The sequence below is a fragment of the Bordetella petrii genome (assembly GCF_017356245.1).
Lineage (GTDB): Bacteria > Pseudomonadota > Gammaproteobacteria > Burkholderiales > Burkholderiaceae_B > Bordetella_A > Bordetella_A petrii_D.
In genome coordinates, this window is sequence record NZ_JAFMZZ010000001.1 from 1,224,248 (window position 1) to 1,450,166 (window position 225,919).

The window sequence follows — 225,919 nt, forward strand, 5'->3', positions numbered from 1 at the left end:
CGGCAGCGTGACGGTATAGGCCATGCGGCCGAAGAACGGCGCCCAAACGCCTTCGCCTTCGCCGGGCGCCTGGTCGGGCAGCAGGCCCACCGATTCACCGCGGCGCAGCGCGCGCACGAATTCGCGCACCCCCTGCATGTTGGCGGGCACGGCCTTCACGCCCGAGGTATTGCGCGCCGTGTCGAGCAGGGGCGCCAGCGCATCGATGCGCGGCGGCCGGAACATCACGGTCAGCGGGATATCGCAGGTTACGGCCAGGTAGCGCGCGGCGATCTCGAAACAGCCCAGGTGCGGGGTAAGGAACAGGATGCCGCGGCCTTCGGCCAGGGCCGCGTCGACCACAGGCCGGTCGTCGGACACGGTTCTGGCCAGGCTTTCGGCGTTGCGGAACCACACCTTGGGCATTTCCAGGATCATGGCGCCGGTTTCGGCGGCCGCGCGCCGCGCGAAGGCGGCGTCGGGGTAGCCGGCCTGGGCCGCGTTGGCCCGCAGCCGCTGCCGGTAGCGGCCCGGGCAGGCGTAGACCAGCAGGCCCATCAGGCGTCCGGCCGCGTGCAGCAGCGGCAGGGGAAGCAGGGCAATGGCGCGGAACAGGGCAAGCAGCATGCGATGGATATGGCAATGGCGGGGCCGGCGCGCCAGGCGAGCGCGGCGATATATCTATAGATTCAGGCGGATCTGCATGAAGCGGGCATTTTCGCCTAAAATGGCCCCGTCGCCGAGTTAACCGACAACTTGCGGGGCGACGCCCGGGGCGCGGCATGCGTTTCAGGCAAAATCCGCTAAAGCGTCGCGCCCAGATCGTCACAGGCAGGTTCAGATCCGGGGCGCAGCGCGCCTCGTTAAACCTGTGTGCCGGCCCAGCCGGTTTCGTAAGGACGCATCCGTGGCCAACAACGATTTTCTCTTCACGTCCGAATCCGTCTCGGAAGGGCATCCGGACAAGGTCGCCGACCAGATCTCCGACTCCATCCTCGACGCCATCTTCACGCAAGACCCCAACGCCCGCGTGGCCGCCGAAACGCTGTGCAACACCGGGCTGGTGGTGCTGGCCGGTGAAATCACCACCACGGCCAATGTCGACTACATCCAGGTGGCGCGCGACACCATCCGCCGCATCGGCTACGACAACACGGACTACGGCATCGACTACAAGGGCTGCGCGGTGCTGGTGGCCTACGACAAGCAGTCGCCCGACATCGCCCAGGGCGTCGACCGCAAGTCCGAAGACTACCTGAACCAGGGCGCGGGCGACCAGGGCCTGATGTTCGGTTATGCCTGCGACGAAACCCCCGACCTGATGCCGGCGCCCATCTGGTACGCGCACCGCCTGGTGCAGCGCCAGAGCGAACTGCGCAAAGACGGCCGCCTGCCGTGGCTGCGCCCCGACGCCAAGTCGCAGGTCACGTTCCGCTACGTCGACGGCCGCCCGGCCGAGGTCGACACCGTGGTGCTGTCGACCCAGCACGCGCCCGAGATCTCGCAGTCGGCCATCCACGAGGCCGTCATCGAAGACATCATCAAGCCCAGCTTCCCTGACGGCCTGATCACCCCCAAGACCAAGTTCCTGGTGAACCCCACCGGCCGCTTCGTCATCGGCGGCCCGCAAGGCGACTGCGGCCTGACCGGCCGCAAGATCATCGTCGACACCTACGGCGGCGCCTGCCCGCACGGCGGCGGCGCGTTCTCGGGCAAAGACCCGTCCAAGGTCGACCGTTCGGCGGCCTACGCGGCCCGCTACGTGGCCAAGAACGTGGTGGCCGCCGGCCTGGCGCGCCAGTGCCAGGTGCAGGTCAGCTACGCCATCGGCGTGGCCGAGCCCATCAACATCACGGTCTACACCGAAGGCACCGGCGTCATTCCCGACGACCAGATCGCCAAGCTGGTGCGCGAGCACTTCGACCTGCGCCCCAAGGGCATCGTCAACATGCTTGACCTGCTGCGTCCCATCTACGCCAAGACGGCGGCCTACGGCCATTTCGGCCGCGCCGAGCCCGAGTTTTCGTGGGAAGCCACCGACAAGGTCCAGGCACTGAAGAAAAGCGCCTGACGCCGCGCCGGGCCTCAAGGCCGGAACAAAACCCCGCCCTTCGTGGCGGGGTTTTGTTTTGGCGGCCGTGGTCAGCCCGGACGCTTGCGCGCCGCAGGCTTGGGCTGGATGCGGCTGATCACCTTCAGCGCCACGGCCGCGGTCAATTCCATGTGGCGCACGCAGGCGTTCCAGGCGGCCTGTTCGTCGTGGGCGTCGATCGCGTCGACGATCAATGACATTTCCTGGTGCGACTGCTTGGCCCGCCCTGGGCTAGTAATAGAGGTGGCGCGCAGCCGCGCGATGCGCCCGTGCATCAGCCGTAGGGTTTCGGCCAGGGTGGGGTTGTAGCAGCCCGCCAGCAGGGCCTCGTAGAAGGCTTCGATACTGGCCAGCTGGCCCGGCACGTCGCCGGTGCCGATGCGGGCCTGCAGCTGGTCGAGCGCGGCGCGCAGGGCGCGCCGTTCGGCAGCGGTGGCCATGGCGATGAAGTTCTTCGCCGCCAGGCCTTCCAGTACGCCGCGCACCTGGTAGATGTTGGCGGCTTCATCGGCGGTCAGGGTGGCCACTACCGAGCCGCGGTTGGGCGTGCTGTAGACGAAGCCTTCCATTTCGAGCTGCAGGATGGCTTCCCGCACCAGCGGCCGGCTGGCCTGCGTGAACTCGCAGATTTCCCGCTCGATCAGCCTGCTGCCCGGCAGCAGCCGCCCGGACAGCATGGCATCGCGCAGCATGTCGGCAACCTGCGTGCGCTTGGGGGTTCCGGGGACGCGGGCGGGTTCGGAATCGGCGGGGGCAGTGGGCATCAGACAGCGACCAGATCACAGGACTGCCAACTATACAGGCACGTCGCCGGGCAGGCATGGTCAATCAATTATGTTTGTTTTGTCAGACAAAATAGTATAAATTGCCATCCATTAATCCAGGATGACGCCGGAGGCCCTTGTGACGCAGGTTTTTTCCATCAACGACGCCATGCGCGAGCTCAGCACCGCCGAGATCTCCGATGCACTGGACTTTTTCCACCTGCCGGGCAGCGCACTGGGTATCGGCTGCGTGGCGGGCGTGCCGCGCGTGCTGGGGCCGGCCTACACGGTGCGCTTTGCGCCGGTGGACACGGCCGAAAAGGGCACCGTGGGCGATTTCATCGACGAGGTGCCGGCCGGCGCGGTGGTGGTGCTGGACAACGCCGGCCGCGCCGACTGCACGGTATGGGGCGGCATCCTGAGCCGGCTGGCCAGCCAGCGGGGTGTGGGCGGCACGGTGATCAACGGCGTATGCCGCGACACGGCCGAGGCCGATGCCTGCGGCTATCCCCTGTATAGCCGCGGCCGCTTTATGCGCACCGGCAAAGACCGCGTGCAGGTCGAGGCCGTGCAGGCGCCGGTGAGCCTGGGCGATGTGCGGGTCTGCCCCGGCGACATCCTGGCCGCCGACCAGGACGGCGTGGTGGTGGTGCCCGCCGCCCGCGCCCGCGAAGTATTCGACCGGGCCCTGGCCACGCGCCAGGTCGAAGCGGCCATCCTGGCCGAGGCGCTGGCGGGCGCGCGCCTGAGCGACGCGCGCCGCAAGCATGGCTATCACACCCTGCAGCGCGGCCAGGCGCAATAGGCCCGCCATTCCCATAATCAACACAGGAGACTTCACATGCCTTTCACTTTCCCCACCCGCGCGCAACGCGCGGCCGCCGTCGCGGCCGTGGCGCTGGCTGCCTGCGGCGCCGCCGCCCCGGCCCTGGCCGCCGACAAGCTGGACTGCCCCAATGTGCGTTTCGTGTCGCCCTATCCGCCGGGCGGCACAACCGACATTCTGGCGCGCCTGCTGGCGCCGTCGCTGCAGGAGTCGCTGGGCGTGCCGGTGGTGGTCGACAACAAGGCCGGCGCCAGCAGCAATATCGGCACGGAATTCGTGGCGCGCGCGGACCCGGACGGCTGCACGCTGCTGCTGGGCAACAACACCGGCGTGGTCATCAACCGCAACCTGTACAAGCTGCGCATCGATCCCGTCAAAGACTTGCAGCCCATTGCGCAGGTCGCCGCGGTGCCGCTGGTGCTGTATGTGAACCCGAAGGTGCCGGCCAAGACCGTGGGTGAACTGGTGGACCTGCTCAAGCGCGAGCCGGGCAAGTACAACTTCGCCTCGGGCGGCAGCGGCAGCCCGCAGCACCTGGCCGGCGAGTTGCTGAAATTGCGCGCCGGCGTCGATATGATGCACATCCCGTACAAGGGCCAGGGCCCGGCCATGACCGACGTCATCGCCGGCCAGATCCAGATCGCCTTCGAAACCACGGCGGCCCTGCTGCCGCAGGCGCGCGCCGGGCGGGTCAAGCCGCTGGCCACTACCGGCGCCGAACGCGCCGACGCCTTCCCCGACCTGCCGACCATGGTCGAGTCGGGCTACAAGGGCTTTGTCATCACCAACTGGTACGGCGTGTTCGCGCCCGCCGGCCTGCCGCCGGCACTGACTCAGCGTTTGAACCAGGCCGTCAACCGCGCGCTGGCGTCGCCCGAAGTGGCGTCCAAGCTGGCGGATATGGGCTCGGCCAAAATGGGCGGCGCCGATGCCGGCGCATTCAGCGCGTTCATCAAAGAAGAAGTGCCGCGCTGGGAAGAGATCGTGCAGCGCTCGAACGCCAAGGTCGATTAAGGCGCGCGGCGGGCGGCGGCGCCCGCCGCCGCTACCACACGCAATCGTCGCCGCCCGGCGGCCGCACATGGCCGGCAAAGCGCTGCACCAGGAAATCCACGAACGCCACGGTCTTGGCTGGCAGGTTCAGGCGTTCGGGGTACAGGGCGTGGATGTCGGCCGGCGGCGTGCTCCAGTCGGGCAAGACGTGCCGCAGGCGCCCCGACCTGAGATACGCCGCGGTTTCCCATTCCGATCGCATCACGATGCCGTGGCCGTCCAGCGCCCATTCCAGGGCGCTTTGGCCGTCGTTGGAACTGAGCGGGCCGCGCACCTTGACGGTTTCCACGCGCTGCCCGGACCGCAGGTGCCAGGTGCCGTAGGCCACGTCGTTTTCGCGCACCACGATGCAGCGATGGCGCTGCAGGTCGCCGGGCGCGCGCGGCTCGCCGTGGGCGCGCAGATACTGGGGCGACGCGCATAGCAGCCGCCGGTTCGAGGCGATCTTGCGGGCTGTCAGGCGCGCGTCGGGTATTTCGCCGAAACGCACGGCCACGTCGAACCCTTCGTCCATCAGGTTGACCGGCCTGTCGGTCAGCCGCATCTGTACTTCCACTTCGGGATATTGCCGCGTGAAGTCGGACACCGCCGGCACGATGTGGGCGCGGCCGAACCCGAACGTGGCGTTCAGGCGCAGCAGCCCGCGCGGCTGGGCGCGGGCGCTGGCGACGTTGCGTTCCAGCGCTTCGAGGTCGGCCAGGATGCGGCCGCCTTCCGCCAGATAAAGCTCGCCTTCCTGGGTCACGCTGACGCGCCGCGTGGTGCGGTTCAGCAGCCGCACGCCCAGCCGCCGTTCCAGGTTGGCCAGCCGGGTGCTGACCGCCGGCGGCGTCAGCCCCAATTCGCGCGCGGCGGCCGACAGATTGCCGTGCTTGACCAGCAGCGAGAAGAAAGCCAGGTCGGACATGGCATCCATGGCGGGCCTCGTGCCAATTATTAAATTGAATTGAATAAAGCTTTATCAGTGAATTAATTATAAGAACAAAATGGGCTTATACACTGGCCGCACAACATCAACCAGGGCCGCGAAGCGCCCACCCCTAGAGGAGACCGACCCATGACTATGCCCCGATCCCGACGCACCCTGCTGCTGGCCGCCCTGGCCGCCTGCTGTGGCGCCGCCGCGCCCGCGCTGGCGCAGGATTTTCCGCAGCGGGCCATTACGCTGGTGGCGCCGTTCGCGCCGGGCGGCAGCGTGGACATCACCGCGCGCCTGATCGCCGACGCCTGGGCCAGGCAGCTGGGCCAGAGCGTGGTGATCGAGAACCGCGCGGGGGCGTCGGGCAATATCGGCATGGCCGCCGTGGCGCGGGCCCAGCCGGATGGCTATACGCTGTCCATCAACACCATGTCGCTGGCGATCAACCCGTCGCTGTTCAAGACCATGCCGTTCGATACGCTGAAAGACCTGCGCTCGGTAGGCACGGTGGCCACGTCGCAGCACGTGCTGACGGTGACCAACAGCCTGCCCGTCAACAGCGTGGCCGAACTGCTGGCATACGTGCGCGCCCGCCCGGCCAATGAAGTGAGCTTCGGGTCGGCCGGCATGGGCAGCACCTTCCATATGGCCGCCGAGCTGTTCAAGTCGGTGTCGCACACGCAGATATTGCACGTGCCCTACAAGGGCGGCGGCCCGGCCATGCTGGACACCATCGGCGGCCAGGTGCAGATGAGCTTCCCGGTGCTGTCGGCGGCCAAGCCGCAGGTGGACAGCGGCAAGCTCAAGCCGCTGGGCGTTACCGGCAAGACGCGTTCGCCGCTGTTGCCCAATGTGCCCACCATCGCCGAATCGGGGCTGCCCGATTATGAATTCAACACCTGGTTCGTGATCAGCGCGCCGGCCGGCACGCCGCAGGCCGTGGTGGACACGCTGAACGCCAAGCTGGGCGATGCGCTGCGCTCGCCCGAGGTCACCGACCGCATGAAGCGCGAAGGGTTCGACGCGCTGGCGTCCACGCCGGCCCAGACCGACCAGATGGTGGCGGCCGAGATGACGCGCTGGGCCGGCATCATCAAGGCCGCCGGCATCCAGCCCAACTGAGGCCGCGCCGTTTTCAACTCGAGGAACTTCGATCATGCCCGGCATGACGCTATACGACAAACTGGTGGCCAGCCATGAAGTGGCCCGCATCGACGGCGAGCACGTGCTGCTGTATGTCGACCTGCACATCATGAACGAGTACACCAGCCCGCAGGCCTTCAGCGGCCTGGCCGCACGCGGCCGCCGCGTGCTGCGGCCCGGCCAGCAGATGGCGGTGGTGGACCACGTGATCCCCACTCATGCCGTGCCCGCCGCCGCGCGCGTGATCCAGGAGCCGGCCTCGTCGCTGCAGGCGCGCAACCTGAAGCGCAACTGCGACGAGCAGGGCATTGCGCTGTTCGACACCACCGACCCGCTGCAGGGCATCGAGCACGTGGTGGCGCCCGAACACGGCATGATCCTGCCCGGCATGGTGGTGCTGTGCGGCGACAGCCACACCACCACTTACGGCGCGCTGGGCGCGCTGGGCTTCGGCATCGGCACGTCCGAGGTCGAACACATCCTGGCCACGCAGGCGCTGGTGTACCGCGTGGCGCGCAACATGCGGGTGCGCGTCGACGGCAGCCTGCCGCTGGGCGTGTCGGCCAAAGACCTGGTGATCTACGTGGTGCACCGCCTGGGCACGCAGGGCGCGCGGGGCTATGCGGTGGAATACTGCGGGCAGGCGATCGACGCGCTGTCGGCCGAAGCCCGCATGACCCTGTGCAACATGACCGTCGAGGCCGGCGCGCGCGCCGCCTTGATCGCGCCCGACGACACCACGCGCCGCTATGTCGAGGCGCATGCCCCGCATCTGGCCGGCGCCGACCTGGAACTTGCGCGCGCCCACTGGCGCACGCTGTATTCCGATGCCGATGCGGGTTTCGAGCTCGAGCATGTTTTCGATGCGGCGTCGATCGCGCCGTTCGTGACCTGGGGCACCAGCCCGGACCAGGCCCTGCCGGTCGGCGGCGTCGTGCCCGACCCGGATGCCGAACCCGATGCTCTGGCGCGCATCGCTCTGCGCAAGGCGATTGACTACATCGGCCTGGCGCCGGGCACACCCATTGCCGGCGTGCCGATCGACCGCGTGTTCATCGGTTCGTGCACCAACGGCCGCATCGAAGACCTGCGGGTGGTGGCCGGGCTGGTGCGCGGCCGCAAGGTGGCGCCGGGCGTGCGCGCCATGGTGGTGCCGGGCTCGGGCGCCGTGCGAGCGCAGGCCGAGGCCGAGGGCATCGCCGCCCAGCTGATCGAGGCCGGCTTCGAATGGCGCCAGCCGGGCTGTTCGATGTGCCTGGCCATGAACGACGACGTGCTGCGCCCCGGCGAGCGCTGCGCGTCTACCACCAACCGCAATTTCGAAGGCCGCCAGGGACGCGGCGGCCGCACGCACCTGATGAGCCCCGCCATGGCCGCCGCCGCCGCGCTGGCCGGCCGTATCGTCGATGCGCGCGCACTGGAGCAGGCCGCATGAAACCGTCTTCCGTCATCGCCGGCATAGCCGCGCCGCTGCCCTACAGCAACCTGGACACCGACCAGATCATGCCCAAGCAGTTCCTGCGCATTGTCGACAAGGCCGGGCTGGACCGTGGCCTGCTGTACGACCTGCGGTTCGACGAAGCCGGCCGGCCGCGCGCGGATTTCGTGCTGAACCAGCCGGCGTACGCCGGGGCGTCCGTGCTGGTGGCGGGCCCGAATTTCGGCTGTGGATCCAGCCGCGAGCATGCCGTCTGGGGGCTGCAGCAGTTCGGCATCCGGGCCGTGATCGCGCCGAGCTTCGGCGAGATTTTCTTTTTCAACGCGCTGAACAACGGGCTGCTGCTGGTGGCCCTGCCGGCTCCGCAGGTGGACGCGCTGCTGCAGCGGGTGTCCAATACCGCCAGCCCCCAGGTCCGGATCGACCTGCTGGCCGGCGCCGTGACGGCCGCCGATGGCTGGGCGGCGCCGTTCCAGTTGTCGGCCCGGCATCGCGACATGTTCGCCCACGGCCAGGACATGGTGGGGGCCTCGCTGCGGCAGCTCGACGAGATCGCCCGCTACGAGGCCGCGCACTGGGCCCGCCATCCCTGGATGCGCGATGTGGCGCAGCGCGTGCGCGCGCGGCTGGACGCGGCGGGCTGACCGCGCGGGCCTCATTCAAGGGAGTGCATTTTGACCGATACGCTGTTCGATTTGCCGCTGCAAACTTTCCAGGTCAACGGAACCCGCATCGCCACCCGCGTGCAGGGCTCGGGGCCGCCCTTGCTGCTGCTGCACGGGCATCCGCAGACCCACGCCATCTGGCACCGGGTGTGGCCCGGGCTGACGCGCTACCGCACCTGCGTCGCCGCCGACCTGCGCGGCTACGGCGACAGCGGCAAGCCGGCGGCATCGGCAGATCACGCGGCGCATTCCAAGCGCGAAATGGCGCGCGACATGGCCGCGCTGATGACCGCGCTGGGCTTCGACACTTTCGACGTGCTGGCGCACGACCGCGGCGCGCGGGTGGCGCATCGCCTGGCGCTGGACCATGCGCGGCGCGTCGGGCGCCTGATGCTGCTGGACATCGCCCCCACGCTCGACATGTACGAGGGCACCACGCGCGCGTTCGCCCAGGCGTACTACCACTGGTTCTGGCTGATCCAGCCGGCGCCGCTGCCCGAGACCATGATCGGGCGCGACCCGGCGTTTTATGTGCGTTCGGTGATGGGCGGCCGGCCGGGCGGGCTGGCCCTGTTCGCGCCGCGGGCCCTGGCCGAATACGAACGCTGCGCCGGCCTGCCCGGCTGGCCCACCGGCATCTGCGAAGACTACCGGGCTTCGGCCACCATCGACCTGGAGCATGACCGCGCCGGCCGGCTGGGCGGCGAGCGGCTGCGCCAGCCGCTGCGGGTGTTTTGGGGCGAGCGCGGCGCCGTGGGGCGCAATTTCGACGTGCTGGGCCTGTGGCGCGCGGTGGCCGACGACGTGGCGGGCCGGGCCTTGCCGGGCGCGCACTACTTGGCTGAAGAGGTGCCCGAACTGGTGCTGCAAGAGGCGACCAAACTGTTTGGCTGACGGCGGCCCGCGCTATCCGTTCTGCCAGCAGGGCCATCTAAAAAGGGACGCACTAGCGGTGGTAAGCTGCGCCGCATGAGCAGCAACACCCAAGCAAAGGGCGGCAGCATGCCCGATTCGATTTGCGCCGACGCGGCGCAGCAAGCCTTCACCGCCACCGATTCGCCCTGCGTGGCGGTCTGCTCGACCTTGTTCGACGAAATCTGCCGCGGCTGCGGCCGCACCGCAATGGAAGTGTCCAACTGGGTGTTCATGACCGACGAAGAAAAACAGGTCGTCTGGCAGCGCATCCGGGCCCAGGGGTATCCGCGGCGCAAGGGGTGAGGCGGGCGTTTTCATCCCGCACCACTCTGGCGCGGATGCCGTGGCCTGATCAGAATAATCGTTGATTTGAGGCTCTGGCCGCGAGGTTCGTGCCAGAAGGGGCACGGTTTTTTCTATACCACTAAGTGGTATAATTCATCTACCATCATCCTTCACAATGCGCATCGGCCTGCCAGGGCGAGGGAAACGGGGGTGGTGCGCGCACACTGGTGGCATACCGTCTGAATGACCGAGCGGTTTTTGTGTACGGATTTGCCAAAAGCGAGCGTGCGAGCATTAGCAACAGAGAACTCAAGGCGTTGAAGCAATTAGTTCAGGTGCAATTGAGATTGACCCCGGCACAATTGCAGCTTGCGTTGCAGCAGGGAGTCTTGATCGAGGTATGACGTGGCCAGCCGGTTATTGAAGACGCTACATGAGACGGCCCAGGATTTCGCCGACATCGGTTTGATCGATGCGCAGACCATGCGGGAGTTCGACGCCACCTGCCTACCGCCCATCAAAGAGTACACGGCCGCTGATATCAAGCAGTTGCGGTTGCGCTGCCACGCCAGCCAGGCCGTTTTCGCCGCTTATCTGAATACCAGTCCGTCGACCATACAAAAATGGGAGCGGGGCGACAAACACCCCAATGGGCCTTCGCTGAAGCTGCTGAATCTGGTGGAACGCAAGGGCCTGGCGGTACTGGCCTGATATCTCCAGGCCAGGCGCGGCCTTGTCCCGCTCCTGTCACATTTCTGTCTTGGTCCGGTCACATCGCGCAGGCTAAATCCCGCTATTGCCCACGCTTCCGTCCCGGAGAACCCGCATGCGCATCGTGCTTGTCACCGACGCCTGGCCGCCGCAGGTCAATGGCGTGGTTCGCACCTGGACCACCATGCAGCGCCTGCTGACGCTGTGGGGCCATGAGCTCATCGTGGTCAGCCCGAACGGCGCGCGCACCGTGCCGGCGCCGTCCGAGCCGGAACTGCGGCTGTGCCTGACGCCGGGCCGGCAGTTGCGGCGGGTGCTGGGCGACACGGTGCCCGACGCGCTGCATATCGCCACCGAAGGGCCGCTGGGCCTGGCGGCCCGCCGCATGGCGCTGCGCCGGGGCTGGCGCTTCACCACTTCGTTCCACACCCTGTTTCCCGATTACCTGCAGGCCCGCATGGGCATTCCGGCGTCGCTGCCCTGGCGATACATGCGCTGGTTCCACCGGCCGTCGGCCTGCGTGCTGGTGCCCACCCCCACCGTGCGCAACATCGTGGCGGCGCGGGGCCTGGCGAATCTGCGGGTGTGGTCGCGCGGCGTCGATGCCGCGCATTTCCGCCCGGGCCCGCGCGATGCGTTTCCCGACCTGCCGCGGCCCATCTTCCTGAGCGTGGGCCGCGTGGCGCGCGAGAAGAACCTGGACGCCTTCCTGTCGCTGGACCTGCCCGGCAGCAAGGTGGTGGTGGGCGCCGGGCCCGACGAGGCGCGCCTGCGCAAGGCGTACCCGCAAGCGCACTTCACCGGCATGCAGGCCGACGACAAGCTGCCGGCCTACTATTCGGCCGCCGATGTGTTCGTGTTTCCCAGCCTGACCGATACCTTCGGGCTGGTGATGCTGGAAGCCATGGCCTGCGGCACTCCTGTGGCGGCTTTCCATACCGAGGCCCCGCTGGCCGTAATCGAGGCCGGCTCTACCGGCTTCGTCAACGACGACCTGGGCATGGCCTGCCGCCAGGCGCTGGAACTGGACCGCGCCGGCGTGCGCGAAGGCGCGCTCAAGCGCACCTGGGAAAAGATCGCGCATGACCTGCTGGCCGCCCTGGTGCCGTTGACACCGGCCAGGGCGGCCGACTGGCCTACCGCAGCAGGTTCGGCAACCACAGCGTGATTTCGGGCACGTAGGTGATCAGCAGCATGAAGCCGATCATCGACAGCAGCCAGGGAGCCACGGCCACGGTGAGCTCGGTGATGCCCATGCGCGTGATGCCGCTGGCCACGTAGAGGTTCAGGCCCACCGGCGGGTGGCACATCCCCACTTCCATGTTGATCACGATCAGGATGCCGAAGTGGATGGGATCGATGCCCAGCTTCTGCGCCACCGGGAACAGAATGGGCGCCATGATCAGCACGATGGAAGAGGGCTCCATCACGTTGCCGGCCAACAGCAGCAGCACGTTGACCACCAGCAGGAAGGCGATCGGCCCCAGCCCCTGCGCCAGGATCCAGCTGGCCATCAGCTGCGGAATGTTCTCGGACGTCATCAGGAACGAGAACAGCACCGCGTTGGTGATGATGTACAGCAGCATGGCGCTCATGCTGGCCGAATCCAGCAGCACCTTGGGGATCTTCTTCAGGGGCATGTCGCGGTACACGAATACCGACACGAAGAACGCGTACACGGCGCTCATGGCGGCGGCTTCGGTGGGCGTGAACACCCCCGCATAGATGCCGCCCATCACCACCACGATCAGCAGCAGGCCCCACACGCTTTCCCAGTACGTGCTCCAGACGCGCTGGGCCTCGAAGCGCAGCAGCACGGGGTGCCTGAAACCGCGGCCCAGCCGGTAGGCCGCGTACAGCCACACCAGCGAGATGATCACGCCGAACAGGCCGATGCCGTCGGCGACGTCGGGCGCCGCGTAAGACAGCACGGCATACAGCAGCCCGATCAGCACGGCGGCCGGCACGGTGGTGAACAGCACGCACAGCAGCAGGCCCCACAGCGCATGCGCGGTGGCGGCGGCCGTGCCGTGCTGTTCGAACTCGCGGAAGCGCGGGTAGTTGTTGCGCCGCGCGATGAACCAGGTGACGAAGCCGAGCAGCAGCGCCAGCAGAATGCCGGGCACCACGCCGGCGATGAACAGATCGCCCACCGAGGTGTTGGTGGACACCGAATACAGCACCATCACGATCGACGGCGGGATCAGGATGCCCAGCGAGCCCGAGGTGGTGATGATGCCGGCGCCGAAGCGGTTGGGGAAGCCCTGGCGCACCATGGCCGGCAGGATGATCGAGCCGATGGCCATCACCGTGGCCGGGCTGGAGCCCGAGATCGCCGCGAACAGCGCGCAGGCCAGCACGCCGGCCAGCCCCAGGCCGCCATGCAGGTGGCCGACGATGCTGGTGGCGAAGTTGATCATGCGGCGCGCCACCCCGCCGTGGGTCAGGAAGCCGCCGGCCAGGATGAAGAACGGGATCGCCATGATCTCGAAGTTCTCGATGCCCGTGAACAGCTTCATGGCCACCGACTGCGTGGGCACGTCGGTCATGGTGAACAGGTACGTCAGCACCGTCAGGCCCAGCGCGATCGACACGGGCATGCCGGTGAGCAGCAGCACGATCAGCAGGCAGAAGATGAAGGCCGTCTTGCCGAACGCGAACAGCAGGCCGCCCAGCACCAGTGCCAGGATGATGAAGATGATGCGCGTGGTGCGCGGGCTGCCCTGGGCGGGCACCAACAGGGGCGAAGTGGCGCTCATGCGTGGGCTCCGGGTGCGTTGGCGTCGGGTTCGTCCAGGCCCTCGACCTGGGAATGGTCGTGCTTGGGCAGGTCGCCGTGCTTCAGGAAGTGCACGCACACTTGCAGGAAGCGGAAGCACATCAGGTACGAGCCCAGCGGCACGCACAGGAAGACGATCCAGCGCGGCACTTCCAGGTCGGGCGAAACCTGGGTGGTTTGTGACAGGGCCCACACGAACTGGGCGCCCAGCGTGCCCACCACGCCGGTGAACAGCGCGCCGGCCAGCAGGCCCGCCACGATGTACACCTTGCGCGTTTCGGGCCGCAGGCGGTTGATCATGACGTCCACGCCAACGTGGATGCCGGTGCGCACGCCGTAGGCGGCGCCGAATTTCGCCATCCAGACGAACATGTAGATGCACAGTTCCTGGGCCCAGCTGACGTCCATGGACAGCAGCCAGTCTTGCAGGGCGGGCAGGTTGACGCCGGAGGCGTAGCGGTGCAGCACCGCCAGGAAGACGATCAGCGTGGCAGCTCCCATCAGGAAGCTGATCAGCCATTCTTCCAGGTGATCGAGCAGTTTCATCATGGCTTGGGGGGCGTATGGCGGCGGCCGGGCAGGGCCAGGACGGCGCGCGGCGCGAGAGAAAGATCAGGGCCGCAAGGCGGCAGGGCTGCCGCGGCCGGAACCGGCCGCGGCATGCGGATTACATCGTGTTGCCGGTGGCCTGGTAGATGGCCTGGATCAGGTCTTTGCCGATGCGGCTTTCCTGCTGCTTGTGGACCTTGGACAGGGCCTTTTTCCAGTCGGCCTTTTGTTCGGGCGTCAGGGTGATGAACTCGGTCTTGCCGGCGGCCTTGATTTTTTCAAGGGCGTCGTCGTTTTCTTTCTTGGCGATTTCGTTGCCGTAGGTGGTGGCATCGCGCATGGCGCCTTCGAGCGTGGTGCGGATATCGGAAGGCAGGCCTTCCCAGAACTTCTTGTTCACGATCACCGCATAGCCGATATAGCCATGGTTGGACAGCGTCAGGTACTTCTGCACTTCGTTCATGCGCTGCGTGTAGACGTTGGACGGCGTGTTTTCGGTGCCGTCGACCACGCCGGTCTGCAGGGCCTGGTAGACCTCGGAGAACGCCATCACTTGCGGAATGGCGCCCAGCGCCCGGAACTGGGCATCCAGCACCTTGGACGACTGGATGCGCATCTTCTGGCCGCGGAAATCGGCCGGCTCGCGCAGCGGCTTGTTGTCGGTCATGACCTTGAAGCCGTTGTCCCAGAAGGCCAGGCCGATGATGCCCTTGGAATCGAGCTTGGCCATCAGCTGCTTGCCCACCGGGCCTTCGGTGACCTTGTGCAGTTCGTCGTAGCTGTCGAACATGTAGGGCAGGTCGAAAACTTCGAATTCGCGCACGCCCAGCGGGCCGAACTTGGCCAGCGACGGCGCCAGCATCTGCACCGAGCCCAGCTGCAGGGCTTCAAGCTCTTCTTTGTCTTTGTACAGCTGGCTATTGGGGTAGACCTCGACCTTGACGCGGCCATGGGTGCGTTCTTCAGCCAGCTTCTTGAACTGTTCGGCCGCCTTGCCCTTGGGGGTGTCGGTGGCCACGACGTGGCTGAACTTGATGATGATGGGCTCTTCGGCGGCCAGGGCCGTGCCCGTGATGCCGGCAGTGGACAGGCACAGGCCGGCGATGAAAAATCGCATCCGCATGGGGTCTCCTTGTGTAAAGTCTTGGCTTGTCTAGGCTGAGGCCTTTATTGGATGGCGAGTATGTTGGACCCGTCTGACACTGACAATACGTACTTCCCACATTTTTCGCGCTGGCGCCGCCAGGCGCGCCAGCATTGGCGCGTCGGGCTGCCGCTGGCCGCGATCCTGCTGATCGTGGCCGGCGCGGTGGTGGCGCTGCTGCTGTCGCGCGGGCTGGAGCACGAGCGGCGCGAAGAACAGATGATCTCGGACACGCTCTGGGCCGAACAGGCGCTGAGCTTCGAGGCCCACCGCATGATCGAATCGATCCAGGTGCTGTCGCGCGACCTGGACATCGATACGCCCACCGACGCCTACGTATTCGAGCGCCGCGCCGCCGAGCTGCTGCAGCGCAGCCCCGAGGTGCGCCTGCTGTGCCGGGTCGACGCCGCGCGCAAGCTGCGCCGCTGTTTTCCGCGCGCGCCGGCCGGGGCGGCCGGCCAGGCGGGTCTGTGGCAGGATGTGCTGGACCGCGCCCTGCGGCTGGACCGGCCCGCGGCCATGCTGTGGGCCGGCGCGCCCGAGCTGGGCACGCTGCTGGTGGCGGTGCCCGCGCAGGGCGACGAGCCCGGCAATGCCCTGGTGGCCCTGCTGTCGCTGCCGCAGTTGCTCAGCGACACCCTGCCCTGGTGGTTCGCGCACGACAACGAAGTCACCCTGACCGATCTCGGCGGCGTGGTGCTGGCGGTGCGCGACCCCGGCGTCATGGGGCGCGGCGTGTACACCCACCGCATGGAAACCGAGATCGCCGGGCAGCAGTTTTTTCTGAACGCCAACAGTACGCGCGGCGTGCCGCGCGTGGTGCCCAACATTCTGACCGGCGCGGTGGTGGCGCTGTCGCTGCTGCTGGCCTGGTGCGTGTGGGCGCTGTGGCGCGACCTGATGCGGCGCACCCGCGCCGAAGCGGCCCTGCGCGAACAGCAGGCGCTGCGCCAGGCCATGGAAAATTCCCTGATGTCGGGCCTGCGCGCGCGCGATCTGGACGGGCGCATCATCTATGCCAACCCGGCTTTCTGTGAAATGGTGGGCTACCGGGCCGAAGAGCTGATCGGCCGGCTGCCGCCCATGCCCTACTGGGCGCCCGAAAACGCCGAGCAGTCGCGCCGCCGCCACGAGCAGCTGCTGGCCCGCACTCTGTCGTCCGACGCGTACGAGTCGGTGTACCTTCGGCGCGACGGCTCGCGCCTGACGGTACTGGTCAGCGAAGCGCCGCTGCTCGACGGCAACGGCCGCCAGACGGGCTGGATGGCTTCCATCATGGACATCACCGAACAGAAGCGGGCGCAGGAATTCCAGCGCCTGCAAGACGAGCGCATGAACCACATGGCGCGCCTGATGACCATGGGCGAAATGGCCTCGGCCCTGGCGCACGAACTGAACCAGCCGCTGGCCGCCATCAACAGCTATTGTTCGGCGGCTTCCAACCTGCTGGACTACGCCGACCGCGAGGCGGCCGCCGCCCGCGACGTGGACGGCGATGTGCATGCGCTGGTGTCGAAGGCGCGCATCCAGTCCGAGCGGGCCGGCCAGATCATCGGCCGGGTGCATGATTTCGTGCGCAAGGCCGACCCGGCGCTGGCGCCGGTGGCGCTGGCCGAAGTGGCCGAAGAGCTGCTGCCGCTGGTGCGGCTGCAGACCACCCGCAGCGGCGAGGCGGTGCAGGTGCAGGCGCCGGCGGGCCTGCCGCCCGTGCTGGCCGACCGGGTCTTGCTGGAACAGGTGCTATTGAACCTGACCCGCAACGCCTTCGACGCCATGGCGCACCTGCCGCCCGCCGCCCGGCGCGTGCTGATCACCGTCGAGGCCCTGCCGGACGAAGGCCCCGGCCGCCAGCGCGTGGCGGTGCGCGACTGGGGCCATGGCCTGATCGACGACGCCCGCCAGGCGCTCGAGGCGCCGTTCTTCACCACCAAGCCGCAGGGCATGGGCATGGGGCTGGCGGTGTGCCGTTCCGCGCTGGAGCGCATGCGCGCGCAACTGCGCTACGAAGCGCTGGAGGTGGGCGCGCGGTTCTACTTCGATTTGCCGGCCTGCAGGCAGAAGGGGCAAGCATGAAAAAAATCTACCTGGTCGACGATGACGAAGTCGTGCGCGATGCGCTGGATGCCTTGTTCCGGTCGCGCGGGCTCAGCCTGAACAGCTATGCCGGGGGCGGCGAGTTCCTGCGCGAGTGGGATGCCGCGGGCCTGGCCCGCGAGCCCGCCTGCCTGCTGCTGGATGTGCGCATGGCCGGCATGAGCGGCCTGGAGCTGTTCGAAACCCTGAAAGAGCGCGGCCTGGCCCCGCACCATGCCGTGATCTTCCTGACCGGCCACGGCGACATTCCCATGGCGGTCGAGGCCCTGCGCGGCGGCGCCTACTATTTTCTGGAAAAACCGTATTCCGGCAACCAACTGGTCGACCGCGTGCTCGAAAGCCTGGCGCATGTCGACGCGGCAAGCGCCGCGCCCGGACGCGCCGCCGCCGCGCTCGATGTGCTGACCCCGCGCGAGCGCGACATCGCCAGCCACATCGTGGCCGGCCACACCAACCGCGAAATCGCCGACGCCTTGAACATCAGCGTGCGCACCGTGGAAGTGCACCGTGCCCGGCTGTTCGCCAAGCTCGAAGTCAAGAGCGCGGTCGGGCTGGCCCAGCTCTGGACGCAGCAGGCCGGGCCCGAAGCCACGCCTTAGCCGCCTTGCCCAGGTCTCCCCAGGTGTCAGGCTCCGCCAGGTGCCTGACACCGCGCTGTTGAGATAGCCGCTGCACACGTCGGTGTCTGACACCCTGCGGGAGTCGGACACCTGAAATGCGAAATCCCTGTTTCTAGCCGCCCTTCAGGATGTCATGCCACTTCTTGGTCTGGCTGGCGATGAACTTGCCGAATTCGGCCGGGGGTTCGCCGCCGGCCTGGGCGCCGATGGTTTTCAATACCTGCTGCATTTCGGGCGATTTCAGCGCTTCGACCGTGGTCTGGTACAGCTTGGCCTGCACGTCGGCCGGAGTGCCGGCGGGCGCCATCAGGCCGTACCAGGTTTCGAAGGTGTAGCCCGGCACGCCGGATTCGTCGATGGCCGGGATGCCGGCAAAGTAAGGGCTGGGCTTGGGGCTGCTGACGCCCAGCGCCGTCACGGTCTTGGCCCGCACCTGCGCCATCGCCGAGCCGCTGGTTTCCAGCGCCATCTGGATCTGCCCGCCCATCAGGTCGGACATCATGGGCGCGCCGCCCTTGTAGGGCACGTGCTGGATGTCGATGTGCGCCATGCGCTTGAACAATTCGCCCGCCAGGTGCTCGGTGCTGCCGATGCCGGCCGAGCCGAAATTCAGTTCGCCGGGATGCGCCTTGGCGTACTTCAGCAGGTCTTGTACCGACTTCACCGGCAGCTTCTTGTTCACGATCAGGATGTTGGGGGACGACGCGATGGTGGTGATCGGCGCGAAGTCTTTCTGGAAGTCGTAGGTCAGGTGTTCGTAGGTGGACGGCGCGATCGTGTGGGCGATGGTGGCCAGGAACAGCGTATAGCCGTCGCCCTTGGCGCGGGCCGCGTCGGCCGCCCCGATGGTGCCGCCCGCGCCCGAGCGGTTGTCCACGATGACCGGCTGGCCCAGCCGCTGCGACAGGGCCTGCGCCAGCGGCCGGCCCACCATGTCAGTGGTGCCGCCCGGCGGAAACGGCACCACCAGGGTAATGGGCCGCTCGGGCCATGCCGCCTGGGCCGCGCCGGCGGCGCCCAGCAGGGCCAGCCCGCAGGCGGCGCTGGCCAGGTAATGATGTAACTTGCGCATGATAGGTCTCCTGTTTGCGGGGCGATCACTGTATCGGCGAACGTCTGACGCGCGCCTGACTGTTGCAAGCTGCGCGCCACCCGGTACAATCCCGGTCAGTCCTGAGGAGCGCTGCGACGACCCTGGCCTGCCCCCGATGCGCGGGCCGGCCGGCTGGGTTGCCAGGCTCAGGAATCTCACCAGGCGCCGCCGCGGCGGCGCCCAGCAACGGCGCTCACCTTTGTCGCAGCGGGCGATAAAGGCGGGCCCCTTTCCATCCTGGGTGTTCCGTACGGCCGTCCGCGACGCGCATCGCCGTTGTTTTTTCTACCGGAGCACACACCATGAACGCCGTATCCGACCAAGCCGTTGCCGATTACCACGTTGCCGACATGTCGCTGGCCGCCTGGGGCCGCCGCGAATTGGCCATCGCCGAAACCGAGATGCCGGGCCTGATGGCCATCCGCGAAGAGTTCGCGGCCAGCCAGCCGCTGAAGGGCGCCCGCATTGCCGGCAGCCTGCACATGACCATCCAGACCGGCGTGCTGATCGAGACGCTGGTGGCGCTGGGCGCCGAAGTGCGCTGGGCCTCGTGCAACATCTTCTCGACGCAAGACCACGCCGCCGCCGCCATTGCCGCCACCGGCACGCCGGTGTTCGCCGTCAAGGGCGAGACCCTGGAAGAGTACTGGCAGTACACGCACCGCATTTTCGAATGGCCCGAAGGCCGCCACGCCAACATGATCCTGGACGACGGCGGCGATGCCACGCTGCTGCTGCACCTGGGCGCCCGCGCCGAGCAGGACGCCTCGGTGCTGGCCAAGCCGGGCAGCGAAGAAGAGCGCGTGCTGTTCGCCGCCATCAAGCAGACCCTGGCGCGCGACCCCAAGTGGTATTCGACCCGCCTGGCGCAGATCAAGGGCGTAACCGAAGAAACCACCACCGGCGTGCACCGCCTGTACCAGATGGCGCAAAAGGGCGAACTGGCCTTCGCCGCCATCAACGTCAACGACTCGGTCACGAAGTCCAAGTTCGACAACCTGTACGGCTGCCGCGAATCGCTGGTCGACGGCATCAAGCGCGCCACCGACGTCATGGTGGCCGGCAAGGTCGCCGTGGTGGCCGGCTACGGCGACGTGGGCAAGGGTTGCGCCCAGGCGCTGGCTGCGCTGCGCGCCCAGGTGTGGGTCACCGAAATCGACCCGATCTGCGCGCTGCAGGCCGCCATGGAAGGCTACAAGGTCGTCACCATGGAAGAAGCCGCCGCCCATGCCGACATCTTCGTCACCGCCACCGGCAACTACCACGTCATCACCCGCGAGCACATGCAGGCCATGAAAGACCAGGCCATCGTCTGCAACATCGGGCACTTCGACAACGAAATCGACGTGGCCGCGCTGGACGACTGCCAATGGGAAGAAATCAAGCCGCAGGTCGACCACGTGGTGTTCCCCGACGGCAAGCGCATCATCCTGCTGGCCAAGGGCCGGCTGGTGAACCTGGGCTGCGCCACCGGGCACCCCTCGTTCGTGATGTCGTCGTCGTTCGCCAACCAGACCATTGCGCAGATCGAGCTGTACACCCGCAACGACGCGTACACGCGCGGCCAGGTCTATGTGCTGCCCAAGCGCCTGGACGAGAAAGTGGCGCGCCTGCACCTGAAGAAGCTGGGCGTCAAGCTGACCTCGCTGCGCCAGGACCAGGCCGACTACATCAGCGTGCCGGTCGAAGGCCCGTACAAGCCGGATCACTACCGCTACTGATCCTGTAGCACAATAAGAACGGCCGCGGTATGCGCGGCCGTTCCCGCCAGCGCCCTGGCGCCTTACCGGAGATCGCAATGACCCTGATACTCGTCTGGATCTTGAACGCCGTGGCCCTGCTGGCCGTGGCCTACCTGCTGCCCGGCATTACCGTGGCCAGCTTCGGTTCGGCACTGATTGCCGCGCTGGTGCTGGGCTTGCTGAACATGCTGGTCAAGCCGGTGCTGGTGCTGCTGACGCTGCCCATCACCATTGTCACGCTGGGGCTCTTCCTGATCGTGCTCAATGCGCTGCTGTTCTGGCTGGCCGGCTCGATCCTGCGCGGTTTCCAGGTCAGCGGCTTCTGGTGGGCCGTGGCCGGCGCCATTCTGTACAGCATCATTTCCGGCCTGCTTTCGCGCCTGATCCCCTGACTTTTCCTACCCGATGACTGGATCTTCCACTCCCGCCCTGAGCCTGGAGTTCTTCCCCCCGCGCGACATCGCCGCCCAAGAGCGGCTGGTGCGCGCGGCCAAGCAGATGCTGGCCATCCAGCCGCGCTATGTCAGCGTCACGTTCGGCGCGGGCGGTTCCACCCGCGCCGGCACGGCCGACACGGTGCGCATGCTGCAGAACCTGGGCTGCGACGCCGCCCCGCACTTGTCGTGCATCGGCGCCACGCGCGACAACCTGCGCGACATTCTGTCGGCCTATCGCGAACAGGGCGTGCGGCGCCTGGTGGCGCTGCGCGGCGACCTACCTTCGGGCATGGGCGGCGATGCCGGCGAATTGCGTTACGCGGCCGACCTGGTGGCCTTCATCCGCGCTGAAACGGGCGACGCGTTCCATATCGAAGTGGCCGCCTATCCCGAAATGCATCCGCAGGCCGCCAGCCCGGCCGCCGACCTGAACCACTTCGTGTCCAAGGTCAACGCCGGCGCCGACGCGGCCATCACGCAGTATTTCTTCAACGCCGACGCCTACTTCGACTTCGTCGACCGCGCCCAGGGCAAGGGGGTGTCCATCCCCATCGTGCCGGGCATCATGCCCATCACCAATCATTCGCAGCTGGTGCGGTTCTCTGAAATGTGCGGCGCCGAGATTCCGCGCTGGATCCGCCTGCGGCTGGCCGAATTCGGCGACGACAAGGCATCCATCCGCGCCTTCGGCGTCGACGTGGTGGGCGAACTGTGCCAGACCCTGCTCGACAACGGCGCGCCGGGCCTGCACTTTTACACGCTGAATCACGCCGAAGCGCCGCTGGCGATCTGGCGCGAACTCGATCTGGGGTAACCCGGCGCCTGGCTGCGAACGACGGCGTCTATAGCCCTGGTGTCAGGCTCCGTCAGGTGCCTGACACCGCAGTAAGCCGCAGCCGTCTCAGTCGTACGGTGTCCCGTCAACTGGCCTGCGAGCGTCCCGGGTCTTGCGCCAGCACTTGCAGCGGCGCGGGGTCGGCGGTGTTGCCGCCGGGCGTCAGCCGGTGCGGCTGGTGCAGGCGGCCGGCCGCGGCCAGCGAGCCGGTGGCCTGGGCTTCGGTCCAGGTGGGGTCGGCGATCTCGGCGAACACCTGGCGCAGGCGTTCGCCCCAGGTCTTGCGGATCATGCGGAAGTATTCGTTGTCTTCGTCGATGTGCGCGAAGTGCGTGACGCACAGCGCGCCGCTGTCGTACACCAGCATGTCCAGCGGCAGCCCCACGGAAATGTTCGAGCGCAGGGTCGAGTCCATCGAGATCAGCGCGCACTTGGCGGCTTCGTCCAGCGAGGTGTCGGGGCGCAGCACGCGGTCGAGAATGGGCTTGCCGTACTTGGCCTCGCCGATCTGCACATAAGGCACGTCGGGGCTGGACTCGATGAAGTTGCCGGCCGAATAGATCTGGAACAGCCGGCTGCGTTCGGCGCCGATCTGTCCGCCGAAGATCAGGTTGATGTTGAAGTCGACGCCATGCTCGCTCAGGGCTTCGGCGTCGCGGTCGTGCACGCGCCGCACGGCCTCGCCCACGCGGCGCGCGGCCTCGTACATGTCGGGCGCGGACCACAGCGAGTCGGGGCTGTCGCTGTCCAGCTGGGCCAGCAGGTTCACCACGGCCTGGCTGATGGCCAGGTTGCCCGAGGTCAGCAGCACCATGACGCGGTCGCCCGGCTGTTCGAAGACATTGAGCTTGCGGGCAACGCTGACCTGGTCGACGCCCGCATTGGTGCGCGAGTCGGACAGAAAAACCAGGCCCGCGTCCAGGCAGGCGGCAACACAGTAAGTCATGGTCGTAGGGTGAAAAACGGCTGGCGTATTGTAGGGGCAGTCTGGCCGGCGCGCCGGCTTGCCGCCGGCCCGTACCGGCCCCATTTACTGCTGGGCGGCGGCCTGCACGTGCACCGATACGGCCATCGACTCGTCTCCGCCGCCGTGGCGCACGCCGCGCACCGGCGAGGCGGCGTCATAGTCGCGCGCCACCGCCAGCCGGCAATGGCAGTCCGACGCGAACTGGCGGTTGGTGATGTCGATGCTGATCCAGCCGCTGTCGGCCAGCCAGACGTCGGCCCAGGCATGGCTGGCGGCGTGCTCGGCTTCGGTGTACAGGTAGCCGCTGACGTAGCGGGCGGGCACCCCCAGGCCGCGCACGCAGGCCAGGAACAGGTGGGCGTGGTCCTGGCAGACGCCATGGCCCAGGGCCAGCACCTGGCCGGCGGCGGTGGTCACGTCGGTAGTGCCCGGCTCGTAAGCTACGCGGTCGCAGATGGCGCCGGCCAGCGCCAGCGCGTCGGCCGGGGCGCGCAGGCCGCCGGGCAGGGCGCCGCGCGCGAAATCGAGAATGACCTCGTCGGCCTGGGTCAGCGGCGTCTGCACGCAATAGGCGTGCACGGGCAGGCGGTTGTCTTCGGGGCGCAGGCGGCCGTCGGGCAGCGGGGCGATGTCGACCTGGCCGGTGACGCACAGCTCGATGCTGTCGTGCGGGCGCGTCAGGGTCAGCATGTGGGTGATGTTGCCGTAGGCATCCATCTGCTGTTCCAGCGGGCCGGGCGCGTCGATGCGCCAGCGCAGGGTGCGCTGGTGCTCGTCCTGCCGCGGCGTCAGGCGCAGGGTCTGGATGCTGTAGCTGACCGGCGCCGTGTAGCGGTATTGCGTGACGTGCCTGATGAGATGCTTCATGCGGGTCTCCAGCGGGCTTCAGGCGGCCAGCGGCACCAGGAAATCCTGGCTGATGCGGTTGCCCAGGTCGTTGATGCGGTCCAGGAAGCGTTCCAGGTAGCGGTGCAGGCCGCCGCGCAGAATGTCTTCGACGCGGCCATAGCGCAGTTCGGCGTGCAGCAGGCCGGCGCGCCTTTCGGTTTCGGCCGAGCGCTGGTTCGACACGCGCGCCAGGTCGCCGGTCAGCGCCTGCACCGACGCCACCAGCGAGCGCGGCATGTCGGGGCGCAGGATCAGCAGTTCGGCCACGCGGTCGGGCGTGATCACGTCGCGGTAGACCTTGCGGTAGATTTCCAGGCCCGACACCGAGCTCAGCAGCGCCGACCAGCGGTAGAACTCGCTGGCGCGCGCCGGCGTGTCGCCGTCGGCTTCGTGGAACTTCACATCCAGCAGGCGCGCCGTGTTGTCGGCGCGTTCCAGGTGCATGCCCAGGCGCAGGAAGTGCAGGGCCTCGTCTTCCAGCATGGTGCCGATGGTCACGCCGCGCGCCAGGTGGGCGCGGAACTTCACCCATTCGAAGAACTTGCCCGGGCTGCGCTCGGGCAGCTGGTCCTGCAGGTGCCGCTGCAGTTCCAGCCAGGTGGTGTTGTAGGTTTCCCAGACTTCCGTGGTCAGGCTGCCGCGCACGGCGCGGGCATTTTCGCGGGCGGCGCGCAGGCAGGCGTAGATGGACGACGGGTTGGCCGGTTCGCGCACCATGTAGTGCAGCACGTCCAGCGGCGTGACGGCCGGATAGCGCGCGTCGTAGCCATGCTGCAACTCGGAAATGTGCAGCACGGCGCGCCACAGGCTGTCGCGGGTGGCGGTGTCCTGGGGCATCAGCGACATCTGCAGGTTCACGTCCAGCATGCGCGCGGTGTTCTCGGCCCGCTCGATATAGCGGCACATCCAGAACAGGTTGTCGGCGGTGCGGCTCAGCATGGTCAGTCTCCCAGTACCCAGGTGTCCTTGGTGCCGCCGCCCTGGCTGCTGTTGACCACCAGCGAGCCTTCGACCAGCGCCACGCGGCACAGGCCGCCCGGCACGGTGCGGATTTCCTTGCCGCACAGCACATAGGGGCGCAGGTCGACGTGGCGCGGCGCCACGCCCGATTCGACATAAGTGGGCACGGTCGACAGCGCCAGCGTGGGCTGGGCGATGTAGTTGGCCGGCCGGCTGCGCACGCGCTCTTTGAAGGCTTCGACCTGCGCGCGCGTTGAACACGGCCCCACCAGCATGCCGTAGCCGCCCGCGCCGTGCACTTCTTTCACCACCAGCTCATGCATGTGGGCCAGCACGTGCGACAGCTCGTCGGGGCGCGAGCAGCGCCAGGTGGGCACGTTGGCCAGAATGGGCTCTTCTCGCAGGTAGAAGCGGATCATGTCGGGCACGTACTGGTACGTGGACTTGTCGTCGGCGATGCCGGTGCCGATGGCGTTGGCCAGGGTGACGCGGCCGGCGCGATACACCGACAGCAGCCCCGGCACGCCCAGCGCCGAATCGGCGCGAAAGCTCAGCGGATCGAGGAAGTCGTCGTCGACGCGGCGGTAGATGACGTCCACCCGGCGCGGACCGCGCGTGGTGCGCATGTACACCGTGTTCTGCTCGACGAACAGGTCCTGGCCTTCGACCAGTTCCACGCCCATCTGCTGGGCCAGGAAGGCATGCTCGAAGTAGGCCGAGTTGTACATGCCCGGCGTCAGCACCACCACGGTGGGGTCGTCGGTGCTGCGCGGCGCCACCTCGCGCAAGTTGTCCAGCAGCAGGTCGGGGTAGTGCGCCACCGGCTTGACCTTGACGCGGCCGAACGCCTCGGGCATCAGCCGCATCGACATCTTGCGGTTTTCCAGCATGTACGACACGCCCGAGGGCACGCGCAGATTGTCTTCCAGCACATAGAACTCGCCGGCGCCGGCCCGCACGATGTCCACGCCTGCGATATGGCAATAGATGTCTTCGGCCACGTCCACGTCCTGCATCTCGGGGCGGTACTGCGCGTTCAGGAAGACTTGTTCGGCCGGCACCACGCCGGCCCGCACGATGTCGTGGCCGTGGTAGATGTCGTGGATGAACAGGTTCAGCGCGCGCACCCGCTGCTTCAGCCCGGCGTCCAGGCGTTGCCATTCGTCGGCCGGAATGATGCGCGGGACCAGGTCGAAGGGAATGAGCCGCTCGGTGCCGGCCTCGTCGCCGGCCACCGAGAAGGTGATGCCCACGCGCCGGAAGCTCAGGTCGGCCTCGATCTGCCGCGCCGCCATGGCATCGGCGGGTTGCTGCGCCAGCCACTGCGAGAAGGCCTGGTAGTGGGGCCGCACTTCGCCGCACGCGTCAACCATTTCGTCATACGCCGCCGCGGGCGCAGGCTGTGGATGCTGCATGGCTCCTCCTGTATACGATTCGGGCCTGCCGCGTGATCCGGATGGAGCCTGCGGCCCGAAGCGGGGGCGGGGCTGCATGCGCTATGCCGCATCCAGGCAACCCCGTGCCTGAGACCGTTGTAGCAGAAGGGCTGCGAAGCAGGTAGCAGGGATGCCCCGTAGGAGCCCGGCGCCCCTGGGGCCGCGGCCGGGTTCAGCGCAGCACGTAAGACCCGATAACCCCGCCCGACGGCGCGCCGGGCCCCAGCAGGGGCGGCTGGGGCACCCAGCCATCGGGCGTCAGCACCGCGTCGAGCCGTGCGTCGTGCGCGGCCGGCTGGTAATCGGCGTCGATCAGGCCTTCGTTCCAGGCGATGCCGATGGCGGTGAAGTCATGGCCGGCTTCGCGCAGGGCGGCCAGCGTGCGGTCGTAGTAGCCGCCGCCATAGCCCAGGCGGTCGGCCTGCAGCGTGTAGCCCAGCGTGGGCACCAGAATGACGTCGGGGCGCAGCGCCGGGCGGTCGGCGACAGGCTCTTGCACGTTGTACGGGCCCGTGCTCAGCGCGTCGCCGGGTGCCCAGGCGCGGAATTCGAGCGGCGCGGCGGCTTCGCGTATGGCGGGCAGGGCCACGGCGATGCCGGCCTGCGTCCATTGTTCGAGCAGGGGGCGCAGGTCGGGTTCGTGCTCGAGCGGCCAGAAGGCGGCCACCGAGGCCGGGGCGCGCTGGCCGTGCTTGGCAGCCTGCTCGCGCGCGGCGTTCAGCCAGGTGTACAGGCGGCCGCGCATCAGCAGGCCGCCACGGCTGCGTTGCGCCTCGGGCAGCGCGGCGCGGGCTTGCCGCAATCGCGCACGTAGCGCGACTGCGTTATTCTGTGCGGAATTTTGAATGTTCATGCGGGTTGGCAATGCGTCAGTGGCTTGAATCAGGACGTTATCAGAAATCGGCGCAGGCCGAGCCGCGGGGGCGCCGCTGGCTGCCCGTACTGGCGCTGTTCACGGCGGCATGCAGCTCGGTTGATGCGCAGCAGCCGCGCCAGGCGGCGCTGGCGGCGCCGGCCCAGGATGTGCGCCCGGTGATCTCGGTGCCGCCGGTCAAGCTGGCCGGCCTGCCGCCCACGCCGCAGACCCCCGCGCTGCAGGCGGTGGTGGCCGCGAACGAGGCCAACGACCGCAAGCAGTGGTCGATACTGGGCATGCTGGTCCCGCAGGCGCGCGGCGACCTGCTGGGCAACTACCCGCAGTATTGGCTGTTGCGCTACCAGTTGGCAAATCCGCCCGGCAATGTGCTGCCCAAGGCCGAAACGGCCCGCTTCCTGCAAGAGTACGCCGGCACCTACCTGGCCGAGCGCCTGCGCGGCAGCTGGATCCTGGCCGCCGCGCGCAGCGGCGATTTCGAAACCGTGCGCGAACTCGGCGACCTGCCCTACGCCAATGCGCAAATCCAGTGCGCCATGCTCGAAGCGCGCCACATGACCGGGCAGCGGGCCACGGCCCGCCAGGCGCTGGATATCTTTTCGCCCGGCAAATATTGCTGGAACCTGTACGACCAGCTGGTGGCCGACGGCGTACTGGGCTGGAAAGAGATCCAGCCGCAGCTGCGCGCCGCCATCGAGACCAACCGCACGGGCGATGCGCGCCAATTCGCCAGTTACATCTTCGAGCCCCGCGACCAGAAAACCTTCAACGCGCTGCTGAAAAGCCCCATGAAATGGCTGACGCGGCGCGGCCACAAGCTGGTGGGCCGCAACGAAAAAGAGCTGGCCACCCTGGCGCTGGCGCGGCTGGCCCGCGAAGACCTCGACGTCGCCGACTCGTACCTGCGCCGCCAGTGGGCCGGCAGCCTGCCCAAGTCGGACCTGGCCTGGGTGCGCAGCCAGTATGCGCTGATCGCCGCCCTGAACCTCGACAGCCGGGCCGACGACTGGTACCGCGAGGCCGGCCTGATCGAACTCACCGACTACAACGGCGCCTGGCGGGTGCGTTCGGCGCTGCGCCAGCCCAAGATCGACTGGCGCTGGGTCATTGCCTCTATCGAGCATATGCCCAAGGCACAGCAGGCCGAAGAAGTGTGGGTCTACTGGAAAGCGCGCGGCGAAGCCGCCCGCGGCCGCGACGCGCAGGCGCGCCAGGCCTATGCCGGCATCGCCGGCGAATACAACTTCTACGGGCAGCTGGCGGCCGAAGAACTGGGCCGCCAGATCACCGTGCCGCCGCGCCCGGCGCCGGTCACCGACCAGGAAATGAACGAAGCCCGCGCCAACGCCGGCCTGCAGCGCGCCGTGCACCTGTTCCGGCTGGGCTGGCGCCCCGAGGCCGTGGGCGAATGGAATTTCGCGCTGCGCGGCATGTCCGACCGGCAATTGCTGGCCGCGGCCGAACTGGCGCGCGCCGAAGACATCTACGACCGCGTGGTCAACACATCGGAGCGCACCGAGAACGAAGTGGACTTCTCGCAGCGCTACATTGCGCCGTTCGAAGGCCGCGTCGCGGCCCAGGCCAATGCCATCTCGCTGGATCCGGCCTGGGTGTACGGCCTGATCCGCCAGGAATCGCGCTTCGTGATGGACGCGCGTTCGCACGTGGGCGCCTCGGGGCTGATGCAGCTGATGCCGGCCACCGCCAAGTGGGTGGCGCGCAAGATCGGCATGGCCGATTTTTCGCCGTCCAGCGTCACCGACTTCGACACCAATACCATCCTGGGCACCAACTACCTGAACATCGTGCTGACCGGCCTGGACGGCTCGCAGGTGCTGGCCAGCGCCGGCTACAACGCCGGGCCGGGGCGGCCGCGCAATTGGCGCGCCACCCTGTCGCATCCGGTTGAAGGCGCCATTTTCGCCGAGACCATCCCGTTCACGGAAACCCGCCTGTACGTTAAACACGTGATGTCCAACGCTACTTACTACGCCGCCATGTTCTCGGGGCAGCCGCAATCGCTGAAGGCGCGGCTGGGGCAGATCGAACCCCCGTCGGTGCGCACGGCCGAGCTGCCGTGAACACGCCCGCGGCAACGGCCGGCGCCCCGGATCCCGACTGCGACGGGTTGCAGGTGTATATCGTGGGCGGCGCGGTGCGCGACGCGCTGCTGGGCCTGCCCGCCGGCGACCGCGACTGGGTCGTGGTGGGCGCCACGCCCGAAGACATGGCGCGCCGCGGCTTCATTCCGGTGGGCGGCGATTTTCCGGTGTTCCTGCATCCGCGCACCAAAGAGGAATACGCCCTGGCGCGCACCGAGCGCAAGTCCGGCCGCGGCTACAAGGGCTTTACGTTTTACACCGGCGCCGATGTCACGCTGGAACAAGACCTGCAGCGGCGCGACCTGACCGTCAACGCCATCGCGCGCACGCCGCAGGGGCAACTGCTCGACCCGCTGGACGGCTCGGCCGACATCCGCGCGCGCGTGCTGCGGCATGTGGGCGAGGCCTTCGCCGAAGATCCGGTGCGCATCCTGCGCCTGGGCCGCTTCGCGGCGCGCTTCAGCGACTTCACCGTGGCGCCCGAAACCCTGGCCCTGTGCCGCCGCATGGTCGACGCGGGCGAGGCCGATGCCCTGGTGCCCGAGCGGGTCTGGAAAGAATTGTCGCGCGGGCTGATGGCCGCCACGCCCTCGCGCATGCTCGACGTGCTGCGGCAATCGGGCGCCCTGGCGCGCGTGATGCCGCAGCTGCAAGAGGTCGCCGCCGTCAGTGCCGACCTGGACCGCGCCGCCGCTGCCGGCCTGCCATTGCCGGGCCGTTACGCCCTGTTGTGCCGCCAGAGCCCCGAATGCGAGGCCCTGGGCCGGCGCCTGCGCGTGCCCACCGAATGCGCCGACCAGGCGCGCCTGCTGCCGCGGGTGGTGGACCAGGCGGGGGCGGACGAGCCGCCGGCGCAACTGGCCCTGATCGAATCCTGCGATGCGCTGCGCAAGCCCGATCGCTTCGCCGCGCTGCTGCAGGCCGCCGCCGTGGTCACCGCGGTGGATCAGCCTGCCTGGCAGCGCCGCGTGGACGCGGTGCGCGGCGTGGACGCCGGCGCCATCGCCCGCCAGTGCGCCGGCGACCCGGCCCGCATCAAGCCGGCGCTGCAACAGGCGCGGCTGGACGCATTGGTGGCCTTGCAGCAGGTGTCAGGCTCCGCAGGTGCCTGACACCGCAGTGCGCAACGACTGTCTCAACGGTACGGTGTCTGGCACCTTGCGGAGCCAGACACCTGGTTCGACAGGCCTGGCCCGGCCTATAGCGACGCCAGCCGGTCTCCGCGCGTGAAGCCGCGCAGCGGCATGCGGATATCGCGCCCCACGGCCAATACCTTGAACAATTCCCCCATCTCGGCTTCGCTCAGCAGTTTCTGCACCGGCGCCACGGCCTGGGCATAGCTGCGCGCATCAGCGGGGTCGAGGCGCGCCAGCAGCCCGCCCAGCCCGGCGTTCATCAGGAAGCGCGCCTGCGAGGTATAGCCCAGCACCTGCAGCCCCGCGCCCTGCGCCGCGTCGGCCATGGCGGTGAAATCGACGTGGGCGGTGATGTCCTGCACGCCGGGGGCGGCCAGCGGGTCGGCGTGGGCATGGTGGCGCAGGTGGCACATCAGCGTGCCGCCGGCGCGCTGTGGATGGTAGTACTCGCCGCGAGGGAACCCGTAGTCGAACAGCAGCGCCGCGCCGCGTTCCAGCCAGCCGCCCATGGCCTGCATCCAGGCTTCGGCCCGCAGATTGATCTCGGACACGTAGCCGGGCAGGGGCGGCATGAGCGCGGCCACCGCGCGTGCCAGCGGCGTGCCGGCCGGCCGGTCTTGCCAGGTGAAGCCGCCGGCTGCATCCAGCGCCACGCCGCGTTCGAGCAGGGCGCCGTCGTCGCTCCAGCGGAACAGCGACACCGGCATTGCGTCCAGCACTTCATTGGCCAGCACGCAGCCGGCGAAGTGCCCGGGCAGGGCGTCCAGCCATTGCACGCGGGCGCCGTGCGACGCCAGGCGCGCCTGCTGGCGCGCCCGCAGGTCGGCGGACACTTCGATGATGCGGTATTGGGCGTTGATGCCCTGCGCGTCCAGGGCGGCCAGCACGCTGTCGGCCAGCGCGCCGGTGCCGGCGCCGAATTCCAGCACCGTGTCGGTGCCGGTGGCCGCCAGGATGTCGGCAAGCTGCAGCGCCACGGTGTGGCCGAACAGCGGGGTCAGTTCGGGGGCGGTGATGAAATCGCCCGGCGCGATGGGCAGGCCTTGGGCGCTGGTGGCTTCGGAAGAGGCCAGCTTGATGTTGCCCGCGGCGTAATAGCCCAGGCCGGGGGCATACAGGGCCTGGGCCATCCATTGGTCGAACGGCAGCCAGCCGCCATGGCTGGCGATGGCCTGGCGCAGGTGCGCGGCCACGCGCGCGCTGTGGCGCGCGCTGTCGGGATCAAGAGGGGGAAGCGAGGCGGCGGGGCGTTGCATGGGCGCTATTGTCCCATGGCGCCCCCGCCGCAGGCTTAGCCGCGGCGCGAGCCGCCGGGCTTGCCGTAGTGCTTGGCCGGACCGCCGGCGCGCTGCGCGAACGGCTTGGAGGTCGGGCGGAAGCCGCCGGGGCGGCGCTCGGCGCCGCGGAAATCGCCGTCGGCGCGCGGGGCGCGGGGCTGGAATTCACCGCGTTGCTGGAATTCGCCACGCGGTTTGAATTCGCTGCGCGGCTGGAACTCGCCGCGAGGCTGGAATTCACCGCGCCGGCCGCCGTCGCGCTGCGGGCGCGACTCGTAGCCGGCCGTGGGGCGCGCATCGCGCTCGGCGCGCCAGTCGCCGTGCTGCGGACGGTCGCCAAAGGCGCGGGCCGGACGGAAGTCGCGCTCGCCGGCCGGACGGGCGGGCCGGTCATCGCGGCCGCGCCAGCTGTTTTCGCGCGGCTTGAACTCGCTGCGGAAGCCGCCTTCACGCGGCTGGAATTCGCCGCGCGAACCGCCGTCGCGGGGCTTGGATTCGTGACCGCGCCAGCCGCCTTCGCGCTGGGCGTCGGCCCGGAAGCCGCGGCCCTCGCGGAATTGCGGGCGGTCGCCGCCGAAGCCGCCGGGACGCTTGCCGAACGGCTTGCCGCCACGGCCGGGGCCGCCGGTGAACGGGCGCGGGGTGCGCTTGGGTTCCAGGCCGGCAATGGTTTCCGGCGTGATCGACTGGCCGATGTAATGTTCGATGCGGCGCACCTTGTGGCGCTCGGCATGCGTGGCCAGCGTGTAGGCCTGGCCGTCGCGGCCGGCGCGGCCGGTGCGGCCGATGCGGTGCACGTAGTCTTCGGCCTGCATGGGCAGGTCGAAGTTGACGGCGTGGCTGATGCCCTGCACGTCGATGCCGCGCGCCGCCACGTCGGTGGCCACCAGGATGCGCAGCTGGCCGCGCTGCAGCTGGGTCAGGGTGCGGGTGCGCTGGCGCTGGTTCATGTCGCCATGCAGCGCGGCGGCCGCGAAGCCCTGGTCGGCCAGGCGGTCGGCCAGGTCGTCGGCGCCGCGCTTGGTGGCGGTGAACACGATGGCCTGGTCCAGCTTGGCGTCGCGCAGCACGTGGTCCAGCAGCTGCATTTTGTGGCTGGCGTCGTCGGCGTACAGCAGGCTTTGCGTGATGTTGGTGTGCTTTTCTTTCTGGCCCGCCATTTCGATGCGCTGCGGTTCGCGCATCATGCGCGCGGCCAGCTTGGCCACGGTGCCGTCCAGAGTGGCCGAGAACAGCAGCGTCTGGCGTTCTTGGGGCAGGCGGTCGATGATGGTTTCGATGTCTTCGATGAAGCCCATGTCCAGCATGCGGTCGGCTTCGTCCAGCACCAGGGTGTGCACGGTGTTCAGTTTGACGCGGCCGGCCTTCAGATGGTCGATCAGGCGGCCGGGGGTGGCCACCAGCACGTCGACGCGGCGCGACAGCGCCTTCAGTTGCGCGCCGTAGGGCATGCCGCCCACCACGGTGGCGGTGCGCAGGCCCGGCAGGTTGCGGCCGTACGAGCCCGTGGCTTCGGTGACTTGCAGGGCCAGTTCGCGGGTGGGGGTCAGCACCAGCACCTGCACGCCCACGCCCTTGTTGCCGGGCTGGCCGGCGATGCGGTTGAGCGCCGGCAGCATGAAAGCGGCGGTTTTGCCGCTGCCGGTTTGCGACGACACCATCAGGTCATGGCCGGCCAGCGCTTGCGGAATGGCGGCGGCTTGAACCGGGGTGGGGGCGGAAAAACCGGCTTCTTGCAGGGCCGACAGCAGGGTGGGAGCGAGACCCAGGGTTTCGAAAGACATCACTTGTCCTTGCCGCGCAGGGCGGCACATGTGCCAGGCAAGCCGAAGGATAAGCGGCCGGATCCGGGCGACGGTTGATGGAGCATCGGGCCGACCGGATCAACCGTGCGCATGGCGCGTCATGGCAGACGCGAGGCGAAAGGAAAGGAGGTCAGGAATCGATGGTGCCCGGCATGGGGTCGGGAAGCTGACCCGACAGACTGCGTATGTGACCGCGTGGTGCTACTTGAGGCGCGGATTTAATGCCGGCACGAATTTGTGCAGTGCCGCGATCATAACCTGAATTCGCCCTGGCGTACATCCCCTAAGTTTTCTTCGGCCGTCCAGTCAATAGGGGTTTTGCCTTGTTCGGCCAGCCAGGCGTTGACCCGGGCGAAGTGGCCGCAACCCAGGAAGGGCACCGGGGGGCGGCGCGCCGACAGGGGCGAGGGGTGGTTGGCCGTCAGCACCAGATGGCCACTGTGGTCTGGCAGCAACACCTGCTTGGCCTGCGCGTGCGCGCCCCACAGCAGGAAGGCCTTGGGGGCGGGATCGCGCGCCACCAGGCTGATCAGGGCATCCGTCACGATTTCCCAGCCGCGCCTGGCATGTGAAGCGGGCTGGCCGTCTTCCACGGTGAGCGAGGTGTTCAGCAGCAGCACGCCCTGGCGGGTCCAGCGTGTCAGGTCATTGCCGCGCGGCAGCGGCGTGCCGGGGTATTCCTGGGCGATTTCGTTGAAGATGTTGCGCAGGCTGGGCGGACGCTTGCAATCGTCGGGCACCGAAAAGGCCAGCCCTTGCGCCTGGCCGGGGCCGTGATAGGGGTCCTGGCCCAGGATCACCACGCGCACGTCGGCGGGCGCCAGCCCCTGCAGCGCCCGGAACGGGGCGGCCGGGTACACCACGGCGCCTTCGGCCAGGCGCTGCTCCACGTGGGCGGTGACGCTGTTCAGCGCCCGGGCCACCGCGGGGGCCTGCAGCGCCGCCTGCCAGGCGGGCGGCAATTGGGCGGCTTGCGCGGCCAGGGTAATTTTCTGCAGGCGGTTGTCGTGTGGCATGGGCCGGATTTTTGCACATCGGGTGGCCGGCTTTCGTGCCGGCGCGGCCCCGGCGCGCGAGGTACGGATGCGTGAAACGGCATGAAGCCTCTGTTACATGGGGCGCCGGCAGGCCGCGCGACAGGCGCTGTCGCGCGGGAGTAAAGTAGGTATTGCTGCCCTCGCGGCCAGCGATTTTCAGGAAAGACGAATATGAAGTCCCGATTCTGGTGCGCGGCCGTGGCCGCCGCCACCCTGACCGCCTTCAGCGGCCAGGCTTCGGCCCATGGCCACTACCATGGCAATTATTACTCCGGCTGGTGGGTTGGCGGCGCGGCCCTGCTGGGGGCGGGCGTGGCGCTGGCGCTCAGCAGCGGCCCGCGCTACTACAGCGGCGTGTCGTACGTGTCGCCTCCGGTTTACTACCCGCCCGTGCAATATGCGGCGCCGGTCTACGCCGCGCCGCCCGTCGCCTACGTGGCGCCGGCCGCAACCTATGCCGCGCCGCGCGTGGCGTCGTCCAGCCTGGATGTCATCGCGTATCCCTCCAAAGGGCAAAGCGATGCCCAGCAGGCCCGCGACCGCCAGGAGTGCCGCCGCTGGGCCATCAACCAGAGCGGTTTCGACCCCGACAGCATCAGCGAATACACCACCGCCGTGTCCACCCAGTCGTACACCCGCGCCATGGGCGCCTGCTTCAAGGGCCGCGGCTACGCCATCAACTGACCGAGGCCGCGCTTCGCTGTCGCCCGTCAGACCCAGGTGTCTGGCTCCGCCAGGCGCCTGACACCGCTGTAGGCCGCAGCCGTCTCAGTCGTACGGTGTCCGACACCCTGCGGGAGTCAGACACCTGTGTCGGGCGAATCCGAGCGGCCTGCCGGCCGCCAGATGGACCGCGCGCGGCGCTTCGGAGGTAGGACCGTTCCCTTTCAGCGGATCGGCAGCGCGTACATCAGCCCGCCCTGGGTCCATTGCGCATTCAGGCCGCGCTCGATTTTCAGCGGGCTGCCGGCGCCGACATTGCGCTCGAAGCTTTCACCGTAATTGCCCACCTGCTTGATGATGTTGTAGGCCCATTTTTCGTCCAGCCCCATGTTTGCCCCAGCGCCGGGCGTGACGCCCAGCATGCGGCGCACATTGGGATTGGTGCTTTGCAGCTGCTGGTCGACATTGGCCGAGGTGACGCCGTATTCCTCGGCCTCGATCATGGCCGACAGCGACCAGTGCACGATGTTCAGCCAGGCGTCGTCGCCCTGCCGCACGAAGGGCCCCAGCGGTTCTTTCGAGATGATCTCGGGCAGCACCAGGTAGTCGTCGGGGTTGTGCAGCTTTGATATGCGGATCGAGGCCAGGCCCGAGGCATCGGTGCTGAACACGTCGCAGCGGCCCGAAGCGAAGGCGTTGACCACTTCGTTGAAGGTCTCGATCACCACAGGCTTGTAGCTGACATTGTGCGCGCGCGCCCAGTCGGCCAGGGTGTTTTCGTTGGACGTGCCGGTCTGCAGGCAGATGGTGGCGCCGTTGAGTTCGGTGGCGCTTTTCACGCCCAGTGATTTCGGCACCAGAAAGCCCTGGCCGTCGTAGAAATTGATGCCCGCGTGGATGATGCCCAGCGCCGTGTCGCGCTGCTGCGTGACCGTGGTGTTGCGCGTCAGCAGGTCGATTTCGCCTGATTGCAGCGCGGTGAAGCGCTGCTGGGAATTCAGCGGCACGATCTTGATCTTGGCGGCGTCGCCGAACACGGCGGCGGCCACGGCCCGGCACAGGTCCACGTCCAGCCCGCGCCACACGCCTTGCGCATCCGGCGCCGAGAAGCCGGCAAAGCCCGTGGTGGTGCCGCAGCGCAATTCGCCGCGCTTTTTCACGACGTCCAGGGTGGCGGCCTGCGCGCCGGCCATGGCGGCCAGCAGCAGGGCGGCGCCGATCAAGCGAGTTGCAATCTTCATGGTGTACTTCCGGTAGGTGCGGGCCCGCGACAATGCGGGCCGGTATCGAACCCGACAGGTTAGCCACCTTGCGCGGGCTCGCCAAATAACCCGGTGTTTGTACGATATACGCGACCATGGTTATTGCGAAAACGCAAAAAGAAATGCAATAAGCTGGCAAGGTAGGTCTCAAGGCCGAAACTGTTGCGCGGCGCGGGTAGACTCGTTCGCGGCCGTGCTTTTGTGCGGTGTTTCTTTCTTGCCTGATATGCCATGGTCCAGATCCCCATCTCCCCGTCTTCCCTGCACCGGCCTACCGAACCGCGCCAGCAGCCGCCGTCAGGCTGGGCGCTGTTCGCGCTGGGGTTCCGGCCGTTCTACCTGGGCGGCGCCGTGTTCGCCGCCCTGGCGGTGGCCGTCTGGGCCGGGCAGTTGGCCGGGCTGCTGCCGCCGCCGGCCGGGGCCCTGGGCCTGGCGCTGGTGTGGCACGCACACGAAATGGTGTTCGGCTTCGCGGCCGTGATCGTGGTGGGCTTTCTGTTTACCGCCGGGCGCGCCTGGACCGGCGTGGACACGCCGGCCGGCGGCACCTTGGCGGCCCTGACGGCGTTGTGGCTGGCCGGCCGGCTGGCCATGTGGCTGGCCCCGCCGCCGCTGGCGGCGCTGTGCGACGGCCTGTTCCTGCCGCTGGCGGCGCTGGCGTTCACCCGTGTGCTGATGCGCGCCGGCAACCGCCGCAACTATCCTCTTGCGCTGGCTCTGTGGGTTTATGGCGCCATCAACCTGGCTTATCACGCCTTCGCCTGGCAGGGCGACGCGGCCCTGGCGCTGCGCGCCTGTGTGGCCGGCCTGGCGCTGCCGGTGCTGTTCGTTACCGTGATCGGCGCGCGCGTGCTGCCCATGTTCACCACCAACGCCGTGCCCGGCTTTCGCCTGAAATCGTATCCCCGCCTTGGCAAGCCCATCGTGGCCGCCACCATTGCCGCGCTGCTGGCCTGGGTGCTGGCCGCGCCGGCCTGGCTGGCGGCGCCGCTGTCGACGCTGGCCGGCGTGCTGCTGGCCGTGCGCGTGGCGGGCTGGCGCGGCTACGCGGTGGGCAACCGGCCCATTTTGTGGATCCTGCACCTGGCCTACGCCTGGCTGCCGGCGGGTTTTCTGCTGCTGGCGGCCGGCGCGCTGGGCTGGGTGATGCCCGGCGTGGCCGAACACGCTTTTGCCGTGGGGGTGGTGGGCACCGCCATCATCGCCATGATCACGCGCACGGCGCTGGGCCACACCGGCCGCCGGCTGGTGGCGGGGCGCGCCGAGGTCACGGCCTATTGGCTGATCGTGGCGGCCGCCCTGCTGCGCGTGCTCGGTCCGCTGCTGTGGCCCGCGGGCTATCTGCACTGGGTGTATGGCGCCGCGCTGTGCTGGGTGGCCGGCTTTGCGCTGTACGCGCTGACCTACGCGCCGCGCCTGGCGCGTCCACGGGTCGACGGCAAGCCGGGCTGATCCGCGGCCCGCGGCCATGTGGCTGTGAGAAAATGGCCGCAATCCAGCTCCCGATGTCCATGGCCACCACCAAAAAGCCCGCTGCCTCCGGCGCCGAACCTGCTGCCCCGCAAGCGGCGCCGCCCGCCATGCTGGCGCGCATCGAAGGCCTGCTGCCGGCCATGGGGCCGGCCACGCAGCGCATCGGCGAATTCGTCATCCGGCACCCCGGCCAGGTGGTGCACATGTCGGTCAGCGAAGTGGCCGAGAAAACCGAATCCAGCGAAGGCAGCGTCATCGGCTTCTGCAAGATGGTGGGCGCTACCGGCTTCCAGCAGCTGAAGATCGCGCTGGCGCAGGAAATCGTGCGGCCGGTGCAATACATCCATGAAGACCTGTCGCCCGAAGACAGCGCCGGCACCGTGGTGGGCAAAATCTTCCAGAGCAATATCCAGGCGTTGCAGGAAACCGCCTCGGTGCTCGACACCCAGGCGCTGCAGCGGGCCGTGCAGTTGCTGGCGCAGGCCCGCCGCATCGAGATCTACGGCATCGGCAGTTCGGCCACTATCGCCGAAGACGCCCACTACCGCATGTTGCGCATCGGCCTGAACGCCACCGCCGTCACCGACTCGCACGTGCAGGCCATCAGCGCATCGCTGACCGGCCCCGACGTGGCGGTGCTGACCATCTCGCATTCGGGCAGCACCCACGAAACCGTGCTGGCCACCCGCCTGGCCAAAGAGGCCGGGGCGCGCACCATCTGCATCACCAATTTCGGTAAATCGCCGATCCAGGCGTTTTCCGATGTGCTGCTGCACACCATGGCGCGTGAAACGCGCTTTCGCACCGAAGCCATGACCAGCCGCCTGGCGCAGCTGGCCATCATCGACGCGCTGATCGCCTGCCTGGCGCTGGCCAATTACGATAAATCCGTGGCCACGCTGAAAAGCACGTTCAACGTGCTGTCCCTCAAGCGCTATTGACCCGCGCCTGCGGCAATGCCGCGCGCGCGGCGCAATCGCTGGCCAGCAGCTGTGTCGGCGTGGCGGCCATGGCCTGCGGGCCGCCGCCCACCAGCACGTACCGCAGGCCGGCGCGCACCGCGCCCGCGGCGTCGGTGTCGGGGTTGTCGCCAATGACCAGTGTGTCTGCCGGCGTACTGCACAGCCGGCGCAGCCCCTCGCGGAACATGGCGGGCCCGGGCTTGCCGGCCACATGCCAGGGGCGGCTGCCGGTGCAGGCGATCACGGCCTGCAGCAGCGCGCCGGTTTCGGGCACGACCTGTCCGTCGGGGCCGGGGTGCGTGCGGTCGATATTGCTGACTACCAGCCGGGCGCCGCGCGCCAGCTCACGCGCGATGGCGGCCAGCGCCGCGTAATCGAAGCCCTTGTCCAGCGCCAGCGCCACGACATCGGCGTCGCGTTCCACCAGGCGGCAGCCGCACGCCGCCGCCTGGCGTTTCAGCGCGGGTGACGCGCGCATCAGTATGCGCGCGCCCGCGTGGCCGTCGCACAGGTATTCCACCAGTTGCTCGCCCGCCAGCACCAGGTCGCTCGCGCGCACCGGCAGCCCCATGCCGCGCAGGCGCCGCGCCATCTGGCGCGCGGTGTGCGTGGAGTTGTTCGACACGATGACGAATCGTCCGCGAAAAGCATGCAGCAGGGCGGCGGCGCCGTCGATGGGCTGGTGTTCGCGGATCAGCGTGCCGTCCAGATCCAGGATCAGGCTGGGGCGGCCGGCGTGCCAGGGGGTGTGCTCCTGGCCTTGCGCGGCGGCGGCCGGGCAGGGCGAGGGCGGGGAATCGTAGGCAGTCATGCGGGACGGAATCGGGACAGCGGCGACGCCGGCAGTGTAGCTGAATAAAGCTCAGTTTGTAATAAAGAGGATCTGAGATTAATTCATTCGCCTGTCATGTTGCCTGCCTAATCTTGCTTCCCATCCGATGCATTCCACCCGCACGAGGATCCGAGATGAACCCGCTATCTTCCCGCCCCTGGGCTGCCCTGGCGGCCAGCCTGCTGTTGTGCCTGCTGGCCGCCTGCGGCAGCGGCAGCGACGATGATGACAGTGCCGGCCAGCCCGGCACGCCGGACAACCCCGGCCCATCCGCACAACTGCGTTGCGCACCCTGAACGGCCTGCCGCCCTCGCGAGCCGCGTTCCCCTTTTCCCTTTCTGCGTGAGACCCTCCATGAGCAAGCCTTTTCCTACGGCGCCTGGCGACAGCGTGCCGCGCAATGCGAACCGCCGTGATTTCCTGCGCAAGTCGGCCGGCGCCATGGGCGCGCTGTCGGCGGCCGCCATGCTGCCCGCGTCCATCCGGCGCGCCCTGGCCATTCCGGCGGCGGTTGAAACCGGCACCATCCAGGACGTCAAGCATGTGGTCATCCTGATGCAGGAAAACCGCGCCTTCAACCATTACTTCGGCGCCATGCGCGGCGTGCGCGGCTTCGGCGACCGCTTTCCCATTCCGCTGGCCAGCGGCAAGTCGGCGTGGTTCCAGTCGGACGGCACGAAAGAAGTGCCGCCGTATCACCTGGACCGCGAATCGATGAACGCCATTTTCGTGCCGGGCACGCCGCATTCTTATTCGGACGCCCAGGCCGCCTGGAACCAGGGCAAGTTCGGTTTCTGGCCCAAGTACAAGAACGTGCATTCGATGGGCTACTACCGCCGCAACGACATTCCGTTCCAGTACGCGCTGGCCGAGGCCTTCACGATCTGCGACGGCTATCACTGTTCCATCACCACCGGCACCGACCCCAACCGCATCGTGTTCTGGTCGGGCTCGAACTTCAATCCGGAACTGGGCCGCCTGGGCATCAATTGCACCGATTCCGATTCCGAACCCAACAACCTGCGCTGCTGGATCACCGGCGCGCTGCCCGATCCCGGCTATACCTACCAGGGGTCGTCGTTCAAGTGGCCGACGCTGCCCGACCTGCTGGAGCAAGCCGGCGTCAGCTGGCGCTTTTACCAGGATCCGAACAACAACTGGACGGGCGCCATGCATGGCGGCCTGGCGTTCGAGTCGTTCCGCACGGCCGAGCCCGGCTCGCCGCTGTACGAAAAGGGCATGAGCAACTACAGCCTGGAAGACCTGACCGACGATGTGCGCAACAACACCCTGCCCGAGGTGTCCTGGGTACTGCCCTCGCCGCCCGAGTCCGAGCATCCGGGCGGCGGCGGCAGCACGTCGCAAGGGGCCGACTACATTGCGCGCGTGCTGGACGCGCTGACGGCCAACCCTGAAGTCTGGGCCAAGACGGCATTCTTCATTACCTTCGACGAGAACGACGGCCTGTTCGACCACCTGCCGCCGCCGGCCGTGCCGTCGTACGACGCCGACGGCAATCTGATGGGCAAGTCCACCGTGGCGCTGGACGGCGAGTACTTCTCGGACCCGGCGCGCAAATACCTGAAGGCCGACGACACCATCAGCGGCACCACGCGTCCATGGGGCCTGGGGCCGCGCGTGCCCATGTATGTGATTTCGCCCTGGAGCCGCGGCGGCTGGGTGTGCTCCGAGGCCTTCGACCACACCTCGATGGGCCGCTTCCTGGAACAGCGCTTCGGCATCACGGTCGACAGCATCAGCCCCTGGCATCGCGCCGTGTGCGGCGACCTGACCTCGGCCTTCGATTTCAAGACGCCCAACGACGACGTATTTCCCGCTTTGCCGGACAACAGCGACTTCGCGGCGCAAGAGGCCCAGCAGCGCACCCTGCCGCGCGCCGATCCGCCCCTGACGCCGCGGCCGCTGTACCAGGAGCCCGGCACCCGCTATTCGCGCGCGCTGCCGTACGAACTGCACGTCAGCGCCCGGGTGGGCGACGATGGCCGGGTGACGCTGATCTTCAGCAATACCGGCAAGGCCGGCGCCGTGTTCCATGTGTACGACAAGAAGCACCTGGACCTGATCCCCCGCCGCTATACAGTCGAACCCGGCAAGATGCTGGAAGACGCCTGGGATGCGCCGGCCGACGGCGGCGATTACGACCTGTGGGTGTACAGCACCAATGGCTTCGTGCGTACCTTTGGCGGCAACACCGCCACTGGCGCCCGGCTGGAAACGCAGGTCTGCTACGACGTGCGGCAGGGCGCCGTGTACGCCAAGGTGGCCAACGGCGGCGCCGCGGCCGCCAGCGTCACGCTGCAGGCCAACGCCTATCGCACCGACGGCCCCTGGACGCTGGACGTACCGGCCGGCAAAGTGGCCGAGCAGCACTGGGCCCTGGCCGACAGCGGCAACTGGTACGACTTCACGGTAACCGCCGATGGCGTGGAACGCCGCTTTGCCGGCCGCGTGGAAACCGGCGAGCACACGGTCAGCGATCCGGCCATGGCCACCACCCTCTGAACCCGCATGCCGCGGCGGGGCCCGCGCAGGGCGCCCGCGCGGCGTGCGCGCATGACGACTTTCCAGGACTAGACATGAAACGCATCAAGGCGGCCCCGCGCGGGCCGGGAATGCGCTCGGCCGCGGCGGCCGTGGCGCTGGCGGCCGGCGGCGGGCTGGCGCATGCACAGCCGGTGCAGTGGGACGGCAGCAACTATGCCGTGGGCAACGGCGCCGGCCAGAATGTTTCCACCAAATGGAATCTCGCCGTGGGCGAAGCGGCGGGCACGAATGTGTCGGGCGGCAATGCCAACCAGGCCATCGGGTTCAATGCGGGGCAGAACGTGCAGGGCGGCTGGAACCAGTCGTTCGGCCGCAGCGCCGGGCAGAACGTCACCGGCAACTACAACAATGCGGTGGGCTTCTGGGCCGGCACCGGCGTCACCGGCAGCCAGAACACCGCCATCGGTTCGAATGCGGGCCGCAATGTGGCGGGCAGCAACAACCAGGCGCTGGGCAATGGCGCGGGGCAGAATGTCAGCACCAACTGGAACGTGGCCATCGGCGAAGGCGCCGGCTCGAACGTGGGCGGCAAGAACGCCAACCAGGCCATCGGCTATTACGCCGGAACCAACGTGCAGGGCGGCTGGAACCAGTCGTTCGGCCGCAGCGCCGGGCAGAATGTCACGGGCGACTACAACAACGGCGTCGGCTTCTGGGCCGGCACCGACACGCGCGGCAACCAGAATACGGCCATGGGCTCGAACGCCGGGCGCAACGTCACCGGCGATTCCAACCAGGCCATTGGCCAGGACGCCGGCCGCGACGTGGTGGGCAACAACAACCAGTCGACGGGCCAGAATGCCGGGCAGCAGGTGCGGGGCAGCGGCAACCAGGCCAGCGGCATGAACAGCGGCCAGGCGGTCCGGGGCGACAACAACCTGGCCACAGGCTCGTACGCCGGCAGCGGCGTTGTCGGCAGCAACAACCAGGCCAGCGGCCTGGGCGCCGGGCGCGGCGTCAATGGCTCGAACAACGTCGCGCAGGGCACCGGCGCGGGGCTGGGCGTGCAGGGCAGCGACAACGTGTCGGTCGGGTCGGGCGCCGGCCGCGGCATTACGGCGGACCGCGCGGTGTCGATCGGCAGCGCGGCGGTGGCGGGCGCCAGCGACAGCGTGGCGGTGGGCGCGGGCGCGCAGGCGTCGGCCGCCAACAGCGTGGCGCTGGGAGCCGGCTCGCAGGCTACGCGCGGCGCCCGGACCGGCTACCAGGCCTACGGCATGGCCAGCCCGCAGTCGTCGGCCGGCGAGGTCAATGCAGGGGGCCGCCAGGTCACCGGCGTGGCCGCCGGCAGCGCCGACACCGACGCCGTCAACGTGGGGCAGTTGCGCGCGGTGACCCAGGACACCGAACGGGGCCTGTCGAACCTGCGCAGCGAAGTGCACAGCATGGACCGCGAACTGCGCGCCGGGGTCGCCGCGGCCATGGCCACCGCAGGCCTGCCGCAGGCGTACCTGCCGGGGCGCAACATGGTGTCGCTGGCGGGCGGCGCGTGGAACGGCGAATCGGGCTACGCGCTGGGCATTTCGCGCGTGTCGTCCAGCGGCAGCTGGGTGATGAAGGCGGCGGCCAATGGCTCGTCGCGCGGCGACATGGGCGCAACGGTGGGAGTGGGGTACCAGTGGTAGCGGGAACGCTCAAATAGCCGGAGGGCGGTTCTTCCCGAGGCAGCCCGGCGCCAGGTCTCTGACTCCCGCGTAGCGGGTGTCAGACACCCAGGGGGAGACGTTCAGTGCCACAGCAGCGCGTTCAGCGCTTCGGCCAGCCGGTTGCGGTAGCGGGGCAGCAGCTGCTGGATGCGCGCCTGGCGGGCGTGCCAGTCGGGCGGTTCTGCCCCGGCCGCCACGCGCGGCGGCGCCCAGACGGCATCGGGAAAATGCCGGTCGCCGCGAAAGCGCGGAATGATGTGCCAGTGCAGGTGCGGCACCATATTGCCCAGCGATGCCAGGTTGACCTTGTCGGGCGCCAGGATGTCGCGCTGCACCTGCTCTACGGCGTAGACGGCGCGCATCAGCAAGTCGCGCCCGTGCGTGGACAGGCTGGTCATCTCCGGCAGGTGGCCGTTCCAGACCACGCGCGTAAAGCCCGGATAGTCGGCATCGGCCACTTCGATGACGCGCAGGTGCGCGCCGCGCCACAGCAGGGCGCCGCCGTCTTCGCGGCACAGCGGGCAGTGGGGGTCGCGCGCGCTCACAGGGTTTTCCGGTACTGGATGAAGCCGGGGCGGTCGGCGATGCGATCGTAAAGCTGCATGGCGGTGTGGTTGGTTTCGTGGGTCAGCCAGTACACGCGGGCGGCATTGACGGCGCGCGCCTGGGCGTACACGTGTTCGATCAGGGCGCGGCCATGGCCGCCGCCACGCACGTCGGGCGCCACGAACAGGTCTTGCAGGTAGCAGTAGTCGCCCGCGGTCCAGCACGACCGGTGCAGCACCCAGTGCACCATGCCCACCGCGCGGCCGTTGTCGTAGGCCAGCGCGGCATGCATGGGTTCGGCCGGATCCAGGAAGCGTTCCCAGGTGGTGCGGGTGACGGCGTCGGCGATATCGACGTTATAGAACGCCTGGTAGCCCTTCCACAAAGGCAGCCAGGCCTCGAAATTGGCGGCGGCCACGGGGCGGATGTCGGCGGGAGATTTCGCGGCGGTTTTCATGGGTGTGTGGGCGGAAGGGGGGTCAGAGAGAATTTTCCAGGGCGTCGACGATGTGCCGCAGCACCTGCACACGTGCATAGCGCTTGTCGTTGGACGGCACCACATGCCACGGCGCCTGGGCCGAATCGGTGCGCGCCAGCATGTCGTTGGCGGCGGCGGCGTATTCGCGCCATTTCTTGCGGTTGCGCCAGTCGTCGGCGGTGATCTTGAAATGCTTGAAAGGCGACTGCTGGCGCTCGCGGAAGCGTTCCAGCTGCACGTCGGGCGTGATGGCCAGCCAGAACTTCAGCACGATGGCGCCATGGCCGGCCAGCTGTTGCTCGAAGTCGTTGATCTCGGCATAGGCGCGGCGCCATTCGGCCGGCCGGGCCAGGCCCTCGACCCGCTCGACCAGCACCCGGCCGTACCAGGAACGGTCGAAGATGGCGATGCGGCCCTGCCGGGGCAGGCGGCGCCAGAAGCGCCACAGATAAGGCCGCGCCAGTTCGTGCGGGGCCGGCACGCTGATGGGGTTGATATCGTATTGCCGCGCGTCCAGCGCGTGGGTGACGCGGCGGATGGTGCCGCCCTTGCCGGCGGCATCCTGCCCTTCGAATACCAGCACCAGGCTGCGCTTGCGGAATGCGCCCGAGCGCGCCGCCTCGGCCAGCCGGCCCTGCAGCAGGCCCAGCACGGATTCGTAGTCGTCTTTGTCGATCCGCGCCTGGTAGTCGATGTCGTCGAGCCGGCGGGCCGGGCGCACCGGCTTGGGCGGCGGCCCGGCAAAGCCGGACACCACCCGCGGCGCGGCGCGCCGGCGCAGCGCCGCCAGCACGGCTTCGCTGCTGCGCACCGCGCGCAGGCGGTCGTCGGCGCTGGGGATGATGGTCCAGGGCGCATGGGCGCCATCGGTCAGGCCGATGGCCAGGCGGCCGGCGTCGCACAGCCGGTGGTATTTCTTGTGCACCTTGCGGTCGGCCCGGGTCACCTGCCAGGCGGTTTCGGGGCTGGCCAGCAGGCGCCGGGTGCGATCGGCCTGGGCCTGGGCCGACAGGTGAAACCACAGTTTGATGATCTGCACGCCCTCGGCCGCCAGCACGGCCTCGAAGCGGCGGATGGCCTCGACATGCGCCTCGACGTGCCGCCGGCGAGGCTTCTTGCGGGCCGCTTCGCGCAGCAGCGGCACATACCAGGACCCGAACACAATGCCGGTGCGGCCCTTGGCCGGCAGTTCGTTCCAGTAGCGCCACATCGGCGGCCGCTCGAGCTCATCGGCCTCGGGCGGCCCGAACGCCATGGTCTTGATGTGGCGCGGGTCCATCCATTCGTTCAGCAGGTTGATGGTGGCCCCCTTGCCGGCCCCGTCGATGCCGGCCACCACCACCAGCAGCGCCCGGTCGGCGCGCTCGAGCCGGCTGTACTGCGCCTTCAGCAGGGCCACGCGCAGGCGCGCTTCATGGGCTTCGTAGGCATCCTTGGACAGTGACGGGTCGGATTTCGCTTCGTCGAACATAAGGGGAGACGCGGTGCCGGGGGATGGAAGCCATAGTGCGGGATAGGTTCGGGAGGCGTCAAGTTTATTGGGCGTTCGGTTTTCGCATGCCACTGATCGAATGCCGAATGAAGCCGCGCAGGGCGGCTTCATTCGGCGGCCCTGCAAACTTTTTCTCTTGTTTTCAGGCGAGCCACCAGAATGCAAGAACCCATTTCGTCCCGGCGGCGTGGCAATTCATTGTTGAAGCCAGTTGTTGCGGCGGGGCGCGGTGGGGGTGGGGCGCCTCGGGGCCGAGCGAGGGAAACCGAAGGAGGCCGCAGGCCGACGAGGTTGACGAAGCGGTGTCGGCTGCGAAGGCGGCCGACCGGCCCCGTGAAGCCCCCCCCACCGCGCCCCGCCGCAACAACGCCTTAAAAAAAGAAGACCACTACCCCGGCGAGAAACCCGTTCACTCGCCAGAAACATCCGCCCCATATCCTTTGAGGCCGTCGAGGTCGAGCACCCGCACCGCCCCGTATTCCACCCTAAGCAGCCCCGCTTCTTCCAGCTTGCCCAGCGCCTGGTTGGCCCGCTGCCGCGATACGCGCGCCAGGTAGCCGACTTCTTCCTGGGTGATGGCCAGCCGCATCCCCATGCCGGGGTACAGCAGGGGGTTGAACAGTTCGGCCAGGCAGCGCGCCACGCGGGCGTCCGGGTCCAGCAGGCGGTCGTATTCAGCCTTGCCGATGAACTGCGCCACGCGCTCGTTCAGCTGGTGCAGCAGATAGCGGTTGAACGGAATGCTGGTGTCCAGCAGCCAGTCGAAGGTGGCCGCCGGCAGACGCGCCACGACCGAATCGCGCAGCGCCACCACATCGTACTTGCGCACCTCGCGCTTGAGCAGCGAGCCCTCGCCGATCCAGCCCCCGGCCGGCACGCCCGTCAGCGAGGCGACCTTGCCTTCGGCATTGCCCACCGATACCTTCACCAGGCCGGCCAGCACCCCGATCCATACCTGTGCGAGTTCGCCCTTGCGTTCTATGATCGTGCCAGCCTGCGCCGATTGCACCGCGATGTCCCGCTCGACGCGCGACTGCTGCGCGTCGGTCAAGACGCGGAACCAGGCCGCGGCAAGGTGCAGGGAATCGGCTAGCTGCATCGGGAATACCCTAAATGTTCCTGGAATGTCGCAATCATGACAGTCGGTCGCAACCCAACCTTATACCTTAACGCTGCCGTATATCGAAAATGAACTGGTCAAGGCCGCCCCGGTGCTCATGCCGCCAGCATGAGCGCCACACGGGGCGGCCCCCGAACCGGAGGAGACAACGTGGCGCACGCACAGCCTGCAACCGGCGTTTCGCCGGCCACGCCCGGCACCTTTCCCGGCCTGCTGCTGCAGCATGCCAGCGTACGCGGGACGCGGCCCGCCATACGCGAGAAAGACCTGGGCATCTGGCAAACCCTGACCTGGAGCGAAGTCGCGCACCATGTCCGGCTGGCCGCGCATGGCCTGGCCTCGCTGGGCATTGCTCCGGGCATGCACGTCGCCGTCATCGGCGAAAACCGCCCGCGCCTGTACATCGCCATGATGGCCGCGCAGGCGCTGGGGGCGATTCCCGTGCCCCTGTACCAGGACGCGGTGGCCCAGGAAATGGTCTACGTGCTGCAAGACGCCGGCATTACCGTGGCCGTGGTCGAAGACCAGGAACAGGTCGACAAGATGCTGGACGTGCGCGACCAGTGCCCGGCCCTGGCCCACGTCATCTACGACGATCCGCGCGGCATGCGCCACTACGCCGACCCCATGCTGCGCTCGTACGAGCAGCTCGAGGCCGCCGGCAGCGAGCACGCGCGGGCCCGGCCCGGTTTTTTCGACCAGGCCGTGGCCGCCGTGCAGCCGCACGATGCCGCCGCCATGTTCTATACGTCGGGCACCACCGGCAAGCCCAAGGGCGTGGTGCTGACCCACCATGCCCTGATCGATCGCGCGGTGGCCGTGGCCGCCATGGAACAGCTTACCGACCAGGAAGACGTGCTGGCCTACCTGCCGCCGGCCTGGATCGGCCAGAACATGTTCTCGTACACCCAGCTGCTGGTCAGCGGGTTCACGGTTAACCATCCCGAATCGCCCGATACCGTGTCGATCGACATGCGCGATATCGGGCCCACCTACTATTTCGCGCCGCCGCGCGTGCTCGAAGGCCTGCTCACGCACGTGATGATCCGCATGGAAGACGCCGGCCGCCTCAAGCGGCTCATGTTCCGCTCCTGCATGAACCTGGCGCGCCGGGTGGGCGTGCGCATCCTCGACGGCGAGCCGGTCGGCGCCTGGGACCGCTTCCGCTATGCGCTGGGCAATGTGCTGGTCTACGGCCCGCTGCGCAACGCCCTGGGCATGAGCCGCGTGCGCGTGGCCTATACGGCGGGCGAAGCCATCGGCCCGGACCTGTTCGTGTTCTACCGGTCCATCGGCATCAACCTGAAGCAGCTGTACGGGTCGACCGAAACCTCGGTGTTCGTGTGCGTGCAGCCCGATGGCCAGGTGCGCGACGACACCGTGGGGCCGCCGGTCAGCGGCGTCGAGATCCGCGTGGCCGACAACGGCGAGATCCTGGTCAAGAGCCCCGGCCTGTTCAAAGAGTATTACCGCAACCCGCAGGCCACCATCGAGGCCCGCGATGCCGACGGCTGGTTCCACACCGGCGACGCGGGCTATCTGGATACCGACGGGCAGTTGAAAATCATCGACCGCGCCAAAGACGTGGGCAAGCTGGCCGACGGCAGCCTGTTCGCGCCCAAGTACCTCGAAAACAAGCTGAAGTTCTTTCCGCACATCAAAGAAGCCGTGGCCTTTGGCGACGGCCGCGACCACGTCTGCGCGTTCATCAACATCGACCTCGAAGCCGTGGGCAACTGGGCCGAGCGCCGCGGCCTGCCCTACGCCGGCTACACCGACCTGGCGGGCAAAGACGAGGTCTACCAGCTGTTGGGCGAGTGCATCGAACAGATCAACGCCGACCTGGCGGGCGACCCGAAATTGTCCGCCTCGCAGATCTCGCGCTTCCTGATCCTGCACAAGGAACTGGACCCCGACGACGACGAACTGACCCGCACCCGCAAGGTGCGCCGCGCCTTCATCGCCCAGAAATACGGGGTGCTGATCGATGCGCTGTTCTCGGACCAGGCATCGCAATACATCGAGACCGAGGTGAAGTTCGAAGACGGACGCACCGGCAAGATTTCCGCCGACCTGAAAATCCGCGCGGCCAGGACTTTCCCTTCCATTACAGCCCGGGCCGCGTAGACATGAGCTCTCCAGACCGCGACCAGCGCATCGGCAAGGTCATGCTCGACCTGCAGAACATTTCCCTGTCGTTCGGCGGGGTAAAGGCGCTGACCGACATTTCGTTCAATGTGCGCGAGCACGAGATCCGCGCCATCATCGGCCCCAACGGCGCCGGCAAGAGCTCGATGCTGAACGTCATCAACGGCGTGTACACGCCGCAGCAGGGCGGCATCGAATTCGAAGGCAGGCGCTACACCCGCATGAACCCGCGCCGCGCCGCCGAGATGGGCATCGCGCGCACCTTCCAGAATCTGGCCCTGTTCAAGGGCATGAGCGTGCTCGACAACATCATGACCGGCCGCAACCTGCGCATGAAATGCGGCCTGCTGGCGCAGGCCCTGCGCTGGGGTCCGGCCGAGCGCGAAGAAATCCGCCACCGCGAGTTCGTCGAGAACATCATCGATTTCCTGGAAATCCAGGCGTATCGCAAGACGCCCGTGGGCCGACTGCCCTACGGCCTGCAAAAGCGCGTCGACCTGGGCCGCGCGCTGGCCATGGAGCCGCGCCTGCTGCTGCTCGACGAGCCCATGGCGGGCATGAACATCGAAGAAAAGCAAGACATGAGCCGCTTCATCCTGGACGTGAACGACGAGTTCGGCACCACCATCGTGCTCATCGAGCACGACATGGGCGTGGTGATGGACATCTCCGACCGTGTGGTGGTGCTGGATTACGGCAAGAAAATCGGCGACGGCAAGCCCGACGAGGTACGCGCCAACGAGGCCGTCATCCAGGCTTACCTGGGCGTGGCGCACTAGAACGCAAGGCGGAAAACAAATGGGATTTTTCCTGGAAACCCTGTTCGGCGGCCTGATGAGCGGCATGCTGTACGCCCTGATCGGCCTGGGCTTCGTGCTGATCTTCAAGGCCTCGGGCGTATTCAACTTCGCCCAGGGCGCCATGGTGCTGGTGGCGGCGCTGTCCATGGCGCGCTTTTCCGAATGGATCCCGGCCTGGCTGGGCTTCGAAAACCTGCTGCTGGCCAATGTGCTGGCGTTCATCGTCAGTGCCGTGCTGATGTTCCTGCTGGCCGTGGCGGTCGAGCGCTTCGTGCTGCGCCACCTGGTCAACCAGGAAGTCACCACGCTGCTGATGGCCACGCTGGGCATCAGCTACTTTCTTGACGGCCTGGGCCAGATCGCCTTCGGCAGTTCGGTCTACAGCATCGACGTGGGCATGCCCAAAGATCCGGCCTTCATCCTGGAATCGATGTTCGAGGGCGGCGTGCTGATCAACCTGGAAGACCTGACCGCCGCCGTGGTGGCCGCCCTGCTGGTGGCCGCGCTGGCGCTGTTCTTCCAGTACACCAGCACCGGCCGGGCGCTGCGTGCGGTGGCCGACGACCACCAGGCCGCGCAGTCCATCGGCATTCCGCTCAACCGCATCTGGGTCATCGTCTGGAGCGTGGCGGGGCTGGTGGCGCTGGTGGCCGGCATTATCTGGGGGTCGAAGTTCGGCGTGCAGTTCACCCTGTCCACCGCCGCCCTGCGCGCGCTGCCGGTGGTGATCCTGGGCGGGCTCACCTCGGTGCCGGGCGCCATCCTGGGCGGCCTGATCATCGGCGTGGGCGAAAAGCTGTCCGAAGTCTACCTGGGCTCGCTGGTGGGCGGCGGCATCGAAATCTGGTTCGCCTATGTGCTGGCGCTCGTGTTCCTGCTGTTCCGTCCGCAAGGGCTGTTCGGCGAGAAAATCATCGACCGGGTCTAAGGGAGCCTGACCATGTTCTATCGCGAAAACGGCCAGTTCAAGACCGGCTATCGCGCCGACCAGCAGATCTTCCCGATCCGCCAGGACCGCCTGTTCATCGGCCTGCTGCTGGCGGTGGCTTTCGTGGCGGTGCCCCTGCTGGCCAGTGACTACCTGCTGCGCGCCATCCTCATTCCGTTCCTGATCCTGGCGCTGGCCGCCGTGGGCCTGAACATCCTGGTGGGCTATTGCGGCCAGATCTCGCTGGGCACCGGCGCCTTCATGGCGGTGGGCGCCTATGCGGCATGGAACTTCGGCGTGCGCTTCCCGGGCATGCCGCTGGTGGTGCAGATTCTGCTGGGCGGCTGCTTCGCCACCCTGGTGGGCGTGCTGTTCGGCATTCCCAGCCTGCGCATCCGCGGCCTGTACCTGGCCGTGGCCACGCTGGCGGCGCAGTTCTTCGTCGACTGGGCGTTCCTGCGCATCGCGTTCTTCACCAATTATTCCTCGTCGGGCAGCGTCTCGGTGCCGCCCCTGACGGCATTCGGCCTGCCGGTGCACACCTCGCTGCAGCGCTACCTGTTCGTGCTGGTGTTCGTGGCGGTGTTCTCGCTGCTGGCCAAGAACCTGGTGCGCGGCGCCATCGGCCGGCAATGGATGGCCATCCGCGACATGGACGTGGCCGCCGCCGTGATCGGCATCCGCCCCATGTACGCCAAGCTCACCGCGTTCGCGGTCAGCTCGTTCATCGTGGGCGTGGCCGGCGCGCTGTGGGGCTATATCCACCTGGGCTCGTGGGAACCTCTGGCCTTCGACCTGGCCCGCTCGTTCCAGCTGCTGTTCATGGTGATCATCGGCGGGCTGGGCTCCATCATGGGCGGCTTCTTCGGCGCGGCGTTCATCGTGCTGGTGCCGGTGGCGCTGACCAACGTGCCGCACTGGCTGGGGCTGCCGCTGTCGGTGGACACCGCCGCGCACATCGAGCACATGGTGTTCGGCGCCCTGATCGTGTTCTTCCTGATCGCCGAGCCGCACGGGCTGGCCCGCCTGTGGAGCATCGGCAAAGAAAAGCTGCGCATCTGGCCTTTCCCCCATTGATTCCCGGCCGCCATGCCGGCATGAGCGGCATGGCGGCCATTTCGTCTACCCGGCTCCAGACCGGGCCAATCCCGGTGTCAATCACACCAAGCAGGAGGTAAATGGAGATGAAGCGTCTTAACCTGAAGTGGGCAGCGGCCATCGTGGCCGCCACCGGCGCCCTGGCCTCGGCCGCCGCGCCGGCGCTGGCGGACGAAGAACAATTCGTTCCGCTCTTGGTGTACCGCACCGGCTCGTTCGCGCCGCTGGGCATCCCGTGGGCCGACGGCAAGCTCGACTACCTGAAACTGGTCAACGCGCGCGACGGCGGCGTCAACGGCGTGAAGATCACGTACGAAGAATGCGAAACCGCCTACGCCACCGACCGCGGCGTGGAATGCTACGAACGCCTGAAGTCCAAGGGCGGCGGCGCGTCGGGCTTCGACACCCAATCCACCGGCGTCACCTTCGCGGTGTCCGACAAGGCCATCGTCGACAAGGTCTCGGTCGAGACCATGGGCTACGGCCTGTCGCAATCGGTGGACGGCACCGTGTTCGAATGGAACTTCCCGCTGCTGGGCACCTACTGGACCGCCGCCGACGTGATGATCCAGGACATCGCCAAGAAAGAAGGCGGCATCGACAAGCTCAAGGGCAAGAAGATCGCCCTGGTCTACCATGACTCGCCCTACGGCAAGGAACCGATCCCGCTGCTGCAGAAGCGCGCCGAGCAGGCGGGCTTCGAGCTGCTGCTGTATCCGGTGACCGCGCCCGGCGTCGAGCAGAAATCCACCTGGCTGCAGATCCGCCAGTCGCGGCCCAGCTACGTGCTGCTGTGGAGCGCCGGCATCATGACGCCCACCGCCATCCGCCAGGCCCAGGCCAGCGGCTACCCGCGCGACAAGATGTACGCCATCTGGTGGGCCGGCTCGGAAGGCGACGTCAAAGACCTGGGCACGGTCGCCAAGGGCTACAACACCATCACCATCCACAACAGCGCGGCGCACGGCAAGGTCTATGACGACCTGAAGAAATACGTGTACGACAAGGGCCAGGGCAGCGATGCCTCGGGCAACACCACGCTGGGCACCATCGCGCACACGCGCGGCATGATGATCTCGATGCTGCAGGTGGAAGCCATCCGCACCGCGCAGGAAAAGTTCGGCAAGGGCAAGCACATGACGCCGGAACAGGTGCGCTGGGGCTTCGAGAACCTGAACATCACCCAGGAACGCCTGAACGAGCTGGGCTTCGGCGACATCATGCGGCCGGTCAAGACCTCGTGCAGCAACCACATGGGCGACGACTGGGCGCGCATCGCGCAGTGGGACGGCAAGCAGTTCAAGGTGGTGTCCGACTGGTACCAGGCCGACAAGTCGGTAACCGGCCCGCTGGTGAAGGAAGCCGCGGCCAAGTACGCCAAAGAGAAGAACATCACGCCCCGCAAGTGCGAAGGCTGATGTGAACCGGCCGCCGGCGCCGCGCGCGCCGGCGGCCACCGCGCGCAGGAACTGCCATGACCGCTGCCACCGCTGTCCAACCCGACCCGATGCTGCTCGATGTGAACGGCATCGAGGTCATCTACAACCACGTCATCCTGGTGCTCAAGGGCGTGTCGCTGCAAGTGCCCGAGGGCCGCATCGTGGCGCTGCTGGGCGCCAACGGCGCCGGCAAGACCACCACGCTGCGCGCGGTGTCGAACCTGCTCAAGGGCGAGCGCGGCGACGTTACCAAGGGCTATATCCAGTACCGGGGCCAGCGCATCGAGAAGCTGTCGCCGGCCGAGCTGGTGCGGCGCGGCGTGGTGCAGGTCATGGAGGGCCGCCATTGCTTCGCCCACCTGACCATCGAAGAAAACCTGCTGACCGGCGCCTACACCCGCGACCTGAACCGCGGCGACACGGCGGCGGCGCTCGAACGCGTTTACCAGTATTTTCCGCGCCTGAAGCAGCGGCGCAGCAGCCAGGCCGGCTACACGTCGGGCGGCGAACAGCAAATGACCGCCATCGGCCGGGCGCTGATGGCCAACCCCAACATGATCCTGCTCGACGAACCGTCGATGGGGCTGGCGCCGCAGATCGTCGAGGAAATCTTCGAGATCGTGCGCGACCTGAACCAGCGCGAGCGGGTCAGCTTTCTGCTCGCCGAGCAGAACACCAACATCGCGCTGCGCTATGCCGACTACGGCTACATCCTGGAAAACGGCCGCGTCATGATGGACGGCGCGGCGGCCGACCTGGGGCGCAACGAAGACGTCAAGGAGTTCTACCTGGGCATTTCCAGCGGCGAGCGCAAGAGCTTTCGCGACAATAAATTCTACCGGCGCCGCAAGCGCTGGCTGGCCTGATTTCCACGGCCCGTATCCCGCCCACCCTGCATCCCGAAGAGTGCGATCTCATGCCTGCGTTTTTTGATGCACTGGAAACCCGCGCACCCGAGCAGCGCGAACGCGACCTGATGGCGGCGCTGCCCGGCGCCTTGACACGCGCCATGGCGGGCGCCGAGGCCATCGCCGAGCAGCTGCGCGGCGTCGATCCGCGCGGCGTGGCCTCGCGCCAGGCCCTGGCCGGCCTGCCGGTGCTGCGCAAGCACGAACTGCTGGAACGCCAGCAGCGCAGCCGCGCGGGCGCCGGCCCGGCCGGCGCCGCCAAGGCTTTCGGCGGGTTCTCCACCATCGGCTGGGGCCAGGCCCTGCGCGTGTTCGCCTCGCCCGGCCCCATCTACGAACCCGAGAGCGCGCGCGCCGATTACTGGCGCTTCGCCCGCGCCCTGTATGCGGCCGGCTTCCGGCCCGGCGAGCTGGCCTACAACTGTTTTTCGTACCATTTCACGCCGGCCGGCTCGATGATGGAAACCGCGGCCCACGCGGTGGGCTGCACGGTGTTTCCGGGCGGCACCGGCCAGACCGAGCAACAGGTGCGCGCCATTGCCGACCTGGCGCCCAGCGGCTACACGGGCACGCCCAGCTTCCTGAAAATCATCCTGGAAAAGGCCGACGAACTGGGCGTGCGGCTGCCGTCGCTGCGGCGCGCGCTGGTGTCGGGCGAGGCCTTCCCGCCGTCGCTGCGCGACTGGCTGGCGGCGCGCGGCATCGACGGCTACCAGGCCTACGGCAGCGCCGACCTGGGCATGATCGCCTTTGAAACCGATGCGCGCGAAGGCCTGGTGGTGGGCGAGGACATCATCCTGGAAATCGTGCGGCCCGGCACCGGCACGCCGGTGCCCGACGGCGAGGTCGGCGAAGTGGTGGTTACCACGCTGAACCCGGATTACCCGCTGGTGCGCTTCGGCACCGGCGACCTGTCGGCCATCATGCCGGGCGCGTCGCCCTGCGGCCGCACCAATATCCGCATCAAGGGCTGGATGGGCCGCGCCGACCAGACCACCAAGGTGCGCGGCATGTTCGTGCACCCGTCGCAGGTGGCCGAGGTGCTGGCGCGCCATCCCGAGATCGGTCGGGCGCGCCTGGTGGTCAGCGGCCAGACCGGCACCGACCGCATGGTGCTGCAGGTCGAGGCGCGCGAGCATTCCGATGCGCTGGCAGGCCGTATTGCCGAATCGGTGCGCGACATCACCAAGCTGCGCGTGGACGTACAGTGGGCCGGCACGGGCAGCCTGCCCAACGACGGCAAGGTTATCGACGACGTGCGGTCGTACGAGTAGCCGGCCAGGTGTCAGGCTCCCGGCAGGGTGCCTGACACCGTGCCGTTGAGACAGTCGCTGCATACTTCGGTGTCTGGCACCTGAGGAGCCAGACACCTGGCCGCGCGTCAGCTCAGGCCGCTGCTGGCCAGGCGCACTGCCAGGGCGGCCATCACGGCGGCGATGATTCCGTCCAGCACGCGCCAGGCGCGCGGGTCGGCGAACCAGGGCGCGAACAGGCGCGAACCTATGCCCAGCACGGCCAGCCACAGCAGGCTGGCGGTCAGGGCGCCGGCGGCGAAGGCCAGGCGCGCGTTGTCGAAGCTGTGCGCCAGCGAGCCCACCACCATGATGTCCAGCCAGAAGTGCGGGTTCAGCAGGGTGAAGCCGGCCGCGCCCAGCAGCGCCGCGCGGCGCGAGGGAACGGCATGCTGTGCCGCCCGCAGGCCGCCCTGGGCGCGCAAGGCGCGGCGTGCCGACTGCAGCGCGTACCACCCCAGGAAGGCCACGCCGAACCACAGGATGGCGTGTGTCAGCCACGGGAACCAGCTGGCCACGGCCTGCAGGCCCCACACGCTGGCGAAGATGAATACCGCGTCGATGGCCGCGCACAGGGCCAGGATGCTGAGCAGGTGCGCGCGCATCAGCCCCTGCCGCAGGATGAACGCGCTTTGCGCGCCCACGACGGCGAACAGCCCCAGGCCGGTGGCGGTGCCACTGGCCCAGGCGGTGAACAGGGCGGGAAATGAAGCGAGCGAGAACATCCTGAAGCAGTCCGGAAAAAAACGGCGCCGCGGCAAACCGCCGCGGCCAGGAACGCATTCTGGCTTGTCTGGTTGATGAAATACAGCTAATTTTATTTAACCTGATTAAGTACAGCTAAATATATGAAAATCGACCATGGCAACCTGCGGGCCCTGGCCGCGGTGGTGCGCGAAGGCAGCTTCGAGCGCGCCGCGGCGGCGCTGAACGTGACGCCGTCGGCCGTGTCGCAGCGGGTGAAGACGCTGGAAGCCCGCATGGGCCGGCTGCTGGTGCAGCGCACGGTGCCGGCCGCCGCCACGCCGGACGGGCAGGTGCTGGTGCAGCTGGCCGAACAGACCGCGCTGCTGGAGCACGACGCGCTGGACCGCCTGGGGCTGGAAGGCGACACGCTGCCGCATGCCAGCCTGGCGGTGGCGGTGAACCACGACAGCCTGGAAACCTGGTTCATGGACGCCGCCCGGCTGTTCGCCGCCCGCACGCGGGCCACGCTGGACCTGCAGTCCGAAGACCAGGACCACACCGCCGCGCTGCTGCGCAACGGCTCGGTGCTGGGCGCGGTGACGGCGCTGGCCGATCCGGTGCAGGGCTGCCGCATCCACGCCCTGGGCAGCATGCGCTATGTGGCCAGCTGCACGCCCGAGTTCCACGCCCGGCACTTCGCCCAGGGAGTCAACGCGCGCACGCTGGCCAGCGCGCCGGTGCTGGTGTTCAACCGCAAAGATGCGCTGCAGGCGCGCTTCGCACGCAAGGTCATGGGCGGCGCGCCGTGGCAGCCGCCGGTGTGGTGGCTGCCCTCGTCGCGCGCTTTCGTGCAGGCCACGCTGGACGGCCTGGGCTGGACCATGAACCCCTTGCCGCTGATCAAGCAGGAACTCGATTCCGGGCGCCTGGTGCCGCTGCGCGCGCGGGCCGCGGAAGACGTGCCGCTCTATTGGCAGCACTGGCGAGTAAACTCGCAGGCTATGGAAGCCTTGACCCAGTCGGTCCTGGCGGCCGCCGGCAGCCTGGTCCGGCGGCGTTAACCAGCCGGGCTCGATCGTGGGCCGGCAGCATCGGAGGTGTCCTCATGAAATTCCGTCAATGGGCGCTGGCAGCGGCGCTGGGCCTGTGCGCCGCCACCTCGGCCTGGGCCGGCGACTACAAGGTCGGCCAGGTCGAGGTCGACGACCTCTGGGTGCGCGCCACGGCGCCGGGCCAGGCCAACGGCGCCGGCTACATGGAAATCGACAATGGCGCCAAGACGGCCGACCGGCTGCTGTCGGTCTCCTCCAACGCGGCAGAGCGGGTCGAACTGCACACGGTGCAAACCGAGAACGGCGTGGCGCGCATGCGCCACCTGCCCGACGGCGTTCCCGTGCCGGCCGACGGCGACGTCAAGTTGGCCCCGGGCGGCTACCACGTGATGTTCCTGAAGCTGAAACAGCCTTTCGCCGAAGGCGCCGAAGTGCCGGCCACGCTGAAGTTCGAGAAAGCCGGCGAAGTCGCCGTGAAGTTCAAGGTCAAGCCCATTGGCCACAATGCCGGCATGCAGCACGGCATGAACATGAAGCACTGAGCCATCGCCGGGTGTCAGGCTCCGCAGGCGCCTGACACTGTACGACCGAGGCAGTCGTGGCACACATCGGTGTCAGGCACCCGCGGAGCCTGACACCCGCCCTTGTCTTCAGCCTTGCGCCGTATAGTCCCGCGCCCCGAAGATGGCGCTGCCCACCCGCACCTCGGTGGCGCCTTCTTCGATGGCGATCTCGAAATCGCCGCTCATGCCCATCGACAGCCGGTCCAGCCGCACGCCGGGAATGGCTTCGTCCCGCAGCCGGTCGCGCAGTTCGCGCAGCGCGCGAAAGCAGGCGCGCACGGCTTCGGTGTCGTCGGACTGCACCGCCAGCGTCATCAGCCCCTGCACCCGCAGCGCCGGGCATTGGTCGGCCACGATGCGCAGGAAGCCGGATACAGCCTGGATGTCCAGGCCCTGCTTGCTGGGCTCGGGCGAGGTCTTCACCTGCACCAGCACGTCAATCGAGCGGCCCTCGGCCTGCAGCCGGCGCTGCAGCGCATAGGCCAGGTCCAGGCGGTCGAGCGACTGCACTTCGGCGGCATCGCGCGCGGCGTCCTTGGCCTTGTTGGTCTGCAGGTGGCCGATCATCACCCATTGGATGCCCAGGTCGGCCAGCGGGCCGGCCTTCTGGCGGATTTCCTGGGTCTTGTTCTCGCCGAAGCGGCGCAGGCCCAGCGCGGCCGCTTCGCGCACCGCCTGCGGCCCGAACGTCTTGCTGACCGGCAGCAGCGCCACGCTGCCCGGCGCGCGGCCGGACCGCGCGCAGGCCGCGTCGATGCGCTGCCGCACCCGGGCCACGCGCGCCGCCATGGAGTCGTCGGAACTCATGCTTGTGGGGGATTCCATACAAAAACGCCATCATAATCGCCGCCCGCGGGCCCGGCCGGCCACAACCGCCGGCCGCGCGTTGACCGCCCCTGGGGGCAGGCATAGAATCAACTGGCATTTGCTTATATTTCAAGGTTTTATGCCGTCCCGCGGCCTGGCACCGCGCCGATGCTCTCTTCCCTTCTTGCCGGCTCCGCCTTCCATCATGTCTTCCGCAGCACCCCGCTACGCCTTCGCCGCCCCCTTCCAGACGCCCGCCGCCTCGCCCATTCGCTCCCTCATGTCGTACGCCATGCGGCCGGGCAGCATTTCCATGGCCGGCGGCTACCCCGCCCAGGAGCTGTTCGACATCGACGGCCTCACCACCGCGTCGAACCAGGTGCTGGCCCGGCTGGGCGCCTGCCTGCAGTATTCCAACATCGACGGGCAGGCCAGCCTGCGCGCCGAGCTGGCGCGCCTTACTGCCGAACGCGGGCTGGCCTGCGACCCCGACACCGAGCTCGCCGTCACCGGCGGTTCGCAGCAGGCGCTGGCGCTGGTCAGCCGGGTGATGCTGCAGCCGGGCGACCACGCCTTCATCGAAAGCCCGGCGTTTCCCAATTCGGTGCAGGCGCTGCGCTACACCGGCGCCACGGTGCACCCGGTGGCCTCCGGCCCGGAAGGCATCGATATCGACGCGCTGGACGACATGGCCGCGCGGCTCAAGCCCAAGGTCGTCTGCGTGGTGGCGTCGTTCTCGAACCCGTGCGGCGCCACCATCAGCCGGCAGCGCCGCCTGCGCCTGCTCGAACTGGCCGTGAAGCACCAGTTCCTGATCGTCGAAGACGACCCCTACGGCGAACTGCGCTTCGCGGGCGAGCAAGTGCCGCCCATTGCCGCGCTGGCCGAGGGCGAGGCGCGCCACTGGGCGGTGTACATCTCGACCATGTCCAAGACCATGGCGCCGGCCCTGCGCATCGGCTGGCTGGTGGCCCCGGCCGAGGTGCGCCGCCGCTGCGTGGGCGCCAAGGCGGCCGACGACATGGCGTCGTCGGCCTGGATACAGGAAGTGGTGGCGCAGTACCTGGCCAACGGCCGCTACCAGCAGCACGTGCCGCGCATCCGCGCCGCCTACGGCGCGCGCTGCGACGCGCTGGCGCAGGCGCTGGTCCAGTACCTGGACGGCCGCGTCACGTTCCGCAAGCCCGAAGGCGGCATGTTCTTCTGGGTGCGCCTGAACGGCGAGGCCGATGCCACGCGGCTGCTGCCCTATGCCATCGAACAGGGCGTGGTCTATGTGCCCGGCAAGGCGTTCTACGCCGACCCGCAGCAGGCCGACCTGAACGCCATGCGCATGTCGTTCGCCACCATGAACGAAGGCCTGATCATCCAGGGCATCGAGCGCCTGGCCCGGGCGCTGGACGCCTGCGAGGCCAATGCGCCGGTGTCGGTGTCGCTGGCGGCCTGAACCGGGCCGCCGCGGCCGCGGCGCGGGCTAGCGCTTGCGCCGGTACAACAGCGATATCTTCGCGAAGGCAATCTGCAGTTCGCGCGTGCCGCCCTGGAACACCACCGGGCGGCCGCGCTGCGTGAACACCACCAGCCGCTTCGAGAACATCAGCGGCACGAACTTGGCGAACTGGATTTCCTGCCAGGCGACTTCGCGCCGGGTGATCCAGGTTTGGCGCAGGCCGGTTTCATCGATGGTGGTGATGGATTTCTGCATGTGCCACGACACCAGCACCAGCCCCAGGAAGCACAGCACCACAATGCCCGTCAGCACGCCGCTGACCTGCCCGGGCGGCAGGCGGATGGCCGATGACACGATCTGCACGCCGATGATGGCCAGGATGATCCAGGCCAGGATGCGCACCCAGTCGGGCCAGGCCTGGCCCGATAGCGGCAGCGGGCCGATTTCGCGCAGCAGCGCGTCGCGTTCGTCCGTGGAAGGAGGGTTGAAGATCGAGTTCATGGCGGACGGGTTCCCCGGTGGCGCAGCGCGGGCAGTCGCCGGATGGCCCTGCCTGGCGCGCATTCTACGTGGCTTTGGCGCTCTGGCGGCGCGTTCAGGCGGCGCGCTTGGCCGCCACCGCATTGCCCGCCCGGCTGCCGCCCTTGCGGTTCAGGTGGGCCGACATCCATTGGCCGATGTCGACCACGGCGTCGAAATCGACCCCGGTATCGATGTCCAGGCCGCGCAGCATGTACAGCACGTCTTCGGTGGCCACGTTGCCGGTGGCGCCCTTGGCGTACGGGCAGCCGCCCAGGCCGGCCACCGACGTGTGGAAGATGCTGATGCCGGTTTCGAGCGCGGCCAGGATGTTGGCCAGGGCCTGGCCGTAGGTGTCGTGGAAATGCCCGGACACGCGGCCCGGGTCGACCACCCGGGTCACCGCCGCCATGACGTCGCGCACGCGCTGCGGCGTGCCCACGCCGATGGTGTCGGCCACGTCGATTTCGTCACAGCCCAGCGCCACATAGCGGCGCGCGACGTCCACCACCGCTTCGATGGGCACTTCGCCCTGGTACGGGCAGCCCAGCGCGCAGCTGATGCTGCCGCGCAGCCGCACGCCCGCGGCGCGCGCGGCCTGGGCCACGGGCTCGAAGCGGGCGATCGATTCGGCGATGGAGCAGTTGATGTTCTTCTGCGAAAACGCTTCGCTGGCCGCGCCGAAGATCACGACCTCGTCGGCCTTGGCCGCCAGCGCGCCTTCCAGGCCCTTCATGTTGGGGGTCAGCACCGAATAGATGACGCCGGGCTTGCGCTCGATGCGCGCCATGACATCGGCGGCGTCGGCCATCTGCGGCACCCATTTGGGCGACACGAACGACGTGGCCTCGATGTTGGGAAAACCGGCGGCGGTCAGGCGGTCGACCAGCTCTACCTTGATATCGGTGGAGATCAGTTCTTTTTCGTTCTGCAGGCCGTCGCGGGGCGAAACCTCGACGATCTTGACGCGGGAGGGCAGCGGCATGTCTCTTCCTGTAGTGATGGGCGCCGCGCCGGAGCGCGCGCGGGAATGCGGATATTCATAATAGTAGCCCTGCCGGGCCGCCGGGCCGCTACTTCAGGCGCTGGAACCGCCCGCCATCGAGCCGGGCCACGCGGCCGGCCAGCTCGAGCTCGAGCAATTGCGCGTTCAGCGCGGCGATGTCGAGCCCGGTGCGCGCTTGCAAGGCATCCAGGTGCAGCGGATCGTAGCCCAGCGCCCGCAGCAGCGGCGTGTCGGCTTCGGCCGGCGCGCCGGCGGCCGGTTCGCCGCGGCGCGGGGCCGGCTGGCCGCCGCCCAGTTCGTCGGTGATGTCTTGCGCGGTTTCGACCAGCTTGGCGCCCTGGCGGATCAGGGCATGGCAGCCGCGCGACAGCGGCGAATGGATCGAGCCCGGGATGGCGAAGACCTCGCGGCCGCTTTCGCCGGCCAGCCGCGCCGTGATCAGCGAGCCGCTCTGGCGCGCGGCCTCGACCACCAGCACCCCGCGCGCCAGCCCCGCCACCAGGCGGTTGCGACGCGGAAAGTGATGCGGCAGCGCGCCCATGCCCAGCGGCAGCTCGGATACCAGGGCGCCCTGCCCGGCAATGCGGTGGGCCAGGTCGCGGTGGCGCGCCGGATACACGCGGTCGATGCCGGTGCCCATGACGGCCACGGTGCCCGCGCCTTCGGGGCCGGCCAGCAGCGCCCCTTCGTGCGCGGCCGCGTCGATGCCCTGCGCCAGGCCGCTGACCACGCACCAGCCATGGCCGGCCAGGTGGCGGGCGAACGCGCGGGCGTTGTCGCAGCCGCCCGGCGTGGCGCTGCGCGCGCCCACCACCGCCAGGGCCGGCAGGCTCAGCCGCGCCGGATCGCCGTTGACATACAGCAGGATGGGCGGGTCGGCGATGGTGAGCAGGCTTTGCGGATAGGCCGGGTCGGCCAGGGTCAGCACGTGGCGCCCGGGCTGGTCGACCCACTGCAGGCTGCGGTCGATTTGGGCCTGCATGTCGGCGGGGGGCGGCGCCGCCAGCTGGCGCGCCAGATCTTGCGGCACGTGGCGGGCCAGGGCCGCGGCGCCCAGGGCGTAGATCTGCTCGGGCAGGCCCAGCGCCGACAGCAGCGGATAGGCGCTGGCGGGGCCCAGCCCGGGCTCCAGCGACAGGCGCAGCCAGGCGGACAGTTCGGCGTGGGAATGCGTAAGCGGCATGGTTCGGACAGGGGCCTTGCGAGGGTCCGCTAGTGTCGCACGGCCCGCGCGCCGCACGGGCGGCGGCGCGACCAAAAGCGCCCGCCCGGGCGGCGCGGCAATGGCCGAATTAGCCGAAAACTATTAGAAATCAAGCTTCTAATGAATTATCATTAAGTCACTAGTGACTATTTAGCTTTTTGCTCGCCATGGCTTTGCTTCCCATCCTTCATTATCCCGATCCGCGCCTGCACAAGAAGGCCAAGCCGGTCGCGGTGGTGGACGACCGTATCCGGAAGCTGGTGCGCGACATGGCCGACACCATGTACGAAGCGCCGGGCGTCGGCCTGGCCGCCACGCAGGTCGACGTGCACGAACGCGTGGTCGTCATCGACGTTTCCGAAGAAGGCAACGAACTGCGCGTGCTGATCAACCCCGAGATCACCTGGAAAAGCGACGAGCGCCAGACTTACGAAGAAGGCTGCCTGTCGGTGCCGGGCATCTACGACGAGGTCGAACGATCGGCGCGCATCCGTTTCAAGGCGCTGGACATCGACGGCAAGCCGTACGAAGCCGACGCGGAAGGGCTGCTGGCCGTGTGCGTGCAGCATGAGCTCGACCACCTCGACGGCAAAGTGTTCGTCGAATACCTGTCCAGCCTGAAGCAGAACCGCATCAAGACCAAGCTGAAGAAGGCCGAGCGCGAAGCGCTGCGAGCCTGATCCCCATGCGCCTGGTTTTTGCCGGAACGCCGGAATTCGCCCGCGTCGCGCTCGACGCCCTGCTGGCCGCAGGCCATGACATCCCGCTGGTGCTGACCCAGCCCGACCGGCCCGCCGGCCGCGGCCTGAAGCTGACGCCCAGCCCGGTCAAGCAGGCCGCCCTGGCGGCCGGCATTGCGGTGGCCCAGCCCCGCAGCCTGCGGCTGGACGGGCGCTACCCCGACGATGCCGCGCAGGCCCAGGCACAGCTGCGGCAGGCGGCGCCCGACATCATGGTGGTGGCCGCCTACGGCCTGATCCTGCCGGCCTGGACCCTGGCGCTGCCGCCGCGCGGCTGCCTGAACATCCACGCCAGCCTGCTGCCGCGCTGGCGCGGCGCCGCCCCCATCCAGCGCGCCATCGAGGCCGGCGACACGCAAACCGGCGTCACCATCATGCAGATGGACGAAGGCCTGGACACCGGCGACATGCTGCTGGAACACCGCGTGCCCATCGGCGCCGCGGACACCGCCGCGCAATTGCACGACGCGCTGGCCGCCGCCGGCGGACAGGCCATTGTGCAGGCCCTGGCGGCCTTGCAGGCGGGCGGCCTGCCGGCGCGGCCGCAGCCGGCCGACGGCGTTACCTATGCCGCCAAGCTGGACAAGGCCGAGGCCGCGCTCGACTGCGCGCAGCCCGCCGCGCAGCTGGCCCGGCGCGTGCGCGCGTTCAACCCGGTGCCCGGCGCCACGCTGCGCCTGCCGGGCCTGGACGATCCGGTCAAGGTATGGCGCGCGCAGGCCCTGGAAGCGCCGGCGGCCGCGGCGCCGGGCAGCGTGCTGCGGGCCGGCGCCGACGGCATCGACATCGCCACCGGCGCGGGCGTGCTGCGCCTGCTCGAACTGCAGAAGGCCGGCGGCAAGCGCCAGCCGGTGGACGTGTTCGTGCGCGGCTGGCAGCTTCCGGGCTGATTGCCAGGTGTCTGACTCCCGCAGGGTGTCGGACACCGTACGATTGAGACGGCTGCGGTTTACAGCGGTGTCAGGCACCTGGCGGAGCCTGACACCTGGGCCAAACGTTGTTTTTCGCCTTAAGGTAGCGCCAGGGGTGTCTGGCGCGGCGTGGCGCCGGTGCGGGCCCTGTGCCCCTCAATACAAAGTGTCGCGCACTCGTCCCGGCAGTGCCCGGTCGTATGCCTGGCCGTCGATGGTGCCGGCGCTCAGGTCGGCCAGCATGCGGCCCGTGCTGGGCAGGCTGGCGCGTTCGATTTGCCGGGCCGGGTCCCACAGCGCCGAGCGCACCAGTGCGCGCGAGCACTGGAAAAACACGGTTTCCACGTCAATGACCAGCACCGAACGCGGCGGCTTGTCGTGCATGGCGAAGCGCGCCAGCAGGGCCGGATCGGTGCTGATGCCGGCGCGCCCGTTCACCCGCAGGGTCTCGCCCACGCCGGGCACCAGGAACAGCAGCGCCACGCGCGGGTCGGCCAGGATGTTGCGCAGGCTGTCGATACGGTTGTTGCCGCGCCGGTCTGGAATCAGCAGGGTCTTGTCGTCGGCCACGGTCACGAAGCCGGCCGGGTCGCCGCGCGGCGACGCGTCCAGTCCGTCGGGCCCCACGGTGGCCAGCACGACGAAGGGCGCCGCCTCGATGAAGGCGCGGTAGTGCGGATGCACGTGGTCCGTTTCCTTCATGACCGAGGCCTGGCTGGGCTGGCCATACAGCGCTTGCAGGGCGGCGGGGTCAGTAATGCGATGGGTGTCGTCGAGGGGCATGCTCAGGCTCGGGTCAGGGCGGCCGGCAGGTCGGCCACGGTCAGGATGATTTCGTCGGGCGCGTGGGTGCGCAGTGCGTCGACGTGGTTGTAGCCCCAGGCGACGGCAGCCGCGCGCACGCCGGCCTTGCGCGCGGCGTCGATGTCGCGCATTTCGTCGCCCACCAGCACGCAGCGCTGCGGCGCCACCCGGTGCCGCGCCAGCAGCCGCTTCAGCTTGGCCGCCTTGCCGAACATGTCGGTGCCGCATTCAAAGTCGTCGAACCATTCGGTGGCCCGCGGCCCCAGCACCCGCTGCACATTGGCAGCCGAATTCGAGCTCACCACCGCCAGCCGCAGGCCGGCGGCGCGCAGCTGCGTCAGCGCCTCGGCCATGCCGCCGAACAGCTGCACGCGCGGATCGACCTCGCGCATCAGCTGGCGCACGTGCGCCATGATGGCCGGCATTTTCCACATGGGAATGCCCAGTATCTTCAGGATGTCGTGCGCGCCGTGGTGGCGCAGCCGGGCCCGTTCTGCCGGGCCCGCCTTGCGAAAGCCGTATTTGTCGGCCACGCCGTCCAGGATGGACTCGAACCAGGGCAGGGTGTCGGCCAGGGTGCCGTCGAAGTCGAATGCCGCCAGGTCGTATTTCAAGCGGTGCCGTCCACCGGGTAGGCATCGCGGTCGGCGCGGCGGATCCAGTGCATGACCGGGGCCAGCGCCTCGATGGGGGGCGCGCTGCCCACCAGGCGCTGCGCGTCGGTCCAGGGGTAGGGCAGCCCCGTCAGCCAGGCGAACACCGCCGGCGCCGTGTCGGGCGGCAGGCTCAGCATGGTTTCGATGGTGATCGTCAGCCGGCGCGCCAGGTGGGGCGTGGACTGGAATTCCCATTCGTAGCTGCCGCAGCCCACGCGCACCTGGCCGCTGGCTTTTTCGGTCATGCCCACGAACCAGTCACAGGTGTAGTCGGACAGCACCGCGTCTTCGCCCGGGTGGGCCAGATAGAAGGTGAACACGTTCTCGTAGGTCTGGCCGAACGTGCGCACCATGGCCTCGGTAATGGCATCGCGGCCGCGCGCTTCGGGCGGGAAGGCGATGGCCTGGGTGCGCAGCGTCATCTTCAGCACCGCGTCGGCGGCGAAGGCGCGCGCCATATAAAGCGGGCGGTTTTCGTCCTTGGCGTGCAGGTAATTGCGCATCAAGGACGCCGTACTGGCTGGGGTGACCGTGGCTGTGGGCATGGCGGAAGTACGCGATGGACGGGGTTCAGTATCAGTGTTCGCCGGGATCGATCCATTTGGACACGGTGGGCGGCTGGTAGGCGGCGTAGCGGTCCAGCAGCGCGGCGGGCTGGCTTTCCACGACCAGCATGGCGCGGTGCTCGGCGCGCATGAACGATTCTTGCACGGCATGATCCAGGAACCCGGCCAGCTGATCGTAGTAGCCGGCGATGTTCAGCAGGCCGCACGGCTTTTCGTGCATGCCCAGCTGGGCCCAGGTCCAGGTCTCGAAAATTTCTTCCAGGGTGCCGGCGCCGCCGGGCAGCGCCACGAAGCCATCGGCCCGTTCGGCCATCATGGTCTTGCGTTCGTGCATGGACTGCACCACATGCAGCTCGGTCAGGCCGGAATGGCCCAGCTCTTTGCGCATCAGCGGCTCGGGAATAATGCCGATGACGCGGCCGCCTTCGGCCATCACGGCATCGGCCACGATGCCCATGATGCCCACGCTGGCGCCGCCATACACCAGTCCGATGTCGCGCCGCACCAGTTCACGGGCCAGCTCGCGCGCGCCGTCGGCGTAGGCGGGGATGCGGCCCCCGTTGGAACCACAATAAACGCAAATATTCTTCAGTGTCATGGTTGGCAGATCAGGGCCCGTTACAAAGTTACAGCGGATTCCGGTCCGGAATGCAGTAACTAGTTTACGCAACTTGGAGACACACCCTGGGCAAGCGGGGCAATGATTGGACACAGCCTGGGCACGGCGGGGCCGATACACTGGGTTGGCAGGCGCCCCGGGCGCCGTAGTCGTCTTGCCCTGCGCAACACACAATAAGGAGCCAGCGATATGCAACATGCCACCCCCCACACCCCGTCCCGCAAGGGCGGCTCGTTCGACATGGACGTGGCCGCGATCCGCGCCAAGGCCCGCCAGGACATCGAGTCCGGCGCCGTTACCGACAGCTACCGGGCCGACCGCGCCGCCGTGCTGAAGCTGCTGAACGAAGCCCTGGCCACCGAAGTGGTCTGTGTGCTGCGCTACAAGCGCCACTATTTCATGGCGCGCGGCCTCAACGCCGAGCCGGTAGCGGCCGAGTTCGCTGAACACGCCGCCGAAGAACTGGGCCACGCCGACCGCATCGCCGAGCGCATTGTGCAGCTGGGCGGCGAACCCAACCTGTCGCCGGTGGGCCTGCTGGACCGCAGCCATTCGGAATATGTCGAAGCCAATACGCTGACCGAGATGATCAAGGAAAACCTGATCGCCGAGCGCATCGCCATCGACAGCTACCGGCAGATGGTCGACTACGTGGGCGACAACGACCCCACCACCCGCCGCCTGCTGGAAGAGATACTGGCCGTCGAGGAAGAGCACGCCGACGATCTGTCGGATTTCCTGGCGAAGAATTGAGGCGGCCAGTGCCGCCAGACTGCCAGGTGTCTAACAGGTGTCAGGCTCCCGCAGGGTGCCTGACACCGTACAACTGAGATGGCTATGGTTTAAGCGGTGTCAGGCACCCTGCGGGAGCCTGACACCTGGGCGGCCTTGTGCTGCAGGGCGTGCGCGGGCCCGCCTCAGACCGCTACGCCGTGCAGGTCGTATTCGTCGGCGGCGGTGACGCGCACGCGCGCCAGGTCGCCCGGCCGCAGCGTGGCCGTGCTGTTGACGTAGACGCAGCCGTCGATCTCGGGCGCGTCGGCGCTGGAGCGGCCCACCGCCCCGTCGGCGTTCACTTCGTCGATCAGCACGTCGATTTCGCGGCCCACGCGGGTTTGCAGGCGGGCGGCCGAGATGGCCTGCTGGTGCGCCATGAAGCGGTCCCAGCGGTCCTGCTTGACGTCGTCGGGCACGGCGCCGGCCAGTTCATTGGCGGGCGCGCCGTTCACCGGCGAATACTGGAAACAGCCGACGCGGTCGAGTTGCGCCTCGCTCATCCAGTCGAGCAGGTACTGGAAGTCTTCTTCGGTTTCGCCCGGGAAGCCCACGATGAAAGTCGAGCGCAGGGTCAGGTCGGGGCATGTTTCGCGCCAGCGCTTGATGCGCGCCAGGGTCTTGTCTTCGAAGGCCGGGCGCTTCATGGCCTTCAGGATGCGCGGGCTGGCGTGCTGGAACGGGATGTCCAAGTAGGGCAGGACCTTGCCCTGCGCCATCAGCGGGATCACTTCGTCGACGTGCGGATACGGGTACACATAGTGCAGGCGCGTCCAGACGCCCAGTTCGGACAAGGCCGCACAGAGCTCGGTCATGCGCGTCTTGACCGGCCGGCCGTTCCAGAAGCCGCTGCGGTATTTCAGGTCGACGCCGTAGGCGCTGGTGTCCTGCGAGATCACCAGCAGCTCTTTCACGCCGGCCTTGACCAGGCGTTCGGCCTCGTTCAGCACATCGCCCACCGGCCGGCTGACCAGGTCGCCGCGCATCGACGGAATGATGCAGAAGCTGCAGCGGTGGTTGCAGCCTTCGGAAATTTTCAGGTAGGCATAGTGGCGCGGCGTCAGCTTGATGCCCTGTGGCGGCACCAGGTCGACGTACGGGTTGTGGTCGGCCTTGGGCGGCGCGGCCTGATGCACCGCGCGCACCACTTCTTCGTACTGCTGCGGGCCGGTCACGGCCAGCACGCTGGGGTGCACGTTGCGGATCACCGATTCTTCGACGCCCATGCAGCCGGTGACGATGACCTTGCCGTTCTCGGCGATGGCCTCGCCGATGGCGTCCAGCGATTCGGCCTTGGCGCTGTCGATGAAGCCACAGGTGTTGACGACCACCACGTCGGCGTCGTCGTATTCGGGCGTGACCTGGTAGCCCTCGGTGCGCAGCTGGGTCAGGATGCGTTCGGAGTCGACCAGGGCTTTCGGACAGCCAAGTGAAATAAATCCCACTTTTGGTGATTTAGATTTGTATGTCATTGATATTAATGAATTTTATTTGGGGCCGAGGCTGATGGCCCCCAAGGGTGTGCAAAAGTTGCCCTAGGCGACAAATAAACTGCGAAATTCTACCGGTTCAAGGCGACTGAGATCCGATCAAGCAAATATGCCGTGGATTTCCCTGCGGTGTGCGCCGATCTTTTCCTTTGGGCGGATACACCCACGTTGGCATTGAAGGTGTCCGTAGGTGCATTCGAGTGGCCGCGGGCTTTTGCCCGCATCTAGGGTAGTGGCTGTGAGCCGCTGTTAGTGACTGGCGGCTGCCGACCCGAAGCGGCGGGCCAAGGCCCTGTGACGATGCTCGTGTAATATTTAGAAACTATCTGCTTTTAGCGAAAGCAAATCGGCAAAACAGTCAGCACCGTACTGCATGCTTTAAACCAACTTAGCATTTCCTCCGTTCATGGCCAGGTTCTTTCCAACGCTCGATCACACGGAATTTTGCAGCCAAGGCGAATTCACCCTCTTTCAGGAACTGGCGGCACTCGACGATGGGTTCACCGTCATTCACTCGCTTCCTTGGCTGCGAGGCAGGACCAAGCGGGTGTACTCGCAGGAGTTGCAGAAGTACCTGCAGGTGTCCTTGGAAAAGAAACATCTGTCCGGAGAGGTAGACTTCGTAATTCTGCATGCGGAGTTGGGCATGCTTTGCATCGAGACGAAATCGGGTCTTTACAAGCCTTCGGGTGTTCGATTCATTCACGAACGTACCGGATACGAAATCGATCCCTTGACTCAGGTCAAGGACAACACTTTCGTCCTCACCGAGATTCTGCAGTCGCGTCAATTGAAGTGCCCGGTCGGCTATGCAGTGCACTTTCCGGACTTCGATCTCGAGAGCCCGCAGATCGCCAGCGCGTACGTGCCGCTCGGCCGGCCGCTCCCCGACGGAATCCTGATCCTACAGAAGCATCGTCGGAACATACCTTTGCGCATCGTACAACTGATGGCGCACTGGAAAACTGCACTGAACTACGGTAACCAGACCAACTTCAGTCGCGAAATCGATCAATTCCTCGACGCTGTCTGGCCGCGGGAAGCGCGGGAGGGGCATCTCGGACGCAAGATCGTCGCGGACGGCGAGTTGTGGCTTCGATTAGACGACAAACAAGCGAATCAAGTGGCCTTGTGCCTCGACTGCGATCGGAGGCTGATCGCAGGTTTCTCGGGCAGTGGCAAGACGCTTATTGCGCGTGCCCTTGCCGAGCAGTTCACGTCTCAGGGCCTCAACGTACTCTTCCTTCTGAAGAATCGTCAGATCACGCAGAAGGTGGCCGCCCAATTGAATCATCTCGGCCAAGCGGTCACAGTTCAAACATTCCATTCCTACTGTGAGTCCCTGGGCATACGGAACAGGGACAGCAGCTCTGGCGAGACCAACTATGACGAGCATCATCTGGCCCTTTGTGGGAAGGTAGATCGCCAGTACGCGGTACTGATCATCGATGAAGCTCAGGCGCTCAACGAGGCCGATCACTTGGCGCTGCACGACCATTTCGCCAATGCACGCAAGTTCGTCTTTGCTGATGAGCTCCAGGTGCTTCCCGGCATCGAGAAGGGCAGCTCCTATCGATTCCTAGAGGACACCTACGGAGAGCAATTCTTCTATCTAGCGACAGTCTATAGAAATCCCGGAGGCATTACTCAGGCGATGGTGGAGATGCGACCGCCACGGCATGAGGTGAGCTGCCCTCGCCCGATCGCCAAAGAGGACTTATCCAGAGGCATTAGCTGGGATGTTTCCAAGAGGATCCAGGCTTTGGCGGCGGAGCTCTCGCGGGCCGGTGTCATGAGGCAGGACATGATCGTGCTGAGTCAGTTCTCCTCGACGCTTATGGGGATTGATGTCTCGCAATCCACAATCTCGGCGTATCGGGGCATGGAGAAGCCCGTCGTCATCGTCGTCGCGGGTATCGACATGGATGACACCACATTGGCTTGCGCTCTCGGGCGGGCAACCACGCGCGCTTACATTATCGTGCCTATCGAACTGATCACCTGCCTGAGCCGCGTGAGGTCGGATTTCCTGCGCAAGGGCTTGGAGACGATCAATCTCGCATCGTTGCTCGAACAGGATGAACGGGATCCGGAACCGCGAATCATCACCAACAAGGTGAAGAAATACGCAGGCTTAGTCGGAAGACACAAGATACTCGGTGAAGGATTCTCCTATGCAAGTCGATGGAGGCGATGGGTCTATGAAGGTGGAGCTACATGGAGCAACCGTGGAGTTCAGCTCTGGGGCTGGTGGCTCTCACTAACGACCTGCCTTCCCATCTCCGGGATCGACCCTGAGCGTAACGAGCCGACTGGGTGCTATCTCAGCCCCTGCCCCGAGTGCCTCACCGTGACTCCGCATGTCGCGAATCGCACATGTATGACTTGCCTGGCCTCGCCATTGGACGAAGCTAGAACCTCTGAGATCGTCCTACAGGCGGCCGAATTGGGCACTGTGCGATCGGGGATTGGGGGGCAATCTCTAATTAAAGTGGCGGCATTGGTCGGCGATTTCCAATTTCCTCGTCCTAATGACGTTGTGCACGGGAAGACTGAAATGCCTGTCCTGTTCCTGGCCACGACAATTGTCGAGTTTCGGATGCGCCAAGGGGCGACAGTTGCCACCAAATCCCAGATGGAGCAGTGGCTGCGAGAGATGTTGGTGGCCGGCGATTTAGATGATTCGATCGAGAGCCTTGCGGGCCGAACAATAAGTAGTCTCTGCGCTCAAAAACTATTACTCCGAATTGGCACCGGCCAATACCGACTAACGGACCTTCAATAGCCTCAGCGGGCGCTTTGAGCCCCAACCTATTTGTTCAAAAGACTGGTAAATCCCACTTTCGGTGGTTGAATTTTGTATGTTATTGAAATAAATAGAAATTCTAGTGGAAGTTCAACACGGGGCTGAGCCCGTTCGTAACATTAAACCCAACGCCACACATAGACCGCCTTGTCCGCCTAAAGGCGCGCCAAAAGGAATTCGCCGACGAGCCCCATAGCTTCGATGGCGGCACGAGCATCGGCGTTAGACGCTGTAGGCACCCACGGACGTCCGTGGCCAGTCCCTTGCTTGTTGCGCAGCAGATTAACGCCACAGGCGAGTTCATACATTGCGCGCTCAATCCTCCGCTGAGGCGGTTCTCCGGGCTGCGCTGTGTCGTGGGGCGTCGCTAAGCCTAGAGCAACGAATGCCTGCCCCAGAAGCGTGGGAAAGTTCGCATGCCCCGGATAGGCACCGAATTTCTGCTGCACAACGTGGGCAGCTATCGCTTCCACAAGATCCTTTCCCGTGCCGATCTCCAGAGCAGCGTCCTCGACGCCCCTCTTGGCACGCCGAACATAAGCTCTCAACGCCGCGGTAAGCGCTGAGCCGGATAGAGCGTCTAGTACCTTGGGGCGTAGATCCCCATCGGCTCCTAGGACGAATCCCTCGGAGTCGAAGGCGGAAATGCAGTTATCGATTGCATGTCTTCCGACGTAATTCGGCGAGCCGTCCCGGAAACCACCATGGCCTCTGACAAGCGAAACGAATGAGATGACAAAGGCGCCACCCGCTTCCGAAGCATGTTCAATGGCCCAATTCAGAACTGCCCGGACTCTTTTCGCTTTTCCGACCACTTGGCCATTACTGTTGGGATCTCCTTGAACTAGCCCGTGTCGCCGAATCAGGCTCTCTAGGTCGGAATGGCTTGGATCGCGCCGTTCCGATTGGGCATCGTCGACGACCTGCGATAGCGCTACGATGATGGTGTCCGTCAATGGGGCGGTACGAGTAGTCACCATGAACTCAAGAATTCAGTATCTAGCTGAAGAGTATAGAGGTTGACCTTTCGCAGCCACTAGTCCCTTCTCCGGGGCTTTGATCAACCGTTTCCAAGGCTCTCTTGATATAGGCGCCTACGATCAGCATCTAGGGCGCGTCGCAAGAAATCCTGAGCTTGGAAGTGCATGGCCGCAAATGCTTTGGATTCGGCAGACATACAAAGCAGAAGAGTCGTGCGCAAGGTTTCGACCACTTGAATTTGGATGTCTTTGGTTTCGGCCGTCCCCAACTTAATTTCTTGCAAGGTGGTCTTCAGGGCTAAGCTGCTAATGGTCGTGCTGTGCACAAACTTGGATAGTTCCGCGAACCGCCCCGATAAGGCGTCAAGCGACGGCTTCAGACATCCGCCGAAAGCTTTGAGCCACGCACAATGCTCGCGTAACTCCTTTAACTCCAGGTAATAGCCGTCCCTGTCTCGAATCCAGCCGTATTCAATCGGATGATCTCGGAAGTAGTAGTGGCGCCAGAAGTTCTCAATCGCGCTTCGCAGGTAGAACCTGGAGGCTCGAGCATCCCCTGTCGCGATCGAGTTCACAAGGTGAACGGCGTCCGATGCTAGCTCACGCAAAAATATGCCCAAGTGCTCTTCTAGGTCCGCAGTCTCGCGCGCCAAAGATACGAAACAAACGGCCAGCTTATGTGCAACGCGGAGCAGCTCCTTCTGTCGCGTAGCATTCTCGGCCCTTGACCGGTCGACGGTTTCCCAATATGCCTTGAAATCTTCAGAAATTTGCCTGTCGATTGGTCGATACGCTGAGGGTGGTGCCGCCATTAGAGATCCTTGATGGCGGTAGACCATCGACCGACAAATCCTCCTGAATTCTTCGCCGTTCTGCGCAAACGCTCGCGGAATTCTGTCTTGGTCTCTGGATCTGATCCGTCATAGTAGGAAGCCAATCGCTTTGCAAATCGGACTCGCGATTCTTTGTCGCGCGGCTGGATGTCAGGTGGCGCAAGAGTCGCGATGTCGGACAGTTTCGGGAACAGCGATTCGTCAAGCAAAAGGCGTTGCATTGCCGATCCGTTGGGCGAACTCTGGGTTGCGACAAGACCCGCATGTGAGCCTTCACCCTGCTGGCCGTGAGCGGAGGGGGGAGTCGGCACGTGCACGTGGCCGGTTTGCTGGGGAAGCTCGTCGTGCAAGTCCACCAGCGCACGTATAGCCCTGCCGACGGCGGACTTTCCATCGTTCCGAAGTTTCAGGGCGGATTCCAGCTGATCTTGGCTGAACTCCGAGGCAAGCTCGGACAAGCGTGCGAGGAGATATAGATAATTTTGACGAGGCGTACCGTTTCTCATAATTCCTCCGCCCGTTTAACGAACTCAGATGCCAAACCGGCCAAATGGTCCTTGAGCTTGTACTTGGTTTTCGCAAATTCCTGCAGTGGCGAATTGTCTTCCACTGCCTCAGCTACGCCTGTTGTCAGCGGAATGTGTTCGTCGAAAACTTCACCCAAGTAATTTACTTTTAGTTGGTTCGAAGTCGCAGTCATAGAATCCGTCCCGCGGACCTGCGTGAGTACCAGTCCCAATCGCGGAAGGTTATGACCAGATCTCTCCTCGTACTCAGTCATTGCGCGCTCGAGCAAGGGAAGACCGAGTACAGACAACGGATCAGGTTTCACCGGAACCAGATATGCGTCAGAAGCCAAGAAGGCGCTATAACTAAATAGGGACGCAGTCGGGGGGCAGTCGATCAGAACGTAGTCGTACTTATCCTTGACCTTTTCCAGGAACACGCGGAGGCGGTTTTCCGTGCCTCGAGGCGCAGCGTCTAATCGGATCAGGTCCAGAATTGACGGCACGATGTCTAGTGAGCAGCCGTTCCCTTCTACAGTGACTATCGTGGTCTTGGCAGTTACTTTGGGAGGAGGTGCGGTGTTCGGTACAGCGAGACCCTGCACGCCATGCCCGTCGGGGACGAAGATGTTCAAGACAGTATGACTGGTCTTCACCCAGTCAAGATACGTCTGTGTTTCGATAACCCATTGAGTGGCATTGAACTGAGGGTCGATGTCAACGAGCAGAACATCGTACTCTTTGGCAAGCTCCCAAGCCAAGCCCACAGCCAAGGTAGTCTTGCCCACTCCGCCTTTCATATTGATCAATGACACTACTTTTGCAGACATAGCTTTCTCCTGTCCGGACGAAATGATACAGGAGCGACGTGTTAGCCGGGACGTCTGCCAATGGTCGAAATCAACACTCCATTCTTCGCGCCGAAGGCGCCTTGGCGTAGGAATCACTGAGGGCGTTCGGCCGCATATTCAACAGGTTGTGTCGGGAACTCTGCTTTGGCAGTTAGTTTATATACGCTAGCTTAAGGCCAGCCCAGCGAAACAAACCCCACGCGCGGGGGATGGTCTTTAGAGTTCATTGATTTTGAAAGGCTTTTCATGAGGTTGCCATGCGTGGCCTTATTGGGGCGAAGAAATGCCCAAAGAGACGGAGCTGACCGCAATTTTAGCCTGCCGGCGCCCCGCGGCGCGGCGCGCGGGGCGGTGCGCGCCGGATTTCGCCAGGCCGGCCCCGGCCTTGGCGATTCCCGCTATCACAGGTCCAGCTGCAAGGGCGGACCATCGGCCGCCGGGGCCGCGCAACAGATCAGGGCATGGCCTTCCGGCACCGTGCATTCCGGACGCCTGGGATAAGCCACCGCGCCTTGCACGATACGCGTGCGGCAGGTGCCGCAGCTGCCGTTGCGGCAGCCGAACTCGGGCGACAGCCCGTGCTGTTCGGCCAGCTCCAGCAGCGAGCCGTCGCCCGGGTTCCATTGCGCCTGCCGGGCGGATCGCCGGAAAAATACCGGCGCCGGCTCGGCCGCAGGCTGCGGGGACGGGGCTTGCGGCTGCGCGCCGGGCTGGTCCTGCCGTACCAGCGACGATCTGCCGAATGCCTCCGCGTGAATCCGGCCGTCAGGTATGTTGAGCGCGCGCAGCGCGTCGTACAGCGATTGCATGAAGGGGGCCGGCCCGCACAGGTAGAAGTCGTAGTCGTCCAGCGGCAGGTGCCTGCGCAGCACGTCGATGTCGATGCGGCCGGCTTCGTCGTAATCGCCGCCGGCCTGTGCGCCGGCCGGGTTGCTGAGCAGACGCACGACGCGGATCGCGCCGCCGCCTTGCGCCTGCAGCGACGCGATTTCCTCGGAAAAGGCGCGCTCGTGCAGGGTGCGCGCCGCATGGAACAGCCAGGTGGGCCGCACGCGCTGCTTGCGCCGGCCTTCATAAACAATGTGGCGCAGCATGGCCAGCATGGGCGTCACGCCGATTCCGGCTGCCAGCAGCACCGCCGGGCGCCCGGCGGCGGGTTCCAGGGTGAAGGCGCCGGCCGGGGCGCGGGCCTGGACGATGTCGCCCACTTTCACATGGCCGTGCAGGTGCTGCGAGGCCGCGCCGTCGCGCTTGACGCTGATGCGGTAGCCCGGGTCGGACGGCGCCACCGACAGGGTGTAGGTGCGCACCACGGGCTTTGCGCGGCCGGGTATCGCCAGGCGGATGGGCAGGAACTGGCCGGCGCGGTGCGCGATGCGCCCGGCGCCGTCGGCCGGTTCCAGGTGGAACGACCGCACGGCGCTGCTTTCGTCGACAATGCGCGCCACGCGGAACGGGCGCCAGCGGTCGGCCAGGGTGGCGGCGCGCCGGCGGCCGGCGGCCTCGTCCCAGTTCCCGGTCAGCAGCGAGCTGGGCGAGGCGCCCGCATCGTCGCGCGCCCAGCGCAGCGGCAGGGCCCGCGCGCGGCGCACAATGGCGTCGGGAAAGAAGCGCCAGAGCCGTTCCGCGCCCTGGAACGCGGCGATGTCGGGAGAATCCACAATGACTTCGGCGCGGCCGCTCATCTGCAGCAGCTCGCCGCTGTCGAAATCGGCAAAGGTCACGCCGGCCCTGGGGTTGGCCATGAAGTTGCCCAGCGTGTTGAAGAACAGGTTGCCCGCGAAATCGGGAATGGTCATGCCGCCGTCGCTGTCCAGGCGCACGAATCCCGGCCTGCCGCCGCGGTGCGAGACATCGACCTGGCGGCCCGCGCCGGGAAGGTCGGCATACGAGGCCACGAAGAACGTGTCGGCACTGGCGATCAGCGCCCGGGCGCGCTCATCCAGGGCATCCAGCACCTGTGGCGGGATGTCTGTCTGCACGGCGGGATCGCGCGTGAAGGCGACGCTGCGCTGCTGGATATAGCGCGGGCAATTGCCGAAGCTGTGTTCCACATCGATGTGGGCGATCTGCCCCTTGGCGTGGCGCAGCACGCCGTTCATGCGGTTGCGCCGGCGCGTGGCCAGGTCGATGCCCAGCAGCCCGATGGCGCTGCCGTCTTCCAGGCCGGCATCGGCCGGGTCGGCGGCTTCGCGGGCCATGGCCACAGTCATGCGACGCGGATCGGGGCAGGCCAGGAAGCCGGGGCGGCCTGCGCGCAGCGTGGCCCACACGGCGCCATCCGGCGCCACGGCGCCGATTGCCACGAAGGGCAGCTGCGCGAAAAATTCACGATGCTGGTCGGGCATATAGTCGCGCACGTAGCGGCGGCCGACGTCATCCATCTTGGCCAGCGCCCCCGCCTGCGATTGCAGGGCGAGTTCGCCGGCGTGCCAGGGCAGGGGCTGCATGGCATCAGGCCGCCAGGCCGACCGGGGTGCGCTGGAATTCCACGAACCCGGGCAGGGCCTCTACGCGAGCCAGCCATTGCCGCACGCGGGCGTAGTCCTGCAAGTCGACGAAACCTTCCGGCGCGCGCGCCGTGTAGCTGTACAGCGCCACGTCGGCAATGGTGGGCTGGCGGCCGGCGATCCACGGGCTGGCGGCCAGCGCATCGTCCATGCGCTTGAGCACCACATGGGCGCGGGCGATGGCCGCCTCGGCATCCAGGGGCGCGGCGAACACGGTCACCAGCCGCGCCGCGGCCGGCCCGAACGCGATGTCCCCGGCCGCCACCGAAAGCCAGCGCTGCACGGCCGCGGCCTGCGCGGGGGTTTCGGGCAGCCAGTCGGTCTTGCCGAATTTCTTGCTCAGGTACACCAGGATGGCGTTCGAGTCGGCCACGACGATATCGCCATCCACCAGCACCGGCACCTGGCCGAAGGCATTGAGCTTCAGGAAGTCGGGCTGTTTGTGGGCGCGCCTGGACAGGTCCACCTCGACCAGCTCGACGGGCTGGCCGATCAGCGACAGGAACAGGCGGGCGCGGTGCGAATGGCCCGAGAGCGGGTGATGGTAGAGCTTCATGGCGGCGTCCTATGGTTGCGGGTTTGACACGTAATGCCGTGCTGAAACAATCATAGGCAGGCTGACAGGCAAGAAAAACGGCCGGTTGCACAAGATATTATTCTTGTTTTTGCAACAATTGGCGCAGGCCAGCCGCGGGGCATGCCTGGCGGCGGGCCGTCAGTTGAGTGATTTGTCGGCGCGCAGGCGGTCGATCGCCAGGTCCAGGAAGGCGCGCACTTTCTGCATGGCGTGGCGGCCTTCGCGGTGGATGACGTGGATCGGCAGCGGCGGCGGCTCGTACTCGGCCAGCACCACGCGCAGCCTGCCGTCCCACAGCTCGCCCGCCACCTGGTAAGACAGTACGCGCGCCAGACCCAGCCCGGCGACGGCGGCGGAAATGGCCGAGTCGTTGGTCGAGGTGGCAAGCCGCGGTGCGATGCGCAGCGGCCTGGGCTCGCCCTGTTCCATGAAGCGCCATTCCGCCAGCGTGTTGACGCCGGTGGTCTGGATCAGGGTGTGCCGCTGCAGGTCGTCGGGGGTGCGGGGGGTGCCGTGCCGCTGCAAATAGGCGGGCGCGGCGCACACGACGCGCCGCACCCGGCCCACCAGAATGGCCTGCAGCGAAGAGCTGGGCAGTTCGCCGATCCGGATGCCCACATCCACCCCTTCGTCGATGAAATTGATATTGCGGTCGACCAGCACACAGTGGACGTCGACTTCGGGATAGCGCTGCAGGTACTCCACCACGATCGGCGTGACGTGGCGCGCGCCGAACAGCACGGGCGCGGTGACCACCAGGCTGCCGCGCGGCGCGGCATGCGTGCCGGCGGCCGCCAGGTCGGCCTCTTCGATTTCGCCCAGGATGCGCTTGCAGTTCTCGAAATAGGCGGTGCCCGTGTCGGTGGGCCGCACCACCCGCGTTGTGCGCGTCAGCAGGCGCACGCCCAGATGGGCCTCGAGCTCGGTGACGACGCGACTGACCACCGACAGCGAAACGTCGAGCTTGCGCGCCGCGGCCGTAAAGCCGCCGCTCTCGACCACGGCGACGAAGGTCTTCATGGCGTGCAGCCGATCCACGCGCGCGCTCCGGATGGTTGGGGGTGCCGGCAGTATATCCAGGCCGCCCGGCGGACGGGCCGGGCGGCGCGGCAGGCTAGGGCCCGCCGCGCCGGTACAGCGCCAGGGTGGCGGCCATGCCGATCAGCGCGCCGCCGCACAGGCGGTTCAGCCAGCGCAGGCCGCCGCGGTTCAGCGCCTGCATCATGCGGGCGCCCAGCAGCGCGTAGGCCAGCATGGCGGCCAGGTTCAGCACCGCCAGCACGGCGGCCAGCGCCAGGTATTGCGGCAGCAGGGGCGCGCGCGGCGCGATGAACTGCGGCAGGAAGGCCGACATGAACAGCAGCGCCTTGGGATTGGTGATGGCCACCACGAAGCTGCGCAGGAACAGGGCGCGCACGCCCGGCGCGGCGGCCTCGCCGCGCGGCAGGGGCATGGCCGCGTCGGTGCGCAGCAGGCGCCAGCCCAGGTAGGCCAGGTAGGCGGCGCCGGCCCACTTCAGCGCCTGGAAGGCCACTTCCGAGGCGGCCAGCAGCACGCCCAGCCCCGAGGCCACCACGGCCACCAGGATCATGTCGGCCATGACCGCGCCCGCCATGCCCCAGCCGGCTGCGCGCACGCCATGGCGCGAACCGTTGCTCATGGCCAGCAGCACGGTGGGACCCGGCGTGGCGATGGTAATGCCCGAGGCCAGGGCGAACAGCAGCAGGGTGGCGAGCGTCATGGCAGGCAAGGCGGCAAAAAGAAGGGGGAAGGGGCGGCGCGCAACGCCAGTGTGGGCCGCCGCGGCGGATTCGTCCAGTCAGCGGCTACCATAGCGGGGTTGCATTGTTGTGTACTGCCCATGCCCCCGCCTTCTGTTCCCCCGGGCCCTGCCGCCGCCCCTTCGTCCCGGCCGGCGCTGTCGGCCGTGCTGCTGGCCGCCGCCGGCGCGCTGCGCGCCGTGGGCGACGGCCGTTCGCTGACCGACGCCCTGGCCGGTGTGCCGCCGGCGCTGCGCCCCGCGGCGCAGGCGGTGTCGTTCCATGCCATGCGCCAGCTGGGCTGGGCCGCCGCCATCGGGCGCGGCCTGGTGCTGCGCTCGCCCGGGCCGCTGTTCGACGCGCTGCTGCAGGCGTCGCTGTCGCTGCTGCGCGCGCCGCAGGGCCAGGACGCGCCCGCCGTGCCCGGCATGCCGGTCTATGCGCCGCACACCGTGGTCAACCAGGCGGTGACGGCCGCCGCCGGCCAGCGCGGCCTGGCCGCCTACAAGGGCCTGCTCAACGCCAGCCTGCGCCGTTTCCTGCGCGAGCGCGCCGAACTCGAGGCGGCCGTGGCCGGCCAGCCCGAAGTGCGCTGGAACCATCCCGCCTGGTGGGTCGATCAGCTCAGCGCCGCGTATCCCGACCAATGGCAGGCCATTTTGGCCGCCGCCAACGTGCCGGCGCCCCTGACCCTGCGCGTCAACACCCGGCGCGCCAGCCGCGAGCAGGCGCGCCAGGCTTTCCAGGCGGCCGGCATCGCCGCCGAGCCGGTGGGCGCGGCCGGCCTGGTGCTGGCCGAGGCCCGTCCGGTGGCGCAGCTGCCCGGTTTTACCGAGGGCTGGTGGTCGGTGCAGGACGCCGCCGCGCAGCTGGCGGCGCCGCTGCTGGCGCCGCGCGACGGGCAGCGCGTGCTGGACGCCTGCGCCGCGCCGGGCGGCAAGACCGCCCACCTGCTCGAACTGGCTGACCTGGACCTGCTGGCGCTGGACGCCGATGCCGGGCGCCTGCAGCGCGTGGAACAGAACCTCGACCGCCTGGGGCTGCGCTCGGATCGCGTGGCCCTGGCCGCCGCCGATGCCGCCGACCTGGACGCCTGGTGGGACGGCCGGCCATTCGATGCGGTGCTGGCCGACGTGCCCTGCACGGCGTCGGGCATCGTGCGCCGCCACCCGGACATCCGCTGGCTGCGTCGCGCGCCCGATGTGGCCCGCACGGCCGCGCTGCAGGCCCGCATCGCCGATGCGCTGTGGCGCACCGTGGCGCCGGGCGGGCGGCTGCTGTATGTCACCTGCTCGGTATTCCCGGCCGAAGGGGCGCGGCAGGCCGAGGCTTTCGCGCGGCGCCATCCCGACGCCCAGCGCCTGGATGCGCCCGGCCAGCTGCTGCCTGTTGCCATCGGCGCAACACCGCAGGCCCAGCACGACGGCTTTTTCTATGCGTTGTTTGCCAAGCAGTCATGAATCGCCAAGAATAGCTATTGGTGCCGCCGGGTTACGAATGTCGATGATTTCTCGCCTATGTAGTGCGCTATTGCTGGCATTTCTGCTGCTTCCCCTGGGGGCGGGCGGGCAGGCGCGCGCCGACGAACCGCGCTTCACGCGCATCGAGCCCGTCATCCGCGACGGCAAGCTGGAAATCGACGCCGAAGTCGATTTGCAGCTCAACGACCAGCTGCGCGACGCGGCCGAGCGCGGGCTGCCGCTGTATTTCACGGCCGATCTCGTCATCAGCCGGTCGCGCTGGTGGTGGTTCGACGACACCGTGGTGGACACCACCCTGACCTGGCGCGTGATCTACAACGCCCTGACCCGCCAGTGGCGGGCCGGCGCCGGCGAACTCAGCCTGCCGGTGGCCTCGCTGGACCAGGCCATGGACATCGTGCGCCACATCCGCGGCTGGCAGCTGATCGATGTTTCCGAGCTGGACTACGGCGTGTCTTATAGCGGCCAGCTGCGCCTGCGGCTCGATACCTCGCAGCTGGCGCGGCCGTTCCAGGTCAATGCGCTCAACAGCAGTTCGTGGTCGCTGGCCACGCCCTGGACCGACTTCTCGTTCTCGCTGGCCGAGCCCCAGGACCCGTCATGAGAATCCTGCTGCGCGTTGCGCTGATCATCGGCGCGATCAGCGGACTGGCCTTGCTGGGCCTGCTGGCCTGGTCCACCGGCAACGCCTCGCGCTTCGCCCGCTACTACGACACGCTGCTGGTTCTGAACGGCATATTCGCGCTGGCGCTGTTCGTGTGGGTGGTGGCCCTGACCACCCGGCTGATGCGGCAGATCCGCCGGCGCCAGTTCGGCGCCCGCCTGACGGCCCGTTTCGCGCTGGCGTTCGCCCTGATTGGGGTGGTGCCCGGGGCGCTGATCTACACCGTGTCGGTGCAGTTCATGTCGCGTTCGATCGAATCCTGGTTCAACGTGCGGGTCGACAGCGCCCTCGAATCCGGCCTGAACCTGGGCCGCGCGGCGCTGGATTCGCTGCTGGCCGACATGGACGCCAAGGCGCGCGCCATGGCGGCCGAGCTTAACAACACCGCCGATCGCGACATTCCGCTGGCGCTGACGCGCCTGCGCGAATCCAGCGGTGTGCAGGACGTCATGGTGTTTACCGGCAGCGGCCGCCTGGTGGCGTTTTCCACCGACCAGTATGGCCAGCTGCTGCCCGAGATGCCGCCCGCCACGGTGCTGAACCAGCTGCGCCTGGGCCGCGGCTATTCGGCCGCCGAGGCCGACGATGCCGGCGTGGCGGGCAGCAAAGACCGCCTGCTGCTGCGCGTGGTCATCCCGCTGAACTCGCCGGCCCGCTTCGACAGCCTGACCTCGCTGCAGTCCGAGCCGCGCTGGCTGCAGCTGCTGCAGCCGGTGCCGGAACCGATCGCCGACAACGCCAACCGCGTGCAGCAGGGGTTCCGCGACTACCAGGAACTGGCCCTGTCGCGGCTGGGCCTGCGCAAGCTGTACGGCATCACCCTGACGCTGTCGCTGCTGCTGGCGGTGTTCGCCGCCATTGCGGTGGCCCTGTCGCTGTCCAAGCGCCTGGTGCGGCCCCTGCTGCGGCTGGCGGCGGGCACGCAGGCGGTGGGCGTGGGCGATTACCGGCCGCTGCCCGAACCGCCCGAGCGCGACGAAGTGGGGCAGCTGACGCGTTCGTTCAACGCCATGACGCGCCAGCTCGACGAGGCGCGCCACATGGTGGAAAGCAACCGCCGGCAGCTCGAGCGTTCCAACGTGTACCTGGAAAGCGTGCTGTCGAACCTGTCGTCGGGGGTGCTGGTGTTCGACGAAGGCTTCCGGGTCACCACGGTCAACCAGGGCGCGCAGTCCATTTTGCAGGCCGATCTGCGTTCGGTCATCGGGCGGCCGCTGGAAACCGTGGACGGCATGCTCGAATTCATCCAGATCGTGCGCCAGGCCTTTGCGCAGCATGCGGCGGTGGGCTCGGAACGGCTGCACTGGCAGCAGCAGTTCGAGATCACGCTGGCGCCGGCGGCCGATTCCGGCGAAGCCCCGCAGCCCCTGACGCTGCTGGCGCGCGGCACGCATTTGCGGGTAGATGGCCGCGGCAACGGCTACCTGGTGGTGTTCGACGACATTACCGAAGTCATCTCGGCCAACCGCACCGTGGCCTGGGGCGAGGTGGCGCGCCGGCTGGCGCACGAAATCAAGAATCCGCTCACGCCCATCCAGCTGTCGGCCGAGCGCCTGGCCATGAAGCTGGCCGACCGCCTGCAGCCGGCCGACCGGCAGATGCTCGAGCGTTCCACCAACACCATCGTCAACCAGGTGGGGTCGCTGAAGCAGATGGTGGACGATTTCCGCGAATATGCCCGCACGCCGCCGGCCGTGATGCAGTCGATCGATTTCAACGCCCTGGTGGCCGACGTGCTGTCGCTGTACGGCTGGGAGCCGGGCGAAAAGACCGCCACGCGCCACGGCGCGCCGGCCCTGAACCTGGATGTCGAGCTCGAGCCCGGCCTGCCCAATATCGAAGGCGACCCTACCCAGCTGCGGCAGGTCATCCACAATCTGCTGTCGAACGCCCGCGATGCCATCGCCGAGCAGGGCGACCAGGGGCGCGTGCGCGTGGCCACGCAGCTGATGGGCGAAGGCGCGCAGCCCGCGGTGCGTTTCACCGTGGCCGACAGCGGGCAGGGGTTTTCACCGAAGGTCATGCAGCGGGCTTTCGAGCCGTATGTCACCACCAAGGCCCACGGGACTGGGTTAGGATTGGCAATTGTGCGCAAAATCATCGAAGAACATGGCGGCAAGATCGATCTTGCCAACCGCAAAGAGGGCGGGGCGCGGGTTTCGATACTGCTGACCCGCCTGGCGTCCAGGCTTGTCGCTATGGACGCGACCGCGCAAGAAAAGGATAATGCGGCTACGCAATAGGTGGATGGTTTATGGCCAGAATTCTGGTGGTTGACGACGAAGTCGGCATTCGCGAACTTTTGTCAGAGATCCTTTACGACGAAGGGCACACGGTCGAACTGGCCGAAAACGCGGCAGAGGCGCGTGCGGCGCGCCTGCGCACGCGCCCCGATCTGGTTCTGCTCGACATCTGGATGCCCGACACCGATGGGGTCAGCCTGCTGAAAGAATGGGGTTCGCAGGGCCTGCTCGACATGCCCGTCATCATGATGAGCGGCCACGCCACCATCGACACCGCGGTCGAGGCCACGCGCATCGGCGCCATGGATTTCCTCGAAAAGCCCATCACGCTGCAGCGCCTGCTCAAAACCATCGCCGCCGGCCTGGCGCGCGGTCGCGCGCCGCATCCGGCGCCTGCCGCCGCGCCGCTGGTCCCGGCCGCGCCGGTGGTGCCGCTCGAAGACGAGCTCGACCCGCCCGCCGCGCTGGCCGCCATGCCGGCCACCGAGGCCGCGCCGCTGGCCAACGGCAGGCTGGGCTCCATCGCCCTCGACCAGCCCCTGCGTGAAGCGCGCGACGAATTCGAGCGTATTTATTTCGAATACCACCTGGCGCGCGAAAACCACAGCATGACGCGCGTCTCCGAGCGCACCGGGCTCGAACGCACCCACCTGTACCGCAAGCTGAAGCAGCTGGGCATCGAATCCGCGCGCAAGCGAGGCACATGAAGATCCTCATCATGGGGGCCGGCCGCGTGGGAACCAGCGTGGCCGAAAACCTGGTGTCCGAGCAGAACGACATCACGGTCATCGACACCAACGTCGATCACCTGCGCTACCTGCAGGAACGCTTCGACCTGCGGGTGGTGCATGGCGACGGCACCCAGGTCGAGATACTGGAGTCCGCCGGCGCCGCCGACGCCGACCTGTTCATTGCCTGTTCGGCCTCCGACGCGGCCAACATGGTGGGCTGCAAGATCGCGCGGCAGCTGTTCAACGTGCCGCGCCGCATCGCCCGCATCCGCATGCCCGATTTCGCCGAACATCCCGAACTCATGGGCGAAGAAGGCTTCTGCATCGACGCCCTGATCAGCCCCGAGCGCAGCGTTACCACCTACCTGCACAGCCTGATCGAATTCCCCGAGGCCCTGCAGGTCGTCGAATTCGCCGATGGCCGCATCAGCGTGGTCACGGTGCGGGTGGGGCACGGCAGCCCCATGGCGCATCACCCGGTGGCGCAGCTGCGCGAAGTGTGGCCCGACGTGGCCGCCCGGGTGGTCGACGTGGTGCGCGACGGCCGGCCCCTGCAGGCCAGCCGCGGCACGGTCATCGCCCCCGGCGACGAGGTCGTGCTGGTGGTCGATTCGCGCCACGCGCGCCGCGCGGTGCGGCAGCTGCGCGAAGCCGAGAAATCCGTGCGCCGCGTCATGATCGCCGGCGGCGGCAACATCGGCCTGCGCCTGGCGCGCCAGCTGGCCGAAGAAAACTACAGCGTGCGCATCATCGAGCGCGACGCCAAGCGCTGCGAGTACCTGGTGGCCGAGCTGCCCGGCAGCGTGCTGGTGCTGCACGGCAGCGGCACCGACGAAGAACTGCTCGACCGCGAAAACATCGGCGACATGGACACCTGGCTGGCCCTGACCAGCGACGACGAAGACAACATCATGTCGTCGCTGCTGGCCAAGCGGATGGGCGCGCGCAAGGTCATCGCCCTGATCAACCGGCAGGCCTATGGCGAACTGATGCAGGGCAGCCATATCGACATCGCCGTGTCGCCGTCGCAGGCCACCATGAGCGAACTGCTGCGCCACGTGCGCCGCGGCGACATCGCCGCCGTGCACCGGCTGCGCCAGGGCGTGGCCGAGGCCATCGAGGCCGTGGCGCACGGCGACCGCAGCAATTCCAAGGTGGTGGGCCGCGCGGTGGGCGACATCCGCCTGCCCAAGGGGGCCAGCATCGGCGCCCTGGCCCGCGGCGACGAAATCCTGATGCCCGACGACGACACCGTCATCCAGACCGACGACCACGTCATCGTGTTCGTGCCTTCGCGCCAGATGATGCCGCGCGTCGAGAAGCTGTTCCAGGTGTCGGCGTCTTTTTTCTGAACTTCCGGACGGGTCCATCCATGCGCCAGACGGCCACGCACGCTAAGCGGATCGCATGAGACGCCTGCTGGCAACCTTTTATGTGGCCGGCCTGACCATGGTCGTGTTCGCGCTCACCATGCTGCTGCCGCTGCTGGTGGCGTACGTGGGCGACGATGCCGGCTTCACCGCCTTCCTCGACGGCTTCCTGCTGGCTTTCGGCGGCGGCGCGGCCGTCTGGCTGGCCACGCGGCGCGGGCGCTGCGAGCTGCACGCGCGCGACGGCTTTCTGCTGGTGTCGGTGGTGTGGGTCAGCCTGCCGCTGCTGGCGGCCATCCCGCTGCTCATCTATTTCGGCCGGGCCGACATCCCGCTGTCGTTCACCGACGCCTACTTCGAAGCCATGTCGGGGCTCACCACCACGGGCGGCACCGTACTCACCAACCTCGACCAGCTGCCGGCGTCCATCAACCTGTGGCGCGCCACCCTGGTCTGGATCGGCGGCCTGGGCATCCTGGTGCTGGCCGTGGCCATCCTGCCGCTGCTGGGCGTGGGCGGCCACCAGGTGGTGCGGGCCGAAACCCCCGGCCCCATGAAAGACGAACGACTCACGCCGCGCATCGCCAGCACGGCCAAGGCCCTGTATGCGGTGTATTTCGGGCTGTCGCTGCTGTGCCTGGTGGCCTACCGCGGGGTGGGGCTGAGCTGGTTCGACGCCTGGTGCCACACGGCCACCACCATGGGCCTGGGCGGGTTTTCCACGCGCGACGAAGGCTTCGTCTATTTCGATTCGGTGTCGGTCGAAGTGGTGGCCATGGTCTTCATGACCCTGGCCGGCATCAACTTCGCCACCCATTTCAGCGCGCTGCGCCAGGGCCGCCTGCGCGCCTACCTGGTGTGCCCGCAGACGATTCCGTACCTGGTCATCATGCTGGGGGCGGGGCTGGCCATCTCGGGCTACCTGTACCTGCGCGGCGTCTACGCCGATCCGCTGCAGGCCCTGCGCTACGGCATGTTCAACACTATTTCGGTGGCCACCACCACGGGCTTCGCCAATGTCGACTACGCCGCCTGGCCGCTGGTGGCGCCGCTGACCATGCTGCTGCTGTCGGGCTTCGTGACCTCGGCGGGCTCTACCGGCGGGGGCATCAAAATGGTGCGGGGGGTGCTGCTGGTCAAGCAGGCGCGCAACGAGCTGGTCACCATGCTGCACCCGCACGCGGTCAGCCCCATCCGCATGGGCGGCCGCCTGGTCGACCAGCGCGTCATGTCTTCGGTGCTGGCGTTCATGGTGGTGTACGGCCTGTCGATCGGCGTGCTGACCAGCCTGATGCTGGTGTCGGGGCTGGAGCCCATTACGGCGTTCTCGGCGGTGATCGCCAGCATCAACAACACCGGCCCGGGGCTGGGGCCCGTGGGGCCGATGGGCAATTTCGCGGTGCTGACCGATTTCCAGACCTGGGTGTGCACCTTCGCGATGCTGATCGGCCGGCTGGAATTGCTGACCGTCATGGTGCTGTTCACGCCGATGTTCTGGCGCAAATAGCCCGCGCGGGGCCTGTCATGGCGGTGGTGTAATATTCAGTGTACTAACAATATAAGGCTTTGTTTCCCATGCCGGAACGAGACAACCACCAGACCAGAAAGACGCGCGGGGCGACCCGGGTTTCCGACAATACGGTGTTCGACCCGGCCAAGCAGGTATTGTGGTCGCGCCCTGGCTACCTGGTGCGCCGGCTGAACCAGATCCACTACGCGCTGTTCTACGAAGAGTGCAAAACGCAGAATGTCACGCCCGTGCAATACGGCGTGCTGACCGCCCTGTCGCTGAGCCCCTGGCTGGACCAGACCGCCATCGGCATGGAACTGGGTCTGGACCGCACCACCACGGCCGACGTGATCAAGCGGCTGCAAGAGCGCGGGCTGGTCGAGCGGCGCGTCAACCCCAACGACAAGCGCTCGCGGCAGGCGGTGATCACCCAGGAAGGGCTGCGCATCATGGGGCTGCTGCAGGGCGGCATGGCGCGGGCGCAGCAACGCCTGCTCGAACCGCTGACGCCGCGCAACCAGGAAATCTTCATGAAGCTGCTCTCGACGCTGGTCGAGGCCAACAACCAATACAGCCGCACGGCGCTCAAATCGTTCTAGGCGCCTGACCCCGCCCGGGCGCCGGGCGCGCCCGCGCCGGCGGGCGTGTGCGCAAGACCTTCCCAGCCGTGCAAAAATCCCTTTTAATTGTCAGTATGCTGACTATAAAATCAGTATACTGAAGTAAATGGCGCCTGCCCGGCCCGCCCGCCAAGCGGGGAAAGCGGGAAAATCATTTGTATATCATCAGTATGCTGAGTAATGGCGGCCCTGGCCATTCATGGCCGCCCGACACCAGGGGAGTAGAGGCATGACTACAGTGCGCAAGATCGCCTTCGAGGAACACTACACGGCGGTCGGCTTTGGCGATTATTCACAGGCGTTCGTGCAGCACCTGGACCCGGACACCGCGGCCGGGCTGGGCGCCCGGCTGACCGATTTCGGCCCCGGCCGGCTGGAACTGATGGACCGGGCCGGGATCGACTATGTCATTCTGTCGCAAACCGGTCCCGGCGTGCAGGGCGAGCGCGACGCGGCGGTGGCCCTGAAACGGGCGCGCGAGAACAACGACTTTCTGGCGGCCCAGGTGGCCCAGCGCCCCGACCGCTACGGCGCCTTCGCCACCCTGCCCATGCACGACGCGGCCACTGCCGCCGCCGAACTGCAGCGCAGCGTCGAACAGCTGGGCTTCAAGGGCGCGCTGGTCAACGGCCACACCAACGGCGTCTACTACGACGACCCCGCCTACGACGTCTTCTGGGAACGCCTGCAGGCGCTGGATGTGCCCCTGTACCTGCACCCCTTCTATGCATATACCGAGCCGCACGCCTACAGCGGCCACCCCGAGCTGGCGGGCGCGACCTGGGGCTGGGGCGTCGAGACCGCCACCCATACCCTGCGCCTGCTGTTCGGCGGCGTGTTCGACCGCTACCCCGGCGTGAAGATCATTCTGGGGCACATGGGCGAGGGCCTGCCGTTCCAGCGCTGGCGCTTCGACAGCCGCTTCGCCGCGTACCCCTACGGCGTGAAGCTGCGGCGCAAGCCGTCCGAATACATCGGCTCGAACGTGCTGATCACCACGTCCGGCGTGTGTTCGCACGCCACCCTGGTGGGGGCGATTGCCGAAATGGGCGCCGAGGCCGTGATGTTCTCCATCGACTACCCCTATGAGTCCACCGAGCTGGCGGTGGAGTTCATCGAAACCGCCCCGCTGGACGCGGCCACGCTCGAGCTGGTCTGCCGCGGCAATGCCCAGCGCCTGTTCAAGCTCTGATTCGACGCCTTGGAGGATGACATGCAGAAGACTTACCGCATCGGCCAGATCGTGCCGAGCTCCAACACCACGATGGAAACCGAGATTCCGGCCATGCTGACCGCGCGCCAGCAGATCCGGCCCGAACGCTTCACCTTCCATTCCAGCCGCATGCGCATGAAGAAAGTGGTGAAAGAAGAGCTGGCGGCCATGGATGCCGAGTCCGACCGCTGCGCGGTGGAACTGAGCGACGCGCGCGTGGACGTGCTGGGCTACGCCTGCCTGGTGGCCATCATGGCCATGGGACACGGCTACCACCGCGTATCCGAGCAGCGCCTGCAGGCGCACACCGCGGCCAACGGCGCCGATGCGCCCGTCATCACCAGCGCCGGCGCCCTGGTCGGCGCGCTGCAGGTGATCGGCGCCAGGCGCATTGTGGTGGTGGCGCCGTACATGAAGCCGCTGACCGAGCTGGTGGTGGACTACATCCGCCATGAAGGCTACGACGTGGCCGACTATCGCGCGCTCGAGATCCCCGACAACCTGGACGTGGGGCGGCACGACCCGGCCCGGCTGCCCGGCATCGTGGCGCAGATGGACACGAGCGGCGTCGACGCCATCGTGCTGTCGGCCTGCGTGCAGATGCCGTCGCTGGCCGCCGTGGCCAAGGTCGAGGCGCTGACCGGCAAGCCGGTGGTCACCGCCGCCATCGCCACCACCTACGCCATGCTCAAGGCGCTGGACCTGGAGCCTGTCGTGCCGGGCGCCGGCGCCCTGCTGTCGGGCGCCTACTAAGGAGGACAGACGACATGAGCACCCTGCAATACGGCGCGCACGTGCACGCCAACGGCATCCGCCAGCACTACCTGCGCTACGGCGGCGACGGCGCCGCCCGCGCGGAGCGGGACCCGGTGATCATCGTGCCGGGCATTACCAGCCCGGCCGCGACCTGGGGTTTCGTGGGCGAGCGCTTCGGCCAGGCTTTCGATACCTATGTTCTGGATGTGCGCGGCCGCGGCCTGTCGCAGGCCTCGGACAGCCTGGACTACAGCCTGGACGCGCAGGCGGCCGACGTCATTGCCCTGGCCGGGGCGCTGGGCCTGAAGCGCTACAGCCTGGTCGGGCATTCCATGGGCGCGCGCATCGGGATCCGCGCGGCCCGCCAGGCGCCGGCCGGGCTGGCCCGGCTGGTCATGGTCGATCCGCCCGTGTCGGGGCCGGGCCGGCGCGCCTATCCGTCGCAACTGCCCTGGTATGTCGATTCCATGGCCCAGGCGCGCCACGGCATGGATGCACAGGCCATGCGCGCCTTCTGCCCCACCTGGACCGAAGACCAGCTGCGCCTGCGCGCCCAGTGGCTGCACACCTGCGACGAGCGCGCGGTGATCGCCAGCTTCGAGGGCTTTCATGCCGACGATATCCACGTCGACCTGCCGGACCTGCGCGCGCCGGGGCTGCTGATCACGGCCGAGCGCGGCGACGTGGTGCGCGACGACGATGTGGCCGAGATCCGCCGCCTGGCGCCCGGCGTGGCGCACGTGCGGGTGGCCGGCGCCGGCCACATGATTCCGTGGGACAACGAGGCGGGCTTTTACGCCGCGTTCGGCGATTTCCTGGGCGCCGCCCTTTGACTGGGAGCCAACCATGCCTGTAAGCGATCATGAAATGATCAGTGCCTGGAAACAGGTGCTGACCCTGTCCAGGCTGCAAGCCGGCCAGACGGTCACCATCCTGACCAGCGCCGCCACCCATCCGCAGAACCTGTCCGCGGCCCTGATCGCCGCCCAGTCGATGGGCGCGGTGGTCAACCGGCTGGACCTGCCGCCCGTCAACGGCGACAAGGCGCTCAGCCGCGATTCGCTGGCCTACCTGGGCACCACCCCGCTGACCGGCAACCAGGCCGCCATCGCCGCCCTGAAAGCCAGCGACCTGGTGCTGGACCTGATGACGCTGCTGTTTTCACCCGAGCAGCACGAGATCCTGCAGACCGGAACCAGGATACTGCTGGCGGTCGAGCCGCCCGAGGTGCTGGCGCGCCTGGTGCCCACCGAGGCCGACCGCACGCGCGTCAAGCGCGCCGCCGGGCGCCTGTCGCAGGCGCGCGAGATGACGGTGGTGTCGGATGCCGGCACCGACCTGCGCTGCCCGCTGGGCGAATTTCCGGCCATCAGCGAGTACGGCTTCGTCGACGAGCCCGGCCGCTGGGACCACTGGCCCAGCGGATTCGTGCTGACCTTTCCGAACGAGGGCGGCGCCAGCGGCACCATTGTGCTCGATCGCGGCGACATCCTGCTGCCGCAGAAGTGCTACGTGGCCGAGCCGGTGCGCCTGACGGTGGAAAACGGCTATGCCACCCGCATCGAGGGCGGCGTGGACGCCGAGCTGCTCAGCGAATATGTGGCGTCGTTCAACGACCCCGAGGCCTATGCCATTTCACATATCGGCTGGGGCCTGCAGCCGCGCGCGCACTGGACCACCCTGGGCCTGTACGACCGCGAGGCCACCATCGGCATGGACGCGCGCGCCTACGAGGGCAATTTCCTGTTCTCGCTAGGCCCCAACAACGAGGCGGGCGGCAAGCGCACCACCACCTGCCACATCGACATCCCGCTGCGCCGCTGCACCGTCAGGCTCGACGGCGTGGACGTGGTGGCGCGCGGCAAGGTGCTGGACGGGGGCGAGGCATGAGCGTGGACAGGGAAGTCGGCACGTATCGCCGCCAGGGATTCGGCGCGGCGCTGGAGCTGAAGGCGCCCGTGGGCCTGTTGATCGTCGATTTCGTCAATGGATTCGCCGACCCGGCCGTGTTCGGCGGCGGCAATATCGCGCCGGCCATTGCGTGCACCGTGCCGCTGCTGCGGCATGCCCGCGCGCGAGGATGGGCGGTGGCGCACAGTCGCATCGTGTACGCCGACGACGACGCCGACCACAATATTTTCAGCCTGAAGGTGCCGGGCATGCTGACCTTGAAAGAAGCCAGCCACGCCAGCGCCATCGTGCCCGAACTGGCGCCGCAGGGCGGCGAACTGGTGGTGCGCAAGACCGTGCCCTCGGCCTTTTTCGGCACCGGGTTGTCGGCCTGGCTGGCGCAGCGCGGCGTGCAGACCCTGGCAGTGGCCGGCGCGGTCACCAGCGGCTGCGTGCGCGCCAGCGTGGTCGACGCCATGTCGTACGGCCTGCGGCCGCTGGTCGTATCCGACTGCGTGGGCGACCGCGCCCAGGCGCCGCACGAGGCCAGCCTGTTCGACATGGAACAGAAATACGCCGCGGTCATGCCGCGCGACCAGGCGCTGGCGGCGCTGGACAGCCTGTAGGAGTCCGCTGAGGCAGAAACAGGTGTCTGACTCCCGCAAGGGTGTCAGACACCGTACGACTGAGACGGCTGCGGCCTACAGCGGTGTCAGGCACCTGGCGGAGCCTGACACCTGGGTGTCTCAAACGGGATACACCAGGTCGTTGGCCAGGATGGCGGTGTCGTACACCACCTGCCTTTCCCGCAGCTTCAAGGCGCCTTCCACCCGCGCGTAGCGGTCGTGGAACACGCCGGCCAGGTGCAGGGTGGACGGCCCTTCCACCAGGGTCTGCAGCAGCAGGAAGCTGGCGGTGGCGATGACTTCGCCGTGTTCTGTTTCCTGCGTGACCCGGGTGTTGCCCAGCACGTGCAGCATGTGGCGTGGCGCGAACATCTGGGTGCGCGCGATCGCCACCGCGCGGTCGTGCATCATGTCGCGCCCTTCGGCATACACCAGGCCCACGGGCAGGCCGCGTTCGGCGTTTTCGCGGGCGGTGACCCGGTACAGCGCGTCTTCGGTGAAGAATTCCGGCCAGCGTTCGACCTGGCCGCCGTCCAGCACGGCGCAATAGTCGGCGTTGAATTCCTCGATCTCGAGCTTCAGCGCGATGGCGCGCGCGGGATCGATGCGGCGTTCGGGATAGGCAAGCGGCAGGCTCATCATGCGTGCTCCACCGAAAAGCCCATGACCTGGCGGTAATAGGCGTACATCGAGCGGATGGCGGCTTCGGAGATCAGCGTGTCCGAGGTGCCCAGCTTGCCCGACTCCAGTTTCAGCACATTGGTGCCGGTGCTGGCGCGCCGCACCCCTTCCTGCACGAATTTCATGGCTTCGTTGTCCTCCAGGCCCAAAAAGCCGGCCGGCCCCATCAGGTTGCCCTGGCGCAGCCGGTGGCGCTCCATCTCGGGCGTGTCGTCGGCGTAGCCGAACATGGTCCATTGCATGATCATGCTGTCGGGTCCGTTGGGCACGATCTGCCGCACGCCCAAGGTGTTCATCTCGCGCTGCACGATCAGGTTCGGCCAGACGGTCTGCATGGTGACCGACCAGGGTGAATCGAATTCCTTCACGAATTCCAGGAAGCGGTCGTCGCGCAGCGACAGCCCGTCGTGGAACGAGCGCATTTCTTTCTTGTTCTCGTCGCTGACCTTGGCGTATTTGTCTTCGCTCTTGGCCGAGGCCATGGTGCCGTGCCGCCCGTGCACCGTATCGACCAGCATGGCCGATTTGTTGCCGGCCACCAGCAGGCCGAACACCACCAGGAACGAATGCAGCAGCGTGGCGTGATAGGGGTCCTTCAGGTTCTCGTGGTACATCTTCCAGTTGCAGGGCAGTTCATTGCGGTAATAGCCCAGCACCTTCAGCGGCTTGCCCGGGAACACCGTGTCGAAGTCGGCCAGGATCTCCGGTGTCAGGTATTGCTCGATCGGTTCGGTCTGGTCCGAGTACGAGGCGAAAATCACGCCATGGCGGGTGGTCACGCGCAGCTTGCGCAGGCCGTGCTCTTCGTTGCGGAAGTCCCTGGGCATGCCGCCCGCGCGGTTCACGCCGCGCTTGAACGGAATGCCCTGCAGGTTGCCTTTCAAGTCGTACGACCACTGGTGGTACGGGCACACGAACTCCTTCGCATTGCCCTGGCTGTGGCGGCAGAATTCGGCGCCGCGGTGCGCGCAGCGGTTCTCGAACACATTCACCGAGCCGTCTTCGGCGCGCGACACCACCACCGGCGTCGGCCCCACATAAGAGCGCTTGTAGTCGCCTGGCTCGGGAATTTCGGCTTCCAGCGCCACGTAGTTCCAGGTGTCGCCATGGAAGATGGCGTCGATTTCTTTCTCGTACACGGCCGAACTGGTGTAGACCCAGTCGGGAATGGCGTGCAGGGCATCCGCGGGCCAGATGCAGTCTTCCAGGGCGGCATCCTTGGCCGCCAGGGTGCGGCCGATGACGGTTTGCGATTGATACATGGAACGGGCTCCAGTCCAGACGTAAGAAGAAGGGTCAGGCGCCGGCGGCCGCGGCCTGGCAGGCCTTGACCAGCGGCTTGAGCGGCTCGGCCGCGTCGGCGAAGCGCAGGGGGTCGATCGGCAGCCCGCGCTCGAACAGCACCCGCAGCTGCCGCAGGTCGCCGCCGGCATTGACGGCAATGCCGTGCACCGGCACCCCGTCGCGCTGGCCGATCCAGACGAAGCGCGGGGCCTCGTCGGCGGGGTCGGCGTGGCCGCGGCAGGCGTAGGCCAGCCCGGGCTGCGGCATGCCCAGTATCTGCACATTGCAGCCGTACTGGTCGGTCCAGAACCACGGATAGGCGGGTTCGGGTCGCGGCAGGCCCAGCAGGCCCGCCGCGGCGGCGCGCGCCTGCTCGTTGGCGTTCTGCCACGACTCCAGCCTCAGGCTGGCGCCCAGCGCCGCGCGGTGCTGGGTGGCGCAATCGCCCGCCGCATAGACATGCGGGTCGCTGGTGCGGCAGGCGGCGTCGACCTGGATGCCGCCGGTGCCGGCGTCGATGGCCAGCCCGGCCGCGCGCGCCAGGTCTACGGAAGGCACCAGCCCGATGGCGACCACCAGCACGTCGGCGCGCAGCCCGGTGCCGTCTTCCAGGGTGATCCGGGCCGGCGCGCCGGGCTCGATGCGCTGCACCCGGCAGCCCAGGTGCAGCGCGACGCCGGCCTGCCGCGCGCGCGCGGCCAGCCAGCCGGAAAAGGCCTCGGGCAGGGCGCGTTCGAGCAGGCGCGGCGCGGTTTCCAGCAGGGTGACTTGCGCGCCCAGCGCGCGCGCCGTCGACGCGACCTCCAGCCCCAGAAAGCCGCCGCCCACCACCACGACCGCCGCGCCGGGACGCAGCGCCCGCCGCAGCGCGGCCGCGTCATCCAGGGTGCGGATGTAGTGCACGCCCGCCGTGCCGCGCGGCAGCGCGGGCAGTTCGCGCGCCTGGCCGCCGGTGGCCAGCAGGCAGCGGTCATAGTGCAGGCTGCGTCCATCGGCCAGGCGCAGCGCGCGGGCGGCGGGGTCCAGCGCCCGCACCGGCGTGCCGGTGATCAGCCGCACGTCGCGCGCGCGGTAAAAATCGGCCGGGTGCACAGCGGTGGCCGCGGCGGCGGCCTCGTCCTGCAGCACTGCCTTGGACAGCGGCGGGCGCTCATAGGGCGGGTGGGGTTCCTGGCCGACCAGTGTCAGCGTGCCCGTGTAGCCCAGTTCGCGCAGCGTGGCGGCCGCCACGGCGCCGGCCTGTCCGGCGCCAGCGATCACAATGGACGAGGGGGTTTCCATGCCGGTCTCTTGGTGTGGACGGATCAGCCGTCGAGGTCGACCAGGATGTCGCCGTTGTCGACCCTGACCGGATAGACGCGGATATCGCTGGTGGCGGGGGCGCACATGGCGCGGCCGGTGCGGATGTCGAACCTGGCCTGGTGCAGCGGGCATTCGATGCAGCCGTCTTCCAGAAAGCCATCCGACAGCAGCGCGTAGGCGTGCGTACAGACGTTGTCGGACACGAAGAACTCGCCGTCGCTGCGATACAGGGCAAGCTGCGCCTGCGCAACCGAGACCGGCAGGATCTCGTCGTCGTCTTCCAGTTGGTCGGTGGTGGCGATCTTGGTCCAGGTCATGGCGATTTATATATTCAGTGTGCTGAGTAAATATGCACAGTGTACTGCCTATAAATTGGAAATCGGGCTTAGGGATTTCCCGAAGCGGGGAGGCCGCCGCGGCTGGCCGGGGCCGGCCTTGGCGCGCGTGTGTCCGTTGCGGCGAAAGCCGCGCAAATAAAGGCGCTGCGGCGCATTGAATGGTTAGCCGGAAAGGCCGGCATCGGGCCTGGAAAAGCACGGCGTCGTTGCGGGAAATGCCTCGTTGACACTCAAAAAATCTATCAGTATGCTGAATAAAACGTCAGCATACTGCTTTTTTTAACGTGGCCTTGACCCTGAACAAACCGCGCGCAAGCGCGGCCGGCCAGGCCCCGCGGTAGCGGCGGTTCGTGTTTGTGCAAGCCTTCTTTTTCTTTATAAGCCGGCAGGCATCCAGAAACTCGCCGGTGTCACCACAGACCGTTCTTCGGAACGATTATCGGAAAGACCAGGAGCTATTCATGCAACGACGCCGTTTTCTTGCCCAAGCCGCCGGCGCCGCCGGCGCCGGGCTGGCCTCTGCCAGCCTGCCCGCGCTGGCGCAAAGCAGTCCGGCCGTGCGCTGGCGCATGTCGACCAGCTGGCCCAGAAGCCTGGACACCATCTACGGCTCGGCCGATGAACTCTGCCAGCGCGTGTCGCAGCTTACCGACGGCAAGTTCGAGATCCGCGCGTTTCCGGGCGGCGAGCTGGTGCCGTCGCCGCAGAACATGGATGCGGTCAGCAACGGCACGGTGGAATGCAACCACGTGCTCAGCACCATGTTCGTGGGCAAGAACACCGCGCTGACGTTCGACACCGGCCTGTCGTTCGGCCTGAACGCGCGCCAGCACAATGCCTGGATCCACTACGGCGGCGGCCTGCAGCAGCTGCGCAAGCTGTACAAGAAGTACAACATCGTCAACCACGTCTGTGGCAACGTCGGCGTGCAGATGGGCGGCTGGTACCGCAAAGAGATCAATTCGGTGGCCGACCTGCAGGGGCTCAGCATGCGCATCGGCGGCATCGGCGGCATGGTGCTGTCCAAGCTGGGCGCGGTGCCGCAGCAGATTCCGCCGGGCGACATCTACCCCGCGCTGGAAAAAGGCACCATCGACGCGGCCGAATGGATCGGCCCCTATGACGACGAAAAGCTGGGCTTCAACAAGGTGGCGCCGTTCTATTACTCGCCGGGCTGGTTCGAGGGCAGCGCATCGATCACCACCATGGTCAACGACAAGGCGTGGGACGCCCTGCCGCCCGCGTACCAGGCGGCATTCGAATGCGCCTGCGGCGAGCAGACCATGAAAATGCTGGCCAACTACGACGCCCGCAACCCCCTGGCGCTGCGCAAGCTGATCGCCGGGGGCGCCAAGCTGCGCTTCTTCCCCAAAGAAGTAATGGATGCGGTATACAAGGCTTCGCAAGAGCTGTGGGTGGAACTGTCCGAGAAAAACCCCGATTTCAAGGCGATCTATCCCGACTGGAAGAAATTCCAGGCCGACGAGGCCAGCTGGTTCCGCGTGGCCGAAAACGCACTGGACAACTACACGTTTGCGGCGGTGACGCGATCCCATTCCAAGTAGTCCCGATCCACCACAAAGGATGCTGATGAACACAGAAACCGCCGGCCATGCGGCACCGGCCGGCGCGCGCCAGGGTGTGGGCGCGCGCGTGCCGCGCAAGGAAGATGCGCGCCACTTGCAGGGCAAGGGCAATTTCGTGGCCGACATGGCCATGCCGGGCCTGTGCGAAGTGGCGTTTCTGCGCAGTCCGCTGGCCCATGCCCGCATCGGCGCGGTGCGCGTGCCCGGCGAAGTGGCCGGCAGCGTAGTGCTGCGCGACATGATGTCCGACGCGCGCGACATCGTGGCCGATTCGACGCTGCCCACTTACCAGTCGTCCAGCCAGCCGCCGCTGGCTTCGGGCAAGGTGCGGTTCGTCGGCGAACCCGTGGCCATGGCGTTCGCGCCCACCCGCGCCGAGGCCGAAGACTGCGCCGAACTGGTCGAGGTCGACTACGACGACCTGCCGGTCTATGCCGACGTGGCCAGCGCCCAGGCCGCCGCCACCGAACTGCTGCACGGGCACTGGCGCGACAATGTCTTCGTCACGCTGAATGTGGACAAGGATTTCGAGGCCAACGCCGCCCGCGCCGACCTGGTCGTGCGGCGCAAGATCAACCTGGCCCGGCAATGCATGGTGCCGATGGAAGGCAAGGCCGTGCTGGCGTACTGGGACCACCAGGCCGACCAGCTGGTGGTGGTCAGCGCCACCCAGGTGCCGCACATGATCCGCAGCATCCTGGCCCAGTGCCTGGACCTGGACCAGGGCCGGGTGCGCGTCATCTCGCCCGACGTGGGCGGCGCGTTCGGCTACAAGTGCGTGCTGCAGCAGGAAGAGCTGTGCGTGGCGTGGCTGGCCAAAACCTACAAGCGGCCGTTCCGCTTTATTGAAGACCGCCGCGAGCACCTGACCGCGGGCGCCAATTCGCGCGAGCACTATTACGAAATGGCCGCCTATATAGACAAGCGCGGCAAGCTGCTGGCGCTGGATGCGCAGATCACCATCGACGGCGGCGCCTATTCGGTATGGCCGTTCACCATCGGCCTGGAGCCCGGCCAGGCCATCGGCAACCTGCCGGGGCCGTACGGATTCAAGGGTTACCGCTGCGTGACCCGCTGTGTGGCTACCAACAAGCCCGGCTTCGTTCCGTACCGGGGCGTGGCCCGCACCGGCGTGTGCTTCGCCATCGAGCTCACCATGAACGCCATTGCCCGCGAAGTGGGCCGCGAGCCCTGGGAAGTGCGCCTGGAAAACCTGGTCCAGCCCGAGCAGATGCCCTATGTCAACGTCACCAACAAGCACCTGGACAGCGGCGACTATCCGGCCAGCCTGCGCAAGGCGCTGGAAATGATCGATGCGCCGGCGGTGCGCGCGCGCCAGGCCGCGGGCGAACCCGACGGCCGGCTGATCGGCCTGGGCGTGGCCACCTACACCGAACAGGCGGCCCACGGCACGTCGGTGTTCGCGGCCTGGGGCACGCCGGTGATCCCCGGCTACGACCAGGCCACGGTGCGCGTCACGCCCGATGGCGGCCTGGAGGTGCGCGTGGGCGTGCATTCGCACGGCCAGGGCATGGAAACCACTTTCGCCCAGATCGCGCACGAAATCCTGGGCATCGATGTCGCGCGCATCAAGGTCCTGCACGGCGACACCGGGCAGACGCCGTTTTCCACCGGCACCTACGCCTCGCGCTCGCTGGTGATGTCGGGGGGCGCGGTGTCGCAGGCCTGCAAGCGCCTGCTGCCGCGCATGACGCACATTGCCGCGCACCTGCTGCAGGCGGATCCGGCCGAGGTGGCGCTGCAGGATGGCTGTTACCGCGCCGCCGGCCGGTCGGTGGCCAGCAGCGAGGTGGCCGATGCCTGGTACCTGCGGCCGCATCTGCTGCCGGCCGATGTGGATCCGGCCGGCCTGGAGGTGCACGTGGGCTACAAGCCCAAGGTCGACACCGGCTGTTTCACCTACGCCAGCCAGGCCGCCGTGGTGGCCGTGGACCCGGGCACGGGCGCGGTCGAGATCCTGGACTACGTGGTCGTGGAAGACTGCGGCACCATGATCAACCCCATGGTGGTCGAAGGCCAGACCATCGGCGGCGTGGCGCAGGGCATCGGCACGGCCTTCCTGGAAGAAGTGCCCTACGACGGCAACGGCCAGCCGCTGGCCTCGACGCTGGCCGACTACATGCTGCCCGGCGCCACCGAAGTGCCCAACCTGCGTCTGCATCATTTCGAGACCCCGTCGCCGCACACCGAGTTCGGCGCCAAGGGCATGGGTGAAGGCGGCGCCATTGCCCCGCCGGCCGTGCTGTTCGGCGCGGTCAACGATGCGCTGGGGCGCCTGGGCGCGGCCGAGCTGGCGCAGACGCCGTTGACGCCTGTGCGGGTGCTGGCCGCCATCGCCGCCGCGGAGGCCGCATGAAAGCCGCCCGCTTTGAGTATGTGCGCGCCGAATCCGTGGCGCAGGCCGTCGGCCTGCTGCGCGAGCATGCCGGCAGCGCCAAGCTGATGGCCGGCGGGCAGTCGCTGGGGCCGATGCTGAACCTGCGCCTGGCGCGTCCCGCCGTGGTGGTGGATATTGCCGGGCTGGCCGAGCTGCGCACCGTTACCGAACAGGACGGACGCCTGCGCATCGGGGCGGGCGTGACGCACGCCGAGATCGAAGACGGCGTGCATCCGCTGCTGCGCGGTTCGACATTGCAGCAGGTGGCCGGCGGCATCGCCTACCGCGCCATCCGCAATCGCGGCACGCTGGGCGGCAGCCTGGCGCATGCCGATCCGGCCGCCGACTGGGTGCTGGTCATGGCGGCGCTGGGCGCCGAGCTCGAGATAGCGGGGCCGGCCGGCGTGCGCCGCGTGGCGGCGAGCGAATTCATGCAGGGCGCCTACACCACCGCCGTCGGTGAAGACGAGCTGATCGCCGCGGTGCATGTGCCGCGCCACACCGCGCAGGCGCGCTGGGGCTATTACAAGTTCTGCCGCAAGACGGGCGAGTTCGCCGAGGCCAGCTGCGCGGCCTGGTTCGACCCGGCCGCCAAGGTGGCGCGCGTGGCAGTGGGTGCGCTGGACGGCGCGCCGGCCCTGCTGCCGGCGCTGGCGGCCGAAGCGGCGCAATCCGGCGCGGCGCCGGCCGACCCCCAGCGCATTCTGGACGAGCTGGCCGCCGTCATGCCCGACAAAGACCCGCTGCACCGCCGGCTGCATGCCACCGCGGTGGCGCGCAGCCTGGCGCAGGCCCTGGCCGCATAGGAATACACATGGCTCAAGTTTCATTGCAAATCAACGGCAAGCGGGTGTGCCACGAAGCGCCCGCCCGCATGCACCTGGGCGATTTTCTGCGCGACCAGGCCCGCCTGACCGGCACGCACTTGGGCTGTGAGCACGGCGTCTGCGGCGCCTGCACGGTGCTGCTGGACGGCCAGCCGGTGCGTTCGTGCATCGCCTACGCGGCGGCCTGCGAAGGCCGGCATGTGACCACCATCGAGGGCTATGACGATGATCCGGTCATGGCCCGCCTGCGGCCGGCCTTCACGCGGCACCATGCCCTGCAGTGCGGCTACTGCACTCCCGGCATGCTGGCCACGGCGCGCGACATCGTGCTGCGCCTGCCCGACGCCGACGAGGCCCGCGTGCGCGTCGAGCTGTCGGGCAACCTGTGCCGCTGCACCGGCTACATGGGCATCGTGGCGGCGGTGATGTCGGTGCTGGCCGATTTGCGCGCCCGGCCGGATGCCGCCGTGCAGTCCCTGCGCGAGGCGCTGGCGCAGGGGCGCGGCGCCGCGCCGGCCGCGCCCGCGGCCCGGCCGGCGGCTTTCCAGGCCTTTGCGCCCGTGGCCGCGCCGCCCGTGCCCGCCGGCGCGGCACCGGCCGCTGCCGCGCCGGACGCCGCGGCGCCCGCGCGGCCCGCCGGCAAGGGCAACCGCATCGAAGGCGGATTCCAGGTGCCGTTTCCGCCCGAGCAGGTCTGGGCTTTCATGGTCGACCTGCCCGCCGTGGCGGCCTGCCTGCCGGGCGCGGCCATCCAGGAACACGAGGGCGACCGCGTCAAGGGCAAGATAGCCATCAAGTTCGGGCCGATGGCGGCGGCCTTCAATGGCGCGGCGCGGCTCGAACGCGATGACGCCGCCCGGCGCGCCGTGTTCCGCGGCGCCGGCCAGGACACGCTCAGCCAGTCGCGCGCCACCGGCGACATCGCCTACCGGGTGCGGGGGCTGGACGACGGGCAGACGCGCGTCGACGTCGACCTGGAATACACCCTGCAGGGGCCGTTGGCGCAGTTCTCGCGTTCGGGGCTGGTGCAGGATTTCGTGCGCCGCATGATCGCCGATTTCGGCAAGAACGTCGGCGCGCGCCTGGGCGCCGGCGCGGGCGACGGCCCGCCGGCGCAGGCCGAATTCAACGCGGTGGGCATGTTCTTCAGTGTGTTGTGGATGCGTATCCGGCGCTGGTTCGGCCGCGCCGGCTAAGCGCGGCGCTTGGCCGGCGCCATGCAGATACAGGGGGAAAAACGATGAACTTGCGGATGGCAATGATGGGGCGCCGCCTTGCGGCGGCCGCGGCCGGCCTGGCTGCCGCGCTGGCCTGCCAGGCGGCCGCCGCCCAGGCGCTGGAGCCCTTGAAGGTGCGGCTGGACTGGACGCCCTGGGGCGTGCAGGCCGCATTCCACCTGGCGCAGCACAAGGGCTGGTACAAGCAGGCCGGCCTGGACGTCACCCTGGAAGACGGCAACGGCTCGGTTACCACGGTGCAGATCGTCGGCTCGGGCGACAGCTTCGATCTGGGCCACGCGGCCCTGGCATCGATGATGATCGCCCGCGACAAGGGCCTGCCGGTGAAGGCGGTGGCCGTGTTCGCGCGGCACAGCGACATCGGCCTGCTGGTGCCGGCCGATTCCGGCATCACCGGCCCGGCGCAGCTCAAGGGCAAGAAGGTGGCCTACACCGCCGGATCGCTGGAGGCGCCGTTCATCGACGCATTCCTGGCGCGCGGCAAGCTGGCCAAGAGCGACATCGACCTGGTCAATGTCGACGCCGCCGGCAAGGCCTCCACCTATGCCGTGGGCCGCGCCGATGCCGCGTTCTCGACCATTCCGTTCTTTTTGCCGGTGGTTTCGCAGAACCGGCCGTCGAAGGCGGTGCGTTTTGCCGATTTCGGCCTGGACATGCCCAGCTTCGGCCTGTTCGCCAATGAGCAGAAGCTGGCCGAACGCGGCGAGGCCATCGGGCGCTTTGCCAGTGTCAGCGCGCGCGCCTGGGAATACATCTACGCCGGCCACCAGGACGAGGCCGTGGCCGCCATTCTGGCCGAGCGCCCGCAGGCGCGCCTGGATCCGCGCGTGCTGCGCGGCCAGATCGACGCGCTGCGCGACTACTTCGGCACGCCGGCGGCGGGCCGGCGCCTGGGCGCGCCCGTGCCGGCCGACTGGGTCCAGGCGGTGCGCACCCTGTCTTCGGTGGGACTGGTGCGCGCCGACGCCGATCCTGCCGGATTCTACGTGCCCGACCTGGTCCAGCCACAGCGCTACGACGCCATGGTGCGGCCATGACGCAATGGGCCGTGGCGGCGCGCGAAGTCGGCAAGCAGTACCCGGGCGAGCGCGGCGTGCGCGCGCTGGATACGGTGTCGCTGCAGTTGCCGCCGGGGCGCTTTCTCAGCATCCTGGGGCCCAGCGGCTGCGGCAAAAGCACGTTCCTGCGCTGCGTGGCCGGCCTGGAAACCATTACCCAGGGCGAGCTGCAGGTCGAGGGCCGCACCGTGCAGGGGCCACCCGACGGCGTGGGCATGGTGTTCCAGCGCGACGCGCTGCTGGACTGGCGCAGTATCCGCCGCAACGTGCTGCTGCCCATCGAGTTCGCCCGCAAGCCGGTGTCCGCCTATGCCGGCAAGGTGCGCGAGCTGCTGGCGCTGACCGGGCTGCAGGATTTCGCCGAATGCTATCCGCATGAGCTGTCCGGCGGCATGCGCCAGCGCGCCGCCATCTGCCGCGCGCTGGTCGACGACCCGCGCCTGCTGCTGATGGACGAACCGTTCGGCGCCCTGGACGCCCTGACGCGCGACCAGATGAACGTCGAACTGCAGCGCATCTGGATGAACATCGGCAACACCGTGCTGTTCGTCACCCACGGCATTGCCGAAGCCGTGTTCCTGGGCGATGCGGTGATGGTGTTTTCGCCGCGCCCGGGGCGCGTGGTCGAGACCATCGCCATCGACCTGCCGCGCCCGCGTCCGCTGGCCCTGCGCGAAACCCCCGAGTTCGGCCGCTACGTCAGCCATATCCGCGGCCTGTTCCAGCAGATGGGGCTGATCGATGAAGGAGTGCGCACCGCATGAGCCGCGTATCCCGGCAACTATTGCATGGCGCGGCCGGGCTGGCCTCGCTGCTGTTGTTCCTGGCGCTGTGGGAAGTGCTGGCGCGCGCGCTGCACGTGCGCCCCATCATGCTGCCGCTGCCGTCGCAGATCGGCGCCGAACTGGCGGCCGACTGGCGCTGGTACGCCGGGCATGCCTGGTACACCCTGCTGACCACGCTGGGCGGGTTCGCCGCCGCCGTGGTGGGCGGCGTGCTGACCGCGGTGCTGCTGGTGGGCTCGCGCTGGTTCGAAAGCATCTGCTATCCGCTGATCGTGGCGCTGAACAGCGTGCCCAAGGTGGCGGTGGCGCCGCTGTTCGTGATCTGGCTGGGCACCGGCGCCGAGCCCAAGATCGCCATCGCGTTCCTGATCGCGGTGTTCGCCATCGTGGTCGACACCGTGCATGGTCTGAAATCGGTGCCGCAGGACATCCTGGACCTGGGCCGGGTGCTGAAGGGATCGCGGCGCGATTTCTTCTTCAAGGTGCGGCCGCCCGCGGCGCTGCCGTCCATCGTCACCGGCATGAAGGTGGCCATTTCGCTGGCGCTGGTGGGCGCCATCGTGGGCGAGTTCGTGTCGTCGCAGCGCGGCCTGGGCTACGTCATCATGAGCGCGCAGGGCACGTTCGATACGGTGCGCGTCTTCGGCGCGCTGTTCGTGCTGGCGCTGATGGGCATGGCGCTGTTCGGGCTGCTGGCCTGGGTCGAGCGCAAGGCCACGCCCTGGCGCCGCCACGACGCCGGGCATTGAAAATCACAAGGGGAATCGCATGCATGCATTGCTGGCCGTATCGCGCGGCATAGACGCGCTGAATCTGCGGGTTGGCCGGGCTGTCACGTGGATCACGCTGCTGGTGGTGCTGGTCAGCGCCGGCAACGCGGTGGTCCGCAAGGTGTTCGAGATGAGCTCGAACGCGTGGCTGGAGCTGCAGTGGTACATGTTTGGTGCCATGTTCCTGCTGACGGCGGGCTATACCCTGCTCAAGAACGAACACGTGCGGGTCGACATCCTGTCGTCGCGGCTGTCCAAGCGCAAGCAGATCTACATCGAGNTCAACGTGACCAATCGTACCCACGTTCACGTGCGGCTTGGTACGTTCAAACTTGCCTTTTGCCATGATCTCTATCCTTTGACTTTCAAGGAAACTGGGATGATTTGCCGCGCCCCCGGATCACGGAGACGCGGCGACGGTTATTTACTTGGCCCGAGCGGCGATGACTTCGTCAGCGACGTTCTTGGGGGCCTCGGAGTAATGCTTGAATTCCATCGTGTACGTGGCACGACCTTGCGTCAGCGAGCGCAGGTTGGTGGCGTAACCGAACATCTCGGCCAGGGGAACCTCGGCCTTGATGGTCTTGCCGCCGCCGACCATGTCTTCCATGCCCTGCACCATGCCGCGCCGCGAGGACAGATCGCCCATCACGGTACCAGCGTAGTCTTCGGGCGTTTCGACTTCAACGGCCATCATGGGCTCGAGCAGCACGGGGCTGGCCTTGCGCATGCCGTCCTTGAAGGCCATCGAAGCGGCCATCTTGAACGCGTTTTCGTTCGAGTCGACGTCGTGGTACGAACCGAAGAACAGCGTAGCCTTGACGTCCACGACCGGGTAACCGGCCAGGATGCCGGCAGGCAGGGTTTCCTGGATGCCCTTGTCGACCGCGGGGATGTACTCGCGCGGCACCACGCCGCCCTTGATGGCATCCACGAATTCGTAGCCGCCGCCCGGCTCGAGCGGTTCGAGCTTGAGCACCACGTGGCCGTACTGGCCGCGGCCGCCCGACTGCTTGACGAACTTGCCTTCGACTTCTTCGCAGGTCTTGCGGATGGTTTCGCGGTAGGCCACTTGCGGCTTGCCGACGTTGGCTTCCACGCCGAACTCGCGCTTCATGCGGTCGACCAGGATTTCCAGGTGCAGCTCGCCCATGCCCGAGATGATGGTCTGGCCGGACTCTTCGTCGCTGCGCACGCGGAACGACGGGTCTTCCTGGGCCAGGCGCGACAGGGCCAGGCCCATCTTTTCCTGGTCGGCCTTCGACTTGGGCTCGACGGCCTGCGAAATCACGGGCTCGGGGAACTCCATGCGCTCGAGCAGGATGTGCGAATCCACATCGCACAGCGTTTCGCCGGTGGTGACGTCTTTCAGGCCCACCACGGCGGCGATGTCGCCCGCCAGAACTTCCTTGATTTCTTCGCGGTTGTTGGCGTGCATCTGCAGCAGACGGCCCACGCGCTCTTTCTTGCCCTTGATGGGGTTGTAGACGGTGTCGCCCGACTTCAGGACGCCCGAATACACGCGCACGAACGTGAGCTGGCCCACGAAGGGGTCGCTCATCAGCTTGAACGCCAGCGCCGACATCTTTTCGCTGTCGTCGGCCTTGCGCGAGATCTCGTTGCCTTCGTCATCCTGGCCAGCCACCGGCGGGATGTCGATCGGCGAGGGCAGGTAGTCGATGACCGCGTCCAGCATGCGCTGCACGCCCTTGTTCTTGAAGGCGGTACCGCACAGCATGGGCTGGATCTCGCCGGCGATGGTGCGCTGGCGGATCGCGGTGTTGATCTCGGCTTCGTCGAGCGAACCCGTTTCGAGGTACTTGTTCATCAGTTCCTCGGTGGATTCGGCGGCGGCCTCGACCAGCTTTTCATGCCATTCGTTGGCAGCGCCTTCGAGCTCGGCCGGGATGTCGACGTAGTCGAACTTGGTGCCCTGGCTGGCTTCGTCCCAGATGATGGCTTTCATCTTGACCAGGTCGATGACGCCCTTGAAGGCGTCTTCGGCGCCGATCGGGATCACGATGGGCACGGGGTTGGCGCGCAGGCGCGTCTTCAGTTGGTCGTAGACCTTGAAGAAGTTGGCGCCGGTACGGTCCATCTTGTTGACGAAGGCCAGGCGCGGCACGCCGTACTTGTTGGCCTGGCGCCACACGGTTTCGGACTGCGGCTGAACGCCGCCCACGGCGCAATACACCATGCAGGCGCCGTCGAGCACGCGCATGGAACGTTCGACTTCGATGGTGAAGTCCACGTGTCCCGGGGTGTCGATGATGTTGATGCGGTGTTCGGGATAGTTGCCGGCCATGCCGCGCCAAAACGCCGTCGTGGCGGCCGACGTGATGGTGATGCCGCGCTCTTGCTCTTGCTCCATCCAGTCCATGGTGGCTGCGCCATCATGCACTTCGCCAATCTTGTGGTTGACGCCGGTGTAGAACAGGATGCGTTCGGTCGTGGTGGTTTTCCCTGCATCGATGTGCGCAGAGATACCAATGTTGCGATAGCGCTCGATCGGGGTTTTGCGGGCCATGGTGGGTTGATCCTTAAATTACCAGCGGAAATGGCTGAAGGCCTTGTTGGCCTCGGCCATCTTGTGCGTGTCTTCGCGTTTCTTCATCGCGGCGCCGCGGCCTTCCGAGGCGTCGATCAGTTCGCCAGCCAGGCGCAGATCCATCGATTTTTCGCCGCGCTTCTTGGCGGCTTCGCGCAGCCAGCGCATGGCCAAGGCCAGGCGGCGCACGGGGCGCACTTCAACCGGCACTTGGTAGTTGGCACCGCCCACGCGGCGGCTTTTCACTTCGACGATCGGCTTGATGTTGTTGATCGCCAGGCTGAAAACTTCGATCGGCTCTTTGCCGGTCTTGGTTTGCACTTGCTCGAGCGCGCCATAGACGATGCGCTCGGCGACGGCCTTCTTGCCGTCCAGCATGACGACGTTCATGAACTTGGCGAGCTCGACGCTGCCGAACTTGGGATCGGGCAGGATCTCGCGCTTGGGTACTTCGCGACGACGGGGCATGTTGCTTCCTTGTGTCAGTTCAGTTGAACCGCGCCACCTGGCACGGCCACGGCCGCCCATCGGGACGGCCCCTTACGTACCGCGCACTGCTTCTTGAAGAAGGCCGACGCGGTCGCACTGTAGCCGCGCGGATGCGCGGCCGGGTACTGCAAAACTACGGTTGAAGCGCCTATCAGGCCTTCTTCGGGCGCTTGGCGCCGTACTTCGAGCGAGCCTGCTTGCGGTCTTTCACGCCTTGCAGGTCGAGCGAGCCACGCACGATGTGGTAGCGCACACCCGGAAGGTCTTTCACACGGCCGCCGCGCACCAGCACCACCGAGTGCTCTTGCAGGTTGTGGCCTTCGCCGCCAATGTACGAAATGACTTCGTAGCCATTGGTGAGGCGCACCTTGGCGACCTTGCGCAGGGCGGAGTTCGGCTTCTTGGGGGTGGTGGTGTACACGCGGGTGCACACGCCGCGACGCTGCGGGCAGTTTTCGAGCGCGGGGCTCTTGCTCTTGATGACGCTGACTTCGCGCGGCTTGCGCACGAGCTGGCTAATGGTAGGCATGACCTTTTAAATCCCTTTTACGTACCACTGGTAAGTACTTTATGTACTCGTGTCCCTGGTGGATTGCCCTGGCATGGGCCGGTACACCAGCGAGAGGCAGTTCACGCAAAACCGCCTCAAACGTTCCTTACGTAAAAGAGCGGGTCTTGCAGACAAAAACGCACAAAGACCGGCAGCCTGCGGGCCATACAGGGCTTACAACACCCCGCAACGCCCATTTTGGCTGGCTTCTTTATGCGCAAATAAAGCAGTAAGCCCGTCAGCATACCCCAGAACCCCGGGCATGTCAAAGCCGGATCAGGGCACGGACTCAGGCCGACGCGCCTGCCGCCGGGCGCTACTGGTTGGCGAACAGGTAGCCGCTGCCGTACACCGTGCGGATGGGCAGGATGACGCCGGCCACTTCGGCCTTGCGGCGCAAGCGGCTGACGATGACGTCGATGCTGCGCGCCCCGCCGGTGCGGCCCGCGTTGCTGTCGGCCTCGAGCTGCTGGTTGAGCTCGGCGCGGCCGACCGCGCGTCCGGTTACATCAAGTAACGTCCGTACCACCAGGCGCTCGTTGGCCGACAGCGAAATCGCCACCCCGGACGGCGACATCAGCGTCCAGCTCTGGTCGCGCAATTCCCAGCGGCCGGCCGTGTCGGCAACGCTTTCGGCGTTATCGGCTTCTGCGGGCATGCGTCCCGGCAGGCGGCGCGCCAACGCCAGCAGCACGCAGGCCAGTTCGCGGTTGTCGACCGGATCGGGCAGGCAGATGTCGGCCCCGCTTTGCAGGCAGCGCAGACGGCTTTCGACGCCGAGCGCCGCGCCGATCACGACGATGCCCAATGCCGGCGAGGCGCGCAGGCGCGACAGCAGCGCATAGCCGATCTCGCCGAGTTCTCCGATATCGAGCACCACGGCATCGTATTGGTCGTCGCCGAGCAGCTTGAACAGCTCGAGCGGCGTGCCGCAGCCGTCTGCGGCGATGCCTGCCTGCAACATCGTCGTGACCGAGTGTCCACGGATTGTTGCGTCGGGCACCATGATGAGTACTTTTAATTGCTTCATAGCATTGTCCCGGAAGCTATCGCCTGGTGCGCAACGCCTTGAGCTGCGGGCATTTCACGCGGCGACATATCTGAGACAGTGTGACGTCGTCTTGCACGAAGTCGTAGTCAATCTTTGTCAACTTGACATTGTTTGACGTTCACAATGTTGCGGGATTCAAGAACTCGCAACTGCGAGTTATTATCGCAGTGCAGTATCGCCTCGCAGGCCTCGCGCCAGCCTGAATTCTGGGGCGGCAAGCGCACTATTCAAATAAAGAATTCACTATGCAGATAGCCTCGCTGGAAGACGACCTTGACCAGGCACGGCATATCCAGCAGGTTCTGGATTCTGCCGGCTATACCTGCCACAGCTATCAGCGCAGCCGCGACTTGCTGGCCGCCCTGCGCGGCCAGTCGTTCGACCTCATCATGCTCGACTGGCAGGTGCCCGACATGGACGGCGACGAAGTGCTGCGGCGCCTGCGCACCACGCTGGGCATGCAGGTTCCCATCATTTTTGTCACCAGCCGCAGCCAGGAAGCCGACCTGGTGCAAGGCCTGCAGGCGGGCGCCGACGATTATGTCGCCAAGCCGCTGCGGCCGGCCGAATTGCTGGCGCGCGTCGCGGCACTGCTGCGCCGCAGCCAGGCGGCGCAGCCCGATCATGCGCCGTTCTCGGTGGCCTCGTACCGCATCGACCCCGCCGCCCGCACGATTGCGCTGCACGACACCGCCATTACCCTGGCGCCAAAAGAATTCGAACTTGCCCAATTGTTCTTTCGCAATGTGGGCCGCCTGCTGTCGCGCGATGTACTGGCCGAAAGCGTATGGAACCGCGAAATTCCCGCGACGTCGCGCACGCTGGACACGCACTTGTCCAATATCCGCCAGAAGCTGCAATTGCGCCCCGAGAATGGCGTGCGGCTGGCGTCGTCGTATGCGCTGGGCTACCGGCTTGAAACCGTGAACAACGGCGCTGCCCCGGACAAGGCATAGCTCTGTCCCCACAGGAGACTCTGTACATGATCCCGCGTTTCACGCGCATATTCCTCTGCTTTTGCGCGGCCCTGGCCAGCCCGCTGGCGTCGGCCCAGCCGGCTGGGGCGCTGGGCGACGATTTCATCTATCGCATCCGCCAGGGCGACACGCTGATCCACCTGGCCGGCACGTACACGCGCAACGATGCAAACTGGAGCGTCCTGCAGCGCCTGAACGCCGTGGACGACCCTTATCGCCTGATCATCGGCCGGGAACTGCGCATTCCGCTCGCCATGATCCCCGAAGTGCCGGCACAGACCACGGTGGTGCACGTAAGCGGCGCGGCCAGCATGGATGGCCAGCCGCTGCGCACGGGCATGCCGGTGGCCGAAGGCTCGACCATCACCACATCGTCCAACGGATTTGTCACCCTGCAGCTGGCCGACGGCACCAAAGTCACGCTGCCGCAGGATGGCGCCACGCACCTGGAACGGCTGCGCCAGTTCGAAGGCAACGCGCTGACGGATTCGATCCTGCGGGTGCAGCGCGGCGTCGTGGATTCGAATGTCGCACCCGCCGGCCAGGGCGTGGGCCGCTTCGAGGTGCGCACGCCGGTGGCGGTCACGGGCGTGCGCGGCACCCGGTTCCGTGTGCAGGCCGGCGCGCAAGGCGCGCGCAGCGAAGTCATCGAAGGCAGTGTGCGGCTGCAGCCGCACGCGCGCGACAGCGCGCCGGGCCGCCCGGTTGCCGTGTCCACCGGCTACGGCGCCTCGATCGGCGCCGACGGCGTACTGTCCGGCATCCGGCCGCTGTTGCCCGCGCCGCAGGTCGGCGCGCCGCAGCGCGCCGGCTCGGGCCAATGGACGGCACCCGTGGCGCCGGTGCCGGGCGCCGTGGCCTACCTGGTGCAGGTATCGCGCGATGCCGAAGGCCTGGAACTGATCTCGTCCAGGCGGTTCGACAGCACCGACATCCGCTTTGCGGCGCCGGGCGCCGGCACTTACTATGTGGCGGTGCGCGCCATCGATGCCGCTGGCCTGGAGGGCCGTGATGGCCGCCTGACATTCGAAGGCGCCAATGTCCTGATGACCGTCTCGGGCCTGCCGGTCTCATTGTCCGACGGCGGCGTCGTTACACTGGCCGACTACTGAGTACATTCCCGCCCGCCATGGCTGACAGCCGCCGCACCTTCCCACACTCGCGGCTGCTGCTGACCCTGGCGCTGGCCGCCCTTGCGGCCCTGCTGGGATCGTTCAACGGCCTGGGGCGCATCGACCAGATCATCTACGACCGGGCCATCTCGCTGGCCGGCCGGCCGGCGCCGTCAGACGTGCTGATGGTCACGATCGACGACCAGTCGCTGGCCGTGCTGGGCCGCTGGCCGTGGCCGCGCACCCTGCATGCAGCGCTGCTCGACCGCCTGCAGGGCGCCCGCGCCGTGGGGCTGGACATCATGTTTGCCGAAGCCGACCAGTACCGCCCCGAGGACGACCGCATCCTGGCCGATGCCATCCGCCGGAACGGGCATGTGGTACTGCCGGTGGTACTGGACAATCTCGAGCGGCCCGCGCATGCAGACCTGCCCCTGGCGCCGCTGGCCGAAGCCGCCGCCGGCCTGGGCTACATCAATATAGAGCTGGACGACGATGGCGTGGCGCGGCGCGCCATCTGGACGCGCGAGGTGAACGGCGTGCCATGGAACCATTTCGCGCTGGCCATGCTGCAGGCCGGCGGCCAGGAGGCCCAGGCGCGCGCCTTCCTGCAGCAGGTGCCCCGCCGCGCCTCGCTCATTCCGTACGCCGGCCCGCCCGGACATTTCCGGGTGGTGTCCTATTTGTCCGTGCTGCGCGGCGACCTGGCGCCTTCAGACATCAAGGACAAGTATGTGCTGGTGGGCGCCTGGGCAACGGGCATGGGCGACATATTCCCCGCGCCGGTATCGCATCGCGCCAGCGGCATCTCGGGCGTCGAAATCATGAGCAACCTGCTTCAGTCGGCTCGCGAAGGCCGGGTGTTGCAGATGGCCCAGGCCTGGCAGACCGCGCTGGCCAGCGCGATCCCCGTGCTGCTGCTGTGCCTGGCGCTGCCGCGCCTGTCGCCGCGCCAGGCTGTGCTGTGCAGCGCGGCGCTGCTGGCCGCCATGCTGGCTGCCGCTCTCGCGGCGTTGTACTGGGCCGACATCTGGCTGCCGCCGACCGCCGCGCTGCTGGGCGTGGCGGCCTGTTATCCGCTTTGGAGCTGGCGCAGCCAGGAAGCCGCGCTGCGCTACATGGACGGCGAGATGGCCCGCCTGCGCAAGGAGTATCCGCCCGTCATGGACGAGGCCGGCCCGCAGGCTGGCCGGATCAGCCGCTCGCTGGACCAGCATATCGACGAGCTCGACCACACGCTGAGCCGGGTGCGCAACCTGCGGCGTTTCTTGCTCGACGGCCTGGACGGCATGCCCGACGCGACGCTGGTCATCGACCAGGCCGGCAAGCTGCAGTACCGCAACCGCCCGGCCGTGATGTATTTCCTGAATCTCAGCATCCGGCCGCCGCGCATCGGGCATGCCCTGGCGCCCGCACTGGAACAGGCGTTCGGCGAACCGTCCACCCGCCAGCTGGTACACCAGGCGCTGCGCGTGCCGGGCGATGACGACGCCCCCCAGGGCGCAGCCTCGCGGGTCAGCATCGAGGTTCGCGATCGCGCCGGGCAGGATCTGCTGCTTCGATGCGCGCTTGTGCATACGGCGCAGGGCGCCAACGCCGGGCTGGTGGTGACCTTGAGCGACATCACCACCATCCGCCAGGCCGAGCGGCAGCGCGAAGAAACGCTGCGCTTCATCTCGCACGACATGCGGGCGCCACAGAATTCGATACTGGCGCTGGTGGCGCTGAACCAGGCCGGCGATACCGACAGCCCGCCGAATGAAGCGTTGTCGCGCATTGCGCACCTGGCCAACCGCACACTGCTGCTGGTCGACGACTTCATCCAGCTCACCCGTGCCGAGTCCATGGATATCGCGCACGCCAAGCTGGATCTCGCCGACCTGCTGCGCGAGGCGGCCGACGAATTCTGGGCCGCGGCCCAGGCGCGCCGCATTACGCTGGATGTACATGCCCCGGCGGCCGCGCTGGCCTATGGCGACCAGACCCTGATCATGCGCGCCGTCTGCAACCTACTGGACAACGCCATCAAGTACAGCCCGGACGGCAGCCGGATACAGTTGCGCGTGCAGGCCGCGGCGGAGCTGTGGAATGTCGAGATCGAGGACGCCGGGCCCGGCATCGCGCCGGAAGACCAGGCGCGCCTGTTCCAGCCCTTTTTTCGTACCGGCGAGGCGCACCGCTCCAGCACGGGTGGCGCCGGCCTGGGGCTGGCATTCGTGCGCACGGTGGCGCTGCGCCACGGCGGGCAGATTGCCGTGCACAGCCAGCGTGGCGCGGGCGCCCGGTTTACCTTGAGCCTGCCGATGGCCCTGGACGACGACGCCTACGAAGCGTAAAGCCGGCGCCCGTGGGCACAAGCCGACGATATCAACGGAATATGTGCGTAATCATGGCGGGCTTGCCCGCCTTGACTTCCAGCGTCGTCCGATAGGGCGGCTGTGCAGTATTGCGGATGGTGACGGAATACCTGCCGGGGGCCAGGCGCAGGGTCTTCAGTGGCGGCGTCACGCCGCGCGACACGCCATTGACCACGATTTCACCCCAGGGGCGCACGTTGATGCTGACTCGCACCGGCGGGGGCGGCGGCGCAGCCTCGGCCTCGGCGGACGACTCAGTCGGGGCGCCATCGGTGCTTGGCCCCGCCAGCAGCGCGGTAGCGTCGGCATTTTCGGCGGGATAGCCCGTCTGCCATTCCGCCAGCGGTGCGGGAATCGCCGCGGCTGGCGTGGGGGCTGCGGGAGCGCTTGGTTCCGGCTTGGGCGGGGCTGCAGCCGGAGCCGGTGTTTCGACAGGCACCGGCGCCTGCGCTACGGCAGACTCAGAGTGAGTAATTACTCCGTCCGGGGTCTCCGTCAACCGGCCCCACCAATAGGCGGACACTCCCAGAGTGGCGATGCCCAGCAGAATCGCCTGCACGAACGACCGGAAACTGCTGCGGCGCGGCGCGCTCGGCGCCTCGGCGGCCACCGCGGGGGCGGCCGACTGGGTCGCCTGGGGAGCCGGCCGGGACGCCTGGGGCGGGGGCGGCAGGGCCAGCAGCTGGGCGAACGCCTGCACCGTCTGGGGCCGGTCGGCCGGCATGATTGCCAGCCCCGCGTCGATGGCGGCCAGAAAGCCGGCGTCGTATTTGGACAGGCCCATCGCGGCCAGGGGGCGATAGGTTTCAGCGACCCGCCGTTCGGGGGCCGCCGGTGGACGCTGGCCGGTGATCAGCGAATAGGCGACGGCACTCAGGGCATAGATGTCTGTCCAGGGGCCGCGCGGCCATTCTGCTGCTTCGGTGTACAGCTCGAACGGCGCGTAGCCGGGCGTCAGGGCCGGCGATTCGCCAGGCCGGGGATAGCCGGACAATGCCATCAAGTGGGCCCGGCCAGCCTCGTCCATGCCTACCGAATGGACCGAGATATCGCCGCAGATGCGTTCTTCCTGGTGCAGATCGTCGAGCACCGGAATGAGTTCGGCAATAATGCGCTGAATGCGCGCCTGCGGCACGCCGCCGGCAGTAGTCGCCGCAATGGCGCTGAGCGGACGATGGGCAAGAGGCGCGGCGCCGGCAAAGGGCCCGCGCGGCGAAGAAAAGCCGGCGGAGGAAAACATGGCCAATTTAAGCTGGAAATAAGCGGTAAATCATTACGCCTGTATGACGGCGTTCGATTCTGGCGCAAGCGCGATGCTGAGTTTACTGGAGTTACTTTTAATAACTTAACCTAGCAGTAAGACGCATAATTACTGCGCCGCAGCATGCGCTATTAGCTCGTACAACGGATATTATCCGAGCATCCTTCCCGGGTTCATTTCACAATGGCTACGCCGGGAACAGGATGTGACTCTTATTCCTCCACAGGCACAGGCTCAACCGCTCATGAAGACTCGCGCTTTCTTGCCCTATTTGCTTTGCCTTATGGTGTTCCTTGGCGGTTGCTCCAGTGTGGGCTCCGGCTTCGAAGGCCCACCGTCGCAGGCCGCCCAGGATACGATGGCTCAGGTCCGGCAGCAGTATGCCGCCGGGCAGTACGGCACGGTAATCCGCACCGTCGCCACGTCCGGCGATATCGCCACGGCGCCGAAATCGTTGCGCATCGAGGCCTACAAGCTGCAGGCCTTCAGTTACTGCGTACGCAATTACGCGCAATTGTGCGAAGACACCTTCGTACGTATTTTGCAATTGGATTCAGCGTTCACGCTGGCGCCCAACGAAGCCGGCCATCCGCAATGGGGGCCCGTATTCAAGGCTGCCCAGGCGCGCGCAGGCAGCTGACCCAACGAGCCCGCAACCGGGCGCACGAAAAAACGGCCGCTGATTGCTCAGCGGCCGTTTTGCATGGGGCCCGCCACTGCTGCGGCAGGCCCCGCCGGGGCATGAAGGTATCGCTTATTCGGCGGGACCTTCCTGGCCGGCGTCGGACTGCGGCGCATCGGCATCGACGGTAACCGGCGCATCCTCGAACGGATTGGCCAGTTGCCGCGCGGCTTCGCGCTCGGCGGCTTCCAGGGCTTCCTTGTCCTTGCGGGCAATGTGATAGGCCAGGCCGGTACCCGCCGGAATCAGGCGGCCGACGATGACGTTTTCCTTCAGCCCGCGCAGGTCGTCGCGCTTGCCCATGATGGCGGCTTCGGTCAGGACACGCGTGGTTTCCTGGAACGAAGCAGCCGAGATGAACGAGTCGGTCGACAGCGATGCCTTGGTAATGCCCAGCAGCACGTTGTCATACGTGGCGGGACGCTTGTCTTCGGCGGTGACGCGGTCGTTCTCGTTCAGCAGCTCGGAACGCTCGACCTGCTCGCCCGGGATGAACTCGGTGTCGCCCGCGTCGACGATGTTCACACGGCGCAGCATCTGGCGAACAATCACTTCGATGTGCTTGTCGTTGATCTTCACGCCTTGCAGACGATAGACGTCCTGGACTTCGTCGACGATGTAGGTCGCCAGCTTCTCGATGCCCTGCAGGCGCAGGATATCGTGCGGATCGGCCGGGCCGTCGACGATCATTTCACCCTTGTTCACCACCTGGCCGTCGTGCACCAGCACCTGCTTTTCCTTGGGAATCAGGAACTCGTGGCTGACGCCTTCCAGGTCGGTGATGACCAGGCGCTGCTTGCCCTTGGTGTCCTTGCCGAACGACACGGTGCCCGTCACGTCGGCCAGCATGCCGGCGTCCTTGGGCGAACGCGCTTCGAACAGCTCGGCCACGCGCGGCAGACCGCCGGTGATGTCGCGGGTCTTTTGCGATTCTTGCGGAATACGCGCCAGCACCTCGCCCACCGACACCTGCTGACCATCGCGCACGGTGATCAGCGCGCCGACCGGGAACGAGATGTTCACCGAGTGATCCGTGCCGGCGATCTTGACGTCTTCGCCGTTTTCGTTGACCAGCTTGATCTGCGGACGGGTGATCGTTTTGCCGCTGCGGGTCTTGGGCGTGATCACCACCAGGGTCGACAGGCCGGTGATCTCGTCGAGCTGCTTGGCCACGGTGACGCCTTCTTCGATATTCTCGAAGCGCACCGCGCCGCCGTACTCGGACACGATCGGGCGGGTCAGCGGATCCCAGGTCGCCAGACGGGTGCCGGCCTTGACGGCTTCGCCGTCGCCAACCAGCACGGTGGCGCCGTACGGGATCTTGTGGCGTTCGCGTTCGCGGCCATTGTCGTCGAAGATCGCCAGTTCGCCCGAGCGCGAGATCGCCACGCGTTCGCCCTTGGCGTTGGTGACATACCGCATGGTGCTGGCAAAGCCCACCTTGCCGGTGGACTTGGTCTCGACTGCGCTGGCCAGGGCCGAACGCGACGCCGCGCCACCGATGTGGAAGGTACGCATGGTGAGCTGCGTGCCCGGTTCACCGATGGACTGGGCGGCGATGACACCGACGGCTTCGCCCACGTTGACGTGCGAACCGCGGCCGAGGTCGCGGCCGTAGCAATGCGCGCACAGGCCATGGCGGGTTTCGCAGGTAAGGGGCGTGCGCACCTTCACTTCGTCGACGCCGATGCGGTCGATCAGGTCGACCAGGTCTTCGTCGAGCAGCGTGCCGGCGGCAATGGCCGTTTCCTGCGTATCCGGATCGACCACGTCGATGGCGGCCACGCGGCCCAGGATGCGGTCGCGCAGCGGTTCGATGACTTCACCGCCTTCGACCAGCGCCTTCATGGCGTAGCCCTGGGTGGTGCCGCAATCGTCTTCGGTGATGACCAGGTCTTGCGTCACGTCGACCAGGCGGCGGGTCAGGTAGCCCGAGTTCGCCGTCTTCAGCGCGGTATCGGCCAGGCCTTTACGCGCGCCGTGGGTCGAGATGAAGTACTGCAGAACGTTCAGGCCTTCGCGGAAGTTCGCGGTAATGGGCGTCTCGATGATGGAGCCGTCCGGCTTGGCCATCAGGCCGCGCATGCCGGCCAGCTGGCGGATCTGGGCAGCCGAACCGCGGGCGCCCGAGTCGGCCATCATGTAGATCGAGTTGAACGATTCCTGGCGCACTTCTTCGCCGTGGCGGTTGACCACCGGCTCGGTGGCCAGCTGTTCCATCATCGCCTTGCCGACCTTGTCGCTGGCCTTGCCCCAGATGTCGACCACGTTGTTGTAGCGCTCTTGCGACGTGACCAGGCCCGACGAGTACTGCTTGTCGATTTCCTTCACTTCGCGGCTGGCCTCGGACAGGATGCCTTCCTTGGCCTTGGGGATCAGCATGTCGCCCATGGCGATCGAGATGCCGCCGCGGGTGGCCAGGCGGAAGCCCGACTGCATCAGCTTGTCGGCGAAGATCACCGTGTCGCGCAGGCCGCAGCGGCGGAACGACTGGTTGATCAGGCGCGAGATTTCCTTCTTCTTCAGGGCCTTGTTCAGCACCGTGAAGGGCAGGCCCTTGGGCAGGATTTCCGACAGCAGCGCGCGGCCGACCGTGGTTTCGTGGCGGCGCAGCACCGGCTGGAATTCGCCGTTGTCGTCGCGTTCGTATTCGGTCAGGCGCACGGTGATGCGCGACTGCAGCTCGACTTCGCCGTTGTCGTAGGCGCGCTGCACTTCGGCCACATCGGTGAAGAAAATGCCTTCGCCCTTGCCGTTGATGCGTTCGCGGGTCGTGTAGTACAGGCCCAGCACGATGTCCTGCGAGGGCACGATGGACGGTTCGCCGTTGGCCGGGAACAGCACGTTGTTCGAGGCCAGCATCAGGGTGCGCGCTTCCAGCTGCGCTTCCAGCGACAGCGGCACGTGCACGGCCATCTGGTCGCCGTCGAAGTCGGCGTTGAACGCCGCGCAAACCAGCGGGTGCAGCTGGATGGCCTTGCCTTCGATCAGCACCGGCTCGAACGCCTGGATACCCAGGCGGTGCAGGGTGGGCGCCCGGTTCAGCATGACCGGGTGTTCGCGGATGACTTCTTCCAGAATGTCCCACACCACCGGTTCCTGGCTTTCGACCAGTTTCTTGGCGGCCTTGATGGTGGTGGCCAGGCCCATCATTTCAAGACGATTGAAAATGAAGGGCTTGAACAGTTCCAGCGCCATCAGCTTGGGCAGGCCGCACTGGTGCAGCTTGAGCTGCGGGCCCACCACGATGACCGAACGGCCCGAGTAGTCGACGCGCTTGCCCAGCAGGTTCTGGCGGAAGCGGCCGCTCTTGCCCTTGATCATGTCGGCCAGCGACTTCAGCTGGCGCTTGTTGGCGCCAGTCATGGCCTTGCCGCGGCGGCCGTTGTCGAGCAGCGAGTCGACGGCTTCCTGCAGCATGCGCTTTTCGTTGCGCAGAATGATTTCCGGCGCCTTGAGTTCGAGCAGGCGCTTCAACCGGTTGTTGCGGTTGATGACGCGGCGGTACAGGTCGTTGAGGTCGGACGTGGCGAAGCGGCCGCCATCGAGCGGCACCAGCGGACGCAGGTCCGGGGGCAGCACGGGCAGCACTTCCATGACCATCCATTCGGCCTTGATGCCCGATTTCTGGAAGCCTTCCAGCACCTTCAGGCGCTTGGAGATCTTCTTGATCTTGGCTTCCGAGCTGGTGGCCTTGAGCTCGCCGCGCAGCGTTTCCACTTCGCGGTCGATGTCGATGGTGCGCAGCAGTTCGCGCACGGCCTCGGCGCCCATCAGGGCACGGAAGTCGTCACCGTACTCTTCGGTCTTGGCCAGGAAGTCGTCGTCGGACATGATCTGGCCGCGCTTGAGCGGCGTCATGCCGGGCTCGATGACGCACCAGGCCTCGAAGTACAGCACGCGCTCGATGTCGCGCAGCGTCATGTCCAGCACCATGCCCAGGCGCGACGGCAGGCTCTTCAGGAACCAGATGTGCGCAACCGGGCTGGCCAGCTCGATATGGCCCATGCGCTCGCGGCGCACCTTGGCCACCGTGACTTCGACGCCGCACTTTTCGCAGATCACGCCGCGATGCTTCAGGCGCTTGTACTTGCCGCACAGGCACTCGTAGTCTTTGATCGGGCCGAAGATCTTCGAGCAGAACAGGCCATCGCGTTCAGGCTTGAACGTACGATAGTTGATGGTTTCGGGCTTGCGGACTTCGCCGTAGGACCACGAACGGATTTTCTCGGGCGAGGCGATGCCGATCTTGATGGCATCGAACTGCTCGTCTTGCGAGACTTGTTTGAAGAGGTCGAGTAGCGCTTTCATCAGTTACGCTCCAAATCCATGTCCAGGGCCAACGAGCGGATTTCCTTGACCAGCACGTTGAACGATTCCGGCATGCCGGCATCGATGACGTGGTCGCCCTTGACGATGTTTTCGTATACCTTGGTACGGCCGGTGATGTCGTCGGATTTCACCGTCAGCATTTCCTGCAGGGTGTAGGCGGCGCCGTAGGCTTCCAGCGCCCACACTTCCATTTCCCCGAAACGCTGGCCGCCGAACTGCGCCTTGCCGCCCAGCGGCTGCTGGGTCACCAGCGAGTACGGGCCGGTGGAACGCGCGTGCATCTTGTCGTCGACCAGGTGGTGCAGCTTCAGGTAGTGCATGTAGCCCACCGTGACCGGGCGCTCGAATTTCTCGCCGGTGCGGCCGTCGAACAGCCATGCCTGGGTGCGCGAATCGGTCAGCTGCATGCGCTTGGCAACCTCGTCGGGGTAGGCCAGCTCGAGCATCTTGCCGATTTCTTCCTCGGTGGCGCCGTCGAACACCGGCGTCGCGAACGGCACGCCGTTCTTGAGGTTCTGCGCCAGTTCCATGACTTCGTCGTCGGTCAGGGTGTCGACCTGCGCGCCGGTGCCGGTGGTGTTGTACACCTTGTCCAGGTAGGCGCGCACGTTCTTCACCTGTGCCGTGCGTTCGTCGCGCAGCATGTCGGCGATGCGATGGCCCACGCCCTTGGCGGCCCAGCCCAGATGCACTTCGAGTACCTGCCCGACGTTCATCCGGGAAGGCACGCCCAGCGGGTTCAGCACGATGTCGGCAGGCGTGCCGTCGGCCATGTGGGGCATGTCTTCGACCGGCGTGATACGCGAGACGACGCCCTTGTTGCCGTGACGGCCGGCCATCTTGTCGCCAGGCTGCAGGCGGCGCTTGACGGCCAGGTACACCTTGATCATCTTGAGCACGCCCGGGGGCAGCTCGTCGCCTTGCGTGAGCTTCTTGCGCTTTTCTTCGAACGCCAGGTCGAACTGGTGGCGCTTCTGCTCGAGCGATTCCTTGGCTTGTTCCAGCACCACGGCGTGGGGCTCGTCGGCCAGGCGGATGTCGAACCACTGCCAGCGGTCGAGGTCGGCCAGATACGCCTTGGTGATCGTGGCGCCCTTGGCCAGCTTGCGCGGGCCGCCGTTGACCGTCTTGTTCACCAGCAGCTTCTCGATACGGTCGAACTGGTCGTTCTCGACGATGCGCAGCTGGTCGTTCAGGTCCTGGCGGTAGCGGCGCAGTTCATCGTCGATGATGGACTGGGCGCGCTTGTCGCGCACGATGCCTTCGCGCGTGAACACCTGCACGTCGATGACGGTGCCCACCATGCCCGAAGGCACGCGCAGCGAGGTGTCTTTAACATCGGAGGCCTTCTCGCCGAAGATGGCGCGCAGCAGCTTTTCTTCCGGCGTCAGCTGGGTCTCGCCCTTGGGCGTGACCTTGCCGACCAGCACGTCGTCGGCGGTGACTTCGGCGCCGATGTAGACGATGCCCGAATCATCCAGGCGGTTGAGCTGGGTTTCGGCCAGGTTGCTGATGTCGCGCGTGATTTCCTCGGGTCCGAGCTTGGTGTCGCGCGCCACCACCGTCAGTTCCTCGATGTGGATCGAGGTGTAGCGGTCGTCGGCCACGACTTTTTCCGAGATCAGGATCGAGTCTTCGAAGTTGTAGCCGTTCCAGGGCATGAACGCGATCAGCATGTTCTGCCCCAGCGCCAGCTCGCCCAGGTCGGTGGACGCGCCATCGGCCAGCACATCGCCCTTGGCGACCTTGTCGCCGCGCTTCACGATGGGACGCTGGTTGATGTTGGTGTTCTGGTTGGAACGGGTGTACTTGATCAGGTTGTAGATGTCGACGCCCACTTCGCCGGCGACGTTCTCGTCGTCGTTGACGCGGATAACGACACGCTCGGCGTCGACGTGGTCGACCACGCCGCCGCGCAGCGCCTGCACGGTGGTGCCCGAGTCGACCGCCACGGTGCGTTCGACGCCGGTACCTACCACGGGCTTTTCAGGACGCAGGCAAGGCACGGCCTGGCGCTGCATGTTGGCGCCCATCAGCGCGCGGTTGGCGTCATCGTGCTCAAGGAACGGGATCAGCGATGCCGCCACCGAGACGATCTGCGACGGCGCCACGTCCATGTAGTGCACGTTGGCCGGCGCGGTCAGCATGGTTTCGCCCGCTTCGCGGCAAGCCACCAGGTCGTCGACGAAACGGCCTTCGTCATCGAGCGCGGCGTTGGCCTGCGCGATGACGTAGTTGCTTTCTTCGATGGCCGACAGGTAGTCGATCTGGTCGCTGACCTTGCCGTCGATGATCTTGCGGTAAGGCGTTTCCAGGAAGCCGTACTCGTTCAGGCGGGCATACAGCGCCATGGAGTTGATCAGGCCGATGTTCGGGCCTTCCGGCGTTTCGATCGGGCAGACGCGGCCGTAGTGCGTGGGATGCACGTCGCGCACTTCGAAGCCGGCGCGCTCGCGGGTCAGGCCGCCCGGGCCCAGTGCGGAAACACGGCGCTTGTGCGTGATTTCCGACAGCGGGTTGGTCTGGTCCATGAACTGCGACAGCTGGCTCGAGCCGAAGAACTCCTTGATGGCGGCCGAGATCGGCTTGGAGTTGATCAGGTCGTGCGGCATCAGGTTTTCGGTCTCGGCCTGGCCCAGGCGCTCCTTCACGGCGCGCTCGACCCGCACCAGGCCGGCGCGGAACTGGTTCTCGGCCAGTTCGCCCACGCAGCGCACGCGGCGGTTGCCCAGGTGATCGATGTCGTCGATCTGGCCACGGCCGTTGCGCAGCTCGACCAGCACCTTGATGGTTTCAAGGATGTCTTCGTTGGTGAGCGTCATGGGGCCGGTGATGTCTTCACCACGGCCCAGGCGGCTGTTGACCTTCATGCGGCCCACGCGCGACAGATCGTAGGTTTCTTCGCTGTAGAACAGGCGCTGGAACAGCGCTTCGACGGCGTCTTCGGTGGGCGGTTCGCCGGGGCGCATCATGCGGTAGATGGCCACGCGCGCGGCCATCTGGTCGGCGGTTTCGTCGGTGCGCAGCGTTTGCGAGATGTACGGACCGCGATCCAGGTCGTTGGTGTACAGCGTCTGGATGTCGCGCACGTTGGCCGCGCGCAAGGCGCTCAGCACGCTTTCGGTGATCTCGTCGTTGGCGTGCGCCACCACTTCGCCGGTGTCGGCGTCGACGATGTTCTTGGCCAGCACGCGGCCGTACAGGAACTCTTCGGGCACCGAGATGCGCTGGATGTTGGCGTTGGCCATGTCGCGCAGATGCTTGGCATTGATGCGCTTGTCTTTTTCGACGATGACATTGCCGTCACGGCCGGCGATGTCGAAGCGGGCCATCTCGCCCTTCCAGCGCTCGGGCACGAACTCGATCATGCCGCCTTCGCTCTTGAGTTCGAAGTTGTCGAAGTCGAAGAAGTGCGCCAGGATGGATTCGGGCGTCATGCCGATGGCTTTCAGCAGGATCGTCACGGGCATCTTGCGGCGACGGTCGACACGGAAGAACAGCACGTCTTTCGGGTCGAATTCGAAGTCCAGCCACGAGCCGCGGTAGGGAATCACGCGGGCCGAGAACAGCAGCTTGCCCGAGCTGTGGGTCTTGCCGCGATCGTGTTCGAAGAACACGCCGGGCGAGCGGTGCAGCTGCGACACGATGACGCGTTCGGTGCCGTTGATGACGAACGAACCGGTGCCCGTCATGAGCGGAATTTCGCCCATGTAGACTTCCTGTTCTTTCACTTCCTTGATGGTCGGCTTGCTGACTTCGCGGTCGAGCAGCACCAGGCGCACTTTGGCGCGCAGCGGCGACGCGTAGGTCAGGCCACGTTGTTGGCATTCCTTGACATCGAACACCGGTTCGCCCAGCACATAGCTGACGAACTCCAAGCGCGCCATTCCGTTATGGCTGACAATCGGGAAAATCGACGAGAACGCCGCCTGCAGACCGTCGCTTGCGCGCTCGGACGGAACAGTATCCGCCTGCAGGAAAGTTAGGTAGGATTGAAGCTGAGTCGCCAGCAGGAAAGGAACGTTTTGAACGTCTTCACGCTTGGCGAAGCTTTTGCGGATGCGCTTTTTTTCGGTGTACGAGTAAGGCATGAGCACTCCGACTCGAGGTTGCATGGGCCGTCAACCACGGCCCCAGGTGATACGACTCCAGAAAACCCCTCTGCAAAGGGCACCCCGGCAGTAGGGGTTTCCTGGAAACGCAAAAGCCCGGGGACGGCAAACTGCACTGTCCCCGGGCAGTTGACGCAAGGTCTTACTTGACTTCGACCTTGGCGCCAGCTTCTTCCAGCTTCTTCTTGGCGGCTTCGGCGTCAGCCTTGGCGATGCCTTCCTTGACGGGCTTCGGCGCGCCGTCGACCAGGTCCTTGGCTTCCTTCAGACCCAGGCCGGTCAGTTCGCGCACGGCCTTGATGACGCTCACCTTGTTGGCGCCGGCTTCAGCCAGCACAACGGTGAATTCGGTCTGCTCTTCAGCAGCGGCAGCACCGCCACCCGCAGCGGGGGCAGCCACGGCCACAGCGGCGGCAGCAGCCGACACGCCAAATTTTTCTTCCATTTCCTTGATCAGCTCGGACAGTTCGAGCACGGTCATGCCAGCGATGGCGTCAAGGATTTCAGCTTTGCTAAGTGCCATTTTTCAGAACTCCAGAATTGGATAAATGCCAGGTTGGGTGTCGCTCGGTCGTTCAGCGAATTCCGCGGGCGGTGGCTTACGCCGCCGCCTTCTGGTCGCGCACGGCAGCAAGGCCGCGGGCGAACTTGGTGGGAACTTCGTTGAGCGTACGCACGAATTGCGCGATGGGGGCTTGCATGGTGCCCAGCAGTTTCGACAGCAACTCTTCGCGCGAGGGCATGGTGGCCAGGGCCTTCACGCCTTCTTGGTTCAACAGGTTGTTGGGCAGCGAGCCCGCCTTGATGACCAGCTTGTCGTTGCTTTTCGCGAAACCTGCGAGGACCTTGGCCGCCGAAACCGGATCTTCGCTGATGCCATAGATCAGCGGACCGGTCAGTTGCTCGGACAACGGCTCGAAAGCCGTGCCGGCAACCGCACGACGGGCCAGCGTGTTCTTCAGAACACGCAGGTACACGCCCGATTCACGCGCAGTTTTGCGCAGTACGGTGACAGAGGCGACGTCCAGACCACGATACTCGGCGATAACAATCGATTGGGCCTTGGCAACAGCTGCCGAGACTTCCTCGATTACCACCGCTTTCTCTTGACGATTGAGACTCACGGTTTGAACACTCCATCAAAAGACGCCTGGGGCCTTGCGGCCTTGCGCGTCAACCGAATGCGGCGCCTGGTTGAGTTCTTCGGGTAAAGAAATCTTCCTGGGGACGCCGTCTACGCTGGATCCGGACTGGGATAGCTCCGGGATTAAGCGGGGCGCCGGCGATACGGCTGCCGGTGCCCTGCTCCAGCGGTCTTTGACAGCAGCATCCGGAAATCCGGATGCGGCCCAAAGTTCGTTATTGCCCGCGGCCGATCAGTTGGCCGAGAGCGAAGCCACTTCAATGCGCGCGCCGCCGCCCATGGTGGACGAGACAGCGAGCTTGCGCAGGTAAATACCCTTGGCGGCAGCGGGACGGGCCTTTTGCAGGGCGTCGACCAGCGCGGCCAGGTTGGTTTGCAACTGTTCCACGCCGAACGAGGCGCGGCCGATGGTGGCGTGAATGATGCCGGCCTTGTCGGTGCGGTACTGGACCTGACCGGCCTTGGCGTTTTTCACGGCGGTGGCGACGTCAGGGGTGACGGTGCCGACCTTGGGGTTGGGCATCAGGCCACGGGGACCCAGGACCTGGCCCAGGGCGCCCACGACACGCATCGTGTCGGGCGAGGCGATGACCACGTCGAAATCGATCTGGCCGCCCTTGATGCGGTCAGCCAGGTCGTCCAGGCCGACGATGTCGGCGCCGGCGGCGCGCGCGGCTTCGGCCTTGTCGCCCTGGGCGAACACGGCCACGCGGACGCTCTTGCCGGTACCGGCGGGCAGCACCACGGAGCCGCGAACCAGTTGGTCGGACTTCTTGGGGTCGATGCCCAGCTGCACGGCCACGTCGATGGACTCATCGAACTTGGCGGTGGCGGTTTCCTTGACCAGGGTCAGGGCTTCGGACACGGGATACAGCTTCGTGCGGTCGATTTTCTTGGCGATGGCGGCGGCGCGCTTGCTCAGTTTTGCCATGATCAGATCCCCTCAACCGTGATGCCCATGCTGCGGGCGCTGCCAGCGATCGTGCGAACGGCGGCGTCCAGGTCGGCCGCGGTCAGATCGGGTTCTTTGGTCTTGGCGATTTCTTCAGCCTGGGCGCGCGTCAGCGTGCCGACCTTGTCGGTGTGCGGCTTGGCCGAGCCCTTCTGCACGCCGGCGGCCTTCTTGATGAGGACCGTCGCGGGCGGGGTCTTCATGATGAAGGTGAAGCTCTTGTCGGCGAAGGCGGTGATCACCACCGGAATCGGCAGACCGGGCTCCATGCCCTGGGTCTTGGCGTTGAACGCCTTGCAGAATTCCATGATGTTCAGGCCACGCTGACCCAGCGCCGGGCCAATCGGGGGGGAGGGGTTCGCCTTACCAGCCGGCACTTGCAGCTTGATAAAGCCGACGATCTTCTTCGCCATGCTTTGCTCCTTGCGGGTTCAAACGCTCGCCGCGCTGTGCGGCGGGCTCCCCGGGGTTGAAAATCAGGTCTTCTCGACCTGGCTGAAATCGAGCTCGACGGGCGTGGCGCGGCCAAAAATGGTGACCGACACACGCACCTTGCTCTTTTCGTAATTGACTTCTTCGACGTTGCCGTTGAAGTCTGCAAACGGACCTTCTTTCACGCGCACCATCTCGCCCACTTCGAACAGGATCTTGGGGCGGGGCTTTTCGACCCCCTCTTCCATCTGGGAGAGGATCTTCTCGACTTCTTTTTCGGAAATCGGGGTGGGGCGGTTGCCCGAGCCACCCAGGAAGCCGGTGACGCGGTTGGTGTTCTTGACCAGGTGCCAGGTTTCGTCGGTGAGATCCATCTCGACCAGGACGTAGCCCGGGAAAATGCGGCGCTCGCTGATGGACTTCTGGCCGCCCTTCATTTCGACGACTTCTTCGGAAGGCACCAGGATGCGGCCGAACGACGTCTGCAGGCCCGCGCGCTCGATGCGCTCGTTCAAGGCCTTGTGGACGCTTTTTTCCATGCCCGAGTACACATGGACGACATACCAGCGTTTACTCATTCGGCGTCCTTATTTCCAGCCCAGCAGCAGGCCGTAGAGTATCCATTCGATGCCCTTGTCGAGCACCCACATCAGCAGCCCCATGATTGCGACGAAGGCAAATACTATGCCCGTCATCTGGGTGGTTTCCTTGCGGGTAGGCCAGGAAACCCGCTTGGCTTCGTTGTACGATTCGTTGGCGAAGCTCAGGGTGCGGCGGCCGGGTTCGCTGAACCAGGCAATGATGGCGGCAATGACCAGCCCGCCGATGAACACACCGATGCGGGCGGCCATGGGCTGGGCGCTGAGCATCGAAAAGCCCACGATGCCAGCAATGACAACAAGCACAGCCAACCCGAGCTTGATCCGGTCGGCGGTGCTGGTTACGGTTTCTACGCTGGTATTAGACATTTTGCGACGCGAGCCGGCCTGGATTGCGCGGCTTGCGGTGATCTCCCGGCGAATTTAAGAGCGAGCGGGGTTGACAACGAACTGGGCCTGGTCGGCCATGACCTTGGCCATCAATATTTTGGCCACTAATGTGGCAGGGGCAGTAGGAATCGAACCTACAACCTTCGGTTTTGGAGACCGACGCTCTGCCAATTGAGCTATACCCCTAAAACGCTTGCAAGCGATGCATGGCAACTTGCGGAACCATACATAGTACTACTTTTTTGACAAACATGGGAAGCGGGCCCGAAATGGGCCGGCTTCCCGTGCAAAACGCCGGATTTAGGCGATGATTTTGGCGACGACGCCGGCGCCGACGGTACGGCCGCCTTCACGGATGGCGAAGCGCAGGCCTTCTTCCATGGCGATCGGCGCCAGCAGCTTGACCGTCATCGACACGTTGTCGCCCGGCAGCACCATTTCCTTGTCCTTGGGCAGCTCGATCGANACCAGGGCTCGATCCTGCTGGTGGTGTACACGGCATTTTCGGAAGCCGTCAATGAAGGCCTGTGGCACGACACCCCCGTGCCCGCGCTGCTGGGTCTGGTGCTGGGCTGCGTGGTGCTGCTGGCATTGGCCCTGCTGGGCTGCGTGGCCCTGGGCCGGCTGTTCAAGTTCAACCTCGAAGACCGCATCACCCTGCTGTTCGGCGGGTCCAAGAAAAGCCTGGCCAGCGGCATTCCCATGGCCCAGGTGATCTTCGCCGGCCAGGCCGTGGGCGCCATCGTGCTGCCGCTGATGGTGTTCCACCAGATCCAGCTGATGGTCTGCGCCGTGCTGGCCGCCCGCTATGCCAGGCGGCCGCACTGACCGGCCGCGCGGCGCTCACCCCGCCATCAGCTTGCGCCAGCCTTCGGGCCCCAGCCGGCGCAGCGTGTCGATATTCTTTTCGTAAATCTCGGCGGGGTCGCCGAATGCCTCGACCGCCCGGTCGATGCTCTCTTCGCGCAGCAGGTGCAGGATGGGGTGCGGCGACCGGTTGGTGTAGTTGTCGATGTCGTCGGGCCCGGTGTCGGCGAACTGGAACGCCGGATGGAACGTGGCCACCTGCAGCTCGCCCACCAGCCGCATGCGCTTGAGCAGGCGGTCGGACAGATCGGCGAAATCGTTGAACTCGTAGAAGTCGTCCAGCGCGTCCGGCAGAATCAGCAGCGTGGTGTCGATCTGGTCGGGGTCGGCCTGCGACAGCAACAGCAATTCGTCTTCCAGGTCGGCCAGCACGCCTTCGGCTTCGGTGGCGTCGCTGGCCGCATAGCGGACTTGCTGCTTGACCTGCACCGCCTTGGCGAACGGGCACAGGTTCAGGCCGATGACGGCCCGCTCCACCCACAGGCGGGTGTCGTCGATGATGCGCTGGTAGGCGCCGGCGGTGTGGATCATGTGCGTCGTCAGGCCGGCATGGCCGCCATGGTTTGCGCCACCGCGGCGGTAAGCCGCTTGCCGTAGGGCACGTGCAGGAATTCATTGGGACCGTGGGCGTTCGAGCGCGGACCCAGCACCCCGCAGACCATGAACTGGGCCTTCGGAAAGCCCTGCTGCAGCAGGCTCATCAGGGGTATGGTGCCGCCCTGCCCGATATAGCCGCAGGGCGCGTCGTAGTACTGCCGCGACGCCGCATCCAGCGCCTGGGTCAGCCAGGGCGCCGAGGCGGGCGCATTCCAGCCGGTGGCGGCGCCCTGGTTGGCATGGAAAATGACCTTGGCGTTATAGGGCGAATCGACTTCGAGCAGCTGCTTGATTTCCTGCGAGGCCGCCACCGCGTCGATGAGCGGCGGCAGGCGCAGCGACAGCTTGAACGCCGTGCGCGGGCGCAGCACGTTGCCGGCGCTGGACAGCGGCGGCAGGCCTTCGGCCCCCGTGACCGACAGCGTGGGCCGCCAGGTGCGGTTCAGCAGCGCCTCTTCGGGCTGGGTGGTCATGGGCAGCACGAAGCCGCCGTCGGCCCCGCAGCTCCAGGGAAAGCGGCGCCAGACCTCGTCGCCCAGGATGCGGGCGGTTTCGCGCACCTGCTCGCGGCGCTCGGCGGGAATTTCGCAGTGCAGGCTCTGCGGCAGCAAGCAGCCGCTGGCGCTGTCTTCCAGGCGGTCGAGCAAATGGCGCAGGATGCGGAAGCTGGACGGCACCACGCCGCTGGAATCGCCCGAATGCACGCCTTCGTCGAGCACCTGCACCTCGAGCGTGCCGGCCACCATGCCGCGCAGCGAGGTGGTCATCCAGAGCTGGTCGTAGTTGCCGGCGCCCGAATCCAGGCAGACCACTAGCGCGACATTGCCCAGGCGGTCGCGCAGCGCATCGACATAAGGCAGCAGGTCGTAGCTGCCCGATTCTTCACAGGTCTCGACGATGCCCACGCAGCGCGGGCGCGGAATGCCCTGCGCGTCCAGCGCCATGATGGCGGTCAGCGAGGCATAGATGGCATAGCCGTCGTCGGCGCCGCCGCGCCCGTAAAGCTTGCCGTCTTCGTACTTGGGCGTCCAGGGGCCCAGGTCGGAGCGCCAGCCCGAAAACTCGGGCTGCTTGTCCAGGTGCCCGTACAGCAGCACGGTATCGCCGTTGTCGGCGCGCGTGGCGGGCGCGTCGAAGAAGATGACCGGCGTGCGGCCCGGCAGGCGCACGACCTCGAGCTTCAGGCCCGCCACCTTGCGCGACTCGACCCATTGCGCCGCGTCGCGCACCACGCGTTCGATATAGCCGTTCTTTTCCCAGTCGGCGTCGAACCCCGGGCTCTTGGCCGGCACGGCGATGTAGTCGGTCAGCGCGGGAACGATCTCGTCATCCCACTGGCGGTCGACAAAGGCCTGCAGGGCATCGGGATCGAGGGTGGGCGGCAGTGCGTCGTCGGGAATGCGGGCGTTCATGGCACGGTCCTGTCGAAGGGGGCGAAAGCTTGATTTTATGCCTGTGCCCATGAAAATGGGGCGGCTGGCCGCCGCCCCATCGAGCTTGCCGCCCGTTGCGCAGCCGCCTACCCCACCCACACCCGCGCATTGCGGAACATGCGCATCCAGGGGCTGTAGGCGCCCGTGCTGTCGGCCGCGCCCCACTTCTGCGGCGCCCACGACATCATCACGTTGCGCGTGACGCGCTCGGGGTGCGGCATGATGACGGTGAAGCGGCCGTCGGCGGTGGTTACCGAAGTCTGGCCGCCAGGGCTGCCGTTCGGGTTGAACGGATAGGCTTCGGTGGCCTTGCCGTAGTTGTCGATGTAGCGCGCGGCCACCAGCACTTTGCCGGCATCGCCCTGCTGGGCATAGTTGGCGTAGCCTTCGCCATGCGCCACGGCCACCGGCACGCGCGTGCCCGCCATGCCGGCGAAGAAAATCGAGGGCGAGTCGGCGATCTCGACCAGCGACAGGCGCGCCTCGTATTTTTCGGACTGGTTGCGGGTGAAGCGCGGCCAATGGTCCGCGCCCGGGATCATGGGCGCCAGCGCGGCCATCATCTGGCAGCCGTTGCACACGCCCAGCGCAAAGGTGTCGGAACGGGCGAAATAAGTGGCGAACTGGTCGGACAGCCGGCTGTTGAAGCGTATGGTGCGGGCCCAGCCTTCGCCCGCGCCCAGCACGTCGCCATAGCTGAAGCCGCCCACCGCCACCAGGCCCTGCATGGCGCTGAGGTCGATGCGGCCGGCCAGCAGGTCGGTCATGTGCACATCGATGGCATCGAAGCCCGCCGTGTCGAAGGCCCAGGCCATTTCGACCTGGCTGTTGCAGCCCTGCTCGCGCAGGATGGCCACGCGCGGGCGCTTGCCGGTGGCGATGAACGGGGCCGCGATGTCTTCTTGCGGATCGAACGCCACGCGCGGCGCCAGGCCGGGATCGGCGGCGTCGTTCCAGGTGTCGAACTCGGCCTGCGCGCAGGCAGGGTTGTCGCGGCGCGCCATGATGCGGTAGCTGACTTCGCTCCAGGCGCGGCCCAGGCCGGCGCGCGGTTCGCTCCAGACCTTCTTGCCGTCGCGGAAGAATTCCACGGTGTCGGCGTCGTTCAGCCCGCCGATCACGTGCGCATGCTTCGACAGGCCCGCGCCGCGCAGCACCTGCATGACGGCGTCGCGCTGCGCCGCCGGCACCTGGATCACGGCGCCGGCCTCTTCCGAGAACAGCGCCTTCAGCGTGAGCTCGTCGCGCTGCACAGCCACCTGTTCGGGACGGATTTTGTAGTCGCCCCAGTCGGCCGTGTCCGGGTCGAAGGTGAGCATGTCGAGGTTGACCGAAATGCCGGTGCGCCCGGCGAAGGCCATCTCGCACAACGTGGCGAACAGGCCGCCGTCGGAACGGTCGTGGTAGGCCAGCAGCACGCCGGCCTCGGCCAGGGTGCGGATGGTGATGAAGAAGGCGCGCAAGTCTTGCGGCGCGTCGATGTCGGGCACGCTGGTGCCCACCTGGTTGTAGGCCTGCGCCAGGATCGACCCGCCCATGCGGTGGCGGCCGCGGCCCAGGTCGATGACGATCAGCACGCTGTCGCCCGCGTCGGTGCGCAGCTGCGGCGTCAGGCTGGCGCGCGCGTCGCCCACCGGCGCGAAAGCGGTGACGATGAGCGACACCGGCGCCACCACCTGGCGCGTTTCGCCGTCGTGCTCCCAGGTGGTTTTCATGGACAGGGAATCCTTGCCCACGGGAATCGACAGGCCGGTGGCCTGGCACAGCTCGCTGACCGCGGCCACGGTGTCGTACAGCGCGGCGTCCTGGCCGTCGACCCCGCAGGCCGCCATCCAGTTGGCCGACAGCTTGATGTCTTCCAGTCGCGAAACATCGGCGGCGGCCAGGTTGGTCAGGGCCTCGGCCACGGCCATGCGGCCCGACGCCGGGGCGTCGAGCACCGCCAGCGGGGTGCGCTCGCCCATGGCCATGGCTTCGCCGCGGAAGCCCTCGTAGTCGGCCAGGGTCACGGCGCAATCGGCCACCGGCACCTGCCAGGGGCCCACCATCTGGTCACGGCTGGACAACCCGCCCACGGTGCGGTCGCCGATGGTGATCAGGAACGATTTGTTGGCCACCGTGGGATGGCGCAGCACACGATAAGCGGCGTCGGTAAGGTCGATGCCGACCAGGTCCAGCGCCTGCGACACGCCAGGCTGGCGCCGCACGTCGCGCGTCATGCGCGGCGGCTTGCCCAGGATGACGTCGATGGGCACGTCGACCGGGCGGGTGCCGGCATTGCCGGCCGGCGCCTCGGCGTCCAGGCCGGGCAGGCCCTCGCCGTCGACCACGCGCAGCTGGCGCGATTCGGTCGCCACGCCCACCACCGCGTACGGGCAGCGTTCGCGCCGCGCGATGGCGTCAAAGCGCTCGAGGTCTTGCGGCAGAATGGACAGCACGTAGCGCTCTTGCGATTCGTTGCTCCAGATCTCGGCCGGCGACAGGCCGGACTCTTCCAGCGGCACGCGCTTGAGGTCGAACACGGCGCCGCGCCCCGCATCATTCACCAGCTCGGGAAAGGCGTTGGACAAGCCGCCCGCGCCCACGTCGTGGATGGCCAGGATGGGGTTGCCCTGCCCTTGCTGCCAGCAGCGGTCGATGACCTCCTGGGCGCGGCGCTCGATTTCGGGGTTGCCGCGCTGCACGGAATCGAAATCGAGCTCGGCCGAGTTGCTGCCCATGCTGATGCTGGAAGCCGCGCCGCCGCCCATGCCGATGCGGAAACCCGGACCGCCCAGCTGGATCAGCAGCGCGCCGGGCGGAATGGTTTCTTTGTGCGTGAGTTCGGCGTCGATGCTGCCCAGCCCGCCGGCGATCATGATGGGCTTGTGGTAGCCCCAGCGCGTGCCGCCGGCGCTTTGCTCGTAGGTGCGGAAGTAGCCCAGCAGATTGGGGCGCCCGAACTCATTGTTGAAGGCCGCGCCGCCGATGGGGCCGTCGATCATGATGGAAAGGGGCGAGGCGATGCGCGCCGGCAGGCCGTGGTGGTCGGTTTCCCACGGCTGCGGGGCGTCGGGAAAGCGCAGGTGCGACACGGTAAAGCCCGTAAGGCCGGCCTTGGGCTTGGAGCCGCGCCCGGTTGCGCCTTCGTCGCGGATCTCGCCGCCCGCGCCGGTGGCGGCGCCCGGGAACGGCGCAATGGCGGTGGGATGGTTGTGCGTTTCAACCTTCATCAGCGTATGCACGGTGGCGTCGCGGCGCACGTAGCGCGCGGCGTCGCCGCCCTGCCCGCCCGCCTGCGGCACGCCGGCCTGGAAGCGCTGGGCGGCGCCGCCTTCCATGACGGCGGCGTTGTCGGAATAGGCCACCACCGTGCCGGCCGGCTGCGCCTTGTGCGTGGCGCGGATCATGCCGAACAGGGTTTCGGACTGCGGCTGGCCGTCGATGACCCACTGCGCGTTGAAGATCTTGTGGCGGCAGTGCTCGCTGTTGGCCTGGGCGAACATCATCAGCTCGACGTCGGTGGGATCGCGGCCCAGGCTGGTGAAAGACTGCGCCAGGTAGTCGATTTCGTCTTCGGACAGCGCCAGGCCCAGCGTGGTGTTGGCCTCGACCAGCGCGTCGCGGCCGTGCTGCTGGACTGCCACGGTGCGCATGGGCTTGCCGGCCAGCGGCTGGAACAGCGCCTGGCCGTCGAAGTCGGCCCCCACCACGGTCTCGGTCATGCGATCGTGCAGGCAGTCCGCCGCGCGCGCCAGCATGGCGTCGTCGAACGACTTGGCGCCCAGCAGGCCGCGTTCGGGCACCAGGAAATAGCGTACGCCGCGCTCGATGCGGCGCACCGCCGCCAGGCCGCAGTTGTGGGCGATGTCGGTGGCCTTGCTGGCCCATGGCGATATCGTGCCCAGGCGCGGGATGACCAGCAGCGCCAGGCTCTTGGCGGGCGCCTCGCCGGCTGGCTCGGTGCCGTAGTCGAGCAGTTGCGCCAGGTGCCCCTGCTGGCTGTCATCCAGGGCGGTGTCGGTGCAGACGAAATGTTCGTAGCGAGCGGAAACGTCGGCAATGGGCAAGCCGGCTTCCCGAAGCTGCGCCAGCAGGCGTTCGCGGCGGAAGGCAGAAAGGACGGAAGAACCGGGCAAATGCTGGACGAGAGACACGATGCGGGCGCCGTTTGAAAGTAAGAAGAGGCAAAACCGGGATTTTACCGTTTTAGGGATTTCCCCGAGCGCCAGCCCGCCAAACCCGCGGGATGAGCCGGGCGCCGTTACCGCGCCCCGGGGTTACAAAGTCACTGAGCCTGTTTGATCGCCGGTTTATTGCAACGCAAAAATCGACTTCCAGCCATTGGATCTGCCCCAAAATAGCCTGGAACAGAGCATTTTCAGGAAAATTTTCCGTGCCGCAGCATGTTGCAAAAGCCCTTCATCCGCGGGAAAACACGCACTAACGCCCCGTCCACCCAACGGTAGGATGCTGCGATTCCGATGATTCGGCCGGCAGGCCGGTCGCGGCACGCAGGCAACAAGCAGCAGCCCAGGGGAGAACGGCGGTACCAGCCGCCAACCGGAAGGCCGGACAAAAGAATCCGGCCTCCAGCACGGACGCCGGCATGGCGTCCGTGTTTTTTTCCGTCAGCCCTGCTCCGGATACCGCACCTCGAGGATATCCAGTTCTTCGACGCCGCCCGGCGTGCGCAGCACCACGGTGTCGCCTTCGCGCGCCTTGATCAGCGCGCGCGCCACCGGCGAGATCCAGCTGATCCTGCCGGCCAGCGGCTCGGCTTCATCCACGCCCACGATGGTGACCTCATGGGTGTCGCCGGCCTTGTCCAGGTAGGCGACGGTCGCACCGAAGAATACTTGATCGCGGTTGGGCTGCACGGCCGGATCGACCACTTCGGCGATGTCGAGCCGCTTGGTCAGGAACCGCATGCGGCGGTCGATTTCACGCAGGCGCTTCTTGCCGTAAAGATAATCGCCATTCTCGGAACGGTCACCATTGGAGGCGGCCCAGGACACCACCTGCACCACGGCCGGGCGCTCGACATTCATCAGCTGCGCCAGTTCGTCGCGCAGGCGCGCGTAGCCGGCGGGGGTCATGTAGTTGCGGGTGCCGGCCGGCAATGCCTGCGCTTCGGGCAGGTCATCGTCGTCGTCGCGATCCGACTCTTTGACAAAAGCCTTGTTCATGGCAGTACTAGAACCAGTCGTGCCAGACTGGCTTCAAATCGTCGGGCAGCGCAGGCAGGCTGCCCAGGTCGGCGCGGCTTTCTTGCGGGCTGTGGAAGTCGGACCCGCGCGAGGCCAGAAAGCCGTAGCGCCGCGCCACTCCGGCGTAATGCCGGGCTTCGTCGGGCGTATGGCTGCCGGTGGTGACTTCGATGCCCACGCCGCCGCATTGCAGGAATTCGTCGAACAGCGCATTGAACTGCAGCGGCGAATACTTGTAGCGGCCCGGGTGGGCGATCACGGCGCGCCCGCCGGCCGCGCAGATCCAGCCCACGGCGTCGGCCAGCGCGGCCCATTGCATGGGCACGTGGCCGGGGCAGTCGTCGCCCAGATATTTGTTGAATACGGTCTGCACATCGGGGCAATAGCCCGCCTGCACCAGGTAGCGCGCAAAATGCGTGCGGCTGACCAGTTCGGGGTTGCCGGCAAACGGCAAGGCGCCTTCGTAGGCCCCCGGCATGCCCATGTCGGCCAGCCGCTGGCCCATGCGGCGCGCGCGTTCGGCGCGGCCGGCCCGGGTGTCGCGCAGGCCGCGCACCAGGGCCGCGTCGCCGGCATCGAAACCCAGGCCCACGATATGCACGGTTTGCCCCGCCCAGGTCACCGAGATCTCGGTACCGGTGATAAAGCGCATGCCCAGTTCGCGGGCGGCGTCGCCAGCCTGCGCCAGGCCGCCCACTTCGTCGTGGTCGGTCAGCGCCCAGACATTCACGCCGTTGGCGTGCGCGCGCCGCGCCACCTCGGCCGGCGGCAGCACGCCGTCGGACACAGTGGAATGGCAATGCAGATCGACGTTCAGGGCGGCAGTTTGCATTTGTCTATTGTACGGCCGCCGCGCCGCACGGGAAGCCGCCGTCAGGCCTCGGGGCGGCCCAGCAGGAAGCGGGCCACCGGCTCGACCTGGGCCTCGTCCATGAGGGTGGGCGCATGCCCCACCCCGGCCACCTCGAGCAGGCTGGCGCGCGCGTTGCGCGCCAGCATTTCCGCCGCCGTGGCCTCGGTCAGCAAATCCGACTGCGCGCCGCGCAAAATCAGGACCGGGCAATCCAGCGCCTCGTACGAGCGCCACAGGATCTGCTCGCCCGCGGAATAGGCCTCGGCCGTCTGGGATGCCAGCGGCAGCGCCAGGTTCAGGTCGTAGTGCTTGACCCATTTGCCGCCGCGGTCGACATAAACATGGCGCGTCAGCGCTTCCCATTGCGCATCGCTATGCGGCCCGAATGGCGCGGACACCTGCCGCACCGCGTCCACGGCCTGCGCGAAGGTGTCGAATTCGGCCTGCTGGCCGACATACTGGCTGATGCGGCCCAGCGCCGCGGGATCGAGCCGCGGCCCGACATCGTTGAGCACCATGCTCTCCAGGCGGATGTCCTGACTGGCAGGCCAGGCGCCGGCATGCGGCTGCGCGGCATGCGCCAGCCGCGCATAGGCGGCGGCGCCCGCCAGCGCCAGGCCGATCAGCCCGCCCATCGAGGTGCCCACCCAGGCCAGCGAACCCGGCCGCAAGCGGGCAATCAGCGTCACCATGTCCGACACGTATTGCGGCACGGTGTAGAAGGCCGGCGCGGACAGCCAGTCGGAGCCGCCGCGCCCCACCACGTCGGGGCACACCACGCGGAAATCGCCGGCCAGGCGCCGCGCCAGGTTATCGAAATCGCGCCCCGTGCGCGTCAGGCCGTGCACGCATAACAGGACCCGTTCGTTGCCGGGATCGCCCCATTCGGTGTAGGCCATGCGATGCAGGCCAGCCGGGCTGGCGCACGTGACGAAATCGAATCGAGGTTCCAGCATGAAGGCTCCGGACGCTGTGCCACAAAGAGCCCACATGTTATAGCAGCCATGTCACGGCGCCGCCCGATGCCAGTAGCGCCGCGCGGCCAGCGCTTCGGGCGCGGCCGCCAGGCCCGCGGGGCCGGATGCGGCGATGACGGCGCCGTGCCTGTCGGTGCGCCAGAACATCGCGCCGGCGCGCTGCCAGCGCGCCTGCACCTGCGGCGCCGGATGGCGGAAGCGGTTCAGGCGCCCGGCCTGCGCGATTACGTGCGTGGCGCCGGCGGCCTCGACCAGCGCGGCGCTGGACGAGGTCGCCGAACCGTGATGCGGCGCCATCACCACGTCCACGCGCGGCAGCCCCGGCGCCAGCTTGCGTTCCTGGGCCGCCCCGATGTCGCCCGGCAGCAGCGCCGCGTGCGCCCTGCCCTGCAGCAGCAGCACGCAGCTCTGGGCATTGCCCTGGCCGCGGCGCGCCGGCGCTTCGCGCGCGGGATGCAGGAAGCGGAATGCCACGCCATCTACCTGCCAGGCCTGGCCGGCATGGCAGCGCCGCACAGACAGCGGCAGCGCCGCCGCGCCGCCGGCATCCGCCTGCCGGCGCAACAGCGCCGGCAAATCGAACGAGGCATAGGCCCCCTGCACCGGCACAGCCGCCAGGACACTGGACAGGCCGCCGGCATGGTCCAGGTCGGCGTGCGACACCACCAGGCCATCCAGGCGCCGATAGCCGCGCGCGCGCAGATAGGGCGCCACGACACGGGCGCCCGCATCGGTGGCCTCGCCATGGCGCGGGCCGGTGTCGAACAGCCATGCCTGGGTGGCCGTTTCGATCACCACGGCGCTGCCCTGCCCCACGTCGAGGGCGGTCAGGGTCCAGTACCCGGGCGCCGGCCGTTCGGGCCGCCAGCACAGCATGGGCAGCATCAGCAGCCAGCCCGCGCCGCGCGCCGGCCAGCCCGGCGGCTGCAGGGCCCACGCTACGCCGGCCAAGGCCAGCCCCAGCAGCGCCCATGGCGCGGCGGCCACATCGACGACCGCCCAGCGCGCGGAGCCTATCCAGGCCACCGGCACCATGGTCCAATCGAAAATCGCATGCCCCAGCACGCCGCAAGCGTGCGCCAGGACGTCCAGGCCGGGCACCACCCCGAAAGCCGCGCACAGCAGCGCCAATGGCGTCACCAGAAAACTGACCACGGGAATCGCGAACGCGTTGGCCAGCGGCGAACCCAGCGAGACCTGATGCAACAGGTGCGCCAGCAAGGGCACCAGGCCGAGCGTGATGGCCATCTGCACCCGGCCGAACTCGCCCAGCAAGACAGCCAGGCGGGACCGCCACCCGGGCCGCCGCAGCGCCGGGCCAGCCGAGGCGGCCGCGCGCAGCAGAACCGCCACCGCGCCGAACGACAGCCAGAAGCCGGGCGCCAGTGTCGCCCAGGGGTCGAGCGCCACCACGGCCGCGGCGGCAAGCGCCAGGATGCGCGCGGGCGACAACGGCAGGCGCGCCATGGCGGCCAGCGCCACCACCGCCAGCATGAAGAAGGTGCGGCGCGCGGGCACGCCCCAGCCGGCCAGCAGGCAGTACAGCAGCGCCACGCCCAGCGCCGCCGCCGCGCCCGCGACTTGGGCGGGCAGCCTCTCGGGCAGGCGGATGCCGCGCCAGCGCCCCCGCCGCCAGGCGAATGCAGCCAGGGCGCCGCCCAGGCCAGCGATCAGCGTGACATGCATGCCGCTGATCGACACCAGGTGCGTGATGCCGCTGCGGTTGAAAATCTGCCAGTCTTCGCGGGCCACGCCGGCCTGGTCGCCCATGGCCAGCGCGATCAGCACAGGAGCATAGCGGCGCTCGCCCAGGGCCTGCCGCATGCCCTGGCGCACGTGGTGGCGCAGCCGCTCGATGGCCACGCCGGCGCTCGAGCGCGGCTCGTCGCGCAGCAGCCGGGGCACACCGCGCACCGTGGCGACTGCGCGCACGCCCAGCGCGAACAGCCGCGCCTCGGCATCATGGCCATGCGGGTTGCGGGCGCCATGCGGATGGCGCAGCACCAGCGCCATGCGCCATACCTGCCCCGGCAGCAAGTCGGGCAGGCGGCCTCCCGGCGGCGCATACCAGGACACGGCAATCCGGGCGGGGATGCCCGCCGGGCGCGCGGCGGCTTCAGTGTCGGCCAGGAAACGCCACTGCCTGGCGTCGCCCTGCGGCAGATCGGCAACGCGCACGATCAGCCGGCTGACAACATCGTGATGAGCGGGCGCCAGGGCGTCGTCGAGCCGCGTCTGGCCATGCCAGACGGCCCAGGCCATGCCCAGGCCGGCGCCCAGCCAGGCGGCCGCCACCCAGCGCGCCGGACCGCGCCGCCGGCGGCATGTGGCCACCACGCAGCACGGCGCCAATGCCGCGGCCCAGGGCCACAGCCAGCCGGCGGCCGGCAGCGCCGGCAGGTGCTGCACGGCGGCGGTGCCGGCCACCACGCCCAGCAGGAACAGACGCCCGACGATATTCGCCTCCGCAAAGCGCACAGCGTAGGCGGCAGCCCGCCCTGCGCGGCGTGCGGTGAACGGAAATATCCTTGCGTTATGTCCGCAGGCGCGGCAGCACGCGATGGGCGGCGGCCGTGGTGGCCCGGGCGATCTCGGCGGCGTCGACGCCGCGCAACTCGGCCAGCACCTGGGCGATGCGGGGCAGCTGGCCCGGATCGTTGCGCCGCTGGGGCGCGTACAGCCAGGCCGGCGGGATGTCGGGCGCGTCGGTTTCCAGCACCAGGCTGTCCAGCCCCACATCGGTGGCATGGCGCCGTATCTGCAGGGCGCGCGGGTACGTCATGGCGCCGCCCAGGCCCAGCGCAAAGCCGCGCTCGACGAAGGCCCGCGCCTGCTGGGCGCTGCCGTTGAAGGCGTGGGCGATGCCGCCGCGCACGCCAGGGCGGCGCCGCAGATACTTCAGCAGTATGTCCTGCGAGCGCCGCACATGCAGCAGCACCGGCAGGCCGAACTCGGCGGCCAGCGCAAGCTGCGCATCGTAGAAGCGCTCCTGGCGCGCGCGCGGCTCGCCCGCGGCCAGTTCCGGCACGAAGAAATCCAGGCCGATTTCGCCGATGGCGACAAAGCGCGGGTCGTCCAGGGCATCGATCACGGCCTCGCGCAACGCGCCCAGGTCGTCGTCATGGGCGCGCGACACGTACAGCGGGTGGATGCCCAGCGCGTAGGCGCCGCCTTCGACCTGCTGCGCCAGGCCGCGCACCACGGCGAAATTGCCGCGCTCGACCGCCGGTATCACGATGCCCCGCACCCCGGCCGCAGCGGCGCGGCGCGCCACGCCCAGGCGGTCGGCATCGAATTCGGCGGCGTCGAGATGGCAGTGCGTATCGATCAGCATGGCATGTCAGGCGGGCCGCGGCGCCGGGGCGCTACCCCGAAACCAGTTGCCCGCGTTCCATGAGCAGTTGGCGGTCGGCCAGCGCGGCCAGTTCGGCATCGTGGGTAACGATGGCAAACGCCGTGCCCGATTCGCGGTTTACCTGGGTAAGCAGCTCGAACATCTTGTGCGCGGTGCCGCGGTCCAGGTTGCCGGTGGGTTCGTCGGCCAGCACGCAGGCCGGCCGGGTGACCAGCGCGCGCGCCAGCGCCACGCGCTGGCGTTCGCCGCCCGACAGCTGGCCGGGAAAATGCCCTTCGCGCTGGGCCAGGCCCACCAGCGCCAGCACCTTGCGCGCCGCCTCGCGCGCCGTGTCGCGCTGCTCGCGGCGCACGATCAGCGGCATGGCGACATTGTCCAGCGCCGAGAATTCGGGCAGCAAATGATGGAACTGGTAGACAAAGCCCAGGCTGCGATTGCGCAAGGCGCTTTTCTGGCCTTCGGACAGGCCCGCGGCGGCGATGCCGTCCACCGTGACCTCGCCCTGGCTGGGCACGTCCAGCAGGCCCAGGATATGCAGCAGGGTGCTCTTGCCCGAGCCCGACGCCCCTACGATGGCCACCATCTCGCCGCGCTCGACGGTCAGGCTGACGTCGTCCAGCACCTGGATGCGCGCCGGGCCTTCATCATAGATTTTCACCAGGTTGCGGGCCTGCAGCGCCGCGGTGGCGCCGGCCGGGGTCGACAGGGCATCAGTCATGGCGCAGCACCTGGGCGGGTTGCAGGCGCGAGGCGCGCCAGCTGGGATACAAAGTGGCCAGCAGCGACAGCACCAGCGAGGTCACGCCGATGGTAATGATGTCGCCCGACTGCGGATCCGACGGCAGCTCGCTGATGAAGTAGATCTCGCGCGGCAGGAAATGCACGCCCAGCAGGCTTTCGATGAACGGCACGATGACGTCCACGTTATAGGCGATCAGCATCCCGCCCAGCACGCCCAGCACGGTGCCCACCACCCCGATCAGCGCGCCCTGCACCAGGAAAATGCGCGCCACTTCGCCGGGGCCCGCGCCCAGCGTGCGCAGGATGGCGATGTCCGACTGCTTGTCTTTCACGGCCATGACCAGCGACGACAGCAGGTTGAACGCCGCCACCGCCACGATCAGCGCCAGGATCAGGAACATCATGCGTTTTTCAGTTTGCACCGCCGCGAACCAGGTGCGGTTGTTGCGCGACCAGTCGCTGGCCATTACGTAGGGCGGCAGCGTCTTGGACAGCTCGGCCGCCACCTGCGGGGCGCGCTGCATGTCCTGTACGCGCAGGCGCACGCCAGCGGTGCCGCTGTCGCGGAATACCCGCGCGGCATCCTGGGCGTCGACGAACGCCAGGCTGGAATCGTATTCGTAGTGGCCGGACGTGAACGTGCCCACCACCGTGAACTGCCGCATGCGCGGCGTGAAGCCCGCCGGGCTGATGGAGCCCTGCGGGGCCAGCATCAGCAGCGTGTCGCCCACCTGCACGCCCAGCCCGTCGGCCAGATCGCTGCCCAGCACCACGCCAAAGCCGCCCGGCTTCAGGTCGGACAGCTTGCCGGTGGTCATCTGGCGCGGAATATCGGATACCTTGCCTTCGGTGGCCGGATCGATGCCCCGCACCTGCACGCCCCGCAGCGCCTGGCCGCGCGCCAGCATGGCCTGGGCGGCCACGAAAGGCGCGGCCCCCTTGACTTCGGGATTGCGCTCGGCCGCGTCGGCGAATTGCCGCCACTGTTCGAGCACCCGCTCGGGCACGGCGCCGGGAATGTACAGCTCGATGTGCGGCAGCACCGACAGCATGCGGTCGCGCACTTCTTTCTGGAAACCGTTCATGACCGACAGCACCACGATCAGGGCCGCCACGCCCAGCGCGATGCCCGCCATCGAGGTGGCGGCAATGAACGAAATGAAGCGGTCGCGGCGGCCGCGTCGCTGGCGGATGCGGGCCATGCCCGCATAGCGGGCGCCGATCCAGAGTTCGTAAGGTATTTTCAGCACCCAGGCATTATGGCATTAACCGGCCCGCCATCCGGCCGGCAGCCTGAGACTACAATCGGCGCCATGCTCATCGTCATCCCGGGCGCCTTGCCGCCCCTGCCTGTCGCCGCCGAACTGGCGCGGCTGCTGCCGCAGCGCGCGCCGCTGCTGCACGAATGGCTGCAGGCCGCCACAGCCCGGGTGGAAGGCTTCGATGCGCGCGCCCAGGGCTGCACGCCATTCGAGGCCTGGCAGCTGGCGCAGGCCGGCTACCATCCCGCCGCGGGCACGCCTGTCGGCGCCGGCCTGGGCCCGTTGCGCGCCGGCCCGGCCGCGGCCGACGGCCAGCCGGTCTGGCTGGCCGAACTGGCCCACCTGGCGCTGGGCACCGACCAGGCCACCCTGCTCGATCCCGAACACATGGACATGCGCGCCGAAGAAGCCGACGCGCTGGTGCAGACCGCGCGGCCCAGCATCGAGTCGGCCGGTTTCGCCGTGCAGCCCCTGTCGCCGCGGCGCTGGCGGCTGCGCCTGCCCGAGGGGCTGGCGCCCCCCACGGCCAGCCCCGCCGCCGTGGCGGGCCAGCCGCTGCGCGACTGGTGGAGCCAGGACCCCGCCATGCGCCCATGGCGCCGCCTGCTCAATGAAATCCAGATGGCCTGGCACGAACACCCGGCCAACGAGGCCCGCGCCGCGCGCGGCGCAGCCCCGGTCAACGCCCTGTGGCTCTATGGCGGCGCGGCGGGCTGGCCGGCCCGGCCCGCCCAGCCCGCCCGGGTGGCCGACGAACTCGACGCGCCGCACCGCGCCGGCGATTGGGCAGCCTGGCTCGACGCCCTGGCCGGCCTCGAACAGCGCCATCTGCGGCCGCTGCTGGCGCCCTCTGCGCGGCTGCCCAGCCAGCCCGTGCAATTGATCCTGCTGGGCGCCGACCGGCGCGCCACGCTGTCCCTGCAACCGCGCGGCCGCCTGCTGGCCTGGCTGCCCGCGCCCAAGAAAAACTGGAATACCTGGTGGTCTCGCCCCGTCTGACAGTCCGTACGACCAACTCCGATGCGCGCCGCATCCTGGAAGCCGCGGGCATCCACCCGCTGCTGGCCCGGCTGTGGGCCGCGCGCGGCGTCACGCACCCCGACCAGACCCGCCTGGCCTGGCCCGCGCTGCTGCCGCCGGCCGGGCTGACGCACGTCGACCATGCCGCCGGCATCCTGGCCGACGCCATCGCCCAGGGCAAGCGGCTGCTGATCGTGGCCGACTACGATTGCGACGGCGCCACCGCCTGCGCCGTGGGCCTGCGGGCGCTGCGCGCCTTCGGCGCCGACGTCGATTTCCTGGTGCCCAACCGCTTCGAAACCGGCTATGGGCTGTCGCCCGCCGTGGTCGACCTGGCCTGCGCCCACCACGCCGGCAAGCCCGACCTGATCATTACCGTGGACAACGGCATCGCCAGCGTCGAAGGCGTGGCCGCCGCCAATGCGGCCGGCATCGGCGTGGTGGTCACCGATCACCACCTGCCCGGCGACACGCTGCCCGACGCGCTCGCCATCGTCAATCCGAACCAGCCGGGCTGCGGCTTCCCGTCCAAGAACCTGGCCGGCGTGGGCGTCATTTTCTACCTGATGCTGGCCCTGCGCGCCGAGCTGCGCCGCCGCGGCACTTACGCGCCCGACGGCGGGCCGCGCCTGGACGCACTGTCCGACCTGGTCGCGCTGGGCACCGTGGCCGACGTGGTCAAGCTCGATGCCAACAACCGGCTGCTGGTCACCCAGGGCCTGCAGCGCATGCGCACCGGCCGCATGCAGCCGGGCCTGCGGGCTTTGTTCGCCGTGGCTGCGCGCGAGCCGCGCAGCGCCTGCGGCTTCGACCTCGGCTTCGCGCTGGGGCCGCGCATCAACGCGGCCGGCCGGCTGGCCGACATGAGCCTGGGCATCGCCTGCCTGACCACCGACGACGAGGCGCAGGCCCTCGACATGGCCCGCCAGCTCGACCAGATCAACCGCGAGCGGCGCGGCATCGAAGCCGAGATGCGCGAGCAGGCCATGGCCGCCATGGAAGCGGCCGGCAGCGCGGACGGCGCGACGGTCTGCGTATTCGACCCGGGCTGGCACCAGGGCGTGGTCGGCCTGGTGGCCTCGCGCCTGAAAGAAAAGTACTGGCGCCCCACCCTGGCCTTCGCGCCGGCCGGCGACGACGAAATCCGCGGCTCGGGCCGGTCGATTCCCGACGTGCACTTGCGCGATGTGCTCGATCTGGTGTCCAAGCGCCACCCGGGCCTGATCCGCAAGTTCGGCGGCCATGCCATGGCGGCCGGCCTGACGCTGGGACGCGACGACTTCCCCGTCTTCGGGCCGGCCTTCGACGCGGCCGTGCGCGAGCTCACCGGCCGCGACCGGTTCGAACCGCTGCTGGAAACCGACGGCTCGCTGGAATCGGGCTATGCCAACGCCGACGTGGCCACCCTGCTGCAGCAGCAGGTCTGGGGCGCGGGCTTCGCCGCACCGCTGTTCCTGGATGAATTCATCGTGCGCAGCCAGCGCCTGGTGGGCGAAAAACACCTCAAGCTGTCGCTGGAGCGCGGCCACCAGCGCTTCGACGCCATCTGGTTCGGCCACGACCAATCGCTGCCCGAGCACATCCAGGCCGCCTACCGGCTCGAGCCCAATGTCTGGAACGGCATGGTGTCGGCCCAGCTCGTCATCGAGCACGCCGCGTAATCCACGCTAAAATGCCGGGTTTCGCACTAATAGCCACCAGGAAGCACCATGGAAGCCGAACGCCAGAACCAGCTCGCCGCCCGCCTTGCCGACTACGCGCAGCGCGAGCAGGCGCTACGGGGGTATCTTTGACTACGATCTGAAGGCCGAACGCCTGCAGGTCGTCAACGCCGAGCTCGAAGACCCGGCCGTCTGGAACGACCCCAAGCACGCCCAAGACCTGGGCCGTGAAAAAAAATCCCTCGAAGACGTCGTCACCACGCTAACCGCGCTGCACAGCGGCGTGGCCGACTCGCTCGAACTGTTCGAGCTGGCGTCGGCCGATGACGACGACGCCACCCTCGAATCCATCGAAGGCGACGCCGACGGCTTCCAGCAGCAGCTCGAAGGCCTGGAATTCCGCCGGATGTTCTCCAACCCGGCCGATCCGCTGAACTGCTTCCTCGACATCCAGGCCGGCGCCGGCGGCACCGAAGCGCAAGACTGGGCGTCGATGCTGTTGCGGCAATACCTGAAGTACGCCGAGCGCAAGGGTTTCAAGGCCGAAGTCCTGGAAGAATCCGAAGGCGAAGTGGCGGGCATCAAGTCGGCCACCATCAAGCTCGAAGGCGACTACGCCTTCGGCTACCTGCGCACCGAAACCGGCGTGCACCGCCTGGTGCGCAAGAGCCCGTTCGACTCCTCCGGCGGGCGGCACACCTCGTTCGCCAGCGTGTTCGTGTATCCCGAAGTCGACGACTCGTTCGAAATCGAGGTCAACCCGGCCGACCTGCGGGTCGACACCTACCGCGCCAGCGGCGCGGGCGGGCAGCACATCAACAAGACCGACTCGGCCGTGCGCCTGACCCACCTGCCCACCGGCATCGTGGTGCAGTGCCAGAACGACCGCTCCCAGCACCGCAACCGCGCCGAGGCGATGCAAATGCTGAAGTCCAAGCTGTACGAGCTCGAAATGCGCAACCGCATGGCCGAACAGCAGAAACTCGAAGACTCCAAGACCGACGTGGGCTGGGGCCACCAGATCCGCTCATACGTGCTCGACCAGAGCCGCATCAAAGACCTGCGCACCAACGTCGAAATCTCCAATACCCAGAAGGTCCTCGACGGCGACCTGGATTCCTTCATCCAGGCCAGCCTGAAGCAAGGCGTGTGATCCCGCGGGCGCCCCTGCCGGCGCCCTCACTTGAACCTGAAGAGGCAAGCGCATGACCGACACGATCGCAATCCTCACCGGCGCCTCGCGCGGCATTGGCGCGGCGCTGGCCCGCGGCCTGGCCCGGCCCGGCACCCGGCTGGTCACCCTGGCCCGCCGCGCCGACCCGGATCTGGCCGCGCACGCCCAGGCCCAGGGCGCCGAGCTGGAGCAGATCCAGGTCGACCTGTCCGACCTGCAGGCGGCGGCGCAGGTGGCCCAGCGCATCGGCGCGGCCCTGCCGCGCGACGCCCGCCGCTACCTGCTGATCAACAACGCCGGCACCGTGCAGCCCGTGGCCGCCGCCCAGGCGCTGGCCGACGGCCCCGCCATCGCCGCGGCGTTCAACCTGAATGTGTCCGCCGTCATGCTGCTCACCGCGCATTTCGCGGCGGCCGTCCAGGGCCTGCAAGCCGAACGCCGGGTGCTGAACATCTCGTCGGGCGCCGGCCGCAATCCCAATGCCGGCTGGGGCGTGTACTGCGCCACCAAGGCCGCGCTCGACATGTATACCCGCGTGTTCAACCAGGAACAGGGCGCCGCCGGCGTGCGCGCCGTGGCCCTGGCGCCCGGCATCGTCGACACCGGCATGCAGGAAACCATCCGCGCCAGCGACCCGGCCAGCTTCCCCGCGCTGGCCAAATTCCAGGAATTTCACGCCACCGGCAAACTGGCCGCGCCCGCCGCCGTGGCGGCCCGCATCCTGTCCTACCTCGACCGCGACGACTTCGGCACCACCGAAATCGACGACATCCGCAATTACGACTGACCCACCATGACCGACCACTCGCCCGCCCCGGCCGCCCAGGATGAAAACCGCTTGATCGCCGAACGGCGCGCCAAGCTGTCCAAACTGCGCGAAGCCGGCGTTGCGTATCCCAACGACTTCGTCCCGGATGCGCACGCCGCCGACCTGCATCGCCAATATGGCGAACAAGACCAGGAAGCCCTGGCCGCCGCCGGCGCGCAGGTCAAAGTCGCGGGCCGCATGATGCTCAAGCGCGTGATGGGCAAGGCCAGCTTCGCCACCGTGCAAGACGGCAGCGGCCGCATCCAGATCTACCTCGACCGCGGCACCCTGGGCGACGAGGCCTATGCCGCGTTCAAGCAGTGGGACATCGGCGACATCATCGCCATCGAGGGGTCGGTATTCAAGACCAACAAAGGCGAGCTCTCGGTGCACGCCGCCACGGCGCGCCTGCTGTCGAAGTCGCTGCGCCCCCTGCCCGACAAGTTCCACGGCGTGGCCGACCAGGAACTGCGCTACCGCCAACGCTACGTCGACCTCATCATGACCGAGGCCACGCGCCGCACCTTCGAGGCGCGCAGCAAGGCCGTGGGCAGCATCCGCCAGGTCATGCTCGACGCCGGCTTCCTCGAAGTCGAAACGCCCATGCTGCACCCCATTCCGGGCGGCGCTGCGGCCAAGCCGTTCGTCACGCACCACAATGCGCTCGACATGGAAATGTTCCTGCGCATCGCTCCCGAGCTCTACCTGAAGCGGCTGATCGTGGGCGGGTTCGAGCGCGTCTTCGAGATCAACCGCAACTTCCGCAACGAAGGCGTCAGCCCGCGGCACAACCCCGAATTCACCATGATGGAGTTCTACGCAGCCTACGCGGACTACCGCTGGCTGATGGACTTCACCGAACACGTCCTGCGCCAGGCGGCCATTGCCGCCACCGGCAGCGCGGTGCTCACCTACCAGGAACGCGAACTCGACCTGTCGCGGCCGTTCGATCGCCTGACCATCTGCGAAGCCATCCTGAAATACGCCCCGGGCTATACCCAGGCCCAGCTCGACGACGCCGATTTCGTGCGCGCCGAGCTGAAGAAGCTGGGCGCCGACGTCGCCGGTCCGGTGCTGGCGCGCGCCGGCCTGGGCGCCCTGCAGCTTGCCCTGTTCGAAGAAACCGCCGAAGCCCGGCTCTGGAACCCCACCTACATCATCGATTACCCGGTCGAGGTCTCGCCGCTGGCCCGCGCCTCGGACACGCGCCCCGGCATCACCGAGCGCTTCGAGCTCTTCATGACCGGCCGTGAAATCGCCAACGGCTTCTCCGAGCTGAACGACCCCGAAGACCAGGCCGAGCGCTTCCGCGCCCAGGTCGAGGCCAAGGACGCCGGCGACGAAGAAGCCATGTATTTCGACGCCGACTACATCCGCGCCCTTGAATACGGCATGCCGCCCACCGGCGGTTGCGGCATCGGCATCGATCGCCTGGTCATGCTGCTGACCGACAGCCCCAGCATCCGCGACGTCATCCTGTTCCCGCACCTGCGGCGCGAAGACTGACACACGAGGCCGGCCACGATGCTCGTCAAGCTGCTGGTCATCGTCGTCTTCATCGTGCTGCTGATGTACGTGGTGCTGCCCAAGCGCCGCGCGGTGCCGGCGCCGGCGCGGGCCGGCAGGCTGACCGTCACGCTGCTGGCCTGCGCCGGCGTGCTGCTGTTCATCCTGGCGCTGTTCTGCGCCCTGCTCTGGCTGGGCGGCATATCGGGCGCGGTCGCGGGCGCCGGCGACGTGCTGGGCGGCACCGGCCTGCTGCGCATCGCCGGCCTGTTGCTGGTATTGTCGATTGTGTGCGCGATCGCCGCGCTGATGAAACGGCCGCGCTGAGCGCGCGGCCGCGGGCGCCTCAAGCGCCGCGCAACTCCATGGCCTGGGCCCAGCGCCTTGCCACCGACGGCGACGTGGCGCACACCGCCGATCTGGTCACCACCCGCACCGCGCGCTCGAGCAGCTGGATATCGGCTTCGTGCTGGCGCGCCACATGCGGATCTTCAAAGAAGATCACCCGCTGGCATTGATGTTCCAGCACCAGTTCGGCGATCTGGGCGTCGCCGCCCAGCGGCCCGCTCAGGTAGCGCTGCACCCAGGGCTGGCCTGCCGGCCAGCCGCGCGACCAGGCCATCTCGTTCAGGCGCGCGCCGGTGGTGCCGGTGGCCACGCGCCGCGCAAACTGCGACAGCAGGTCGAAGTGATCGGACGCGAACGCCACCATCTGGTCTTTGAGCGCGTCGTGCGAAATCAGCGCCAGGGTCTGGCGGTCGAAATCGAACAGACGCGCCACCGACGCATCGGGCGCCAGCCTGGCATGCAACCGCTCGACTTCCATCCATTCGATGGCGCCCGCCAGCGTCGAAATAAAGGGGCGCCCGTGCGTTATGCACTGGCGCTTCAGCGCCAGTGCCTCGGGAAATATGGACGACGGATCGACCGGATCGATCAGGTAGATGGCGCCATCGAACGGCGCGTCGCCGTCACGACCCTCGGTGACCCGCGCCACCAGCTTCATCAGGCCGCCTTCGCGGCCATACGGATAGCGAATCAGGCCCGGATAGCCCTGCAGCATGCCCTCGCGCACGATGGCGTCATGGGTGCGCCCCACCGTATGCAGCTGGATGCCCAGTTCGCGGATTGCCGGAGAGCTGGCCCGCAGCCACTCGAACAGCACCGCATCGGGCGTTTCGTGATGCAGGCGGTTGGCCGCCAGGCCGAAGCGCAGGCGCGCGGAGCTGGCCATGGCTCAAGCCGCCTCGTCGATCCAGGCCATCTGGATGGCCTCGAGGATTTTTTCTCCGCTGCGGGCGGGATCGTCGTCGAAGCCGGGCAAGGCAATGACCCACTCGCGCAATTGCATAAAGCGCACTGTGTTCGGGTCCACGTCAGGATGCGCATCGACCAGCGCGGCGGCAATGTCGTATGTGTCGACCCACTTCATCAGTGTTCCTCTTTGGCGTGGTTGATGGTGTACTTAGGAATCTCGACGGTCAGGTCGGCATCGGCCACCAGGGCCTGGCACGACAGGCGCGATGTCGAGCTGAGGCCCCAGGCCTTGTCCAGCAGGTCTTCTTCGTCGTCGGTGGCGTCGTCCAGCGAATTGAAGCCTTCGCGCACGATGACATGACAGGTCGTGCAGGCGCACGACAGTTCACAGGCATGCTCGATCTCGATGTGGTTGTCGAGCAGCACGCGGCAGATGGATGTTCCGCGCGGCGCGTCTTCGATCACGGCGCCTTCGGGGCACACGTCCGGATGAGGCAGTACAGTCAGTTTGGGCATTCTTTCGGGCGGTTCGATCAGGCGATTTCGTCCAGTTTACGGCCGGCCAGGGCCGCGCGGATGCCGCGGTCCATGCGCCGGGCGGCAAAGTCTTCCGTGGCCGCCGACAGGGCCTGCACGGCAGCGTGCACAGCCTCGGTATCGTCGGCGTCCTGGGCGGCGGCGGCCGCCTGCAGGCGCTCGTCGACCAGGCGGCGCTCATCGGCGTCGAGCAGGTCGCCGTCGGCCGCCAGCGCCGCGCGCACCGATTCGACCAGCTGGCGCGCCTCGACCTGCTGCTCGCGCAGCATGCGGGCCCGCGCGTCGCTGTCGGCCTGCGCCACGCTGTCGGCCAGCATGCGCGTGATTTCATCGTCGGACAGGCCGTACGAAGGCTTGACCGACACGGCCGCCTCGACGCCGGTGCTTTGTTCACGGGCCGTGACGCTGAGCAGGCCGTCGGCATCCACCTGGAAAGTCACGCGGATGCGCGCCGCCCCCGCCACCATTGGTGGAATGCCGCGCAGTTCGAAGCGCGCCAGCGAACGGCAGTCGGACACCAGCTCGCGCTCGCCCTGCACCACGTGCACGCTCATGGCGCCCTGGCCGTCTTTGAACGTGGTGAACTCCTGCGCGCGCGCCACCGGAATGGTGCTGTTGCGGGGAATGATGCGCTCGACCAGCCCGCCCATGGTTTCCAGGCCCAGCGATAGCGGAATGACATCCAGCAGCAGCCAGTCTTCGCCAGGCAGGCGATTGCCCGCCAGCAGGTTGGCCTGCAAGGCGGCGCCCAGCGCCACCACCTGGTCGGGGTCCAGGTCGACCAGCGGCTCGGTGCCGAACAGCTCGCCCACGGCCCGGCGGATCACCGGCATGCGCGTGGCGCCGCCCACCATCACCACGCCGTTGATGTCGGCAATCGCCAGCCCGGCGTCGCGCAGCGCGGTCCGGGCCCGGTCGAGGGTGCGGCGCACCAGCGGCTCGGCCAGTTGTTCGAATTGCGCCTGCGTCAGGGTCAGGTCGAGTTCGCGGCCATCCTGCAGTGCGGCGCGCAGCGGCGCGGAAGGCGCCTGCGACAGCGCTTCGCGGGCGGCACGCGCCGCCACCAGCACCGTGCGCCGGTCGGCCGGCGCCAGCGGCGCCTCGCCCAGCGAGGCGCGTGCGAATTCGCTGATGGCCCAGTCGAAATCGTCGCCGCCCAGCGCCGTATCGCCGCCCGTGGCGACGACCTCGAACACGCCCTTGGTCAGGCGCAGGATGGACACGTCGAAGGTGCCGCCGCCCAGGTCGTAGACGGCGTAAACGCCTTCGGCAGCCTGGTCCAGCCCGTAGGCAATGGCGGCGGCCGTGGGCTCGTTGAGCAGGCGCAGCACATTCAGGCCCGCCAGCCGCGCGGCGTCGCGCGTGGCCTGGCGCTGCGCATCGTCGAAATAGGCGGGCACGGTGATGACGGCGCCGACCAGATCGTCGCCCAGCACGTCTTCGGCGCGCTGGCGCAGCACCGCCAGGATCTGCGCCGAGACTTCCACCGGGCTGAGCTCGCCCTGCACGGTGCGCAGCCGCACCATGCCGGGCGCATCGACGAACTCGTACGGCGCCCCGCTGGCAAGCGCCTCGTCCAGCGAGCGCCCCATGAAGCGCTTGACCGACACCACGGTATTGAAGGGGTCGGCAGCCTGCTGCGCCAGCGCCTGCCGGCCGATGGCCACCTTGCCGTCTGCGAAATAACGCACCGCGGACGGCAGCAGCGGCTGCCCCTCGGCATCGGGCAGCACTTCCGGCGTGCTGCTGCGCACCGCGGCCACCAGGGAATTGGTCGTGCCCAGGTCGATGCCCACCGCCAGCTTGCGCTGGTGCGGCGCGGGCGATTCGCCGGGCTCGGAAATCTGCAATAAGGCCATGATTATGCTTCGGGTCGTAAAGCGGAGTAGCGGCGCGGCATGGAGCTGGCGCGCCGGGCTAGCCGGCCGGGCTGGCAGCCGCCAGCTCTTGCGCCAGTTTTTCGACAAACATCCATTCGCGCACCTTCTTGCCGGCGGCGGCGTAGTCGTGGCGCTGGTCGAGCAGCGTGGTCAGGGTGTCGTGCATCTGCCGGCGCGCGTCGCCGAGCTCGGCCTGCAGTTCGGCAAACACGGCGGCATCGTCGCGCGCGTCGTCCAGCATTTCGCGCCACTGCATCTGCTGCATCAGGAAAGCCGGTTCCATGGCGGTGTTGCTTTCGGTTTGCAAGTCCACCCCCGCCTGCTCGCACAGATAGCGCGCCCGCAACAGCGGGTCGCGCAGCTGCCGGTAGGCTTCGTTGGCGCGCGCCGACCATTGCATGGCGACGCGGCGCTCGGCCGGGCTGGCGGTGGCATAGCGGTCGGGATGCACCTGGGCCGCCACGGCCCGCCAGGCGCGTTCGAGCGCCTGGGCATCGATATCGAACCGCGCGGGCAGGCCGAACAGGCTGAAATGGTCGTCCGCGGCCAAAACCTACACCGTGAACGACTCGCCGCAGCCGCAGGTCGCCTTTTCGTTGGGGTTGCGGAACTTGAAACCTTCGTTCAGGCCTTCGCGCGCGTAGTCGAGCTCGGTGCCGTCCAGGTAGGCGAAACTCTTGGGGTCTACGAATACCTTGACGCCAAAGCTCTCGAAGACCATGTCTTCGGGCGTGGGATCATCCACGTACTCGAGCTTGTAGGCCATGCCCGAGCATCCAGTGGTGCGCACGCCCAGCCGCAGGCCCACGCCCTTGCCGCGCTTTTGCAGGTAGCGTCCGATGTGCGAAGCCGCCTGTTGGGTCAGGGTAACGGACATATCAGTTCGCCGCCGCGACCGCCACGGTTTCGGCCTGGGCATCGGCCGGCGCCGCGTGCTTGTCCTTGTAGTCTTGCACCGCCGCCTTGATGGCGTCTTCGGCCAGGATCGAGCAGTGGATTTTCACGGGCGGCAGGGCCAGTTCTTCGGCGATCTGGGTATTGCGGATGTTCAGCGCTTCGTCCAGCGTCTTGCCCTTGACCCATTCGGTAACCAGCGAGCTCGACGCGATGGCCGAGCCGCAGCCGTAGGTCTTGAAGCGCGCGTCTTCGATGACGCCCGACTCGCTGACCTTGATCTGCAGCTTCATCACGTCGCCGCAAGCCGGCGCGCCGACCATGCCGGTACCCACCGATTCGTCGCCCTTGTCGAACGAGCCGACGTTGCGCGGGTTTTCGTAGTGATCCAGAACTTTGTTGCTGTATGCCATGATGTTTCTCCTGTGTCGGTCGCGCGGGCGCTCAGTGGGCGGCCCACTGCACGGTGTTCAGGTCGATGCCTGCCTGGGCCATTTCCCACAGCGGCGACATGTCGCGCAGTTTGCCCACGCGGCTCTTGATCAAGTCGATGGTGAAGTCGATTTCCTGTTCGGTGGTGAACCGGCCCAGGGTAAAGCGGATGGAGCTGTGCGCCAGTTCGTCGTTGCGCCCCAGGGCGCGCAGCACATACGAAGGCTCGAGGCTGGCCGAAGTGCAGGCCGAGCCGCTGGAAACGGCCAGTTCCTTGATGGCCATGATCAGCGATTCGCCTTCCACGTAGTTGAAACTGACGTTCAGGTTGTGCGGCACGCGCTGTTCAAGGCTGCCGTTCAGGTAGGTTTCCTCGATTTGCGACAGGCCCGCCCACAGGCGGTCGCGCAGCATGCGGATGCGCTCGTTCTCGGTGCCCATTTCTTCGCGGGCCAGCCGGAAGGCCTCGCCCATGCCGACGATCTGGTGCGTGGCCAGCGTGCCCGAACGGAAGCCGCGCTCGTGGCCGCCGCCGTGCATCTGCGCCTCGATGCGCACGCGCGGCTTGCGCCGCACATACAGCGCGCCGATACCCTTGGGGCCGTACGTCTTGTGGGCCGAGAACGACATCAGGTCGACCTTGAGCTTCTGCAGGTCGATCTCGACCTTGCCCGTGGCCTGCGCCGCGTCGACATGGAACACAATGCCTTTTTCGCGGCAGATTTCGCCCAGGGTTTCGACGTCCTGGATGACGCCGATTTCGTTGTTCACCAGCATCACCGACACCAGGATGGTATCGGGGCGCAGCGCCGCCTTGAAGGCGTCCAGGTCGATCAGGCCGTCGTCGCGTACATCCAGATAGGTCACCTCGAAGCCCTGGCGCTCGAGCTCGCGACAGGTGTCCAGCACCGCCTTGTGCTCGGTCTTGACCGTGATGATGTGCTTGCCGCGCTCGGCGTAGAAATTGGCGGCGCCCTTGATGGCCAGGTTGTCGGATTCGGTGGCGCCGGAGGTCCAGATGATTTCGCGCGGGTCGGCATTGACCAGCTTGGCGACTTCCTGGCGGGCATTCTCGACGGCGTCTTCGGCTTCCCAGCCGAAAGCATGGCTGCGCGACGCGGGATTGCCGAAATTGTCGTACAGCCAGGGCACCATTTTCTCGACCACGCGCGGGTCGACTGGCGTGGTGGCGGAATAATCGAGATAGATCGGGCGGGTGGTCATGGGTTGCTACTCCTGCTTATACGGTGGCGTCGGCGGCGATGGCCGGGGTAGAGGCCGAGGGGGAGCCGGCAGCGCCCCGCTCCACGCGCACGGCGGTGCAGCCCTGCGCCGCCTGGGTGGCTTCCTGCAACTGGCGCAGCCGCTGCTGGTCGACCAGATCTTGCAGGGACACGGAATCCAGGTAATCGACCATCTTGCGGTTCAGGGTGGTCCAGAGCTCGTGCGTCATGCATTTGCCCGACTTGCCGTCTTTGCCGCTGGTGCAATCGTGCTTGCCGCCGCAATTGGTGGCGTCCAGGGGTTCGTCAACCGCGAAGATGATGTCGGCGACCGTGACATTGCGGGCCAACCGGGCCAGCGAGTAGCCGCCGCCGGGGCCGCGCACGCTGTCGACCAGTTCGTGCCGGCGCAGCTTGCCGAACAGCTGCTCCAGGTAAGAAAGCGAAATATTCTGACGCTGGCTGATTGCCGCGAGAGTCACCGGACCGCTGTGCTGCCGCATGGCCAGGTCGATCATCGCGGTGACCGCGAACCGCCCTTTCGTAGTGAGCCGCATGGTGGATTCCTGTTAAAACCGGCAGGCCACCCGGCTGGGCAACCAATACCTGAGTAATTGCCTCAAGTATAGCAAATTCCCGAGTAAATTGCTAAGCCATCGCAGTCGCAAAAAACCGCGCCGTAGCGCGGTTTTTCAAGGCCTGATCGGGCCGGGGCCGGCGGGATCAGGCCGCCTGGTACTGCGTGGCCCGCTTGCGGACCAGCTCAAGAACACCCTGACAGGCGTCTTCCAGGTAGTCGAGCACCTTGCCGAAGCCTTCGGGGCCGCCGTAGTAGGGATCGGGCACCGTGGCTTCTTCGAATTCGTTGGCAAAGCGCATCAGCAGCATCAGCTTGTGCTGGTAGGCCTTGGGGCATTGTTGCTGCAGCGCGGAAAGGTTGTCCCAGTCCATGGCCAGGATGAGATCGAACTCGCGGAAGTCGTCGGCCGTTACCTGGCGGGCTTCGCAATGGTTGATCTCGTAGCCGCGCTTGCGGGCGGCGGCCTGGGCGCGAGCATCGGGCGCTTCACCAATATGGTAGGCATGCGTGCCTGCGGAATCCACGCGCACGACATCGCTCAAACCGGCATCGTTCACCAAATGGCGAAAAACGCCCTCCGCGCTTGGCGAGCGACAGATATTACCCATGCAAACGAAAAGTACCTTGGTCATCATGGGTGTAAGTCTGAGGGAAAACCCGGAATATAGCAAGTTTTTTTTGCAATTGCGCAAGCGTGTGCAGCGGTTTTGTGAAGATTATTTTTGTCTATTCAATCAATAGCTTAAGACAATAATTGCAAGTACTACATAAGCTATTTCAAGGCCACGCGGTAACAAATCCGCCGCTTTGACCGCAATGCAGCACCCGGGCGGTTTCGCCCCCTGCCCGCGCTAGGCCGCGCCGTCCAGCAGCACGCGTTGCTTGAGTGCGTTGAGCGCATCGCGCGCCGCCGCGGCCTGCTCGAATTCCAGGTTGCGGGCATGGTCGGTCATGAGCTTTTCCAGACGGCGGATTTCGCGGGCCACCGATTTTTCGTCGGCCAGCACCTCGGGGGCGATCGCGGATTCCAGAGTATCGTGGCGCGCCGGGGCGACGATGCCGTCGATGAGCTCGCGCACCGCCTTGTTGACGCCGCGCGCGGTAATGCCGTGGTCGGCATTGAACTGCAGCTGCTTGTTGCGCCGCCTTTCGGTTTCGTCCATGGCCCGCCGCATCGAGGCGGTGATGGCGTCGGCGTACAGAATGGCATGGCCGTTCAGGTTGCGCGCGGCCCGGCCGATGGTCTGGATCAGGCTGCGCTCGGAACGCAGGAAGCCTTCTTTGTCGGCATCCAGAATGGCCACCAGCGATACTTCGGGGATATCCAGGCCTTCGCGCAGCAGGTTGATGCCCACCAGCACATCGAAAGTGCCCAGACGCAGGTCGCGGATGATCTCGACGCGTTCGACCGTGTCGATGTCGGAGTGCAGGTAGCGCACCCGCACGCCATGCTCGGCCAGGAAGTCGGTCAGGTCTTCGGCCATGCGCTTGGTCAGCGTGGTGACCAGGACACGTTCCTGGGCCGCCACGCGCAGCTTGATCTCGCCCAGCAGGTCATCGACCTGCGTGCGGGCCGGCCGCACTTCGACCTGCGGGTCGACCAGGCCGGTGGGCCGCACCACCTGCTCGACCACGTTGTCGGAATGCTCTTGCTCATAGGCCGCCGGCGTGGCCGACACGAACACGCACTGGCGCATGCGCGCCTCGAATTCCTCGAGGCGCAGCGGCCGGTTGTCCAGCGCCGACGGCAGCCGGAAGCCGTACTGCACCAGGGTTTCCTTGCGGGCCCGGTCGCCGCGGTACATGCCGCCCAGCTGGCCCATTGTGACGTGGCTTTCGTCGATGAACATCAGCGCGTCGGCCGGCAGGTAATCGATGAGCGTGGGGGGCGGCTCGCCCGGCGCGGCGCCGGACAGGTGGCGCGAATAGTTTTCGATGCCCTTGCAGAAGCCCAGCTCTTGCAGCATTTCGAGGTCGAAGCGGGTGCGCTGCTCGAGGCGCTGCGCCTCGACCAGCTTGCCTTCGGCCGTAAGCAGCTTCAGGCGGCCGCGCAGTTCTTCCTTGATGGTCTCGATGGCGCGCAGCACGGTGTCGCGCGGGGTGACGTAGTGCGACCCCGGATAGACGGTGAAGCGCGGCACTTTCTGGCGGACCCGGCCGGTAAGCGGGTCGAACAGCTCGAGCGATTCGATTTCGTCGTCGAACAGTGTCAGGCGCAGTGCCAGCTCGGGGCTTTCGGCCGGGAAGATGTCGAGCGTTTCGCCGCGCACCCGGAACGTGCCGCGGGCGAAATCGGCGTCGTTGCGCGTGTACTGCATGGCCACCAGCCGCGCCAGCACCTCGCGCCGCGAAATACGGTCGCCCGCGCGCAGGATCAGCACCATGGCATGGTAATCGCCGGGGTTGCCGATACCGTAGATGCACGACACCGTGCCCACAATGATGGTGTCGCGGCGCTCGAGCAGGCTTTTGGTGGCCGACAGCCGCATCTGCTCGATGTGCTCGTTGATGGACGAGTCTTTCTCGATGAACAGGTCGCGGGTGGGGACGTAGGCTTCGGGCTGGTAGTAGTCGTAGTAAGAAACGAAATACTCGACCGCGTTCTTGGGAAAGAATTCGCGCATTTCCGCGTACAACTGCGCCGCCAGCGTCTTGTTGGGCGCCAGCACCAGGGCCGGCCGGCCCAGCCGGGCGATGATGTTGGCCATGGTGTAAGTTTTGCCCGAGCCCGTCACCCCCAGCAAAGTCTGGTACATGAGGCCGTCGCGCATGCCCTGGGCCAGGCCCTCGATGGCGGTGGGCTGGTCGCCCGCCGGCGGGTACGGCTGGTACAAGTGAAAGGGGCTGTCGGGAAAATCGACGAATCCAGGAGCGGTCATGCTAGACTGTCTCAGGGTAAACCCCCCATTATCCACAGCACGCCCCCCTGCGTCCACATACCCTTACCGAACCCCCATGAGCTCTCTTTTCGATTCCGTCGAACTTGCGCCGCGCGACCCCATCCTGGGATTGAACGAACAATACAACGCCGATACCCGCCCCGGTAAAGTCAACCTGGGCGTGGGGGTGTATTACGACGATGCCGGCCGCATTCCCCTGCTGGCGGCCGTGCGCAAGGCCGAGATCGCCCGCGTCGAAGCCGCCGCCGCGCGCGGCTACCTGCCCATCGAAGGCATCGCCGGATACAACAAGGGAGCCCAGACCCTGCTGCTGGGAGCCGATTCGCCCCTGGCCGCCGAAGGCCGCGTGCTTACCGCCCAGGCCCTGGGCGGCACCGGCGCCCTGAAAATCGGCGCCGACTTCCTACGCCAGCTGCTGCCCCAGTCCAAGGTGCTGATCAGCAACCCCAGCTGGGAAAACCACCGCGCCCTGTTCGAGCGCGCCGGCTTCCCGGTTGAAACCTACGCTTACTACGACGCCGCCACTCACGGGCTCGACTTCCAGGGCATGCTGGCCTCGCTGCAGGCCGCCCCGGCGCAGACCATCGTGGTACTGCATGCGTGCTGCCACAACCCCACCGGGGTCGATCCCACCGCCGAGCAGTGGCAACAGATCGCGCAGGTGGTCAAGGCCCGCAACCTGGTGCCGTTCCTGGACATCGCCTACCAGGGCTTCGGCGCCGGCCTGCAAGAAGACGCCGCCGTGGTGCGCATGTTCGCCGACCTCGGCCTCACCATGCTGATCAGTTCGTCGTTCTCCAAGTCGTTCTCGCTGTACGGCGAACGCGTGGGCGCGCTGACCGTGGTCGCCGGCAACCAGGACGAAGCCAAGCGCGTTCTCAGCCAGCTCAAGCGCGTCATCCGCACCAACTACTCCAACCCGCCCACCCATGGCGGCACGGTCGTGTCCACGGTGCTCAATACGCCCGAACTCTACGCCCTGTGGGAACAAGAGCTCGCCGGCATGCGCGACCGCATCCGCCTGATGCGCCAGCAGCTGGTCGACAAAATCAAGGCGGCGGGCGCCACGCAAGACTTCGGCTTCGTGCTGCAGCAGCGCGGCATGTTCTCGTATTCCGGCCTGACCTCGGCCCAGGTCGACGTACTGCGCGAGCAGCACGGCATCTATGCGGTATCCAGCGGCCGCATCTGCGTGGCCGCCCTGAACAGCGGCAACATCGACACCGTCGCCAAGGCCATCGCCGCCGTCATCAAGCAGTAAGGCCAGGCCACCGCCGGCAACAGGGCCCCTCCGCAAGAGGGGCTTTTTCTTTTCTTGCGCGTCGCGCGGCCCCATGTCCGGCGCGAACGGCCCTTGCTTTTTTACGCCGCGTCGTCCAGAATCCATGCTGTATATCCATACAGCACGCTTTCCGGATCATCGCCATGGCCAGCAAACTCACCGACCGCCAGCAGGAAATCCTGGATCTCATCCGGCTGACGGTAGCGCGCACCGGGTTCCCGCCCACCCGCGCCGAAATCGCCCGGGCGCTGGGATTCCGTTCCCCCAACGCCGCGGAAGACCACCTGAAGGCCCTGGCCCGCAAGGGCGCCATCGAACTCACGGCCGGGGCCTCGCGCGGCATCCGCCTGAAAGATTCCGGCGAAGCCGGCCAGTCCGGCGCCGAAGCCCCCTCTTCCGCCATCGCCGGCATGGCCGACGCCATCGGCCGTCTGTTGTTGCCGCTGGTCGGGCGGGTGGCGGCGGGCAGCCCTATCCTGGCGGCCGAACACGTCGAACGCGAAGTCGGCGTCGACGCCGGCCTGTTCGCACAAACACCCGATTACCTGCTGAAGGTGCGCGGCATGAGCATGCGCGACGCCGGCATTCTCGAAGGCGACCTGCTGGCGGTCAAGCGTGCGGCCGAGGCCCGCAACGGGCAGATCGTCGTCGCCCGCCTGGGCGACGAGGTCACCGTGAAGCGCCTGCAGCGCCACCAAGGCCGCATCGAACTGCTGCCCGAAAACCCCGACTTCTCGCCCATCATCGTCGACGGCACCCAGGAATTCGCCCTGGAAGGCATCGCCGTGGGCCTGATCCGCACGCAGGCGCTGCACTAGTTGCCGGCGGGCTGGCCCGCGGGCAGCACCCGCCGGGTCGCCCGCCAGAACAGCAGCGCCGCCAGGCTGACCGCGGCGCCCAGCAGGCACACGCCCTGCCATCCGGCGCGCGAATACACCGCGGTAGTGCCGATTGCGCCCAGTCCGCTGCCCACCGCGTAGAACAGCATGTAAAGCCCCACCAGCCGGCCATGCGCCTCGGGCTGGATGCGAAAAATCAGGCTCTGGTTGGTAACGTGCAAGGCCTGGCCGCCCAGGTCCAGCAATATGATGCCGGCCACCAGCGCCCACAGCGACCACTCCATCAGCGACAGCGGCCCCCAGGCCAGCAGCAGCGCCGCCAGCGCCGCGCCGCTGGTGCGCTGGCCGTGGCCCTGGTCCGCCCAGTGCCCGGCGCGCGCGGCGGCCAGCGCGCCCACGGCCCCCGCCAGGCCGAAGGCGCCAATGGCCGTGTGCGTAAAGCCATAAGGGGGCGCGCTCAAGGGCAGCACCAGCGCGCTCCAGAAGATGTTGAATGCCGCGAACATCAGCAGCGCAAGCATGCCTCGCACCTGCAGCACCCGTTCCCGCCGCAGCAGGCCCAGCATCGAGGCGATCAGGCGCGGATAGCTCATCGAACCGCGGGCCACGGCCAGGGCCGGCAGCCGCCGCCACAGCGGCAGGCCGATCGCCAGCATCAGTATGGCGGCACAGAAGTACACGCCGCGCCAGCCGGCCAGATCGCTGACGCCGCCGGCGAATACCCGCGCCAGCAGCAAACCCATGAACACGCCGCCTTGCGCGGCGCCCACCACCCGCCCCTGCTCACCGGGCGCCGCGGCGCTGGCCGCGTAGGCAATCAGCCCCTGGGTCATCGCCGTGCCCAGCAGGCCCACACCAAGCATGCCGGCCAGCAGCCAGGAGGCGGACTGCGCCATGCCCACCGCCACCAGCATCGCCGCCAACGCCACCAATTGCGCCGCCATCAAGCGGCGCCGGTCCACCCGGTCGCTCAATGGCACCAGCAATAGCAGGGCTAGCGCGCAGCCGGCCTGCGTTGCGGTAACCACGCCGCCGACGGCCGCGTAGCTGATGCCGAAATCGCGCGCCAGCGCATCCAGCAATGGCTGCGCGTAGTACACATTGGCCACGCTCAGGCCGCTGGCCAGGGCAAACAGCAGCACCAGGCTGCGCGGCATGGCCGCCGGCTCGGCCGCCTGGCGCGGCGGGGCGGGTGAAATCACAGGGCAAGCGGCTTCCATTATCCCGATCCATCCAATCTAGTTTCAAAACAAAACTGATTGAATGCTAGGGCATGCAGTTTTAAAATGCAACCGATAATCATGGCCCCCCACCCACAAGGAACCCGCATGCCGCGCCGCAAATCCCTGAACAATCAGCCCTGCCCTGTCGCCCGCAGCGTCGACCTGATCGGCGACCGGTGGTCGCTGCTGATTGTTCGCGACGCCTTCGACGGCATGCGCCGCTTCGGCGATTTCCAGCGCAACCTGGGCGTGGCTCGCAACATTCTGTCGGATCGCCTGCGCAAGCTGGTGGATGCGGGCATCCTGACGACCCAGACGGCCTCGGACGGCAGCGCCTACCAGGAATATGTGCTTACCGCGCAAGGACAAAGCCTGTTTCCTGTCGTGCTGGCATTGCGGCAATGGGGTGAGCAGCACCTGTTCCGGCCCGGCGAGCGCCATTCGGTGCTGATCGACAGGAACACGGGCAAGCCCGTCCCTTTCATGGCGCCGCGGGCCGGCGACGGCGGCACGCTGGCGCCGGCGTCCACCGAAGTGCGAAAAGTGCCGTAGCGGGCCGCCGGGCCTGCTGCGGCCCAAACAAAAGGGGCGTCTTGCGACGCCCCTTTGCACTGCATGCCCGCGAACGGGCCTGCGGCCTCAGTGCTTGAACACCGGGTCGCCCGGCGAACCGGCCTCGGCGGGCTTGGCCACCAGGGCTTCCTTCACGGCCTCGTCCTCGGCCAGGGGCTCGGGCTGGCGTTCCAGCGCCAGCTCAAGCACCTTGTCGATCCAGCGCACGGGCACGATTTCCAGGTGGTTCTTGACGTTGTCCGGGATTTCGGCCAGGTCTTTGACGTTTTCCTCGGGGATCAGCACCGTCTTGATACCGCCGCGATGCGCCGCCAGCAGCTTTTCTTTCAGGCCGCCGATGGGCAGCACCTCGCCGCGCAGCGTGATCTCGCCCGTCATGGCGACGTCGGCGCGCACCGGAATGCGCGACAGGGCCGACACCATGGCCGTGGTAATGGCGATACCCGCCGACGGGCCGTCTTTGGGCGTGGCGCCCTCGGGCACGTGCACGTGCATGTCGTGCTTCTCGAACACGCTGTCGGCAAAACCCAGGCGGCGCGCCCGCGAGCGCACCACGGTGCGGGCGGCCTCGACCGATTCTTTCATCACGTCGCCCAACGACCCGGTGCGCTGGATGGTTCCTTTGCCCGGCATGTCGGCCACTTCGATGGTAAGCAGATCGCCGCCCACTTCGGTCCAGGCCAGGCCCGTGACCTGGCCAATCTGGTTTTCTTTCTCGGCCATGCCGAAGGTGTAGCGCCGCACGCCCAGGTAGTCGCTGAGATTCTCGGCATTGACATGCACCGGCGCGGCCGCCTGCACCGGCCGGCCTTCGGCCTTGGCCTTGTCGGCCTGCGCCAGCAGTTCCTTGACGACCTTGCGGCAGATCTTGCCGACCTCGCGCTCGAGCGCGCGCACGCCCGCTTCACGGGTGTAATAGCGCACGATGTCGCGCAACGCCGAATCGTCGACCGTAAGCTCGGACTCTTTCACGCCGTTGTTCTTCATCAGCTTGGGCAGCAGATGGTCGCGGCCGATGTGGATTTTCTCGTCTTCGGTGTAGCCCGACAGACGGATCACTTCCATCCGGTCGAGCAGCGCCGGCGGAATGTTGAGCGTGTTGCTGGTGGCCACGAACATCACGTCGGACAGGTCGAAATCGACCTCGATGTAGTGGTCCTGGAAGGTGTGGTTCTGTTCGGGGTCGAGCACTTCGAGCAGCGCCGAAGAAGGATCGCCGCGGAAATCCATGCCCAGTTTGTCGATCTCGTCGAGCAGGAACAGCGGGTTGCGCACGGCGACCTTGCTCATGTTCTGCAGGATCTTGCCCGGCATCGAGCCGATGTAGGTGCGGCGATGCCCGCGGATCTCGGCTTCGTCGCGCACGCCGCCCAGCGCCATGCGCACGAACTTGCGATTCGTGGCGCGCGCGATGGACTGGCCGAGCGAGGTCTTGCCCACGCCCGGGGGGCCCACCAGGCACAGGATGGGCGCCTTGACCTTGTCGACGCGCTGCTGCACGGCCAGGTATTCCAGGATGCGTTCCTTGACCTTTTCCAGCCCGTAGTGATCGTCGTCGAGCACTTTCTCGGCGTTGCCGATGGAATTGTTGATCTTGCTCTTTTTCTTCCAGGGAAGATTGATGAGCGTATCGATGTAGTTGCGCACCACCGTGGCTTCGGCGGACATGGGCGACATCAGCTTGAGCTTCTTGAGCTCGGCATCGGCCTTCTTGCGCGCCTCTTTGGGCATGTGCGCGGCGATGATCTTCTTTTCGAGCTCTTCGATGTCGGCGCCCTCTTCGCCTTCGCCCAGCTCTTTCTGGATGGCCTTGACCTGTTCGTTCAGGTAGTAGTCGCGCTGGCTCTTCTCCATCTGCTTCTTGACGCGGCCGCGGATGCGCTTCTCGACCTGGAGAATGTCGATCTCGGTTTCCAGCTGAGTCAGCAGGCCTTCCAGGCGCTCGGAAGTGCCCAGGATCTCGAGCATCTTCTGCTTCTGCTCGAGCTTGAGCGGCAGATGCGCGGCGATGGTGTCGGCCAGCCGGCCGGCGTCATCGATGCCCGCCAGCGAGGTCAGGATCTCGGGCGGGATCTTCTTATTGAGTTTGACGTACTGCTCGAACTGGGCAACGATGGCGCGGCGCAGCGCTTCGGTTTCAGACCCCTGCATGGCATCGGGTTCCACGGGGGTTACCTGGCACACGAAGTGCGACTCGGCATCGTCGATGCTGTCGATGCGGGCGCGCTGGGTGCCCTCGACCAGCACCTTCACGGTGCCGTCGGGCAGTTTCAGCATTTGCAGAATGCCGGCCACGCAGCCGATTTCATACACATCTTCGGGCGTGGGGTCGTCTTTGCCGGCGGATTTCTGCGCCACCAGCATGATGCTCTTGCCCGCTTCCATGGCCACTTCCAGCGCCTTGATCGAGCGCGGGCGGCCTACGAACAGCGGGATGACCATGTGCGGGAACACCACCACGTCGCGCAGTGGCAGCAGCGGCAGATCAATGGGTTCGGAAGGCAGGGTCTGGCTGGCAGACATAAAGGATTCCTTGGTGAGACTCGGCGTATCGGTACCGGATAGGAGGGGGACAGGACCCTTTTATCCGTATAGGTTACGTCTGATATGGGAACGATAGCCGAAAAATCAAGCCGTCGGCGCCCGGACGGCCGGCCAAGGCAAAAAAACCCGTTACAGAACGGGTTTTTTGCTTTGTTTTCAGGCAGCTGCGCCGCGTACCTGGTTGCGCGCCGGCTTGTCGGGCGCGGCCGCCTCGTCGGCGTAGATGAGCAGCGGCTTGCCGTCGCTGTCGATGACGTTTTCGTCCAGCACCACCCTGCTGACGTTGCCCTGGGAAGGCAGGTCGTACATGGTGTCGAGCAGCGCGGCCTCGATGATGGAGCGCAGGCCCCGCGCGCCGGTCTTGCGCTTGAGCGCCTTGCGGGCAATGGCCTTCAGGGCGCCCGGGCGCACGTCGAGCTCGGCGCCTTCCATGGCGAACAGCTTCTGGAACTGCTTGATCAGGGAGTTCTTGGGCTCGGTCAGGATCTGGACCAGCGCCGCCTCATCGAGTTCGTCAAGGGTGGCCACGACCGGCAGGCGGCCGACCAGCTCGGGGATGAGGCCGAACTTGATCAGGTCTTCGGGCTCGACCTCGCTGAACAGCTCGCCCACCCCGCGTTCGGACTTGGCGCGCACCGACGCCGAAAACCCGATGCCGGATTTCTCGGTGCGGTCGCGGATGACCTTTTCCAGCCCGTCGAAGGCGCCGCCCACGATGAACAGGATGTTGGTGGTGTCGACCTGGACGAAATCCTGGTTGGGATGCTTGCGGCCGCCCTGGGGCGGCACCGAGGCCACCGTGCCCTCGATGAGCTTGAGCAGCGCCTGCTGCACTCCTTCGCCGGACACGTCGCGGGTAATGGAGGGGTTGTCGGACTTGCGCGAGATCTTGTCGATTTCGTCGATGTAGATGATGGCGCGCTGGGCCTTTTCGACTTCGTAGTTGCAGTTCTGCAGCAGCTTCTGGATGATGTTTTCGACGTCTTCACCCACGTAACCGGCTTCGGTCAGGGTGGTGGCGTCGGCCATCACGAAGGGCACGTTCAGCATGCGCGCCAGCGTCTGGGCCAGCAGGGTCTTGCCCGAGCCGGTGGGGCCGATGAGCATGATGTTGCTCTTGGAGAGCTCGACCTCGTCGCCCTTGATCTCGCCGTGGCGGATGCGCTTGTAATGGTTGTAGACAGCCACCGCCAGCATGCGCTTGGGCAGGCTCTGGCCGATGACGTACTGGTCCAGGAACGTCTTGATTTCAGACGGCGTGGGCAGTTCGGACCTTATGGCCGCGCGCGCGGTTGCCTGCGCTTCTTCGCGGATGATGTCATTGCAGAGGTCGATGCACTCATCGCAGATGAACACCGACGGCCCCGCGATCAGCTTGCGGACTTCGTGCTGGCTTTTATTGCAGAACGAGCAATGCAGCACTTTTGCGTCGGCCGATCCCTTTTTGTCAGGCATATGTGTTTCGTATCTCTGGTGAGAATGCGCCAGCTCTTGGCCGGCCGGCGCATTCAACGCTTACTCGGACGTGACGGAACCGCACAGGCCCGGGGTGTTGCCTTCGCTTACCCCTCGGAACGGGATGCGAGAACCTTGTCCACCAGACCATACGATACCGCATCTTCGGCCGACATGAAGTTGTCACGCTCGGTGTCTACGGCGATGCGCTCGACGGGCTGGCCGGTGTTCTCGGCCAGGATGCGGTTCAGGCGCTCGCGCAGGTCCAGGATCTCGCGAGCCTGGATCTGGATATCGGAGGCCTGCCCCTGGGCGCCGCCCGACGGCTGGTGGATCATGATGCGCGAGTTGGGCAGCGTGAAACGCTTGCCCTTCTTGCCCGCGGCCAGCAGGAAAGCCCCCATGCTGGCAGCCAGGCCCGTGCACAGGGTGGAGACGTCGGGCTTGACGAACTGCATGGTGTCGAAGATGGCCATCCCCGCGTACACCGACCCGCCCGGCGAGTTGATGTACAGCGAGATGTCCTTGTCAGGATTTTCCGATTCCAGGAACAGCAGCTGCGCCACGATCAGGTTGGCCGTGTTGTCGTTGACCGGGCCGACCAGGAAAATGAGCCGCTCGCGCAGCAGGCGCGAATAGATGTCGTAGGCGCGTTCGCCGCGCCCCGACTGCTCGATGACCATGGGGATGTAGCCCAGCCCCGTCGGCGTGACCGATGCCCCGCCGTACATTGACGCATAGAAATCGGTAAAACGCTGCATATGCTTACGCCATCCCCATCAGCTGATCGAAAGGCACCTGCTCTTCGGTGACCTTGGACTTGTCGAGCACGTGCTGCACCACGTTGTCTTCGAGCACGATGGCTTCGATTTCGGCGCGGCGCTGGCGGTCGGTAAGGTAGTAGCTGACCACCTGGGCAGGCTGCTCGTAGTTTTGCGCGAACTCTTCGATGCGGGCGCGCACCTGTTCGGGCTTGGCCTGCAGTTGCGCCTGCTTGACCAGCTCGGACACCAGCAGGCCCAGGCGCACGCGGCGCTCGGACTCGGTGGAGAAGGCTTCGGCGGGAATGGGCACCGACTCGGCGTTGGGCACGCCGCGCTGCTTGAGCTCTTCGCGGGCAGCCTGGACGCGGTTCTGCACGTCGCTGTCGACCAGGGCCTTGGGCACGTCGAACTTGCCGGCCTCGACCAGGGCGTCCATGACGCTGGCCTTGGTGCGGCCCTGCGTGCGGGCCTTGGCTTCGCGCTCGATGTTGGCGCGGATGTCGGCCTTGAGCTTTTCGACGTCGCCTTCGGCCTGGCCGAGCGACTTGGCGAATTCGGCGTTGACTTCGGGCAGCACGCCTTCGGCGACTTCTTTGACGGTGATGGTGAATTCGGCGGTCTTGCCGGCGACTTCCTTGCCTTGGTAGTCGTCGGGGAACTTGAGCGGGAACACCTTGGTTTCACCGGCCTTCAGGCCGCTGGCGGCGGCTTCGAACTCGGGCAGCATGCGGCCCTGACCCAGCACGAACGGGAAGTTCTCGGCCTTGCCGCCTTCGAAGGGCACGCCGTCGATGGTGCCGGCGAAATCGAGGGTGACGCGGTCGCCATCCTGGGCGGCGCGGCCTTCGCGGGCTTCGTAGTTGGCGCGCTGCTTGCGCAGCACGTCGAGCGTCTGCTGCACTTCGGCGTCGGTCACGGCGGTTTCGTAGCGCGTGACGGCCAGCGCGGAGAGGTCGGGCACGGCCACTTCGGGATAGACCTCGAAGGTGGCGGTGAAAGCCAGCGTGTCGTCCGCGACGCCTTCGGTCTTGGGCTCGAGCGTGGGCGCGCCGGCCACGCGCAGCTTGGCGCCGTCGACGGCCTGTTCAAAGGCACGGCCGACCTGGCCGTTGATGACGTCGTAGCGGATGCCGGGGCCATGGCTGCGCTCGAGCATGGCCAGCGGCGCCTTGCCGGGACGGAACCCGGGCACTTTGGCCGTGCGGGCAACGCGCTTCAGTTGCGCCTGGACTTCCTTTTCGACGTCGGCCACGGAAACCGCCAGATCGACACGGCGTTCCAGGCCAGAGAGGGTTTCAACCACAGGCTGCATCAAATTTTCCGAAAGTAAGTGAACGAACAAGTAAACAGCGCATTTTACCGGAAAGTTCAAGGCCCCTGCGCAAGCAGGGCGCCGGTCCTGGGGAAGTCCCCAAGGCCGGCGCCCCGCGGGAACCGCTGCGGCGCTTATTTGGCCGCGGCGATCCGGTCTTCGATGTGCTTGGCGCGCTTGGTCGAGGACGGATGGGAGCTCATCATGTCGCTCTTGCCGCCATCGAGTTCGGCCAGTTTCTGGAATGCCGTGACCAGGCCGCGGGTGTTGAGTTTCCTGGCCTGCAGCATGTCGAACGAATAGTCGTCGGCGGCGCTTTCCTGCGATTGCGAGAACTGCGCATTGATGAACTTTTCGGTCAGGTCGCCCAGCTGCGATGCGCTGAGCGCCGCCACCGCGTTGCCGCCCGCCGCGCCGGCCGCGTCGCGCGCCGCCGAGACGGTGTAGGCCGTCTGCATGGCCTTCTTGGAATGGCCCAGCGCCACGTGGCCGATTTCGTGGCCGATGACGCCCTGCAGCTCATCGTCGGTCATCATGTCCATCAGGCCGCTGTAGACGCGGATGCAACCATTGGCCATGGCCCAGGCATTGACGTCGGACGTGATGTAGACCTTGTAGTTGGCCGGCTGGCCGTTGACGGTGCCGCCCAGCGCCTTGGCGAGCTTCTGCAGGCGCGCATCGTACTTGCTGCCGCGCTTGGCGACTTTTTCCTGCTTGTCGCTTTCCGCGCAAGACTTGTCGGACAAGGTCTTGATATCGGCATCGCTCAGGGTGGCCGCCTGGACGACCTTGCTGCCCGCGCCGATCAGCCCGCCGATGTCCAGGGCGTGCGACGCAGAATATGGGGCCAGAACCAGGGCGAGCGCGGCCGCGCCGTGACGCATCTTCATTGGTGTTATCTCCGATGTACCGCTCGACACGAGCGGGGCGCGGCAATTCTATAGACGCCAGGTGATCAGCCCCCGTTTTTCGTACATAAACTCGCAAATGCGAAATTTTTTTACATGTTGCCGCCTGTTTTGCAGCGCCAGGACGACAAAACGCCCCCGCCGGCACATGGCCGGCGAGGGCGCCACCAAGACGGGACGGCCGGGCTGGCCGGCGCGTCAGGCCGTGACTTTGATGTTCTTGGCGCTGGGGCCCTTGGGACCCTGTCCTACTTCGAACGTCACGCGCTGGTTTTCCTGCAGCGATTTATAGCCTTCGCTGCTGATTTCCGAATAATGCGCGAAAAGATCTTTGCTGCCGTCATCAGGCGTGATGAAGCCGTAGCCCTTTTCGGCGTTGAACCACTTGACGATGCCTGTTGCCATGAATGTGTCCTTCACCTTCGAGTAGCGATTGCTCGCGGGGCGCCAGATGATCAAGGATGGGGACACGCAACTGGGTACCAGTAACGGCGACAGGTGTAACGACCGCGTCGCTTGAAGATCTCGCTTGCCCAGTGTATGGGGGAATCTCGAAAGTCGTCAAACCTTAATAAAACATGCCGCCGGCCCGGGACAGGCGGCGCGGCAATAAAAAAAGCCCCCGAAGGGGCTTTTTCAAAGAGCCAGGGCTTACAGCACCTGGATCTTGGTCGCTTGCGGACCCTTGGGACCATTCGCCGTCACGAAGCTGACGCGCTGATTCTCTTCCAGGGACTTGAAGCCGTTGGCCTGGATTTCCGAGAAGTGCGCGAACAGATCCTTGCCGCCCGCTTCCGGGGTGATGAAGCCGTAGCCTTTTTCCGAGTTGAACCACTTAACAACGCCGGTTTCCATACTGTATTTCCTAGAGATAATGGGCAAAACGCCCGGGGGTCACGAATCAATCAAGGAGGGGACAGTAGAACAATAACTCTGGCCGGAAAAGGCACTGCACTGAACGAAAATCGCAACGCTTGAGATCGTGTGCCGTCACTATCGTTAGGTTCCCCTCACAAGTCAACATAATCCTCAAAAATACGTGCCAATAATGCAACAAAGCGCAACGGCAGCCGGCTGATTCCGGAACTATTCGGGCGCGGCGGGGTCTTGCGCGCGCACGGATCGCTCAGGAATCGAGCGGCAGGCCCAGCAGATCGAGGGCCGCGTTATAGGCGTCGTCGTGGGCGCACAAGAACACGGCCACATCGCCGGGATTGAGGTTTTCCAGCACCTGGTCGACCTGCTCCTGGGCGGTATCGACAGCGTCCACCGCCGTGACATGGATCTCGGCGCCGGCCTCGACCTTTTCGCGCGGCACGATATCGGCGACGGCTTCCAGGTCGGACACGCCGCTGACCACGTAGGCGTCGACGCGCTCGCCGTCCAGCGTGGTTTCCAGGGCGACTCCGCCGGCAATGGCGGCGATTTGGCGGCTGATGATTTCCATGATCGGGGCATCCTTTGGGTGCGCGGGGACGCGACTATAACAGCCCCGGCCCGGCGGCGCAGGCACTGCTGTTATGGTGTGTACTGGCGATATGAAACCGGAGGGCCATAGCCATGCAACGAGATTTTGATCTGGTGGTAACCATACTGGGTGAATTGCGCGACGCCGACACCGCCTCGCTGTCGCGGGCGGACATCGAAGCCGCCGTGCGCGCCAGCATGCCGGATGCGCCGCCGGTGGCCTTGATTGCGCATCACCTGGACATCCTGGCCGACGCCGGCCTGATCGCGCCGGACGGCAGCCCGGCGGGCGCGGCGTGGCGCCTGACCTGGAAAGGCCACGACGCGCTCGACCAGCAGGATGAGGACGAAGACGACGAAGAAGAGGACGAAGACGACGAGGACGATTGAAAACGCGGATCAGGCCTGCCCGGCGGATGCGTGCCGCCGCCGGCGCCACACCTTGCGCGACACCAGGGTGGCGGCGGTGCCGATGACCAGCGAGAACATGAAGGCGGCCACCGCCAGCAAGGCCACGATGTCGCCCAGCCCGGCGCGGGTCGCCAGGTAGCCGACCACGGCCAGCACGGCCAGCGCCAGGGCGGCCACGCCGGCCAGGCTGCGCCCGATGGCGGCGCAGCGGCCCAGCAGTGCTCCGCCCACCAGGGCAACCGCGACAATGGCGGCCATGGCCCAGAAGAGGTTCTCGTAATGTTGCAAGGCGGCCGTCCGCTAGTGTGCGCCGGATGGAGCGCCGCCCGCGCTCAGGCGGGGCGGCAGTGAACTGGTGCGAAGGGCGGGACTCGAACCCGCACACCTGTTACGGCGTCAGGACCTAAACCTGGTGCGTCTACCAATTTCGCCACCTTCGCAAAGCCAAGCCCGGTATTGTAGCTTGCTTGCTAAAATCGTGCGCCATGAACCCGCGTCTTGATGCCCTGCATCCCTATCCCTTCACGAAACTGCGCGCGCTGCTCGAATCGGCCGGCCCCGCGCCGGACGGGCTGGCGCCGATCGATTTGTCGATCGGCGAGCCCAAGCACGCCGCCCCCGCCTGCGTGGCGCAGGCGCTGCGCGGCAATCTCGCGGGCCTGTCGGTGTACCCGGCCACCAAGGGCGAGCCCGCGCTGCGCGCGGCCATTTCGCAGTGGCTGGCGCGGCGCTACAGCATCCCCGCCCCCGATGCCGACACGCAAGTGCTGCCCGTGCTGGGCTCGCGCGAGGCGCTGTTCGCCTTCGCCCAGACCGTTGTCGACTCCAGCGCCGGCCAGCCGCTGGTGGTATGCCCGAATCCGTTCTACCAGATCTATGAAGGCGCGGCGCTGCTGGCCGGCGCCCAGCCCTATTACGTCAACGCCGACCCGGCGCGCAATTTCGGCTGCGACTGGCAGAGCGTGCCCGCCGACGTCTGGCAGCGCACCCAGCTGGTCTTCGTGTGCTCGCCGGGCAATCCGGCCGGCAACGTCATGCCGCTGGACGACTGGCGCGCCCTGTTCGCGCTGTCCGACCGCCACGGCTTCGCCATCGCCTCCGACGAGTGCTATTCCGAGATCTATTTCGACGAAGGCGATGCGCCGCTGGGCGCGCTGCAGGCCGCCCGCCGCCTGGGACGCGACGACTACAGGAACCTGGTGGTGTTCTCCAGCCTGTCCAAACGCTCGAACGTGCCCGGGCTGCGCTCGGGCTTCGTGGCGGGCGACGCCGCCCTGATGGCGCGCTTCCTGCTGTACCGTACGTATCACGGCAGCGCCATGAGCCCCATCGTGTCGGCGGCCAGCATCGCCGCCTGGAACGACGAAGACCACGTGCGCGAGAACCGCGCCCTGTACCGCGAAAAATTCGCCGCGGTCGCGCCGCTGCTGCAGCCCGTGCTCGATGTCGAGTACCCGCAAGCGTCGTTTTACCTGTGGGTGCCCGTGTCCGGCCCGGATACGGCGTTTGCCCGCGATCTCTACGCCCGCACCGGCGTGACCGTCCTGCCCGGCAGTTTCCTGGCGCGCGAAGCGCACGGCGCCAATCCCGGCCAGGGCCGCATCCGTATCGCGCTGGTGGCGCCGCTGGCGCAATGCGTCGAAGCCGCCGGCCGCATTGCCCAGTTTGCCCGCACTACGCTTTGATCAACCTTTTTGAATAGCTGAGCCGTCATGACTCTCGACCTGCAGACCACCATCGAAAACGCCTGGGAAAACCGGGCCAATCTGTCGCCCGTCGACGCTACCGCTGAAGTGCGCGAAGCGGTCGAACAAACCATTGCCGCGCTGGACCTGGGCCGCCTGCGCGTGGCCGAGAAAACCGAGGCCGGCTGGATCGTGCACCAGTGGATCAAGAAGGCCGTGCTGCTGTCGTTCCGCCTGCAGGACAACGCCATCATGGGCCAGGCGCCCTTGCAGTTCTACGACAAGGTGCCCCTGAAGTTCGCCGAGTACGGCGAAACCGCCTTCCAGCACGGCGGCTACCGCGTCGTGCCGCCGGCCGTGGCGCGCCGCGGCGCCTTCATCGCCCGCAACGTGGTGCTGATGCCGTCGTACGTGAACATCGGCGCCTATGTCGACGAAGGCACCATGGTCGACACCTGGGCCACCGTGGGCTCGTGCGCGCAGATCGGCAAGAACGTGCACCTGTCGGGCGGCGTGGGCATCGGCGGCGTGCTCGAGCCGCTGCAGGCCAACCCCACCATCATCGAAGACAACTGCTTCATCGGCGCGCGCTCGGAAGTCGTCGAGGGCGTGGTCGTCGAAGAAAACTCGGTGCTGGCCATGGGCGTGTTCCTGTCGCAAAGCACCAAGATCTACGATCGCGCCACCGGCAAGGTGACCTACGGCCGCGTGCCGTCGGGCTCGGTGGTGGTGCCCGGTTCGCTGCCCTCCGAAGACGGTTCGCACAGCCTGGCCTGCGCCGTGATCGTCAAGCGCGTCGACGCCCAGACACGCGCCAAGACCAGCATCAACGACCTGCTGAGGGCTTGATGACCGCCGACAGCGCCGTACTCGCGCTTGTGCGCGAGCTGATCGCCCGCCCTTCCGTCACGCCCGACGACGTCGATTGCCAGCTGCTGCTGGCGCAGCGCCTCGAGCATGCCGGCTTCCGCTGCGAGACCATCGCGCGCGGCGACGTCACCAACCTGTGGGCCCGGCGCGGCAGCGCCGGCCCGCTGGTGGTGTTTGCCGGCCACACCGACGTGGTGCCGCCCGGCCCGCGCGACAAATGGGACAGCGATCCGTTCGTGCCCACCGAGCGCGACGGCTTCCTGTACGGCCGCGGCGCGGCCGACATGAAGAGCTCCATCGCCGCCTTCGTGGTGGCGGCCGAGGAATTCACCGCGGCCCATCCCGGCCATGAAGGCTCGATCGCCCTGCTCATCACTTCCGACGAAGAAGGCCCGGCGGTCGACGGCACGGTCATCGTCTGCAACGAACTGCAGGCGCGCGGCGAGCAGCTCGACTACTGCATCGTGGGCGAGCCGACCTCGGGCGATGCGCTGGGCGACACCTGCAAGAACGGCCGGCGCGGCTCGCTGTCGGGCCGCCTGACCGTCAAGGGCATCCAGGGCCACGTGGCCTATCCGCACCTGGCGCGCAATCCGGTGCACCAGCTGGCGCCCGCCCTGGCCGAGATGGCCGCCACCGAATGGGACCGCGGCAACGAATACTTCCCGCCCACCACCTTCCAGGTGTCGAACCTGCGGGCCGGCACAGGCGCCACCAACGTGGTGCCGGGCGAGGCCGTGGTGCTGTTCAACTTCCGCTTCTCGACGGCCAGCACGCCCGACGGCCTGAAGCAGCGCGTGCATGCGCTGCTCGACAAGCATGGCCTGGAATACGAGCTGGACTGGGAACTGGGCGGCGAGCCCTTCCTGACCCCGCGCGGCCCGCTGACCGACGCGCTGGTCGACGCCATCCGCACCGAAACCGGCGTGGCGGCGGAGCTCTCGACCACCGGCGGCACTTCCGACGGCCGCTTCATCGCCAAGATCTGTCCGCAGGTCATCGAGTTCGGCCCGTGCAACGCCACCATCCACAAGGTGAACGAGCGCATCGAGCTGGCCTCGCTGGACCCCTTGAAGAACATCTACCGGCGTACTCTCGAAAACCTGTTGTTGCCGCGCTGACCCGCCATGCCTTCATCTTCCCGCTCTGAACTGCAGACGCTGCGCGACCTGATCCGCTATGGCGTGTCGCGCCTGCGCGAGTCCGGCGTCGCACTGGGCCACGGCAGCGACAATGCCTGGGACGAGGCCGTCTACCTGGCGCTGCACGCGCTGCACCTGCCGCTGGACACGCTCGATCCTTTCCTGGACGCCCGCGTCCTGCCGGACGAGCGCGCGCGCGTGCTCGACCTGTTCGACCGGCGCGTGGCCCAGCGCCTGCCGGCCGCCTACCTGACCCAGGAAGCCTGGCTGTGTGGCCACCGCTTTTACGTCGATACGCGCGTCATCGTGCCGCGTTCGCCCATTGCCGAGCTGCTGGAGCAGGGCCTGGCGCCCTGGGTCGAGCCCGAATCGGTGCAGGCGGTGCTGGACATGTGCACGGGCTCTGGCTGCCTGGCTATCCTGGCGGCGCTGGCCTTCCCCGACGCCCGCGTCGATGCGGTGGACGTCTCGCCCGATGCGCTGGACGTGGCGCGCCGCAACGTGGCCGACTACAGCCTGCAAGACCGCCTGGCGCTGCACCGCAGCGACCTTTTCGACCAATTGCCGGCCTGCGCGTATGACGTCATCGTGTGCAATCCGCCCTACGTGAACAGCGCGTCGATGGCGGCCCTGCCCGACGAGTACCGCCATGAGCCCAGCCTGGCGCTGGCCGGGGGCACCGACGGCATGGACCTGGTGCGGCGCATCCTGGCCGCCGCGCCCGGCTACCTGGCCCCCCAGGGCGTGCTGGTTCTGGAAATCGGCCATGAGCGCCCGCACTTCGAGGCGGCCTTTCCGCAGCTGCAGCCTGTGTGGCTGGATACCGAGGCCGCCAGCGACCAGATCCTGCTGCTGGCCCGCGAACAACTGGCCCAGGACCCTACTCTTCCGTGATACGAGCTTCTGGATTGACCCTGCGCCGCGGCACCAAGGTGCTGCTCGACGGCGCGGACTTCGTCGTGCATCCCGGCGAACGCGTCGGCATCGTCGGCAAGAACGGCGCCGGCAAATCGTCGCTGTTCGCCTTGCTGACCGGCGCGCTGGACGTCGACGCCGGCAATATCGACCTGCCGGCCGGCTGGCGCATTGCCAGCGTGCAGCAAGAACTGGCCGCAGACGCACAGCCGGCGCGCGAGTTCGTGATCGATGGCGACACCCATCTGCGGCGACTGCAGGCCCAGCGCGCGGCCCTGCGCGACGACCAGGGCACGCAGATCGCCGAGGCCGAGTCCGCGCTGGTCGAGGCCGGCGCCTGGAGCGCCGCCTCGCGCGCCGAGCAGTTGCTGGCCGGCCTGGGCTTCAAGCCGCACGAATGGATGCAGCCGGTGGCCAGCTTCTCGGGCGGCTGGCGCATGCGCCTGGCGCTTGCCCGCGCGCTGATGGCCCCGTCCGACCTGCTGCTGCTCGACGAGCCCACCAACCACCTCGACCTGGACGCGATGCTGTGGCTGGAAAAATGGCTGGCCGCCTATCCCGGCACGGTGCTGCTGATTTCGCACGACACCGAATTCCTGGATGCCGTGGCGCGCGCCGTCCTGCATTTCGACCACGGCAAGCTGGTGCGGTACCGCGGCGGCTACCAGGATTTCCTGACCCAGCGCGCCGAACGCCTGCGCCAGACCAGCCTGGCGCACGAACGGCAGGCGCGCGAAGCGGCGCGGTTGCAGGGCTTCATCGACCGCTTCAAGGCCAAGGCCAGCAAGGCCAAGCAGGCACAAAGCCGGGTCAAGGCGCTGGCGCGCATGGAAGCCCTGGCGCCGCTGCACGCCGAAGCCGGCATCGACATCCGCATTCCGTCGCCCGACCATATGCCCGATCCGCTGCTGGCGCTGGAACACCTGTCGGCCGGCTATACCGACGCGGCCGGCCAGGACGTGCCCATTCTGCGCGATGTGACGCTGATGGTGCGCGCGGGCAGCCGGATCGGCGTGTTGGGCGCCAACGGCGCCGGCAAGAGCACGCTGATCAAGACCCTGGCCGAAGAACTGCCGGCGCAGGCGGGCGAACGGCGCGCCTCGCGCGGCCTGGCCATCGGCTACTTCCACCAGCACCAGCTCGACATGCTGGACCTGGACGCCACGCCCCTGGCCCACCTGGCGCGCCTGGCGCCCGATGCGCGCGAACAGGAACTGCGCAATTACCTGGGGGGCTTCGGTTTTTCGGGCGACGCCGCCACCGGCCTGGTGGGGCCGATGTCGGGCGGCGAGAAGGCCCGCCTGGCGCTGGCGCTGATCGTATGGCAAAAACCCAACCTGCTGCTGCTGGACGAGCCCAGCAACCACCTTGACGTCGAAACTCGCGAGGCGCTGGCCGCGGCCCTGGCGGAATTTTCCGGCAGCATGCTGCTGGTGTCGCACGACCGCCATCTGCTGCGCACCACCGTCGACAGTTTCTGGGTGGTGGCCGACGGCGCCGTGCACGAGTTCGACGGCGACCTGGAAGACTACCGGGACTGGCTGGCGGCGCGCAATGCCGAAGAAAAGGCGGCCGATGCCGCCGCCCGCGACCCCGCAAGCGCGGCCGAGGCGGTCAACCGCAAGGCGCAACGGCGGCTCGAGGCCGAACAGCGCCAGCGCCTGGCCACCCTGCGTAAGCCGTTGGAAACTGAACTGGCCAAGGTCGAGTCCGGCATGGAAAAAACCCGCGCCACCCTGCAGAAGCTGGACGACATCATCGCCGACGCCGACCTGTATTCCGATGCGCGCCGCGCCGAACGCCAGCAGGTCATGGCCGAGCACGGCGAACTGGGCAAGCGCATGCAGTCGCTCGAAGAGCGCTGGCTGGAACTGCAGGAAGCGCTGGAAAACATCCAGTAGGTTCGCTTACTCCCCGAACACTTCGACGATCATCTGGCGCAGCCACTGGTTGGCGGCCTCGCGGTGGCTGCGCGCATGCCAGAACACATTGATGACCGATTCGGGAATCTTCACCGGACAGGCCGCGGCCATGAGGCCGAACGGTTCGCAGACACAGTCGGCGAACCGTTGCGGCACCACGGCGATCATGTCGGTGCTTTGCAGCACCGGCCCCACCGCCATGAAATGCGGAACGGTCAGCCGTACGCGGCGGGCGATGGCCGCACGCTGCATGATCTCGTCCACCACGCCGTGGCCCGTGCCTTCGGCCAGAATGGCCACGTGCTCGGCCGCCCGGAACTGGCGCAATGACACGGCGCCGCGCGCCAGCGGATGGCCGCGCCGGAACAGGCAGACATAGGGCTGGCGGAACAGCCGGCGCTGGAAGAATCCGCCCTTGAGCGCCGGCAGGAAGCCCATGGCCAGGTCGATGCGGCCGCGCTCCATCTCGTCTTTCACATCCAGCGAAGTAGTGCGCGCCGTGCGGATGGTGACGCCGGGCGCGAGCTCGGCCAGATGGCGCATCAGGCGGGGCAGGAAGTAGGTTTCGCCCACGTCGCTGACGCCGATGACAAAGCCGCGCCGGCTGCTGGCCGGATCGAAGGCGGCACGCGCGTTGAGGGTATCGCGGATGGCGTCGAGCGCGCCTGCCAGGGGGTCGGCCAGCGCATCCGCATAGGGCGTGGGCACCATGCCGCGCGATGTGCGCAGGAACAGCTCGTCGCCCAGCAGGCGGCGCAGCCGGTTCAGCGCGTTGCTGACTCCGGGCTGCGATACCCCCAGGCTGGCCGCGGCGCCCGAGACACTGCCCTGCTTGAGCAATTCGTCGAAAACCACCAGCAGGTTCAAGTCGACGTCTTTCAGGTTCATGCCTGTCTCCACCATTATTGATTTTGGTGATTTTGCCTATTCATTGAATTCTATTTATTAATTCGGCGGCGCGCACGATGATGGCGGCAAAACACCATGAAACGGAGAGACATCATGCCCGCCCGCGCCTTGCCGCCCATCGCCCCGACCTGTTGCCGGAGCACCCCATGAACCCGAGCGCGCCGCCCGAGGCCCGCGTGGCCTGGCCGGACAACGGTTCCAGCCGGATCCCGTTCGGCGTTTATACCGATGCGTCCCTGCATGCGCGCGAAATGCAGCGCTTTTTCTACCAGGGGCACTGGAACTATGTCGGCCTCGAGGCCGAGATCCCCCGGCCCGGCGACTTCAAGCGCACCGCCATCGGCGAACGGTCGGTCATCCTGGTGCGCGACGCGGACGGCGCGGTGCGCGTGCTGGAGAACCTGTGCGCCCATCGGGGCGTGCAATTCTGCCGCGAGCGGGCCGGCCACCGCAGCGAGTTCGTGTGTCCGTACCACCAATGGAACTACGACCTGCAGGGCCGGCTGATCGGCGTGCCGCTGCGGCGCGGCGTCAAGCAGGACGGGCGGGTCAACGGCGGCATGCCGCCGGATTTCGATCCGGCCGAGCACGGCCTGAACCAGCTGGCCGTGGCCTGCCGGCACGGCGTGGTGTTCGCCTCGTTTGACCACCAGGTCGAGCCGCTGGAAGCGTTCCTGGGCCCGGACATCCTGCATTATTTCGACCGCGTGTTCGACGGCCGCGAACTGGTGGTGCACGGCTACAGCCGCCAGCGCATCGGCGGCAACTGGAAGCTGATGCAGGAGAACATCAAAGACCCCTACCATCCCGGGCTGCTGCATACCTGGTTCGTCACGTTCGGCCTGTGGCGCGCCGACAACCGGGCGCAGCTGAAAATGGATTCGCACTTCCGCCACGCCGCCATGATCTCCACCCGCGGCCAGGGCGGCCAGAAAAGCTCGGTGACGCAGGGCGTGGCCAGTTTCAAAGAGCAGATGCAGCTGCACGACGACCGGTTCCTGGACATCGTGCCCGAACCCTGGTGGAACGGCCCCACGGCAGTATTGATGACGCTGTTTCCCAGCCTGATCATCCAGCAGCAGGTGAACTCGCTGTCGACGCGCCACATCCAGCCGGTGGGCCACGATGCCTTCGATTTTGTCTGGACCCATTTCGGCTTTGCCGACGACACGCCCGAGATGACGCGCCGCCGGCTGCGCCAGGCCAATCTGTTCGGCCCGGCCGGGTTCGTGTCGGCCGACGACGGCGAGGTCATCGAACTGTCGCAGGCGGGATTCGGGCAAAGGCCCCGGCACCGCGCGCTGGCCGAACTGGGCGGGCGTACGGTGGAAAATACCGAACATATGGTGACCGAGACGCTGATACGCGGCATGTACGCGTACTGGCGGCGCGTCATGGAGGCCTGACGGCATGGTCGACTTCCAGACTTACCAGGCGCTGCTGCGCCTTTACACCGATTACGCCGCCGCGCTGGATGCCGGTCAATGGCAGCAATGGCCGGAATTCTTCACAGACGCATGCTCGTACCGCATCGTGCCGCGCGAAAACCACGAGCGCGGCTTCCCGCTGGCCACCCTGGCTTTTGAAAGCAAGGGCATGCTGCAGGACCGGGTCTACGCCATCAGCGAGACGATTTTCCACGACCCGTACTACCAGCGCCATGTCATCGGTGCCCCCCGCATCTTATCGGCCAACGGCGAGCAGATCGAATCCGAGGCCAGCTATGCGGTGTTTCGCACCAAGCCCAGCCAGCCCACCACGGTGTTCAATGTGGGACGCTACCTGGACGTCATCCAGCACACGCCGCAGGGCCTGAAGTTCGCATCGCGGCAATGCATCTTCGACAGCGAGCTGATTCCCAATTCATTGATTTATCCGCTATAGGGCCGAACCATGCCGCACGCGAGGACACACCCATGACGACTGCCTGCTGGACCGAGGCCTTGCCGCACAGCGAACTTGCTGCCGACGATGTCACGCCCTGCGAGGCCGGCGGCCGCGAACTGGCCCTGTATGCCGTGGGCGACGCCGTGTATGCCACCGACAACCTCTGTACCCACGGCCTGGCCCGGCTGTGCGACGGTTTCCTGGAGGGCCATGAGATCGAATGCCCTCTGCATCAGGGACGTTTCGATGTGCGCGACGGCAAGGCGCTGTGCGCGCCGTTGAAGCAGGATATCCGCAGCTATCCGGTAAAGATCGAGAACGGGACGGTCTACGTGCAGCTGTGAAAACGCCGCGCGCGGATCAGGAATAAGGCCGTTCGCGCCGCAGGCGCTGATGGTCGACCACCGTATCGATGATGGCCCGCAGGATCGTGACCGCCAGGTCGGGCGGCACGCCCGCATCGATGGCCAGGTGGCGGATGCGGTCGAGCTGCTGCGCGGCCCGCTGGGGGTCGGCCGGGTCCAGGCCGCTGGCCTGTTTCAGTTCGCCGATCATGTCGGTGCAGCGAAAGCGCACGCCGAGCAGCAGCATGATCTGCTGGTCGATTTCATCGATTTCGGCGCGCAGCGCCGCCAGTTCGGATTGTGTCGCCTCGCTGCTGCTCATGGTGTTCATTCCTGGATGATGTCCAGCTTGGCAATGCCCAGCGCCAGTGTCTTGGCGCCGACGTCGCGAAACTGGATCTGCGCCTGGGCGTCCTGGCCGGATCCGCTCAAGCCGATGATGGTGCCGTCGCCGAACCTGGCATGCCGCACACCCTGGCCGATACGATACTGCCGATCGCCCACCATGACACCGCTGGTAACGCCGCGCGGCACCCGCGGCGCGATGATGCCGGTGGGCCGGCGTCCGAAGGCGTCGCCCCGCCCGCTCCAGGCGGCCGACTCGCCGAAGCCCGCATGCGCGTGGGCGGCGCCCGCCCGCGGAGTCAGCCATTTCAGGTGCTGCTCGGGAATTTCATCGAGAAAGCGCGAGCGCATGGCATAGCGCGTCTGGCCATGCAGCATGCGGCTTTGCGCCAGGCTGAGATACAGGCGCTGGCGCGCCCGCGTGATCGCCACATACATCAGGCGCCGTTCTTCTTCCAGGCCGGAAGGTTCGAGGATGCTGTTTTCATGGGGAAACAGGCCTTCTTCCAGCCCCGTGATGAACACGGCATCGAACTCCAGCCCCTTGGCCGCGTGCACCGTCATCAGCTGGACGGCGTCCTGGCCGGCCTGGGCCTGGTTGTCGCCGGCCTCGAGCGCGGCATGCGCCAGGAAAGCCGCCAGCGGCGTCAGGCCGTCGGGCGGCACGTCGGCGCCCAGGTCGGGCACCTGCCCGGCGGGCAGGCCATCGAAGTTTTCTTCCGAGGCGAACACCGCCGCGGCGGTGATGAGCTCGTTGAGGTTTTCCAGGCGTTCGGCGCCTTCGCGTTCGGTCTTGTAGTGAGCCACCAGGCCGCTGGCCTCGAGCATGTGCTCGACCAGTTCGGGCAGGGGCAGCTCGCGCGTGTCGTGGGCCATGCGGCCGATCAGCTGGGCGAACTGGGCCAGATTGGCGCCGCCCTTGCCCGCCACGCGCGCCACGGCGCCGGCCAGGCTGGTGTCTTGCGCACGGGCCGCGTCGGTAAGCTGTTCGAGCGTGCGCGCGCCGATGCCGCGCGTGGGGAAATTCACCACCCGCATCCAGGACGTATCGTCGTCGGGGTTGGCCATCAGGCGCAGATACGCCAGCGCGTGCTTGATTTCCTGGCGTTCGAAAAAGCGCAGCCCGCCGTACACCTTGTAGGGAATGCCGGCCGAAAACAGCGCATGCTCGAGCACGCGCGACTGGGCGTTGCTGCGGTACAGCACGGCAATCTCGCGGCGCAGGCTGCCTTCGTTGATCAGCGAGCGCACCTCGTCGACCAGCCATTGCGCCTCGATGCCGTCGGAAGGCTGCTCGATGACGCGCACGGGCTCGCCTTCGCCCTGTTCGGTCCAGAGGTTCTTGCCCAGCCGCCCGCTGTTGTGGCCGATGAGCGCGTTGGCCGAATCCAGGATGTGGCCGTACGACCGATAGTTCTGCTCGAGCCGGATGACCGTGCCGCGCGCATATTCGCGCTCGAAATCGGCCATATTGCCGACATTGGCGCCACGGAACGCATAGATGGACTGATCGTCGTCGCCCACCGCGAAGATGGACGCCCCGCCGCCGGCCAGCAGCCTCAGCCATTTGTACTGCAGGGTGTTGGTGTCCTGGAACTCGTCGACCAGGATATGCCGGAAGCGCCGCTGGTAGTGTTCGCGCACCGGCGCGTTGCGCGTCAGCAGCTCGTGCGCGCGCAGCAGCAGTTCGGCGAAATCGACCACGCCTTCGCGCTGGCACTGGGCCTCGTACAGCTGGTAGATCTCGACCAGGCGGCGGCGGTGGCTGTCGTGGACTTCGACGTCGCCGGGACGCAGGCCGTCTTCCTTGGCGCCGTTGATGAACCGCTGCACATCGCGCGGCGGGTATTTTTCATCGTCGATGCCGTTGGCCTTGAGCAGGCGCTTGATGGCGGCCAGCTGGTCGGTGGTGTCGAGAATCTGGAAGGTTTGCGGCAGGCCCGCGTCGCGGTGATGGGCGCGCAGCATGCGGTTGCACAACCCGTGAAACGTGCCGATCCAGAGGCCGCGCGTATCGATGGGCAGCATGGCCGACATGCGCGCCAGCATCTCGCGCGCCGCCTTGTTGGTGAAGGTGACTGCCAACAGCCCAAATGGACTGGCCTGGCCGGTTTGAATCAGCCAGGCCATGCGGGTGGTGAGAACCCGGGTCTTGCCGCTGCCCGCCCCGGCCAGGACCAGGGCATGCTGCGGTTCGAGCGTTACAGCGGCGCGTTGTTCAGGGTTGAGCTGCTCTAGCATCATGCCGCGTAGCGGCTCAGGCGAAGGGCGAACTGTTCGAGCCCGGCGATGCCGCTTTGCTGGGCGCGCTGGCACCAGGCCTGCAGGTCATGCAGCAGCTGCTCGCTGCTGGCGCTGGAGCTTTCCCACAGGCGGCCCAGTTCGCGGCGCATCTGCACCAGCGTGGACAGCGACTGGTTCTGCGCGATGGCCTGGTCGACCTCGGCGCGCTGCTCGGGCTGCAGGACATCTTCGTTGCTGTGCAGCCAGCGGCGCACGCGCTGCAGGCGCGACACGGCATCGCCCTGTGCGGGCTTGAGCTTGTCGAGTTCTTCGCGCACGGTCGTCTTGACGATGTCGGCGTAGCGGGCCATGACTTCGTAGCGGTGCGTGATGACGCCCTGCAGGGTGCGCAGATCGATGGCCTTGGCGCTGGATTCGAGCTTGAGCTTGGGCGCGACCTTCTTGATCTTGGCCAGGCCGAAGAACTTCAGCACGCTGATGTAGCACCAGCCGATGTCGAATTCGTACCACTTGGCCGAGAACTTGGCCGAGGTGCCATGGGCATGGTGGTTGTTGTGCAGCTCTTCGCCGCCGATGACGATGCCCCACGGGAACACGTTGGTGCTGGTATCGGGGCTGTTGTAGTTGCGGTAGCCCCAGTAGTGGCCGATGCCGTTGACCACGCCGGCCGCCCAGAACGGGATCCAGGCCATCTGCACGGCCCACACGGTGAGGCCGATGGCGCCGAACAGGGCGACGTCGATGGCCAGCATGATCATCACGCCCATCAGGCTGTGCTTGGAATACAGGTTGCGCTCGAGCCAGTCGTCGGGGGTGCCGTGGCCGAACTTGGCCATGGTTTCCTTGTTGGCCGATTCAAGGCGGTACAGCTCGGCGCCGCGGAACAGCACTTTCCAGATGCCGAACAGCATGGGCGAATGGGGGTCGCCCTCTTTTTCGCACTTGGCGTGGTGCTTGCGGTGGATGGCAACCCATTCCTTCGTGACCATGCCCGTGGTCATCCAGAGCCAGAACCGGAAGAAATGCATGACTGCCGGATGCAGGTCCAGCCCACGGTGCGCTTGGCTGCGGTGCAGGAAGACCGTGACCGACACGATGGTGACGTGCGTCAGCGCCAGCGTGTACAGGACGATCTGCCACCAGGTAGCCTGGGTAAAGCCCCCGGAAAGGAAGGAGAGGAATTGATCCATATAGCTTTTTGCGAGCCTCGCTTGAAGAATGGCAGGCAGTTTAGCCTACCTGGTTTGCTTATGACAGCTTGTTTGCAAAATAGTTTTCAATGACAAATCAAGGACTAAGCCCGCATATCGACACGTTTTGGCTGGCAGAATGTGGCCTTTTCCTGACTTGTTACCCCAGTAGGGGCACCGTACCCATGATACTGCCGCAGGTCGGCCGAGCAATCTGGCCCCTTTTTTTCTCATGTCTGGGCGTTACAGCCGCGGCGGCGGCCGATATCTCGGCGCAGACTGCCGTCGGGCAGGACGTGCTGCTGGCCAGCTATTACGAAATCCGCCCGGCGGACTGCCTGGCGCTGCGGCCGCCGCGCGTGCAGATCACCACCCCGCCGCGCCTGGGCAAGGCGACTGTCGTACATATCCAACAGCAACCCGTGCAGGCGGGCGGACGCTGCGCGACGATGGCCGTGCCGGTGGCCCAGGTACGCTACCGGGCGCGCCAGCCCGGCACGGACACCCTGGCCTGGCAGGTGCGCTACCAGACGCGCGGCGCCGCCCTGCAGCAGGTCAGCGCCGACGTGCGGGTGCTGCCGGCCCGCCCTGCCCGCTAGGACTGCGCCAGTTCGTCCGGCTGGCCGGCGGCCGCGCCGTCCGCCGGGGCCGCCTCTGCAACCTCGGCCGGCTCGGGCGCTCCGGCCGCTGCCGCCGCGCCGGCGGTTTCGCCGGCCGGCCTGGCGGCGTTCTTCTTGCGCTCGAACACCGCCGCGAAGAAACCGTCGGTGCCGTGCACGTCGGGACGCAGCTGCACGTAAGGCCCTTCCAGCTGCAGGTCCGGGCACCGGCTTTCGAGCAAGGCGGCGCCGTCGATCAATTCGAAATCGGGATGCGTGGCCAGGAACTGCTCGGCCTGCGCCGCGTTTTCTTCGTCCAGCAGGCTGCAGGTGGCATAGACCAGCCGCCCGCCCGGCGCCACGCAGCGCGCGGCGCTGTTCAGGATGCGCGCCTGCAGAGCGCACAATTCGGCCAGGGCCTCGGGATGCTGGCGCCATTTCAGGTCGGGATTGCGGCGCAGCGTGCCGATACCGCTGCACGGCGCATCGACCAGCACGCGCTGGGCCTTGCCGGCCAGCCGCTTGACCCGCGTGTCGTTCTCGCCGTCGATGGCCACCGGCACCACATTGGACAGGCCGCTGCGCGCAAAGCGCGGCTTGGCCCGGGCCAGGCGGGCGGCCGAGACGTCGAAGGCGTACAGGCGCCCGGTGGAGCGCATCAGCGCCCCCAGCAGCAGGGACTTGCCGCCCGCGCCGGCGCAGAAGTCGATGATCATTTCACCGCGCCGCGGCCCCACCAGCAGCGCCAGCAGCTGGCTGCCTTCGTCCTGCACTTCGAGGCTGCCGTTTTCGAACTGCGGCCAACGGTTGACCGCCGGACGGCCCGCCAGCCGGATGCCCCACGGGGAATGCGGGGTGGGCTGGGGATCGAAGCGCGCCGCCGGACTGTCGACCAGGGCTGCCAGCGCGGCATCGCGCTCGGCCTTGAGCGGGTTGACCCGCAAATCCAGCGGCGCGGGCCGGTTCAATGCCGCCATCAGCGCGTCCGGGTCATCCAGGCGCCCCAGGCGCTCGTCCAGCCAGTCCGGCATGCTGGCGCGCACCGCGCGCGGCAGCGTGGCCGGGTCGATGCGGCCGACGCGCTGCAGCCATTCGTCTTCGGCGGGGTCCAGCCCGTCGCGCAGGGCGGCGGCGCCCAGCGTCGCCGCCAGGCCCAGAATGGCCAGGCGCCGCGACGCCGCCCCGCTGCCGCTTTCGGACAGCTGCCGGTAGCGGCGCAGGTGCCGCAGTACGTCGTAGACGGCCTCGGCGACTTCGCCCCGGTCGCGGCCACCCAGGGCCGGATGGGCACGCAGCCAGTGCGACAGCGCGGCATCGGCGGGATAGCGCCACTGCAGGATTTCGCCCAGCACGCGCTGGACCTGGTCGATGCGGATGACCGCCGGCGGCGTGCGCGGCTGCGTGGCCGGCCTGCCGGCCGGCGCGCGGCGGGAATCGCCCCGCGCATCGGGCCGCCGCGCGGCGGGCGAACCGGCGCTGCGCGGCCGGGAAGTGGAATTCTTGCTCATGATGTTTCCAATCGAAGCCGGGGCATCCGCCCCGGCCAGTCAGACTACCGAAGGTGCGGCGGGCGGCCTCAGGCCGCACCGCCCCCCATGAACAGGCGCTGCGGCTCGCCCTGGACTTCGACGCGCTGGTCGGGCGTCAGGCGCACCCGCCCTTCGGCCAGCCAGCGCACCGCCGCGGGATAGGCCTGGTGTTCGACCTGCAGCACGCGTTCGGCCAGGGTTTCAGGCGTGTCGCCCCCCAGGACCGGCACGCAGCCTTGCGCGATGATAGGCCCGTGGTCGAGCACGGGGGTGACGAAATGCACGGTGCAGCCATGCAGGCGCACGCCGGTGGCCAGCGCCTGGGCATGCGTGTGCAGGCCCGGGAACATGGGCAACAGCGACGGATGGATATTCACCAGCCGGCCGGCGTAGTGGTTGACGAAGGCCGGCGTCAGCACGCGCATGAACCCGGCCAGCAGCACGTAATCGGGCCGGTACTGGTCGATTTCGCCGGCCAGCGCCGTGTCAAAGGCCTCGCGGCTGGGGAAATCTTTGTGGTACAGCGCCCCGGTGGCGATGCCCTGCTCGCGCGCCCACTGCAGCCCGGCCGCGTCGGGCCGGCTGGAAATGACCGCGCAGACCTCGGCGGGCCAGGCCTGGCCGCGGCAAGCCCGCACCAGGGCCTGCATATTGCTGCCCCGGCCCGATATCAGGATGACCAGGCGGCACGAAGAGGGAGGAGATTCGGGCAAGATGAGATATTCCAAAGGCGAGCCAACCCAAAATTGTAAACTCTCGGTCGTGAAAACCTCGCTGCACCTCTACCGATCCGCGCCGCCACCCGGGCGGCGCATGCCCTGCGCGCTGACCATCGGCAATTTCGATGGGGTCCACCGCGGCCACCAGGCCATCCTGGCCCGCGTACGGCAAGCCGCCCGCGAGCGCGGCCTGCTGCCCACCGTCATGACCTTCGAGCCGCACCCGCGCGAATACTTCGCCACCCTGAACCAGCGGCCCGAACTGGCGCCCACGCGCATTTCGGGCCTGCGCGACAAGCTCGAGGCGCTGGCCTGCCAGGGCATGTCCCAGGTGGTGATCGAGCGCTTCAATGCGCGCCTGGCCGACATGTCGGCCAACGCCTTCATCGAAGACCTGCTGGTGGCCGGCCTGCAGACGCGCTGGCTGCTGGTGGGCGAAGATTTCCGGTTCGGCCGCAAACGCAGCGGCGACATCGACCTGCTGCGCGAAGCCGGCATGGTGCACGGCTTCGAGGTGCAGACCCTGGCCGACATCACCGATCGCCACGGCCACCGGGTGTCGAGCTCGGAAGTGCGCACCGCGCTGGCGGTGGGCGACCTGGCGCGGGCGCAGGACTTGCTGGGCCGCCCGTTCCAGATCAGCGGCCACGTCATCCATGGCCAGAAACTGGGCCGCGCGCTGGGTTTTCCCACGCTGAACCTGCGGGTGGCGCCGCGCTGCGCCGCCCGTTCCGGTATCTATGTGGTGCGGACCCACGGCCTGGACGCGCAGCCGCGCCCGGCGGTGGCCAGCCTGGGCGTGCGCCCCACCATCGAAGACCACGGACGCGTGCTGCTCGAGGCCCACGTGCTCGACGGGCCCGTCGACGCATACGGTAAACTCGTGCGAGTCGAGTTCCTGCACAAACTGCGGGACGAAGAAAAGTTTCCCGATCTCCCATCCCTGACTGCCGCCATCGCCGAAGACGCGCGAAACGCGCGCGCCTATTTTGCCGTTCATGGACTATAAAAAAACCCTCAACCTGCCCGATACCTCTTTCCCCATGCGGGGCGACCTCGCCAGGCGCGAACCCGCCTGGGTTGCCCAATGGGAAGAAAACCACGTGTATCAGGCCATCCGCGCGGCCAGCCGCGGGCGGCCGCGCTTCGTGCTGCACGACGGGCCACCGTATGCCAACGGCGACATCCATATCGGCCATGCGGTCAACAAGATCCTGAAAGACATCATCGTCAAGAGCCGCAACATGGCCGGCTACGACGCGCACTATGTGCCGGGCTGGGACTGCCACGGCATGCCGATCGAGATCCAGATCGAGAAAAAATTCGGCAAGCACTTGCCCGTGACCGAAGTGCAGGCCAAGGCGCGCGCCTACGCGCTGGAACAGATCGACCGGCAACGCAAAGACTTCAAGCGCCTGGGCGTACTGGGCGAATGGGACCGCCCCTACCTGACCATGAACTTCAGCAATGAAGCCAATGAGATCCGGGCGCTGGGCGGCATCCTGCAAAAGGGCTATGTATTCCGCGGCCTGAAGCCGGTGAACTGGTGTTTCGACTGCGGCTCGGCGCTGGCCGAAGCCGAGGTGGAATACGCCGACCGCGTCGACCCGGCCGTGGACGTGGCATTCCCGTTCGCCGACAAGGCGGGCCTGGCGGCCGCCTTCGGCCTGGACGCGGTCGATGACGGCGCGGTGGTCATCTGGACCACCACGCCCTGGACCATCCCGGCCAACCAGGCGCTGAACGTGCACCCCGAACTGGAATACGCGCTGGTGCGCGTGACGCCGGCGCCGGCCCATGGCCCCCTGCTGCTGCTGGCGCGCGAGCGCGTCGAGGCCTGCCTGAAGGCCTGGGGCCTGGAAGGCGAGATCATCGCCACCGCCCCCGGCGCCGCGCTGTCCGGCCTGCGCTTCCATCATCCGCTGGCCGCCGCCGATGCCGGCTATGCCCGCACCTCGCCGATATACCTGGGCGATTACGTGACGCTGGACGCCGGCACCGGCGTGGTGCATTCGGCCCCCGCCTACGGTATTGAAGACTTCGTGTCGTGCAAGGCGCACGGGCTGGTCGACGACGACATCCTGAATCCCGTGCTGGGCGACGGCAAGTACGCCGACAGCCTGCCGCTGTTCGGCGGGCTGTCGATCTGGGACGCCAACCCGCGCATCGTCGAAGCCCTGAAGGCGGCCGGCTCGCTGATGGACGTGCAAAAGCTGTCGCACAGCTACATGCACTGCTGGCGCCACAAGACGCCGGTCATCTATCGCGCCACCAGTCAGTGGTTCGCCGGCATGGACGTCGAGCCGGCCGATGGCGGTCCCACGCTGCGCGAAAGCGCCCTGGCCGGCATCGACGCCACCGCGTTCTACCCGTCGTGGGGCCGGGCGCGCCTGCATGCCATGATCGCCAACCGGCCCGACTGGACCCTGTCGCGCCAGCGCCAGTGGGGCGTGCCGATGGCCTTCTTCGTGCACAAAGAAACCGGCGCGCTGCATCCGCGCACCGCCGAATTGCTCGAACAGGTGGCCCAGCGCGTTGAACAGCACGGCATCGAGGCCTGGCAATCGCTCGACCCGCGCGAGCTCCTGGGCGACGAAGCCGACCAATACGAAAAGAACCGCGACACGCTCGACGTCTGGTTCGACTCGGGCACCACGCACGCCACCGTGCTGGGCGGCAAAGACCAGGCGCTGGGCGGCTCGCACGGCGCCGAACTGGCCTGGCCGGCCGACCTGTACCTGGAAGGCTCGGACCAGCACCGCGGCTGGTTCCACTCATCGCTGCTGACCGGCTGCATGCTGTACGGCCAGCCTCCGTACAAGGCGCTGCTGACGCACGGCTTCGTGGTCGACGGCCAGGGCCGCAAGATGAGCAAATCGGTGGGCAACGTGATCGCCCCGCAGAAAGTGTCCGATTCGCTGGGCGCGGAAATCCTGCGCCTGTGGGTGGCGTCCACCGATTATTCGGGCGAGCTGTCGATCTCCGACGAAATCCTCAAGCGGGTGGTCGAAGGCTACCGGCGCATCCGCAACACGCTGCGCTTCCTGCTGGCCAACCTGGCCGACTTCGACGCGGTCAACCAGGCGGTGCCCTACGGCGAGCTGTTTGAAATCGACCGCTACGCGCTGACCATGACCGCGCAGATGCAGGCCGAAGTGCTGGCCCACTACGAACGCTACGACTTCCACCCCGCCGTGTCGCGCCTGCAGACCTTCTGCTCTGAAGACCTGGGCGCGTTCTACCTGGATATCCTCAAAGACCGCCTGTACACCACTGCCGCCGGCAGCCTGGCGCGGCGCTCGGCCCAGACCGCCCTGCTCGACATCACCCAGGCGCTGCTCAAGCTGATGGCGCCAGTGCTGTCGTTCACCGCCGAAGAAGCCTGGCAGGTGCTGGCGGGCTCGGCCCTGCAGCACCAGGCCGACGTCTCGCGCGCCACGATATTCACCGAGGTCTATCACGCCCTGCCGCCCTATGCCGATGCCGACGCGCTGGCCGCCAAATGGGCGCGCCTGCGCGCCATCCGCGCCGAGGTGCAGCGCAAGCTCGAAGAAGTGCGCACGGCGGGCGGCATCGGTTCGTCGCTGCAGGCGGAAGTCGACCTGTACGCCGGCGGCGACGACCGCGCGCTGCTGGCCAGCCTGGGCGACGACCTGCGCTTCGTGCTGATCGTCTCGCGCGCCACCGTCCACCAGGGCGAAGGCGAGCTGCGGGTCGAGATCGCGCCGTCGGCGCACAAGAAGTGCGAACGCTGCTGGCACTGGCGCCTGGACGTGGGCAGCGACCCCGACCACCCCGAGATCTGCGGCCGCTGCGCAGCCAACCTGTTCGGCTCCGGCGAACCGCGCGACAAGGCCTGACACCATGTCCGCCGCTTCCGCCGGCAATGCCGCCGCAACGGGCCGCTCGCCGCGCATCGGGCGCTGGCTGGCCCTGGCCGCGCTGCTGATCATTCTCGACCAGGCCACCAAGCTGTATTTCGACGCCAGTTTCACTTACGGCCAGCGCGTCAACATACTGCCGGTGTTCGACTTCACACTGGTGTACAACCGCGGCGCGGCCTTCAGCTTCCTGGCATCGGAAGCCGGCTGGCAGCGCTGGTTCTTCACGGCGCTGGGCATCGTGGCGTCGGGGGTCATCGTCTGGCTGCTGCGCCGCCACGCCGGCCAGGCGCGCTTCTGCCTGGCGCTGTCGCTGATCCTGGGTGGCGCGCTGGGCAATGTGATCGACCGCATGGCATATGGCCACGTCATCGATTTCCTGCTTTTCTACTGGAAAGACTGGCAGTATCCGGCATTCAACCTGGCCGACGTGGGCATCACCTGCGGCGCCATCCTGCTGGTGCTGGACGAGCTGCTGCGCGCCCGCCGGTCGCGCAGCGCTTAAAATTGCCCTGTTCCCTTCACCGCCACTGACGGCGCCCCGCGCGCCGGCCCGCCATGCTCGATCTTGCACGCAAACGCATTGTTCTCGGCCTGACCGGCGGTATCGCCTGCTACAAGATCGCCGAGCTGGTACGGCGCCTGACTGAACAGGGCGCCGTGGTCGACGTGGTAATGACGCAGGCGGCCACGCATTTCATCACCCCGGTCACCATGCAGGCCCTGTCGGGCCGCCCGGTATACCTGGATGCCTGGGATGCCCGCATCGACAACAACATGGCGCACATCGAGCTGACGCGCGGCGCCGATGCCGTGCTGGTGGCGCCCGCCAGCGCCGACTTCATGGCCAAGCTGGCGCACGGCCTGGCCGACGACCTGCTGTCCACGCTGTGCCTGGCGCGCGCCTGCCCGCTGCTGGTCGCGCCCGCCATGAACCGCGAAATGTGGGCCAACCCGGCCACCCAGCGCAATGTGGCGCAGCTGCGGGCCGATGGCATCGCCGTGCTCGGCCCCGCCTCGGGCGAACAGGCCTGTGGCGAAACCGGCGATGGCCGCATGCTCGAAGCGCATGAACTGCTGGCCGACCTGATCGCCTTCTTCCAGCCCAAAGTGCTGGCCGGACGCCATGTGCTGCTGACCGCCGGCCCCACCTCCGAACCGGTGGACCCGGTGCGCGTGCTGAGCAACCGCTCTTCCGGCAAGACCGGCTACGCGCTGGCGCGCGCGGCGCGCGAAGCCGGCGCCCGCGTCACCCTGATAACGGGCGCCACCGCCCTGCCCATGCCGCGCGGCGTTACCGCGCTGCCCGTTACTACGGCCCGCCAGATGCACGATGCGGTCATGGCCAACGCCCATGATGCCGATGTCTTCATTGCCGTGGCCGCGGTGGCCGACTGGCGCGTGAAGAACGTCAGCAGCCAGAAACTGAAGAAAACCACGGAAGGCGGCGGCGCGCCGGTGCTCGAGTTCGAGCCCAATCCCGACATCCTGGCCGAAGTCGCGAAACTGCCGGGCGGCCCCTGGTGCGTGGGCTTTGCCGCCGAGACCGAGAAACTGGCCGAGCATGCCGAGGCCAAGCGGCTGCGCAAGGGCATTCCGCTGCTGGTGGGCAATCTGGCCCACAAGGTGATGGACGCCGATTCCACCGAACTGGTGCTGTTCGATGCCAACGGCGCGCATCCGCTGCCGGCGGGCTCGAAACTGGACGCGGCACGCCGGCTGATCGCCGAGATCGCGGCGCGCCTGCCGTAACAGGCAGCTGGCTTACCGCTTACCCGGCCGCCGGGCTGAGCCGCGCATCGGCCGGGCCCCCGCCCTTGATCAGCCGTGCCAGCAGGGCCACCACGGCCAGGGTCAGCAGAATGCGTCCGACCAGGATGATCCAGATATCTGCGCCCAGCGTCAGCAACAGGGCCGTGTCTTCGATCAGCGAATGCGACAGGGATATCCAGGCCAGCGCCAGGAACCGCGTACGCGCCGGCAACTGGTTCTTGTCGGCTTCTTCGATGATCAGCGCCCCGCCATAGCTCAGGCCCAGCAGCACGCCCACGGTGGTCACCGGCGCCACGCGCGCGTCCAGCCCCGACACGCGCAGCAGCGGCATCAGCATGGCGGTGATGGCGCGAGTCAGGCCGGTGCGTTCGAAGATGTCCAGCAGCACCAGCAGGGCCACGATGACCCCGTAAGTGAACAGCAGCGACACGGCCGTGCCGCGCAGCCAGTCCAGCACCCCGCTGCCCTGGGCGTCGGCGGCCAGCGCCGAGCTCTGCAGCCAGCCCAGCGATACCGGCTCTTGCAGCCACCCGCCCCAGCGGCAGGCCCAGGCAACCGCGCCCGCGTACAGGATGGCCGCGCCCACCCGCAAGGCGGCCGTGGCCCAGAAACTGGCCCCGGCGCGGCGCACGATGGCCTGCTCCACCGGCAGCCCGTGGGCGAACAGCACCATGGCGCACAAGGCGCTGAGCTGCGCCACATTGAGATCCAGCTGGGGAGCCAGCCCGATCAGCGCCCCGATGGCGCCGTAGACTCCGACGCATACACCGGCCACCCAGATCATGCCGGCCTCGGGCGGCAGATCCAGCCAGGCCATGGCCGGCGCAATGGCCTGGCCAAGCACATCGATCCAGCCCAGCCATTGCCCCGCCTGCACCAGCGCCATGACCGGCAGCATGATCTTGATCAGGACCCAGAACAGCCGGCGGCTGCGGCGCAACAGATTCAACAGATACGGCATGGCTATTTGTAGGTAGCAAAACGGGAAGAGAAAAGAACCGCCAGCATAGGTCAGGCGGCTCGAAATAGGCATGCATATTCTTGTGCAAAACGACGTTTTATTGTGCTAATTTGGTGTTTTCACACATAAAAAGTGCGCCATGGAACTGGATAGCCTGGACCACCGCATTCTGGCCCAGTTACAACGCGACGCCGACCTGTCCAACACCGCCCTGGCCGGCCGCATCGGGCTGTCGCCATCCGCCTGCCTGCGCCGCGTCGAACGGCTGAAAAAACACGGGGTCATCCGCCGCATCGTGGCCGTGGTGGACCCGGCCCAGGTAGCCCGTGGACTGTCGGCCATCGTCACGATAGAGTTTGCCCGCCACGGGGCCGCGCACCGCCAGGAATTCCTGGCGCGGGTGCGCAGCGAAGCCGCGGTCACGCAGTGCTATGCCGTCACCGGCGACGTCAGCTGCGTGCTGATCGCGCACATGCGCGACATGGACGACTACCTGGCACTGGCCGAGCGGCTGTTCGAGCACGACGACAACGTGCAGGCGTTCTACACCCACATCGTGATGCAGACCATCAAGCACGAGCCCGGCATCCGCCTGTAGCGCTACGGCGTCAACTCCGGCCGGGTGGCGTGGACGGCCCAATCGGCCAGGGGCAAAGGCATTGCGCTATTGAAGATGCGCGCCAGCAGCAGCTGCATCTGCGGCCAGCCGCCGCGCCGGCTGGGCCAGCGGTGCGGGGTGACGGCCCGCCAGGCGCCATCGCCGCCGCGTTCGGCCATGACAAAACGAAAGGTGTAATAGCCGGCCACGCCCATGCGCAGATCGGTAACCACCAGCGAATCGCCCAGCACGTCGTAGCGCAGCCAGTCGTTGGTGAACCAGCGCAGGCGTTCGTGCAGCGCGACGCCATCCAGGATGCCGCGCTGCTCCAGGTGCAGCGGCAAGGCGAGCATTTCGGGCGGATCGCGATCGAACCAGCCGCTGACGGCTTCGTAATACTGGCCCTGGCCGTCCTTGGCGATCACGCGCCACAGCAGCGTGTTGAACGGCATGGGCGTGGCCAGCAGCGCGGCAGGCTGCACCCCCTGCTGGCGCAGCGCCTGCGCCACCCGCTGTTCGGCATGCCAGCGCCCCGCCAGCGACACGCCCAGGTATGCCGTGCTGAACAGCAGCGCCGCGGCCAGCGCCAGCCGGGCCCGCCGCGTGCAGCCGAACAGCGCCGCGCCCAGCACGGCCGCCGCCAGCGGCAGCGTGTAGACGGGATCGATGATGAACACTGCCGACCAGCTTTCGGGAATGCGCGGCAAGGGCCAGAACAGCTGGGTACCGTAGACGGTGAACGCATCCAGCACCGGATGGGTGACCAGCACCAGGAACAGCGTGAGGAACAGGCGCGCCCCGCTGTAAGGCGCGTGCGGCCATTTCTTGCGCACCAGCCAGGCCAGGACGGCGGCCAGCGCGGTCAGCACGAATACCGAGTGGGAAAAGCCGCGGTGGTAGGTCATCAGAGACACCGGATCCGGGTAGTGCATCAGCACGTCCAGATCCGGCAGCGTGGCCAGCAGGCCGCCGTACAGCAGGGCCTTGCGGCCCTGGCTGCGGCCCAGCAGCGTGCCCTGGATGCCGGCGCCCAGCACCGCTTGTGTCAGTGAATCCATGTGGCGAGGGAGATTTCCGCGATGAACGATGAAGGCGCCGCGGCATCCTGCGCGGCGGCAGGCGTTAAGATACCGCATCGGCCGTCCGGCCGGCTTTCACAGGACGCTACCCATGGCCCTCGATGGCGAACCCAAAGACGGCGATTTCGTGCGCTATATCGAAATGCTGAATCGCCAGGCGGGCGGCTCGCCCGGCCAGGTGCCGCCGCGCCAGCGGGGTGTGCCGCGCGGCGGCCGGCGCGGCGCCGCGCAGCCGGCCGACGCCGCGGGCGCCCCCGCGCCGGCCGCGCCCGGCAGCCCCGCCGAGCCTGCCGCCGCGCCGCCCACCCTGGCCGCCCGCACCGGCCAGCGCCGCATCGCCCTGGGCCTGACGATAGCCGGCATGTTCGCGCTGTGGCATGCCGTAAGCATGCTGGTCGCGGCCCTGGACCGCGATACCGTCGACATTGACGACCTGATCCCGGTGATCTTCCTGGCGGTGTGCGCGTTCATGCTGTTCAAGGGCGGCAGCCGCCTGCGCTCGGCGCAAACCCGCGCCCCGCTGCCCAAACTGCCGCCGCTGTCCACCCTGCCCGGCGGCAAGAAGCGCCAGGCCTGATCCGGGCCGGGCCGGCGCCGCTTGGTGCTAACATTTCCGGCCCATGGCGGCCACGCCTACAGATATTGCGGAGCGAACGTGAGCAACACCCCGGCCGGATTGAACGAAGCCCAGGCGGCAACCATGCTGAAACTGCAGGACCGCCTCAACAGCATCATCAACCCCCAATGGATCAGCGGCGGTTCGCGCTTCCTGCGCGCCGCGTTCGTCGAATCCGCCGAAGCGCTCGAGCACCATGGCTGGAAATGGTGGAAGAAGCAGACCATCGACCTGCCGCAGGTGCAAATGGAACTGGTCGACATCCTGCATTTCTACTTGTCGCACACACTGGTATCGGCGGGCGGCTCGGCCGCCGATGCGGCGCTGCTGCTGGTGGCCGACCTGGCCTCGCCCGACGCGATCGCGCTCGACGGCCGCACGTATCGCCTGACCGAACTCGACGTGCCGGAACTGCTCGAACTGATCGGCGGCCTGGCCGTCTGCGGCCGCGCCAGCTACAAGACGCTGGAATGCACCATGGCGCGCTGCGAGCTGTCGTGGAACGATGCCTTTACGCAGTACGTGTCCAAGAACGTACTGAACATCTTCCGCCAGGAAAACGGCTACAAGGCCGGCACCTACGTGAAAATGTGGCACGGCGAAGAAGACAACGTGGTGCTGGCGCGCCTGATGTCGGACCTGGACCCGGCCCGCCCCGATTTCGCCGAAGCCCTGCACGCCGGCCTGGCGCGGGCGTACGCACAGGCGCGCTGAACCGCCGCTTCGCCGCAGGGTGCCAGGCACCCTGCCCTATGCCGCCTCGATCACCGATTGCAGGAACTGCTGCGTGCGTTCCTCGCGCGGGCTGGCGAACAGCACGCTGGATTCCGCGTCTTCGACGATATTGCCCTGGTCGAAGAACAGCGTGCGGTCCGAGCTGCGCTCGGCGAAACCCATCTGGTGGGTGACGATGATCATGGTCATGGTGCGCTTGGCCGCCAGGTCGCGCAGAATCTGCAGGATGCCGCCCACCAGTTCCGGGTCCAGCGCCGAGGTCACCTCGTCGAACAGCATGATCTCGGGGTGCATCGCCAGGGCCCGGGCAATGCCCACGCGCTGCTTCTGCCCGCCCGACAGCTGCGCCGGATAGGCATCCAGCTTGTCGCCCAGGCCCACCAGTTCGAGGTATTCGCGCGCGCGCTGCGAGGCCTCGCCGCGCGGCACGCCGCCCACGTAGATGGGCGCTTCCATCACGTTGCCCAGTGCGGTCTTGTGCGGAAACAGGTTGAAGTGCTGGAACACCATGCCGATCTTGCCGCGCACACGCCGCACGTGCGCCGAATTGGGCCCCATGGCGCGGCCCTGCGCATCGGCCCACATGGACTCGCCATCGATCAGGATCTCGCCGCTGGTAGGCCGGTCCAGCGTCATCAGCAGGCGCAGCAGGGTCGATTTACCCGAGCCCGACGGGCCGATGATGGATACGGTCTGCCCCGCCGGGATATCCAGGTCGATGCCGCGCAGCACCTCGAGTTCGCCGTAGCGTTTGCACAGGTTGGTCAGGCGTATGCTTGCGCTCATCGTGAGCCTCCGAATTTTTTCAGCCATGCTTCCAGGCGGCGCACGCCCCAGGCCGCGATCAGGCTCAGCAGCAGGAACAGCAGGCCCACCAGGGTCAGCGGCTCGGTATAGCGGAAGGTGGCCGATCCAATGATCTTGCTCTGCTGCAGCAGTTCGACCACGGTAATGGCCGACAGCAGCGGCGTGTCTTTGAACATCGCCACCAGGTAGTTGCCCAGCGCCGGCACGACGGGCGGGATGGCCTGCGGCAGCACCACGCCCACCGCCGTGCGCCAGGGCGACATGTTCAGGGCCGTGGCGGCCTCCAGCTGGCCGCGCGGCACCGACTCGATGCCGGCGCGATAGACCTCGGCGCAGTAGGCCGCGTAGTGCACGCCCAGCGCCAGGATGCCGGTCGCCAGCGGCGACATCTGCACGCCGCTTTGTGGCAGCACATAGAACAGAAAATACATCTGCACCAGCAGCGGCGTGCTGCGCACGAACTCGATCAGCACGGCCACCGGCGCGGATATCCAGCGCATGTGCGCGCGCCGCAGCATGGCCAGCACCAGGCCCAGCACCACGGCGAGCAGCATGCCCAGCACCGTCGCCTGCACCGTGATGATCAGCGCCGAACCCAGCGCCGGCAGGATTTTCCAGGCGAAGGCCCAGTCGAAAATCGGACTCATCGGACCCGGAACCTCCGCTCGAGCAGGCGGATGCCCGCCGTGATGACCAGCGCCACGGCGAAGTACAGCAGCAGCAGCAGAATGAAAACCTCAGTGGTGCGCAGGGTTTCGGCGCGCAGCATCTGGCCGCGGAAGGTCAGGTCGGTAATGGTGATCAGCGACACCAGCGCCGTATTCTTCAGCAGCTCGATCAGCAGGTTGCCGGCCGGCGGCAGCATGGCGGGGAATGCCTGCGGCAGCACGATGCGCCGCATGCTCTGCACCGACGTCATGTTCAGCGCCACGGCGGCCTCGCGCTGGCCCGGCGCCACCGCCAGGATGGCGCCGCGCACCACCTCGGCGCCATAGGCGCCGGCATTGGCGGCCAGCACCACGATGCCCACCGTGACCGCCGGCAGCTTCAGGCCGAACAGCGGCAGCACGTAATAGAACCAGAACAACTGCACCAGGGCCGAGGTGCCGCGGAACACCTCTACATAGGCCAGCGCGGGCCAGCTGACCCAGCGGTGCGGCGACAGCCGCGCCAGCCCCGCGGCCAGCGCCAGCGGCACCGCCAGCAAGGCCGCCCCGATGGTGATGCGCAGCGTCATCGACAAACCGTCGAGCAGCGGCGGCAGCAGCGTCGCGAACCCCTCTATCGAAATAGCCACGCGTTACTGGCCGTTCGCCGCGCACAGCTTGGCCGCGGTGACGTCGCCCGGCAGTTCCGCCTTGGTGAAGCCGAACGGCTCGACCACCTTGGCGTGCTCTTCGGTGCCGATGAACTTGGCCAGCTCGGCATTGAAGGCATCGACAAAGGCCTGGTCATCCTTGCGGAAGGCAAACGCGCCGTAGCCGCGCACGCTCTTGCCATCGATGACCGGGTCGGTGAACGGCTCGGCCTTTTCCAGATCGCCCGCGGCGGTCTTCTTCATCAGGTCGTTGATGGTCATGGCGGTGGCCGCGTATGCGTCGGCCCGGCCGGCCTGGACGCCGGACAAGGCGCTGACCACATCGGGGAACACCACCACGCGGTCGACCGGGATGTCCATCTTGCTGGCATATTCGCCCTCGATGGCGCCCACGACCACGCCCAGCCTGGCGTCGTCTTTCTTGGCGATGTCTTCGTAGCTGTGCAGGCTCTTGGGATTGCCCTTCTGCACCAGGAATGCCTCGCCCACGCCGTAGGTGGGGTTCGAGAACGCCACTTGCTGGCAGCGTTCGGGCGTGACATACATGCCCGCGGCAATAATGTCGAAGCGCTTGGCCTGCAGGCCGGGAATCAGCGAGCCGAACTCGGTCAGCACCCCTTCCACTTCGTTGATGCCCATGCGCTTGAGCACCACGCGGGCAATTTCCACGGCTTCGCCGGTGATCTCGTTCTTGCCGCTGTCCATATAGGCATAAGGGGCTTCGTTGGCATAGCCGATGCGGATTTTGCCGGCGGCCTTGGCGGCTTCCAGCGTGCTTTGCGCGGCGGGCGGCGGGTTGCTGGCGGCGGACTGCTTGGCCGCCTGCTCATCGGATCCGGAATCGTTGCATGCCGCCATCAATCCGAGACTCAGCGCCAGTACGGCCCATTTCGTCGTGTTCAGAATGCGTGTCATGCGCCACTCCCTATCAAAATATTTATGCACAGAATTAATTCACGCGAAATAGTACGTCAATTAATCATTTCAGCACAAAGTATATAGCGATAAAAAAAGCAGGCCTGTGGCCTGCCCGCGAAGTCCGCGTATCGCGGCGGGACGGGCGCGGCGGCTGGATCAGCGGCCCGCGCCCGGTGTAACGCTGCTGTTACTGAGCGTAGGAAAAGCGTCCGTTGCGTATCACGCCCATGACCCGCGCCCGCTCGTCGAAGCCCTGGTGGTCGGTCTTGGAGATATTCAGCACGCCGTTGGGCACGACCAGGTCGTGGGTGTTTTCGATGGCGTCGCGCAGCGCCGCCCGGAACTCGGGCGTACCCGGCTTGGCCCCGGTCTTGAGCGCACGGCCCACCGCCGAATCGAGCAGCATCCAGGCCCCATAGGCATCGCCGGCGAACTGGGTCAGCGAATGCGGGCCATGCTGGGCCTCGTACTTGTCGGCAAAAGCCACGGCAACCTTCTTGACCGGATTGCTGTCGGGCAGCTCGCGCGCCACCACCCCCGGGCCGGTGGGAAACAGCGTGCCTTCGACGTCTTTGCCGCCCACTTGCAGGAATTCGAGCGTGCCGATGCCGTGGGTCTGGTAGATGGGCCCCTTGTAGCCGCGCTCGACCAGGGTTTTCTGCGGCAAGGCGGCCGGCGTGCCCGAGCCGGCGATCAGCACCGCGTCGGGCTTGGCGGCAATGGCCTTGAGCACCTGCCCCATGACCGAGGCGTCGTTGCGCTGGAAGCGTTCGTGCGCCACCAGCTTGATGTCGCTGCCGGCGGCCTGGCTGAACTCGTTCCACCAGCTGTCGCCGTACGAATCGGCGAAGCCGATGAAGGCGACTGTCTTGATGCCCTTGCTGCGCATGTCCTGCACCAGGGCCGTGGCCATCAGCGAATCATTCTGCGGCATCTTGAAAGCCCAGCGGCGCTTGGGGTCGTCGGGCGGCTCGACAATGACGGCCGAGGCCGCCAGGGCCACCATGGGCGTGCCTGTCTCGGCCAGCACGTCCAGGCCGGCCAGCGCCGCCGCGGTGATATTGGGGCCGACGATGGCGTCGACCTTGTCTTCGGACGTGAGCTTGCGCAGGTTCTTCACGGCCCGGCTGACGTCGGTGCCGTCGTCGAGCACGATGTAGCGCGCCGGCTGGCCGCCCAGCGTGGCGGGCCACAGCCGCAGGGCATTGCTGGTCTGGATGCCGATGGCGGCAGCCGGCCCGGTGGTCGAGACGTCGATTCCGATCACGACTTCGGCGCGGGCCGACCAGGACAGCATCGGCAGGATGGTGGCGGCAATGGCAGCCAGGCGTAGCAGCGGAGTGGGCATGGCGGTGGTCCGGCAGAGTGGTGGAGAAAAACGCGCCGCGGTGGCGCAAGGCGCTATTTTGCCCCAGACGCGGCCGGTCCGGGCTGCGCATGCGCCTCGTAGGCCATGGCCGCCAGAGTCAAGTCTTCCAGCGCGCTGCCCACCGCCTTGAATACGGTGATCTGGCCGTCGTCGCGGCGGCCCGGCGCGCGGCCCGCGATCAGGTCGGCCAGCGTTCCCTTGATGTCTTCTCGGGCCAACACGCCGGCCTGGAAGGCCGCCAGCAGGTCGCCGGCCTTGGTGGGCGCTTCGTCGGTGTCCACATAGACCTCGGCGCCGGCAAAGCAGGCCGGGTCGGTTTCTTTCATGTCGGGCTTGAAGCTGCCGATCAGGTCCAGGTGGGTGCCGGGCCGCAGCCAGGCGCCGCGCACCAGCGGCTCGGTCGACAAGGTGGCGCAGCTGACAATGTCGGCCTGGCGCACGGCGGATTCCAGCGAATCGACCGCCTGCGCCTCGAAGCCCTGCCGCGCCAGCGACTCGGCCAGCGCCCGGGCGCCGGCCGGACGCACGTTCCAGACCAGCACGCGTTCAATGGGCCGGACGGCGCGCATGGCGGGCGCCAGCAGCCCGGCGATGCGCCCCGACCCCACGATCAGCAGCACCCGCGCATCCTGGCGCGCCAGGTACGACGCGCCCAGCGCCGCCGCGCCGGCCGTGCGGAACACGGTGACGACATCGCCGTCGACCTGTGCCAGCGGCACCCCGGTGCGCGCGCTGTACAGCGTGTAAATGGCATGCAGGCCGGGCAGCCCCTGGCGCGTGTTCTCGGGAAAAATATTGATGACCTTCACGCCGAAATAGCCCTGCTCGTTCCAGGCCGGCATGATCAGCGTCGTGCCGTGCGCGCCGCCCGACTCGATGGCATGCACGTGCCGCGGCGGCACCGTGGCGCCGGCGCGAAACGCCGCGCGCAGCGCCGCGATCACCGCGGGAAACGCCAGGGCGCGGCGGGTGTGGTCGGTATCGATGACAAGCATTCAGGGGCCTCCGGTAAGGCCCCATTATCGCTGGCCGCGCGCATAACAAAATGCCAGCCGCGAGACTGGCATTTTGCCTGGCTGCAGAAAGGCCAGTTCAGCGGCGCCGGGGGTCGTGATAGGCCGAAATCGTGGGATGGATCTGGCGAGCCTCGTCCATGCCATGCAGTATTTCGCCCACCGACTCCAGGAAGCTGGTGACGCGCCGCTGAAAACGGCGCCACGCACCCGGCGCCCCGCCTGCCGGCTTGCCCGGCTTCGCGGCCCTGCTGGTGGAATCTTCCATGACCTACTCCTTGAGAAGAATGAAAGGGAACCACACGAATCCATCTTAGATCTGAAATTGCTGCCCCACAACATAAATTGATGGATCAGATAATTCGTTGCCAATTACGCACAGTCCTTGCTATCCGTCCGATGCTCACAGCCGTGTCGCCCATAGCGGCAAAATATTTGTGCATTGCAACACAAAACACGGAAACCAGAGACCCCACCGGGCGCAAGGACGCCCCGCGGATCCGGCCCGGCCCCGCCTACTATCTGCAATCCGCGGCGAACCCGGCCCACAAGGCCGCCCGCCGCTTTCCTGGAGCCCCGCATGCCGCAAAGCAATACCACCAACCGCCGCATCGTCCTGGCCGCCCATCCGCGCGGCCTGCCCTCGACGCGGGATTTCCGCCTGGAACATACCGATGTGCCGCGCGCGCAGGACGGCCAGGTGCTGCTGCGCACCCTGTGCCTGTCGCTGGACCCCTATATGCGCAACCTGATGGACGAAACCGGGCCGGTGTATGCCCCCGCCGTGCCGCTGGGCGAGCCCATGGTGGGCGGCACGGTCAGCCGCGTGGTCGTTTCGCGCCATCCCCGCTTCCAGGCCGGCGACCTGGTGCTGGCCAATGCCGGCTGGCAGGACTACGCCCTGTCAGACGGACAGGATCTGCTGCCGCTGGGCGATATGGAACGGCCCTCATTGGCGCTGGGCGGCCTGGGCATGCCGGCCTTCACCGCCTACGTCGGCCTGCTGGACATCGGCCAGCCCCAGCCGGGCCAGACCGTGGCGGTGGGCGCGGCCACCGGCGCGGTGGGCTCCGTGGTGGGGCAGATCGCCAAATTGAAGGGCGCGCGCGTGGTGGGCATTGCCGGCGGCGCCGACAAATGCCGCTATGCCGTCGAGGAGCTGGGCTTCGATGCCTGCCTGGACCGCCGCGACCCGCAACTGGCCGGCCGGCTGGCGGCCGCCTGCCCCGGCGGCATCGATGTCTACTTCGAGAACGTGGGCGGCGCGGTGTTCGATGCCGTGCTGCCCTTGCTGAATATCGGCGCGCGCGTGCCGGTGTGCGGCATCATCGCGCATTACAACGATCCGGTTCCGCCCGCCGGCGCCGACCGGCTGCCGGCCGCCATGGCCGCCGTGCTGCAAAAGCGCATCCGCGTGCAGGGCTTCATTATCCTGGACCACTACGCCGAACGCTACGAGGCGTTCCGGCAGGACATGGGCGCCTGGATCGAGGCGGGCCGCGTCAAGCTGCGGGAAGACCGGGTCGCGGGGCTGGAACAGGCTCCGGCGGCCTTCATCGGGCTGCTCGAAGGACGCAACTTCGGCAAACTGGTCGTGGACGTGGCCGCCTGAGCGGCCCGCGCCCACAGGCCGGAATCAGCCCTGTCCGAGCAGGTCCAGGTCGACCGGCAGCGCGCGGTTCAGGGCCGTGGCCACCTTGACCCGCAGGTCGTTGCTGTGGGCGCGGCGGATTTCCCGCTTGACGTCGAGCAGCTGCTGCGGGTGCATCGAGAATTCGGTCAGGCCCAGGCCCAGCAGCAGCCGCGTCAGCCGCGCGTCGCCCGCCATCTCGCCGCATACGGCCACCGGCTTGCCGACCCGCGCGCCCGCATTGATGGTATTGGCCACCAGGCGCAGCACCGCGGGATGCAGCGGATCGTACAGGCCGGCCACGTCGTGGTCGCCGCGATCGATAGCCAGGGTGTACTGGATGAGGTCGTTGGTGCCGATGGAAAGAAAATCCAGCGCCTGGGCAAACGGCTCGATGGCGATGGCGATGGCCGGCACTTCGACCATGGCCCCCACTTCAAGGCGTTCGGCATAGGCATGGCCGCCGGCATCGAGCTCGCGGCGCGCGGACTCGATGGCGGCCAGGGCGGCCGTGACCTCGTGCATGTGCGTCACCATGGGCAGCAGCAGGCGCACGTGGCCGTGCGCCGACGCCCGCAGGATGGCCCGCAGCTGGGTGGCGAACATCTCGGGGCGGGCCAGGCAATAGCGGATGGCGCGCTGCCCCAGCGCCGGATTGGTGGCCACCGTGGCCTCGTCGTCGAGCGTCTTGTCGGCGCCGATATCCAGAGTGCGTATCGTGACCGGGCGGCCGCCCATGACCCGGACCACCGCCGCATAGGCCTGGTATTGCTCTTCTTCGTCGGGCAGCGACTGCCGCCCCATGAACAGGAATTCGCTGCGGAACAGCCCGATGCCCTGCGCGCCCGCGGCCAGGGCCGCGGCGGCTTCGTCGGGAAGCTCGATATTGGCGTTGAGCACGATATCGATGCCGTCCAGAGTAACGGCGCGTTCGTCGCGCAGCAGGGCCAGCTCGGCGCGTTCGGCCAGGTAGGCCACCTGGCGGTCGCGGTATTCCTGCAGCATGACCGGCCCGGGATTGACCAGCACCACGCCGGCGGCGCCGTCGACCACCAGGGTGTCGCCGTCGCGCACCAGTTCGCGCACATTGCCCAGCGCCACCACCGCGGGCACGCCCATGCTGCGCGCCACGATGGCGGTGTGCGAGGTGGGCCCGCCCAGGTCGGTGACGAACGCCGCGAAACGCCCGCCGCGCAGGCGCAGCATGTCGGCCGGCGAAATATCGTGCGCCACGACGACCAGGGGGTCGTCGCCGTCGAGGGTGCCGGCGTCGGGCAGCATGGCCGTGCTGCCCGACAGCACTTGCAGCACGCGCTCGATGACCTGGCGGACATCGGCGCCGCGCTCGCGCAGGTATTCGTCTTCCATGGCGTCGAACTGCTCGCCCAGGATCTGGCCCTGCGCGGCCAGCGCCCATTCGGCGTTGTAGTGGCGTTCGGCGATCAGCGCGCGGGTCTGCTCGGCCAGCAGCGGATCGGCCAGCAGCAGGCGGTGCACATTCAGCATGGCGCCCAGTTCGCGCGGCGCGTCGGCCGGCAGGGTATCGGCCATTTGCAGCAGGTCGTCCTGGGCGCGGGCCAGCGCCTGGGTCAGGCGCTCGCTTTCGGCCGCGACATCGTCGGCGGCGATGCGGTAATGCGCCACTTCGAGCGAGGCGGCGCCCATGACCACCGCGCGGCCGATGGCGTATCCGCGCGCCACGCCCTTGCCGTGCAGCGCCACCACCGGGCCTGGCGGACCGGCTGGCGCCGGGGCGGGATCGGAAGGCTTGCTATTCGTGCTCACCGAATTTGCTGTCGAACAGGTTCTGGATTTCGGAAAGCGCCTGGTCGGCATCGCCGCCCGAGGCTTCCAGCCTGACAGTGACGCCCTGCCCGGCTGCCAGCATCATTACCCCCATGATGCTCTTGGCGTTGACGCGCTGGGCGCCGCGCGAGATGAAGATTTCGCTGCCGAACTTGCTGGCCAGCTGCGTCAGCTTGGCGGCCGCACGCGCATGCAGGCCCAGCTTGTTGGAAATGATGATGTCAGAAATAGGCATAGAAATTAGGTAAACACAGCCCGGCATGGCCATTCCCGCCGCGGCATCCGCATGCCGCCGTGGGGCCCATGCCATGCACCGACATAATAGGGCAAAAACCGGCGCGGAAAACGGCGGATCAGTCTACCCGCAAACAGCCCTGCACGCCGCCCGCCAGCGCCTTCTCGCGAGTTTCGGCCAGGCTGCGCTCGCGCGAGGTCAGGGCGCGCAGCAGCATCGATGTGTTCAGGCCGGCGACCAGGCCGCATTGCGTGCCCTGCGCCTGGGCATCGGCCACCGCCCGCTTGGCGATGTTGGCCGGCGTGGCGCCGATGAGATCGGTCAGCACCAGCACGCCGCCGCCCGTATCGGCGGCCAGGATGTCGCGGAGCACGGCGGGCGCGCGGCTGTCGGGGGATTCGTCGGGCTGGATATCGTGCACGGCCATCTGCCCGGCCGCTTCGCCCAGCACGTGTTCGGCGAATTCGCGCATGGCTTCGCCCAGCGGCGCGTGCACGACGATGACTATGCCGGTCATGGCCCGCCCTTACGCCGCCGCGCGTTCCAGGGCCTGCGCAAACATGCCCGCCACGTCGAAGCCGGTTTGCTCGGCGATCTCGACAAAACAGGTGGGGCTGGTGACGTTGACCTCGGTGACGTAGTCGCCGATCACGTCCAGGCCCACCAGCAGCAGCCCGCGCGCGGCCAGCCTGGGGGCCACGGCGGCGGCGATTTCGCGGTCGCGCTCGGACAGCGGCTGCGCCACGCCGCGCCCGCCGGCGGCCAGGTTGCCGCGGGTTTCGCCCGCCAGGGGAATGCGCGCCAGGGAGTAAGGCACGGCCTCGCCGCCGATCAGCAGGATGCGCTTGTCGCCCTGGACGATTTCGGGAATGTAGCGCTGCGCCATGATGGTGCGCGTGCCGTCTTCGGTCAGGGTTTCCAGGATGGCGTTCAGGTTGGGCTCGACCGCCTGCAGGCGGAAAATGCCCGTGCCGCCCATGCCGTCGAGCGGCTTGACGATGACGTCCTGGTGATGCGCGTGGAACGCCTTGATGCGCGCCATGTCGCGCGTGACCAGCGTGGGAGCGGCCAGCTCGGAGAATTCGGTGATGGCCAGCTTTTCGGGATGGTTGCGGATCGCCGCGGCGTCATTGAATACCCTGGCCCCCTGCGCCTGGGCGTATTCGAGCATGTGCGTCGAATAGACGTATTCCATGTCGAAGGGCGGGTCTTTGCGCATCAGCACCGCGCCGAAGCGCGACAGCGGGACATCCTGCGCGGCGCCGGCATCGCGCCACCAGTCGTGGCCGTGCAGGTCGGCGCCGTCCACCAGCTCGATATCGGTGGCGCGGGCCTGCACCACCCCGGCGTCGATGAACAGGTCGCCCTGCATTGCCACGCTGAGCGTGTGGCCGCGCGCGGCCAGCGCGCGCATCATGGCGACCGAACTATCCTTGTAGGCCTTCAGGCGCGGCAAGGGATCGATTACGAATAAGACATGCATGGTATGGACATCCCGGTCGCGCGCCGTGCCGGGCACCAGCGCGCCAAACCGACATCGTAGCGTAAATGGCCACCCCGCGCCGGCCGCCTGCCGGCATGGACGGCCGGGCTACGGCGCGGCCGTCCATGCACGGGCGGGAAAATCAGCCGGCGGCGTCGGCCTTGCCCGGCGTGCTCTTCTTGCGGGGGGCCAGCACCATGACCATCTGGCGCCCTTCCAGCTTGGGCATGGCCTCGACCTGGGCCAGTTCGGTCAGGTCGTCGCGCACGCGCTCGAGCACGCGCATGCCAAGTTCCTGGTGAGCCATTTCCCGGCCCCGGAACCGCAGCGTGACCTTGGCCTTGTCGCCCTCTTCCAGGAAGCGGCGCAGGTTGCGCAGCTTGACCTGGTAGTCGCCTTCGTCGGTGGCGGGACGGAATTTCACTTCCTTGACCTGGATGACCTTCTGCTTGGCGCGGGCTTCGGCTTGGCGTTTCTGTTCCTGGTACTTGAACTTGCCGTAGTCCATCAGGCGGCAGACCGGGGGATCGGCGTTGGGCGCGATTTCGACCAGGTCCACATCGGCTTGTTCGGAAAGACGGAACGCGTCGGCCAGCTTGACGATGCCCAGCTGCTCTCCGTCCAGACCTATCAGGCGCACCTCGGGAACGCGGATTTCACCGTTGATGCGATTGGCTTTTTCAGTGGCGATGTTGACGACTCCTAAAAGATTTAAGTGGCACTGCTTTCGGGTTGAACGACATCCCGGCGGGCGGCGACGTCTTCGGCCAGGCGGGCGGCGAAGTCTTCGAGCGCGATGACGCCGAGATCAAGCCCCCCCAGGCCGCGAACGGCAACCGTCCCGTTCTGCTTTTCTTTGTCACCCACGACAAGGATGTACGGCACCTTTTGCAGGCTATGCTCGCGGATTTTACGAGTGATTTTTTCACCACGCAAATCCGACTGCACCCTAAAGCCTTGTTTTTTCAGGGTTTGTGTGATTTGCGCAGCATAATCGGCCGAAGGCTCGGAAATGCAGCACACCACGGCCTGCACCGGCGCCAGCCAAGGCGGCATTGCGCCGGCATGGTTTTCGATGAGCATGCCGATGAAACGCTCGAGCGAACCCAGGATGGCCCGGTGCAGCATGACCGGGGCGCGGCGCTGGTCCTGGGCGTCGACGTACTCGGCGCCCAGCCGCACCGGCATGGAGAAATCGACCTGCACGGTGCCGCATTGCCAGTGCCGGCCGATTGCATCTTTCAGCGTGTATTCGATCTTGGGGCCGTAGAAGGCGCCCTCGCCCGGCGAAATCTCGAACTCGCAGCCGGTGCGCCGCAGGCTTTCCATCAGGGCGGTTTCGGCCTTGTCCCAGATTTCGTCGCTGCCGATGCGCTTTTCGGGCCGCGTGGCCACCTTGTACAGCACGTCGTTGAAGCCGAAATCACGGTAAACCTTCTGCAGCAGCGCGGTGAAGTCGGCGCACTCGTCCTGCAGCTGGTCTTCGGTACAGAAAATATGGCCGTCGTCTTGTGTGAAGCCGCGCACGCGCATCATGCCGTGCAGCGAGCCGGACGGCTCATTGCGGTGGCACTGGCCGAACTCGCCGTAGCGCAGCGGCAGTTCGCGGTACGAGTGCAGCCCCGCGTTGAAAATCTGCACGTGGCCCGGGCAGTTCATGGGCTTGAGCCCGTAAACACGGTTCTCGGACTCGGTCGTGAACATGTTTTCGCGGTAGTTGTCCCAGTGGCCGGTTTTCTTCCAGAGCGACAAGTCGAGGATCTGCGGCGCTTTCACTTCCTGGTAGCCGTTATCGTTGTACACGCCGCGCATGTACTGTTCGACCTGCTGCCACAGCGCCCAGCCCTTGGGGTGCCAGAAGATCAGGCCGGGGGCCTCGTCCTGGAAATGGAACAGGTCGAGGTCGCGGCCGATCTTGCGGTGGTCGCGGCGCTCGGCCTCTTCGAGCATGTGCAGGTAGGCGTCCTGGTCGTCTTTGGTGGCCCAGGCCGTGCCGTAGATGCGCTGGAGCATCTCGTTGTTGCTGTCGCCGCGCCAGTAGGCGCCGGCCACCTTCATCAGCTTGAAGACCTTGAGCTTGCCCGTGGACGGCACGTGCGGCCCGCGGCAGAGGTCGATGAAATTGCCCTCGCGGTACAGGCTGAGCGTTTCATTGGCGGGAATCGACGCAATGATCTCGGCCTTGTAGTCTTCGCCGATGCTCTTGAAATAGGCCACGGCATCGTCGCGGGTCCATTCTTCGCGCGTGACGGTTTCGTCTTTGCGCGCGAGCTCGGTCATTTTCTTTTCGATGGCGGCCAGGTCTTCGGGCGTAAAGGGCCGCTTGTACGAGAAGTCGTAATAGAAGCCGTTGTCGATGACCGGCCCGATGGTGACCTGCGCATCGGGAAACAGTTCTTTGACGGCATAGGCCAGCAAGTGCGCGGTGGAATGGCGGATCAGGTCGAGCCCGTCGGCGTCTTTGGCGGTGACGATGGCCAACTGCGCGTCGTGCTCGAGGCGGTAGCTGGTGTCGACCAGCCGGGGCTCGCCGCCGGGCGCCGTGACGCGGCCGCCCAGCGCGGCCTTGGCCAGCCCGGTGCCGATGGACTGCGCGACTTCGGCGACCGTGACCGGCCCCGGAAACTGACGCTGCGAACCATCGGGCAAAGTGATCTGTACCATCGAGGAATTCCTGGGGAAGAAACGACAAACGCGGCTGTCCGCCGCGTTCCGTTTGGTTGCTTGCTTGGGGACTGCCGTCTGCCTGACATGCGGAACCCGACGCTTGATAAAACTAACGCGACATGGGGCGGAAGTTTCCGGTCGTAGTTCGTGTCGGGCGAGGAATCATGCTGAAGGGCCGTGGTGGGCCGGCACGCAACCCTGCGCGCCGATCGTCAAAGATTGTAGCATCCCCCGCGCCCGCCGTCCGGGCCGCCGGCCTTTCGGCAATTACCCCAGGCAGCATCTGAAATATCGGACAGCGGACATGTCCTATTTATCCGACACTTTCCCCCTTGATCCGTCTGACCTGGGTACCCTCCGATGACTGCGCCCGAACGCGCGCCGCCCCGCCATCCGCCATGATCACGTCTCCGTTTACGGCTGCCAGCCCCACCGATCCGGCCACCCTGCCCCAGGCCGCGGGACGTCGCTACCTGCTGCTTTCCGGCGCCAGCGACCGCGTGCGCATCGCCATCCTCGACGACCACCCCGTCATCACGCTGGGCGTGGCGGCCTATCTCAGGTCGCAGCCCGACTTCGAAATCGTGCATGCCGAGACCACCTCCGAAGCGCTGGCCGCCAGCCTGAAGCGCCAGCCCTGCGACGTGGCGGTGGTCGACTTCTACCTGCCGCGCCAGCCCTGGGACGGCATGGACTTCATCCGTCGCCTGCGCCGTCAGCACCCGCACATGGCCGTCATCACGTTTTCGGCCGGCGCCGCCGCCGAAACCGAATACGCCGCCTTCCGGGCCGGCGCCACCGGCTACCTGCCCAAGTCCGCCTCGATGCCGATGCTGGTGGAAATGATCCGCGCCGCGCACAGCCGCGGCAACCCGTGCGGCTTCATCACGTACAAGAACGGCGCCCTGCGCGTGGCGTCGCCGCGCCACCCCGACACCCGCCTGACCGCCGCCGAAATCGAAGTGCTGCGCCAGATCGCCCAGGGGCTGTCGGTAACGCAAATAGCGGCCCGCCTGCTGCGCAGCAAGAAAACCATCAGCACCCACAAGCGGCGCGCCATGAAAAAGCTGGGGCTGGCCGACGACCTGGCGCTGGCGCTGTACTTGAACGAAAAATTCGATAACAAGGCAGGGCCCTGACACCCATGCCCCACATCGACACCCTGCTGCCGCTGTACCCTGACACCGCCACCCGCCGCACCCTGCTCGAACAGGCCCTGGATCAAACCCGCAGCGACCTGGCAGACACGCGGCATGCCATCCGCGCACGCAACCACGCCGCCGCCCGCCAGTATGTGCATCGCGCCAAGGGCACGGTCAGCTTTCTGGGCAGCGGCAACGCCCTGCCCGCCTTCGACCGGCTTACCGAAGCCCTGCGGGCCCGCGACGAACCCGGCATCGAACAGGCATACGCCCTGGTCGAAACCGCACTGCTCGAACTCGAAGCCGCGCTGCGGGCCCGCCTGGACGCGCTGCCGGACGCCCCGCCAGCCTCCCGTCGAGGCTGAGTTTTCATTTCACCGTTACACATCGAGGTGCGCGCGCATCTGGGCCTCGAACCATTCCAGGAATACCGTCAGGCGCCGCGCGCGCTGGCGCCGGTGCGGATAAAGCAGTGTTACCGGCATAGCGGGCGCGCGGCAATCCGGCATGACCTCTACCAGCGCGCCGGCGGCCAGCAAGTGCTGCACGTCGAAGCGCGGTATCTGGATCAGACCCAGCCCCGCCAGGCTGCAGGCGATGTAGTTCTCGACATTGTCCACCACCACCCGGCTGGGCAGCGGCACGGACTGCACGCCGCCGCGCACGGCATATTCCCAGGCCGCCTCGCGGCCCGGCGCCGATGGCGCGTAGCCGACAGCCCAGTGGCCGCTGCGCAGGTCGCCGGGCTGGCGCGGCTCGCCGAATTCCCGCAAATAGGCCGGGCTGGCGCAGTTGACCAGGGCAACATGGCCCAGCGGCCTGGCCACCAGGCTGCTGTCGCGCAGCGCACCGACCCGCACCACGCAATCGACGCCTTCGCGTATCAAATCGATGGTGCGGTCGGTAGAGCCCAGGCTGACCTGCAAGCGGGGATGGCGGCGCAGCAGGCCCGGCAGCATCGGCGCGATCAGGCGGCGGGCAATGCGGCTGGGCGCATCGACATTGAGGCGGCCGGAAACCTGCCGCTGGCCCGACTGGAACAGCTGGTCGATGTCCTCGACTTCGGCCAGCAGCGAGCGGATGCGTTCCAGCAACTGCATGCCGTCCGCAGTGACGCGCACCTGGCGGGTCGTGCGGTGCAGCAGCCGGGCCCCGACCTGGGCCTCGAGCTGCTGAACCGCCGCCGACACCGAGGCGCGCGGCAGCCCCAGCGCATTCGCCGCCTTGATGAAACTGCCCATCTCCGCCACCTGCGCGAAGACGCGGTATTGCTCGAACCTGTCCATGCGGCAGGCGGGCTCAGTTGCGGCGCGGGGCCGGCAGCGCGCCGGACATCGGCACGGACAGCCCGACGCCGGACAGAATCAGGAACCCGCTGCGCATGGGATCTCCTTATTTGGTGGTGTAGCCGCCATTGATCAGGATGGTCTGGCCGGTCATCCACCAGGTATCGCTGACCAGATGGCGGATGAACGGCACAACGTCTTCGATGTGAGTCAGGCCGGTGGGAGAAAACGCCGACAGCGCGGCGGCGGTCTTGTGATACGCCACGGCTTCGTCGCTTTCGGCCGGATAGAAGAAAGGCGTGTCCATGGGGCCCGGCCCCACTGCATTGACCGAGATGCCGCGCGCGCCGAATTCCTTGGCCGCCGCACGGGTGTAGTGCTCGACCGGCGCCTTGGTGCCCGCATAGGCGGCATAGAACGGCGTGAACGCGCCCAGCAGCGACGTCACCAGGGTCACGATCTTGCCATTGTCGTTGACGTGCCTGCCCGCTTCTTTCAGGAAGAAGAACGCCGACTTGCTGTTGATGGCCGCCATCTCGTCGTATTCGGCCTCGGTGATTTCCGTGAACGGCTTCTTGAGCACTTTGCCGACGGTATTGATGGCGATGTCGGGCCGCCCGACCGCGGCGGCCGTGTCGGCAAACAGCTTTTCAACCGCGCCGGCGGTGGTCAGGTCGGCCTGCAGGGCCACGCCCCGTGCGCCGCTGGCCTGCACCGCGGCCACCGTGGCCTCGGCGGCGTCGCGGGAGGACGCGCTGTTGTAGTGGACGGCAACGGCCCGCGCGCCATGTTCGGCGAGATCGCGGGCGATCAGGCCGCCCAGGTTCTTCGCGCCGCCGGCAATGAGCGCCACCTTGCCGTTGATGGAATGGTCAGCCATGGGAAAGCTCCTTCGTGCATCGATGGGAGTCTCAGCTTAGAAGGATCGGCGCTGCGGGATAAATGCGCGCCGCCTGGATAGATTATCCAGGAAAACCGCCCAATCGGCGCCGTGGGCTGCAAAAGAAAAAGCCGCCTGACCTTGGGGCCGGGGCGGCTGTCTTGGCGGCATGAGAGCCGCCTGCGCAAGCTTTGATTGGGTGATTCTTTCGGTAATTCTGGTAGGCGGTATTGGAATCGAACCAACGACCTCTACGATGTCAACGTAGCGCTCTAACCATCTGAGCTAACCGCCTGCAAAGAAGAAAGATTATATATGGCTTTTATTGGCCACGCAAGCTGTCGTCGGCCAGGCGCACGGCTTCGAGCAGGGCGCGGATCTTGTCTGGCGACTTCTCGCCCGGCGCGGTTTCGACGCCGGAACTGACATCGACCGCCCAGGGGCGGCAGGCTTCGATGGCGGGCCCGACATTGGCGGCGTTCAGCCCACCCGACAGAATGACCGGGCGCGCGGCGGCATCCGCCCGCACAGCGGCCAGCAAGGCGTGGTCGAAGGCCTGGCCGCTGCCGCCGTAGCCGGCGCTGTAGCTGTCGAACAGCCAGCCCGCCGCCTTGCCGTAGGCGCGGCAGGCGGCCGCCAGGCCTTCGGGGGTATCCAGGCCCGGCGCGCCGGCGCGGAACGCGCGCAGGAAGCGCGTGCCGTAACGCGCGCAGTCGGACGCGGATTCGTCGCCGTGGAACTGCAGCAGGTCGGGGCCGACCTGGTCCAGCACGGCCTGCACGTCGGCCGGGGCGGGATTGACGAACAAGGCCACGACGTCGACAAAGGCCGGCACGGCGCGGCGCAGTTGCGCCGCCCGGGCCGGCGGCACGTAGCGCTTGCTGCCCGGATAGAACACGAAACCGATCGCGTCCGCCCCGGCCTGCACGGCCGAGGCGATGTCTGCTTCGCGGGTAAGACCGCAGATCTTGACGCGAGTACGCATGGCGTTTTACTTGAATGCCGCGGCCGGGTCGGCCGCATCGTTGCCATATATGTTAGTACCGTAAGTGGTTTCGATCTCGATCTTGACGGTGCTGGGGTCGACGGTGGACATGCCGGCCTTGTAGTGCATGACGATGCCGGGGAAGACCATAACGGCGATCACCATGGCCAGCTGGATCACGATGAACGGCACCGAGCCCCAGTAGATCTGGCCGGTGGTCACCGGCTCGNCGCGGCGGTGGAAGCGGCGCGCGCGGGCGAGCAGGGCAAGGGCTTTGCGGTGGTGGCGGGCGAGGTGCGCTCGCTGGCGCAGCGCAGCGCGCAGGCGGCCAAAGAGATCAAGGTGCTGATCGAGGATTCGGTAAGCAAGGTGGGCACGGGCTCGCAGCAGGTGGAGCGTGCGGGGGCGACGATGCAGGAGATCGTGGCCTCGGTCAAGCGAGTGACGGACATCATGGGCGAGATTTCGGCGGCCTCGGAAGAGCAGTCGGGGGGTATCGACCAGGTGAACCGGGCGGTGTCGCAGATGGACGAGGTGACGCAGCAGAACGCGGCGCTGGTGGAAGAGGCGGCCGCGGCGGCAGGTTCGCTGCAGGAGCAGGCGCAGCGGCTGGCCGAGGCGGTATCGGTGTTCAAGATCAACGCGGGCGAAGTCATCGAAGTGCCGGCCCAGCAGCTGACTGCCCGGCACGCCCCGCGCGTGGCCGAGCCGGCGCGCCAGCCGGACGCGGCCGTCCGCGAACCCGAGCCGGCGCCGCCCGCGGCTGCGCCGCGCCAACTGACGGGCATGACGGCGCAGGCGCCCGCCGCTGCCGCGCCCCGTGCGGCGCGCAGCGCACGCCGCGCCGAGCCGGCCGCCAGCCCGGCTGGCGCCGCGGCGCCAGCCGTTGCGCGGCGGGCCGCGGCCACCCAGCAGCCAACTGAAGGCGCCAGCGCGGCGCGTCCGGCGCGCCGCCCGGCGCCTGCCGCCGCGGCGCCGGTCTCTGCCGCGCCGGCGGGCCGCCGCGCGATGCCGGCGGACGACGATTGGGAATCTTTTTGATGCGCCGGCGCGCCGGCGCGGATGGATGCTGAGCATGGGCTTGCGATCGATACTGGCGGTGCTGGGGGTGGCGTGGCTGCTGGCGGGCTGCGCGACGTCCGGGCGCAATTTCGATCCGGGCCAGCTGTCCAGGCTGACGCCCGGCGAATCGACGCTGGAAGAAGCCTCTTACGCCCTGGGGGCCGCGCCGGCCATGCTGTACGGCCAGAGCGACGGCGGCACGCTGGCGCTGTGGTCGTTCAAGGCCACGTTCGTGACCGACGGCTTGTACAGCCGCAAGCAGGCGATGCTGCAGTTCGGCCCCGACGGCAGGCTGGTGCGCCTGGTGGATACCACCAACGTCCTGCTCGAGCCCTGGGAGCGCCGCAAGCTGCTGGGGCCCGCGCCGGCGCGGCTGGATGGTCCGGCGGGCGCGCCATGGGTGCCGGTGCCGCAGGCGCCGGCGCAATAACGGGCATGGCGCAGTCAGCCAGGGCCGATAGGTTGCCGGCATGTGCCGGCAGTGAACGAGTTTCAGAATATTCCTGAAAGACGGGGGAGAGCGATGGAAGCGACTTTCGACACCGGCGCCAAGCCGGCCAAGGGCAAGAAGCGGGCGCGGGCGCCCAAACAGAAGCGTTCCTGGAAGATCCGCGATGCGCGGGTCGGCACGCTGCTGCTGGTAGTGATGGCGTTCTTTGCGCTGCTGATCGCCGCGGTGGGCGTGCTGGCGGCGTATTTCCTGCAGAGCAACTACGAGTCGATCCGCAAGATCAACGACCTGACCGATCGCGCCAAGCAGGTCGAGATCATCAACAGCGACATGCTGCGCTCGCGCGTGGACCTGATGGTGGCGGCGCGCTACCTGCAGGAATCGGGCTGGGGCAGCGGCGAAAATTCGGCCAAGGAAGCCAAGACGGCGCTGGACGCCGCCACCACGCGGCTGGACGGCGTGCGCAAGCGCTTTTCGGATTTCCAGCAGAACATGCTGGAAGACGACGCCGGGCGCCGCCTGTCGATGGACCTGGTGCGCCGCTATCGCGCGTATATCGATGACGGCGTCGACACCATGGTCGAGGCGCTGCGCAGCGAAGACTATTCCACTTTCTACATGGTGAACAACGAATACGGCACGCCGCGCAGCGCGACGTTCATCGAGGCCATTGCCAAGTTCACCGGCTACATCCAGGAACAGCAGGACGCCAATATCGCCGCGGCCCAGACCAACTTCGAACGCGCCGTCATGGCGGTGGGCGTGGCCGTGGTGCTGGCCCTGCTGCTGATGCTGGTGGCGCGCGTGGTATTCGGCCGCCTGGTGGTGCGTCCGCTGGTGGATGCCGGCCAGCATTTCGACAAGATCGCGGCGGGCGACCTGACGGCGCGGGTGGAAGTGCGCAACAGCAACGAGATTGGCCAGCTGTTCGCGGCGCTCAAGCGCATGCAGGAGAATCTGGCGCGCACGGTGTCGCAGGTGCGCCGCGGGGTGGACGAGATCAACGTGGGCTCGCGCGAAATCTCGGCGGGCAACACGGACCTGAGCAGCCGCACCGAGCAGCAGGCGGCGTCGCTGGAAGAGACGGCGGCGTCGATGGAAGAGCTGGCCTCGACGGTCAAGCAGAATGCGGACAACGCGCGCCAGGCGAATCAGCTGGCGGCCAGCGCCTCGGATGTGGCCGAGCGCGGCGGCGCGGCGGTGTCGGAGGTGGTGAGCACGATGGAGGGGATCTCGGCGAGTTCGCGCAAGATTTCCGAGATTGTGTCGGTGATCGACGGTATCGCGTTCCAGACGAACATACTGGCGCTGAACGCGNTGCGGATGGCATGGGTTCTGGGGCCAACGTCGAAGCGGCTCGGGCCGCGTTGCATGCCATCGTCGGTTGCGCAGGGGCGGCAGGGGGTGGTGCGGATTGCGCCTCCGGGGCGCTGGGCGCGGGCGCGAGTTCGATATTGAATTCGCTGCTTGCGCGGACGAGTTCCGACAATCTGTCCGGCGAGCAGAAGGAAGCGCACGCGAATCTGATTTCTGGCCTGGTGGGGGCGGTTGCCTTGGGGGCGGGCGCCGATGCGGTCACGGCGATGGTGAGCGCGCGGACCGAGACCGAGAACAATTATCTGACCGCGAGTGAAGTCAAGGGCATGATGGGCGCGCTGGCGCAATGCCGGGTAGCGGCGGATGCCGAGGCGTGCCGGGGGGAAGTGAAGGAGAAATACGAGCAACTGAGCGTAGCGCGAGGCGGGGCCGGGCTTTATGGATGCAAGGCCGATGGCGAAGCGGCATGCAATGCGCAGTTGACGGAGAACCAGGCGGGCTCGAAGGCGCTGGAGATGCTGGAGGGTTTCGGGTGGACGGCCGAGGAATACGCGGTCATTGACAGCCTGATCGAGCTGAACTGGAATGACGAGCGGGCCAGTTACCATGCGTGGCAGCAGGCGTTCTATCAGGAGGCCGGGGCGCCGGTACCGATTGGGGTGGGGATAGCGGTTGGCGCTGCGATCAAGGCGGAGGCTGCGGCGGCGAAGGCTGAGGCGCTGGCGGGTGCACATACTACATCCGGCAAGGCAATCGTAGTCGACAGCAAAGGCAATGCCTTGATTGGCGACTGGTCTGCAACCAAAAAGCTAACGTCCCCCGAAAACGCACTCGCTCATTGGACGAAACACGGGTCTGAATTTCCGGAGTATTCGAACGCTTCTCAATATATAGAAGGCGCACAGAATTTTGTTAGCAATCCACCGACTAATGTTCTTACAAAGACGCGAGCAAATGGGGATATGTTGCTCTATGATCCGGCATCAAACATATTTGCGGTGAAGGCTTCGGACGGAGCGCCTAGGACGATGTTCCGTCCAACCGATGGGGTGAACTATTGGAATAAGCAATGACTAATTTACTGCCATGCCCATGCTGTGAATCATTAGTGCTTTCGCAGTATGGCGAATACGAGATATGCCCTATCTGCAATTGGGAGGATGATCCCGTGCAATCGGCGGATCATGATTATTCAGGTGGAGCGAATGCTCTTAGCCTGAATCAGGCTCGACAAGAATGGAAGATCAAAGGCATTCAAGAATAATCTAACTCTGTAGAGGGGATGGGCTGCGGCGACTGAGGGGCGGGTCGGTATCGGCCAACGCCGGCGCGGGCGAGATGCACAGCGAGTACGACTCGGTGACCCAGCAGGCCGGCCTGTGGGCCGGCGACGGCGGGTTCCAGGTGAGGGTGGGCGACAACACCACGCTGGCGGGCGGCGTGATCGCCAGCAGCCAGCAGGCGGTGGCCGACGCGCTGAACAGCTTGTCGACCGGCACGCTGGTAGTGCGAGACATCGAGAACCGGGCCGACTACAGCGCCAGCCAGGTAGCCGTCGGCGGGGGCGTGAATTTCGGCGGTGGCGGCAACGACCTGGGCACCACCAAGGACAACGAAGTCGCGGGCGGAGCCACCAAGGAGCACGGCACCTCGGTGCCCAGCACCGGCGGGGGGCTGGGCCTGGGCATGCCGGTAGTGGCCGCGGCCAATGGCGACGCCAGTTCGACCACGCAAAGCGCCATCAGCGACGGCGCGATCGAGATCCGTGACGAAGCGGGACAGAAAGCGCTGACAGGGCAGACGGCAGACCAGGCCGTGGCGTCGGTGAACTGGGACACATCNTCCGGCGCCGCGTCAATCTGGTCGTAGCCACGGGCCTCACCGCCAAACTTGTTCGACAGCACGGTCGTGATCGCCGCCGTCAACGTCGTTTTGCCGTGGTCAACGTGACCAATCGTACCCACGTNGCGCGCCCGGGCCCGGCCCCGAGGCGCCCCGGCCGTGCCCCGCACCGGCCGCAAGCTCCAATGATGTCAAATCGCCGCGCTGCTGGAACGAGCGGAGTGCTTGGCCTTTTTGGGGCGCGACTTGGAAAAGAAAAAAATCTTGCGGGGCCGCTCCAAACGGCCGCCCAGCGCGGCCGTTTGGAGCATCCGTGGGCAGCATGCCTAGGGTGTTGGATGTATGTGCGCAGCGTGAAGCAAGCACGGCCTTCAACAGCTAATGCCCGAATGGTTATTTCAGCCGCGCAGGGCGGCTGAAATAACCGGCCCTGCACGCTTTTCCTCTTCAAGGACGGCCCTTCCTACAACGTGCAAGAACGAACCCCGTCCCCGCGTCGGGTCATCAATCTTTATCGCAGTCTGGCCGTGGGGCGGGGCTGCCGGGGGCGCCTCGGGGCCGAACCCGGGCGCGCGGGGCGCCCGGACGGCACCGTGAAGCCCGCGGCAGCCCCGCCCCACGGCCAGGCGTCAAAAGAAAGCACATCCCCACGCAGCAGACAAAGTCCCCCGCACAGCCGTCTCCATCACCGTACGAGCGCCTTCAATGCCAGCCGGATTCCCTCGGACACGTCCGTGCCCTCCGGCAGCTTCTTCAGCGCAGCCTGGGATTCCTTGTCCGAATACCCCAGGGCCAGCAGCGCGTTCAGGATGTCTGCCTGGCTGTCGGGCACCGCGTGCGCGCTGGCGCCGATGTCGGCGCCCAGTTTGCCGCGCATTTCCAGCAGCAGGCGCTCGGCGGTTTTCTTGCCGATGCCGGGCACGCGCGTCAGGCGGCCCGACTCTTGCAGCGTGATGGCCTGCGCCAGGTCGCCCACCGACAGGCCCGACAGCACCGCCAGCGCGGTGCGCGCGCCGATGCCGCTGACCTTGATCAGCTCGCGGAAAGCGCCGCGTTCGGCGGCGGTGGCGAAGCCGTACAGAATGTGCGCGTCTTCGCGCACCGTCAGGTGGGTATGCAGGGTGACCCGCGCGCCGAGTTCGGGCAGCGCATACAAGGTGCTCATGGGCACCTCGATGTCATAGCCCAGGCCATTGACGTCCACGCAGATGGTGGGCGGCAGTTTCTCGATCAGGGTTCCGGTGATGCGTCCGATCATGGTGCGGGTGCCGACAAGTAAGGGAAGGGCGCGCCGCGCGCGCCTGCCGGCATTCTAAACGCTGTGCCGCGCCGAGGGGGTCAGCCGACCAGGCGGCCGCCGCGCAGGCGCGCCCCGCTGCCCAGGCCGGCGGCGGCCGACAGGTTGCCCAGCCGGGCCTGCAGCGGCCCGACATGCGCATGGCAGATGGCGCAGGCCAGCGCGTCGGCCGAGTCGGGCGCCGGCATGCCGTCCAGCGACAGCAGGCGCTGCACCATCATCTGTACTTGCTCTTTGGCCGCGCGGCCGGTGCCCACCACGGCTTTCTTGATTTGCAGCGCGGTGTATTCGTGCACCGCCAGCTGGCTGTCGGCCAGCGCGCACAGCGCCGCGCCGCGCGCCTGGCCCAGCAGCAGGGTCGAGGCCGGATTGGTGTTCAGGAAGACGATTTCCAGCGCGGCTACGTCGGGGCGGGTGTCGCGCGCCACCTGGCGCAGATTGTCCAGGATGACTTTCAGGCGTTCCGGCAGCGCCAGCGCCGGCGGCACCACGATGGTGCCGCTGGCCACATAGCGCAGCCGCATGCCTTCGGCATCGATCACACCGAAACCGGTGCGGCGCAGGCCTGGGTCGATGCCGAGAACGCGCATCAGTGGCGGAAGTGGCGGGTGCCGGTCAGCACCATGGCGATGCCGTGCTCGTCGGCCGCGGCGATGACTTCCTCATCGCGCATGCTGCCGCCGGGCTGGATCACGCAGGTGGCGCCGGCCGCCACCACCACGTCCAGGCCGTCGCGGAACGGGAAGAACGCATCCGACGCCACGGCCGAGCCCTGCAATGTCAGCCCGGCGTTCTCGGCCTTGATGGAGGCGATGCGGGCCGAGTCGACACGGCTCATCTGGCCGGCGCCCACGCCCAGCGTCATGCCGCCGCCGGCGAACACAATGGCGTTGGACTTGACGTACTTGGCCACTTTCCAGGCAAAGGCCAGGTCGTTCATTTCCTGGTCGGTGGGCTGGCGCTTGGTCACGACCTTCAGCGCGTCGCGCGGCACGCTGTACGAATCCGGCGTCTGCACCAGCCAGCCGCCGCCCACGCGCTTGATGTCGAATTCGTTGTGGCCCGTGCCGGCCGGGATTTCCAGCACCCGCACATTCTTCTTGGCCGCCAGGACGGCCAGCGCGGCGCCATCGTAGCCCGGCGCCAGCAGCACTTCCAGGAACTGGCCGCTGACCGCTTCGGCGGTGGCCGCGTCGACCGGGCGGTTGAAGGCGATGATGCCGCCGAAGGCCGAAGTGGGGTCGGTCTTGAAGGCCTGCTGGTAGGCGTGCAGCGTGTCTTGCGCCACGGCCACTCCGCAGGGGTTGGCGTGCTTGACGATGACGCAGGCCGGCGTGTCGAAGCTGCGCACGCACTCCCAGGCGGCGTCGGCGTCGGCGATGTTGTTGTACGACAGTTCCTTGCCCTGCAGCTGGCGGTAATTGCCCAGCAGGCCGGCGGGACGCTGCGCGTCGACATAAAACGCGGCCCGCTGGTGCGGGTTTTCGCCGTAGCGCAGGGCCTGTGCCTGGTGCACCTGCAGCGTCAGCGTGCCCGGCCAGTCGTGGCGCGCGGGCGCGGCATCCTGCGCCGGGGCCGGCTCGGCCAGGCTGGTCAGGTAGCTGGCGATGGCGCCGTCGTAGGCGGCCGTGTGGGCGTAGGCCTTGGTGGCCAGCGCCAGGCGCAGCGCGTACGAGGTGGCCCCGCCCTGGTCCATTTCGGACAGCACGCGGGAATAGTCGGCGGGGTCGATCACCACCGTCACGCCGCCGGCATCGGTGCCGTGGTTCTTGGCCGCGGCGCGCAGCATCGCCGGGCCGCCGATGTCGATGTTCTCGACCGCGTCGGCAAACGAGCAGTCCGCGCGGGCGATGGTTTCGCGAAACGGGTACAGGTTCACCACCAGCATGTCGATGCGGTCGATGCCGTGCCGCGCGATGGTGTCCATGTGCTCGGCGCTGTCGCGGCGCGCCAGCAGGCCGCCGTGGATCTTGGGGTGCAGCGTCTTGACGCGGCCGTCGAGAATCTCGGGCGAGCCCGTGTGGGCGGCGACTTCGGTCACGTCCAGGCCGGCGTCGGCCAGCAGGCGGGCGGTGCCGCCGGTGGACAGCAGGCGCACGCCGCGCGCGGCCAGCGCGCGGGCGAATTCGACGATGCCGGTCTTGTCGGACACCGAGAGCAGGGCAGTTTCGATTTTCATGTTGGGACGGCTGAGATGAAGGAAAGCGGTCGGAAGCGCGGGGCGCGCTCAGGGCTGGATGTTGTGCGCCTGGAGTTTCTTGCGCAGGGTGTTGCGTGTGATGCCCAGCATTTCAGATGCGCGCGACTGGTTGCCGCCGGAGCGTTGCAGGGCGACTTCGAGCACCGGGCGCTCGACGCACCGCATCACCATGTCCCACATGTCGTGGGGCTCGGATTCACCCAGGTCTTCGAAATAGCGCTCCAGGCTGGCGCGCACGCAGTCTTCCAGGACATCTTTCTTGCTCATGTGTACAGATTTTATAGTTGGAGGTGGGTGGCGGATCACGCCGCCAGCAGGGGCTGCGCGACGGTGGCCGGGGATGCCGGGCCGCCGCGCATGAGTTCATTGAACCATTCGGACACCGCCCGCCACTGGTCGCGGGTGTTGTCGATGAGGTTCATGCGGTCGCGGAACGCATCCGCGCCCGGCAGGCCGTCGATGTACCAGCCGATGTGCTTGCGCGCCGAGCGCACGCCGGTGTGCTCGCCGTAAAAGCGGTAATGGTCGTCCAGGTGCTCGAGCAGCAGATCGCGCATTTCTTCGTGGGAAGGGGGCGCCAGCGTGTCGCCCGTGCGCAGGTAGTGGTCGATTTCGCGGAAGATCCAGGGCCGGCCCTGGGCCGCCCGGCCGATCATGACCGCATCGGCGCCAGTGTAATCCAGGACGCGGCGCGCCTTGCTGGGGCTGTCGATGTCGCCGTTGGCGATGACCGGGATGGACAGCTCGGCCTTGACTGCCCGGATGGTGTCGTATTCGGCCGTGCCCGCGTACAGGTCGGCGCGGGTGCGGCCATGCAGGGCCAGGGCGGCGATGCCGGCTTCTTGCGCCCGGCGCGCCACGCGCAGCGCGTTGCGGTGTTCGGGGTCCCAGCCGGTGCGGGTTTTCAGGGTAACGGGCACGCCCAGCGGGACGCAGGCGGCCACCACGGCGTCGAGAATGCGCGCGACCAGGTCTTCGTCGCGCAGCAGGGCCGAGCCCGACGCCAGGTTGCACACCTTTTTCACCGGGCAACCCATGTTGATGTCGATGATGCGCGCGCCCCGGGCGGCATTGAAGGCGGCGGCCTCGGCCATCAT

The 225,919-nt window shown here is 67.2% G+C and carries 211 protein-coding genes, 3 tRNA genes, 7 pseudogenes and 1 riboswitch (2 of these 222 cut by a window edge); of the genes and pseudogenes, 97 read left to right on the forward strand and 124 right to left on the reverse strand.

Going from position 1 to position 225,919, the window contains the following annotated elements:
* A protein-coding gene (locus J2P76_RS05945; protein ID WP_207405255.1) for a lysophospholipid acyltransferase family protein crosses the window boundary here: on the reverse strand, positions 1-606 show its 5' portion. Its footprint begins 282 nt before the window's first position; the window shows 606 of its 888 coding nt (coding positions 1-606); it begins with the start codon at positions 604-606; the stop codon falls past the left edge of the window.
* A gap of 280 nt (positions 607-886) precedes the next feature.
* On the opposite strand from J2P76_RS05945, the gene metK reads away from it, so the two are divergent.
* Entirely contained in the window at positions 887-2,050 is a 1,164-nt protein-coding gene (metK, locus tag J2P76_RS05950) for a methionine adenosyltransferase (RefSeq protein WP_207405257.1), read from the forward strand.
* A gap of 71 nt (positions 2,051-2,121) precedes the next feature.
* Here the strand turns inward: metK and J2P76_RS05955 are convergent, their stop codons facing one another.
* Positions 2,122-2,835 (reverse strand): GntR family transcriptional regulator, encoded by a 714-nt coding sequence (locus tag J2P76_RS05955; protein ID WP_207405259.1) that lies wholly within the window; start codon positions 2,833-2,835, stop codon positions 2,122-2,124.
* 169 nt (positions 2,836-3,004) lie between these two features.
* Here J2P76_RS05955 and J2P76_RS05960 point away from each other — a divergent pair, with 169 nt between their 5' ends.
* Both J2P76_RS05960 and J2P76_RS05965 read left to right on the forward strand, forming a co-directional pair.
* Positions 3,005-3,640, forward strand: coding sequence for an RraA family protein (locus tag J2P76_RS05960; protein ID WP_242697483.1), 636 nt, complete (start codon positions 3,005-3,007; stop codon positions 3,638-3,640).
* A 36-nt stretch (positions 3,641-3,676) separates the two neighbouring features.
* The gene (locus J2P76_RS05965; RefSeq protein WP_207405263.1) at positions 3,677-4,675 is read left to right on the forward strand and encodes a Bug family tripartite tricarboxylate transporter substrate binding protein; all 999 of its coding nucleotides are present in this window, start codon (positions 3,677-3,679) and stop codon (positions 4,673-4,675) included.
* A gap of 31 nt (positions 4,676-4,706) precedes the next feature.
* Here the strand turns inward: J2P76_RS05965 and J2P76_RS05970 are convergent, their stop codons facing one another.
* Positions 4,707-5,630 carry a LysR family transcriptional regulator gene (locus J2P76_RS05970; RefSeq protein ID WP_207405265.1) on the reverse strand — a complete coding sequence of 308 codons (924 nt, stop codon included), beginning with the start codon at positions 5,628-5,630 and terminating at the stop codon, positions 4,707-4,709.
* Positions 5,631-5,771: 141 nt separating this feature from the next.
* On the opposite strand from J2P76_RS05970, the gene J2P76_RS05975 reads away from it, so the two are divergent.
* From J2P76_RS05975 to J2P76_RS06010, 8 genes are all read left to right on the forward strand, one after another.
* Positions 5,772-6,755 carry a tripartite tricarboxylate transporter substrate binding protein gene (locus tag J2P76_RS05975; RefSeq protein ID WP_207405267.1) on the forward strand — a complete coding sequence of 328 codons (984 nt, stop codon included), beginning with the start codon at positions 5,772-5,774 and terminating at the stop codon, positions 6,753-6,755.
* A 34-nt stretch (positions 6,756-6,789) separates the two neighbouring features.
* Positions 6,790-8,211 carry a 3-isopropylmalate dehydratase large subunit gene (gene leuC / locus J2P76_RS05980; RefSeq protein WP_207405269.1) on the forward strand — a complete coding sequence of 474 codons (1,422 nt, stop codon included), beginning with the start codon at positions 6,790-6,792 and terminating at the stop codon, positions 8,209-8,211.
* Entirely contained in the window at positions 8,208-8,858 is a 651-nt protein-coding gene (gene leuD, locus J2P76_RS05985) for a 3-isopropylmalate dehydratase small subunit (RefSeq protein WP_207405271.1), read from the forward strand. Before leuC ends, leuD begins: the two co-directional genes overlap by 4 nt.
* 30 nt (positions 8,859-8,888) lie before the next feature.
* Entirely contained in the window at positions 8,889-9,773 is an 885-nt protein-coding gene (locus J2P76_RS05990; protein ID WP_207405273.1) for an alpha/beta fold hydrolase, read from the forward strand.
* Positions 9,774-9,881: 108 nt separating this feature from the next.
* Positions 9,882-10,097: a DUF1289 domain-containing protein gene (locus J2P76_RS05995; RefSeq protein WP_242697484.1), complete on the forward strand. Its 216-nt coding sequence runs from the start codon at positions 9,882-9,884 to the stop codon at positions 10,095-10,097.
* A gap of 137 nt (positions 10,098-10,234) precedes the next feature.
* Positions 10,235-10,483 carry a type II toxin-antitoxin system RelE/ParE family toxin gene (locus J2P76_RS23830; protein WP_431603413.1) on the forward strand — a complete coding sequence of 83 codons (249 nt, stop codon included), beginning with the start codon at positions 10,235-10,237 and terminating at the stop codon, positions 10,481-10,483.
* A 1-nt stretch (position 10,484) separates the two neighbouring features.
* Complete coding sequence (locus J2P76_RS06005; protein ID WP_431603379.1) at positions 10,485-10,790, forward strand: helix-turn-helix domain-containing protein; 306 nt, start codon at positions 10,485-10,487, stop codon at positions 10,788-10,790.
* Between the two features lie 115 nt (positions 10,791-10,905).
* The gene (locus tag J2P76_RS06010) at positions 10,906-11,958 is read left to right on the forward strand and encodes a glycosyltransferase family 4 protein (RefSeq protein ID WP_207405279.1); all 1,053 of its coding nucleotides are present in this window, start codon (positions 10,906-10,908) and stop codon (positions 11,956-11,958) included.
* Here the strand turns inward: J2P76_RS06010 and J2P76_RS06015 are convergent.
* From J2P76_RS06015 to J2P76_RS06025, 3 genes are all read right to left on the reverse strand, one after another.
* A complete protein-coding gene (locus tag J2P76_RS06015; RefSeq protein WP_207405281.1) occupies positions 11,927-13,549 on the reverse strand; it encodes a TRAP transporter large permease in 1,623 nt (540 codons plus the stop codon). The two genes, J2P76_RS06010 and J2P76_RS06015, sit on opposite strands and share 32 nt — an antisense overlap.
* A complete protein-coding gene (locus J2P76_RS06020; RefSeq protein WP_207409130.1) occupies positions 13,546-14,115 on the reverse strand; it encodes a TRAP transporter small permease in 570 nt (189 codons plus the stop codon). The genes J2P76_RS06015 and J2P76_RS06020 overlap by 4 nt, the downstream gene beginning before the upstream one ends.
* A gap of 121 nt (positions 14,116-14,236) precedes the next feature.
* A complete protein-coding gene (locus tag J2P76_RS06025; protein ID WP_207405283.1) occupies positions 14,237-15,241 on the reverse strand; it encodes a TRAP transporter substrate-binding protein in 1,005 nt (334 codons plus the stop codon).
* A gap of 60 nt (positions 15,242-15,301) precedes the next feature.
* Here J2P76_RS06025 and J2P76_RS06030 point away from each other — a divergent pair, with 60 nt between their 5' ends.
* Together J2P76_RS06030 and J2P76_RS06035 are read left to right on the forward strand one after the other, a co-directional pair.
* Entirely contained in the window at positions 15,302-17,335 is a 2,034-nt protein-coding gene (locus tag J2P76_RS06030; protein ID WP_242697308.1) for a PAS domain S-box protein, read from the forward strand.
* On the forward strand, positions 17,332-17,955 hold the full coding sequence (locus J2P76_RS06035) for a response regulator transcription factor (protein WP_207405287.1): 624 nt from the start codon (positions 17,332-17,334) through the stop codon (positions 17,953-17,955). Before J2P76_RS06030 ends, J2P76_RS06035 begins: the two co-directional genes overlap by 4 nt.
* A 133-nt stretch (positions 17,956-18,088) precedes the next feature.
* On the opposite strand, the gene J2P76_RS06040 is transcribed toward J2P76_RS06035, so the two are convergent.
* On the reverse strand, positions 18,089-19,048 hold the full coding sequence (locus tag J2P76_RS06040) for a Bug family tripartite tricarboxylate transporter substrate binding protein (protein ID WP_207405289.1): 960 nt from the start codon (positions 19,046-19,048) through the stop codon (positions 18,089-18,091).
* Between the two features lie 97 nt (positions 19,049-19,145).
* Positions 19,146-19,271, forward strand: a riboswitch (S-adenosyl-L-homocysteine riboswitch).
* Between the two features lie 100 nt (positions 19,272-19,371).
* Between J2P76_RS06040 and ahcY the strand changes: the two genes are divergently transcribed.
* From ahcY to metF, 3 genes are all read left to right on the forward strand, one after another.
* Positions 19,372-20,790: an adenosylhomocysteinase gene (ahcY, locus tag J2P76_RS06045; protein ID WP_207405291.1), complete on the forward strand. Its 1,419-nt coding sequence runs from the start codon at positions 19,372-19,374 to the stop codon at positions 20,788-20,790.
* A 77-nt stretch (positions 20,791-20,867) separates the two neighbouring features.
* A complete protein-coding gene (locus J2P76_RS06050; protein WP_207405292.1) occupies positions 20,868-21,203 on the forward strand; it encodes a phage holin family protein in 336 nt (111 codons plus the stop codon).
* 13 nt (positions 21,204-21,216) lie between these two features.
* Positions 21,217-22,062, forward strand: a complete 846-nt coding sequence (metF, locus tag J2P76_RS06055; RefSeq protein WP_207405294.1) for a methylenetetrahydrofolate reductase [NAD(P)H] — start codon at positions 21,217-21,219, stop codon at positions 22,060-22,062.
* Between the two features lie 106 nt (positions 22,063-22,168).
* On the opposite strand, the gene J2P76_RS06060 is transcribed toward metF, so the two are convergent.
* The 5 genes from J2P76_RS06060 to J2P76_RS06080 form a co-directional block, all read right to left on the reverse strand.
* Positions 22,169-23,029, reverse strand: a complete 861-nt coding sequence (locus J2P76_RS06060) for a proteasome-type protease (RefSeq protein WP_207405296.1) — start codon at positions 23,027-23,029, stop codon at positions 22,169-22,171.
* An 84-nt stretch (positions 23,030-23,113) separates the two neighbouring features.
* The gene (locus J2P76_RS06065; RefSeq protein WP_207405298.1) at positions 23,114-23,917 is read right to left on the reverse strand and encodes a transglutaminase family protein; all 804 of its coding nucleotides are present in this window, start codon (positions 23,915-23,917) and stop codon (positions 23,114-23,116) included.
* Between the two features lie 18 nt (positions 23,918-23,935).
* A complete protein-coding gene (locus J2P76_RS06070; RefSeq protein ID WP_207405300.1) occupies positions 23,936-24,877 on the reverse strand; it encodes an alpha-E domain-containing protein in 942 nt (313 codons plus the stop codon).
* Positions 24,878-24,879: 2 nt separating this feature from the next.
* Entirely contained in the window at positions 24,880-26,313 is a 1,434-nt protein-coding gene (locus J2P76_RS06075; protein ID WP_207405302.1) for a circularly permuted type 2 ATP-grasp protein, read from the reverse strand.
* A gap of 193 nt (positions 26,314-26,506) precedes the next feature.
* Positions 26,507-27,187, reverse strand: a complete 681-nt coding sequence (locus J2P76_RS06080; RefSeq protein WP_207405304.1) for a 5-formyltetrahydrofolate cyclo-ligase — start codon at positions 27,185-27,187, stop codon at positions 26,507-26,509.
* An 11-nt stretch (positions 27,188-27,198) separates the two neighbouring features.
* Here J2P76_RS06080 and J2P76_RS06085 point away from each other — a divergent pair, with 11 nt between their 5' ends.
* On the forward strand, positions 27,199-29,289 hold the full coding sequence (locus J2P76_RS06085) for a lytic transglycosylase domain-containing protein (protein WP_207405306.1): 2,091 nt from the start codon (positions 27,199-27,201) through the stop codon (positions 29,287-29,289).
* Positions 29,286-30,422: a CCA tRNA nucleotidyltransferase gene (locus tag J2P76_RS06090; protein ID WP_207405308.1), complete on the forward strand. Its 1,137-nt coding sequence runs from the start codon at positions 29,286-29,288 to the stop codon at positions 30,420-30,422. Before J2P76_RS06085 ends, J2P76_RS06090 begins: the two co-directional genes overlap by 4 nt.
* An 86-nt stretch (positions 30,423-30,508) precedes the next feature.
* Here J2P76_RS06090 and J2P76_RS06095 read toward each other — a convergent pair whose 3' ends face one another.
* From J2P76_RS06095 to J2P76_RS06105, 3 genes are all read right to left on the reverse strand, one after another.
* Positions 30,509-31,702, reverse strand: a complete 1,194-nt coding sequence (locus J2P76_RS06095; protein WP_207405310.1) for a class I SAM-dependent methyltransferase — start codon at positions 31,700-31,702, stop codon at positions 30,509-30,511.
* Between the two features lie 35 nt (positions 31,703-31,737).
* A complete protein-coding gene (locus J2P76_RS06100; RefSeq protein WP_207405312.1) occupies positions 31,738-33,507 on the reverse strand; it encodes a DEAD/DEAH box helicase in 1,770 nt (589 codons plus the stop codon).
* Positions 33,508-33,779: 272 nt separating this feature from the next.
* Positions 33,780-34,544 (reverse strand): uracil-DNA glycosylase, encoded by a 765-nt coding sequence (locus J2P76_RS06105; RefSeq protein ID WP_207405313.1) that lies wholly within the window; start codon positions 34,542-34,544, stop codon positions 33,780-33,782.
* 192 nt (positions 34,545-34,736) lie between these two features.
* On the opposite strand from J2P76_RS06105, the gene J2P76_RS06110 reads away from it, so the two are divergent.
* On the forward strand, positions 34,737-35,249 hold the full coding sequence (locus J2P76_RS06110) for a hypothetical protein (protein ID WP_207405315.1): 513 nt from the start codon (positions 34,737-34,739) through the stop codon (positions 35,247-35,249).
* A gap of 203 nt (positions 35,250-35,452) precedes the next feature.
* Here the strand turns inward: J2P76_RS06110 and J2P76_RS06115 are convergent, their stop codons facing one another.
* A complete protein-coding gene (locus tag J2P76_RS06115; RefSeq protein ID WP_207405317.1) occupies positions 35,453-36,469 on the reverse strand; it encodes an amino acid ABC transporter substrate-binding protein in 1,017 nt (338 codons plus the stop codon).
* A gap of 252 nt (positions 36,470-36,721) precedes the next feature.
* Here J2P76_RS06115 and J2P76_RS06120 point away from each other — a divergent pair, with 252 nt between their 5' ends.
* Positions 36,722-37,942 carry an NnrS family protein gene (locus tag J2P76_RS06120; RefSeq protein WP_207405319.1) on the forward strand — a complete coding sequence of 407 codons (1,221 nt, stop codon included), beginning with the start codon at positions 36,722-36,724 and terminating at the stop codon, positions 37,940-37,942.
* Between the two features lie 59 nt (positions 37,943-38,001).
* Complete coding sequence (locus J2P76_RS06125; RefSeq protein ID WP_242697309.1) at positions 38,002-38,904, forward strand: MurR/RpiR family transcriptional regulator; 903 nt, start codon at positions 38,002-38,004, stop codon at positions 38,902-38,904.
* On the opposite strand, the gene J2P76_RS06130 is transcribed toward J2P76_RS06125, so the two are convergent.
* A complete protein-coding gene (locus J2P76_RS06130; protein ID WP_207405320.1) occupies positions 38,891-39,736 on the reverse strand; it encodes an HAD-IIA family hydrolase in 846 nt (281 codons plus the stop codon). The two genes, J2P76_RS06125 and J2P76_RS06130, sit on opposite strands and share 14 nt — an antisense overlap.
* A gap of 155 nt (positions 39,737-39,891) precedes the next feature.
* On the opposite strand from J2P76_RS06130, the gene J2P76_RS06135 reads away from it, so the two are divergent.
* From J2P76_RS06135 to J2P76_RS06145, 3 genes are all read left to right on the forward strand, one after another.
* Complete coding sequence (locus tag J2P76_RS06135; RefSeq protein ID WP_207405322.1) at positions 39,892-40,053, forward strand: hypothetical protein; 162 nt, start codon at positions 39,892-39,894, stop codon at positions 40,051-40,053.
* Between the two features lie 58 nt (positions 40,054-40,111).
* The gene (locus J2P76_RS06140; protein WP_207405324.1) at positions 40,112-42,280 is read left to right on the forward strand and encodes a phosphocholine-specific phospholipase C; all 2,169 of its coding nucleotides are present in this window, start codon (positions 40,112-40,114) and stop codon (positions 42,278-42,280) included.
* A 74-nt stretch (positions 42,281-42,354) separates the two neighbouring features.
* Positions 42,355-43,947 (forward strand): YadA family autotransporter adhesin, encoded by a 1,593-nt coding sequence (locus tag J2P76_RS06145; protein ID WP_207405326.1) that lies wholly within the window; start codon positions 42,355-42,357, stop codon positions 43,945-43,947.
* Between the two features lie 101 nt (positions 43,948-44,048).
* Here the strand turns inward: J2P76_RS06145 and J2P76_RS06150 are convergent, their stop codons facing one another.
* From J2P76_RS06150 to J2P76_RS06165, 4 genes are all read right to left on the reverse strand, one after another.
* Positions 44,049-44,513 (reverse strand): HIT domain-containing protein, encoded by a 465-nt coding sequence (locus tag J2P76_RS06150; protein WP_207405328.1) that lies wholly within the window; start codon positions 44,511-44,513, stop codon positions 44,049-44,051.
* A complete protein-coding gene (locus J2P76_RS06155; RefSeq protein ID WP_207405330.1) occupies positions 44,510-44,971 on the reverse strand; it encodes a GNAT family N-acetyltransferase in 462 nt (153 codons plus the stop codon). Before J2P76_RS06155 ends, J2P76_RS06150 begins: the two co-directional genes overlap by 4 nt.
* 22 nt (positions 44,972-44,993) lie before the next feature.
* Positions 44,994-46,463, reverse strand: coding sequence for a polyphosphate:AMP phosphotransferase (pap, locus tag J2P76_RS06160; RefSeq protein ID WP_207405332.1), 1,470 nt, complete (start codon positions 46,461-46,463; stop codon positions 44,994-44,996).
* Positions 46,464-46,893: 430 nt separating this feature from the next.
* Positions 46,894-47,583 carry a Crp/Fnr family transcriptional regulator gene (locus J2P76_RS06165; RefSeq protein WP_207405334.1) on the reverse strand — a complete coding sequence of 230 codons (690 nt, stop codon included), beginning with the start codon at positions 47,581-47,583 and terminating at the stop codon, positions 46,894-46,896.
* A gap of 129 nt (positions 47,584-47,712) precedes the next feature.
* Between J2P76_RS06165 and J2P76_RS06170 the strand changes: the two genes are divergently transcribed.
* From J2P76_RS06170 to J2P76_RS06200, 7 genes are all read left to right on the forward strand, one after another.
* Complete coding sequence (locus tag J2P76_RS06170; RefSeq protein ID WP_207405336.1) at positions 47,713-49,731, forward strand: AMP-dependent synthetase/ligase; 2,019 nt, start codon at positions 47,713-47,715, stop codon at positions 49,729-49,731.
* Positions 49,732-49,733: 2 nt separating this feature from the next.
* Positions 49,734-50,531 carry an ABC transporter ATP-binding protein gene (locus J2P76_RS06175; RefSeq protein WP_207405338.1) on the forward strand — a complete coding sequence of 266 codons (798 nt, stop codon included), beginning with the start codon at positions 49,734-49,736 and terminating at the stop codon, positions 50,529-50,531.
* Positions 50,532-50,550: 19 nt separating this feature from the next.
* A complete protein-coding gene (locus tag J2P76_RS06180; protein ID WP_207405340.1) occupies positions 50,551-51,480 on the forward strand; it encodes a branched-chain amino acid ABC transporter permease in 930 nt (309 codons plus the stop codon).
* 12 nt (positions 51,481-51,492) lie between these two features.
* Positions 51,493-52,557: a branched-chain amino acid ABC transporter permease gene (locus J2P76_RS06185; protein WP_207405342.1), complete on the forward strand. Its 1,065-nt coding sequence runs from the start codon at positions 51,493-51,495 to the stop codon at positions 52,555-52,557.
* Between the two features lie 101 nt (positions 52,558-52,658).
* A complete protein-coding gene (locus J2P76_RS06190) occupies positions 52,659-53,996 on the forward strand; it encodes an ABC transporter substrate-binding protein (RefSeq protein ID WP_207405344.1) in 1,338 nt (445 codons plus the stop codon).
* Between the two features lie 56 nt (positions 53,997-54,052).
* On the forward strand, positions 54,053-54,883 hold the full coding sequence (locus tag J2P76_RS06195) for an ABC transporter ATP-binding protein (protein ID WP_207405346.1): 831 nt from the start codon (positions 54,053-54,055) through the stop codon (positions 54,881-54,883).
* 50 nt (positions 54,884-54,933) lie between these two features.
* Positions 54,934-56,199, forward strand: a complete 1,266-nt coding sequence (locus J2P76_RS06200; RefSeq protein WP_207405348.1) for a phenylacetate--CoA ligase family protein — start codon at positions 54,934-54,936, stop codon at positions 56,197-56,199.
* Positions 56,200-56,306: 107 nt separating this feature from the next.
* On the opposite strand, the gene J2P76_RS06205 is transcribed toward J2P76_RS06200, so the two are convergent.
* The gene (locus J2P76_RS06205; RefSeq protein ID WP_207405350.1) at positions 56,307-56,942 is read right to left on the reverse strand and encodes a LysE/ArgO family amino acid transporter; all 636 of its coding nucleotides are present in this window, start codon (positions 56,940-56,942) and stop codon (positions 56,307-56,309) included.
* A 123-nt stretch (positions 56,943-57,065) separates the two neighbouring features.
* On the opposite strand from J2P76_RS06205, the gene J2P76_RS06210 reads away from it, so the two are divergent.
* Both J2P76_RS06210 and J2P76_RS06215 read left to right on the forward strand, forming a co-directional pair.
* On the forward strand, positions 57,066-57,965 hold the full coding sequence (locus tag J2P76_RS06210) for a LysR family transcriptional regulator ArgP (protein WP_207405352.1): 900 nt from the start codon (positions 57,066-57,068) through the stop codon (positions 57,963-57,965).
* A gap of 44 nt (positions 57,966-58,009) precedes the next feature.
* On the forward strand, positions 58,010-58,498 hold the full coding sequence (locus J2P76_RS06215; RefSeq protein ID WP_207405354.1) for a copper chaperone PCu(A)C: 489 nt from the start codon (positions 58,010-58,012) through the stop codon (positions 58,496-58,498).
* A 108-nt stretch (positions 58,499-58,606) separates the two neighbouring features.
* Here the strand turns inward: J2P76_RS06215 and J2P76_RS06220 are convergent, their stop codons facing one another.
* A complete protein-coding gene (locus J2P76_RS06220; RefSeq protein WP_207405356.1) occupies positions 58,607-59,326 on the reverse strand; it encodes a YggS family pyridoxal phosphate-dependent enzyme in 720 nt (239 codons plus the stop codon).
* 205 nt (positions 59,327-59,531) lie between these two features.
* On the opposite strand from J2P76_RS06220, the gene J2P76_RS06225 reads away from it, so the two are divergent.
* Positions 59,532-60,773, forward strand: a complete 1,242-nt coding sequence (locus tag J2P76_RS06225; RefSeq protein ID WP_207405358.1) for a PLP-dependent aminotransferase family protein — start codon at positions 59,532-59,534, stop codon at positions 60,771-60,773.
* A gap of 27 nt (positions 60,774-60,800) precedes the next feature.
* Here the strand turns inward: J2P76_RS06225 and J2P76_RS06230 are convergent, their stop codons facing one another.
* From J2P76_RS06230 to dprA, 3 genes are all read right to left on the reverse strand, one after another.
* Positions 60,801-61,277 (reverse strand): hypothetical protein, encoded by a 477-nt coding sequence (locus J2P76_RS06230; RefSeq protein ID WP_207405360.1) that lies wholly within the window; start codon positions 61,275-61,277, stop codon positions 60,801-60,803.
* 94 nt (positions 61,278-61,371) lie between these two features.
* Positions 61,372-62,280: a hydroxymethylglutaryl-CoA lyase gene (locus J2P76_RS06235; protein ID WP_207405362.1), complete on the reverse strand. Its 909-nt coding sequence runs from the start codon at positions 62,278-62,280 to the stop codon at positions 61,372-61,374.
* A gap of 88 nt (positions 62,281-62,368) precedes the next feature.
* Positions 62,369-63,484, reverse strand: a complete 1,116-nt coding sequence (dprA, locus tag J2P76_RS06240) for a DNA-processing protein DprA (protein ID WP_207405364.1) — start codon at positions 63,482-63,484, stop codon at positions 62,369-62,371.
* A gap of 188 nt (positions 63,485-63,672) precedes the next feature.
* On the opposite strand from dprA, the gene def reads away from it, so the two are divergent.
* Together def and fmt are read left to right on the forward strand one after the other, a co-directional pair.
* Positions 63,673-64,185 (forward strand): peptide deformylase, encoded by a 513-nt coding sequence (gene def / locus J2P76_RS06245; protein ID WP_207405366.1) that lies wholly within the window; start codon positions 63,673-63,675, stop codon positions 64,183-64,185.
* 5 nt (positions 64,186-64,190) lie between these two features.
* Entirely contained in the window at positions 64,191-65,135 is a 945-nt protein-coding gene (gene fmt / locus J2P76_RS06250) for a methionyl-tRNA formyltransferase (protein WP_207405368.1), read from the forward strand.
* Positions 65,136-65,312: 177 nt separating this feature from the next.
* On the opposite strand, the gene J2P76_RS06255 is transcribed toward fmt, so the two are convergent.
* Genes J2P76_RS06255 through J2P76_RS06270 form a run of 4 tightly spaced genes read right to left on the reverse strand, consistent with a single transcriptional unit; the run spans position 65,313 to position 67,780 of the window.
* Complete coding sequence (locus J2P76_RS06255; RefSeq protein ID WP_207405370.1) at positions 65,313-65,939, reverse strand: pyridoxamine 5'-phosphate oxidase family protein; 627 nt, start codon at positions 65,937-65,939, stop codon at positions 65,313-65,315.
* A 2-nt stretch (positions 65,940-65,941) separates the two neighbouring features.
* Positions 65,942-66,574: an HAD-IA family hydrolase gene (locus J2P76_RS06260; protein WP_207405372.1), complete on the reverse strand. Its 633-nt coding sequence runs from the start codon at positions 66,572-66,574 to the stop codon at positions 65,942-65,944.
* Positions 66,571-67,161, reverse strand: a complete 591-nt coding sequence (locus tag J2P76_RS06265; protein ID WP_207405375.1) for a hypothetical protein — start codon at positions 67,159-67,161, stop codon at positions 66,571-66,573. Before J2P76_RS06265 ends, J2P76_RS06260 begins: the two co-directional genes overlap by 4 nt.
* A 31-nt stretch (positions 67,162-67,192) precedes the next feature.
* Positions 67,193-67,780, reverse strand: a complete 588-nt coding sequence (locus tag J2P76_RS06270; protein WP_207405377.1) for a TIGR00730 family Rossman fold protein — start codon at positions 67,778-67,780, stop codon at positions 67,193-67,195.
* A gap of 210 nt (positions 67,781-67,990) precedes the next feature.
* Between J2P76_RS06270 and J2P76_RS06275 the strand changes: the two genes are divergently transcribed.
* On the forward strand, positions 67,991-68,554 hold the full coding sequence (locus J2P76_RS06275; protein ID WP_207405379.1) for a ferritin-like domain-containing protein: 564 nt from the start codon (positions 67,991-67,993) through the stop codon (positions 68,552-68,554).
* A 164-nt stretch (positions 68,555-68,718) separates the two neighbouring features.
* Here the strand turns inward: J2P76_RS06275 and rimO are convergent, their stop codons facing one another.
* Positions 68,719-70,047, reverse strand: a complete 1,329-nt coding sequence (gene rimO / locus J2P76_RS06280) for a 30S ribosomal protein S12 methylthiotransferase RimO (protein ID WP_207405381.1) — start codon at positions 70,045-70,047, stop codon at positions 68,719-68,721.
* Positions 70,048-70,471: 424 nt separating this feature from the next.
* Here rimO and J2P76_RS06285 point away from each other — a divergent pair, with 424 nt between their 5' ends.
* Complete coding sequence (locus J2P76_RS06285; protein WP_207405383.1) at positions 70,472-72,850, forward strand: NERD domain-containing protein/DEAD/DEAH box helicase; 2,379 nt, start codon at positions 70,472-70,474, stop codon at positions 72,848-72,850.
* A 176-nt stretch (positions 72,851-73,026) separates the two neighbouring features.
* Here J2P76_RS06285 and J2P76_RS06290 read toward each other — a convergent pair whose 3' ends face one another.
* The 8 genes from J2P76_RS06290 to J2P76_RS06325 form a co-directional block, all read right to left on the reverse strand.
* The gene (locus tag J2P76_RS06290; RefSeq protein WP_242697310.1) at positions 73,027-73,851 is read right to left on the reverse strand and encodes an abortive infection family protein; all 825 of its coding nucleotides are present in this window, start codon (positions 73,849-73,851) and stop codon (positions 73,027-73,029) included.
* Positions 73,852-73,931: 80 nt separating this feature from the next.
* Positions 73,932-74,663, reverse strand: a complete 732-nt coding sequence (locus J2P76_RS06295; RefSeq protein ID WP_207405385.1) for a hypothetical protein — start codon at positions 74,661-74,663, stop codon at positions 73,932-73,934.
* Positions 74,663-75,190, reverse strand: a complete 528-nt coding sequence (locus tag J2P76_RS06300; RefSeq protein WP_207405387.1) for a hypothetical protein — start codon at positions 75,188-75,190, stop codon at positions 74,663-74,665. The genes J2P76_RS06295 and J2P76_RS06300 overlap by 1 nt, the downstream gene beginning before the upstream one ends.
* On the reverse strand, positions 75,187-76,020 hold the full coding sequence (locus J2P76_RS06305) for a ParA family protein (RefSeq protein ID WP_207405389.1): 834 nt from the start codon (positions 76,018-76,020) through the stop codon (positions 75,187-75,189). The genes J2P76_RS06300 and J2P76_RS06305 overlap by 4 nt, the downstream gene beginning before the upstream one ends.
* A 422-nt stretch (positions 76,021-76,442) precedes the next feature.
* Positions 76,443-78,491 (reverse strand): pyridoxamine 5'-phosphate oxidase family protein, encoded by a 2,049-nt coding sequence (locus tag J2P76_RS06310; RefSeq protein WP_207405391.1) that lies wholly within the window; start codon positions 78,489-78,491, stop codon positions 76,443-76,445.
* A gap of 4 nt (positions 78,492-78,495) precedes the next feature.
* Positions 78,496-79,107 (reverse strand): glutathione S-transferase family protein, encoded by a 612-nt coding sequence (locus J2P76_RS06315; protein WP_207405393.1) that lies wholly within the window; start codon positions 79,105-79,107, stop codon positions 78,496-78,498.
* A 159-nt stretch (positions 79,108-79,266) separates the two neighbouring features.
* Complete coding sequence (locus J2P76_RS06320) at positions 79,267-80,166, reverse strand: LysR substrate-binding domain-containing protein (RefSeq protein WP_207405395.1); 900 nt, start codon at positions 80,164-80,166, stop codon at positions 79,267-79,269.
* 76 nt (positions 80,167-80,242) lie between these two features.
* The gene (locus J2P76_RS06325) at positions 80,243-80,869 is read right to left on the reverse strand and encodes a LysE family translocator (protein ID WP_207405397.1); all 627 of its coding nucleotides are present in this window, start codon (positions 80,867-80,869) and stop codon (positions 80,243-80,245) included.
* Between the two features lie 120 nt (positions 80,870-80,989).
* Here J2P76_RS06325 and rsmB point away from each other — a divergent pair, with 120 nt between their 5' ends.
* The 12 genes from rsmB (at position 80,990) to J2P76_RS06385 (ending at position 93,992) form a co-directional block, all read left to right on the forward strand.
* On the forward strand, positions 80,990-82,348 hold the full coding sequence (gene rsmB, locus J2P76_RS06330; RefSeq protein ID WP_207405398.1) for a 16S rRNA (cytosine(967)-C(5))-methyltransferase RsmB: 1,359 nt from the start codon (positions 80,990-80,992) through the stop codon (positions 82,346-82,348).
* 37 nt (positions 82,349-82,385) lie between these two features.
* Positions 82,386-82,973: a DUF4390 domain-containing protein gene (locus tag J2P76_RS06335; RefSeq protein WP_207405400.1), complete on the forward strand. Its 588-nt coding sequence runs from the start codon at positions 82,386-82,388 to the stop codon at positions 82,971-82,973.
* Positions 82,970-85,276: a sensor histidine kinase gene (locus J2P76_RS06340; RefSeq protein WP_207405402.1), complete on the forward strand. Its 2,307-nt coding sequence runs from the start codon at positions 82,970-82,972 to the stop codon at positions 85,274-85,276. Before J2P76_RS06335 ends, J2P76_RS06340 begins: the two co-directional genes overlap by 4 nt.
* An 11-nt stretch (positions 85,277-85,287) precedes the next feature.
* A complete protein-coding gene (locus J2P76_RS06345; RefSeq protein WP_207405404.1) occupies positions 85,288-85,983 on the forward strand; it encodes a response regulator in 696 nt (231 codons plus the stop codon).
* A complete protein-coding gene (gene trkA, locus J2P76_RS06350; protein ID WP_207405406.1) occupies positions 85,980-87,359 on the forward strand; it encodes a Trk system potassium transporter TrkA in 1,380 nt (459 codons plus the stop codon). The genes J2P76_RS06345 and trkA overlap by 4 nt, the downstream gene beginning before the upstream one ends.
* Positions 87,360-87,414: 55 nt before the next feature.
* Positions 87,415-88,884, forward strand: coding sequence for a TrkH family potassium uptake protein (locus tag J2P76_RS06355; protein WP_207405408.1), 1,470 nt, complete (start codon positions 87,415-87,417; stop codon positions 88,882-88,884).
* A gap of 68 nt (positions 88,885-88,952) precedes the next feature.
* Positions 88,953-89,486 (forward strand): MarR family winged helix-turn-helix transcriptional regulator, encoded by a 534-nt coding sequence (locus tag J2P76_RS06360; RefSeq protein ID WP_242697311.1) that lies wholly within the window; start codon positions 88,953-88,955, stop codon positions 89,484-89,486.
* A 250-nt stretch (positions 89,487-89,736) separates the two neighbouring features.
* Entirely contained in the window at positions 89,737-90,699 is a 963-nt protein-coding gene (locus J2P76_RS06365; RefSeq protein WP_207405410.1) for an amidohydrolase family protein, read from the forward strand.
* A gap of 21 nt (positions 90,700-90,720) precedes the next feature.
* Positions 90,721-91,473: a maleate cis-trans isomerase family protein gene (locus tag J2P76_RS06370; RefSeq protein ID WP_207405412.1), complete on the forward strand. Its 753-nt coding sequence runs from the start codon at positions 90,721-90,723 to the stop codon at positions 91,471-91,473.
* A gap of 14 nt (positions 91,474-91,487) precedes the next feature.
* Complete coding sequence (locus J2P76_RS06375) at positions 91,488-92,309, forward strand: alpha/beta fold hydrolase (protein ID WP_207405414.1); 822 nt, start codon at positions 91,488-91,490, stop codon at positions 92,307-92,309.
* A 13-nt stretch (positions 92,310-92,322) separates the two neighbouring features.
* Entirely contained in the window at positions 92,323-93,366 is a 1,044-nt protein-coding gene (locus J2P76_RS06380) for a 2,5-dihydroxypyridine 5,6-dioxygenase (RefSeq protein ID WP_207405415.1), read from the forward strand.
* A gap of 2 nt (positions 93,367-93,368) precedes the next feature.
* A complete protein-coding gene (locus tag J2P76_RS06385; protein ID WP_207409134.1) occupies positions 93,369-93,992 on the forward strand; it encodes an isochorismatase family protein in 624 nt (207 codons plus the stop codon).
* Between the two features lie 120 nt (positions 93,993-94,112).
* Here the strand turns inward: J2P76_RS06385 and J2P76_RS06390 are convergent, their stop codons facing one another.
* The 4 genes from J2P76_RS06390 to J2P76_RS06405 are packed head-to-tail and all read right to left on the reverse strand — an operon-like array spanning position 94,113 to position 97,576.
* A complete protein-coding gene (locus J2P76_RS06390; protein WP_207409135.1) occupies positions 94,113-94,631 on the reverse strand; it encodes an aromatic-ring-hydroxylating dioxygenase subunit beta in 519 nt (172 codons plus the stop codon).
* Complete coding sequence (locus J2P76_RS06395) at positions 94,631-95,935, reverse strand: aromatic ring-hydroxylating dioxygenase subunit alpha (RefSeq protein WP_207405417.1); 1,305 nt, start codon at positions 95,933-95,935, stop codon at positions 94,631-94,633. Before J2P76_RS06395 ends, J2P76_RS06390 begins: the two co-directional genes overlap by 1 nt.
* Before the next feature lie 34 nt (positions 95,936-95,969).
* Positions 95,970-97,238: an NAD(P)/FAD-dependent oxidoreductase gene (locus J2P76_RS06400; RefSeq protein WP_207405419.1), complete on the reverse strand. Its 1,269-nt coding sequence runs from the start codon at positions 97,236-97,238 to the stop codon at positions 95,970-95,972.
* Between the two features lie 23 nt (positions 97,239-97,261).
* Positions 97,262-97,576: a non-heme iron oxygenase ferredoxin subunit gene (locus tag J2P76_RS06405; RefSeq protein WP_207405421.1), complete on the reverse strand. Its 315-nt coding sequence runs from the start codon at positions 97,574-97,576 to the stop codon at positions 97,262-97,264.
* Positions 97,577-98,058: 482 nt separating this feature from the next.
* Here J2P76_RS06405 and J2P76_RS06410 point away from each other — a divergent pair, with 482 nt between their 5' ends.
* From J2P76_RS06410 to J2P76_RS06445, 8 genes and pseudogenes are all read left to right on the forward strand, one after another.
* Complete coding sequence (locus J2P76_RS06410) at positions 98,059-99,162, forward strand: TRAP transporter substrate-binding protein (RefSeq protein ID WP_207405423.1); 1,104 nt, start codon at positions 98,059-98,061, stop codon at positions 99,160-99,162.
* A gap of 25 nt (positions 99,163-99,187) precedes the next feature.
* Positions 99,188-101,560: a xanthine dehydrogenase family protein molybdopterin-binding subunit gene (locus tag J2P76_RS06415; RefSeq protein WP_207405425.1), complete on the forward strand. Its 2,373-nt coding sequence runs from the start codon at positions 99,188-99,190 to the stop codon at positions 101,558-101,560.
* Positions 101,557-102,387, forward strand: coding sequence for an FAD binding domain-containing protein (locus J2P76_RS06420; RefSeq protein WP_207405427.1), 831 nt, complete (start codon positions 101,557-101,559; stop codon positions 102,385-102,387). Before J2P76_RS06415 ends, J2P76_RS06420 begins: the two co-directional genes overlap by 4 nt.
* Positions 102,388-102,389: 2 nt before the next feature.
* Entirely contained in the window at positions 102,390-103,604 is a 1,215-nt protein-coding gene (locus tag J2P76_RS06425) for a 2Fe-2S iron-sulfur cluster-binding protein (RefSeq protein ID WP_207409136.1), read from the forward strand.
* Positions 103,605-103,666: 62 nt separating this feature from the next.
* Positions 103,667-104,683: an ABC transporter substrate-binding protein gene (locus tag J2P76_RS06430; RefSeq protein ID WP_431603414.1), complete on the forward strand. Its 1,017-nt coding sequence runs from the start codon at positions 103,667-103,669 to the stop codon at positions 104,681-104,683.
* Positions 104,680-105,468, forward strand: a complete 789-nt coding sequence (locus J2P76_RS06435) for an ABC transporter ATP-binding protein (RefSeq protein WP_207405431.1) — start codon at positions 104,680-104,682, stop codon at positions 105,466-105,468. Before J2P76_RS06430 ends, J2P76_RS06435 begins: the two co-directional genes overlap by 4 nt.
* Positions 105,465-106,238, forward strand: a complete 774-nt coding sequence (locus tag J2P76_RS06440; RefSeq protein WP_207405433.1) for an ABC transporter permease — start codon at positions 105,465-105,467, stop codon at positions 106,236-106,238. Before J2P76_RS06435 ends, J2P76_RS06440 begins: the two co-directional genes overlap by 4 nt.
* Before the next feature lie 19 nt (positions 106,239-106,257).
* Positions 106,258-106,539 (forward strand): annotated as a pseudogene (locus J2P76_RS06445) (TRAP transporter small permease subunit); the annotation flags it as partial.
* 3 nt (positions 106,540-106,542) lie between these two features.
* Here J2P76_RS06445 and J2P76_RS06450 read toward each other — a convergent pair.
* The 5 genes and pseudogenes from J2P76_RS06450 to J2P76_RS06470 form a co-directional block, all read right to left on the reverse strand.
* Positions 106,543-106,605 (reverse strand): annotated as a pseudogene (locus J2P76_RS06450) (GTP-binding protein); the annotation flags it as partial.
* 78 nt (positions 106,606-106,683) lie between these two features.
* Entirely contained in the window at positions 106,684-108,786 is a 2,103-nt protein-coding gene (gene fusA / locus J2P76_RS06455; RefSeq protein ID WP_207405435.1) for an elongation factor G, read from the reverse strand.
* Between the two features lie 18 nt (positions 108,787-108,804).
* On the reverse strand, positions 108,805-109,275 hold the full coding sequence (gene rpsG / locus J2P76_RS06460; protein WP_006216561.1) for a 30S ribosomal protein S7: 471 nt from the start codon (positions 109,273-109,275) through the stop codon (positions 108,805-108,807).
* A 172-nt stretch (positions 109,276-109,447) separates the two neighbouring features.
* Positions 109,448-109,825 carry a 30S ribosomal protein S12 gene (gene rpsL / locus J2P76_RS06465; protein ID WP_012251774.1) on the reverse strand — a complete coding sequence of 126 codons (378 nt, stop codon included), beginning with the start codon at positions 109,823-109,825 and terminating at the stop codon, positions 109,448-109,450.
* A 337-nt stretch (positions 109,826-110,162) separates the two neighbouring features.
* Positions 110,163-110,876 carry a response regulator transcription factor gene (locus J2P76_RS06470; RefSeq protein WP_207405437.1) on the reverse strand — a complete coding sequence of 238 codons (714 nt, stop codon included), beginning with the start codon at positions 110,874-110,876 and terminating at the stop codon, positions 110,163-110,165.
* A 266-nt stretch (positions 110,877-111,142) separates the two neighbouring features.
* Here J2P76_RS06470 and J2P76_RS06475 point away from each other — a divergent pair, with 266 nt between their 5' ends.
* From J2P76_RS06475 to J2P76_RS06485, 3 genes are read left to right on the forward strand one after another with little or no spacing between them, the layout of a single operon-like run.
* Positions 111,143-111,853 carry a response regulator transcription factor gene (locus tag J2P76_RS06475; RefSeq protein ID WP_207405439.1) on the forward strand — a complete coding sequence of 237 codons (711 nt, stop codon included), beginning with the start codon at positions 111,143-111,145 and terminating at the stop codon, positions 111,851-111,853.
* 26 nt (positions 111,854-111,879) lie between these two features.
* Complete coding sequence (locus J2P76_RS06480; RefSeq protein WP_207405441.1) at positions 111,880-112,986, forward strand: FecR domain-containing protein; 1,107 nt, start codon at positions 111,880-111,882, stop codon at positions 112,984-112,986.
* Between the two features lie 17 nt (positions 112,987-113,003).
* Complete coding sequence (locus J2P76_RS06485) at positions 113,004-115,322, forward strand: CHASE2 domain-containing protein (RefSeq protein ID WP_207405443.1); 2,319 nt, start codon at positions 113,004-113,006, stop codon at positions 115,320-115,322.
* Positions 115,323-115,353: 31 nt separating this feature from the next.
* Here J2P76_RS06485 and J2P76_RS06490 read toward each other — a convergent pair whose 3' ends face one another.
* Positions 115,354-116,583 (reverse strand): hypothetical protein, encoded by a 1,230-nt coding sequence (locus J2P76_RS06490; RefSeq protein ID WP_207405445.1) that lies wholly within the window; start codon positions 116,581-116,583, stop codon positions 115,354-115,356.
* Positions 116,584-116,848: 265 nt separating this feature from the next.
* On the opposite strand from J2P76_RS06490, the gene J2P76_RS06495 reads away from it, so the two are divergent.
* A complete protein-coding gene (locus tag J2P76_RS06495) occupies positions 116,849-117,244 on the forward strand; it encodes a TssQ family T6SS-associated lipoprotein (protein WP_207405446.1) in 396 nt (131 codons plus the stop codon).
* A gap of 114 nt (positions 117,245-117,358) precedes the next feature.
* Here J2P76_RS06495 and rpoC read toward each other — a convergent pair whose 3' ends face one another.
* The 10 genes from rpoC to J2P76_RS06545 form a co-directional block, all read right to left on the reverse strand.
* Positions 117,359-121,597, reverse strand: a complete 4,239-nt coding sequence (gene rpoC / locus J2P76_RS06500; protein ID WP_207405449.1) for a DNA-directed RNA polymerase subunit beta' — start codon at positions 121,595-121,597, stop codon at positions 117,359-117,361.
* On the reverse strand, positions 121,597-125,709 hold the full coding sequence (rpoB, locus tag J2P76_RS06505; RefSeq protein ID WP_207405450.1) for a DNA-directed RNA polymerase subunit beta: 4,113 nt from the start codon (positions 125,707-125,709) through the stop codon (positions 121,597-121,599). The genes rpoC and rpoB overlap by 1 nt, the downstream gene beginning before the upstream one ends.
* Before the next feature lie 163 nt (positions 125,710-125,872).
* Positions 125,873-126,253 (reverse strand): 50S ribosomal protein L7/L12, encoded by a 381-nt coding sequence (gene rplL / locus J2P76_RS06510; RefSeq protein WP_012251783.1) that lies wholly within the window; start codon positions 126,251-126,253, stop codon positions 125,873-125,875.
* A 76-nt stretch (positions 126,254-126,329) separates the two neighbouring features.
* The gene (gene rplJ / locus J2P76_RS06515; protein ID WP_012251784.1) at positions 126,330-126,854 is read right to left on the reverse strand and encodes a 50S ribosomal protein L10; all 525 of its coding nucleotides are present in this window, start codon (positions 126,852-126,854) and stop codon (positions 126,330-126,332) included.
* A gap of 252 nt (positions 126,855-127,106) precedes the next feature.
* The gene (rplA, locus tag J2P76_RS06520; RefSeq protein WP_207405452.1) at positions 127,107-127,805 is read right to left on the reverse strand and encodes a 50S ribosomal protein L1; all 699 of its coding nucleotides are present in this window, start codon (positions 127,803-127,805) and stop codon (positions 127,107-127,109) included.
* A 2-nt stretch (positions 127,806-127,807) separates the two neighbouring features.
* Positions 127,808-128,239, reverse strand: coding sequence for a 50S ribosomal protein L11 (gene rplK, locus J2P76_RS06525; RefSeq protein ID WP_207405454.1), 432 nt, complete (start codon positions 128,237-128,239; stop codon positions 127,808-127,810).
* 63 nt (positions 128,240-128,302) lie between these two features.
* On the reverse strand, positions 128,303-128,836 hold the full coding sequence (gene nusG, locus J2P76_RS06530; RefSeq protein WP_012251787.1) for a transcription termination/antitermination protein NusG: 534 nt from the start codon (positions 128,834-128,836) through the stop codon (positions 128,303-128,305).
* Positions 128,837-128,845: 9 nt separating this feature from the next.
* Positions 128,846-129,226: a preprotein translocase subunit SecE gene (gene secE / locus J2P76_RS06535; protein ID WP_207405456.1), complete on the reverse strand. Its 381-nt coding sequence runs from the start codon at positions 129,224-129,226 to the stop codon at positions 128,846-128,848.
* A 131-nt stretch (positions 129,227-129,357) separates the two neighbouring features.
* Positions 129,358-129,433: transfer RNA gene (locus tag J2P76_RS06540), tRNA-Trp, on the reverse strand.
* Positions 129,434-129,547: 114 nt separating this feature from the next.
* Positions 129,548-129,781 carry a hypothetical protein gene (locus tag J2P76_RS06545; protein WP_347565294.1) on the reverse strand — a complete coding sequence of 78 codons (234 nt, stop codon included), beginning with the start codon at positions 129,779-129,781 and terminating at the stop codon, positions 129,548-129,550.
* Here J2P76_RS06545 and J2P76_RS06550 point away from each other — a divergent pair.
* A pseudogene (locus J2P76_RS06550) lies at positions 129,716-130,075 on the forward strand (bile acid:sodium symporter); the annotation flags it as partial. The gene J2P76_RS06545 and the pseudogene J2P76_RS06550 sit on opposite strands and share 66 nt — an antisense overlap.
* A 15-nt stretch (positions 130,076-130,090) precedes the next feature.
* Here the strand turns inward: J2P76_RS06550 and J2P76_RS06555 are convergent.
* From J2P76_RS06555 to J2P76_RS06595, 10 genes are all read right to left on the reverse strand, one after another.
* Positions 130,091-130,645 carry a DUF1415 domain-containing protein gene (locus tag J2P76_RS06555; RefSeq protein ID WP_207405458.1) on the reverse strand — a complete coding sequence of 185 codons (555 nt, stop codon included), beginning with the start codon at positions 130,643-130,645 and terminating at the stop codon, positions 130,091-130,093.
* Between the two features lie 8 nt (positions 130,646-130,653).
* Positions 130,654-132,123 carry a M20 family metallopeptidase gene (locus J2P76_RS06560; protein WP_207405460.1) on the reverse strand — a complete coding sequence of 490 codons (1,470 nt, stop codon included), beginning with the start codon at positions 132,121-132,123 and terminating at the stop codon, positions 130,654-130,656.
* Positions 132,124-132,230: 107 nt separating this feature from the next.
* Positions 132,231-136,280, reverse strand: a complete 4,050-nt coding sequence (gene purL, locus J2P76_RS06565; RefSeq protein ID WP_207405462.1) for a phosphoribosylformylglycinamidine synthase — start codon at positions 136,278-136,280, stop codon at positions 132,231-132,233.
* Positions 136,281-136,754: 474 nt separating this feature from the next.
* Positions 136,755-137,312, reverse strand: a complete 558-nt coding sequence (gene greB, locus J2P76_RS06570) for a transcription elongation factor GreB (RefSeq protein ID WP_207405464.1) — start codon at positions 137,310-137,312, stop codon at positions 136,755-136,757.
* Between the two features lie 7 nt (positions 137,313-137,319).
* Complete coding sequence (locus tag J2P76_RS06575; protein WP_207405467.1) at positions 137,320-138,165, reverse strand: 3',5'-nucleoside bisphosphate phosphatase; 846 nt, start codon at positions 138,163-138,165, stop codon at positions 137,320-137,322.
* A 41-nt stretch (positions 138,166-138,206) separates the two neighbouring features.
* Positions 138,207-139,142, reverse strand: a complete 936-nt coding sequence (locus J2P76_RS06580; protein WP_207405469.1) for an alpha/beta fold hydrolase — start codon at positions 139,140-139,142, stop codon at positions 138,207-138,209.
* Between the two features lie 51 nt (positions 139,143-139,193).
* Positions 139,194-141,641 carry a DNA internalization-related competence protein ComEC/Rec2 gene (locus J2P76_RS06585; RefSeq protein ID WP_347565295.1) on the reverse strand — a complete coding sequence of 816 codons (2,448 nt, stop codon included), beginning with the start codon at positions 141,639-141,641 and terminating at the stop codon, positions 139,194-139,196.
* 55 nt (positions 141,642-141,696) lie between these two features.
* Positions 141,697-142,497: a TatD family hydrolase gene (locus tag J2P76_RS23605; protein WP_242697314.1), complete on the reverse strand. Its 801-nt coding sequence runs from the start codon at positions 142,495-142,497 to the stop codon at positions 141,697-141,699.
* A gap of 31 nt (positions 142,498-142,528) precedes the next feature.
* Positions 142,529-143,236: an ABC transporter ATP-binding protein gene (locus tag J2P76_RS06590; protein WP_207405472.1), complete on the reverse strand. Its 708-nt coding sequence runs from the start codon at positions 143,234-143,236 to the stop codon at positions 142,529-142,531.
* A complete protein-coding gene (locus J2P76_RS06595) occupies positions 143,229-144,461 on the reverse strand; it encodes a lipoprotein-releasing ABC transporter permease subunit (protein WP_242697492.1) in 1,233 nt (410 codons plus the stop codon). The genes J2P76_RS06590 and J2P76_RS06595 overlap by 8 nt, the downstream gene beginning before the upstream one ends.
* Positions 144,462-144,518: 57 nt before the next feature.
* Here J2P76_RS06595 and J2P76_RS06600 point away from each other — a divergent pair, with 57 nt between their 5' ends.
* From J2P76_RS06600 to J2P76_RS06625, 6 genes are all read left to right on the forward strand, one after another.
* The gene (locus J2P76_RS06600) at positions 144,519-145,520 is read left to right on the forward strand and encodes a hypothetical protein (RefSeq protein ID WP_431603380.1); all 1,002 of its coding nucleotides are present in this window, start codon (positions 144,519-144,521) and stop codon (positions 145,518-145,520) included.
* Positions 145,502-147,202 carry a single-stranded-DNA-specific exonuclease RecJ gene (gene recJ, locus J2P76_RS06605; RefSeq protein ID WP_207405478.1) on the forward strand — a complete coding sequence of 567 codons (1,701 nt, stop codon included), beginning with the start codon at positions 145,502-145,504 and terminating at the stop codon, positions 147,200-147,202. Before J2P76_RS06600 ends, recJ begins: the two co-directional genes overlap by 19 nt.
* A gap of 48 nt (positions 147,203-147,250) precedes the next feature.
* A protein-coding gene (gene prfB, locus J2P76_RS06610; RefSeq protein WP_207405481.1) for a peptide chain release factor 2 occupies positions 147,251-148,355 on the forward strand; the annotation gives its coding sequence in 2 pieces (ribosomal slippage) (positions 147,251-147,331 and positions 147,333-148,355; 1,104 coding nt in all).
* Between the two features lie 52 nt (positions 148,356-148,407).
* Positions 148,408-149,163 (forward strand): SDR family oxidoreductase, encoded by a 756-nt coding sequence (locus J2P76_RS06615; RefSeq protein ID WP_207405482.1) that lies wholly within the window; start codon positions 148,408-148,410, stop codon positions 149,161-149,163.
* A 6-nt stretch (positions 149,164-149,169) separates the two neighbouring features.
* Positions 149,170-150,690: a lysine--tRNA ligase gene (gene lysS / locus J2P76_RS06620; RefSeq protein ID WP_207405484.1), complete on the forward strand. Its 1,521-nt coding sequence runs from the start codon at positions 149,170-149,172 to the stop codon at positions 150,688-150,690.
* Between the two features lie 18 nt (positions 150,691-150,708).
* Positions 150,709-151,017, forward strand: a complete 309-nt coding sequence (locus J2P76_RS06625) for a hypothetical protein (RefSeq protein WP_207405486.1) — start codon at positions 150,709-150,711, stop codon at positions 151,015-151,017.
* A 19-nt stretch (positions 151,018-151,036) separates the two neighbouring features.
* Here the strand turns inward: J2P76_RS06625 and J2P76_RS06630 are convergent, their stop codons facing one another.
* The 11 genes from J2P76_RS06630 to uvrB form a co-directional block, all read right to left on the reverse strand.
* Positions 151,037-151,924 carry a methylglyoxal synthase gene (locus J2P76_RS06630; RefSeq protein WP_207405488.1) on the reverse strand — a complete coding sequence of 296 codons (888 nt, stop codon included), beginning with the start codon at positions 151,922-151,924 and terminating at the stop codon, positions 151,037-151,039.
* Positions 151,925-151,927: 3 nt separating this feature from the next.
* Positions 151,928-152,122 (reverse strand): Fe-S cluster assembly protein IscX, encoded by a 195-nt coding sequence (gene iscX / locus J2P76_RS06635; RefSeq protein WP_207405490.1) that lies wholly within the window; start codon positions 152,120-152,122, stop codon positions 151,928-151,930.
* Positions 152,122-152,463, reverse strand: coding sequence for an ISC system 2Fe-2S type ferredoxin (gene fdx / locus J2P76_RS06640; RefSeq protein WP_207405492.1), 342 nt, complete (start codon positions 152,461-152,463; stop codon positions 152,122-152,124). Before fdx ends, iscX begins: the two co-directional genes overlap by 1 nt.
* Before the next feature lie 17 nt (positions 152,464-152,480).
* Positions 152,481-154,343 (reverse strand): Fe-S protein assembly chaperone HscA, encoded by a 1,863-nt coding sequence (gene hscA / locus J2P76_RS06645; protein WP_207405494.1) that lies wholly within the window; start codon positions 154,341-154,343, stop codon positions 152,481-152,483.
* A gap of 58 nt (positions 154,344-154,401) precedes the next feature.
* Complete coding sequence (hscB, locus tag J2P76_RS06650; protein ID WP_207405496.1) at positions 154,402-154,914, reverse strand: Fe-S protein assembly co-chaperone HscB; 513 nt, start codon at positions 154,912-154,914, stop codon at positions 154,402-154,404.
* 3 nt (positions 154,915-154,917) lie between these two features.
* Entirely contained in the window at positions 154,918-155,241 is a 324-nt protein-coding gene (gene iscA / locus J2P76_RS06655) for an iron-sulfur cluster assembly protein IscA (RefSeq protein ID WP_207405498.1), read from the reverse strand.
* A 1-nt stretch (position 155,242) separates the two neighbouring features.
* Positions 155,243-155,671, reverse strand: a complete 429-nt coding sequence (gene iscU, locus J2P76_RS06660; RefSeq protein WP_207405500.1) for a Fe-S cluster assembly scaffold IscU — start codon at positions 155,669-155,671, stop codon at positions 155,243-155,245.
* Between the two features lie 31 nt (positions 155,672-155,702).
* Positions 155,703-156,914: an IscS subfamily cysteine desulfurase gene (locus tag J2P76_RS06665; protein ID WP_207405502.1), complete on the reverse strand. Its 1,212-nt coding sequence runs from the start codon at positions 156,912-156,914 to the stop codon at positions 155,703-155,705.
* 16 nt (positions 156,915-156,930) lie between these two features.
* Positions 156,931-157,470, reverse strand: coding sequence for a Fe-S cluster assembly transcriptional regulator IscR (gene iscR / locus J2P76_RS06670; protein WP_207405504.1), 540 nt, complete (start codon positions 157,468-157,470; stop codon positions 156,931-156,933).
* A gap of 166 nt (positions 157,471-157,636) precedes the next feature.
* Complete coding sequence (locus J2P76_RS06675) at positions 157,637-158,128, reverse strand: low molecular weight protein-tyrosine-phosphatase (RefSeq protein ID WP_207405506.1); 492 nt, start codon at positions 158,126-158,128, stop codon at positions 157,637-157,639.
* A gap of 216 nt (positions 158,129-158,344) precedes the next feature.
* A complete protein-coding gene (uvrB, locus tag J2P76_RS06680; protein WP_207405508.1) occupies positions 158,345-160,372 on the reverse strand; it encodes an excinuclease ABC subunit UvrB in 2,028 nt (675 codons plus the stop codon).
* Between the two features lie 76 nt (positions 160,373-160,448).
* Here uvrB and J2P76_RS06685 point away from each other — a divergent pair, with 76 nt between their 5' ends.
* Positions 160,449-161,654: an amino acid aminotransferase gene (locus tag J2P76_RS06685; protein ID WP_207405510.1), complete on the forward strand. Its 1,206-nt coding sequence runs from the start codon at positions 160,449-160,451 to the stop codon at positions 161,652-161,654.
* Between the two features lie 164 nt (positions 161,655-161,818).
* Positions 161,819-162,493 carry a transcriptional repressor LexA gene (lexA, locus tag J2P76_RS06690; protein WP_207405512.1) on the forward strand — a complete coding sequence of 225 codons (675 nt, stop codon included), beginning with the start codon at positions 161,819-161,821 and terminating at the stop codon, positions 162,491-162,493.
* Here the strand turns inward: lexA and J2P76_RS06695 are convergent.
* Positions 162,490-163,734 (reverse strand): MFS transporter, encoded by a 1,245-nt coding sequence (locus J2P76_RS06695; RefSeq protein ID WP_207405514.1) that lies wholly within the window; start codon positions 163,732-163,734, stop codon positions 162,490-162,492. The two genes, lexA and J2P76_RS06695, sit on opposite strands and share 4 nt — an antisense overlap.
* Before the next feature lie 108 nt (positions 163,735-163,842).
* Here J2P76_RS06695 and J2P76_RS06700 point away from each other — a divergent pair, with 108 nt between their 5' ends.
* Entirely contained in the window at positions 163,843-164,289 is a 447-nt protein-coding gene (locus J2P76_RS06700; protein ID WP_207405516.1) for a winged helix-turn-helix transcriptional regulator, read from the forward strand.
* Positions 164,290-164,376: 87 nt separating this feature from the next.
* Here J2P76_RS06700 and lon read toward each other — a convergent pair whose 3' ends face one another.
* From lon to J2P76_RS06740, 8 genes are all read right to left on the reverse strand, one after another.
* On the reverse strand, positions 164,377-166,833 hold the full coding sequence (gene lon / locus J2P76_RS06705; protein WP_207405519.1) for an endopeptidase La: 2,457 nt from the start codon (positions 166,831-166,833) through the stop codon (positions 164,377-164,379).
* Positions 166,834-167,010: 177 nt separating this feature from the next.
* Positions 167,011-168,309, reverse strand: a complete 1,299-nt coding sequence (clpX, locus tag J2P76_RS06710; protein WP_207405521.1) for an ATP-dependent Clp protease ATP-binding subunit ClpX — start codon at positions 168,307-168,309, stop codon at positions 167,011-167,013.
* 107 nt (positions 168,310-168,416) lie between these two features.
* On the reverse strand, positions 168,417-169,070 hold the full coding sequence (gene clpP, locus J2P76_RS06715) for an ATP-dependent Clp endopeptidase proteolytic subunit ClpP (protein WP_207405523.1): 654 nt from the start codon (positions 169,068-169,070) through the stop codon (positions 168,417-168,419).
* A gap of 4 nt (positions 169,071-169,074) precedes the next feature.
* A complete protein-coding gene (gene tig, locus J2P76_RS06720) occupies positions 169,075-170,385 on the reverse strand; it encodes a trigger factor (RefSeq protein WP_207405525.1) in 1,311 nt (436 codons plus the stop codon).
* A gap of 134 nt (positions 170,386-170,519) precedes the next feature.
* The gene (locus J2P76_RS06725; RefSeq protein ID WP_207405527.1) at positions 170,520-171,275 is read right to left on the reverse strand and encodes a M48 family metallopeptidase; all 756 of its coding nucleotides are present in this window, start codon (positions 171,273-171,275) and stop codon (positions 170,520-170,522) included.
* 216 nt (positions 171,276-171,491) lie between these two features.
* Entirely contained in the window at positions 171,492-171,698 is a 207-nt protein-coding gene (locus J2P76_RS06730; protein WP_207405529.1) for a cold-shock protein, read from the reverse strand.
* Positions 171,699-171,944: 246 nt separating this feature from the next.
* Positions 171,945-172,148 (reverse strand): cold-shock protein, encoded by a 204-nt coding sequence (locus tag J2P76_RS06735; RefSeq protein WP_012249703.1) that lies wholly within the window; start codon positions 172,146-172,148, stop codon positions 171,945-171,947.
* Positions 172,149-172,419: 271 nt separating this feature from the next.
* Positions 172,420-172,740, reverse strand: coding sequence for a hypothetical protein (locus J2P76_RS06740; protein WP_207405531.1), 321 nt, complete (start codon positions 172,738-172,740; stop codon positions 172,420-172,422).
* Positions 172,741-172,853: 113 nt separating this feature from the next.
* Here J2P76_RS06740 and J2P76_RS06745 point away from each other — a divergent pair, with 113 nt between their 5' ends.
* On the forward strand, positions 172,854-173,150 hold the full coding sequence (locus J2P76_RS06745; protein WP_207405533.1) for a DUF2513 domain-containing protein: 297 nt from the start codon (positions 172,854-172,856) through the stop codon (positions 173,148-173,150).
* Between the two features lie 9 nt (positions 173,151-173,159).
* Here the strand turns inward: J2P76_RS06745 and J2P76_RS06750 are convergent, their stop codons facing one another.
* Both J2P76_RS06750 and J2P76_RS06755 read right to left on the reverse strand, forming a co-directional pair.
* Positions 173,160-173,429: a hypothetical protein gene (locus tag J2P76_RS06750; protein WP_207409138.1), complete on the reverse strand. Its 270-nt coding sequence runs from the start codon at positions 173,427-173,429 to the stop codon at positions 173,160-173,162.
* A gap of 95 nt (positions 173,430-173,524) precedes the next feature.
* A tRNA-Leu gene (locus tag J2P76_RS06755) sits at positions 173,525-173,611 on the reverse strand.
* Positions 173,612-173,656: 45 nt separating this feature from the next.
* On the opposite strand from J2P76_RS06755, the gene dapC reads away from it, so the two are divergent.
* From dapC to J2P76_RS06780, 5 genes are read left to right on the forward strand one after another with little or no spacing between them, the layout of a single operon-like run.
* Positions 173,657-174,856, forward strand: a complete 1,200-nt coding sequence (dapC, locus tag J2P76_RS06760) for a succinyldiaminopimelate transaminase (protein ID WP_207405535.1) — start codon at positions 173,657-173,659, stop codon at positions 174,854-174,856.
* Between the two features lie 27 nt (positions 174,857-174,883).
* Positions 174,884-175,705, forward strand: coding sequence for a 2,3,4,5-tetrahydropyridine-2,6-dicarboxylate N-succinyltransferase (dapD, locus tag J2P76_RS06765; protein ID WP_207405537.1), 822 nt, complete (start codon positions 174,884-174,886; stop codon positions 175,703-175,705).
* The gene (gene dapE / locus J2P76_RS06770) at positions 175,705-176,847 is read left to right on the forward strand and encodes a succinyl-diaminopimelate desuccinylase (RefSeq protein ID WP_207405539.1); all 1,143 of its coding nucleotides are present in this window, start codon (positions 175,705-175,707) and stop codon (positions 176,845-176,847) included. Before dapD ends, dapE begins: the two co-directional genes overlap by 1 nt.
* A gap of 6 nt (positions 176,848-176,853) precedes the next feature.
* Positions 176,854-177,762, forward strand: coding sequence for a 50S ribosomal protein L3 N(5)-glutamine methyltransferase (gene prmB / locus J2P76_RS06775; protein WP_207405541.1), 909 nt, complete (start codon positions 176,854-176,856; stop codon positions 177,760-177,762).
* Complete coding sequence (locus J2P76_RS06780) at positions 177,759-179,684, forward strand: ATP-binding cassette domain-containing protein (RefSeq protein ID WP_207405543.1); 1,926 nt, start codon at positions 177,759-177,761, stop codon at positions 179,682-179,684. The genes prmB and J2P76_RS06780 overlap by 4 nt, the downstream gene beginning before the upstream one ends.
* Before the next feature lie 6 nt (positions 179,685-179,690).
* Here the strand turns inward: J2P76_RS06780 and J2P76_RS06785 are convergent, their stop codons facing one another.
* Positions 179,691-180,593: a LysR family transcriptional regulator gene (locus J2P76_RS06785; protein ID WP_207405545.1), complete on the reverse strand. Its 903-nt coding sequence runs from the start codon at positions 180,591-180,593 to the stop codon at positions 179,691-179,693.
* 167 nt (positions 180,594-180,760) lie between these two features.
* Between J2P76_RS06785 and J2P76_RS06790 the strand changes: the two genes are divergently transcribed.
* Genes J2P76_RS06790 through J2P76_RS06800 form a run of 3 tightly spaced genes read left to right on the forward strand, consistent with a single transcriptional unit; the run spans position 180,761 to position 182,845 of the window.
* Complete coding sequence (locus J2P76_RS06790) at positions 180,761-182,020, forward strand: aromatic ring-hydroxylating dioxygenase subunit alpha (RefSeq protein WP_207405547.1); 1,260 nt, start codon at positions 180,761-180,763, stop codon at positions 182,018-182,020.
* Positions 182,021-182,024: 4 nt separating this feature from the next.
* The gene (locus J2P76_RS06795; protein ID WP_207405549.1) at positions 182,025-182,498 is read left to right on the forward strand and encodes an aromatic-ring-hydroxylating dioxygenase subunit beta; all 474 of its coding nucleotides are present in this window, start codon (positions 182,025-182,027) and stop codon (positions 182,496-182,498) included.
* Between the two features lie 32 nt (positions 182,499-182,530).
* Positions 182,531-182,845, forward strand: coding sequence for a non-heme iron oxygenase ferredoxin subunit (locus J2P76_RS06800; protein WP_207405551.1), 315 nt, complete (start codon positions 182,531-182,533; stop codon positions 182,843-182,845).
* Positions 182,846-182,861: 16 nt separating this feature from the next.
* Here the strand turns inward: J2P76_RS06800 and J2P76_RS06805 are convergent, their stop codons facing one another.
* The 3 genes from J2P76_RS06805 to J2P76_RS06815 are packed head-to-tail and all read right to left on the reverse strand — an operon-like array spanning position 182,862 to position 186,624.
* Complete coding sequence (locus J2P76_RS06805) at positions 182,862-183,167, reverse strand: chorismate mutase (RefSeq protein ID WP_207405553.1); 306 nt, start codon at positions 183,165-183,167, stop codon at positions 182,862-182,864.
* A 5-nt stretch (positions 183,168-183,172) separates the two neighbouring features.
* Complete coding sequence (locus J2P76_RS06810; protein WP_207405555.1) at positions 183,173-185,434, reverse strand: UvrD-helicase domain-containing protein; 2,262 nt, start codon at positions 185,432-185,434, stop codon at positions 183,173-183,175.
* Positions 185,431-186,624 (reverse strand): DesA family fatty acid desaturase, encoded by a 1,194-nt coding sequence (locus J2P76_RS06815; RefSeq protein WP_207405558.1) that lies wholly within the window; start codon positions 186,622-186,624, stop codon positions 185,431-185,433. The genes J2P76_RS06810 and J2P76_RS06815 overlap by 4 nt, the downstream gene beginning before the upstream one ends.
* A gap of 185 nt (positions 186,625-186,809) precedes the next feature.
* Between J2P76_RS06815 and J2P76_RS06820 the strand changes: the two genes are divergently transcribed.
* On the forward strand, positions 186,810-187,223 hold the full coding sequence (locus J2P76_RS06820; RefSeq protein WP_242697316.1) for a hypothetical protein: 414 nt from the start codon (positions 186,810-186,812) through the stop codon (positions 187,221-187,223).
* Here the strand turns inward: J2P76_RS06820 and J2P76_RS06825 are convergent.
* Together J2P76_RS06825 and purN are read right to left on the reverse strand one after the other, a co-directional pair.
* Positions 187,220-188,575 carry an RsmB/NOP family class I SAM-dependent RNA methyltransferase gene (locus J2P76_RS06825; protein WP_207409140.1) on the reverse strand — a complete coding sequence of 452 codons (1,356 nt, stop codon included), beginning with the start codon at positions 188,573-188,575 and terminating at the stop codon, positions 187,220-187,222. The genes J2P76_RS06820 and J2P76_RS06825 overlap by 4 nt on opposite strands.
* Before the next feature lie 224 nt (positions 188,576-188,799).
* Entirely contained in the window at positions 188,800-189,402 is a 603-nt protein-coding gene (gene purN, locus J2P76_RS06830) for a phosphoribosylglycinamide formyltransferase (RefSeq protein WP_242697495.1), read from the reverse strand.
* A gap of 112 nt (positions 189,403-189,514) precedes the next feature.
* Between purN and J2P76_RS06835 the strand changes: the two genes are divergently transcribed.
* From J2P76_RS06835 to coaBC, 4 genes are read left to right on the forward strand one after another with little or no spacing between them, the layout of a single operon-like run.
* Positions 189,515-190,480, forward strand: coding sequence for a bifunctional riboflavin kinase/FAD synthetase (locus tag J2P76_RS06835; protein ID WP_207405562.1), 966 nt, complete (start codon positions 189,515-189,517; stop codon positions 190,478-190,480).
* Positions 190,470-193,331: an isoleucine--tRNA ligase gene (gene ileS, locus J2P76_RS06840; protein WP_207405564.1), complete on the forward strand. Its 2,862-nt coding sequence runs from the start codon at positions 190,470-190,472 to the stop codon at positions 193,329-193,331. The genes J2P76_RS06835 and ileS overlap by 11 nt, the downstream gene beginning before the upstream one ends.
* 4 nt (positions 193,332-193,335) lie before the next feature.
* Complete coding sequence (gene lspA / locus J2P76_RS06845; protein ID WP_207405566.1) at positions 193,336-193,857, forward strand: signal peptidase II; 522 nt, start codon at positions 193,336-193,338, stop codon at positions 193,855-193,857.
* Positions 193,858-193,910: 53 nt separating this feature from the next.
* The gene (gene coaBC / locus J2P76_RS06850; protein WP_207405568.1) at positions 193,911-195,104 is read left to right on the forward strand and encodes a bifunctional phosphopantothenoylcysteine decarboxylase/phosphopantothenate--cysteine ligase CoaBC; all 1,194 of its coding nucleotides are present in this window, start codon (positions 193,911-193,913) and stop codon (positions 195,102-195,104) included.
* Between the two features lie 19 nt (positions 195,105-195,123).
* Here coaBC and J2P76_RS06855 read toward each other — a convergent pair whose 3' ends face one another.
* On the reverse strand, positions 195,124-196,086 hold the full coding sequence (locus J2P76_RS06855) for a hypothetical protein (protein WP_207405570.1): 963 nt from the start codon (positions 196,084-196,086) through the stop codon (positions 195,124-195,126).
* Between the two features lie 139 nt (positions 196,087-196,225).
* On the opposite strand from J2P76_RS06855, the gene J2P76_RS06860 reads away from it, so the two are divergent.
* A complete protein-coding gene (locus J2P76_RS06860) occupies positions 196,226-196,684 on the forward strand; it encodes an Lrp/AsnC family transcriptional regulator (protein WP_207405572.1) in 459 nt (152 codons plus the stop codon).
* A 2-nt stretch (positions 196,685-196,686) separates the two neighbouring features.
* On the opposite strand, the gene J2P76_RS06865 is transcribed toward J2P76_RS06860, so the two are convergent.
* Entirely contained in the window at positions 196,687-197,742 is a 1,056-nt protein-coding gene (locus tag J2P76_RS06865) for a metal-dependent hydrolase (protein ID WP_207405574.1), read from the reverse strand.
* Positions 197,743-197,854: 112 nt separating this feature from the next.
* Between J2P76_RS06865 and J2P76_RS06870 the strand changes: the two genes are divergently transcribed.
* Together J2P76_RS06870 and J2P76_RS06875 are read left to right on the forward strand one after the other, a co-directional pair.
* A complete protein-coding gene (locus J2P76_RS06870; protein ID WP_207405576.1) occupies positions 197,855-198,340 on the forward strand; it encodes a hypothetical protein in 486 nt (161 codons plus the stop codon).
* A 123-nt stretch (positions 198,341-198,463) separates the two neighbouring features.
* The gene (locus J2P76_RS06875) at positions 198,464-199,093 is read left to right on the forward strand and encodes a dUTPase (RefSeq protein WP_207409141.1); all 630 of its coding nucleotides are present in this window, start codon (positions 198,464-198,466) and stop codon (positions 199,091-199,093) included.
* A gap of 36 nt (positions 199,094-199,129) precedes the next feature.
* On the opposite strand, the gene ehuA is transcribed toward J2P76_RS06875, so the two are convergent.
* The 7 genes from ehuA to J2P76_RS06910 form a co-directional block, all read right to left on the reverse strand.
* A complete protein-coding gene (gene ehuA, locus J2P76_RS06880) occupies positions 199,130-199,900 on the reverse strand; it encodes an ectoine/hydroxyectoine ABC transporter ATP-binding protein EhuA (protein ID WP_207405578.1) in 771 nt (256 codons plus the stop codon).
* On the reverse strand, positions 199,897-200,568 hold the full coding sequence (gene ehuD, locus J2P76_RS06885; RefSeq protein ID WP_207405579.1) for an ectoine/hydroxyectoine ABC transporter permease subunit EhuD: 672 nt from the start codon (positions 200,566-200,568) through the stop codon (positions 199,897-199,899). Before ehuD ends, ehuA begins: the two co-directional genes overlap by 4 nt.
* The gene (gene ehuC / locus J2P76_RS06890) at positions 200,565-201,218 is read right to left on the reverse strand and encodes an ectoine/hydroxyectoine ABC transporter permease subunit EhuC (RefSeq protein WP_431603381.1); all 654 of its coding nucleotides are present in this window, start codon (positions 201,216-201,218) and stop codon (positions 200,565-200,567) included. Before ehuC ends, ehuD begins: the two co-directional genes overlap by 4 nt.
* Positions 201,219-201,221: 3 nt before the next feature.
* On the reverse strand, positions 201,222-202,154 hold the full coding sequence (ehuB, locus tag J2P76_RS06895) for an ectoine/hydroxyectoine ABC transporter substrate-binding protein EhuB (RefSeq protein ID WP_207405582.1): 933 nt from the start codon (positions 202,152-202,154) through the stop codon (positions 201,222-201,224).
* A 190-nt stretch (positions 202,155-202,344) separates the two neighbouring features.
* Complete coding sequence (locus J2P76_RS06900) at positions 202,345-203,505, reverse strand: ABC transporter substrate-binding protein (RefSeq protein ID WP_207405584.1); 1,161 nt, start codon at positions 203,503-203,505, stop codon at positions 202,345-202,347.
* 53 nt (positions 203,506-203,558) lie between these two features.
* Entirely contained in the window at positions 203,559-204,521 is a 963-nt protein-coding gene (locus J2P76_RS06905) for an ornithine cyclodeaminase family protein (protein ID WP_207405586.1), read from the reverse strand.
* A gap of 97 nt (positions 204,522-204,618) precedes the next feature.
* Positions 204,619-204,807: an XRE family transcriptional regulator gene (locus tag J2P76_RS06910; RefSeq protein ID WP_207405588.1), complete on the reverse strand. Its 189-nt coding sequence runs from the start codon at positions 204,805-204,807 to the stop codon at positions 204,619-204,621.
* A gap of 312 nt (positions 204,808-205,119) precedes the next feature.
* Here J2P76_RS06910 and J2P76_RS06915 point away from each other — a divergent pair, with 312 nt between their 5' ends.
* Positions 205,120-206,151, forward strand: a complete 1,032-nt coding sequence (locus J2P76_RS06915) for an NADP-dependent oxidoreductase (RefSeq protein WP_207405589.1) — start codon at positions 205,120-205,122, stop codon at positions 206,149-206,151.
* Positions 206,152-206,175: 24 nt separating this feature from the next.
* Here the strand turns inward: J2P76_RS06915 and ptsP are convergent, their stop codons facing one another.
* The 6 genes from ptsP to thrS form a co-directional block, all read right to left on the reverse strand.
* Entirely contained in the window at positions 206,176-207,885 is a 1,710-nt protein-coding gene (gene ptsP / locus J2P76_RS06920; RefSeq protein ID WP_278253157.1) for a phosphoenolpyruvate--protein phosphotransferase, read from the reverse strand.
* Between the two features lie 55 nt (positions 207,886-207,940).
* Complete coding sequence (locus tag J2P76_RS06925) at positions 207,941-208,210, reverse strand: HPr family phosphocarrier protein (protein ID WP_207405591.1); 270 nt, start codon at positions 208,208-208,210, stop codon at positions 207,941-207,943.
* Positions 208,211-208,328: 118 nt separating this feature from the next.
* Positions 208,329-208,727, reverse strand: a complete 399-nt coding sequence (locus J2P76_RS06930) for a PTS sugar transporter subunit IIA (RefSeq protein ID WP_207405593.1) — start codon at positions 208,725-208,727, stop codon at positions 208,329-208,331.
* Between the two features lie 9 nt (positions 208,728-208,736).
* Positions 208,737-209,693, reverse strand: a complete 957-nt coding sequence (gshB, locus tag J2P76_RS06935) for a glutathione synthase (RefSeq protein ID WP_207405595.1) — start codon at positions 209,691-209,693, stop codon at positions 208,737-208,739.
* A gap of 142 nt (positions 209,694-209,835) precedes the next feature.
* A complete protein-coding gene (gene infC / locus J2P76_RS06940) occupies positions 209,836-210,384 on the reverse strand; it encodes a translation initiation factor IF-3 (RefSeq protein ID WP_207409144.1) in 549 nt (182 codons plus the stop codon).
* Between the two features lie 20 nt (positions 210,385-210,404).
* Positions 210,405-212,357, reverse strand: coding sequence for a threonine--tRNA ligase (gene thrS, locus J2P76_RS06945; RefSeq protein ID WP_207405596.1), 1,953 nt, complete (start codon positions 212,355-212,357; stop codon positions 210,405-210,407).
* A gap of 401 nt (positions 212,358-212,758) precedes the next feature.
* On the opposite strand from thrS, the gene J2P76_RS06950 reads away from it, so the two are divergent.
* Both J2P76_RS06950 and J2P76_RS06955 read left to right on the forward strand, forming a co-directional pair.
* Complete coding sequence (locus J2P76_RS06950; RefSeq protein WP_207405598.1) at positions 212,759-213,499, forward strand: response regulator transcription factor; 741 nt, start codon at positions 212,759-212,761, stop codon at positions 213,497-213,499.
* Positions 213,500-213,504: 5 nt separating this feature from the next.
* Positions 213,505-213,867: a hypothetical protein gene (locus J2P76_RS06955; protein ID WP_207405600.1), complete on the forward strand. Its 363-nt coding sequence runs from the start codon at positions 213,505-213,507 to the stop codon at positions 213,865-213,867.
* A gap of 15 nt (positions 213,868-213,882) precedes the next feature.
* On the opposite strand, the gene J2P76_RS06960 is transcribed toward J2P76_RS06955, so the two are convergent.
* The 5 genes and pseudogenes from J2P76_RS06960 to J2P76_RS06980 all read right to left on the reverse strand — a co-directional run.
* The gene (locus J2P76_RS06960) at positions 213,883-214,788 is read right to left on the reverse strand and encodes a LysR family transcriptional regulator (protein WP_207405602.1); all 906 of its coding nucleotides are present in this window, start codon (positions 214,786-214,788) and stop codon (positions 213,883-213,885) included.
* Between the two features lie 106 nt (positions 214,789-214,894).
* Positions 214,895-215,668: an SDR family oxidoreductase gene (locus tag J2P76_RS06965; protein ID WP_207405603.1), complete on the reverse strand. Its 774-nt coding sequence runs from the start codon at positions 215,666-215,668 to the stop codon at positions 214,895-214,897.
* 218 nt (positions 215,669-215,886) lie between these two features.
* A tRNA-Val gene (locus J2P76_RS06970) sits at positions 215,887-215,963 on the reverse strand.
* A 27-nt stretch (positions 215,964-215,990) separates the two neighbouring features.
* The gene (locus tag J2P76_RS06975) at positions 215,991-216,653 is read right to left on the reverse strand and encodes a phosphoribosylanthranilate isomerase (RefSeq protein ID WP_207405605.1); all 663 of its coding nucleotides are present in this window, start codon (positions 216,651-216,653) and stop codon (positions 215,991-215,993) included.
* 6 nt (positions 216,654-216,659) lie between these two features.
* Positions 216,660-216,881 (reverse strand): annotated as a pseudogene (locus J2P76_RS06980) (C4-dicarboxylate ABC transporter); the annotation flags it as partial.
* Between J2P76_RS06980 and J2P76_RS06985 the strand changes: the two are divergent.
* The 5 genes and pseudogenes from J2P76_RS06985 to J2P76_RS07005 all read left to right on the forward strand — a co-directional run.
* A pseudogene (locus J2P76_RS06985) lies at positions 216,879-217,694 on the forward strand (methyl-accepting chemotaxis protein); the annotation flags it as partial. The pseudogenes J2P76_RS06980 and J2P76_RS06985 sit on opposite strands and share 3 nt — an antisense overlap.
* A gap of 34 nt (positions 217,695-217,728) precedes the next feature.
* Complete coding sequence (locus J2P76_RS06990) at positions 217,729-218,145, forward strand: hypothetical protein (protein ID WP_207405607.1); 417 nt, start codon at positions 217,729-217,731, stop codon at positions 218,143-218,145.
* Positions 218,146-218,238: 93 nt separating this feature from the next.
* Positions 218,239-219,519 (forward strand): annotated as a pseudogene (locus tag J2P76_RS06995) (methyl-accepting chemotaxis protein); the annotation flags it as partial.
* A gap of 101 nt (positions 219,520-219,620) precedes the next feature.
* Positions 219,621-220,556 (forward strand): VENN motif pre-toxin domain-containing protein, encoded by a 936-nt coding sequence (locus tag J2P76_RS07000; RefSeq protein WP_207405609.1) that lies wholly within the window; start codon positions 219,621-219,623, stop codon positions 220,554-220,556.
* On the forward strand, positions 220,553-220,747 hold the full coding sequence (locus J2P76_RS07005) for a CPCC family cysteine-rich protein (protein ID WP_207405611.1): 195 nt from the start codon (positions 220,553-220,555) through the stop codon (positions 220,745-220,747). The genes J2P76_RS07000 and J2P76_RS07005 overlap by 4 nt, the downstream gene beginning before the upstream one ends.
* A 1-nt stretch (position 220,748) precedes the next feature.
* On the opposite strand, the gene J2P76_RS07010 is transcribed toward J2P76_RS07005, so the two are convergent.
* The 7 genes and pseudogenes from J2P76_RS07010 to dusB all read right to left on the reverse strand — a co-directional run.
* Complete coding sequence (locus J2P76_RS07010) at positions 220,749-221,000, reverse strand: hypothetical protein (RefSeq protein ID WP_207405613.1); 252 nt, start codon at positions 220,998-221,000, stop codon at positions 220,749-220,751.
* A 321-nt stretch (positions 221,001-221,321) separates the two neighbouring features.
* Positions 221,322-221,447 (reverse strand): annotated as a pseudogene (locus J2P76_RS07015) (GTP-binding protein); the annotation flags it as partial.
* A gap of 563 nt (positions 221,448-222,010) precedes the next feature.
* Entirely contained in the window at positions 222,011-222,583 is a 573-nt protein-coding gene (gene ruvA, locus J2P76_RS07020; protein WP_207405615.1) for a Holliday junction branch migration protein RuvA, read from the reverse strand.
* A gap of 80 nt (positions 222,584-222,663) precedes the next feature.
* Positions 222,664-223,212: a crossover junction endodeoxyribonuclease RuvC gene (gene ruvC / locus J2P76_RS07025; RefSeq protein ID WP_207405617.1), complete on the reverse strand. Its 549-nt coding sequence runs from the start codon at positions 223,210-223,212 to the stop codon at positions 222,664-222,666.
* Positions 223,212-224,801: a bifunctional phosphoribosylaminoimidazolecarboxamide formyltransferase/IMP cyclohydrolase gene (gene purH / locus J2P76_RS07030; protein WP_207405619.1), complete on the reverse strand. Its 1,590-nt coding sequence runs from the start codon at positions 224,799-224,801 to the stop codon at positions 223,212-223,214. Before purH ends, ruvC begins: the two co-directional genes overlap by 1 nt.
* 48 nt (positions 224,802-224,849) lie before the next feature.
* Positions 224,850-225,089: a helix-turn-helix domain-containing protein gene (locus J2P76_RS07035; RefSeq protein ID WP_012247919.1), complete on the reverse strand. Its 240-nt coding sequence runs from the start codon at positions 225,087-225,089 to the stop codon at positions 224,850-224,852.
* A 35-nt stretch (positions 225,090-225,124) separates the two neighbouring features.
* Positions 225,125-225,919 carry the 3' portion of a tRNA dihydrouridine synthase DusB gene (gene dusB / locus J2P76_RS07040; RefSeq protein ID WP_207405639.1) on the reverse strand. The gene runs 231 nt beyond the window's last position, so only the last 795 of its 1,026 coding nucleotides appear in the window; its start codon lies off the right edge, out of view; it ends in the stop codon at positions 225,125-225,127.

Coding starts and splice junctions, on each gene's coding strand:
- J2P76_RS06175 (WP_207405338.1), top strand. CDS start 49,734: ATGAGCTCTCCAGACCGCGACCAGCGCATCGGCAAGGTCATGCTCGAC.
- J2P76_RS06965 (WP_207405603.1), bottom strand. CDS start 215,668: ATGGCTGACCATTCCATCAACGGCAAGGTGGCGCTCATTGCCGGCGGC.
- fdx (WP_207405492.1), bottom strand. CDS start 152,463: ATGCCCAAACTGACTGTACTGCCTCATCCGGACGTGTGCCCCGAAGGC.
- rpoC (WP_207405449.1), bottom strand. CDS start 121,597: ATGAAAGCGCTACTCGACCTCTTCAAACAAGTCTCGCAAGACGAGCAG.
- J2P76_RS06230 (WP_207405360.1), bottom strand. CDS start 61,277: ATGAACTCGATCTTCAACCCTCCTTCCACGGACGAACGCGACGCGCTG.
- J2P76_RS06155 (WP_207405330.1), bottom strand. CDS start 44,971: ATGAAAACCGCCGCGAAATCTCCCGCCGACATCCGCCCCGTGGCCGCC.
- J2P76_RS06860 (WP_207405572.1), top strand. CDS start 196,226: ATGGAACTGGATAGCCTGGACCACCGCATTCTGGCCCAGTTACAACGC.
- J2P76_RS06795 (WP_207405549.1), top strand. CDS start 182,025: ATGGTCGACTTCCAGACTTACCAGGCGCTGCTGCGCCTTTACACCGAT.
- J2P76_RS06870 (WP_207405576.1), top strand. CDS start 197,855: ATGGCCCTCGATGGCGAACCCAAAGACGGCGATTTCGTGCGCTATATC.
- J2P76_RS06685 (WP_207405510.1), top strand. CDS start 160,449: ATGAGCTCTCTTTTCGATTCCGTCGAACTTGCGCCGCGCGACCCCATC.
- rsmB (WP_207405398.1), top strand. CDS start 80,990: ATGCCCCCGCCTTCTGTTCCCCCGGGCCCTGCCGCCGCCCCTTCGTCC.
- rpsL (WP_012251774.1), bottom strand. CDS start 109,825: ATGCCTACCATTAGCCAGCTCGTGCGCAAGCCGCGCGAAGTCAGCGTC.
- J2P76_RS06050 (WP_207405292.1), top strand. CDS start 20,868: ATGACCCTGATACTCGTCTGGATCTTGAACGCCGTGGCCCTGCTGGCC.
- J2P76_RS06340 (WP_207405402.1), top strand. CDS start 82,970: ATGAGAATCCTGCTGCGCGTTGCGCTGATCATCGGCGCGATCAGCGGA.
- clpX (WP_207405521.1), bottom strand. CDS start 168,309: ATGCCTGACAAAAAGGGATCGGCCGACGCAAAAGTGCTGCATTGCTCG.
- J2P76_RS06025 (WP_207405283.1), bottom strand. CDS start 15,241: ATGCGGATGCGATTTTTCATCGCCGGCCTGTGCCTGTCCACTGCCGGC.
- coaBC (WP_207405568.1), top strand. CDS start 193,911: ATGCTCGATCTTGCACGCAAACGCATTGTTCTCGGCCTGACCGGCGGT.
- J2P76_RS06360 (WP_242697311.1), top strand. CDS start 88,953: ATGCCGGAACGAGACAACCACCAGACCAGAAAGACGCGCGGGGCGACC.
- J2P76_RS06910 (WP_207405588.1), bottom strand. CDS start 204,807: ATGGAAGATTCCACCAGCAGGGCCGCGAAGCCGGGCAAGCCGGCAGGC.
- J2P76_RS06875 (WP_207409141.1), top strand. CDS start 198,464: ATGCTGAAACTGCAGGACCGCCTCAACAGCATCATCAACCCCCAATGG.
- J2P76_RS06395 (WP_207405417.1), bottom strand. CDS start 95,935: ATGTATCAATCGCAAACCGTCATCGGCCGCACCCTGGCGGCCAAGGAT.
- rpoB (WP_207405450.1), bottom strand. CDS start 125,709: ATGCCTTACTCGTACACCGAAAAAAAGCGCATCCGCAAAAGCTTCGCC.
- J2P76_RS06095 (WP_207405310.1), bottom strand. CDS start 31,702: ATGCAACGCCCCGCCGCCTCGCTTCCCCCTCTTGATCCCGACAGCGCG.
- J2P76_RS06110 (WP_207405315.1), top strand. CDS start 34,737: ATGAAGTCCCGATTCTGGTGCGCGGCCGTGGCCGCCGCCACCCTGACC.
- J2P76_RS06075 (WP_207405302.1), bottom strand. CDS start 26,313: ATGCAGCATCCACAGCCTGCGCCCGCGGCGGCGTATGACGAAATGGTT.
- lysS (WP_207405484.1), top strand. CDS start 149,170: ATGACCGACCACTCGCCCGCCCCGGCCGCCCAGGATGAAAACCGCTTG.
- ehuB (WP_207405582.1), bottom strand. CDS start 202,154: ATGACACGCATTCTGAACACGACGAAATGGGCCGTACTGGCGCTGAGT.
- J2P76_RS06950 (WP_207405598.1), top strand. CDS start 212,759: ATGATCACGTCTCCGTTTACGGCTGCCAGCCCCACCGATCCGGCCACC.
- J2P76_RS05970 (WP_207405265.1), bottom strand. CDS start 5,630: ATGGATGCCATGTCCGACCTGGCTTTCTTCTCGCTGCTGGTCAAGCAC.
- rimO (WP_207405381.1), bottom strand. CDS start 70,047: ATGACATACAAATCTAAATCACCAAAAGTGGGATTTATTTCACTTGGC.
- J2P76_RS06370 (WP_207405412.1), top strand. CDS start 90,721: ATGCAGAAGACTTACCGCATCGGCCAGATCGTGCCGAGCTCCAACACC.
- J2P76_RS06315 (WP_207405393.1), bottom strand. CDS start 79,107: ATGAAGCTCTACCATCACCCGCTCTCGGGCCATTCGCACCGCGCCCGC.
- J2P76_RS06195 (WP_207405346.1), top strand. CDS start 54,053: ATGACCGCTGCCACCGCTGTCCAACCCGACCCGATGCTGCTCGATGTG.
- ruvC (WP_207405617.1), bottom strand. CDS start 223,212: ATGCGCGTTCTCGGCATCGACCCAGGCCTGCGCCGCACCGGTTTCGGT.
- J2P76_RS23605 (WP_242697314.1), bottom strand. CDS start 142,497: ATGCTGATCGATACGCACTGCCATCTCGACGCCGCCGAATTCGATGCC.
- J2P76_RS06220 (WP_207405356.1), bottom strand. CDS start 59,326: ATGAGTTCCGACGACTCCATGGCGGCGCGCGTGGCCCGGGTGCGGCAG.
- J2P76_RS06575 (WP_207405467.1), bottom strand. CDS start 138,165: ATGCAAACTGCCGCCCTGAACGTCGATCTGCATTGCCATTCCACTGTG.
- J2P76_RS06675 (WP_207405506.1), bottom strand. CDS start 158,128: ATGATGACCAAGGTACTTTTCGTTTGCATGGGTAATATCTGTCGCTCG.
- J2P76_RS06210 (WP_207405352.1), top strand. CDS start 57,066: ATGAAAATCGACCATGGCAACCTGCGGGCCCTGGCCGCGGTGGTGCGC.
- J2P76_RS06335 (WP_207405400.1), top strand. CDS start 82,386: ATGTCGATGATTTCTCGCCTATGTAGTGCGCTATTGCTGGCATTTCTG.
- J2P76_RS06100 (WP_207405312.1), bottom strand. CDS start 33,507: ATGTCTTTCGAAACCCTGGGTCTCGCTCCCACCCTGCTGTCGGCCCTG.
- J2P76_RS06595 (WP_242697492.1), bottom strand. CDS start 144,461: ATGGCCCGCATCCGCCAGCGACGCGGCCGCCGCGACCGCTTCATTTCG.
- J2P76_RS06120 (WP_207405319.1), top strand. CDS start 36,722: ATGGTCCAGATCCCCATCTCCCCGTCTTCCCTGCACCGGCCTACCGAA.
- dapD (WP_207405537.1), top strand. CDS start 174,884: ATGACTCTCGACCTGCAGACCACCATCGAAAACGCCTGGGAAAACCGG.
- rplA (WP_207405452.1), bottom strand. CDS start 127,805: ATGGCAAAACTGAGCAAGCGCGCCGCCGCCATCGCCAAGAAAATCGAC.
- J2P76_RS06140 (WP_207405324.1), top strand. CDS start 40,112: ATGAGCAAGCCTTTTCCTACGGCGCCTGGCGACAGCGTGCCGCGCAAT.
- J2P76_RS06270 (WP_207405377.1), bottom strand. CDS start 67,780: ATGACACTGAAGAATATTTGCGTTTATTGTGGTTCCAACGGGGGCCGC.
- J2P76_RS06105 (WP_207405313.1), bottom strand. CDS start 34,544: ATGCCACACGACAACCGCCTGCAGAAAATTACCCTGGCCGCGCAAGCC.
- iscU (WP_207405500.1), bottom strand. CDS start 155,671: ATGGCATACAGCAACAAAGTTCTGGATCACTACGAAAACCCGCGCAAC.
- J2P76_RS06415 (WP_207405425.1), top strand. CDS start 99,188: ATGAACACAGAAACCGCCGGCCATGCGGCACCGGCCGGCGCGCGCCAG.
- ileS (WP_207405564.1), top strand. CDS start 190,470: ATGGACTATAAAAAAACCCTCAACCTGCCCGATACCTCTTTCCCCATG.
- def (WP_207405366.1), top strand. CDS start 63,673: ATGGCTTTGCTTCCCATCCTTCATTATCCCGATCCGCGCCTGCACAAG.
- lexA (WP_207405512.1), top strand. CDS start 161,819: ATGGCCAGCAAACTCACCGACCGCCAGCAGGAAATCCTGGATCTCATC.
- J2P76_RS06855 (WP_207405570.1), bottom strand. CDS start 196,086: ATGCCGTATCTGTTGAATCTGTTGCGCCGCAGCCGCCGGCTGTTCTGG.
- J2P76_RS06925 (WP_207405591.1), bottom strand. CDS start 208,210: ATGCCTATTTCTGACATCATCATTTCCAACAAGCTGGGCCTGCATGCG.
- J2P76_RS06285 (WP_207405383.1), top strand. CDS start 70,472: ATGGCCAGGTTCTTTCCAACGCTCGATCACACGGAATTTTGCAGCCAA.
- prmB (WP_207405541.1), top strand. CDS start 176,854: ATGCCTTCATCTTCCCGCTCTGAACTGCAGACGCTGCGCGACCTGATC.
- J2P76_RS07005 (WP_207405611.1), top strand. CDS start 220,553: ATGACTAATTTACTGCCATGCCCATGCTGTGAATCATTAGTGCTTTCG.
- ruvA (WP_207405615.1), bottom strand. CDS start 222,583: ATGATCGGACGCATCACCGGAACCCTGATCGAGAAACTGCCGCCCACC.
- J2P76_RS06750 (WP_207409138.1), bottom strand. CDS start 173,429: ATGGCCGCCATTGTCGCGGTTGCCCTGGTGGGCGGAGCACTGCTGGGC.
- J2P76_RS05975 (WP_207405267.1), top strand. CDS start 5,772: ATGACTATGCCCCGATCCCGACGCACCCTGCTGCTGGCCGCCCTGGCC.
- J2P76_RS06665 (WP_207405502.1), bottom strand. CDS start 156,914: ATGACCACCCGCCCGATCTATCTCGATTATTCCGCCACCACGCCAGTC.
- J2P76_RS06235 (WP_207405362.1), bottom strand. CDS start 62,280: ATGCCGCTGCCCTCCCGCGTCAAGATCGTCGAGGTTTCGCCCCGCGAC.
- J2P76_RS05955 (WP_207405259.1), bottom strand. CDS start 2,835: ATGCCCACTGCCCCCGCCGATTCCGAACCCGCCCGCGTCCCCGGAACC.
- J2P76_RS06615 (WP_207405482.1), top strand. CDS start 148,408: ATGACCGACACGATCGCAATCCTCACCGGCGCCTCGCGCGGCATTGGC.
- J2P76_RS06060 (WP_207405296.1), bottom strand. CDS start 23,029: ATGACTTACTGTGTTGCCGCCTGCCTGGACGCGGGCCTGGTTTTTCTG.
- leuD (WP_207405271.1), top strand. CDS start 8,208: ATGAAACCGTCTTCCGTCATCGCCGGCATAGCCGCGCCGCTGCCCTAC.
- J2P76_RS06255 (WP_207405370.1), bottom strand. CDS start 65,939: ATGCCCCTCGACGACACCCATCGCATTACTGACCCCGCCGCCCTGCAA.
- J2P76_RS07035 (WP_012247919.1), bottom strand. CDS start 225,089: ATGAGCAAGAAAGATGTCCTGGAAGACTGCGTGCGCGCCAGCCTGGAG.
- J2P76_RS06010 (WP_207405279.1), top strand. CDS start 10,906: ATGCGCATCGTGCTTGTCACCGACGCCTGGCCGCCGCAGGTCAATGGC.
- J2P76_RS06040 (WP_207405289.1), bottom strand. CDS start 19,048: ATGCGCAAGTTACATCATTACCTGGCCAGCGCCGCCTGCGGGCTGGCC.
- thrS (WP_207405596.1), bottom strand. CDS start 212,357: ATGGTACAGATCACTTTGCCCGATGGTTCGCAGCGTCAGTTTCCGGGG.
- rpsG (WP_006216561.1), bottom strand. CDS start 109,275: ATGCCCCGTCGTCGCGAAGTACCCAAGCGCGAGATCCTGCCCGATCCC.
- J2P76_RS05995 (WP_242697484.1), top strand. CDS start 9,882: ATGCCCGATTCGATTTGCGCCGACGCGGCGCAGCAAGCCTTCACCGCC.
- J2P76_RS06800 (WP_207405551.1), top strand. CDS start 182,531: ATGACGACTGCCTGCTGGACCGAGGCCTTGCCGCACAGCGAACTTGCT.
- J2P76_RS06020 (WP_207409130.1), bottom strand. CDS start 14,115: ATGAAACTGCTCGATCACCTGGAAGAATGGCTGATCAGCTTCCTGATG.
- uvrB (WP_207405508.1), bottom strand. CDS start 160,372: ATGACCGCTCCTGGATTCGTCGATTTTCCCGACAGCCCCTTTCACTTG.
- trkA (WP_207405406.1), top strand. CDS start 85,980: ATGAAGATCCTCATCATGGGGGCCGGCCGCGTGGGAACCAGCGTGGCC.
- rplK (WP_207405454.1), bottom strand. CDS start 128,239: ATGGCGAAGAAGATCGTCGGCTTTATCAAGCTGCAAGTGCCGGCTGGT.
- purN (WP_242697495.1), bottom strand. CDS start 189,402: ATGCAGGCCCTGGTGCGGGCTTGCCGCGGCCAGGCCTGGCCCGCCGAG.
- J2P76_RS06405 (WP_207405421.1), bottom strand. CDS start 97,576: ATGACCTGGACCAAGATCGCCACCACCGACCAACTGGAAGACGACGAC.
- dprA (WP_207405364.1), bottom strand. CDS start 63,484: ATGCCGCTTACGCATTCCCACGCCGAACTGTCCGCCTGGCTGCGCCTG.
- metF (WP_207405294.1), top strand. CDS start 21,217: ATGACTGGATCTTCCACTCCCGCCCTGAGCCTGGAGTTCTTCCCCCCG.
- J2P76_RS06955 (WP_207405600.1), top strand. CDS start 213,505: ATGCCCCACATCGACACCCTGCTGCCGCTGTACCCTGACACCGCCACC.
- J2P76_RS06475 (WP_207405439.1), top strand. CDS start 111,143: ATGCAGATAGCCTCGCTGGAAGACGACCTTGACCAGGCACGGCATATC.
- J2P76_RS06390 (WP_207409135.1), bottom strand. CDS start 94,631: ATGAGCCTGCCGCTTGCCTATCCCGAACGCCGCATCGATCCCGCGCGC.
- J2P76_RS06630 (WP_207405488.1), bottom strand. CDS start 151,924: ATGGCCAGCTCCGCGCGCCTGCGCTTCGGCCTGGCGGCCAACCGCCTG.
- J2P76_RS06300 (WP_207405387.1), bottom strand. CDS start 75,190: ATGAGAAACGGTACGCCTCGTCAAAATTATCTATATCTCCTCGCACGC.
- J2P76_RS06190 (WP_207405344.1), top strand. CDS start 52,659: ATGGAGATGAAGCGTCTTAACCTGAAGTGGGCAGCGGCCATCGTGGCC.
- J2P76_RS06035 (WP_207405287.1), top strand. CDS start 17,332: ATGAAAAAAATCTACCTGGTCGACGATGACGAAGTCGTGCGCGATGCG.
- J2P76_RS06430 (WP_431603414.1), top strand. CDS start 103,667: ATGATGGGGCGCCGCCTTGCGGCGGCCGCGGCCGGCCTGGCTGCCGCG.
- J2P76_RS06085 (WP_207405306.1), top strand. CDS start 27,199: ATGCGTCAGTGGCTTGAATCAGGACGTTATCAGAAATCGGCGCAGGCC.
- J2P76_RS06180 (WP_207405340.1), top strand. CDS start 50,551: ATGGGATTTTTCCTGGAAACCCTGTTCGGCGGCCTGATGAGCGGCATG.
- dapE (WP_207405539.1), top strand. CDS start 175,705: ATGACCGCCGACAGCGCCGTACTCGCGCTTGTGCGCGAGCTGATCGCC.
- purH (WP_207405619.1), bottom strand. CDS start 224,801: ATGAAAATCGAAACTGCCCTGCTCTCGGTGTCCGACAAGACCGGCATC.
- J2P76_RS06030 (WP_242697308.1), top strand. CDS start 15,302: ATGTTGGACCCGTCTGACACTGACAATACGTACTTCCCACATTTTTCG.
- nusG (WP_012251787.1), bottom strand. CDS start 128,836: ATGAGTAAACGCTGGTATGTCGTCCATGTGTACTCGGGCATGGAAAAA.
- J2P76_RS06305 (WP_207405389.1), bottom strand. CDS start 76,020: ATGTCTGCAAAAGTAGTGTCATTGATCAATATGAAAGGCGGAGTGGGC.
- secE (WP_207405456.1), bottom strand. CDS start 129,226: ATGTCTAATACCAGCGTAGAAACCGTAACCAGCACCGCCGACCGGATC.
- J2P76_RS06375 (WP_207405414.1), top strand. CDS start 91,488: ATGAGCACCCTGCAATACGGCGCGCACGTGCACGCCAACGGCATCCGC.
- J2P76_RS06805 (WP_207405553.1), bottom strand. CDS start 183,167: ATGAGCAGCAGCGAGGCGACACAATCCGAACTGGCGGCGCTGCGCGCC.
- J2P76_RS06290 (WP_242697310.1), bottom strand. CDS start 73,851: ATGGTGACTACTCGTACCGCCCCATTGACGGACACCATCATCGTAGCG.
- J2P76_RS06735 (WP_012249703.1), bottom strand. CDS start 172,148: ATGGAAACCGGCGTTGTTAAGTGGTTCAACTCGGAAAAAGGCTACGGC.
- J2P76_RS06820 (WP_242697316.1), top strand. CDS start 186,810: ATGATACTGCCGCAGGTCGGCCGAGCAATCTGGCCCCTTTTTTTCTCA.
- J2P76_RS06740 (WP_207405531.1), bottom strand. CDS start 172,740: ATGGAAATCATCAGCCGCCAAATCGCCGCCATTGCCGGCGGAGTCGCC.
- J2P76_RS06355 (WP_207405408.1), top strand. CDS start 87,415: ATGAGACGCCTGCTGGCAACCTTTTATGTGGCCGGCCTGACCATGGTC.
- J2P76_RS06700 (WP_207405516.1), top strand. CDS start 163,843: ATGCCGCGCCGCAAATCCCTGAACAATCAGCCCTGCCCTGTCGCCCGC.
- J2P76_RS06865 (WP_207405574.1), bottom strand. CDS start 197,742: ATGGATTCACTGACACAAGCGGTGCTGGGCGCCGGCATCCAGGGCACG.
- J2P76_RS06265 (WP_207405375.1), bottom strand. CDS start 67,161: ATGCCCACAGCCACGGTCACCCCAGCCAGTACGGCGTCCTTGATGCGC.
- leuC (WP_207405269.1), top strand. CDS start 6,790: ATGCCCGGCATGACGCTATACGACAAACTGGTGGCCAGCCATGAAGTG.
- J2P76_RS06490 (WP_207405445.1), bottom strand. CDS start 116,583: ATGTTTTCCTCCGCCGGCTTTTCTTCGCCGCGCGGGCCCTTTGCCGGC.
- rplL (WP_012251783.1), bottom strand. CDS start 126,253: ATGGCACTTAGCAAAGCTGAAATCCTTGACGCCATCGCTGGCATGACC.
- J2P76_RS06205 (WP_207405350.1), bottom strand. CDS start 56,942: ATGTTCTCGCTCGCTTCATTTCCCGCCCTGTTCACCGCCTGGGCCAGT.
- J2P76_RS06930 (WP_207405593.1), bottom strand. CDS start 208,727: ATGACCGGCATAGTCATCGTCGTGCACGCGCCGCTGGGCGAAGCCATG.
- dapC (WP_207405535.1), top strand. CDS start 173,657: ATGAACCCGCGTCTTGATGCCCTGCATCCCTATCCCTTCACGAAACTG.
- J2P76_RS06410 (WP_207405423.1), top strand. CDS start 98,059: ATGCAACGACGCCGTTTTCTTGCCCAAGCCGCCGGCGCCGCCGGCGCC.
- iscA (WP_207405498.1), bottom strand. CDS start 155,241: ATGTCCGTTACCCTGACCCAACAGGCGGCTTCGCACATCGGACGCTAC.
- J2P76_RS06435 (WP_207405431.1), top strand. CDS start 104,680: ATGACGCAATGGGCCGTGGCGGCGCGCGAAGTCGGCAAGCAGTACCCG.
- J2P76_RS05960 (WP_242697483.1), top strand. CDS start 3,005: ATGCGCGAGCTCAGCACCGCCGAGATCTCCGATGCACTGGACTTTTTC.
- J2P76_RS06135 (WP_207405322.1), top strand. CDS start 39,892: ATGAACCCGCTATCTTCCCGCCCCTGGGCTGCCCTGGCGGCCAGCCTG.
- clpP (WP_207405523.1), bottom strand. CDS start 169,070: ATGCAGCGTTTTACCGATTTCTATGCGTCAATGTACGGCGGGGCATCG.
- J2P76_RS06560 (WP_207405460.1), bottom strand. CDS start 132,123: ATGAACGCCCGCATTCCCGACGACGCACTGCCGCCCACCCTCGATCCC.
- J2P76_RS06590 (WP_207405472.1), bottom strand. CDS start 143,236: ATGACTGATGCCCTGTCGACCCCGGCCGGCGCCACCGCGGCGCTGCAG.
- J2P76_RS06905 (WP_207405586.1), bottom strand. CDS start 204,521: ATGCTTGTCATCGATACCGACCACACCCGCCGCGCCCTGGCGTTTCCC.
- J2P76_RS06365 (WP_207405410.1), top strand. CDS start 89,737: ATGACTACAGTGCGCAAGATCGCCTTCGAGGAACACTACACGGCGGTC.
- J2P76_RS06325 (WP_207405397.1), bottom strand. CDS start 80,869: ATGACGCTCGCCACCCTGCTGCTGTTCGCCCTGGCCTCGGGCATTACC.
- J2P76_RS06145 (WP_207405326.1), top strand. CDS start 42,355: ATGAAACGCATCAAGGCGGCCCCGCGCGGGCCGGGAATGCGCTCGGCC.
- J2P76_RS06165 (WP_207405334.1), bottom strand. CDS start 47,583: ATGCAGCTAGCCGATTCCCTGCACCTTGCCGCGGCCTGGTTCCGCGTC.
- J2P76_RS06480 (WP_207405441.1), top strand. CDS start 111,880: ATGATCCCGCGTTTCACGCGCATATTCCTCTGCTTTTGCGCGGCCCTG.
- J2P76_RS06200 (WP_207405348.1), top strand. CDS start 54,934: ATGCCTGCGTTTTTTGATGCACTGGAAACCCGCGCACCCGAGCAGCGC.
- lon (WP_207405519.1), bottom strand. CDS start 166,833: ATGTCTGCCAGCCAGACCCTGCCTTCCGAACCCATTGATCTGCCGCTG.
- J2P76_RS06125 (WP_242697309.1), top strand. CDS start 38,002: ATGGCCACCACCAAAAAGCCCGCTGCCTCCGGCGCCGAACCTGCTGCC.
- J2P76_RS06555 (WP_207405458.1), bottom strand. CDS start 130,645: ATGATCCACACCGCCGGCGCCTACCAGCGCATCATCGACGACACCCGC.
- J2P76_RS06215 (WP_207405354.1), top strand. CDS start 58,010: ATGAAATTCCGTCAATGGGCGCTGGCAGCGGCGCTGGGCCTGTGCGCC.
- J2P76_RS06295 (WP_207405385.1), bottom strand. CDS start 74,663: ATGGCGGCACCACCCTCAGCGTATCGACCAATCGACAGGCAAATTTCT.
- J2P76_RS06065 (WP_207405298.1), bottom strand. CDS start 23,917: ATGAAGCATCTCATCAGGCACGTCACGCAATACCGCTACACGGCGCCG.
- J2P76_RS06185 (WP_207405342.1), top strand. CDS start 51,493: ATGTTCTATCGCGAAAACGGCCAGTTCAAGACCGGCTATCGCGCCGAC.
- ahcY (WP_207405291.1), top strand. CDS start 19,372: ATGAACGCCGTATCCGACCAAGCCGTTGCCGATTACCACGTTGCCGAC.
- J2P76_RS06070 (WP_207405300.1), bottom strand. CDS start 24,877: ATGCTGAGCCGCACCGCCGACAACCTGTTCTGGATGTGCCGCTATATC.
- J2P76_RS06485 (WP_207405443.1), top strand. CDS start 113,004: ATGGCTGACAGCCGCCGCACCTTCCCACACTCGCGGCTGCTGCTGACC.
- greB (WP_207405464.1), bottom strand. CDS start 137,312: ATGAACAAGGCTTTTGTCAAAGAGTCGGATCGCGACGACGACGATGAC.
- J2P76_RS06420 (WP_207405427.1), top strand. CDS start 101,557: ATGAAAGCCGCCCGCTTTGAGTATGTGCGCGCCGAATCCGTGGCGCAG.
- iscR (WP_207405504.1), bottom strand. CDS start 157,470: ATGCGGCTCACTACGAAAGGGCGGTTCGCGGTCACCGCGATGATCGAC.
- fusA (WP_207405435.1), bottom strand. CDS start 108,786: ATGGCCCGCAAAACCCCGATCGAGCGCTATCGCAACATTGGTATCTCT.
- J2P76_RS06310 (WP_207405391.1), bottom strand. CDS start 78,491: ATGCAGCCCCTGCCCTGGCACGCCGGCGAACTCGCCCTGCAATCGCAG.
- J2P76_RS06730 (WP_207405529.1), bottom strand. CDS start 171,698: ATGGCAACAGGCATCGTCAAGTGGTTCAACGCCGAAAAGGGCTACGGC.
- J2P76_RS06815 (WP_207405558.1), bottom strand. CDS start 186,624: ATGGATCAATTCCTCTCCTTCCTTTCCGGGGGCTTTACCCAGGCTACC.
- J2P76_RS06625 (WP_207405486.1), top strand. CDS start 150,709: ATGCTCGTCAAGCTGCTGGTCATCGTCGTCTTCATCGTGCTGCTGATG.
- J2P76_RS06915 (WP_207405589.1), top strand. CDS start 205,120: ATGCCGCAAAGCAATACCACCAACCGCCGCATCGTCCTGGCCGCCCAT.
- J2P76_RS06725 (WP_207405527.1), bottom strand. CDS start 171,275: ATGAAGATGCGTCACGGCGCGGCCGCGCTCGCCCTGGTTCTGGCCCCA.
- J2P76_RS06960 (WP_207405602.1), bottom strand. CDS start 214,788: ATGGACAGGTTCGAGCAATACCGCGTCTTCGCGCAGGTGGCGGAGATG.
- J2P76_RS06345 (WP_207405404.1), top strand. CDS start 85,288: ATGGCCAGAATTCTGGTGGTTGACGACGAAGTCGGCATTCGCGAACTT.
- fmt (WP_207405368.1), top strand. CDS start 64,191: ATGCGCCTGGTTTTTGCCGGAACGCCGGAATTCGCCCGCGTCGCGCTC.
- hscA (WP_207405494.1), bottom strand. CDS start 154,343: ATGGCCTTATTGCAGATTTCCGAGCCCGGCGAATCGCCCGCGCCGCAC.
- J2P76_RS06990 (WP_207405607.1), top strand. CDS start 217,729: ATGGGCTTGCGATCGATACTGGCGGTGCTGGGGGTGGCGTGGCTGCTG.
- J2P76_RS06400 (WP_207405419.1), bottom strand. CDS start 97,238: ATGGAAACCCCCTCGTCCATTGTGATCGCTGGCGCCGGACAGGCCGGC.
- ehuA (WP_207405578.1), bottom strand. CDS start 199,900: ATGAGCGCAAGCATACGCCTGACCAACCTGTGCAAACGCTACGGCGAA.
- J2P76_RS06695 (WP_207405514.1), bottom strand. CDS start 163,734: ATGGAAGCCGCTTGCCCTGTGATTTCACCCGCCCCGCCGCGCCAGGCG.
- ehuD (WP_207405579.1), bottom strand. CDS start 200,568: ATGAGTCCGATTTTCGACTGGGCCTTCGCCTGGAAAATCCTGCCGGCG.
- J2P76_RS06785 (WP_207405545.1), bottom strand. CDS start 180,593: ATGAACCTGAAAGACGTCGACTTGAACCTGCTGGTGGTTTTCGACGAA.
- J2P76_RS05965 (WP_207405263.1), top strand. CDS start 3,677: ATGCCTTTCACTTTCCCCACCCGCGCGCAACGCGCGGCCGCCGTCGCG.
- J2P76_RS06130 (WP_207405320.1), bottom strand. CDS start 39,736: ATGACTGCCTACGATTCCCCGCCCTCGCCCTGCCCGGCCGCCGCCGCG.
- gshB (WP_207405595.1), bottom strand. CDS start 209,693: ATGCATGTCTTATTCGTAATCGATCCCTTGCCGCGCCTGAAGGCCTAC.
- J2P76_RS06380 (WP_207405415.1), top strand. CDS start 92,323: ATGCCTGTAAGCGATCATGAAATGATCAGTGCCTGGAAACAGGTGCTG.
- J2P76_RS06275 (WP_207405379.1), top strand. CDS start 67,991: ATGCAACATGCCACCCCCCACACCCCGTCCCGCAAGGGCGGCTCGTTC.
- J2P76_RS06900 (WP_207405584.1), bottom strand. CDS start 203,505: ATGCCCACTCCGCTGCTACGCCTGGCTGCCATTGCCGCCACCATCCTG.
- J2P76_RS06440 (WP_207405433.1), top strand. CDS start 105,465: ATGAGCCGCGTATCCCGGCAACTATTGCATGGCGCGGCCGGGCTGGCC.
- J2P76_RS06225 (WP_207405358.1), top strand. CDS start 59,532: ATGTCTTCCGCAGCACCCCGCTACGCCTTCGCCGCCCCCTTCCAGACG.
- J2P76_RS07010 (WP_207405613.1), bottom strand. CDS start 221,000: ATGTCTCGCACTACCAGCGTGCCGGTCGACAAGCTGTTCAGCGCGTCG.
- J2P76_RS06115 (WP_207405317.1), bottom strand. CDS start 36,469: ATGAAGATTGCAACTCGCTTGATCGGCGCCGCCCTGCTGCTGGCCGCC.
- J2P76_RS06080 (WP_207405304.1), bottom strand. CDS start 27,187: ATGAACATTCAAAATTCCGCACAGAATAACGCAGTCGCGCTACGTGCG.
- J2P76_RS06470 (WP_207405437.1), bottom strand. CDS start 110,876: ATGAAGCAATTAAAAGTACTCATCATGGTGCCCGACGCAACAATCCGT.
- tig (WP_207405525.1), bottom strand. CDS start 170,385: ATGCAGCCTGTGGTTGAAACCCTCTCTGGCCTGGAACGCCGTGTCGAT.
- pap (WP_207405332.1), bottom strand. CDS start 46,463: ATGTTCGACGAAGCGAAATCCGACCCGTCACTGTCCAAGGATGCCTAC.
- J2P76_RS06015 (WP_207405281.1), bottom strand. CDS start 13,549: ATGAGCGCCACTTCGCCCCTGTTGGTGCCCGCCCAGGGCAGCCCGCGC.
- J2P76_RS06790 (WP_207405547.1), top strand. CDS start 180,761: ATGAACCCGAGCGCGCCGCCCGAGGCCCGCGTGGCCTGGCCGGACAAC.
- J2P76_RS06580 (WP_207405469.1), bottom strand. CDS start 139,142: ATGCTGGAACCTCGATTCGATTTCGTCACGTGCGCCAGCCCGGCTGGC.
- J2P76_RS06975 (WP_207405605.1), bottom strand. CDS start 216,653: ATGCGTACTCGCGTCAAGATCTGCGGTCTTACCCGCGAAGCAGACATC.
- J2P76_RS06600 (WP_431603380.1), top strand. CDS start 144,519: ATGGCATTAACCGGCCCGCCATCCGGCCGGCAGCCTGAGACTACAATC.
- J2P76_RS06810 (WP_207405555.1), bottom strand. CDS start 185,434: ATGATGCTAGAGCAGCTCAACCCTGAACAACGCGCCGCTGTAACGCTC.
- J2P76_RS06170 (WP_207405336.1), top strand. CDS start 47,713: ATGAGCGCCACACGGGGCGGCCCCCGAACCGGAGGAGACAACGTGGCG.
- J2P76_RS06495 (WP_207405446.1), top strand. CDS start 116,849: ATGAAGACTCGCGCTTTCTTGCCCTATTTGCTTTGCCTTATGGTGTTC.
- iscX (WP_207405490.1), bottom strand. CDS start 152,122: ATGAAGTGGGTCGACACATACGACATTGCCGCCGCGCTGGTCGATGCG.
- lspA (WP_207405566.1), top strand. CDS start 193,336: ATGTCCGCCGCTTCCGCCGGCAATGCCGCCGCAACGGGCCGCTCGCCG.
- J2P76_RS06745 (WP_207405533.1), top strand. CDS start 172,854: ATGCAACGAGATTTTGATCTGGTGGTAACCATACTGGGTGAATTGCGC.